Origin of the sequence: Photobacterium satsumensis (genome assembly GCF_050336935.1) — a bacterium.
Classification (GTDB): Bacteria; Pseudomonadota; Gammaproteobacteria; order Enterobacterales; family Vibrionaceae; genus Photobacterium; species Photobacterium satsumensis.
The window spans coordinates 461,372-692,057 of record NZ_JAKJSK010000006.1 but is presented as its reverse complement, the minus strand read 5'-3'; the positions used below and the strand labels follow the sequence as shown (position 1 = coordinate 692,057).

Genomic DNA, 230,686 nt, shown 5'->3' with positions numbered 1-230,686 from the left:
AGCGTGACGTAATCAAAGCTGCGCTTGAGAAAAAAGGCCACACAGTGAAACTGGCTGGCGGTTGATAGCGTAGCCATTCGCAACAAAAAGCCCTGAGTATTGCTTGGGGCTTTTTATTGGATAATTTTCACTATAGCAAACTGACACACGCATCTTGCGCAAGGCATTTTGCTAATATGCAAATTATCTACTTTATGGTAAATAAGCATTACTGTTAAATGGTGCGAAGTGACACTGTAATCGCATGGCAAAATAAAAGTAACTGCGTAAAGAGTGGGTTGGAGTAGAGATAAGCCAGGAAAGTGATATTGTTAGTTATATACCCCATTTAACATAATATACATAATACGTACTGAGGTGTCTTTTTTTAACATTCGATTAGGACGTTTGTGTCAGCTTGGAAACTTCACTTTAAGGAGTCTCAAAATGCTTTGGAAACAGTTAATTAAATCAACACCTGCTGCTTTTTATCTTCTTCATCTTTCGATAACGTCCTATGCCCACAAACGTTCGGTCTCGTCCGGTTTATCTTGTTGGCTAGGTTTTATCGGCGTGCTCTATCAACCAGCGTTTGATTAATCGGAAATAACTTTTATAAACGATAAATTTTGCGAGGCACATCATGCTACATGAATCCTTCGTCAAGCTGTTCTGGCGTCACTTTGAAAACATCGCTGAGGCTTCCGCGTGGTTCCACGTCCGGCCAATTACTGTCAAACGATGGCTTACGGGTAAAATCGACGTTAACCCGATGGCCGAAAAACTCCTGTTGATCCGTGCCCGTGGCTATCTTCCCGATGATACCCGCTGGCAAGGTTTCCGGGTTGATGAAGACCGCTGCATCATCATTACCCCCGAGGGTCGCCAATTCAGCCCAAAGGAATTGGACTCTTGGGCCATTCGTTATGATCGCTACCATGCGTTAAGCCGGATGTATGAATTGGACTATGTCCCCGTGCGAACCAATGTGGTGACACCATTGCCGTTCCGTGGCGGCCGTCGTCTAAAGCAGCCTCGGGAAGAAACGATCACCAAAGACAAAAAGAAAGCCTACCGCAGAGCGAAGGAAAAAGCGGATGCCAAGAAACAAGCATCAGCTCCCTAGCCTTTGTTCAGGCGTAAAAAAGCCCGCGTTTGCGGGCTCAAATTATTATGCGACCATTTCCTGCAGTCGGTTTTTAACATCACTAAAGTCAATTTTATCTGTGAAATTGTAAACACTATTTCTAATAGTCTTATGAGTAAAACCATCTTTCAACCGGTATAAACACTTATCAAATGCTTCAACTGCACAGTATTGGCAAGTTTCTACTCCGTGTTCATGACAGTTTCCACTTATATTTTTTAAAGCATTTTCTAGCTCAAAGCAATATAAGAATATGAGCCATTTTCCCCGTACGAACCTTTTCATAGAAGAAAGTTCATTTGATAAACCTAGCTGTTGTGCGAATAATAACAACTCTTCTTCTTTACTATTAACACCAGTGATGACATCATTATTTTTAATAAACCTCCCTATTGGGAATGAATACTTTACTAATGATTCATAATTACTATCCACAGCTCCTTTTAAAGCCTCTAAAGAGAGTAAATATAGCACCTTCAACCTTTCAGCTACACTATTGAAAACAACATCTTTAGTATCATCACTTATTAAATTTTCAGTGGTTCTAGTTGATAGCTTTAAAATTTCACCTACTATTTCATTAGTACAGAAGTAACTTTCAATAGAGTAATATTTAAGATGAAAAATGAAGTCATTATTTGGAACTTCATTTCTAAAATCGCAAACATCTTTATCAATAATTCCAACTATATAATTCCTATAATTAAAAGCTGAGGTGTTTACTAATGAATTAACATCATCCATTGCGTCCTTAACACCTTGACACCCTTCAACATAATCATCTATATTTTCGACAGCTATAACGTTAAAGCTAGAGTTTACATCATTCTTTATTACATCATACACCTCAATATCATCTACACCTTCAACAATAACTGCAGGCGTACTATTCATAATAGCTTCAGCTAAAATTTCATTGATAGTAAAACGCACTACAAGTTACCTGCAAAGTCTGTGTCTAAAGAGCAAAGATAATGAATATCATTGTTTACAATCGCAGGGCTATGCGAAGCTACAATGATTTGAGTTTTAGGTATTAATGACTGAATTAAAGAGATTAACTCTCGTTGCCACTTCATGTTTAATGAAATTTCAGGTTCGTCAATAATCACAACATCTCTATTACTACCTTCAAAAAGGATTAGTGATAAAAATGTTAGAATATGCCTCTCGCCACTTGATAATTCATTTAAACCATGGTTGTCAATGCCAACTTTAATGTAAACTTCATGCTCATTTACTATTAGCTCTTTATGATTTATTAGGTACTTATTAAATGTATCAACCAATTTATTGACTGAATTCAATATTAACTTTTCAATTTTCAACTCATCCATCATATTTAAGAAAAGTTTGCATAGTATCGAATTTGCTCTTATCTTTTCAATGTCTTCATCAGAATTTAGGTTGGATAAAATCTCTATAACAGTAATTTTAAATTGATTATCGTCACCATCATCCAGAGCTTCAATCATTCTTTCAGAGTTTTCGATCAAAAGTGCTTCAAAATCATCAGGTATATTAACATTATTAGACTGTGGCTCATTATCAATATCTATCACCATCGATAATGTATCAAATAGTGCGCTTTGTATTCTTTGCGTGGCCATATAACGAGCCAAACGGTATTTTTCAACCATTAGCTGTTCAATATTTTCAACGTGAATGTTTTGAATATCTAAATGCTGTTTTTCGAACTCTAGTTCATATTCAATACGGCTATGCTTAGATTGTATATTAATAAGAAACTTAGATAACTCACTAACAAAGTCACTAACTGGTATCTGATTGTTTAAATATGCTCTTCGCCTTGGATTACGAAAGAACTCAAATATATATCTAGGTTGAATTTTTGTCGTGGTACTATCAACACCACGATTTACGCCAAGAGATAAGGACTTCGTGCTTGCAAGTTTTGAGTCTAAAAACTCTGACCAATCATATTCATTGTCTTGATTTTCAAAATCACTTCTAGAAACTCTTACTATTTCTTGTGAATTATTATAACTATATTCAATGAAAACTGTTTCAATGTTATTTTGAATTAAAATATTTTCTTCTTGCGCGAGAATAGAATGTAAGATTTTTAAAAATGTTGTCTTTCCGCAACCATTTTCTCCAAATATTATGGATACATTAGAGCCCGATAACTTAGCATCGAGTATGGCTGTTGGAGATTTAAAACCTATAATCTTAACTCGTTCGATTAACAACAATTTAACTTTTCAACCTGTGTTTAAACTTTATCTGTATAGTACATATTAATGTATGATCGAGCAAACAGCAGTGACTTCTTTTGTATACATAAGCTAGATCACATCCTGAAGTTTTTTTCTAACTCAAGTTTCATGATTCGCTTTTCATGTTCAGATAAAACCTTCTTCAATTCATTTAACACTAATTCATGTGCTTTGACCGATCTAAAGAGTAAATAACATATGATCAAAGTAGGAGGTGTTACCCCCAATTCACTGAACAATTTGATCAACTCTCCCACACAAGCCCCCTAGCCTTTTTCCCGGCGAACCGTGTCGAACAAGCCAATAAACATCGCGGCAATCACAGGAATTGTGCCGCCCAATTGCGCCCCGGACTCACCGACTGTCACGGTAACTAATTCGCTATTGCCTGTTAGCAAACCAACGGCAGCACTGCCAAGTAACATCAAGCCAGTCTTGGTACTGGACTGTTTCAAATCAATCATAACCATCCTTTTTTACGAAGAAATTTGAGTGTGTACGCGCCGATAACCATGCCTGCAACGCTGAGAGTTACAGAGGTAACGCTTTTCTTTGTCATCATGCCAATGTGACTCCTTTCATTACGTCATTGATTGGATACTGGCGGCCGACTTCCATCCGGGCCATGGCCTGAATGAGTACGGCAGCTGTGTTATCGTTGGTCGCATCCAATGCCTGGTACTTGTCGTAACCCGTCCAAGTCGCCACCATATTGGCGTAATGATCACTGTCGTTTTCATGGCTTGGCGCAAACGTATGGATAATCTCGTTGATGGTAGTGATCCCGCGTTTTTGGTAGCTACGCAAGATACGAGCAGCAGCACGGAAGCCCCATTTATCCTCTTCGAAAATCACAAATCGGCCATCGCTGGACACTTGGCCGCGCCAGTTGTTGTGCTTGTTGTACTCGATATTCAGCGGATTGTTGTTGCGAATCCCGCGTGGTTTTCCGGTTGTCATGTCTTCGGTCATCCCTGTGTTATTGGTGGGTTGGCGTGGCTGGTTATCTGAAATAACCAGCCCTTTGCGGCTGTTAAGCCATAACAGCACCATGGCAAGTGCTATTAGCCATTTCATAAGCGGTGTCCACTATGCGTATGGTGATTGGTAATCAACCAAGGTATCGAATGCGCATGTACCGTCAGGGTTAAAGAACCCTACTTTTTGCGGGTACGATGTCAGCTTGGCGCAAAGTGCATACGTCAAACTTTCAGATGCATCAACCATGGTCATTGTGGTTTGGTTTCCGTCGATGATTTCACTCACTGCATTGGTTGCGCCTTTGTAGGTGTTGTCCCACGTATCAAGCCAACAAACTCGGAGCGTGGCATGATTGGAACGATTGTCTGTTAACCCCGTAAAACGATCAGTGTTCGTAGAATAACCCGCTTGTAATTCTGTTTGGCTTACCGTATCCAACACATGAAATTCATCGTTATGACTAGAGGGCCACACTGTCGGCAGTATCTCGGGATTTTGCTCATCATTGAAAAAAGCAGCAGCCCAGCCAATCACCAAACCGTCAGCACCATTACCGTAATCTTGCTGGACGTCATAAAACGCTAAGGCATAACTTTTGTTGCTATTAAGGAGCAACCCGTCTTTACGTAAGATGAAATGATTCGCTTCATATCCATTGAAGGATTCACAAAATACGACATCTTCAATGTCACCCGTAGATGGGTTCAACTCGACTAAGCCCCATTTACAATGACTGCCAAAGCGAACCGATGCAGCTACCGTGACGTATTCATTGCGCACACCGTATTTCATATCAATGGTGGTTTTTCGTTGAGGGGTAAAGTGAGCTAATGCAACGGCTTGGTATGCGAAACCATGAAAGACCATGGCAGCTTTCACGCCTTCAGGTTCACCGACCGTCACATAGTCACGATTGAATACATTAGCTCCGCGGTGATCAACACGTACCCCGAATGAGGAGCTGTAGCTGTTGTCATAACCAACCGCTTCACCGCCCCAGCCAGCCGGAAACATGGCAGCATTAGACGCCGCCTCGTTGAATGCCGAACTATCAAACGCATTCGCTTTAGGCGCAAACATAGCGGTAGTGTTGAATGCCGGGTAAACCGTTGGGGCAAGAAAATCACCGTTATGAATGAGGTTCACAATGGGTTCACCACCAAGCAGCTTTTCCAATGCAGCCAACCTATCAGCGCCTTGCTGTAATTCATCGGCTAAGAACTCCACCTTGTTTCGCGGATTACCTACAGGTAAACGCTCTCGCACTGTTTTGTCTGTCATCGTATGACCTCGATAATTTGGATTGTGTCACCGTCGATGCCTGAAAAGCTCAAGGCTGCGGTGGTTTCAAGTTTGAGTTGTTCGCCAGCTGCGAGGGTCCAGCCAGCACCGAGCATAATGGTATCGGTGTTGGTTAAACTGGCTTTTAGCAAAACGTGACAGCGTGACGTATTGGCCGTTAGCTCGGCTATGCCTTCGGTAATGCTCAATACACTTACCGCCATGTTCTCACCACCAACGGGTTTAGTGAGCATCGGCGTGGTGGCGTAAACGCGAACCGCTTGCCCGCTTTCGAATTTCACCCTTGGCAATTCTGTTACAGCGACTTGTTGCCCTTCAGACAACGACACAGCCGGGAGATGTGACACGGTCACTGACTGATTTGGCTCAAGTTGAATCTTGGGTAATTGCGATACCACGACTGCTTGCCCATCGACTAACGCCACCCGTGGTAACTGTCCGATATTGACTTGCTGATTGGGTGACAGGGTCACTGTTGGCATTTTGGTTACAGCGACTTCTTGCCCATCTGTCGGCGGAATGTATTGGCCGTAGCCACAAATGATGCTGACCTCGCCCGCTTCACCCATGTTCTCGACGGTAATACGTCCGGTTAATTCCGGGTCGAGAATTTGCGCTCCTGTTTCGAGCCGGTAATCACCCCGCTCAGTGGTGATATTCACGGTCTCGGGACACGATTCGACATAGAGAAACTCACCGACAGCATGGAATTGCGAACGCTGGCGCGGCTGCATGGTTTGATAGAAATTCATCGTTTACCCCCAAACATCATGATCGCCATGAATGCCATTACCAAACCGACAACAATGGTCATCTGTCGGCTAGTAGCCACTTGTCCGCCATCGGATTGCATCCCGGCCAAATCTTTGAGTGCTGCCAAGCTCTCACTATTCTGGGCGGCTTGGTTGCCGGCCAATCCCGCTAACATTTGCAGGTTTCCGTGGTGTGCCTGACTAACTTCATCAATCGCGTGATTGCTCACCTCGGCATTGAATGCCATGGCATCCCGACCAAAATCCATGGCTTCACTGACTGAATGCTCACCCATGGCCAATGCTGATTCCGTCACATCAGCCATGCTCCAAAGCGCTTCTTCTGTCACATCAGCATTGCTGAGTAATGCCAGCTCCGATAAATCGGATGCCCGTTGCATTGCGCCGTGGTCAGTCATTCTGACGTTGATGTTGGAATCATTGACGCCTGATAACATCAAACCATTGTTATCACCACTGGCCGCTGCCGAACCACTGACGTTATTGGTGTTCGTCGTGGTATGGGTGGTGGTCGTGGTGGTGTTACTACTCTTACTCTTCCCGCCCATAATCTGCCTTAATCATCAAAAATCCGTCTTCGTCTTTGCCGTCATCGAACACGGGCAAACCCATCATGCGAAAGAACCGCAACTGTGCAGGCCGCTGGGTATGGCACCGGATATAACGACACCCCAACTGTCGACCATATTCAAACGTTGCCAGCGTCCCGGCTTTTAGCTCCCCAGCAAGCCCAACAACGACAAGCTCCAAATCACCACTGGGATATTGCTCAACCCGAAGCAAAGCGAATGAATCGCCTATTCGGTACACGGCTTCACGCCCTGCCTGTACTTCGCGTATAGCTTCGCTGGCGTAATCCCCCAATGCCGGAGCTAGCTTGGGGAATGCTTCGCTCCATTCACACGCTTCAAGGTTCATTTCTTCACCATGATGTAAAACACGGCAACGCCTGCCAGTAGAAGTGCCCACGTTGGAATGCCGTTGTTACTCCCCATGTTGATTGAACCGCCTTTGAAGCCTGATTCAGTGCTGGTTGAATTGCTGTTGGTCGTGGTACTGGTAGCGGTGGATGGCCCTGCCGAACCACCTTGCAAACCACCGCCACCCGTTAACGAAGTCATTGCACCAAACATGTCTTACCTCCGTTTTGATACGCTGGTTGTTTTCAGCTCTGACACACCTTCACGCTTTGCTAAATTGCCTTGTGCATTTTTCGCTGAACTTGCACCACCGCTCATGCCTGACTTACCCGATGAACGCCCGCCTTTGCCTGTGGTTGGCCGTGTAGGTCGAGCAGTAACGCGGCTCGGTTGTTTCCTTGAACGACGTAAGCGATTCGGACGACTGACCGCGCCACTGGCTTCGGGTTTAGACGTTGTGGTATTTGGCTTACTGACTTTATTTGCAGGCTTTGGTGTTGGTAACTTCCTATTGGCACTGCTTGCCTTTGAATAGCCGCCCATTGCTGCCTCCCTCAATTATTAATTGGTGGACAGTTTCCGTTGTGCTGTTGAATGCCCTTAGCTGTTCAACTTGCTCAAATCCGAACTTGCCCAAAATCCGCCGCATCCCTTTGCGGTAGGTGTGATAGGTGATCACCTCATAGCCGCAGGAAGATACCCGGTCTATGATGTGGCTTGCTGCCTCGACTAACCCGGCTCCAGTCATCGCAATAATGTGATAGTTGCCGTCCTGAACCTGTCCAATGAACCATAACCTCACGCCTTTGCCTGTCAGCATGTAATAGCTGGCTTCCTTGGCACAAACCGATGCTTTGACGTCAGCAAATTCAGCCTCGGGATTATCCGAAGCGGCATACGCAGGTTTGATTTGGTCAAGTTGGTTGAGAAAGTCCGGGGCGGATGGCCGGATTAGTCGAAACTTCATTACGCCTTTTTCCCCATCACAATGTCATAGAGCCACAGCGCCATGACCACTGCCGCCAGAATGCGTACCGTTCGCCCGATTTTTTCGCTGGTAAACATGCCCGTGACATATCCAACCGTGCCCGCCAGTAGCGGCCAAAATAGAAAAGGCATTATTTCCCCCTAAGCAGAATGACCAAGGCCAACAACGCAATACTGCCACCCATCAACATCATGGAAGTATTGCTTGGCGCCATGGTATAAATCGGCTGGCCTGTTGGCTGTTGCGCTGGCTCTTGGCGTTGCGGCGTGCGGTTTTCTTCCGGTGCTGCCGAGACCACTTTATTAGCCTCATTATCGAACCAAGAATTTAACCAGGCTTCGCCACCATCGCTGGCGGTATCCCAGATCCCCCCCAGTGTTTCACCTACAGAATCAAGTAGACTCATTGCGCCTCCTTAGCCCTTGGTTGGCAATGCGTTCACCTGTTCAACGGCTTCAATGATCACCGGTACGCTACCCACTTTTGACTTATCCAGTTCAAACGCGAGTTGGCTGCGGGCGGCAGTATTCAACATGCCATCAGCACCAAAGCCGTAACGGATGAAATCGAGGCTGAACCACTCAGGGTTTTGCTCTTTCTTGGCCTGCGCCAAGTCATACGCGTTGTCATCTTTGGTGACGTTCATTTCTTCGAAGCTGTCACGCAGTACGCGAACGCGATCAATTGAGTTATCGAGGAAGTGAATGCGCTTGAGGTTCAGTGCCGGACTGCGTTCGGAAAAATCAAACGGCGTGCGGCCTGTTGCCGAAGCAAACCAAGTCAGCTCATAGATACGTGGCATGTAGTAACGTACCGATTGTGCTGGCAGTACATGTGCACGAGCGCGGATACTAGGCGCTGTGGTTCCGGCAGATTTTGACTTGAGGGTGATATACACAAACCAGATTTCCCCTGCCAAGGTGACAAGATCAGTTTGGCGTACACCAATTTTGGTGCGCAGCGTGGCATCACCAAAGGAAATGACATAGCGCCCGTCTTGGGCGTAGTTCTTGCGGTGGGCTTGCAGCTTAACCAGCGTTTCGCCTGTTACATTGATTTTGGCCGAACCATTCAGCGACACTTCAACACGTTCAATGTCGGTGGGATCAGTAATATCCGTTACCAGTTCAATGCTGTGATACGTTGGGCCCGAGACCAGACGCAGTGACGCACGGTTGCCCCAACCTACACCCTCAACCGGGTCTAGTTCTTTGGGACGTGGCGCGAATGGGGTTTGCACTAATTCCATAATGCTCCCCTTAACCGATCGCGTCTTCAACGGCATCAACGTTGTTCGATGCCCAGACAACCGCGCCAGCTACCATTAACGCGATCACGCCAGTGATCACATAGCCCTTAGTTTTTGCACTCATGATGTTTGCTCTCTGTTGGTTAACAAAAGTTCCCCAACAGGAAAGCAAGCGATTTGGTTTTAAGGCAAGCACAAAAAAGCCCGCTAAGGCTATAGGTTAGCGGGCTTTGAATAGTGTGACTTGTTTTGCAAAACTTATAATTAGGGCAAACTTAGTACATATATTTGAAAAGTTTATGTGTTTACCATTTACGTTCAAAATTGACTCTTACGACTCTAGAAATGTATGAATTTAGCCCATGACCTTGCTGAGCAAGAGATTTCATTTGTTCAACAACCCCCGCTCCCGGCTTTTGGTTGGAATATAAATAGTGTCTCCACCTGCCTGACATAAACTTAACTGTTATTGAGTCAGCAGTAATTTCGTAAGACTCAACGTTAGAGTTTCCATTCAAGTTTCTATATGGTGTCATATGATCAGCTCTCTTACTCTGAATGATTTTGTTTTCCAAAAAGCCCATTCATTATGCAACATTACTCATTTCGCAAATGAGAAGCAAACCTAAATTTCCGCAGAAATCTAACTGTTTTATATTGACAATTTACCACTGTATTTTCCCTTTTCTCCACGCCTTCCCGTCCTGCAAAACATACTCAAGCTTCTTAAGCTTGGTAATCTCAATCGCCAGTATCCCCGTCTTCTGCTGCAAATACCGCGCGCTATCATCTGCCTTTTGCATCATCACACACGCGAATTGGCAGTTATCAATGATGGTTTTCGATACCTCCTGCCCACGCTGGAACATGTTGATGGAGTGAAGACCAAACTTGCGCCCTAGCCTCAAGATTTTGCCATGGTATCCCGTCGCTTTGCCCGCGGTGCTGGTATGCTCGGCCACTTCTTCGCAAATCACCTTTAATGGTTTTTTTTGCTTGCCGTTGCCCATGCCCCAAACGACCATGCAAAACTTGTCGAAATCCTCCTCGGTGGTTTCGTGGTTTGGGTAATACGCGATCTTAAAGCCTTGGTTGGTTTTACGTCCGGCAATCAAGGCGGCGGCAAAGGCTTTCAAGCTGGCATAGCTGCGAACCTTACGCCCGGCCAATAGCCCTTCGTAATCCCCAAGCGGATCAAAGATGGCGACTTGATCGGTGGGCTTGATAAACAGCTTTTTGGCTGCGGAGGTTTTTCCGCAGCCAGACATACCAACCACATAGACATGATGATTACTCAGCGCGTTGTTTTGGTTGATAGGTTGTAGTTTCAAGCGGCCTCCTGCTGCTGATCATCATTAGCGGCCTGCTTCGCTTTCTTGGCAAGTTCAGCATCTTTAATCTTGAGGCTACGCACCTGCATATAGCTAGATAGCCCAAGCATCCCAATGGCAGCGACGGCCATTATTTCATCCATATACTTAGCTAGCCAAGGTGGCGGATTACCGCCGTATTTCACGATAAGCGGTGCTATTTTTTGTGCTACGTTTTCAGCTTGTTGTGGATCAAATTCAAAGTTATGGTGCACCATGGTTTTCATGGTCTGCTCAATCGTCATCAAGCCCACAAACACCATCGCTCCAGCGGCTTGGGTTTCTATCTCTTGTTGCTGCACTTTGGTATCGGCAACGGCTGGATCAAAGTCTTCATCTAAGCTATTGATGAAATCTTTCTCGTCTTGCTCGTTGTGGGCTTGAATTCCTTCATTGCTATTCAGCTCGTCATCATTGGCGGCTAGTTGTTCGGTTTCCATATCGACTCTCTCGGTTTGTTTTGGTTAAAAGCGGGCTATCATCCCGCCAGTTAAAGCACCAAGCACCACGCCCGCTATGACTGATTTCCAACCGGAAGGCTTCGAATCCGATTGGGCTTCTTGTTCGGGTTCGCTTTGGCTTGGTTGCGGTTCAGCTTTGGTTACTGGTTGTGTAATTTCGGTATCCAGTTCGGTTAATTCCGGTTCAACGTTTGGCTCGTCTTCGGTTTTCGATGCCACTACTAGCACGGTTTGTTCGGCTTGGTGTAACGCTTCAAGCGTTGGGTAATGCAACTCAAACCGTGACTGCCAGAATTTTCCGGTTTGCTGGTTAGTTCCGCAGTCGTCACAAATCGCATACAGGTACTTGGAACGTTTCCCCCTTGCCCGGTGAATGGTGCGGACGTTGCCGCACTCACATCGATTAACCCCTTCGACCTTGTTGGCCGACGCACGAGCGGGCATTGATTCAGCCATGTTTCCCCCTTTGCTCTAATTCCATAAGTTTGTTGTTTACGCCTTGCATCCAGACCAGCACCAAACGGAGTGGTGACATGATTTTGCCTGCGAACGGGTTTTTCTCCGCCTTGGATACTTCGCCCTTGAGTTGGTCTGTGATTTGGTTCAGTTCTTCCATTTGATAGCGTCCTTTACGCAGCTAATTGCTGATTTTGATACCATTCGAGATCAGCTTTGGCGGCTGACACATGGAGTTCGGTGGGTTCTTCCCTGTTTGGAGCAAGCGGGTCATTCAAGACAGATTTCCAATAAGCCTGTTTGAGTAAAAAGCCTTGGTACTGTTGGCCGTACTCTCGTTGGGCTATCGCTCGGGCTTCGGAAACGTTTTGGTGATAATCGAGATCATCATCTTTGGGCAGCATGGACCATCCTCGGGCACCTGCTGCCCAAAGCAGAAAATCATAGGCTTTGTCTTCGGCCTGTTCGCCTTCGAATGACAAGCAGAACCGGTTCTTAGTGCTGGCATGAATGCCACGGGCTTTGATTTGGTTATTGATGGCTTGTTGTTGGCCTTCAAGCCGAACAATTAAGGCGGTTAATTTTTGGATTGCAGCCTTGGGGCGTTGGGCTTTTTTCGCTATAGCTTTGGCCTTAATAGCGCGTTCTTTCTGCTTATCCAAACGGTAAAGGCTGCGCTGTAATGGCTTTTTCCAATGCTCTAACCGATAGCCACATTCTTTTATGATCGCGGCCATGTTATGAGCTTCAAAATTTGCCAAGCAATCCCAACCGGGGGCGCGACTGCAACGGGCAATGTTATAGCGGTTGCCTTTGATTAGCCCTTGGTCGGCGTTATCACCTTTAGCGGCATAGCCAACGGCTTTGATTATGTATGAACCTGCCGCTTTCGGTTGGCGGATTCGCTCTAAATGGGCGAACCCGTTACCCCAAATACCCTCTAAGCGTTCAGACCAGGCTTGGAAATATTGCTTGTCTACTTTCCAATTCATGATGAGGTGAACGTGCGGATTGGGTTCACCATCTTCATTGGCTGGACACTCGGCTACCCAGATGTAATGGAACGGGTTGGCAATGCCATCGAGTTCGAATGGTTCGGCATCAGCATCAATCCCATGCCAGCCACGCTGGAACATCTTTTTGATGCCATCCAGAAAGCGGGATACTTCACGGCCTAACGTGGTGTCACCACCAAAGATGGCATTCCGTTGCTCAGGGGTGAAAGTCAGAGTGAGAAAGGTGGTAAATCCGCTTTCACATGCAGCAACATAGGCACCCGATTCGAAAATCTTTGTTACTGCACGTTGGGTCAGTTTTTCGGTGTAGCGCTCCCCGCTTTGTGGATCTGGCGCATCACCCGGACGGGTTTGGGTATGGTGCAAAATACGGAAACTGCCCGACCATTCACGATGCATCAACCGGACAGAAGATAAACGCTTGTCCGCAGGCGCATCAGGTAGATCATACAGGCGGTCATGGTTGTAGTGGGACTCGGTGCTGTCCAGTTCGATATCACGGCGCTGTGCCTTGCGAAGCCTGCCCACACGGCTGGATATATTAACCACTTTCTGGTGTGTCGGACTTTTGCGCCCTTGGACAAGCCTATTGTCTCCGTCACTTCGTGCCGCCGCTTCGCGGGCATGTTCGGCGAATAATTCGTGGCCTTGCTTGGCAATTCCTTTAGTTTTCACATAGTGAAATTGGGCGAATTGATTGAGTTTTTGCTGCTCGTTTTTTAACCACTCGGCAGAATTGGAACCAAAAAAACCAGCTTCATGGCTGGCGATATTCTTTTGGGTTCTGTCATGTGGCTGAACGGCGCCAGCTACATACAAGAGATCGTTTATGGGGAGCATCAAAGCCCTCCCATTTCTATCACTGCCCGCCGAAACGAAACGTAGATACGGCGAAACTCAGCGGCATCATTGAGAAAGAACGCTGAACCTTCCTTATCACCCATTCTTTGATGGTGCCTCACCATTTTCATGGAGTGCTGCCATTCAACCAATGCGTGTTTCGCCATGAAATCGGCGGTTACGGGCTTATCCAATGGAATAGTAATTTCGTGTAATGGCATAGAAGAAACCGCCGCCCCCGAAGGGGCTTTGGTTGCTTGCTTAGGGATAAGGTTTAAATTAGTCATGGTTGCCTCCGAGCTGCTCATTAACCGCAAGTATTAATCTGCGTGTAATTTCACAATCGGCCATTGCACGATGGGCTTTCAAGTCCGAAATATCAATACCTTGCTGAATTGCGGCGTTTGTCAGGCTTTGCCATTTGAAGTTGCCGTGGTGTGCATTCCACTCCCCAAAAAACTCGGCATACCATTCCATCACGCATTGCGCTTTGAATGGCAGAAAATCAATGCCGTAACGTTTGAGGCTCTGGCGAATTAATCGAACATCAAAGGCAGCGTTATAAATCAGAACATCACGGCCTTTTAGCTCTTGGGCTAGTTGTTTGTAGATTACCGGGAATGTTGAAGAACCTACTAACATGCGATTAGTGATCCCATGGATTGCCATTGCTTCACCGGGCACTAGCTGTGCAGGCATCACTAAGGTATCCAACAATGGCTTACCCGTTTTCGCTTCCATTACCGATATCTCTACGATTTCGGCAAAGTCATTTAGGCCAGTCGTTTCAGTATCCAGAATGACTGCATTGTCTAGGCTAATAGGTTTCATGCTAATGCCTCCTTGCGCTTAGTAATGGCATCAAGCAATCTTTGCGACTGCTGAAACTCTGGCTTTTGACGACGAACCATCACAGTAGCTGCAGCGGCTTGAGCTTTAAACAAATCATCGATATCAATGCCGTCAAGTCCATAACGGTAGGCCATTCGTATCGCATCCAGCGAATAATCAAGAGGACAATCAAACCCTTGATATCTATCTAAAAGTTTTGCTCTGCTAATGCGCGTGGCTTGATAGAACAATTTATATAGTTCTTTATGAACATTCATCGTGCACCTCCTGCCATCAAATCACGGTTATATTGATAAATGGCTAATTCCTTGAGGTACTGGCTGTGCTCCTTGGCACGTTGCTTGGTGGTTTTGAAACCAAACTTCTCACGCAATTGACGAACGGTAGCGAGTGATCTTTTTGTTAGTTCGGGTTTTGGGTCTGAACACCCGGCCATATCTGGACAGGGTCGATGTATTGGATTGTTAGTTGTTAAGTTTGAAGTATCCATTTGCTAGTATCCCTATAAGCAAGTTTCTGCATAACGTGGGAATAGATTACTAGCAGTTTCTTGTTAATGACAACAGGCTGTTGCGGTAGGAAATGACATTTTGTTCGCCTATTATTTAACAATCAAAAGGTAAAAATAGCGCTACTTATGACTTACACAATTGAATTACTTAACATGGTGAAAGCTAGGTATAAACTGGGCTCAGACTACCAACTAGCTAAGAAATTGGGAGTAAGTACCGCCAGAGTAAGTAACTGGATGAAAAGAAAGTCTCACATGGATTGGGACATTGCATTCCAAGTGGCTGATTTACTTGAAATTGATGATCAAAAAGTTGTTTACCGACTATTAAAAGATATATATGAAAACCCCCGCCTTATCAACGTGTTAGATGAACAAAGCACTGCATAAATGCCTTTCAGGCATTTGACCACACTATACATAATACGCACTGAGGTTGTGGCCACAAAGCTAAAGTGTCTCTTTTCTACAAAGTGAAAATGTCCTGTTTTTCCTATAATGATAAAGAGATTTTACGCCTGAGCGCTATCCGTGATGTGTGCGAACATCGTATTCATCGTTCCGATGCTGCACGTATCCTTTCTCTCAGCGTTCGCCAGGTACAACGTTTAGTGACACGTTTTCGTGAATTCGGTGCCGCTGGCCTTGTCCATCAACGCCGAGGGAAACCGTCTTCGAATAAAATTAACGACAGCATTCGTTACCGTTGCCTAAGTTTGCTCAATCAAAAATACCCAGACTTTGGTCCAACGTTAGCCTATGAAAAACTCACCGAGCATCATGACATTTCAATTTCATTGGAGACGCTACGCCAATGGATGATCGCTGATGGTCTTTGGGTTCCCCATGCCAAACGCAAACCGCGAGTTTATCAACCTCGTCAACGGCGAGATTGTCAGGGAGAACTTTGACGGCTCCCACCATGACTGGTTCGAAGGCCGCAGCTCTAAATGCTGCTTGCTGGTTTATATTGATGATGCCACTGGCCGCCTAATGAACCTGCGCTTCAGTGAAACTGAATCAGCCTTCGATTATATGGTGGCGACCCGTGAATACCTTGAACAACACGGTAAACCCACAGCATTCTATAGTGATCGGCATGCGGTCTTCCATGTCAGCAAGCGCGATGCCCACACTGAACGCTTAACCTGTTTGGTATGAAATGAAAAGAAAGCCCGCATTTGTATCGCGGGCCTATTGATTGTTAAGCTTCGTTCAGGCAAACCAACGGTACAGAGAATTGCTTACTCTTTTCGGCAATCTTTGACGGCGGTAGCGACTTCTTATCTGAACTCGTTTTATAGTCAATATTGGATTCATTCAAGAAGATCGTAAACATCGAAGACTTAATAGACTCTTTCTTATCGTCATCTTTAACTAAACCAATAACCCCACCATTTTCAGCAATTACAGGTCCACCGACGTTACCTCCATCAACCGCATTGGTTGTTTTCATGAATCTAACATCGTTATTACTTCCTGACACGGAACTAATGATGCCGTCAGTGATTTTTCCTTGGTATGTTGGTGTCTTAGCGTTCACAACATCGGAAAGAACGTAGCCATAAGTGTATGTACGATCACCTTGTATAGTTTGCTTATTAAGGCTAATTGTGGCGTAAGATTCATTTGGTGTGAGTGCCTTAAGGACCGCAATTTTATTTACTTTGTCCACACTCACAACTGTTGCTTCAAGTAACTGACCCGATCGCTCGTAGTTGATTTTTGAACACCCATCAATGGTTTTACTTGTCGTCAAGATATTGACTTGATTAATAAAAAATCCAGAACCTTTCTTGTCTAGGTTAGCTTTATATACAGTACCTTGAGATATGATGTTGTAATTGTTAACAGTTGAGTTGGTAGATGATGGTGTAACCGCCGTTTGTGTTGTAATTGGATTTCCATTAACTTCCGTTACACTACAGTTATTTCCACCTGAATCAACACAGGTTTTCTTTGCTAACTTCATTGCTTCTGTTGTTGTTGGTGCCCCCCAAGCAGCGCCAGCAACACTGTTTGTACCAATCGCGAACGCTTTGTTATTTGGCTTAGCTCTGTATTGATTATAAAGGTTATCCGCGCTGTTTCCTGTTGTTTGGCAACCTGCCATCAGAGCAACCGACATTGCGACAATGCCATATTTGAATGATTTATTTTTCATTATTGTCCACATGTATATATGAGAGTCGCACTATAAAACCAAGTGCATTTCGACGCGATAATATCATGTTTAATAACGATTAAATGTGGCTATTATCAATTTACATCGGTTTTATCATCGAGCTACAAGTTTACGAATTCATTTCCCATGCTGTGCTAGCGTCTGCTGAGTTCTCCCACATAAGTCCCCTAGCCTTTCATAGCCTGAATCAGCACAGCAGCACAGCAGCACAGCAGCACTAATATAGTTGGACGCATCCAATGTCTGAAAGTGACAACCATGTTGTCGTAATAGCTGTTGTTGTTTTCATGCTTTTTCTAGCAGAAGAATCTTTGCTGTGATCACCAACCCACGTCTACAGTTGGTAGTTATAAGTCAGTAAGTTTAAGTGTTACTATTCATGACCTTACAGGCATCAGACCAAGTTATTGAAGTATCGTCCTTTAAGCACTTAGGGAGATTGCAAGCCCGTTTTACTATTAAGGTAAACAATGAAAAAGTTCATTATCGCGTCTGTTCTTGCTTCTACTCTTTCGGGGTGTGTGGGTACGAGTAAGGACATCTCGCAATTTACACCGATTACAAAAACGATTATCGGCGATGCTTATACTGCGTATGAAGCTTCTAAGGTATGTGCGAAAGAGCTCTTCTTTGTACCCTCTAAAGATCATCAGTTCATCTATTTATTCGATGAAACGCAATCTTGGGCATTATCGTTTCATTCCGACGTAGCGCTGAGTACAGGTGTTAAGAGGTTTACAGCACAGATGAGTACAAATGTAGAAGACGAGAAGATACATGTAACAATTGATAATCCATTGCTAGTTGGTGAAAACGAGAAAGACACGAGCGAAATACTGAACGACAAATATGAAGCAGAGCTACTCGAAGACAAGCTATATGATGCGTACGAGTCTTTTATGATGTGTTTAAGTGATTATTGATGGTCATAGCTGCTAGCAAAGCCTCTCCTACCCCTGCTCATTAAAAACCTTTATCGTCACATGCAGAAAGTCGATTAGTTGAAGACAGAGAACTCTGTTTTAATAACGCCATAGATAAGTCCAATCAAATTCTTAATAAACAAGGTGTTATAAATGTTTTCAGTAGAAGATCGTGTTGTAGCGACTAAAGGTGTTGATCTTGGTGAGATGGTTGTTGCTGGCCTAAGCAGTGGCGGCTTTTGGGTTCATGTTAAAGTCGATGGCATGGACCTTACTTACCCTGCTCGTGATCTAAAGAAAGCATAATTATTGCTCTCCATGATTTTATAAAGGTAGCTCCGGCTACCTTTTTCGTTTCAGGCTATACAATTCTATACTTCTTCTAGATCGCTATACTCTGTATCAGCGTGAAACACTCTATACTTATGCATTGTGTCCTTAACGAGGAGAAGCTTATGACCATTACCTATCATCCCGACTCCGACCTAGACGACGCAAAAATCAAATTACTTCACGATGAACTGCTAGTGAAACAAGCGCATCTTAGAGATGAAATCATCAAACTCAGCCAACTCATCGCGAAAAAAGAAGACTGCTCAGTTACCGATGTTGCCGAAGCGGCGAACATCCGGGAAGAAGCTGACAGAGCGATGGGCCTTGTGGACCAATATACGGAAACACTATTGCAAATAGAGAAAGCCCTATCCCATATGGAGCATGGTACTTATGGAGTGAGTGACAAAACCGGCAATCCTATTCCATTCGAGCGCTTAAAAATCATTCCCTGGACTTCTACTTGCACCGATGATTGACAAGTCATCTTCGCTGCTTCCCCTAACTCTGATGATTAGTCTGAATACGTAAATGTGACGATGGTGATTGAGAAATGAAGTACTGCCAAACATGTTCGTAAAATTTCCGTTGATTAGGAAATGGGACTAATTTCAATGCTTCTTCTAATGAACACCAACGGTAGTCAGTGTGTTCGTGATTCAACGTCACTTTTCTTCCAGGTTCACAAAAGACAACAAACCCAGTAGCGATGAAGATTTGGTCGGTTTGTGGATAATAGAACTGCTGCAAAAAATCTGCATTATATAACTGCTCTGCAGACAGTTGAGTTTCTTCCTTGAGTTCGCGAAGAAATGCTTGCCATGCGAGCTCTTCTTGCTCAATTTTGCCAGCGACATGACACCAGTATCCTTCATCAACTCTTTTTAGCAGTAACATTTTAAATTGATGATCTTTCTTTGTTAAAACTACGCCAGACACAAGATTGGTTTTTAGCTTCATTGCTTGATCCACTATTAATAATTGGAAATGATTGTATTATCTTTTTTTACGATATTTTTTATGAATACAGGGCTAGAAGTGACGATCATATGTGCACAACATACTGATTAAATAGACAATAACGAGCACATATTCTGATAGATAGATCCCATTCGAAAGTTTTATCCACTTATCATTTATTTGTCAATTCAAAGGACTTTGTCAACACCACTTTGCAACACATTCTTGCTTTTATATAAAAACCGACAATACCTCAATGGCATATGCATACCGTTCATGATAGTGTGGTTCTGTAACAAATTAAAACAAACATATAACATAGTTTTGGGTTGTCATTGTTAGGGGTAAGATATGGATATCAAATCACAAGATTCAAATAGTTTTGATGCTGATGTTATTCATCTGTATCTGCAAGAAATCGCGCACAAACCGTTGTTGTCAAAAGAGGAAGAAGTTCTCTATAGCAGAAAGTGCTTACGTGGAGATAAGTTTGCCAAGGCAACAATGATTGAAAGTAACCTGCGGTTAGTTGTTAGTATTGCCAAGAAGTACCGTAACAGTGGTATGTCCCTCAGTGACTTAATTGATGAAGGTAATATTGGTTTAATTACTGCTGTTGAAAAGTTTGACCCTGAGCGAGGATTTAGGTTCTCAACCTATGCGACATGGTGGATTAAGCAGACTATTGAGCGCTCAATTCATAATCAAGCTCGTACCATCAGGCTGCCGGTACATGTTTCCAAAGAGATTAACACTATCCTGCGGACGCATAAGCAATTGATGAAAACCACAAATCAAGAGCCAAGCCAAGAAGATATCGCAGAGAAACTAGAGCGTTCAGTCGAAGATATCTCAAGCGTCCTTGCTTACGATGCACCGGTTGTTTCAATTGATCAGCAGATCACTGATGATTCAGGCTCACAAACTATCTCTGCTTTTATTGCTGATAGTGAAGGCGAAAAGCCAGAAAAAGAACTTGACCGTCAAGATATCAGTAATCTTGCCATTAGCATGCTTGAGAGTTTAAATAAGCGGGACCGAGAGATCTTATGTCGCCGATTTGGACTATTAGGTTATGAGGCTCAAACGCTTCAGCAAGTTGCCGATGAAGTTGGCCTAACTCGTGAACGTATTCGTCAGTTACAAGTGAGCTCATTGAAGAAACTTAAAAATACATTAAGCCGTGAGAATTACGACCTTGAGCTACTTTTTGCTGAAACGGCATAAACGAATTGTGAATGAATCGATAAGCCCTCCACCCGGAGGGCTTATTTGTTTTATGTAACCTTTATATCCATCATTTCATTATTCTTCGATAGGTGTTCAAACCATACCAGCCAAACGTACCAACCGTATCTAATTGTAACTACATTAACTTCTGTGTCTTATCAGGAGTCTCAACATGCTAAATCACCCCCTACTAAAATCACTAGTTGCCATAATTTTCATTTTTCATATAGAGGTGGTACATGCGTCAACCAGTACCAAAAAAGATAAATGTGAAAAAATTAATGACAAAATAGTCAAAATACAAAAGAAAATGCGCAATGGTTATAGCGTAAAACAAGGGATAAAGTATCACAAACGATTGAATAAACTATATAAAAAGCAATTTGAGACTTGCTTTTGAGTAAACGAGTTTTATAACTAATGATCTCGTATGTGAGCCGTTGATACGCTCTAGCTCTGATAATCTTTAAAGATAATTATTATTGTCTGAGGCGTTCATTTTGAAAATTTTCTATGCCCTATGTGTATCATTTTTGCTATCTTCTTGCGCCAGTTACAGCGTCACCGAACAAGAGGTACAAGACTATCTTGATGATAGAAGCGGCTTTGAAAGAACAGTGGGAATCAAAGGGCTAGCACATGCAAATATAAAGTTTGAAAATGTAAAAGTAGGCATTGGAAGGGTTGCAAATGACCGAGTTAACCTAGATGCTGATTCACAAGCCTTGATCTCCATTCAAGGACAAAGCTCTCAACAACTACAAATAAAAGTGAGCTTTAGTGCCGTTCCCTATTATGACAAAGAAGAAGGTGCTATTTTCTTGAATGACTTAAATGTTGAAGACATCGACATACAGCCAAACGAACTTAATCTTCCAAGCAAACAGCTGTTGTCGCCCATTATTGAAATGGTTGGTCAGTATTTATTGACCAGACCGGTATATCGTTTGAGTGATGAAGACTTTAAACAATCAATGTTGAAAACGGCAAGACCTGAACTTTTAATCAAAAACCATGAGTTAGTTATTCAAATCTAGCTTAGCTCAGAGAGCATCTCTGGCAATTAAATTGATGCTCTCGACTAAACAACGGTTAAATTTTATTCCTTAGATTTTTCGAGGAAGTTTGTTCCAGCCGCCTCATCAATGATATGAATTACCCTTTCCGTTTCGAACGCCTTCTTCATCGCTTCTGCAGCATAATTCTTAATTGTTGCTTCATGTGAGCTAACAAATACAAAGATGAATAAGCCTAATGCAAACAATGCAGCTAGCATTGCTATGATGGTTCTTTGTACAATTCGCTTTTCAGCTTCTCGCAATTCCTGTTGAAGTATCTCAATAACATCATAGTTTGTAAGGTTTGGCCTTATTTTTCTTTGGTTTTTCATACGCTTAATTTTGACCAACAAGTGAAGGTTATTTGTGGCTACTTTAGCAATAGATTCTTAACTTTAGCTTAATCAGCATTAAACATTGCTTCAGCACATTTTTTGATTAAAAAGACTGATTGTTTTTTATATAAATTAATAGTTATAGTGCGTTAGACTTACAAAAACACAGCCCGAAGGCTGTGATCTTAAAACCTTTATGACTAAATTATCGACTGATACCCAGCAAGTAGAATGATTAACCCCCAAACCGGAATGTTTCGATACTTCAGTAAATAGAAACCGATTAGCACAGCGGCAACATCAAAGACAGAACCAATCGAGGTTGAGATAACAGGCTTGATAAATGCACTACCGAGCAAACCAACCACACAGGCATTAACCAATAGAATCGATTCCTGCAGACGTTGATGTTTGAACAACGCCCCCCATGCCGGCAAGAAAGCAAATAATAATAAACTGCCAGGTAAGAAAACCGCAATAGTGGCAAGTAGACTCCCCAACACAGGACTATCAACAATCGTTGAAGCACCCAAATAACTCGCCATTGTGAACATTGGTCCAGGTACTAATTGTGCAGATGCATAGGCACTCAAGAATGTGTCTGGCTCTACCATCCCCTCCATCATAGGTTCAAGCAGAGGAAGAACAACATGGCCACCACCGAATACAAAACTACCGGCTTGATAAAACACATTGAAAAGGTTTAACAGTTCAGACTGTGCGGCAACCAAAGGTAAACCAAGAAGCAAAATAGCAAACACTGAAATAATACCAAGGTTAGGTTTAATCACAGGTTGACTAACTTTTTCTAGATTTCGCTGCTTTTGCGATGAAAGGATAAAGCCTAAACAAGCTGCGAGCAAGATCGGAACTATTTGACCTAGTAGGCCAGAAGTCACAAACACACTCACCGCTGTCGCAACAGCAACTAAGGCTGTCAGCTTACTGGTAATATTCTTTTTGGCCATCCCCCACATAGCATCAGCAACAACAACAACTGCCAATAATTTTGCTGCTTGGATAACCGTGTCGATGAAAACGACATCATTGTATTGCTGGTTACCTATAGCCAAAAAAGTCAGCAACAAGAAAGACGGAAAAGTAAAACCGACGAATGCGGCAAATGCACCTAAATACCCTGCTTTCTTGAAACCAATATACATACCAAGCTGGCTGCTGGCAGGGCCCGGAAGGAACTGACATAACGCAACCGCATGAGTAAAATCTTGATCACTAAGCCACTTCTTGCTCTGTACGAACTCACGCTGGAAATAACCAATATGAGCGGCAGGGCCACCGAAACTATAAAGACCTAGCAGAAAAAACTGCCACATTACTTTGAACATAAAACCTCCTAATGAGGCTATGATAATATCGCCAGCAAGTAGATTAATAAAATCGTTCTACTTAATCCTTATCATTGATTATTTTAATTATACCCTTTCATATCCAATCGGTAGCACTACAATAACAGTGAACTCACAGTTCAATAATCGTTTACCATGCTCTACCATTGTCTCTCACGGTAAACAATGTTGATTACTCTTTGTTTTAATAGGCTTTATTTTTTATGATTTTACGCAGATTCTCGAAGTTTCGTCCTATTCCCTTCAAGGCAATCTTTTAACAAGCATTCTCCCGAATTCTGTTCAGTGATATAATTTCTGCGTTAACATGAAGTTGGTCTTACTTATGCTAGAAAATCTGCAACAGATGGTGATCCTTGCGACTGTCGGTCATGAACAAAATTTCACAAGGGCAGCAGAGCGTCTTGGGATTTCTAAATCTCAAGTCAGTAAACAAATTCGTTTTTTGGAAGAGCGCCTTGGTTGCCAGCTCGTACAGCGAAGTACTCGTACCGTCGCTTTGACAGAAATTGGCCTTCAATACGCAGAATATGGCCAACAGCTTCTTGATACTGTCAACGAAGCTGAAGCACTTGTTGCAGGTTATCGTAATGAAATTAAGGGTGTATTACGTATTGGCATTGCGCAGTCTTTCGGTAATCCCCATATCACTTCTGCACTTGCTGAGTTTCAGAAAGAGCACCCGGGGCTGGAATTAGAGGTGAGTCTTTTTGACCACCGCCCTAACCTACTTGAAGAAGGCTTCGATTGCTGGGTAGCAATCCATGAACACCCACCGGAGGGCATGGTTGCTCGTCGACTTGCAGATTGTCATTTTGCCGTTGTTGCTTCGCCAGACTACATTCAAGAGTATGGGATGCCCAAGGTTCCTGGTGATTTGCGTCAGCACAACTGCATTACCTATCAAAGCCGAGAAAGAAAATATACAAACTGGGAGTTCACCAAAGACGGTGTGAGACAAGCCATTCGAGCGCGCGGTAATTATCGTATAGATAATGCCCCTGCTGTTCTTGATGCAGCTCTATCCGGTTTGGGCATCGCTTACCTAGCGACATACCTTATTACTGACGAGCTTGAGACCGGTAAACTGATACAGCTTCTTCCTGAATGGAAAGCAGACGTAGAGTTACCAATTTATGCCGTCTATCCACGTCGAAAGTACCTCGCACCGAAAGTACGTTCGTTCATCGATTTCATGGCAGAACGTATGTCTGTTCCTCCATATCGAACACCGAATCCTGCAGCACGTTGATCTGCCTCGATATCTTATTTTCGCAGTTGTGATTCATTACAGATCAGCTAAACCTAACATATATGACTTCATAATTAGGTTTAGTTGGTTTGAAAACTCTAGCCCCCATTATCGCTTCAACCCTTTCACGTATCACACTGGTTGCGTTGTTTGTTGTGTTGGCATTAGGCTGTGGTAATGGAAGTGACAATGTCACGAGCACATCTACTACACCTTCATCAAGTAGTAATGAAAATGTGGTTCCCAATGCACAGATCTTGTTAACCGAACTGCCTGAATTGCGTACCACTGTTTATTTCGATTTCGAGAGCTATGACTTAACCTCTGAAGGCCAGCTACTGTTAGACCCTATTGCTGTCCGATTACGTCAACATCCGGATAGCTATGTCATTGTAGTTGGCCACAGCGATGATTTTGCGAGTGAAGATGATAACGTCGGCCTTTCTTATGAGCGTGCTTTTACCATAGCCATTTACATATCTTCGGTCTTTGGTGTTGAAGAAGAACGTATTCAAATTGTCTCAGCAGGAAGTACAGAGCCATTAAGTTCAGGGAGTCGTGCCGTGGACAAACAGCGTAACAGACGTGTTGAGGTGGTGTCTCCAAAGTCAATCGTGCGCACTCTGAGTCCCGCCAATGATACAAGATTTTAAATCGTTACATACTGGGCCAAAAAAAAGCAGCCAACAGGCTGCTTTCTTATTACTGATGTTTTTTCTGTGCGGGTATCGCGTACATCTGCTTGAGAATAGCGACGACACCGTCGGGTAAGCCCACGAATTTCTCGTTAAACCGAGCCACTTCGGCATCATTCACTGAGCTATCTGCTATATCTGCTGCGATATAGTTAGCAGGGAACAAGTGGTAATTAGTCGTGATCTGACGATTAATTTCTTCTGCTAACAATTCAGGTGTGTCAAAACCCGTTCCAATTGCATCGCCAAAGCTGACATGAATTCGACGTTTTTGGCCTACGATACCTTGGATGATGCTTTCGATATCTTCAAGCTCGCCTTTCTCATAGCTGCCTTCCGTTTGCTTCTGGTAAAGCTCTTTCGCTTTTGCAACATCACATGGATCGTTTTCGTATGAAATGGCAACAGGCACAATGTTCAATTTCGCCATGTAATCAGAAAATTCAACTTTCTGCTTACGACCATCCATATAGAACATTTTTAAGATTGCTGGATCAGTCTTATCATTTCCGTCTTTGGCACGCCCTTCTTTTTGAGCGATCCAAATGGAATTCCCTGTTTCTAGGGAGTGGAAGATATAGTTAGAAAGCAAACCAAGCGTTTTCATCATTTCACGCGGCCCTTTTGCGGAACGCTTAACAATAAAGCTTTTGTTCAGACGCATTAATTCAGTCGCGCAAGGTTTCTTTAGCAAATTGTCGCCAATGGCAATGCGAACAGTATCGAAGCCGTTATTAAACAGGCACCAGTTCACCATCGCCGGATCCATTGCAATATCCCTATGGTTTGAGACAAAGAGATAGGACTTCTTCGGATCCAGCTTATCAAGGCCAGTATAGGTGACACCGTCACAAGAGTGATCAATCGTCGCATGCATATACTTAGCTATTTGATGTTGAACATCGTCTACTGTCTTGATGTTTGACCACTTATTAATAAGAAAGCGTTTAATCAGCGGTGTAAGCAGCCAGCCAAATACACCTGATAGTTGCGGGAAACGGTAATTGAGAATGGCGTGTATGAATTCTTTATCGTTAACCAGACGCGTAATAGCCCCACTGACTTCTTCGTCATTGTACGGGCGAATTTCTTTATAGATATCGTTATTTGACTGCACTGTACTGCTTCATATGTTGAAAAAACTGCGACATTTTACGCAGTTTTCTTAGATTTACCCAATGACATCCCCCCAACAAGGTGGTGGTTGGAGGTCTTACCAGAATGAATTGCATTAATTTCAATCACTTTACCTTCTTGATTCAGCAATGTCTGCCTAACCGATAACATTTCTAGCCAAAAAAACACCATTTATCTGTTAAAATCTACCGATCAGTTGACGCTTGCAATAAAAGCGAACAACATGTGCCAGCGAAATTGCTAGAGATTAACTATGAAACAGGCTATTGAATATTCACTTCATCAACATACTTTTCTGGACGTCGGTTCTAGAAAAAAAAGTCATACTGCCTACATGCTTATCATGACATCTGGATGTGCATTTATCCGTTTAGGAAAAGCTGAATATACAGTGACTGCCGGAAATGGCTTTTTCATCCCATTCGATTGCCTCCATGCAGTCACAATGATGCCTGGGTCAACGTACAATAAAGTCGAGTTCTCCCCTCGCCTGACAATGGCCGTTTGTCGTGAAGCGGGGTTCTTTCGGATAACACCGCTAATCAGTGCGCTTTCCAAAGAGCTTAATAAATGGCTAAAAATGAACAAAGAGATCACTTTGGAAGGCGAAACTGGCAACTTACTAAAAGTATTGGCTGATCAGGTCGCTAAATTAAAGGTCAATAGTACATCGACTAGCCCTGCGTTAAGTGGCCACCACCAGGTTTGCTTAACATCGTTACTAAAAGGTGACAAGGTAACGGATAGTGAGGCGCTTGAAGAAATCACCACCTATACTGGATTTTCTGCGAAAGAAATTGAATCTTGTGTGCTCATGCGCGAGGCACTGAAACTGTCTCGCTCTGGTCGCAAGCTCCCACAAATTGCCGAGGCATTGAATACCTCGCCAGAAATAATTTCTTCCTTGGCCCTTCCCGTATTGGGTAAGGCTCTATAAAAAAAGCCACCATACGGTGGCTTTTTTATTTCCAGTGCAGGCATACTCAGCCGGCTTGAAGTCGTTGGTCTATTAATTCAGTCTTTGTGGTACACCAGACTGTTTTAGCAAGGCAAGGTCAAGGTTTTGATATCCTTCATCGCTTCCTGCAACCTCAGCCAATAGACTGTCAGGTGCCTTTACGCTCTTGAATTCACCCATTTGCTTTTCACTTCTAGACAACGGTTCGTGAACCTCCACGTATACGCTGCCATCAGGCTCTACAGTGTGCTTCAAAGGCTGATTGATGATCTGTACCCGAGTACCACGCGAAACTTGACTGAACAGCCACTCAACATCCCATGGGTTCATTCGTATACATCCGGAGCTAACTCGCATACCAATCCCGAAATCTTTATTGGTTCCATGGATCAAGTATTGTCCGCTGCCGTAAGAAAGCCTCATCGCATAATCACCAAGCGGATTTTCAGGGCCAGCAGGCACTACCGCCGGTAATTCAATGTCGTGCTTTTCACGGTACTCTTTACGAATATTCGCGGTTGGTGTCCAGGTTGGACCTTCCGTCATTTGGCTGATGCTGGTCGTCATTTTCGGGGTCTCACGCCCTACACGACCGATCCCTATTGGGAACACATACATTTTTTCACTGTTCTTAGGGAAATAATATAATCGCAGCTCTGCAAGGTTGATCACAATCCCCTGGCGTTTCGCATTGGGTAATACCAACTGCATAGGAATAGTCAGTAACGACCCAGGTGTTGGCAAGAACGGATCAACACCGGGGTTCGCCGCCATCAACTGCAAAAGACCCACATTGTACCTGTTGGCGATATCAAGCAGGCTGTCTCCTTTGATGACTTGGTAGTACTCCATGACGCCAACTAACTTACTGTCGGCATCAGGCTTTTGATATTCAACTGCTTGAACAGAGCACGACATTACACCAGCGAGTAGCATTAACAACAAGCGTCTCACACCAGTACCTCCATCTTTACATCCCCTAATTATGGCAAATCTCATTGAACGACATATTACGAATAGCAGCGTTTTCAATAATGAGACATTATTCGACGATTTTACTGGTGACTATGTCTTCTTACGTCAACAAAACGTCAATGATTTTTTGAGAGCTTAACTTGTGACCACTCATTAAGTCAAAAAAGGCGGGGAAATTCCCCGCCTTTAGCTATCTTTGCATATCTACTCATGCATATTGTGCAGTAAGCCGTTGCCATGCTCGCTGTTGTTCTTCGAGCCGTTGTTTCATCTCTTTATACTGTTGCAAGAATTCAAAGCTCTCATAATGCTTGAGCAGCTTCTTCTTCTTAAGTTCTAGCAAGCGCTTTTTTGCGTCATAGTAATCTGCGATCTTTTGTAATAGCAGTTCGTACTCTTCATCAAGCCTTGCTAATTTCAGTTGGGTACTTTGGTTAGCGAGATTATTCATCAATTTTTTCTGCACCCGGTTATGAAGCATTCTGGCCTTAGCCTTTTCAATGCGATCTTCAGGACTGGTACGTAAATTTTTCGTTGCTCCAGCCCAGGATAAAGATTTAATTAACCACTTTGTAGGGTCGAACTGCCACCAGCGAATGCCATTGCGGTAATCATTTTCAAAGATGTGGTGAAAATTATGGTAACCCTCGCCAAACGTCAGGAAAGCCAACAAGCCATTATCACGGGCGGTATTCTTTTCCGTGTAAGGTTGAGATCCCCAGATATGCGCCAGTGAGTTAATAAAGAAGGTTGTGTGGTGACTGAGTACAAGCCTAACAACACCAACTAGCAGAAGTGCTCCCCAAACGTCACCGTGAACTAAACCAAATAACAACGGAATACCGAAGTTAGTCAAAAGCGCTAACGGTGCATAGTATTTGTGCTGCCACATAACGATCTTATCTTTTTGCAAATCACGGCAGTTCGAATAGTCACTATAACGGCTAGCTTGATACTCCCTCAGCATCCAGCCGATATGACTGTAAAAGAAGCCCATCTTGGCGGAATAAGGATCTTTATCGTTGTTGTCGACATAACGATGGTGTATACGGTGGTCAGAAGACCAATGCAAAATACTATTCTGCAACGCAAATGCACCGCCGATAGCAAATATGAACCTAACAACTGCATTGGCTTCATAAGTTTTATGTGACCAAAGCCGATGGTAACCGGCGGTGATCGACATGCCACAGAACGAAAAGGCAACAAGCAGCATTAGCCATTGTGAAACATCAAAGCCGATAAAATAGGCATATACAGGCGTCGCAATCACTGCAACAAGAAAAGTGAGGGCAAATATCGTAACGTTTAGCCACAACACGGGAGGTTTGGTCGAGGTCATCCTTTTGATCCTATCCATTGAGCGTACAACTGTAAGCTAGAATAGCCCTCAGGAACTTTTTCGTCAATTGGTTAAACAATTAGCAACAAAAAAAGCCATCATTACTGATGGCTTTAGATAGAAGCTTAGTCTGCAAATTGTTAATTGCTGAAATTACGAGTAAAGACAGGATCAACACACGCATAGATCTTACCAATTGAAGTATCGTCCGATAGTGACGTTTGAATCAATCTTGCAACTTCACTTCGTGTAATCAAGCCATGCACTTCCCCTTGGCTAGACAAGACCCCTTGTTCAGTGACGTCGCCGTCTTGGAGGCCACCAGGGCGAAGAATGGTGTAATCCAGCTGACTGGTTGTTAACCATGATTCAGCAAGACTCTTTTCCCTAACCGCTTTACCAAAAACCGCTTTCGCTTTGTCGGATAAGTACGCCCATGAATCACCACATCCCAGGGATGTCACCATGACAAAACGACGTATATTCCGTAATTCAAGCTCATCGATTACCATTCGATGACCGATATAATCGACAGGATTATCCGCTTGATAGCTACCCATAGTAGAAACAGCGACAGAATCTTGTGGAACACCCTCTAGGAATGACTTGATGCTGGTCAGTTCAAGCGCATCGCCAAGTACCACTTTAACACCTAGCTCTTCCAGTGCAGCTGCGCTTTCTGGTTTACGAGCCATTGCATAGACATCAATATCCCTTTCACGAAAATATCGAGCAACAGCAAAGCCTAATCCACGACTAGCACCAAATAAAACAACAGGTTCCATTCTATTCTCACTCACAAATAATAATAGTAATGATTATAACTATCATTTCCTGAGTTTGTAAAATTCATCGCTTTTAGTTGATCTACGCCAAGAAAACCGTGGCGTACCGATCACTTTATATACTTCACGTGCGCTTCCATCTCTTCACCAATTTCTGTGCGCATATTCATTAGGCGAATCGCTGATTCTCTAAGGGCTTTGTCTTCCTCCGTTTCGGGTAACCATTCTGGAACCTCTGCAGACTGACCGTTTTCGTCCACCGCAACCATAATCACGATACAGTGCGTAGTCAGTTGGTTTTTCAATTCCTTTGGATCACTGGCTTGCACATCAATCGCAATATGCATTGATGATCGACCGGTATAAATGACCTTGGCTGTTACCTCGACCAAATTACCAACATGAATGGGTTTAACAAAGCGAATACCACCAGCATAGGCCGTTATACAATACATACCGCTCCAACCAGCCGAGCATGCATACGCCGCCAAGTCTATCCACTTCATCACGGCACCGCCATGCACCTTACCACCAAAGTTAACGTCACCCGGTTCAGCCAGGAACCTCAGTGTTACTTCTCGTTGCCTCTTACTCATTCTTACTCCTACTACTTGCAATGGCTGTCCTTTCCGTTAATTAGTATTAACAGAAATACAACAACAATCCCATAGGCAGTTCACGCATTGAGTATTTCCCTCAACAAAAAGCAAATAACAAAAAAGCGCCATTAGGCGCTTTCTAATAGTATTGATGATTTAGCAGCGCACTCTCGCGTTACGAATCTTGCTCTACAGCTTCTAATTGTGATTGTAGCTGAGCTATCTGTTGCTTAAGCTCGGCATTTTGTTCAATCAATGTTTGATTTTCCTGCAGTGTTTCAGCCTTTTCAGATTCAAGCTGAGTAACCTGCTCTTCAAGCTGCTTACTGGTTTCGCTGGCAGCCTCTAAATCTACTTTTGCCTTGCGTGCATTTCGCTGCGCCGTTTGTTTTGCTCTATTCGCTTTGGTGACTTCAGCCTGATGAGCAACGACAGCTTGATTCAATTCATTCAACTGACTTTCTTGTTCAGCGACGATACCCGAGAGCTCACTTTGCTTGGCTTTTGCTTCTTCAAGCGCTTCAGCAATTTTATCCGCCGAGCTTGTTGGCAAACCTGCTAGCGCACTCCATTGATCAGTCATATTCCTTGTCATTTGATCCATCAGATCAAACGGGAAACATAAAGATTGTTGTTGATCTTCACGGTAAGAAAATTGCTTGTCCATTTCTTCAATCAATTTAAGGCTCTGCTGATAACTTTGTTCTAGCATCAGCTTAGTGCTATCAACTGTCATTGTTTCGATTGCTTTACCCGCCAGCATCATGCTTTGAAAATGCTTGATGAATGACTCAGGTTGAGTCGCTTCGGTGAGTTTCATGAAAGGGTGTGTATTTAAGTCATATTCCATCATGTTGTTACCTGCCATGTTTCTACATTGAATAGTTAAAAAAGTATGAAAGACCAGCCATCTATTCTTATAACAAATTGAGCGCACATTGAACAAACATTAGGCAATGCATTTCATAAAATATGATCTGCACGCAACGATTTATCCATCCTACAAGGCTTGCATGACAGTTTTTATTTCACACAGTGATCATCATCAAACCTAATTCTTATTCGAAATGTCACATACATAAGCTATATGTTTTAATCATCATTAAGTAAGGATCAGCTCTGAATGAAACCACTGAAGCGATACCAATACGAACGCTACGCCATTCTTTGTAACCTTGCTTATCCCACAACCTTTAATCACACCTTGTACGGATTCAATAAAAATGGTCGCCATGAAGTCACCGATCGCTGGGGACGTACCATCGTTCGTATTCTTTGGGGGGAAAGAAATGAAGTCGTTGTGGTGTTCAAGGGGTCACAAAGTATCTGGGATTGGTTCATTAATCTTGCCTGTTATCCAAAAAAAATTCGCTCAGGTGATCAAGTCTGCCATGTCCACTGGGGGTATTATTCATTGCTCGAGCAAAACAGTAAAACCAATACCATTCGGCCTAACCCATCCTTAAGTGAAGCGATGAATGCCGAGTTCATGCAAGCGAGTGAGAAAAACGTCAAACACACTGCATTGACGCTATATCAACAGATTGAATCCGCTCTGCTTCCTCTGATAGCACAAGGTAAACGAGTCACTTTTACCGGACACTCCTCGGGAGGTGCAATGGCCATATTAGTTGCCCATCGCCTCTACCAACACCAACCCTCTGCCGTTAAGCGTATTGTCACGTTTGGTCAACCAGCGACAGGCTTCTGGAATTTCAAGCAACATTACCCTTTAGCTAAACGAACGTACCGGATTTGCTGTGACTTGGATATTGTGACCTTTCTACCCCCTATTCCGTTTATGTTCTGGCATGTTGGAAAAGTGCTTTGGTTGCACAACGGGAAGATTTACGAAGATACTCCGACACTGGTGAGGTTATATCGCTCCATTATCAGTTGGGTGCTCAGGCCGATTACCTATCACTACATGAATAAGTACATTAGAAACAAAGATTTCTTTGATAAGCACTGAAACATTCAGCTTGAACCATTTGGGTGGTCGACTAAAACAGGTATAGTGGCGCTAGGTTTCAACTTTAATGTCTAAGGCCAACAGCCCCTAACATGTCTGAATCAACTACTGTACTTACCGATCTTATCCATTCCCGTCGTTCCGTTCGAAAATATGACCAATCAGCCCCTTTTGATCATCAAGCCGTTTCACGCTCACTTGAGCTTGCGACACTATCACCGAATAGCTCGAACATGCAGTTATGGGAATTCCACCGCGTTATCAGCGAAGACAAGCGTGAACAACTCGCTCAATACTGTATGGGCCAAAATGCGGCTAAAACCGCCAACGAATTGGTTGCCTTTGTCGTTACACCACACAAATGGAAAGGCCGAGCGGAAATGAATGCAGCCACGATTCGAGGCGCTTTCGAAGGACGAGAAGATACTACAGCGAAACGTGCATTGAAGTATTACGAAAAGCTGATCCCGTTTGTCTATAACAATGATCGCTTTGGGATCTTCGGGCTAGGTAGAAAGATCATCAGTGCTTTACTTGGCGTGAAGAAACCAATGGTAAGAGAAGTCAGTAAAGCTGACTTGCGCGTTTGTTTACACAAAAGCAGTTCACTGGCAGCGATGACCTTCATGACAGCAATGCGTGCAGAAGGCTTTGATACCTGTCCTATGGAAGGATTTGACTCCAAGCGAGCTAAAGCACTGCTCGGGTTACATAAAGATGCTGAAATCACCATGATTATCAGCTGCGGAAAACGCTCGGATGATGGTATTTATAGCGAAAGACACCGCGTCGCTAACGATGAAGTTATAATCAGTCATTAATTGAGCAAATAAATCACAAGCCATACCCTCAAGGTTTCTTTTGCGGTATGGTGTTGGCAATCAAAGCAAAATAAACGGTCAGTAGTCTAGATGAAACAGCTCATCGAACGAAAAAGCCGGTGGATGGCAAGCCATATCACCGATGCGGAGTTTCCAACCCCTCTCAGTGAAAAAGGTCTTGCCTTATATCAGGATACTCAAGCAACTATAGAGTTTGGGCCCTACCAAGATTGTAACTCTTCCAGCTCTGACTCGTTGTCCATTTACCCAGTGGATTGCCATCCACTCACTATTCGATACGCACTGGTCCTTGCCAATCGCTGGCAAAATGAAGCAGACAAAGAAGCCGTTATTGAGTACCTCACTCAAATCATGTTTGAAGATAACTCACCGGCACAATTGTACGTCGGGTTCTTCAAAGGTAAACCCGCTGCTTGTGGCATGGTCTTTCATGATAATGAACACGGTTCGCTGATCTGCGATATTGCCGCGCTTCCGTTACCTAATCAGCAACAATTGATTGCTGAAATGCAACAAGCACTAGCAGCCAAAGCATCAAACCAGCCTCTTTATAGTGAGCAGCTGAGCTGATTTCTGTTTTCAGCCATTGAAGCACAGCCCAAACAATAAAGAGCCAGTCATTCAGTGACTGGCTCTTTGTTATCTATCAATATTTTTATTATGTTTATTTAGCGAGATGCTTAGCAAAAAACACCGATAGCTTCTCGGTAACTAAGTCACTCTGTTCTAGATTACTGATATGACCTGCATTTGGGATCAACACAAATTCACTGCCTGTGATGCCATCATGCATTAACTGAGATTCGAGCACAGGTCTCATTTTATCTTGAGCACCAACCATGATCAGTGTTGGCAAAGCAAACATCTCAGCCTCTTCAAACATATCACGTCGGCCAAACACCATCCTACCCGCTTTAGCCAATGCTGAGGCTTTCTCTTTATCCGCTGCAAGTAGTTGATCTCTGAAACGGGCACGTATCGGGTGATCTTTTTCTAACGTCGCAAACTGTCGCTCATCAAAGAAATCTACTGTTTCAAGTGTTAACGCAGATTGCTCTTCAATCTCTGCCAATTTCGCAAAATATTTAGTATGGACAACTTCAGGCTCCAAACCAACAAAGGTATCCATCAGAACCAGGCTGGTAACCCGCGCCGGAGCGTTGATCACTAGCTCTGTTGCCCACATGCCTCCGGATGATAAACCGATAAGAGAAACGTTATCGATTTCTAGGTGGTCGAGAAGGCAAAGTACATCATTGGCATAGTCTTTCAAACTACGTGTTGCTTCTGGTGCAGATGAAGAGCCACCATGGCCCCAGAAATCAGGGACAATACAACGGTATGATTGGCTTAATACTTCAACTTGTGGCGCCCACATAGCGCTGTCCCATAAATAGCTATGACCGAAGACGAGAACTGGCCCTTCGCCAATATCTTGATAATGCATCGTCTGGCCATTAAGAGTAAAAGTTTTCATTCAATCTAATCCATCTTCTTTTTTAGTTCTATTACGTTAATACGACGTACTGTTGGCAAATTTTACTTCAACCGCTCGCATACCTCGTTGATAACATTCCCAAGCGGCAACCCCCGCCAGCACATTGCCTAACATGGCACCAATAAAGAGCCCCTGAATACCACCGTACTCCGCCCCAAGCCAAAGCAGAGGCAAGAAACAGACAAACAAACGCAGAGCTGAAATAACCAGTGCTCGCATTGGCATGGTAAGCGCATTGCAAATAGACACCATCAACATACAGATACCGAGCGGGCCAAGGCTGAGTGGTACCCAAGTCAAATGAAGCGATAGAATATCACCCACCGCGGCTTCACTTGTCAGTAATGATGTTAATGGCGAAATAGCGATATACAAGATAACCGCGATCGCAAACTGCCACACCAATACAAACTTCACGGAAAGTGAAACCAAGGACTTGATCTTGTCGATTTCCCCCTTACCCAGCCAACGACCGACCATTGGTGGCATCGACATGGTGAGCGCCAATATAATCACAATTGAAAAGAACTCTAGCCTAGATCCCAATGCCCACGCCGCAACAGTAGCAGCGCCGAACCCCGCGACCAATTTTGTTGCAAGCATCGATGACAAAGGTGGCAGCAGCTGGCTTAGCATCGCAGGGGCCATAATGTTAACAAGCTCTTTGACTGAAGCCAGGACATCCAAGCCTTTCCAGTCGAAGCTCAACCAATGACGTTGTATCACTTTGGGGAATACGGCAATCATTCCGACACCGAAAGCAACGACCGTTGCCCAAGCTGCACCCACCAACCCCATGTCAAAAGTGAAAATGAACAAAGGGTCTAGCACCATGTTAAGCAAACTGGTCACAACCATCATGATACCGGGTAGCATTGTATTGCCATTGGCACGACATAAGCTATATGCAAAATAAACCATTGCCCCGCACCAAGAGCTTGCTAACCATGCAGGCCAGTAGCTGTCTATAACGGGATAGACGTCTGCGGGAGCACTGAGTATTTGCAAAATACCATGTCGAGAAAACCAGATAAGGAGACAAATTAACAGCACGCTGATCGCACCGGTGATCACCACCAGCCCACCAAGTTGCTTGGCTCGCTGGAAGTCGCCACTCCCCAAGACACGTGAGATCAGTGACGTTGTCGCAATGCCTAACCCAACTTGAAGACCAATGATCACCATTTGCATAGGCAGCGTGAAACCTTGCGCAGCCAAAGGTAATACGCCAAGCTGGCCGATGAAAGCACTATCAACCAGCTGGAAACTCATTAGGGAAAGCACGCCAAACAGCATCGGCCAGGTCATATCAAATAATTGGCGGCCAAGCGATGCGTCAGAAGAAGGCGGCTGCTGTGGTTTGGAAGGCTTTTTATTAGAGGGCATGGGTTTAGAAGGCATAGTGTTGAGTATCTTTATCTCAATTAATACAGGCTATATACAAAAAAACTCGGTAGAGAGAATGGTATATTCTCAACTTACCGAGCTTTCAACACAACAAACTTGAGTTACGCTGTCACCAACTTAACTAAATCAGCTGGACGGTAGTATACCGATTTCAGGACTTTACCTTGACGAACAAGCTTATCGCCTAAATCTACATCTTTGGCACACTTGGCAATAATATACTCGCCTTTCTGGCTACCCACGATGTCAACACTCTGCTCGGCATAGAACGCCTTGGTTTCTTCGAATTCTTTCTCGTTGCGGCAAACCTTGCTCATGTTGCTTGAATGTACTTCATCCCAGCAAGACACAAAATCAAAACCTAAACGCGTAGCAATCTGAAGTAGCAAATCAATAAGGTAGCTGATGCCAATATTAGACTCTACTTTATCATCACCTAGGTGAACCAGGCGTCCCATTAAGACATAAACCGAATCAACAATCGCATCAGCTTGCTCAACCAGTGAGTCTGCCTCCGCCAATTCTGTTAATTCTTCTACCGCCAATGATGTGTGCAATGCATCAGCCTGTTCGTTCAAACTGGAAGGCGACTCAATATCCAAGTCAAACGTATTACGAAATTCGCGGATATCACGGTAAAGGTGATCGAACAGTGCTTGATCCAAAACAGACAGCTTCATGCAACTTTCCTTTAAGTTAAATCAACACTGAGGAATGATTCATTCCCCAGTAAGTAACGAATCAGCCGTTGGGCACGACTGACTTTTCAATATACGCTTTTAATTAAAAAGCTTTTGGCGCGTAACCCGTAACAACGCTGATACCCATTTCACGGCCAAGAGCTGTCATAGGGTGAACAACTACCAAGCCCTTAACTGATTTCTTCAGTTTGCCCATATCGGCCTGCTCAGCTTTTGTCAGTGGACGATTGAAAGCCAGTGACTTCACATCCGAGCCTTTTTTGTTAAGTTCGTGCTTAGTACGCCCCTTAACTTTATTAATCTTTTTGGTAATGGTCTCGATTTCTTGTGTCGCCTGACCAGCAATCGCCTGATCACCACGCTCTTCTGCTCCAGCCAACTTACGGCGAAGTTTATCTAAACGGTTATTTAGACTCTGAAGCTCTTGATTTAAATTCATGTAGTTACCTTATTTTACTTCGCAATATCCCGTAACCTGATGCCGGGCTAAATTGCTTGACCGCCAATTATATAACAACCGTCACACTTTGGTCGAAGGTTCTCAAAAAAAATTATTGATGAATTCATTTTGATTGAAATTGATAACTCGCTCAATGTGTCGCAACTATGATACATCTTGCATTGCTAAAAAAGCTAATTTTCGCTTTTATATCACCTCAGGCGTCAAAAAATTGAACGCGAGGTCAAGAAACGGTCATCAGGAAAATCATAAGGATATGTGTATACACTGCGGGACAACTCAACATAGCCTAAGAGTCAGGCGAAGTTTTATCGAGCGTCACATCACTCACAAAAACAAATATAAGTTCTACTGTCCTATTTGTAAGTACAAGATGTTTGTCGCTATTGGCGAAACGCTGATAAAGGCTGTTTAATTGAAAAACAGGCCTTTCGGCCTGCTTATGTTCGATTATTTAAGTGCCAGTAACTGGTCGGTAAATTCTGCAAAACCAAATCCGCCCGGCTTAGACATGACAACCTGGGGTTTGAATTGCAACTGGTCCCAATAATGCTTGATGTTCGCAACCCCAACGCTCATTGGCAGTAACTCAAACATATATTGATCGTTCATTGAATCTCCCACGTAACACGCAGTTAGTTTGATCTGCTGTTCGGTCAGGCCCTTTTCTTTAAGAAATGCAGTCGCTGTCGCTTTTTTCGAGTGCTTGCCATACCACGCATTGATATGAATTGAACTTGCCGTTGCATTAGCACCTAGGGCATGAATACGGTCCACAATTTCACTGACAATATGGCTATCAACCTTAGGACGGTTTTGGCCAATATCAATCGCTACCTCACACACCCGGTAGGCCTGATCTAAAGTCAGGTTCAGCTCAGGGAAATCAACAAGAATAGCTTCGACTTGTGATTTAAGGCGCTGCTGCGCGCTTCTGATCTCGTCGATTGACGTTTCTGAGCGCAGAGTCAGGAAACCGTCTTTCTTTTCCATAATTACCGCACCGTTTTCAGCCAATACAGCATCTACCGGCCAAAGTTGTGCAATATGATCACCCCAACCTGCACAAGCACCCGTTACTGCAACCACCTTCTTACCAGCGTCGCGCAACTGCTGCAAAGCAATCAACGTATCTGGCGGCAATTGCCCTTGCCAAGTCAGAGTATCATCGACATCAGTCAAGACCCACTCTATGTTGCTCCACTCTGGTGATAAGCGCATCACATCCGAATTCATATAAACCTCAAATTTCTTTCTTGTTACAACATATTCGGCAAGAACATCACCAAACTTTCAGAAAATGTCAGCAGCATCAGCACCGCGAACAGCGCCAATAACAGTGGGAGTACTTCCCTGACAAAGTCCACCATCTTCACTTTTAGGATGGAGCACACGGTAAACATCATTGAACCAAAGGGTGGCGTTACGCCACCGATCATAATATTCACGATAACAATGATGCCAAAATGAACAGGGTTAACCCCCAAGTTCAACACCGCGGGAAGTAGCAAAGGCGTCAGGATGATCATTGCAGCTCCACCTTCAATGAACATACCAACAACAAGTAGCAATAGGTTGATGAGTAACAGCAGAACATATTTATTGTCCGTCAACTCAATCAAACCCGAAGCAACATTGTGGGGGATTTGCTCCAGTGTCATGTAATAGCCAAAGACCATCGCACCAATGATGATAAACATCACGCTACTGGTGCCTTGTACTGTTTCGCGCAAAATCATAGGGAAATGACGAAACTCTAGCTGGCGGTATACAAAGATGCCGATGATTGAGCATAGCAATACAGCAATAGCACCGGCTTCCGTTGGGGTGAACAGACCGAAACGCATGCCAAGGATGATACCAAACGGGATCAACAGTGCAGGGATCGCTTTAAAGAAGTACTGCCAACGCTCCTTGGCCGATGCAGCCTCGCTACGTGATGGCTTATAGTTTCGCTTTCTTGCGATAAAGGCAATGGTCACCATCAAAGATATAGCCATCAAGAATGCAGGAACGTAGCCAGCAATAAACATCTGGTGTACCGACACATTTGCCAACAAAGCAAAAATAATCAGGTTAATACCTGGTGGGATAACCGGGCTGATGCTGGATGAAGCGGCAGTGACTGCCGCAGTAAACGGCAGGCCATAGCCTCGTTTAGTCATTTCAGGTGCCAAGATCTTCGACTGCATCGCTGCGTCGGCATTAGCTGACCCTGAAATTCCTCCCATCATAGTACTTAACAGCACATTCACCTGAGCAAGACCACCGGTCCGGTGCCCTATCATTGCATCTGCGAACGCGAGCAGGCTTCGGCTGATCCCGGCATAGTTCATCACCGACCCCACCATGATGAAAAAAGGGATGGCCAACAACGGAAAAGATTCTGCAGAACTGATAAAGCGCTGCATCACCAAGGTGACAGGAATCGAATTATTCAGAAATAAAAAATAAACCATCGCTGATGCAATCAACGAGAAGGCAATGGGGATGTTCAATAGAAAGAGAACAAATAGAATACCGATAGGTAGATAGCTTTCCACAACAAGACCTATTTTTTTCCGCGTTTCAGCGTGTTGATATCATCGAAAATGAATTTCACAGTATGGAGAGCCATCAGCACGAAGCTAACAAACAACACACCATTAATAGTGAAGTAAGACATTCCCATTACAGGGGTGACTTTATTCGACAGCATCATGTACTGGTAGCTCAGCACTGCCATAAGGATGTTCAATACCAGTAAGAAAAGTGATACCAGCAAATGAAAAGGACGTTTGGCTTTTTTCGGCAGTAAAGCCACAACCACATCTACGCCCATATGAAGCTTGTGCTTGTAGCATGAGCTAATACCTAAGTAGACAGCCCATATAAAGCACACAACAGAAAGCTCTTCACTCCACGGTACAACAAAACCAAAACCATATCGCAAGACCACATTCACTATGACAACGAGGACCGTGATGCTGATCGCGATTGAGGCCAATATTTCTTCTAAGTTACGTATCAAAAACACTTCTTACTCCAAAGCAGATCGTGAACCGCCAGCAACCAGAATTTACTGGCGGCTCCCGTTAGACGCTATTGCTTCTCTTGATTCGCTCGGATAGTCGCCAGTTCATTCATGATGGTCGTGTGAACACCTTCGCTCCATGACGGGAACTGGTTGTATACATCAGCAGTCAGCTGGTTGAACTCTTCTGAATTCACTTCATTGAAGGTCACACCCAGCTCTTCAAGTTTTTCGGTATACTCTTTATCCAACTTGATAAGCTCGGCAGTATTAGACTCAGCGCCCGCCTCCAGTTCTTCCATAACAATTTGCTGCTGTTCCGGTGTGAACTTGTCCCAAACAGACGGTGAAATATAAATGCCCACGGTACCCAAGAAGTGCTTAGTCAATGACATATTCTTGGCAACTTCGTAAATCTTTGTTGAGTACATGGTTAGGATTGACCCTTCAAGGCCGTCAACAACACCTTGCTGGACACCCGCATAGGTCTCAGGGAAAGGCAATGCTGCAGGTGCTGCACCCATTGACTGAAGTGTGCTGATGAATAGTTGGCTTTGCGGTACTCGAATACGCATGCCTTTCATATCTTCAGAGTTCACGATCTCTTTATTACTGATCATGTGGCGGAAACCAAACATGTAATCAGCATTCAGTACTTTGATACCCTTACCTTCAGCTTGCGCTTTCAAACCGGCAACATAGTCGGTTTTCATCATCGCAAGGTATTCATCATATGTGTTGTACAGCATAGGGCCCGCCAATGCTGCAAAATCAGGGACGTAATCACCTAGGTAGCTAAGATCTTCAACCGCAATCCAGTTAGCGCCATTCACCACCTGCTCAAGGTTATCTTTGTAGACAGGAAGCTGGCCGCCTGGGAATACTTTGATGTTCACCGAACCGTCTGTACGCTCGCGGATCACATCTGTCGCCTTGATCAGCTCTTGCGTTAGCAACTCGTTTTGTGAGAACACCAAACTCATGTTTAGGTCAATCGGCGCCGATGTATCCGCTGCTTGTTTATCAGCTTCACCACAACCAACCAATAACGCAGTCACAGTCAACACAGTTCCTAGTAGCTTTTTCATATCCTTTAGCCTTCAATATGTATTATTCGGATGAAAAACGATTTACGGCAGGGAGTATGGAAGGGAAATATTACATTCATATGAACATTCAATGCCGCACTTTGACATTCACATGAAAAACCTTATTACTCACAATTTTCCAATAGGTTAAACACGTCATTATGATATCCACTCAATGATTACGACTAACGGTGAGTGTCATAATGCGGTAACATAAGCAACATACTGTTATGTCAATTTTCAAATGAACATTCACACCATCGTAGGAATATTATGATCACTGGTCACCGCGGCGCTGCCGCTCTTGCCCCAGAAAATACCCTTGCCAGTATTAAAAAAGCAGCTGAAGCTGGCGTTAGCTGGGTTGAAATCGACACCCAGTTGAGTGCTGATGGCATTCCGGTTGTCATCCATGATGAAACGGTCAACCGCTGCACCAACGGCAAGGGAAAAATTGCTAATTTGAGTCTTGCTGAACTCAAAGAGCTGGATGCCGGTAGTTGGTTTAGCCCCGAATTTTCTGGTGAACAAATCCCTACTCTTGCCGAAGCATGTGAAGCGTGCTTGGCCTTGGGTTTAACCCTAAACCTTGAGCTTAAGATCCATCATGATAAACAAATTGAGCCATTGGTTAATGCCGTCGTTGATCTGCTCAAGGAAAAAGAATTCCCGCTTGATAAACTGCTGTTTTCAAGCTTTCAAAAACGTGCTTTAGAACTTTGCCAACAACAAATGCCAGATGTACGCCGTGGATTTATCTGTGAAGTATGGAATGATTATAGCTTAACCTCTATCGAGGCTAGCCAGCCTTACAGCGTTCATATCGATCACCGTATTTTGACGCCGACCATTGCTAAGAGCATTAAAGGCGCAGGATATGTGCTAAAAATTTGGACACTGAACAAAGCAGACAAAGCACAGCACTTCTTTGATATGGGTGTCGACAGCATCATCACTGACACACCGGATAAGTTTTAGGTCACATAAAAGGTGAAGCCTGAACAGATCTAAAATGCAGGACATGCAATGGAACTGAATCAACGCCAACAACAAATCCTCGCTACCATTCGTGCTGAGAGTGAAGTGCAAATTGATCATCTTGCCGAAAAGTTTGCTGTCACCACACAAACCATTCGTCGGGATGTCAATCATCTGTGTGAGCAAGGATTAGCACGCCGAGTCCATGGCGGTGTTAGCTTGCCTGCAGCAATGACCAATACCAGCTACCGCCACCGCTCAGAGGTAGAAGCTAAAGCCAAAGGTGATCTCACAGCCAATATTGCAGCTTGCATACCGGACGGCTCGACAGTGATGATTGGCATCGGGACGACACTCGCCCACCTTGCCCAGCACCTACTCTCAAAGTCTTCACTACGGGTCATTACCAATAATTTGCAGGTTGTGCAGATCCTCGAAGCCAATGAGCACATCGAAATCTATCTTGCTGGCGGCCAATTCCGCCGTGAACACCAAGATATCATGGGCAGCAGTGCGGTCGATTTTTTCAATAGCTTTGAGGCAGATATAGGGATCTGCGGTTGCGCTGGTGTCACCGATAACCACTATGTGATGGAGCATGAAAATATCGAGGCGGATATTTCTAAAGCGATTATCAGAAACTGTCGCCAACAATGGTTAGTTGCAGACGCTAGCAAGTGGGGGCGATTTGCAGCAATGAAAGTGGCACCGATGAATCAGTTCGATAAAATATTTACCAATAATACCCAGTTACCGACTGAACTCCCGGTATACCTAGCAGCGCCAGTCACTCAGCAATCCACATAACGAAGTGAAAATTCAGCTATCAGGGCTAATAATTAAACCTCTCCCCTTAGCCCTGAAACGGCCTAACCAGCACCAAATGCCCAATTTAGCACCATTTATTCCAAATTAGTCCCCACAACTGACTATTATTGCTCTATAATCAGCGACCATATTTTTGTCAGGCTCAGCCGTCTGCTTTAGGAAAGAAGAATGTCATTTGCATCACAGAATTTTTCTCAGGATATTGTCCGTGCACTTACCGAGTGCGGCTATGAGAAATTAACCCCAATCCAGCAACAAGCGATCCCACACGCTCGTCGCGGAACCGATATTCTTGCCAATGCCCAAACAGGTACCGGTAAAACGGCCGCTTTTTCTCTACCTATTATTCAGCAGATCTTGGATAAGCCTAAATCTCGCAGCCGCTTCAACACGCGAGCGCTAATTTTGGCACCAACCCGTGAGCTAGTTGCTCAGATCGCTAAAAACATCGAAGACTACACCAAATACACCGATATCTCGGTTGCTGCGGTTTATGGCGGAACCAAGATGTCTTCTCAAGAGAAAAAGCTTGAACCCGGCGTAGATATTCTGGTTGCAACGCCTGGTCGTTTGCTGGAACACATGGACCTTAACAACGTTACTCTTGCTAATCTTGAGTTCTTGGTTTTCGACGAAGCCGACCGTATGTTGGACATGGGCTTTATCTCTGATATCCGTCGTATCATGGGTGACATCCGCAACCAACCGCAAACCATGCTGTTCTCTGCAACCTTCTCTGCCCAAATGAACAAATTGGCTGGCGAGATTACACGCAAGCCAAAACGTATTTCTGTTAGCCCAGAAAATGCAACGGCTGATACCGTTGCTCACGTGGTATACCCCGTTGACCAAGATCGTAAACGCGAACTTCTTTCTGAATTGATCGGTAAGAAAAACTGGCAGCAAGTGTTGGTCTTCGTGAACTATAAAGAAACGGCGAACGAGCTCGTTAAAGAACTTAAGCTCGATGGTATCAAAGCTGTACTATGTCATGGCGACAAGGCACAAAGTGCCCGTCGTCGTGCCCTTGATGAGTTCAAGGAAGGCAAAGCGCGAGTAATGGTTGCGACCGAAGTTGCTGCACGAGGTCTGGATATCCAAGGTCTACCACACGTAGTGAACTTCGATATGCCTTTCCTTTCTGAAGACTATGTTCACCGTATTGGCCGTACCGGCCGTGCTGGCCTTCAAGGTCACGCTGTTTCTTTCGTGAGCCGCGAGGAAGAGCTGACGCTTCAGCAGGTTGAAAACCTGATCAAGCAGCGTATTCGCCGTGTACAACTTGCGGGTTACGAGCCAAAAAGCCGCGATGCGCTATTGAACAAAATCCACAATAAAGCCGCATTTCGTGACCGCCAAGGCCGCACCAATAACCCTGCGGCTGATCAGTCCGATGCAGAGCGTCGAGCTCGCTTGCGCCGTGCGGTAATGAACAAGTCTAAAGTGACAAAGCTGAAAAAGTAATTCAGTATTTTCGGTATAAATAACGAAAAGGGTTAGCGATCAGCTAACCCTTTTTTCGTTCTGTACTCTGCGCATTTTCAAACTACTTGGTAAGGAATGCCTGAAACTCAGCTCCTGGCACTGAGCTTGGTGTCGCGACCGCTATTGCAGCCCACATAGACCCAACAGCCATTGACTCGGTAATTGATAGCTTTGTTAACAACCCATTGATCACCCCGGCGGCAAAGGCATCCCCAGCCCCTGTAGTATCAACGACATCAGCAGCGACAGCAGGCACATACGCTTCCCCCGACTCACTATAGGCCGTGGCCCCATTCTCCCCATCCGTAACAATAAAGTATTCTAATGACGTACCAGCAATGGACTTTGCATACTGGAAAGGCGCAATATCACTACTCGTTGTTACTCTGCCCGAAGATAGAATATGAGCATTTAAATCGGATTGGGACGTGATGAGCACTTGGCACGGTCGTAGGCTATGGCTTTTGGGCAATTGGGCAACAACTAAGGTCGCATTCTTTTGCTCAAGGGCAGCTTTTGACCATTGCTCGACCCCTGCGGCACTAGAGTTGACATAAATGCCATCCCAGTGAGTAAAATCAGGCGCAGGCCCAAGTGAAAATGCAGGCCGTTCTGGACGAATAATGGTACGTTCACCATCCGGTGTCATTAATAGCATCAACTCAGGAGTGACAATATCATTACGCTGTAACAAAGAGCAATTCAACCCCTTTAAGCTAGCTTCTGCCAATAGCCAATCCGCGGTTTCATCACGTCCGACTTGGCTTACCAGTGCAACGTGATGCCCTGCGTAAACCAATGCTAATCCAGTATTCGCACCGCCGCCGCCTAAGCGCCGACCAAGATCTTGATAATGATGCCTTCCACCCGCTTGCAACGATTCTTTTAACTGCAAAATCCGATCACAGTTTAAATTCGCAACCAACATAACGTTTGCCACGTTTCTGACTCCATACTTTTCAGAGATACAAATAACCACCTGTAAAATGCGCATTCACACAGATGCTTATATCCAGATTGGTATAAAGCTACCATAAAAAAGCCACAGTGTAATAACTGCGGCTTTTAACCGTTATCTGTGCCGATCTGAGTTAGCTAAAACTTAGCTGTAATCAGCGTAAGGGTTCTCGGTCGCTAAAGGGATAGACGAAGCAAACTCCGACAGCTTTACTGAGTCAGGAGTCATCTCAATTGAGGTTTCATCCATCACGCTTTCACCAAAGTGGTAACGGATAGCCTCCTCTCCCAAGCATGCCGCATTGTCGTTGGCAACGGCCTGCGCAGAGACAACCTGATTTTTAGTGCTGTAAGCAGACAAAACATCATTGCTGTATTTCTTCGATAGCATTGCCATCGTCTGTTGCGGTGAAAGAACCAGGCCTGATGCGTTGTTACCACCAAAGCCTTTGGCATTCAGGATCACCGCTTTATAATCCTCTCCGTTCTCTCCAGCGAAAAAATGATCCGTGAGAATGTTCAAATTCGATTGATGTACATCATCAGCGATATGGTCGATCGTTTTGATCCCAGGGATCCAACCGTATTGCCATACACCCAGCGACGCGATTAGCTGATCACCCGGCGCGGTACTCATTGAATGACCAATATATGACTTAATCGCGGTTACTGGCCAATTATCAATACTGAAGGTTTTCGCGACTTCGTTGAGGATATGACTCTCTGTTACTCGGTTTTGCGGCGTGCCAGTCCCGTGGGCCTGAACATAAGTCTGCTTTACACCCTCAGGTCCTAAGATAGCTTTTGCCAAAGCCGTCGCTTTAGCGACAGTGACATAGTTACCCACACCAGGAGCTGAAATCGATTTCTTGTTGCCATCGGCATTGATAAAAACATCAGCAACCGAGCCATACACAGTTGCCCCCAGTTCTAACGCTAATTCGTCATCCATCAGCACAACAAACTGTGCCGATTCTGCCATGGTGAATCCAGCATTAGACGAAAATGGACGGCAGGCGCGGCGATTATCAACCGTCTCGCTATCATCTAGTGCTTTAAGCTGAGCATCTTCAGCCAACGCACCCATGACTCGGAAGCCTTCCATAATTTCAGAGACAACCGGCGCTTCAGCATTACCGACAATAGCCACTCGAGATTTGCCCTGCTGGATATCCAACAAGCCTTGGCGCAGGTTATATAGGAACGTGGCGCAAGCCCCCATGCTAGTCCCTGTTGTACCAATACTATTAATGACATAGCCGTTAATAAAATCAGCCGGCATTTCAGCCAAAGAAAGTGCCATCATTTTCGTACTAACACGGCCGCCAGTCAGAGGAGCCGCTAACAGACCCGACAAAGAGTTGTCATCGACCTGAGCCAGCGCACTACCTGCGTATACTGACACTTCATCAGGCTTGATATGCTTAAGCACTTCATCCCAATCTATACCCAGCGAGTTAAGTGCATCAGATGCCCCATAAACAGTTAATGTCAGGCCGCGCGGGTGAAAACGGGAATTGTATAGCTTCGCCGGATCAAAACCGGTAGGGATGTTACCGCCGCTCGTAACAGGAAAGGAAACTCGGTCTTCCAGAAGTGCATTTAGCTCACCGGTAACCGTAATCGTCACTTTGCTACCCTGCTCTTCCACCTGCCAATTTTCAGGAATACGGGTTGGTAATTTTGACTTACGCAGGGTAAAACTGATGGTTTCCTGGCCGCCATTCAACGCCGCTTTGTATTGATAGCGCAGGTTATCAGGATCGAAAGATTCAATGCGTCGGACTAATGTTCCCGCTTTGATAGCCTCAATCACTTCAGGATCGATGGCTGAACTTTCGGAAAGGCCCATACGGTGTGCGAGATCTTGCCAAGTCGAAGCCATATCGTTGTTACTAAGCACATCTGCAACCATGCGCTTATAGCTATGAAAACCTGAACTACGACCTGCGGCATTAATACCACCGAAGCCTACAATTAGCGGTAACTTAGACATCCTAAACCTGCTCTTAAAATTTTAGTCAGCATAGATTACCAATTTACACTGTTCATTCATCTGGCATTTGTGCCAATATATGCGACATACAGGCCATATTGATTTCAAATCAGTCAATACAATAATATTTTATTAAGAATAAATACCAATAAATCATGAAAATAGGATTCCTTCTCTACGAAAGAGCATTAATTACGGGGATATCCCTTGCCGCTGAGATGCTGAGTTCGGCAGCAAGCCTCAGGTCACGAGCTCAACAACGAAACGAACCGTTTTCCATAAAACTGATCGCTCCAAAACTGGCACCGACCAAAGTCACTGCGGGGCTAAAGCTCCAGCCTGATATCACTTACGATGATCCGCAAACCTTCGATATTTTGATCCTTCCGCCTATGTGGGGAAATCCACAACAATCAATTCGCCACTCACCCGACATTATTTCTTGGCTAAAGAATCAGTATCAAAAAGGCGCCAAACTGGTTGCCACGGGGACCGGTGTTGCGTGGTTAGCCGAAACGGGGTTACTCAATGGTCAAGTTGCCACCACCCATTGGTATTTTTTTGATACCTTTTCTAGCCGTTATCCGAAAGTTATCTTAAACCGCCAAGCTTCTATCACCGCAGCAGATGGGATGTACTGTACAACCAGTATCAACTCACAATCAGAAATGATCTTGTACCTAATTACAGAGTATTTTGGTCAAAAAACTGCCCAGACCATAGAAACGCATTTTGGCCATGAAATAACGAAATCAACCCAACAGCCTTTCTACCAAATTGGCGGCCAGCTGCAATTTGATGAGTCTATTGCACTCGCTCAAGACTGGATGAAACGGAACATAGCGAAGCCAATAACCGCGCAAAGTGTCGCGGATCATTGCGATGTTCCACTGCGATCCTTTAATCGAAAGTTCAAAGACCAAGTCGGTGAAACACCCCATCAGCACCTTCAGCGCTTAAGGATGGATGCCGCACAACAATTGTTGCGAGATTTTGGTATGTCAGTCCAGGATGTGGCAGAACAGGTGGGATACAAAGACGCCCATCACTTTTCAACCCGGTTTCAACAGAACTTCAACATGAGCCCTAGTCAATATCGACGGATGGTGAAAACCAAGATCTATAATCCTTAATTGACTAACCTGGAGATTTTGGAGTTTGTAGCTAATTTAAGACAGGAGGTAGGCAGCAGAAATCACTATGCTATGAGAGGATGTTTTCAAGGGTAGTTGTATGAAGCACCTCACTTTCGTTTTTTTGCTTATTATAAACCTTACGTGTCCCGACGCTAGCGCCAAGCTCCAGCCCACCAGCGGGACACTCAACAACGAAGGCATGTGTAGGCTCGACATCTATCATCTCACCAAAAGCCAGCAGGATGTGTTTGTTACTGATCTTCAAATCGCGGTCATTACCAATAACACTATGCGCCATCGTTATGTCGATCTGAAAACAGACATTGATCATCCAACCGGGTTTGAAAACATCCACTATTACCGATCCGGCAGTCCTGTCGAGGTATTTACCACCAACTGGCGTAATAATGGGAACAAGCATACGGTTGGGCGCTTTGTCATGCTAGGCGGCACTAGCGACAGACAAGCATTCGACGTTTTTGCCACACTCGTTAAAGAAGACAAGGGTCACTTCGAGTTACGCGGTAACAAGCAGAAATATCGCTTCAATGCTGATGAGCAGGATGTGACTGACTTCCTCACCTGTGTCAAAAACCATTACCGACCATAACCATTCCCAAGCAAAACTATTGCCCACAAATGCAAAAACGCCAGCTTTAAGCTGGCGTTGTGTTATTCATCTTTCTTTCATGCTAACGACTGTTTTGAGCCGTGAGGGGCTGACTGAGTAATGTCTTCATATTCACCATCAATCGTTGAGCCATGCTGTTCTTGCTGATGTGTTTGGCTATAGCCTTGCTGTTTGAGTGCCTCTTCATAGGCTGCATTTATTTTTTTCTTGATAAATGGTCGTGCAATCAGCGCGCCTAAGCCGATGAATAAACCAATGACAGCGGCGAATGTCACGGTAATGAAACCCAGTACTAAAGCAAATATGCTGGTAAGTGTATTTTTCATCGCTAACCTTCTTATCTATCGTACTTTCATGCTTTGCAGTGTATAGCAGCATAAATGAACCAATGATGAACAGTGCGTTTATCTTCGCAAATCCCCTTTTCTTACCGCTTAGTAAATAAAAAAGCCCTCACAATTGAGGGCTTTAAGTCAGGAAATATTTTCAGTTATTTGTTAGATACTGGGATACCTTGCCCTCGAACACCATCCTTACGTGGGATTTCGAATACCGCTGGTGTCCAGGCTGGCACCTTAGCCACAACGCCATTCTTCGCATCTGCAACACTTGCCTGTGATGCTAAAGCTGTTGTGTGATAAGGGCTTAGCGCCAAATCCGTCGTCCAATTAATATCTTGTGCCTGGTTGGTCGCATTAATAACAATGACGAGGCCATCCAGGTTACTATCGCGATCGGTCCCGGAGGCTGTACCGTTATCAATAGACATCACGATCAAGCCCGGTGTTTGCGCACTGCCAGTGTTATGGAAATCAACACGCTTGTTAACTTCTTCACCGGTTCCCAGGGTAATCAGCGGGTAAGACTTACGAAGCAAGGCCAGTTCTTTGAAATACTCAACCATTGCGGCCATTTCGGCATGAGATGGTTTTGCATTGGCACCTGCTGAAGAAAGTACCTCTTCAATTAACGCATAGTTGTCGCCGTCTTTGTCTTTGCGTGGTAAACCTTTATCCCAGTTGTTGTCATTAAGGGTAAAATCAACCAAGTTATACCAGTCACCGGAGTCGTAAGAGTCACGCTGCATAGATTTCGAGCGAAGCAATTCAGAACCCATGTGGGTAAATGGCATACCTTGACCCAGCATCGCTGTCGCGATGGAAACCGCCTGCATTCGAACTCGATCACCTGATGTTACGTCGTAACCAATTTTGTATTGATTGTTATCCCACAACGTCTGATTATCGTGCTTCGATACGTAGTTTTGGATCTCGGTTGGGTCAACCGCATACCCTGCAGGCTGACCGTTGTAATCCAACTCATCACCACGGATTGCTTTGCCAGTTGAATCGACAAACTTAAAGTCTTTCAGGTTACCAGCCATACCTAAACGTGTTAGATCTGCAAGATGCAAAGCCGTCTCTTTGGTCACATCGCTAATTTCGTTAGGCTGAACAAACGCACCGTTACCAAATCCTTGTGTTTTACGGATCCCCTCTTTGCTATCAAATGGGCTACCACCACGTACGGCATCACGCAAACGATCAGAGAAACTTCCGATCCCCGTACCACCAAGGTTTGGCTGGGTAGCCTGGACAAACAGTGCATCATTTTCAACTTCACCGAAGTTCCAGCCTTCGCCATAGAAGTAGGTATTTGGATCAACTTTCTGTACTTCAAGCAACGAGCGTTGCATTTGATCCAGTGGATGATGACCCATCAAGTCAAAGCGGAATGAATCAATCTTGTAATCTCGCGACCATACCACCAGCGAGTCACTGATCATTTTTTCAAACATAGCGCGCTCTGGTGCCGTGTTCGAACAACAAGTTGTGTTCTCTACGTTACCTGTCACTGGATTCAAGCGTTGGTAGTACCAAGGTACAAGCTTATCAAGCACCGAGGTACGAGCTTCAGGACCGGCCGAGTTAGTGTGGTTATACACTACATCCATCACCACATTCATACCGATATCATGTTTGATAGCCATTACCGCTTCACGCAACTCTTTGATACGCTGCGGACCATCTGGATTGGTCGAGTAAGAGCCTTCTGGAACCGTGTAATGGAATGGGTCGTATCCCCAGTTAAAGCTGTCGGCATCTGAAACAAACCGGTTCAATTCCTGCACGACAGGGTTTTCTTTAGAATCGTCTTGTTTTACCTCTTCTAGTGCTTCCGCAATCGTCATACCCGATGAACAATACTTCGAAAACTTGGAAGATTTCACCGCAGTATTGACTTCACAAAGCTTGCTGAATGGTTCTTCAATATTCGCCACTTCATTCGGGTTTTCATTGATTGTGGCAATATCAAAGATTGGCAATAGATGTAGGTGCGTAACCCCACTTTCACTTAATGATTTTAAGTGATTGACGGGCACGGTATCGGGCTGGGTAAATGCAATAAACTTACCGCGGGCATCAGCCGATGTTGATTCGTCTTGCGCAGAAAAGTCACGAACGTGTGATTCATAAATCACAAACTGCGCTGGGTTAGATTGATCGATTGGTCTTTTAAGATCATCCCAACCTTGTGGCTTGAGATCTGGATCATCAAGATCAATCACCTGGCTGTACTCAGAGTTCATCGACAAACTCAACGAGTACGGATCGGTAACCTGGTAGCTTTCTACCTTGCCTGACACAGGATGGAATACATCAACTAAATAACGGAAGTAAGTACCATTCGGTGCTTTGTCTGTTTCCAGTGACCAAACCCCAGAGGCTTCATCATAATCCATCTGAAGGCGACCAAGCTCTTCTTTGTTATCGCCAAAGAGGACGGTAACAACATTCTGAGCTGACGGAGCCCAAACATTGAATTGGGTAGAGTTACCTTCAACCACTGCCCCTAATTCGATGTCCGATGCCGCACTGGCAAATAGCTGATCGAAGGCACCAGCAGGTTGTACCTTGGTACCATTAAGTACTAACCCTTCTTCATCAACAGCGATCGCAGCCAACTCAGCTTTAATCACCGGACGCATATCTATTGCACTATCAATTGAATATGCGCGTTTGTTTGCCAAATGTGGGAACTTGGCTCTCACATCAGCGCTGAGGACAGTCGGTTCCAAGACGATATATTCAGCGTCATATTTATTTTCGCTATTTGGACCAAAGCCGCCCTCAAGCTGAACATAAAGGCGTACTTCATCCGCCGATTCTGCCCCATCCCAAATAAATGTGTGACCCTCAACTAAATGTGCTTCTGCATTTGCAACACCAAAAAGAAGTACGTATGCATCACCACGAGAATCGTAAGCCTGATTACTGCCCGCAACATAGGAAGCGGTTCTATCTTTGATCTCATTGAAATCAACTTTGGCGTCACTGCCAGATAAGTTGCTTAGGTTCTCATCGCGAATGATGAAGTTAATACACTCAGTACTTCCGCTTTTTAGTGGAAGTTTCCAGTAAGGGCCAAATTCATCGACACCTACTGGTGCGATAGACTTATCATCCCAACCAGCGCTTTCTTGAGCGGCTCTATCACAAGTCTCGTTGTTCCAAACATGAAGGCTGTAATTATCGTAGGATGACAATGATTTAGCCTTATCATTTTTCGCCACCATATAAATAACAGCTTCATCAGAACCTGCTTGAATCGGCTCTTCTACCGATCCACTTTGAGGTAAGAAAGCTGTTGGTCCATCCGTTTCTGGTAATTCGATATCAATCGCTGGTGGGTTGGTCGTATCAAATTTACCATCAGCAGATGACGAGCTATTACAGCCAACAATAACAAACGCAGAACACAGTGGAATCACGGCTTTTGCAACCGTTGATAGTTTAAAGTTCACGAGATTTTTCCCTTTATACTCATAATTTTATGGGGGGAAGTATAAAATTTGAGTTTTAATTATGGCGGGAACAATACTGAATCTAAGGCTCTGCATACTGTGACCAAAAGCACTAAAATGTAGTTTATTAACAACAGTTCATATGCTTTTGGGCTAGGTATCACTCTTTGTACAGAGTGAATATTATGCAGGCGGTGATAATTCAACCAGAACAGTAACTAAATGTAACCAACAGAATTTGCAGATAATTTATCTCAATGATCCTTTTTAAACCGGCATTCAAAAAAACCCGGCATTTGCCGGGCGGATATTTTTTCAGCTCGTGTAAATATCACTGTGGCCGTTCAATCAAGCGCCATGCTCAATCCAACAGAGATGGTATAGGCCGATAGATCATCATGCCATACTAGCTGGCTTGCTTCAGCATACCCATACCAATCGTTGCTCAATGCGCCTGATATACCCAAATGCACTCGTCCATAAACATCATCATCAGACTCAATCACAATGGGTAAAATACTGCCTGAGTAGTTGGATTTAAGCTGCGAGATGATCCGTTCTCTACCACTGGCAATATCGTAATGAACATACCCTTTCGCATAAGGCTGGAACACACCAAAAGGAGTCCTAAAAGGGTGCGATATACTCATGCCCGTGATTAGCATGGTTGATTCTAGCGCATCAACATCCTCGATCTTCGAAAACAGATAACTCGAATTACTCAAAGACAATCTTTCTTCATAACGCTCGGTATCTGACAGGGTATATTGCAAACTACTTTCAAATGCCACATTCAGATAGTTGTAGTCAAAAATGTAACCTGCTCCCAGCGAAAAGACCCAAATATCAGAATCAGCTTCATTGGTGTTGCTCACTACAGGATCTGTGTATAAAGTCACTTGCCGCTCTATGTCTGTATCCATTACCGCATAGCTGGCATTAAAATCGATAAACCAAGCATCTTGGAAATAGGTAAAATAGCCCGACGCCATCAAGCCATCGATTTCAGTATCACTTCCTTCCGATAATGGCTGGTAAAATGGCAAGCCCAGTGTGAGCCCAAATAGATATTGGTTCTGGAATAAATAATCACCACCGAGGGTTAATGAATAACCACTATGATCCTGCTCTACCGACTTGTTGAGAGATGCATTGTCTACAAGGGCAGTATTATCAACCCGAATGTAACCAGCCACTTGTGAGTGGTAACCGTCACCAAATGCTCCAGTGTCAGACAGTGCTTTCTCTGGCAATCCTGGTGGACTGTATATTGATAAAGGGTCATTACTGTACAAAGGTACATAGCCATATGAAGAGCGGTTAGCGTTGGTAGCATGCCGTACGCCAATCGACGTCGAATGGTTATTTAACGACCGGTATTTTTTATCAACTTTATCACCCCGGACATGACTTGCCATGTCTTTGATTTCTGCCATTGCTGTATCAACTTCCGATGACAACTTTTTGGTAAATGAGCCATCAAATAAATCCGAGCCGAATACACTATTAGCCGTTACAGAAAATACGATACAGACTACAGGCAGGTAGGAAGATACCCTTAGAACTGACGCAATCATATTGCCCCCAAACTTTCACGCCACTTAAAATTATCTAGTAACTGCGATGTGGCTTATAGTTATGAGTGTAGATAGCAGTGGAAGGCAAAAAGCACGAACTACCCTGTCGTCGCAAAAACTATACAAGCCTCTTTTTTTTAATATTAAAACTTTTCCATTTCGTACAATTTTATCCATCATGAAAAGTGAAATATTGCTAATGGTATGGTTGTAATACTCGATGTATGGCAAAATCATCAAGTTATATAAGTACTTATATAGCAAAGTTAAACAATCACCAGCCTTCACACACGACAACATATGACACTGAGCGCACTTCATGTCTAAGAAAGTTAAAGCTTCGGCTCACATAGCACAAATTTCAGATAACTTTTTCTTCGACTGCCAAAAAAAAACACTATTCACGACAATCGGATTAATTTCTCTCAATAGAGCAGAGAAAGAAGTTCTTTTTCAGCTAGTCAGCCAAGCACCAAATATGGTTAGCAAAGAAGCGCTTTTAGCGGCCGGTTGGGCGAGAAAAGAAGTAGCAGAAACCTCCCTATTTCAAACCATCCGTACGCTAAGGATTAAACTCAAAGAAGAAGACGTGGGTCAGATTATTGAGCTTGTACCCCGTCTGGGCTATCAAATTAAGATTCAACGTCTGCTTACCTCTGATGAGTACATTGCCATCAGCACCCCCCAAAAAAGCAAAAGAATAACCCGTTCTAAAGTGAGATGGGCTTGTGTAGGTGCCTCCGTTTTAGCAGTCTGTGTCGCGTTGATAGGGTTCTTCGCCAGTGACACGCCTACTGAATACAAATATAAGCTCATAAATGATAAAAATAACAATACCATTGTTTTTCTGTCCATGAAGCAAGATGATTTCGACTATCTTTTGCAGGCCAGTGATATCTTTTTTACTCCAACTAACCTCAATAATAAGCTGATGTTTATTCATAAGTTAGACGATGAGTTTTCTATTGCTATTTGCGATAAAACCCCTAACGGCTGCGATATCGATACAGCACAGGCCATCAGCTTTAACCATTCGGAATTAAGTACATTATGGGATTTACTTGGAAACTACCTGCCCAAGGTACCACCTTTGGCTGCAATGAATGTGCTAAAAGACAATACCGCTATTCAGTCTGGGGTTAAGTCCTACAATATTTTCCTTGAAAAGGGTGATTTCACGACGAGTCTCTCACATCATTTCGCCAACTTGGTCGACGAGGCTACATGGCTATTTACAACAATCAATTATCGGCCAAATGCCGACCACAGTGAGTTTATCGCCGCTTCATTTCGTGGAGGCCGGGCAATCATGAGCGATCACAGTAAAATGCCATTTCTGATAACCATCAATAACTACCCAGAATATTTTTACTGGGTACTCAGCCCTTCGGATAAAAAGCAACTTGGCATCAAACCGCCGACCAAGCAAGAAATCAACACGAACGATTTCAATATTAAAGTTGACGAATACGCAAGCTACCTGCTGTACCGTCAAAATCAGTTACAACTGTGGCTATCTGAAGGCTATGGCTTTCACTGGTTTGTCAAAGATGAAAGCGATGACAATGTCTTCAACAAACTGATTGAAGGTGACCAATGTTCTGCACTGCCCATTGAATTTGAGAATCCAACAAACTGTGATTAATCTGGTTTATGTCTCCGTAGGTAGAGAAAGGATTGCGAACCAGCTGAAATGTAAATAAGATGTTAAGGTGCTTATCGATAAAATCCAAGGATAGGAGGCTAACTGATGATATTGAGACAAGTTATTTATCGCTTTTTCTATAGCTTGAGAGTTTTCTTTAACTTAACTTTCAAGCCATTACTTGGGCTCATTGCTGTAGGTGTCGTCATTTCAACCCTATTACTGCTGTCAGCCCAAACTCAACTCGCCGGCGCTTTAATCTTCATCGGCTGCATTGCAACCGCATTGTGGATCACCCTTGTGCGCTACTATTATTCAGCAATTTTAAATTGGTCTGATACTCGTAAAGAGGAAGCCTCAGTCATTAACTTTCCGAATAAAAACCTGAAATAATGCTTAATATCGGATGCCACAATGCCGCCTAGCGTTACCATGTAACAAGGTAAGTCAGGAGGAAGAACCTCCTGACGTGAAGCTTTTTAGCTAGACGGTGTATAACACCTTAATGATGTGCCAGCCGAACTTAGTCTTTACAGCTTCAGGGATAACACCACGCAATTCCGGATGTTTTAATTTAAGTGCCTCGCTGGTGCTGATCGCTTTATCCGAAAAGACCGCCTTATCAAACTGTGGCACCATCTGCCCTTTGCGAAACTCGCCTAAATCACCGCCCTTTTTACCTGATGGACACGTTGAATGTTTCTTTGCCAGCGTCTGGAATTTTGCGCCTTTCTTAAGTTGCTGAAGAATATCTTCTGCGAGTTCTTTGTGTTTCACCAGAATGTGAAGCGCATGTGCTGTGCGTGCCATGGGGGACCTCATTATTTCTATGCTGTTAAAACAGCACCAGTCAGTTCAATTTACTTTAATACCAGTCTACGAAATTTTAAAATCAGTCATGTTCAACGACTGATCAAGAATGGTATAACCAGAAGATAATTGGTCTGAACTATACACGTCAATGGCCCTTCAACCAACTCCAGGCTTTTCCAGTAACAAAAAAAGCCAGCATTATTGCTGGCTTTTTTATCTGAATGCGTTGCTATTGTTCTGACTTGAGGATCTCAGCCGTTTCCAATTGTGTCATCTGACGGATCTGACGCCACATATAGAAGAAAATGCCCATCATCATCAACATTGATGGAATCGCAATAGCGGGGTAGCTCACCAGAGTCAGACGCCCCAACTCTTCATTAAAGGCTTGTGTGCCTGAAGGGCTAGTAACAATCATTTTGGCCAATACGTAATTCATCGCCGATGAAAAGACGAAGGTACCGGCAAACAGGTAGTTTGACGTAAGCAGGCGGCGTTCAAAGTCACTCTTGCGGCCAAACTCGTTCAACTTCTGGTTGATCAGCGGAAGGTTCAATACTGTTTCGTTGAAAAGCATCTTGCTCACAACCGGGTACTTGGTGAACGTAGAAGCAAAAACCCCTACACCAATGAGACCTGGAATCAAGGCTTCTTTAACCGCTAACCACTTGGGATCAAGCTGAAGCAACCCGATACCACCGGTAAGCAACACACTGATAAAACCCAACAGCGAGATAAAGTTAAACTTTTTGTACTTAATCAGCTCATAACTACCCAGTACAACCGGAAAAGCCAAGGCCACAACAAGTGCACCAACAGAGCCAAGATACTCGTCACCACTTAGCTTCATCAATACGACTGAAGGCACGATAACGTTAAAAATCAAATCATTAAAAGGACTAGCTTTCTTTTCCGTCATAATATTTTACAAAGTTATTTAAACGTAAACATCTACATTGTTCCGTGAAATGGCCCCGCTGTAAAGTAGGCGACCGTTACAAAAGGTTAAATCGCCTTCGCGAAATAGGCAAAATTCATCAACAATCTGATGAGAAAACCCTACTTAGCTTCATTTTGAATGATGCAAACCCACCTATCCTCTCCCATACTTTCCACATTATGCTTTGGCTGTGTTCGGGAGTTTTACATGAATAAACCAGTGGTTGCCGATTTCAAACCCGTAAAAGTTCCATTAGAAAAAGGACAAACTTATTACTTCTGCACCTGTGGACGGTCAGCTACGCAGCCTTTCTGCGACGGTTCGCACCAAACCACCGACTTCAAGCCAAAGAGCTTTAAAGCAGAAAAAGATGGGGATGCCTTTCTCTGTGCCTGCAAGCACACCGCTAATGCCCCATTTTGTGACGGTACCCACAAACAGTTCAGTGCGGATAATGTTGGCAAAGAAGGCCCGGGAGTCACGGCCAGTGCAAATGCATTACCAACAGCAAAAGCCACCAAAGAAGAACCCAATGTCGAATTTATCCATCAACTCGCCCGCGAGGGCCTAAGCAATCTCGGCCATCACGGAGCAATGACGGCAATGGGTGTACCGAGATATCAACTGCCTGACTGGGATGATATCCAGATAATGGTGGCCCAGATGGCCACGAAGCCTCTGATGGAAGATGCAAAGGTCAATACTGAATTAGTGATTGGGCCAAAGGCAAAAAAGCCGTTGGTACTCAATATCCCACTGTTTGTGTCAGACATGAGCTTCGGTGCGCTCTCTGAAGAAGCAAAGACCGCCCTGGCGATGGGAGCCGAGTTGGTAGGTACCGGAATTTGTTCTGGGGAAGGCGGAATGCTCGCAGAAGAGCAGCAAGCTAACAGCCGCTATTTTTACGAACTGGCCAGTGCCATGTTTGGCTACCATGAAGGTCTATTAAAGAAGGTACAAGCCTTCCACTTTAAAGGCGGTCAAGGTGCGAAAACCGGCACCGGAGGGCATTTACCCGCGATTAAAAACACAGGTAAAATAGCTAAAACCCGGTGCCTTGAAGAAGGTACAGATGCGATATCTCCCCCGACATTCAAAGATCTCAAAACACCGCGTGATTTTGCGGCGTTCGCCGACAATGTCAGGGTGATCACTGGCGGGATCCCTATCGGCTTCAAACTCAGCGCCAATCATATTGAAAGAGATATGGGGTTTGCGCTAGAAGCTGGCGCCGATTACATCATTCTCGATGGGCGTGGAGGTGGCACAGGTGCCGCTCCGGAAATTTTTCGGGATCATATCAGTGTTCCCACCATTCCTGCCCTAGCCCGGGCTCGATACTTTCTAGACAAGCAAGGTATGACTGGAGACGTTACACTGATAATCACCGGTGGATTACGTACCCCTTCAGATTTCGTCAAAGCGATGGCCTTAGGAGCCGACGGAATTGCCCTTGCCAACAGCGCTATGCAGGCCATAGGCTGCGTGGGTGCGAGAATTTGCAACACCAATAACTGCCCTGCAGGCATTGCTACACAAGATCCCGAGCTGCGCAAAAAACTCGACCCTAATATTGCTGCCACCAAACTGGCGAACTACCTCAATGCATCGATCCAATTAATGCAAGTAATGGCACGTGCGTGCGGGCACCATCACCTAAACCAGTTTAACCAAGATGACTTAGCCACTTGGAGTCATGAAATGGCGCAACTAGCAGGGATTGAGTATTCAGGGTTCAAGCAGCGCGAATAGGAAAAATTGCGAACGCTGCATTTTCCATCAAGCGTAAATTCCTATATGGTTAGCACTCAACTAATGATCGGATATTCATATGCTTACAACAAACGATACGGCACTAGTAATTGTTGATGTCCAAGGCAAGCTTGCGCAAATCATGGACAGCAAGGATACGCTTTTTAAAAATTTAGAAACCGTTGTCAAAGGCGCTAAAATTCTGGATATCCCGATTATCTGGGTAGAGCAGATCCCACACAAATTAGGCCCGACCATTCCACAAATTTCCGACCATTTGCTCGATCATACCCCTATCGCTAAAAACAGTTTCAGCTGTTGTCGCGAACCGATGTTTGTCGATGCTTTGTCAGAGTCAGGCTGCAGGAATGTTGTGGTCGTTGGCATTGAAGCGCACATCTGTGTCTATCAAACAGTCCGGCATCTGCTTGAAGCTGACTACCATGTCGAAGTGGTCGCTGATGCGGTATCGTCACGCAACCCAACCAACAAACAGATTGCGCTGGAAAAAATGCAGCAATTTGGCGCGTCGCTAACCACAGCCGAGATGCTGATATTTGAACTTCAAGAAGTTGCTGAAGGTGAACGCTTTAGAGATATTCTCGGCGTCGTGAAATAGTCGTGACAATAAAAAACGCGGTGCCATACACCGCGTTTACATTCTTTCTGTGTGATTTCACGCTATGCTGATCGCTTAAAAACCCACACCAGCAAAATATGAGGAAACTATACTAAGCGTCAATGCAAACGTCATAACACCCAACACCGGCTTGCTTTTCGTCACCAGCGGCATTAGCCAAACACCGACAGCCGCCAACAGCAACCCCAAGCTGATCACCTGGGAGATAAACGGCATAATAGCCCCCGTCGTCTCAATCTGACTTGATAATTCTCCGAGCTGTGGAAGGCCCGTAAGTAGACAGATAACCGCGATAATCGCGCCTAAACGGGGCAATAGCGTGTTCACCTCTTCGACTTTGTGCTGCGCCCTCACCAAACAAGCATGCGCAAGTAAGGTACCACCGCAGAGTGTCGTCGCCAAAAAGTGCGAAGCAACCAACCAATGATCACTTCTTACTGCCAGACCATGAATGAGATAGCTCCCTCCAGCAAAAACGGCTAAAACCAAGCAGTACTTTCGGAAAAGATCCGAGCCCACCAGCACTTTTTCAACAAACCAATAAAATAGCGCAACGGCAAAAAACGTGATCGCAAGCAGTGCTTCAACACCAATACGGTAGCCATCGGCTGTATCAGCAAGCATCAAGTTCAACTCTCTCAGCAAGAGTGCACTGAATAGCATTAACCATAAAACAAGCATTGTCTTATGTAGACGATCAGCTTGACCGAAACACAACTTGCCACTCAATAACACCATACCAAGGACAATAAATGCGCCAATCGACATTTGGGTTAACACACTTGAAAGAATAAATGGCCACTCAAACCAAGCCATAAGTCACCTCGTCGTCATTCTCTCTGACGAATTTGAAAACGTAAGGCGCCGTATTTTGCCTGACAGCCATAATTTGTCCACAAAAAAGCCCAGATCACACACGAACTGGGCAGATTATTCAGTCACGGTTTGACAATCCGCTATTCGACTTTCTCTGATTTATATGAACGTTTAGGCTTAGCAACATCAGACGATAACGGCTGAGCTTTCAAGCAAGCAATCGTTACCAACAGAGACACCACAGCAACAACTACCAAACCGCCATAGGTCATGGTGAACCCTTCCGCTAAGGCTACTGGGTCAAACTGAGACAAACCATCAGCGCTCCCCTCACCAACATGCACCGGCACTTTGAGGTGAAACAGAGCTGCACAGAATGCAACGCCGAGTGCACCGCCAAATTCACGACCATAGCCAAACATCGACAGGCCAATCCCTCGATCATGGGGAGGTAACACATTCTGCACCACTACATTCAAACTTGGTAATGTCAAACCAAGCCCTAGACCAGCAAAAGCCAACGCAACGGTCATTGTTAAACCTTGGAATAGCAGAAAAACAGCCACGACTGACATACCAAAGCCGAGCACAGTCAACGATTTATAGAGTCCTGTTTTGGCAATTCGTTTACCGCCAAGGTACGCCCCGCATGTGATACTCATCATAAATACCATCATGACTAACCCACTGGCCGAAGCACTCATTCCATGTTGCCATTGCATTTGGAGCGGTAAATACACCAGTACGGCAAACATCAACAACTGCGAACACATAATCAACAACACACTGATCAAATAGCCCGGAAGACGAAATATTCGCATTGGTAAAATAGGGTCTGACACCCGTTTTTCCACAATGACAAACAACACCAAAGATATAGCAAGAGCGGCAATTAAGCTGACTTGGCCGATCATGATATCTGGAGACATTAACAACAATAATAAGGTGGTAATTGCCATCAGCAAACCCGCACCCGCCCAATCAAAACGGCTGTCACGCCCTTTACTCAGATGTTTAAGGTTTGTATTAATCATCCATATCGCCAACGCACCTAAAGGAAGATTGATCCAAAAGACCCATCGCCAACTTAAGTGCTCGGCAAAATACCCCCCCAGCAAAGGACCAGCGATGCTCGAAGCCGCATATACGGCAGAAATATAACCCTGGTACTTACCGACCTCTCTGGCGGGAATGCAGTCGGCAATTACAGTAAAGGCCAGTGCAATAAGGCCGCCTCCACCGATCCCCTGCAGCACCCGTGCTGCAACAAGTGTTGGCAGGTCTTGTGCAATGGCACATGCAACCGAGCCGAGTAAAAACAAAACAACACTGATATTCAGCATTTTTACCCGTCCGAAGATATCGCTCAGCTTGCCATATACCGGCAATACGGCAGTTGCCGCCAATAGATATGCGGTAACAACCCAGGTTAATGCCTGCCCGGCGCCAAGCTCTTCACCTATGATGGGCAAAGGCGTAGTGACGATGCTTTTCTCTAATGAACCCAGCGCAATAACCAATGCGACGCTGGCAAAAATCGTTTTTGGCGACATACGCCCTCCTATGAATGCGCAACAAGGATAATTCAAACTATTGATTTCGAAAACAGAAGATTAATAAGCATTGGCTCATATTAATGCTCATCAATAGCTCAGGCAGCATTGACAAACGGCAACTATTGCTCTAACTTATTTTTCAGGAAGAATTAAGTCGCCTTGTTTCACTCATATTTGCATATTTACAGGGTTACGCTTTCACTTATTTTATACAGATTCAATAGTTGGGATGCTTATGTACGCGATCACAAATATCAATGTTTTTAACGGTCAAGATATCCTTGAAAACCAAGCTATTATTGTTAATAGCGATACAATTGACGCGATAGTTCCCATGCAAGATGCTAGCCTCCCCGCCACGGTTTACGATGGCCAAGGCTTAACGGCAACTGCAGGGTTCATTGACCTTCAGCTCAACGGCTGTGGTGGGGTCATGCTTAATGTGAACATTTCTAAGCAAACACTTGACACCATGAACCATACCAACATCCAAAATGGCACAACCCAGTATCTACCGACACTGATCACAAGTCAGCATGAAACAATGTGCCAAGCAGTTGAACTTGTCGCTGAAATTGAAGCCCCGCTAAATGAAGGCATTATAGGGTTACACCTTGAGGGCCCATTTATTAGCAAAGAAAAAAAAGGGGCTCACAACGAAAGTCATATCCGCATTCTCGATGAACTAACCGCTCACTACCTTGCTGATAATGCCAAACTCATTTCTGTCATTACACTTGCTCCAGAAAATACATCACAAGCTGTTATTGATATTCTCAATAACGCAGGTATCACTGTTTCATTAGGCCATACCAATGCCAACTACCAACAGCTGACGAGCAAAAAGCATTTGAAGATGGCAACCCACTTGTACAACGCAATGACGCCACTTGGCTCACGTGAACCCGGAGCCGTTGGTTATATCTTCGATAAAAAGCCGCATGCAGGCATTATCGTAGACGGTATTCACTCATCATATGCATCAGTGCGTATCGCCCACCAGCAACTTGGCGAAAAGCTATTTATGGTCACCGACGCTGTCGCGCCAGCCGGTACAGATATGACTGAATATGACATGGCCGGTACAACAGCCTATGTCACCGACGGTAAATGCCATTACGCAGACGGCACGATTGCAGGTGCAGCCATTACAATGATTGAGGGAGTAAGAAACCTTATCCAGCATGTAGGCCTAAGCCGAGAGGAAGCGCTACGAATGGCTAGCCTTTACCCAGCGAAAGCCATCGGTATCGATGACCAGTATGGTCGCCTTTCTCCTGGCTATAAAGCCAATATTACGCTGCTGAACGATCACAACGAAGTGTGCTCTGTGTTTCAAATGGGGATGAAACGCTTATAATCGAATACCGATAAAAAATGCTTCTGGCTTCAAGCGGATAGCCTCTTCACAGGTATCCGCTTGACGCGATTCGCCCTCAAATGGTACTAATCACTTATGCTCACCTAAAACAGTACCTTACCTGCCATGCTAAACACCCAATGGCTCCACACCTTTATTACCTTGGTTGAAGTTGGCCACTTCACGCAAACAGCAGAAAAACTATTTATGACTCAACCGGGGGTCAGCCAACATATTAAAAAGCTGGAAGAGCAAGCCGGCACCTCATTAATCAAACGTATAGGCAAGCGGTTTGAACTCACACCAGCAGGTCAACAACTTTACCAATACGGCTTGAGGCGACAAGAAGATGAGAAACAGCTATTGGGCCAATTGTTGGCTGATGACCCATTCTGCGGTGAGTGCCATATAGCCTGCTCTGGTTCGCTAGCTATGTTTCTCTACCCTCATTTCCTAAACCACCAGCAAAACCACCAAGCTATCAGTACTCATTTGGAATCAGCACCCAACCACCGCATTCTGGAAGGGATCAAGAACGGTCAATTCGATATCGGCATCATTACCCATGCCGTCGCAGATCAATACTTCGACCAAACGAAAATTGGTCAAGAAGCCTTATGCGTCGTCGTGCCAGCTAACTACCCGGACGAGAAATTAGATAAAGAGTCATTGTACTCACTGGGTTTTATCAACCACCCAGACGGTAAGCATTACTTACAACAGGTACACCTAGCCAATTACAGTGACAGCCATTTCGATTTCAACAAAATAAAAAAAACGGGTTACATAAACCAGCTCAATCAAATTCTGCTCCCTGTCTCTAAAAGTCTTGGCTTTACCGTGTTACCAGAAAAGGCCGTCGATCACTTCAGCTACCAAGACAAAATAAAAACATTAGCGGTGCCGAATACCGTTAGCCAAGAGCTGTACTTAATCTGGAAGCAGCACAGACCTTTACCAAAGCGTTATACTCAGATCATGAATACGATAACTCAGCTTCTAGAATGAAATGAAAAAAATCCTGCTTAACCAGCAGGATAAATCTTATACCCTTACACCCAATGCTGAAGCCCCAATTAATAGCGGGACTTTATAGATCTCGCATCAGAATTTCATACTCTTCTTCTGCAAGTTCTATCAATTTGGCGAGCTCTCGAGCATCATCACTCGACAGAGATAGGTGCCATTGCACATCATCTCTTTCAAGCTGATTTTTACAAATGAGTTCCGTTTTTTTTCCTTCGGAATAGAAATACAGTTGGTCAAATTCACCACTCAAACGACTATTCTGCTCCAAAATATTAACTTCAAGCTCTCCTACAGGACTTATTGTCACATCCGCATGAAGTTTTGATTCTCCAGGTAAAATGAAATGCCTATGCTCAGCCAACATACGACAGCCTCCTATCTGACTTACGCCATGATTCTCCCGCGACAGCGAACTCACAAATGTAATTCGCTGAACAACGCTGCATGCAGCGCCCCCAGTTCAATAACAAGTCTAGTTAAAACAGCAAAAGGAAAATGAAAATTCACGAAAGGATAACAATTATTCATTCATTTTTTTGCTCGGCATCAAATTTTCGTGATTTGAGCAAAATCATGGCACGGTTTTCTATCCTCCTAGCCCGCTTTCTGGCACAGTCATATACCCCCACTAATAAAATGCTGGGCTAAACAGTAAATACCAAGGAAGTACCCATGATAGATTTTCGTTCTGATACCGTAACCCGCCCTACTCAAGCCATGCGAGACGCAATGGCCAATGCCGCTGTCGGCGATGATGTTTATGGCGATGATCCAACCGTCAACGATCTAGAGCAATGGGCTGCAGAGCGACATGGGTTTGAAAGTGCACTCTTTTGTAGTTCAGGTACCCAAGCCAATTTACTGTCGTTAATGGCACACTGTGAACGTGGTGATGAATACCTATGCGGACAGCAAGCGCACAATTACATGTTTGAGGGTGGTGGTGCTGCAGTTCTAGGCTCAATACAACCTCAACCGATTGAAAATGAAAAAGACGGCACGATCCCCTTCACTAAGTTGGCAGCCGCAATCAAACCTGACGATGCCCATTTCGCACAAACACGCCTGCTAAGCCTTGAAAACACCATCAATGGTAAGGTACTTCCACTGTCCTATATGGCAGAAGCACGTGAATTCGTTAACCAACACAACCTAAAGCTGCACTTAGACGGAGCCCGGGTTTACAATGCTGCTACCGCTTTAGATGTCGATATCAAAGCGATCAGCCAGTACTTTGATTCAATGACAATCTGCCTATCCAAAGGATTAGGTGCGCCCATTGGCTCACTGGTACTGGGAGACAAAGCCTTCATTACAAAAGTACGTCGCTGGCGGAAAGTACTCGGGGGTGGAATGCGTCAGGCAGGGATTCTAGCTGCGGCGGCAAAGATTGCCTTGACCGATCATGTGGCACGATTAGCTGATGATCATGCGAATGCCAAAAAGCTGGCTGAAGGATTAAACCGCCTACCTGGCTTTAAGGTTAATACCGAGGTAGTCCAAACCAATATTGTCTTCACTAAAGTCGACCCAAGCATTGACCAACAGTTGCTTGCCACGAAACTGAAAGAGAAAGACATCATTGTCACACCGGGCAATCCGATGCGACTGGTTACCCATATTGATATTAGTAGTGAAGATATCGACACATTTTTATCTGAGCTTGAAGCGGCATTGCGATAAGCCAAATAGCGGGTGACTACACAGTTAAAAAAGCGCCTACTTGTCACATCAAATAGGCGCTTTTTATAACAATCAAACTTAGAAACGATAACCCAAGCTCACTGATGATAGTCCGTGTTCAACCTTGATCTCGTCATCATCCAATCTGGTTGGTACCACTAACCTCAGTCCCAGCTCCCAGTTTTTATAATTAACAACGGTGCCTAAATGGGAGTTAAAGCCGAAGCCTGTAGAATCGAACTTTTCTTGGCTATTATCTGCATTCTTCAATTTGCCGTCAGCATTCAAATAATGCACCCCCGCCCCTAGCTCTACACGCCAACTTTTACACGACGAGCACAGTTTGCGATCGCCCCACTGATAAAACAGTACCGGCGTAAACCCGACGGAATAGCCTTTGTAATTACCACCGACAAAGTGATCATCATCGTCGTCATCGTAATCTAAATCAAAATAGCTGGCAGAGAGTTCGGTGTGATAACCCCAGCGGGTGGACTCCGAGAAAAAGTATGGCGACTGAACAAGAGAGACAACAGGCGTAACAGAGCTTGAAGAGTTAAATGGGATATCGCTGAATTGCCCCTTTTTTGTAATATCAACATTGCCGGCCAACTTTGCAATGCCCAATTTTACACTAGGAACCCTAAACAGTGTTTCTAAATCCATAGCATGGGCTGGAGAGCCCGAATAAAGCACAATCGTGCTCATAATTAAATATCCGTATTTTTTCATGCGCCATTCCTATGACTACTACCACTTATATATCCAACTAACTTCTAGTTAAGCACGACAATTGCCCAAAAAAAAGCCCAGCATTTGCTGGGCTTACATTTCATTATTCTTTAGTGAGGTTCTACACACTTTCTATTTATTAACACTGGCACAATAGAGTGTTTTTTAATCAATATCTAGAACAAATGATTATTCAATAATAAATGGCAAACAATACTCGCTACATACCCCAAGGCAATGACTGGCATCCACTTCAAGTGTCCGAAGAATGTGTATTTACCGTGAGCAGCGCCCATCAAGGCAACACCAGCCGCAGAACCAATAGATAGCAAGCTACCACCGACACCAGCGGTCAATGTCACTAATAACCAGTTACCCAATGATAGTTCGGGCTCCATCGTCAAAACAGCAAACATCACAGGTATATTATCCACTATTGCAGACAGTATACCGACCATAATGTTCGCCCATACCGGGTTCCACTGGGAGTACATCACCTCTGAGACCATGCCAAGATAACCCAGCAAGCTAAGCCCCCCTACACACATCACAACACCATAGAAGAACAACAGCGTATCCCACTCGGCGTGAGATACTCGTTTGAATACATCAAAGGGAACAACAGAACCTATCCGCTTTAACGCTTCATCATCGTTATTGGCAAGAGCGGCCGCTTTTTTCTTCTCCAGTGAGCGTGGTAATGTCTTACGAAGGTAGAAACCGAAGAACTGCAAATACGCCAAACCCATCATCATGCCAATAACCGGCGGGAAATGGACTAGTGCATGGAACCCTACCGCAGTGGCTATTGTCAAAACAAACAAAAAGACGATGCGCCTCGCGCCTCGCTTCAATTCGACATACTCAGTTGTGGTATTTGGCCTTGTCTTAGGAACGAAGAATGACATGATAGCCGCAGGGATAACATAGTTAACCAAGGATGGAATAAATAGGTCGAGGAACTGAGTAAAACTGACGAGTCCCGTTTGCCAGACCATTAACGTTGTAATATCGCCAAAGGGACTAAAGGCCCCGCCAGCATTGGCAGCCACCACGATATTAATACAGGCGATATTGATAAAACGCAGGTTGCTCCCCCCCACCTTCATAACAACAGCACACATCAACAATGCGGTAGTTAAGTTATCGGCGATAGGGGAAATCACGAACGATAAACAGCCCGTAAGCCAAAACAAACTCCTGAAATTAAACCCTTTACCCACCATCCAAGCTTGCAGCGAATCGAATAACCGCCGCTCTTCCATTGCACTGATATAAGTCATCGCAACTAACAAGAACAGCAGTAGTTCTGCGTACTCTAACAAATTATGCTCTAAAGCCGCTTTTGCCAGTTCGATTTGCCCCTGTTCCTGATACACAAACCCAATCATTAGCCATATCAAACCTGCGGCTAATAAAACGGGCTTAGACTTTCTCAGTTGCAGATATTCCTCTCCCATCACCAAGCAATAAGCCAAGCCAAAAATAATGAGTGATGCATAACCTACTGTTGACTGGGTTAAATCAGCACCTGGTGCAGCGGCAAAAGCACTACCTCCTGCCATTAGGGCTACAGCGATCCCCCCGAACAGCATACTTCCTCGTAACAGTTTCATTCGCTACTCAACTCCCTGAGTGATTAACTTGAGTTAGTGTACACATTCCTTGTGGATATTTATGTGAAGCAATCCAATATGTTAACAGCAATTACAACACACAATTAACACCATGTGAACATACACAGAAGAAAACCGCTACCTTCACAAGTACTCTGTGACACGCCGCATTTATTTGCTACCACAATTGATTTTGCAAACCTCATCAATCGTGAACCAAACTACTCTATGACTGCCGATAAAATCAGAGCTATTAGCTGAAGAGAGGATGCCATAACATGAAAACAATCGAGTACTGGTTGGAAGAACTCAAGAATGAAGCACTCAACGCAAACTGGGACGAAGCTGCCAATGCTCGATTACTGAATGAAACACCTACAGCGTTGTTTGGCCTAGTTGTTGGCCCAAAACACAGTGAAGCCATTGCATACTGGTTAGATGCTTGCTGTCAGTTAAGTACATTTCATCAACACGCTGGTAATGTTGACCTTGCATTCCAATACCAACAATTTAGTTACAGCAAGATTCAAGCTCTAGCGACAGTACCCAATCAAGAAACCGCCATTAAGCGTTGGTGTATCAAAAAGCTAGAGCTCATGGTTGTCAGTATGCTGGAGTTCTGCCAACAACAACCCCACCTATCCTGGCAGAATGAAAGCAAACACCTTATCGATTCTCATGTGTATTTTATGCAGCAATTGTCGCATCAAAATTTGTCATTAGGGCCAGTTATCAAAACTTCACATTAGCCCCTTATTCACTTTGCCCTCGGTATAGTGAACCCCAACGGCTGGTTCGATATTCTCTATTGCCTCATTATTGAGAAGCCGTTAAGAAACTTTACAAGCCCTACATCAAATTAATCCTGAATTAGGATTTTTTACTATGCTGAAAAGTGCAACGGTACAGCAGACACGGGGTTTATTCCGATGACACTTCCATCCTTTAGTAAATATTGCCGACGATTGGTTTTTAGCGTGTTTTCCCTTGCTGCTGTTTCGCCGGGTTATGCCGAAATCCACCCAACACCTCCTGAAGTCGCAGCCCAGTCATGGGTTTTAATGAGTTACGATACCGGTCAGATCATTGCTGGGGAAAATATTCACGCTCCCCATGCACCAGCCAGCTTGGTCAAAATTATGACTAGCTATGTCGTTGGCCAAGAAATCAAGTCAGGCCATATAACTTCAGACGACATGGTCGTGATCAGCGAAAATGCCTGGGGAAAAAAGTTTCCCGGCTCATCAAAGATGTTCCTCAATGTTGGTGACCAAGTCTCGGTCGACGATCTTAACCGAGGTGTCATTATCTCATCAGGAAATGATGCGACGGTAGCCCTGGCTGAGCATGTTGCCGGCCACCAAGCGGCCTTTATCGAAATGATGAATCGTCACGCTGAAAAAGTCGGAATGAAAGATACCTTCTTTACTAATCCTCATGGATTGGATTCAGCAGAGCAACAAACAACAGCTTATGATATGGCATTACTGTCTAAAGCACTGATCACTGATTTGCCCGATATATACCCACTTTTTAAAGAGAAGTCGTTCACTTTCGGGAAAATCAAGCAAGGTAACCGTAATTCATTGCTGTGGGATAGCACTATCAAAGTTGATGGTATTAAAACCGGCTATACCAAAAAAGCAGGATACAGTCTCGTTTCTTCAGCCGAGTTAAATGGACAGCGATTAATTGCAGTCGTATTGGGCACAAAAAGTACGACTGTCCGCCGCAATGAAAGTAAAAAGCTCTTAACATGGGGATTTAGGTTTTACCAAGATATCGAGCCAAATTTCACTAAAGACGAATTGCTACCGCTGCGGGTTTGGTATGGCAGCCCATCAACTATCGATGTCGTTGTGGGTTCAGGGGGAAAAGTTACGATTCCTCGCCGCCAAAGAAAGAATGTTAAATACAGTATTCTGTATGAGAACTTAGAAGCGCCAGTCGCAAAAGATCAAGAAGTGGGTAAAGTCATTTGGTCTATCAATGATGAGGTCATTGCAGAGCAACCCCTGCTAGCCACACAAAGTGTTGAAGAAGCGCCTTGGTACAAGTCTATGCTTGATGTGGTATGGCGGCCTATAAACCAATGGTTCAGCGATCAGAACGAAGCGCTGAAAGCCTCGGCGAATCAAACCTAAAAAACTATACCTATACCTATACCTATACTCTCAAATAGCATTTATAGACAAAGAACAGGCAAAACTGCCTGTTCTTTGCGGTTAAATGAGGTTACTCATAATAGCCATCATCATCTTCAGATTCGAACCAGTCATCAAATTCAATATCATCCTGGTTCTCGTCCCACACCGCCTCTTCAATTAGATCGATGTCATTAGGATCAAACTCAAACATTGTGACTCTCCATGCCAGTTATGAACATATCGTGCCTACTAACAATTTCCTATAGAGACAATTGATAGATAAGGCAGGACATGGTTCCTTTGTACTCAGCACAGATGTCAGATCTATGAATGTAACGTGTTAGAAATATGAACTTTCCTCAGACTCAAACTCCCCCCTAAAGAGCATTATCATCATGTTCAGGCTTCATCCATACCGACTTAAAATCAAACCAGCCCATAGAATTAGATTGCATACCTTGAACAGCCCCTGTGTCATCAACACCCAGCCAATTATGAAATAGTGGCATAATTTGGCCAAACTCTACGAGCTTGGCCCCGATGTGCTGACACGGTGATGCTTGCTCGGTATTTGCCCGCCAGCGCAATACCTCTAGTTCAAGTTGTTTAAATTCCTCTTCAGGCATGGCGCGTGCAACATGATCGAAATTGAAGAACCATGACAGCAACGCATCATCACGGTAGTTCATCAAACTCATTCCACCCAACCACAGATCGATCTTCTGGCTATGTTTGCCAAGCGCAATCTCAGTTGTGGTTAACTCAAGCATTTTAAGCTTTATGCCATCTTCGGCTAATATCTCTTTTATCGCATTGGCAACGTGCGGATAAACAGGGTGCTGGCAGGCGAAAGCAATGGTTACGGTGCGCTTCGATGGTGGCTCCTGTGCCGGTTCAGAATGTAACGGTACATGAGTCCAGCCCGGCAAAATGCCATAAGCGTTGGTTAGACGAAAATCCCCAATCTGATCTTTATTTAATCGCTGCAACAGCTGCAAGGCTGTCAAACGAGCTTGTAAATATCGCAACCATTGTGGATCGGCAGGCAGCCCACTCGTACGGTTAAAAAGCAGGAAGTTACACCCCTCGTCCAGTTTCAAACGAGTAGACACACTCACACCGCCAAGTTGGCTAGCATCCGTTGCCGGCTGCAAGTAACACGATGCGACTTCAGACAGCATCCAGATATCCACAACATCAATCAACGCCCTGAAGCCGAAGTACTGATCAGAAGCTTCCAGCTTGAAGCGCTTACTGTCATTCTGAATGACTTTATAAGGACCCGTGCCTATCGGAAACAACACATTGGGGTTGTCCATATCAGCATCAGCAGGCTGGATCATGGCGATAAGGTTCGTAAGCAAATCAGGGAAACGCTGGTCATCGCTGGTTAAATAGAAATCGATAGTATGGGTAAATGGCGCATCTATCTCACGTATATGGCTGAACAACCTATGCTGCTTAACCTGATTGAACGTGGCTATAATATCGTCACTGCTAAGCAAGCGGCCATCATGAAATCGAACTGAAGGCCTGATATAAAAACGCCAATGTCGGGGGTTTAGTGCTTCCCAGTGATGAGCCAAATCACCCTCCACTTCCTCTTTTTCCTCGTTTATTCGAGTCAGTCCATTGAATACTTGTCTGACCAAATGCTGCTCAGAACGGCGTAACGGTTGAAGCGGATTGAGGTTACTGAAGGCGCGATAATAAGGTAAACGAACAATTTGTTTACCGTGTGCAGTGGTGTGGCCAAGTTGTTCTTGGATAATCTGTGCAAGCTTGTCCGCATTGTGTTCAAGGGCTTCAAGAGCAGGTTCCAGCTTTCCTTCTGCCACTAATTTTCTGGCATGCATTAACTGCAATTCATTGTCTGTGCTGCAAAAGGTCAGCCTTGATTGTTTTCCCCTCCCGACCGCAGGTTCCCAATCGATCCAGCCTTTGTCCACCATTTTATTCATAACCATCCGAACATTTCGTCGGGTACAAAATAATACTTCAGCTATATCCTGAAGATTTGTATCGGCATCTTGGCCAGAGAAATGGGTATATAATCGCTGAAATTGGACTTTGAGGCGTTGACCACTCATAAAAGAGGAACCTATTTTTATTGTTTCTTCTGTTTTAGGTTTCCTATTTTAGCGTAAAAATAGCCACGTACCCAAGCGGTACTTGGCGGCATAGAACAAGTTATTTTTCTACTATGTAGACCCCCAAAGAATAGCGCCTGAGTGAGTCTATGCCGCCGCCCCCTCTTGAAGGTAATCCGCTTTAAGCACAGCCGATAAATTCCAGGCACAAAAAAACGGGCATAAAGCCCGTTTTCAGTATTAAGTAAAATGCTTAAGCTGTTTCTGTCGTTAGCGTAGCAGTCGTACGTGACATTTGGAATTCGCGCCACTTTGAATACAGATAAGTCACCACAATCGAGAAGAATAAATAGGATAGCGAGAATACAAACGGCGAATTGATCAGGTTTGATTCCAGTCCCCACATAACGCCAGCGATCGTAACGCCAATTTTAGCCATTGCGCCCATCATTAGCATTAATAATGCGAGTTGTGGATAACGGGTAGAACAACGAAATGCCAACCAATATCCAGCACCTACAGCGACTGAAGCAACTCCAAAGCCTACAAGGAATGAGTGAAAATGCTCACCAGAAAGTACACCAGCAACGGCAGACAACAAAAAAATCAGACCGAACTTCATAAACACCTCTTTGTAAGAAAGTTAAAAATGCGTCCTTTCGATGTGCTTTAAGCTAACAGGGATATTTTCCCACTTTCCGAGCAAAATGCATACACCCTAGTGCTTCGTAGCACATTAACCTTCACTTTAACTTTCAGTATTTTACATTTTGTAACACCGTAAATGACTCAGTTCATTGATGATAATACACCACTGTAAATAAAATGTTAAAGTTTAATTAAAATGTAAGAAATAGTGTCATATGGGTATTTTTGATGAATTAAACCTAGAAACTTGCCTACCAACATCGAAACCTTAGAATTCAATATTGAAGCAAAAGCTCTTGGCAAGATTAAATATGGAATTTAATCTTTCACTTATGGCGTTTTTCGTTTTGTGACATACATAAAAAAACACCCAGTAAAACTGGGTGTTTGTTAACTTATACAGAATTATTGCTACATGGCTAGAAAGACAAACTACTCTACCGTCTCTAGCATTTTTTCTACCCTAACAGCAGCAACCTTAAATTCAGGTATCTTTGCGTATGGATCTGTAGCAGTACCCGTTAGTTTGTTTGCCGCCGACTCAACAAAATGGAACGGTACGAATACCACACCTGGCTGCATACGCTTGGTCACAAACGCTGGCGTTTCGATAGTTCCCCGTCTTGTCGACAGTGTCAACATCTCACCATTACCAACCCCTAAGCGCTCAGCATCAGTCACCGAGATCATCGCCCTTGGGCCTGCAAGGTTATCAAGCCCCTTAGTTTTACGCGTCATGGTGCCGGTATGGAACTGCTCCAACAGACGCCCCGTCGTCAAGACCATTGGGAACTCATCGTCAGGCAACTCAGCAGCATAGCGGAACGGAATACCCACCATTTCAGCTTTTTCACCGCGGATAAAGTTCTCTTGGTGCATGATGCGGGTGCCCGGATGGTTTTCATCTCGACATGGCCACTGCAGGCCCTCTTTTCCGACACGGTCCCATTTGATCCCAGCATATTGCGGAGTCAGCTGGGTAATTTCTTCGGTGATATCTTTCACCGATTGGTAATCCCAGTCACTGCCCATCGCGTTGGCAATACTCTGGATGATCTGCCAATCTTCACGCGCTTGACCCGGAGCTTTAATCGCTGGATTCAAACGCTGAACACGTCGTTCGGTATTGGTGAAATGCCCCGTCTTTTCAGCAAATGAGTAAGACGGCAAGACAACGTCAGCCAACTGAGCGGTTTCGGTGAGGAAAATATCCTGTACCACCAAGAAGTCCAATGTATCAATCGCTTCCAGTACATGCTTTTGGTCAGGATCACTCAACACTGGGTTCTCACCCATGACATACAGACCACGAACCTGCTTGTGGCATGCCGCGTCAATGATTTCTGTCAGTGTTAAACCAGACTCTGCAGGCAAATCAGGTCGGTTCCAAGCTTTGGCAAACTTACTGTGGATCTCTGGGTTATAGACTTTCTGGTAGCCTGGGAAGTTGTTTGGCAACGCTCCCATGTCACAAGCGCCCTGTACGTTGGACTGGCCACGCAACGGATTGATACCACCACCTTCGATACCGATATTGCCACACAATAACTGCAAGTTAGCCACTGAGCGGACATTATCATGACCGGTCGTATGCTGGGTGATCCCCATAGAGTAATAGATAGCCGTTCGTTCGGCTGTACCAATCAACTCAGCCAGTTTCAACAGATCAGCTTGTTTAACACCCGTAACGAGCTCAACTTTGTCCGGAGAATAAGCATCACTCATCACCTCGGCTTTAAGTGATTCATAGCCCTCAACGCGCTCGTCGATATATCCCTGATCTTGCCAACCATTCTTGATGATCTGCTGCATGATACCGTTCATCAGCATCACATCAGATCCCGGTCGGTGGGCAACATACAATTCAGAGTGATCAGCAATATCCACCTTTTTCGGGTCAGCAACAACTAGGCGCGCAGTTCCTTTACGGATAGCCTGCTTTATGTGAGACGCAATAATTGGGTGCGCAGCCGTGGTATCTGAACCGATAATAAAGATCAGGTCAGAATGAGCAATGCTTGGGATATCGTTGGTCATCGCCCCACTACCCAACGACGCCTCTAGGCCAGTTACGGTTGTGGAGTGACACAGACGAGCACAGTGGTCGACGTTATTGGTGCCCAACTCACGGCGAACAAACTTCTGGAACGCGAAGTTATCTTCGTTGGTGGTTTTCGCAGATGAGAAACCAGCCAGTGCGTTACCGCCCGACTCTTGCTTAATGGCAGCGAACTTATCTGCAACCAAGGTAATCGCTTCATCCCAGCTTGCTGGCTGTAGCTTACCGTCTTTACGGATCAACGGCTGGCTTAGACGCTCTTCACTCTGGATAAAGTCAAAACCGAAGCGCCCTTTCACACACAGCATGCCTTGGTTGACCGGTGAGTCCTTCGCACCTTGAACATAACGAATTTTATCTGTCAATTCGTCTACATACATGGTGACCTTACAGCCCACACCACAATAAGTACAAATGGTATCAACCGGTTTAAGCATCTCGATACGGCCCTGCGACTTATCGCGAGAATCCGTTAGTGCACCGGTCGGACAAACCTGCACACAAGCGCCACACTGCACACAGTTTGAGTCGCCCATGCTGTAACCTTTATCAAAGCCTGGGCGGCACTCTGGACGCTTGGCGCTATTGCCATCAGCATCTTTCAAGAAACCAAGTGCACCGTGAACAGCTTTCTCGTTACAGATGTCGACACACTGACCACAGCTAATACAGCGGTTTGCGTCAAATACTATGAATTCTGAGCTATCGTCAATGGCAAACTTCTGACAGTCGGACATGTCCAACTCATCTTTTTCGACCTTGTACTCAGTCGCGAAGTCACGCAATTTACAGTCGGTATTTGCCTGGCAACCACATTCAAGACAACGGGCGGCTTCACGCATCGCTTCTTCGTTAATAAAACCCGTTTCCACCTCAGCAAAACTAAGTTCACGCTGTTCGCTGGTAAGCTCAGGCATGATAGAACGCATGGCCTTCTGGATCCCTTCAAATTGCTTAGGATCAACCTGCTTTACCTTGGCTGCTTTTTGCGAGTTATATGGCTTAACCGGAATATGTTCCATGTCGCCATTGAAGAAACGGTCTATCGCTTCTGCTGCAACACGGCCATCAGCAACCGCCTCGATAGCTGTTGCAGGGCCACGGCGGAAGTCGCCGATACTGAAGATATTCTCAACACCGGAGTGCATGGTATCGTCACTTGACTCAAGTGTTAGCCAGCGGGTAACAGGAAGCTCAATGTTGTCATTGTCCAAGAACGACAAATCTGGCTTTTGCGATACCGCTGAAATCACCGTGTCGAAATGCTCAACAAAGTATTCACCGGTCGCCTCAGGGCGACGGCGGCCTGACGCATCCGGCTCGCCAAGCGCCATTTTCTCAAGCTTCACATCCGTTACCCGGCCATTGCTGTCAGCAATATTTTCTACTGGGTTGGTCAAGAAGTGGAATTTCACCCCTTCATGTTCAGCTTCAACAATTTCGTAATCTTCCGCTGGCATTTCATCGCGGGTACGACGATAGATAAGCGTGGTATCTGCACCGGCTCGAACAGCGGTACGGGCACAGTCGATAGCAGTGTTACCGCCACCAATCACAGCTACTTTCTTGCCGGTGGTGTAATTTTGGGTGGTAACGTAATCTTTCAGGTAATCAACACCAAGGTAGCAACCCTCTTGATCACTACCCGGATAATTCATTTCAACCGCTTGGGATGCACCAACCGCTAAGCATACAGCGTCATACTGTTTGGTCAGCTCTGACAACAGGAAGTCTTTACCCAAGGTCGTATTGGTTTCAACCTTCATGCCGTTGCGGCAAATCAGCTCGATTTCTTTATCGAGAATGGCTTTTGGCAAGCGGTATTCAGGAATCCCGTAGCGTAACCAACCACCCGCTTCGGGCATAGACTCGAAAACGGTGACACTGTAACCCTCGTTACTCAGGTAATAACCACAGCTCAACCCGCCAGGGCCACTACCGATAACCGCCACGTTCTTGCCTTTATCTGCTTTGCGTGGTGGGACGTATTGCTCTTGGGCTTCAAGGTCAATATCTGCCGCATGACGCTTTAACTGACGGATCGCAATCGGCTCGTCAACAATACCGCGACGACATTCTGTCTCACAAAAAGCCGGACAAACACGACCAATCGACAACGGCATTGGCAAGGTGCGTTTAATTACCTCTACCGCTTTCTGATGGTCGTTTTGGGAAATGTGATACAGGTAAGACTGAATATCGACACCAGCAGGACATGCGGTTTGGCAAGGTGCCTCACAGTCTGCATAGTGATCTGACATAATGCGATTTAGCGACTCGCGGCGACGTTCTGAAAGCACATCGCTTTGTGTAGTAATGACCATTTCAGGTGCCGCTGTAACTTCACAGGCACGCTGAATACCTTGGCCTTCAATATCGACCACACATAAATCACATGGTACTTTCTCGCCATTTTTATTTAGCCCACACAAAGATGGGATCTCAATCTCGAACTGTTGAGCGAGTTCAAGAATTGACAATTGACCGTCAGTAGCCAGAACCTGACCGTCTATCGTGACATTACTCATAGTTGCCTCTTTGCTGTTGCTGGCACTGTGCCTTTATTGTGAGTTTCAAGGCTCTATATATAGCTAACTTCTTGTTCATAGGGAGAAGCAGCACAGCGCTCAGGATGATAACCAGTAGAATTTTTGATTTAGGTTTAGTCGATCATCTTTTTTAGTTATTAGGTCAGACTATCTGGCTACAGAATCAAATTCCTTGATTTGAAACATTTTGGATATTTATTTTGAAAAAAAATTAATAAAAAGCGATAAGCAGTAGCATTTTACTGCTAAGCCTTTGACTAACTTAGACAAGACAATGCCAGTGAGATAAGATATTGATAAATTAAACATTACAGATTTCTGCACGCTTAATGACTACCATACTCGACTCAGTAGATCAGCGGACAAACCTCGTAGGTGAAAACCGCCTAGAACTCCTCATCTTTCGGCTCCATACCGCACAGTTGTTTGCCATTAATGTGTTCAAAGTCAAAGAGGTCGTTAAACTGCCTCGGCTTACCCAACTTCCGGGCTCTCACCCGAATATCAGTGGGATTGCCAGCATTCGAGGTGTTTCCATCCCAGTTATCGACCTACGCAAAGCGATTGGCATGCGGGCAAGTGATTCACAGGATGAGTGCAATATTATCATTACCGAATACAACCGCTCCGTGCAGGCGTTTTTGGTTGGTCAAGTGATGAACATTATGAATATGACCTGGCAAGACATTCAGCCACCGCCGCGACAAGTCGGGAAAAATAACTACCTGACAGCCATCACTAAGATCAAGAAGGATAACGCAGAACGGTTGGTCAGTATTATTGACGTTGAAAAAGTACTGGCTGAAATTGTTGACTACGACACCCAGATTTCGCAGGAAGTATTAGACCATTCACTACTCAATCACCTCCATGGCCGTAAGGTTCTCATTGTCGATGATTCTTCAACGGCTCGCGGCCAAATTCGGGAAACTTTAACTCAGTTGGGGCTGGAAGTCATTGAAGCATATAACGGACTGCACGCGCTGAATATGCTGAAAGGCTGGTGTGACAATGGCATCGATCTTAACGACGAACTACTGATGCTTTTTACCGACGCTGAAATGCCTGAAATGGATGGCTATAAGCTGACCCACGAAATTCGTAATGATCCAAGAATGCGTGATCTCCACATTGCCTTGAACACATCCCTCAGTGGCAACTTCAATGAAGCCATGGTAAAAAAAGTCGGCTGTGACCGCTTCATCTCAAAATTCCAGCCAGATCTTCTCGTTGAGGTTGTACAAGATAGATTAAAAGCGATCCTCTAAAGCGATCCTCTTGAAACACCTTCAAGTTGCATAGATATATAAGCTCGCCCAAAACTGGGCGAGCATCCGTACAGCATGTCACTATCTACTCCATTACTCTCTAAACCAATACTGTTTCACCTCTACACATACTCAGCAATAAATCAGACTAAAATGGAGCAGTGAGACTTTCATTAACAGTTCATACCAAACGATATCACTCATGCTCATTGCCCCGTGCTTTGTGGCTAGTTTGTTGAGCCCTTAGCTGATCTGGCTTGGTATAAATATGCTGGTCAGTGTCTACCGAGTTCCAGCTATCATCCCAGGCATACAAAGTTTCACCGTCTAAAATATCTATTTTCTGTGCCGAGATATCATCAGCTCTAACAGTCAGCTGCATAGTCAACAGCAAGGTGATGAGGAAGGAAAGCACCCAGCTAGGTGCCTCCTCTTTAACCTTATTCTTTTGAAGTTCAGTCATTCCCCACCCTCTTAATGGCTTTGTGCCGTACTGACATTGTCACTTGCGCTGCGCAATGTCACTCGGCGGTCGAAGAAATCACCTTCAAAGTTTTGCTCATTTTTTAGAGGTTCCTGATCACCGTACGCTGAAGCATAGAGTTGAACGCTCTCCACACCCTGTGATTCCAAGTAATGACGTACCGCTTCCACACGCATCTCAGACAAGTTTAGGTTGCGTTCTGTGCTACCACGTCGATCAGAGTAACCCGCTAGCTCCCAACGAATATCCGGTGCTTGCTTCATAATCTCAGCAATTTCATCCAGCTGGGCTTTAAATAGAGGCTCTATATCGGCAGATCCCGTTCTGAAGTGCACATTCATTTCCAGAGCTAAATCAAGCTGGCGTTCTTTGTGATTCATCAGGTCATATTTATCTTGCTCAAGGCGCGCAATTTCAATCTGTGCTTGATTGTATTTCTGGCTGATGCGTTCAAGTTCTGTGTTACGGGCTACCAGCTCACCCAACTCTTCATCTTGTGCTTGAATTTGGTTATCTTGCCCAACGGCTGTGCCAACAATACCGCCAACCATGGCACCGACAACCGCACCGATTGGACCACCAACGACGGCACCAAATGCAGCACCAGAGCCCATACCGATAAGTGATTCTTGCTCACCGACGCGGTAGCTGTCGTTCATCGTCTTTTCGTTGATATTGTCATTTGCAGTGGCAACAGGAGAAACCAGAGAAGCCATTAGCGTTGTTGCGATTAATGTTGAGATAAGCTGCTTTTTCATTGTGATTTCCTCATCGATTCAATTAGGTTTTTGATTCGCTTTTTTGTTTAAGCTGTTTCGTTTTGATGAGGTTATTAAAGCAAGTCGATCTGGCGAATCTGAGCGCAAAAAAAGGCAATGTCATGATCAATTGTGGCAAAAAAATGGCAATTACCCCGATTACGGCTGCAAGCCTTTTCTATCAGCTAGATTGTTGTATAGTCAGCATCATTAACTCGCTGTATGAGTACTAGGTCATGAAAAATATAGGTATTAGGTCATGAAAAAAATTGTCATTGTCGAAGATGAAAGAGCCATCCGAGAAAACTACATCGATGTACTGAAAAAACACGGTTACGATGTACAAGGCTATGACAATCGTCCTGATGCACAGGCCGCTTTTCAATCAGAGCTGCCAGATTTGGCCATTATCGATATTGGTTTGCAGGATGAGATTGATGGCGGCTTTACGTTATGCCAATCACTTCGTGCGCTTTCACCAACCTTGCCGATCATTTTCCTAACTGCCAGAGACAGTGACTTTGACACAGTATGTGGTTTACGCATGGGAGCCGATGATTACCTGACCAAGGATGTCAGCCTGCCACATTTAATTGCCCGTATTGCCGCATTATTTCGCCGTAGCGATCTGATGCAGCAACCTACCGAGAAAGTAGAACTTATTCAGCACGGTGATCTTTCCATCGACAAAAATAAAATGCAGGTTTTCTGGCAGCAGAACCTCGTTGAACTAACTGTCACTGAGTTTTGGATGGTCTATGCGTTAGCTAAGCGACCGGGCCATGTTAAAAGTCGCCACGATCTCATGGACGAAGCGCAAGTGGTTGTTGATGACAGTACTATTACCTCCCATATCAAGCGGATCCGTAAAAAGTTCATGCAGTTCGATAACACTTTTGACTGTATCAACACGGTATATGGCATGGGCTACCGCTGGGGTGCTTAATGCAAAAAAGATTATTGCGAAAGATATCAACGATCGAATTAAAACAGCTAAAGCCAGCCTTTGGGCTGCGAACAAGAATCACGTTAATTGCCTGTTTATTACTGACATTACCTTGGATTGGCTATAACTACATCCTCGAAATGGAAAAGCTCTTGCGCCAGGGCCAAGAGCAAACCTTGGTTGGGACGACAAGGGCTGTCGCCACCGCGCTTAATGAGCGCCCTAACCTATTTACCGACCAGGCCAGCTTCTTACAATCAGTGCAAAAAGGCCGTGACCTTTATGCCTACGAGCTCGGCTCGGCAATCAAACTCGACGGGCAACTTAATGACTGGTCAGATTATTCTGAACAAGTTGTGCACTATGGCAGAGAGTACGTTCAGTTCAGTCGCTGGCCTTACCAAAATAGCAGCCTTCGCTTCAATCATATGGTCGGAAAGTATGATGGCTATCTATATGCCATGTTTGAAGTCAACGATAACAAACCGGTTATGCGCCGCAAAGGCTCACCAAGGGTCGATAGAAACGATCACCTGATCATCGCCATAACCACGCCCAGTGGTGAGTTTCATCGCTATGTAATTTCCGTTTATGAAGATGGATGGTTCAATGCTTGGCAGATCAATGGGGACATTACTAACCCAGCCGATTTAGAACTAGAAAGCCAGATTCAAGGGTATTGGCATACCACTGACAGCGGTTACAACATTGAATTACGTCTTCCTTTAGGCATGCTGGGCAGCAAACTGGGTTTTGCCTTTTATGATGTCAATAACACCAGCAACCGTGAAATCGACGCCATTATTGGCACATCAAACACCAATCAAATGAGCAAGCTCGGCACCGTGCTCATCCCCTCACCGGAGATTGAAAATATACTAAAGGGTATGGGGCATACCAGTTCACGCATTTGGGTCATTGATAGGCACCAGCGAGTCTTAGCCCAAACCGGTGATATTCAGGAATCCAACGGTGTTTGGTCATCATCGGTTAAATATGGCAATGAAACAGATTCTTGGTGGTCAAAGCTGGAGGAAAAATGGCTTCACCCGCTGTATTACCGCTACCTGATAACAGAACCAACCGCATTTCATGATGCGCTCAAGGATGCGGCCAACGTCGAAGGGGTGCACATATCTCAAGCCCTTCAAGGTCGCGGGTATTCGCTCTGGCGCCGTTCAAATGACGGCAAGGCGATGATTTTAGCGGCAGCCTACCCGATTTGGTTAGGTGACAACGTAATGGGTGCAGTTGTCGCCGAAGAGTCTACGATTGGTATTCAAACGTTACGAAACCGTGCCCTTGAGAAATTACTCAATGCACTCATCGCCATTATTGTGGTTGGTACACTGACACTGTTTTTATTTGCCTCCAACATCTCTAGAAGAGTGAGGAAATTGCGTAATGAAGCTGAGCATGCCATTGATAGCCAAGGAAAAATTCAGCACACCATTACCGCATCAACAGAAAGTGATGAAATTGGCGACCTGAGCCGCAGTTTGGCGGGCATGGTCAGCCGGTTGGGACAATATAATCATTATCTGGAGAACCTCTCCTCACGCTTATCCCACGAGTTACGTACACCGGTTGCCGTTGTACGTTCTTCTATCGAAAATCTGTCGATGCAAGAGCAAGACGAAGATTCCAAGCGTTACATCGAGCGTGCACAAGAAGGAATTCAACGACTTAATACGATTTTGTCGAGCATGACAGAAGCCACTCGCATTGAGCAAAGTTTACAGGGTGCAGAAAAGGAAGTATTCCCTCTCAATGAACTGGTTGAGGGCTGTATGCAGGGGTACCAAATGGCCTATAAAAATCAGAGTTTTAACGTCGACACAGGCAACACACCGGTATTGGTTGATGGTGCACCGGATTACTTAGCACAGATGCTCGACAAGCTGATTTCAAACGCTGTCGACTTTAGCCAGGATGAACACACTATTCAGGTGACATTGTCACAGGTAGATTATAAAGCTTGCTTGATAGTCAGCAATAAAGGTTCACTGCTTCCAGAAGATATGGGCGATCAGCTACTGAACTCTATGGTATCCGTGCGTACTCAAAGCCAACAAAGTAAACCTCACTTGGGGCTTGGGTTGTTCATAGCACGCTTGATTACTGACTATCATCAAGGAAAGATTTTACTTAGAAACCGTAATGATAAACAAGGTGTTGAAGTCTGCGTCACGCTTCCTGTTGCGACGCCAGAAGGTGCATAAAAAAACTAGGCCATAACAGCAGCGGTAAACAAACCAATTGCCGCTGCTATTGCTACGATCGCTAACACGATCTCGAATAACATTTCTCGCATATTTACTTGCTCACGAACAAACAATGGAAACTTAGTCAAATATTGCCGCATAACCATATAACTCATACATTTAATGAAAGCAGTTTAGATTCACCAACATGATGAAGAATAAACCAACTTTCATTAGTTGATTAATTTACCTTAGAGATAGTACGCCTATCGGCTAAATATAAGCTGAACAGTTGAATGACGGGCAATTGATTAAGCGGTTAACTGAAACAGAGGGCGAGAATCCCAACCATTTGTTTTTATTGGATTTATCTCCAATTCAATGCAACATAATTAAAACGTATATTATGAAAACACAAATGAATTACACACCCAGACAGCTTTCATTCAGCAAGGGGGAAAGAAAGAAAAAAATACACACTAAATCCGTTGCAATTAAATGGATAAAACTAACTCATTAACCCCATCAATAATACTTATTAACAGAGGCTATTAAGTTATTAATTTTTTTCATTCAATACATCAACGTTATTTTTCTCTTCCTGCCAATCTCTGTCATTTTCAACACTCGTCTTAGCAACGATTTCCTGCTCTTTCTGCTCAATGGCTTTATATTGGTTCTCACAGACTGTACGCGTGACCTTGTCAGTGCCATAAGAAGACATACAACGATCCATATACTCATCAAACCCCATCAAAAGAGATTCTGCAGAGAGACTAAAAGAGGTAACCATCATCAAAGCAACAAAAGAGGTAGGGATCTTGTGGAAGTGAGTTTCGTGGAAGTTACAATTCTTCATATCAACCTCAGCTTTATTGGCAGCGCCTTATCTATAGCAAAGTTGATTTCTGGGCATTTTTCCAACCAGACTTTGAGACAAAAAAAGGAGCCAGTATGGCTCCTTATGTAACGGGGGAAAAAACAGGCCTATTTCAAGGTGTTATTAACAGGCTGTTTAATTAACCACGGTAATAGTTCTGAGGAACAAATGGCATTTTTTCTACTGTCATCGGTAGTTTCTTGCCACGAACTTCAGCGAAAATTTCGGTGCCAATTACGGCAAGATCCGTTTTCACGTAGCCCATTGCCACTGGCGCACCTTTGGTTGGACCGAAGGTGCCAGAAGTCACGATACCAATTTCGTTATCATCTGCATCGAACAACTTGCTGCCTTCACGCACAGGGGCTTTAGACTGGCCCACCAAACCAATACGTTTACGCGCTACGTCTTTGGTTTTGATTTGCTCAAGAATAATATCAGCGCCAGGGAAACCACCAGCACGTTCACCGTCAGCACGACGTGGTTTGCTGATACCCCAAAGTAGGCTACCTTCTACCGGAGTTGTTGTTGGGTCTAGGTCATGACCGTATAAGCAAAGGCCACATTCAAGACGAAGTGAATCACGAGCGCCAAGGCCAATCCACTCTACTTCTTCCTGACCTAATAGCTCACGTGCCAACTCTTCAGCTTTATTAGCAGGTACAGAGATCTCATAACCATCTTCACCCGTGTAGCCAGAGCGACTAACCAGACACTCAACACCCAATAGTTCAACTTTGACTGCATCCATGAAAACCATATCACTAACTACAGGATTCAAACGTGCGAGCACTTGCGAAGCTTTTGGACCTTGCAATGCTAGCAGTGCGCGGTCTTCAATAATTTCCATGGTGACATCTTCAGGAAGATGGGCTTGGATGTGTGCGATATCTTGCTCTTTACAAGCAGCGTTCACAACAACGAATAGGTGATCACCAAAGTTGGTTACCATCAAGTCGTCAAGGATACCGCCCTGCTCATTGGTGAAGAAGGCATAACGCTGTTTGCCTGCAGGAAGGTCAATAATATCGACAGGGACTAACGACTCGATTACTTTTGCTGCATTTTCACCATGAAGACGTAATTGCCCCATATGGGAAACATCGAATAGACCAGCCGACTCACGGCAATGGATATGTTCTTTACGTACACCCAACGCGTACTGTACTGGCATATCATAACCAGCAAAAGGAACCATCTTGGCGCCCATTTCAATGTGTAGTGCGTGTAGTGGTGTTACCAGTAATTCTTGTGACATATGATTTTACTCCATACACCGCGAGCAAAGCGGCGATACTCCATATCAGCTGTTACAACCATGTTAGACATAGTTTCTTATAGTAAACAAAGTTTCCTATCATTCAACCGTGCTACATCACACATTTGAACCACAGGCAAAAGTTTCTCGAATTAACACTTTTTCAAAATAAGAGGAGCCTATTGCTAAGTCCCTCTTTTCGACTCACGACACGCCAATTGTTAAAATTATCAATAGGATTAACAATCAGTACGTCACTCTATAACCCTGACACTGGCCGCTATCCGGGCTAAGAACAATACGTGTTTAATGGGCTAAACAAATTTAGCCCACGCCCAGAGTGTGACAGCGTCACTTAAGAAGCCGTCACCCACAATATCAAGGCATCGTCCTCGCTAAGAGAAGTTAGCATGTGCCCCATGTTGGCATCGTAATAGACGGAGTCACCTTGGCTTAATGTAACTGGCTCATAAAACTCTGAATAAAATGTGATATCCCCTTCGAGTACCAACAGAAACTCTTCACCGTCATGACGGATCCAATCACTGTAGTCTTCAAAAGCCCGTGCCCTTACTTTTGATTTAAAGGGCATCATCTTTTTGTTGGTCAACTGGGTAGCCAGAAGCTCGTGTTCGTAGGTTGTCGTTGGATGCGGCTTACCCTGCTCCTTTCGAGTGATATCCCTACGGCCTGTTGCTTTCAGTTGTTTAGGTGGTGCAAAAAGTTGTGGAATATCAATCTCTAAACCTCCAGCCAGCTTTTGCATCGCCTGAAAGGTCGGTGAAATTTGCTCATTTTCAATTTTAGATAACGTCGAACGAGCCAATCCGGTGCGCTTACTGGCTTCTTCAAGAGTCAAACCATGCGCCATACGAATTTCCTTGAGCCTTTTACCTAATTGCATTGGCTCAATTTTGTCAGCCTTTTCAGATTCAAACTCTTTCACGACGGTCATTGATGGGTATACATCAACCTGCTGTTCGTCACTCATTACTTCCCTCCCTGGTAACGACGTTCATTTCATTCTGGCATAGAGGCCCGGAAACTTAAAAGCTCATCGGTAAAAAAAATATGACCAATGCATCATATTTGAAATTTAGTTTCCTAAAGGAAACAGGCTATTTTACAACCAACCTCACTACCCTATTTCGCAACGACAAACTCACAAAAAGCCGGATTACTCACCTATTTGTAAATGTTCTGTAGAACGTCACAACCCCATATACGACAAGGGACGAGATACAACTTTAACCTTTCAGCCACAGTTGATTTTGCGGCATTCTTTAGAAAAAAGTTAACACTATATTAGAAATTTAGTTTGCAAAAGGCAAACGTTTGCGTAAGATTATGACCATTAAAGTACATGATATTCCACTATTGGAAATTTTCGTTTAATCGGCTATCTATAGTAAGGCATGTTATGCAGTTGTTAGGGGGTAATACGGTGCTCAACGCGTATTACTGATAAATAGCAACGTGTAACAAGGACTATCCATAACAACGATATACGCTTTGGCTCGGAACAAAGGGATACCTTTAAGAGCGCGATTAGAGGATAACGTGAAATGAAAGCTTCATACCAAAACCACGATTTAGAAGTGTTCTTCTCAACCCACCTTGCAGAGGTTGATGGTGCTGTAAACGCTGGCATTGCTGCCGAACTAACTCGCCAGAACCAGCAGATTGAGTTGATTGCCTCTGAGAACATTGTGTCTAAAGCGGTCATGCAAGCCCAAGGTAGCTGTCTAACCAACAAGTATGCTGAAGGTTATGCTGGACGCCGTTACTACGGTGGTTGTGAGCATGTCGACGAAGTAGAACGCATCGCTATTGCCCGTGCTAAGCAGCTTTTCCAATGTGAGTACGTCAATGTTCAGCCTCACTCTGGCGCACAAGCCAATGGTGCAGTGATGCTGGCCCTACTTCAGCCAGGTGACACCATCTTGGGTATGTCCTTGGATGCTGGTGGACACCTAACACACGGTGCACGCCCTGCTCTATCTGGCAAATGGTTTGATGCAGTTCAATACGGTGTCGATAAAGAGACTTGCGAGATTGATTACGAGCAAGTGCGTCAGATCGCTATCGAAAGCCAACCAAAAATGATCATTGCTGGTGGCTCGGCAATTCCTCGCCAGATTGATTTTGCTAAATTCCGTGCCATTGCCGATGAAGTTGGCGCATTCCTAATGGTAGATATGGCACACATTGCCGGCCTTATCGCTGCAGGCGAACACCCTAGCCCAATTCCTCATGCCCACGTTATTACAACGACGACGCATAAAACACTACGCGGCCCTCGTGGCGGGATGATTTTGACCAACCACGAAGACATCAATAAGAAGATCAATTCAGCCGTATTCCCTGGCCTTCAAGGCGGCCCGCTAATGCACGTTATCGCGGGTAAGGCTGTTGCTTTGGGTGAAGCCCTAGAGCCAGAATTTAAGTTATATATCAAGAATGTGATCAACAACGCGAAAGTCTTGGCAGAAGTCCTGCAAGCTCGCGGTTGTGACATTGTGACTAACGGTACCGACACCCACCTGATGCTTGTAGACCTACGTCCTAAGGGCCTAAAAGGTAATCAAGCAGAAGAAGCACTTGAGCGTGCCGGCATCACCTGTAACAAAAACGGTATACCTTTTGATCCTGAGAAACCAATGGTGACATCAGGTATTCGCCTAGGTACACCTGCTGGCACTAGCCGAGGCTTTGGTGCTGACGAATTCAAACAAATTGGTCAATGGATTGGCGATGTACTTGACGGTTTGGCAGCAAACCCTGAAGACAACAGCGCTGTAGAGCAGAAAGTGAAGCAACAGGTTCAGAAGCTTTGCAGTCGCTTCCCTCTTTACCAATAAGTTAATAAGTAAATCTGTTTTTTGACCTCGTTTTTTAACATAGTGGTCGGCATCGACCGACCACTGAAACAACTAATAAAATCTGCGGAAAGATTGCGCAAGGAGTTTTAAATGGAAAATACACTGAAGTTCGCTGAAAGCCACGAGTGGGTTCGAGACAATGGTGACGGCACTATCACTATGGGGATCTCTAACCACGCTCAGGGCCTTCTGGGTGATGTTGTATTTGTTGACCTACCAGAAGTTGGCGATTCAACAGAAGCTGGCGAATCTTTCTCTCTTGTTGAGTCAGTCAAAGCCGCATCTGACATCTATGCTCCTGTTACAGGTGAAATCGTTGAAATCAACGAAGAACTTGAAGACAGCCCAGAGCTTGTAAACGAAGAACCGTACGAAGGTGGCTGGATTGCTAAAATCAAAGTTCAGGATGTAGAGGAACTCTCTAATCTGATCGACGGTGAAAAATACCTAGCGACCATCGACGAAGACTAATTGAGCCGGGCTTTCGGGTGAAATAACCTGAAAGCCCTCATAACATGTAATTGCTCAACTACTCGATGACCATAAACTATTGCAATATGCTCAATGCAATAGGTAGTAACTGTTCAGGAAAGAACCATGACCGACATGACTCTTCTAAATGCATTAAGTGACGATATGGAATTTGCAGGCCGCCACAATGGCCCAGATTCGGTACAACAAAAAATCATGCTGGAAACCATCGGCGTATCAAGCGTTGACCAGCTAATCGATGAAACGGTTCCGGCAGCAATTCGCCTACCAGAGCCTATGCAGCTCGACCTGCCTCAAAGCGAAGCGGATATGCTGGCCTCACTTAAAGCTATTGCCAGCAAGAACATCATCAACCGCAGCTATATCGGTCAGGGTTACTACAACACCTTTACTCCGAACGTTATTCTACGCAACGTACTGGAAAACCCAGGCTGGTATACCGCTTATACGCCTTACCAACCAGAAATCTCCCAAGGCCGCCTTGAATCACTGCTTAACTACCAGCAGATGATCATGGATCTGACCGGTATGGAGCTTGCCAACGCTTCCCTACTGGATGAAGCAACCGCAGCGGCAGAAGCCATGACCTTGTGTCAGCGCGCTAGCAAAAACAAGAGCAAGGCGTTCTTTGTTTCTAACGACTTGCACTCACAAACCGTTGACGTTGTCCTTACTCGTGCCGGTTACATCGGTATTGAGATCATCCGCGGCGATATTCAAGATCTTGAACAGCACGATGTCTTTGGTGCCTTGGTTCAGTACCCAGGTACGACGGGTAACGTTCAAGACCTTACAAGCATTATTGAAAAAGCACATGCCAAGAAAACCTTGGTTGCCGTTGCCTCTGACCTTCTCGCACTGACCCTGCTAAAAGCACCGGGTGAAATGGGCGCAGATGTCGTGATTGGTTCAGCGCAGCGCTTCGGCGTACCGATGGGCTTCGGTGGCCCACACGCTGGCTTCATGGCAACGAAAGACAAACATAAGCGTACTATGCCAGGTCGCGTTATTGGCGTATCGAAAGATTCCCGTGACAACCAAGCACTTCGTATGGCGATGCAAACCCGTGAGCAGCACATCCGCCGTGAAAAAGCGACGTCTAACATCTGTACCGCTCAGGCACTGCTTGCCAACATGGCTGCATTCTATGCGCTTTACCATGGTCCAGAAGGCCTTCGTAAAATCGGCCGTCGTGTACACCACCTAACCGCTATTCTTGCTGCTGGCCTGCGCAACTCTGGCATTGAGCTGGCGAACGACAGCTTCTTCGATACCCTGACACTGAACACTGGCAAGAAAACGACCGAGTTCTACAACAAGGCACTGGATGCAGGCATCAACCTACGTAAGTACCCTGCTTCTAATGAAAACAGCGGTCAACTAGGTATCAGCATCGACGAAACCACAAAAGTGGCAGATATCGAAGACCTATTGGCAATCTTCAGCGGTGACAACCTGAAAGCCTCAATGTTCACCGCAGATATCGCTAGTGACGAGTTCGCAGCAATTCCAGAAAGCTGCCGCCGTACCAGCCAGTACCTGACTCACCCAGTTTTCAACCAGTACCACAGTGAAACGCTAATGATGCGTTACATGAAGAAACTGGAAAACAAAGATTATTCACTAACCCACGGCATGATTCCGCTGGGCAGCTGTACCATGAAACTGAATGCTGCAGCAGAAATGATCCCAGTAACTTGGCCTGAATTTGGTCAGCTGCACCCATTTGCGCCAGCTAACCAAGCAAAAGGTTACGCAGAGCTAGCTGATAACCTATCGAAAATGCTATGCGAAATCACAGGCTACGATGCGTTCTCACTACAGCCTAACTCTGGTGCACAAGGTGAATACGCCGGTCTTATCGCTATCCAGCGCTACCATGAAGCCAACGGTGATGCACACCGTAATGTCTGCTTGATCCCAAGCTCTGCCCACGGTACTAACCCAGCATCAGCAGCGATGGTTTCAATGAAAGTTGTGGTTGTTGGCTGTGATGACCAAGGCAACATCGATGTTGAAGATCTGAAAGCGAAGATCGAAAAACACCGTGATAACCTGTCGTGCATCATGATCACCTACCCGTCTACCCACGGTGTTTATGAAGAAGCCGTACAGGAAGTATGTGAGCTTGTTCATGAAGCTGGCGGTCAGGTATACCTTGACGGTGCCAACATGAACGCACAGGTTGGTCTAACTAGCCCTGGTTTCATTGGTTCTGACGTTTCTCACCTTAACCTGCACAAGACCTTCTGTATTCCACACGGTGGTGGCGGTCCGGGTATGGGTCCTATCGGTGTTAAATCTCACCTTGCTCCGTTCCTACCGGGCCATGTTGAGAGCACTGAAGCTGAACAGCCACAGTACGCGGTATCTGCAGCAGATCTTGGCTCAGCGTCTATTCTGCCAATCTCTTACGCCTACATCGCGATGATGGGCGAAGCGGGACTGACTGAAGCAACTAAACTGGCTATCCTAAACGCTAACTACGTGATGGAGCGTCTACGTCCACATTACCCGGTTCTATATCGCGGTACTCATGGCCGTATTGCTCACGAGTGTATTATCGACATTCGTCCAATCAAAGAAGCATCAGGCATTTCTGAAGAAGATGTTGCCAAGCGTCTAATGGACTACGGTTTCCATGCGCCAACCATGTCGTTCCCTGTTGCGGGTACGCTGATGATTGAGCCTACGGAATCAGAAGACATTGCTGAGCTAGACCGCTTCTGTGATGCGATGATTGCTATCCGTCATGAAATCGCCCGCGTACAAGATGGTGAGTGGGATCTGCAAGACAACCCACTGGTTAACGCACCGCACACTCAAGCCGATATCATGGACACCGAGTGGAACCGCAGCTACGACCGCGAACTGGCTTGCTTCCCATCAGCACAAACTAAAGATGCGAAGTACTGGCCAACAGCAAACCGCGTCGATAACGTGTTTGGTGACCGTAACCTAGTTTGTTCTTGCCCAAGCATTGAGAACTACATTGAAGACTAGAGTGAAGACAAAAGGTTTGTAGTAACCAAATATAAATTTGGACTAACCTATTTCAAATGGACAAACTTCGGTTTGTCCATTTTTTATTGCCATTTTAACCAGTAAGATTGGTCGAATACTTAGGAATCCCCCCAACAAAGGAATGACAGAACATGACCTCACCAAAGGCAAAGCTATATTACGTTTACGACCCAATGTGCTCCTGGTGCTGGGGATACAAGCCGACATGGAACCAAATTACCCATGCCATATCCGATCAGGTAGAAATCATATATGTTGTTGGCGGCCTCGCACCCGATTCTGACGTACCTATGCCCGAGATCATGCAACAACAGATTATGGCTTACTGGAGGAAAATTGAAGATTACCTTGGAGCCAAGTTCAGTTATGACTTCTGGGTTAACAATACACCTCGCCGCTCAACTTATCCCTCCTGCAGAGCAATTCTCGCAGCTCGCTCTCAAGGATCTGAACTAAATATGATAAATGCAATTCAAGAGGCCTACTACCTGAATGCCCAAAACCCCAGTGATAACGAAGTTCTGCTTAACTTGGCACAAGGTATAGGCTTAGATATGGCTCAATTCAAAGCTGAGTTTCTTTCTGAAAAAAACCATCAACGTTTATTAGATGAAATAGCCTTTGCCCGTTCCATCGGTGGCAATAGTTTTCCATCTCTGTTTATTGAAAGAGCAGGAAGAATTACCCAATTGCCAATTGATTATCAAGATGCTGAAACAACCATCACTCAGATCAAGGGTGTTGTCTAGTCGGACTCAAACACGACTTCCACCAGCCAGCCATCGTTCGACTGGGTAGTTTGATACTGCCTGTCCTGCAAAAGATAATGCAGCTCTGACTCAATTTACTTTATCAACTCACCGACTTTCAAACTGTAGTTAGGTTAAGAGGGGGTTAAAGATGAAAAAGGCGAACTACAAAGTTCGCCTTTTTCTTCTGCTTAAGTTTTTACAGGCTTAACCCTCTACTCTCACCCTAAAGAACAGGGCATAAAATAGCGGAATAACCACCAGCGTTAAGACAGTGGCAAACAGTAGGCCGAACATTATAGTCACCGCCATACTTTTAAAGAACGGGTCGATAAGTAGAGGCGCAACACCTAATATTGTCGTTAATGCGCCAAGCAATACTGGCCTTGCTCTGCTTGTTGCGGCATCGATGATCGCAAAGTATGGCGCTTTACCTTGTGCTACCTCCATGTCGGCCTGATCAACCAAGACAATCGCATTCTTTACCATCATCCCAATCAAGCTTAGGAACCCGAGGATTGCCATAAACTCAAATGGGGTTTGAAACACTATTAAACCAACCGTTACCCCTATAACCGCAAGTGGCGCAGTCAGCCATATCACCAATGGTTGACGGATAGCATTGAACATGAAAATCACTGACAGAATCATTGCCGCGAAGCCATAAGGGGCTGAAATCACAAGCCCTTCATTAGCATCTTTTGATGCTTTATGCTCTCCGTACCAAATCAGCTCATACCCCGATGGTAAGTCAATCGCTTCAATTTTGCCTCTTACACCATTGAATGCATCAGCAGTCAATACACCCGGCGCAGGATCAGCCTGTACCAATATGGTTGGCATCCGGTCAATACGGCGTAAAATCGCATCCTGCCATTCAACATTAACCGAATCAACTAACTGGCTAACAGAGATAAAGCCCCCTGCTACCGAACTATAAACATCCGCATTTTCGACCGCACGTTGGTGGCTACGCTCATCTTCGGGTGAGCGTACAACGATTGGGATTAAATCATCCCCTTCACGGTATACGCCTACATTCCGGCCTGACAAAGTCTGCGCTATAGCCTGATTGATCTCTTGCGTGGTCAAGCCAAAGCGTTGGGCTTTGTCGGCGGAATACACAGGCCGTAACACCGGTATTTGCTGTCGCCAGTCATCTTGTATCGCTATAAGGTTACTATCGGCATTCATAATGACTTTCGCTTGCTCCGCAAGTTGGCGTAATACATGGCTATCCGGTCCCTTAAAGCCCGCTTCAATCTTTTTGCCACCGCCACGCCCTAGCATGAATTTCCACACTTTCACCGATGCATCCGGGTACTTAACCGCTAGTTCGCTCTGCAACTCTTCCAGCAATGGCGCTATCTTTTTGTAGTCATCAATATCAACAAGAATCTGACCATAGCTGGTGTTACGTGCTTCCGGCGCATAGGTCAGCATGAAGCGCAGGCCACCACCACCAATAAAGCTGGTCATGTTTGTCACCCCCTCCTTTGCTTTCACCTCTTGCTCGATACTCGCGATAACTTTTTCAGTACGACGAATATCGGAACCTTGTGGCAAATAAACATCAACCACAAACTGCGGACGTTGCGATTCAGGCATAAAGCCCGGCGGAACATACCTCAAGCTGTAAATTGCTGCGGCCATTACTCCCAATAGCATCAATATGGTTATTACACGGTGCTTTAAAACCCAAACCAATACTGTTTTATACATGGTCATCATGCGACTGGTCTTAAGCTCGCCTTTTACCACTTTGACTTTCAAGAAGTCATAGCAAAGCATTGGGGTTACCGTAACGGCAAAGACCCAGCTCAGGAACATTGAATAGAGAATGACCCAAAACAGCGAACCGGCGTACTCCCCCATATCCGAAGGTGAAAGACCAATCGCGCTAAAGGCGAAAATACCTACGGCAGTCCCCCCAAGCAATGGCCATTTAGTCGAATCGACTACTTCTGACACTATGGACTCTTTATCCTGCTCCGGAGTTTGCTGCAAGCGAACCAAGATGCCATCTGTTACCACAATGGCATTATCCACCAGCATACCTAGGGCGATGATCAAAGCCCCCAGCGAGATACGCTGCATGGCAATGTCTTCGATAAACATGATGCAGAGTGTACCTGCAACGGTCAGCAACAACACAAAGCCGATAATCAGGCCGGAGCGCAGCCCCATGAATACCAGTAGCACCACAAATACAATAACAACAGCGGCTATTAAGTTATCGATAAAGTTTGCTACCGAATCTCGCACTGAGTCTGACTGCATAGAAATAACATGCAAATCCATACCGATAGGACGCTGCCCTTCAAGCTCGGCTAAACGTGCTTTTACTGCATCTCCCATATCAACTACATTACCGCCGGTAACATTCGAGATGCCAAACCCAACCGCACGCTGGCCGTTGTAGCGCATAAGCATACTTGCAGGCTCTTGATAACCCCGCGTTACTTTGGCTATATCGCCAAGGCGCATGATGGTATTGCCCTGCCCAACGGCAATCTGCAAGTTCCGTAATTCATCAAAAGAACGGATGTTGGAAACAGGAATAACGGGAATACGCATATCTTGCGTTTCAACGACACCAGCGACTGTCACAAGGTTTTGCTTTTGCAGTACGTCGAACACCTGCTGTGCTGAAACACCAAATGTCGCTAAACGCTCACTCGAAATTTCAACAAAAATGGTTTCCTGCCGCTCTGCAAGCGTCGCAGTTTTTGCCACGCCCGGTACTAACACCAGTTCACGGCGTAATCTGTCAACATAGTCTTGTAGCTGTTTGTCGTTAAAGCCTTCACCGGTTACCGCAAAAAATAGCGCGTATACATCCGCGAAATCGTCATTGACAATCGAAGGTCCGGCTCCCGGTGGTAACTGGCGCTGGGCATCGGCCACCTTACGGCGCAATTTATCCCATACTTGCTGTAATTCAGCGCCTGTCTTGGCAAACTCCAGTTTGATTTCGACTGTTACTTCAGACATTCCCTGCTTGGAAACAGACTTCACTTCCTTGAGTTCTTGAAGCGACTGAACAGCTCCCTCGATCACATCTGTAACTTCATCCGAGACTTCTTGAGCCGTAGCACCAGAATACGCAGTATTAATCACCGCTTGGCGGATAATAAATTCAGGATCTTCGAATCGACCTAACTTTAGGTAGCTGATGTAACCGCCTAGCAGTATCAGGCCGATGAGAACCCAAACACTGGTACGCTTAGCAAGCGTATAACGAGCAATATTCATTATTGTTCCTCGTTGCTGCCAGTCGTCATAGGACGGATTTTCATGCCTTCCTGTAAGCTAGAAACACCAGCAATAACCACTTGCTCACCAATAGCTAAATTCGCATTGATCACTACGCGATCACGGCTTAAAGCGCCTACCTCAACATAACGCTTGGTCACTGTATTGCTACTATCCACAACCCAAACAAACTGTTTACCTTGATTATCTGGCACTACCGATATGAGCGGCACCGTGATTGTTGAATGCAGGTGTTGTTCACCCGTTTCGATTGGGAGCACTTTTACCGTCATCCCCGGCAATACCCTATACCCTTGAACATTGCTAAGCCCCAACACCACCGGATAGGTTTGACTGATTGGATCGGCTTGGGTTGCGAATGTTCTAAGGGCTAAGTCAAACAAATGGTTAGGGATACCGCTGATCTCAGCTTTCGCCTCAGTGCCACTCACCTTCGATAACATCACACTATCTGGAATGTGAATAAGCACTTCTAAGTCATCAATGTTGTGTAACGTGAAAACAGGATTATTGGCTTGCATTTGTACAAAATTATCAACAAATCGGCGTCCGATAATGCCATCAAATGGCGCTTCGATACGGGTATAATCCAGCTGTCGTTGCGCTTCATCACGGCGATTCTTCGCCAAGTTATAGCGTGTTGTGATTTCATCTAACTGGCTTTTTGAAATCGCTTTGCTCTTGTCATAAATAGCTTTTGCACGCCGATATTCAACTTCTGTGTTTGTTAACTCTAACTTTGCAGAAGCCAATACCGTTTCAGCATCGCGTGAATCTAGACGTGCTAAGAGTTGCCCTTTGACCACTCGCTCTCCTTCGTTTACAAGTAACTCAGTCAATCGGCCACCAACCCGAAAAGACAAATCAGCACGCTCAGCGGCCCGCACTACACCATTGAAAACTAAGCTATCACTGCGTGAGGCTGAAATGACCTCCGTCAGTGCTGGCCTAACGACTGGTTCAACGATTTGAGATTCAGTCTTTTGCTCACAGCCAACAAGTGACAAGCCTGTTACCGACAAGCCAATAGCTGCCGTAATAACCTTCAACGATTGCCCTGAAAATACTTTGCGCGTGTGTTTCACAGCGGTCTCCAAAAGAAAAGTAACGTTAAGCTCTCAACCAGAGAGATCAAATTCTGTACAGCGAATTTGGCGGATTCTAGTGCAGGGACACCCAAAAGTAAACTCATGAGTTTACCTTACGATAATCCATTGCTAAACTCAGTGAAAACAATCACGGAATGCAAACACGGAATACTAGATGACACGCTCAGAGCAAAAACGGTTAGCCATCATTAATGCCGCAAAGCAAGAGTTTATCGAGAATGGTTTTTTAGCTGCCAACATGAATAACATTTGTGTGGCAGGTGAGGTTTCAAAGCGCACCCTATACCGTCATTTTGAAAGTAAAGAGCTGCTATTTGAAGCGGTACTCACAGAAATTAAAGAAAAATCTGTAGCGGAAGAGAAATACATATTCAACCCAGAACAGTCATTGCATCAACAACTCTGTACAATTACTCATAATGAAGTAAAGGTGATTTATGAGACATATGGAATTGCACTGTCTCGTACAATTTTGATGGAGTTTTTTCGCCAGCCGGAGTTGGCTAAGTCAATAACACAGCGTTTGTACCATACCCATGCAGTGAGTCATTGGTTTGAGCAGGCTATTATTGCTGAAAAGCTATTTGCGAAGGACGTACAGACTATAACCAGTGTTTACGTTAGCCTTTTGCAGGGTCAACTATTTTGGCCGCAGGTTTTAGATATATTACCCCTGCCTGCCGGTGATGAATTAGAGCGGAAAATTGATACGATAGTGACCACTGTGCTGCGTGCATTTGCCAAACCGTAGAGGATTGTAGTAGCCCAATAAACGAGAATCATAGTTAACGATAAGGGCTACTAAATCTGAGTGTTATAGGAGAACCAATTATCACCCCGAGAGACTAGGTTAGATTTATCGGTGTTATTGCTTCACTATCATATTCATACAAAGGATCATGACTATGTTCAGGCTCATTGACCGTTTTACAGCTAATCAATGATAATAGCCCACCAAGCAATAGAAATGCTTTAAGTTTATTCATGACTCACCTCACAAGGGCACCGTTACAGAAAGTGTTAATTGTTATGATTAGAAGTACCATTTAACGCCAAACTCTAACGTTACGTCACCATCTCCTTCAATTCGTACACCATTAGGCAAAGTGATATCAGTTTCGTTATAAACTAGCTTGGTTACAAACCATTGCCCATAATTATTTCTAATTGGAGATTGAAACACAAAGTTTAGCGACTTAGATTCAAGCTCTACATTATCTCCACTTACATCAAAATATTCAGGCCAAGCAAGCATAAAAGAACCATTATCTCCAATCGGAGTAGAAAAGAATAAATTTACTAAGTAGCCATCAGCAGTTTCACCGAAAACTTCCCCCACAGAATAAGCGACATTTGGGAACATTTGGAAGCCAGGTGTAAACCTTTCATCAATTGCGGCTACAACACCTGCAGAGAAAAGAGAAGTATCATCAATACCGCGTGTTTTTTGATGGATTAAATCAGCAGAAAAGCCAATACGAGGAACATAAGAGTTGTCCGTAGCATGTACTTGAAAATATTGAGCTCGTCCTCCTAAATAATCTCCATCTAATCTATCCCTACCGTAACGGTCACCAAAAATACCTTCAGCAAAACCAGCGAAATCTATATTCTCATTCCACTTTCCAGAAAACATACCTGAAACACGAACATTAGCATCTGATGTAAAATATACCGCAGCTTGCGGGTTTACCTTGGTGACATCTTGCAGATCATCTGGATTGATTATCGACTCAACATCCTCGTGTGAAAATACCATCGGACTAGCGATAAGTAATGTTGATAGAACAAATTTATTCATGACATTAGCCACTGTGTACTCCTCAATCACAATTAACAATTGTTTGTATTTTTAATCAGATAACCAGCATGTTATAGATAAAATACAAGACAAAGAAATCACATTTGAGTGGCTTTACCATCCATTGAGTATACCTCACCGGCATACCCAATGAATTTAGCGGCTAAAAAAACCTTTGATAAAATCGAGCACAGACGAAAATGGTTCCTGTTGATCTTTCTCGTACAGGTGAAAAGCATTCAGTAAGAATGAATATTCTCGACCTACTTCTTTAACATCCAATTCAACGATTTGTTCGCAGGTGTCTAAATCCTCAACATATAACTTAGGCATAAAAGCCCATCCCGATTCTTTTAACAGTTCGTACATCAAATGATTATTACTAACAACAATTGAGTTCGGACTTGCTCTAAATCCATCAATACTAGCGCCAAGCTCAACTTGTGATTCGGTAAGTAAATGAATATCTGAATATAACTCTTCAAGCGTTGGGTTGATTTCTTTTGCTAAAGCTGAGCTTTTCCGAGTATATATTCCAAAATCAACTGTTCCTAATGCTTGCCACGTTAAATTTTCTACCGAAAAAATCTTTCCGTGTGAAGGCAAAATTGCGATATCAAAATGACCACTGATCAAGCCTTCTAACGATTGCTCTCTATTTCTGCTCAACCAATGAATATTAATTTGAGGCCAGTTTGATCGAATATAGCGGTTTGTCTCTGTTATCAATGCTGTTGGAGTAAAAGTATCAATACAAATAGTGATGTCAGAAATAGAGCAATCAAATAAATTTAAACCATGTTCATGTAGAGATTTATGTTGTCTTGCTAATAGTCTTGCTCGTTTTATCAGACGCTTTGCATTGTGCGTTGGAGCCGCTTTTTTACCTTCTATTGTAAAAAGCTCATAGCCCAGAATGTCTTCGTAAGTATGAATATGTTCTCTAACTGTGGCTCTAGACTTTCCAAGTGCCCTCGCAGCACTGCTGTATGAACCGTGATCGTACACCGAAACAAAAGTTAGAATCTGATCAATTGTATGCATATACACCTCCTTTATGTATGTGAAACCCTAACATATCCGATTTTATATGGTCAGTAGTTTCTGCAAAAGTATGAAGCAACTCGGATATGATCCCTAAATAAGGAAACTCACTGATGAAAGAACTTTGCTTGCTAATCTCTCTTTGCCTCACCCCGGCGGTTACTGCAGCTCCAGATCTAATTTTGTATAACGCCGACGTATTACCCATCACTGGTGAAAGCGACACAGCAGAGGCCATCGCAATCAAAGATGGATTGATCTACATGGTCGGAACAACGAGCGAAGTGTTGAAGATAAGATCGGGCGATACTGAAACAAGAGACATGAACGGTAAAGTGATAGTTCCAGGGTTTATCGACTCTCATGCTCATTTTGCCCAATATTTACCGTTTATCGAAAGCCCCTTCCTTTACCCGTCGCCAATGGGTAGCGTGAACAACTTTTCAGATCTGAAAAGAGAGGTAATCAACTATTTTAACTCTGAAGAGCGTGACAAAGACATTCTTCATGTCGCATGGGGTTACGATGATGCCGAGCTTGAAGAAAAAGCACACCCGACAAGGGAGGTATTGGACAGTTTCACATCAGGGTATAAATTTTGCGCTATCCATATTTCTGGCCACTTAAGTGCCTGTAACACTGAAGCATTCAAACTAATTGGCTACACAGATGAGAGCGAAGACCCTAGCGGAGGTGTTATTCGACGGGATAAAAACAACATACCTACAGGTGTGCTTGAAGAGTCCGCAGTATATCCAATTCTTAACTTCCTACCCGAAATGACCGCAGAGGAAGTGGTAAGAAAATTCAACAAAGTTCAAGATATGTTTGCTGGTTATGGCATTACCACCACACAGGAAGGAGCGGCTACCATTCCTGCAATTAAAATGCTAAAGCATATGGCAGAGCAAGAGCTTTTAAAAATAGACGTATTAGCCTATGCAAAATGGGTTAATTTACATGAAGCCAATGAAATAGTACCGATGCAAACTGAAGTTGGTAACTTCAAAATGGCTGGGGTTAAACTCATCGGCGATGGTTCACCCCAAGGTAAAACTGCCTACTTGTCAACGCCATATTATATTGCGCCACATAGCCACTCATACGACTATCACGGCTATCCTGTACTATCTCAAAAAGAAATGGATCACTTTGTTGGAGAAGCTTACAAGTTAAATGCACAGATTCTAAGCCACAGTAATGGAGATGCTTCAACAGATATCTTACTTAACTCTATTGAGAAAGCAGATGATTTATATGGAAAGGAAGATAGACGTACTGTGGTTATTCATGCTCAAACAGCGCGTTTAGACCAAATAAAAAGAATGAAAGAAAATAATATGATCCCTTCATTCTTTCCCGCCCATACCTTTTTCTGGGGAGACTGGCATCGAGAATCTGTTCTAGGTAATTGGCGTGCATCAAATATATCTCCAACAGGTTGGGCTTTGTCTAATGAGCTAGACTTTACTATACACATGGATGCTCCGGTCTTATTCCCAGATATGATGACCAATATGTGGGCAGCCATAAACAGAACAACAAGAAGTGGTCTTACATTAGGTGAACACCATAAGATCACACCATATCAAGCATTGGAAGCTATCACTATAAAAAGTGCTTTTCAAAATTTTGAAGAAGACTCAAAAGGGAGTATTGAAGTGGGTAAACGTGCAGATCTCGTTGTGCTAGCTGAAAACCCTCTTACGATTGACCCAATGAAAATAAATGAAATATCTGTTCTCGAGACTATTAAAAATGGTGACACTATATTTTTAAAGTAGAGTGATAATAATTAACATATAAATTATAGCCTCATGACTGCTTGAGGCTATATTAACCAGCCATATCAGCAATTGATAATAGGTCATAAAAATAATGAAACAGCTATTTTTGGGGTGTATTTTACTATGTATCCCTCACACAGCACTAGCATTCAATAAATCAAATTTTTCTGGTGAGTTATCAATAAACACAGGCGTATCCCTAAATAATTCCAACTTAAATACAAATGGAAGTAACCAACTAACAAGTTTAGGACGCCATTCATCCTATGATGACAACACATTTTTTGTTCCATTAGGTAGCTTAAGGTACACCCTAGACGATAGCCAAGAGCAAGCTATTTATATGGGTACATCACGAGACGACTTAGCCGTTGGCACACTTGCATTTGAAATTGGATATCACCGCCGACTCTATCAAGGCACAAAGCTAGATGTTGCCTATCTACCAAGTGTTGTTTCTGGTGAAGTATGGGAAGACCCATACTCACTGAGTAAAAGAAAAGAGACCGATGTAGAAGGCAATGCGTACAGATTTAAACTATCTCAAATACGAGGTTCCAACTTCTCTTTTGATTTCGGTATTGCTCACTCTGAAGTTAAAAATGAGGACATTCAACATACAGAGCTTCATAGAGATTATGATGCATATTCCTATAAAGGTCAGTATTTAACAATGCTTAGGCCTTTCACTGGTTTAATCTCTTCTTTTACATATACCGATAAAGATGCGAAAGGTGATGCGGCATCATTTCAGCAGTATAAGCTAGAAGCCAGTGTGTTTTCTCACCTAAATAATCATAACATTGCATTAACTAGTAGCTTTTCACATAGAAGTTACGGAGCCGAAAGCCCGATATTTAATAAAAAGCGTAAAGACCAATTTTATAGGCTAACACTCGCATATGAATACACGAATATACCAGGCTGGAAAGATTGGAGCATTACTTCTTACTCTTATTTTCAGCTTGGTCAATCAAACATAAATTTCTATGATGAAAATGAATACATATTCCTTCTAGGGTTAAATTATAAACTATAAGTTACAAGCCACAAAGACAACGAAGATTGTCTTTGTGGTGAGCCTAAAAGGCTTAAGAGTTCGCAATTTTTAGTCACGCATGGTCAAACTTATCTCAGTGAAACTGTGACAAGGAAAAACGTACTAGTTACCAAGTGGCGGCCATGGCCTATGCTGCTCGGAATCAATCCACTCGGTTACCCATTGGGGTAAAATAGGTGTTTGAACCGTTGCATCCATCGCTTCAAGCACTTGCTGTGGTGAAACCAGACCACTTTTGGCGGTTACGCCGGCTCGAATCAACACGGAAGAGCACGGTTTTCCATCAACCCACATAGACTGCTCGACATACAACCATTTGTCGTCCCAGCCAACACACTGTGTGTACATTTTTACTTTGTGAAACATATGAATACGCTTACGATAACGCACTGAACTCCCAGCCACGACCAGAGCCCAGCGTTTACTCGCCAACATTTTCATCAATCCACAACGAATACCCAACTCGGTTCGTCCCAAATCATACAGGGTGAGCACTCGACCATTGTTCATTTCGTTAAAGATATCCAAATCCCATGGACGGCATGAGAATGAAATTTCACTCTTATCGGTAATATGGACCGGAGAATTACGTTTGGCTTGCCACATCACTTTTGCTAGACGCATAAACGGGTACATAATCAGCTCTTCCTTAAACTGTTATCAATTATTATAAACCACTGACATTACTGATAGTTATGACAGTAGCAATTACCAATATAGAGCAAAAAATCTAAACTTAACGAATAAATATCCCCAAACTGTAAACCTTACCCATATTTCAGCGCTGCCTTCCTTTGATAAGCACAATTATGCAATGTATTTACAAGTATTTCTCAATTGGCAACAGCTGCAAGAAACGTGACTTGAAGCGCTCCCAACGGCCACTTTCTGGCTCGCTATCCCAACTCTTAGCACCTGAATACCAATGAACTTGGCCCTCATCAAAAGCGAGGCGCCAACTATTATCCTCCCCCATCGCTTGTTCTATATCGTCGGCAAGCTCTTCAGCAAATTTCTGGTTTTCAATGATTAAGATAGACTCTGTATTCAAGTATGTTGAACGTAAGTTGAAGTTAAACGAGCCAATGCCTGCCACCTCTCGGTCAAAAACAACAGACTTTGCATGAAGGCCGTAAGCTGCGGTCGGTGCACATTTTGATGAATTTCTCGTCGAAACTTCACAAAGTGGCGTATCTGGTTTTAACTCATATAACGCCATCCCATGTGCCAGCATATCTTTACGTCGCCCTGCATAGGCCGAATGATTTGTCACCAGATCGTTAGAGGCCATAGAATTCGTCAGTGCCTTTATCTCGACACCACTGCGCGTATACTCTTCGACTTTATCTAGTTGGCGATCATCTATAACTAAATAAGCGGACTCCACGACAATTTCGCGTTGTGATTCACGGGCTAAATCGGCCAGTGCTCTCGCTGTCGTTTTTGGCACATCGGTATTAGATTCATCCTCAGGTACGGGTTGGTCTGAAATATATCGCGCTTGTACCCAAGTCATATCATCCATCAAATCAATAAGGAAGCGTCTTGCCGCCGTGCTTCCTTCCGGTAGTGCTGGATAGTTCTTGTACCAAGGTGCTGATACCTCCCCCAAGGCTGACAAATCAAGAGAAGGACTTCCGCCCAACAAACTCACCGGATAAGACCAACTACTATCCCAGTATCGAACAAAGCTTGCTTGAATATCAGGGACTACATCCCCCATAACTAACACGTCTCGATCACGGAAATTAATCTCATCAGATAGATCAAAGTATTCATCGCCAATGTTACGACCGCCGACAATTGAAAACGCACCATCGACAGTAAATGACTTGTTATGCATACGTCGATTTAAGCGGTCAAAATCACCTAATACATTCAGCCATTTTGCCACACCACTTCGGGTTGGAATCGGATTGAATACACGGATTTCTATCTGCGGGTGGGCATCCAGCGCGGTTAGCATATCCTCCCGCTCGTTGAGGTTGATATCATCGAGCATGACACGAACTTTAACCCCTCGATCTGCCGCTGCAATCAAACGTCTTGCCAGATAGTACCCGGATAAATCCGAATTCCAAATATAATACTGGATATCAATACTTTGCTCTGCCGTCTCAATTAAGGCTAATCGCTGAGCCAGAGCGTCCCATCCTGTGTCTTGTAACACGACAGCACTTACTCCTTGCTCGTCTTGCTGGCTAAGGTTGGTACTACTCATGTGGGATAACGTGCTAGAAGGTTGAATCGCAACGGGTTCTGCCGGGTGATTAACCTCTGAGGGAAGGGACGCGCAACCATTAAGAATAGCGACGACAAACATGATGATACTAATGCGCTGGAGCACTGGCATTTATTGGACTTCCTTTCTACTTCGAGTAACCAATTCTGGTTCTATCTGTTAACTATTTTCAGGAAATGCCTGAAACCTTTGTACCCATAGCAAAATAGTATATCAAACTTGCCTGTTTACATCGTTATTGAGTCATTGCATTGGAAAACCAGCAAGCTTAATGGTTTTGACCAACTACCCAAGGTGCTGAATAATAAAATCAACACAGCGTTGTATTTTAGGGACTTTATACTTTGCTTGTTGATACAGGATAAAAACATCAAAGTTAGGGCTTTGATAAATGGAAACCGGTGAATCAACAGGTACTTCTAACAACTCCCCGGAGGCCAGATAATCTTTAACCCACCAAAAAGGGTAAAGAGATAAGCCTTCGTGAGCGAGTACTGCTGCTAATAAAGTCTCACCGTTGTTACACCTTAGTACCGGGTTAATCTCAATTTTATTCCAGACTTCACCCTTGAACTGCCACCATGAAGTGTGTCCATGTTTTCCGCTGTATTGAAGAGTTGGGCAAGTCTCAAGGTCTTTAGCGTTTAAAACCAGCTTATCATAGCGTTTTTGTAAATCGCATAATAATTTTGGTGTCGCCACAAGTGTTAACTTAGAGCTGGAAAGCTGTTTTGCGACGACCCGCTCCTCCGGCGCTTTTCCAGCCCGTATAGCAATATCGACGGTATTGTTACTGAATGAGATCTCTTCATCGGAGTAATCTAAGTCAAAAATGATAGAGGGATACTCCTCGCGGAATTTTTGCAAGATCGGGGAAAGCATTCTTTCCCCATAGTCCGCCATGGCGCTGATTCTTATCTTCCCTTCCATAGTGTTAAGGTGCTGTGATATCAGCTCATCAGCATCATTGAGCTTTTGAAGCACTTCCGTAATCATATCGTAGTAGACACTACCGAGCTCGGTGGTACTGACGTTTCGAGTTGTACGCTGTAGCAATTCGACACCTAGCTCACTCTCCAGATCTTTGATCCTGCGAGAAATGGACGAGGCAGGTACATCGAACTCCTTGGCGGCCAGACTGAAACTGTTAAGTTCAGATGCTCGCTTGAAATAGCGAAGTGCACGTATTTTATCCACAATGACACCAGTAACAATCAAATACCGTCTAAATTTTGCCTTATTTTTGTCAAAAAAACAAAATTGATTTGTTTCAAGCCGCCTATGTCTTGGGTGATCGGTTCGCTAATATACAAGTGACTTCAAGTTGCAGATTTAGCGAGAATTTATAAGCTTGTAGACAAAGCATTGTTTTTAAAACTAAATATAAGACAAGAGGAGTAAGACTATGTCAGCATTAATGGTTGCATTTGTTAGGGTTCATGAATTAGAAGCGTATAGCCGTGAATACCTCTCTTCAGCACACCCCCTTATTAGTAAATATGATGGCAAGGCACTGGCTGTATCTGAGAAGATAAAAAAAATCCAAGGATCTCTTCCAGAAGGTAAGTTTGTTATTTTAGAATTTCCAACTACAGTTCAAGCTGAGGCTTATTACTATTCTGATGAACATCAAGCACTTCTAGAAAAGGGCAACAAGTATTTCAGCTCAGATAGCATCATTGTAGAAAATGAACTTCATGCCGGTTAAATATATCAACACCCCTAATCCATAGGAAAATCGACCACGACAGTGCTTACTCACCTATAAAGAAAGGTTGTTTATTACAACCTTTCTGCAAACCACACAAATTATTATTGCTTCGAATATTGACAGGCAGAGGCGCAGAATAGCCGAGTCGAGCATTACGATTATCCACTTTACCTGGCATTATTTTTCATACTCCAGCTAACCTCCTCACACTTTAATCAATTGACGACTATTAGATATTGCCGTCAGGACAGGCAAAAGGCATGGTATTGGCAGTTTTTTCGATGTTTTTCAAGGCTCTCATGACAACCAATAACCACCTGCACTTTTATGTCGGTACCTATACCGATGCACCAAGTACCAGTAAAGGTATTGCTCATATCACCTTAGACCCTGCAACGGGTGAACTTACCCGCAGCGAAGATCGAGCTTCGCTTCGTAACCCTTCTTACCTAACCACCACGGTTAATGGTCTCTATAGTTTTAGTGAAATATCTCAAGAAGAAGGTGCGGCACTCCAATTCTCTTCGCAGGTTGGTAACATGTATCTTCCTATTGCGGGGGATTTCCCTTGTCATCTCGATATAAAGATCCCATACCTCGCCGTCGCTAATTATGGTTCAGGTAATGTATCGGTCTATCTCTTAGATGAAGATGGCAGACCGCTGCAGGCTATCGCTGACTTATTTGAAGAAGGTCATGGGCCGAACAAAGATCGACAGCTGTCCCCTCATGCGCATCAAGTCACTTTTCTCAAGCATTCAAATCAGTTAGCTGTCGTCGATCTTGGCTCTGATCGGGTTCGGCTGTATGGTTACGATACAAACGCTGGCAGTCACACGTTCACCCTTGAGCAAAGCATCGCTTTGCCTGCTAGCTCGGGGCCTAGGCATATGGTGTTCAATAACAACGAAACACGCGCCTATGTGGTGTGTGAGTTATCTGAATCACTCATTGTACTGACTAAGGCTGACAGCGTTTGGAACATCACGCATCAGTGCGAGCTATTGAGTAATACAAATAACGGCGAAGCCGCAGCGGCTATTCGCCTTTCTTCTGATGAGAAATACTTGTACGTGTCTTGCCGAGCTCAAAACAAGATCTGTGCGTTTGATGTTTCCAGCCAAGAGCCGGTTTACATTGATGCCTATGACTGCCTTGGCCATTTCCCAAGAGACTTTAACGTATCTGAAGATGGGCAATGGCTCATCGTCGCTAATCAGCATTCGAATAATATCACCAGCTTTCACCGGAATATTAAAACGGGAACGCTAACACCAACGGGATACCAATGCAGTGTTGATGCACCGGTATGTTTAGCTGAAGTATCTATTTGAAATGCTTATAAAGAGCTTGGTTAAAGTGCTCAATTAACAGGCGAAATATCACAGGTGAGGATATTCTGATAAGAAGATGCTTCTGGCTCACAGAAGCATCAACCATAATCTAGGCGGTTTTCAGCTTGGTAAGTACTTCGTGAAGTGAAGGGACAATCGCATGACCGAACTGGCGCACTTCATCACAAGGTTCAACAAGGTCTGGGATCTGAAAGGTCATCATTTTCGCCGCAACAGCAGCTCTTACGCCATTATTCGAATCTTCAAAGGCTAAGCAATTTTCCGGTTCGACGTTTAAGCGGCTAGCAGCCAATTGGTATATCTCAGGATGAGGCTTGCCATTTTCCACTTCACAACCTGTTGTCAGGTTATCAATGTACTTTGTCAAACCCGCCAATTCTAACTTAACCTTGGCAACTTCATGCGCTGTAGAGGTCGCGATAGCGATAGGTGTACCTTGCGCTTTCAACCACTCTAAGAGTTCTACCACGCCCTCTTTGACCGGGATCGCTTGATGTTTTACCACTGCGTTATAACGCGTACGCCATTCTTCATGCAGGCGGTCTAAATCATCGCCATAGGCTTTACGAAAGATAGCCTCGATGCCTGCAGCATTGCGGCCGATGATAGACAGGTAAACATCTTCATGAAATGGAAGGTTTTGTACTGCGCAAGCTTCTTTAAAGATACGCATACAAACGCGCTCAGTATCGAGAAGCAAACCATCCATATCGAAAATAGCAGCTTGATAGTTCATTACTTTACAGACTTATTGATGGAGACAGCGCATTTTGACATAAGACAAGATGATTTACCTATAAAAATGGATAAGGAAACGATTCTCTGCCCTATTCCACTAAAAGCACGTTGTTAGATTTTTCTCGCTATTTGCTGTTTTGCAGGCTATTCACTCGCATTATTTCAGTTACATATTTCATCAAAGGTGCGATAATCCTGCACCTTAGTATTCAGACATGTAGTCTGTATACACCAGAACATTGATTCAAAAGCAATTTAATCAGTAGGACACCCTTCAATGCGCGCCTTTGTATTACGAGCCAGATCCGCTCCTACCGACAGCCAGCAACTACTGGCTTCAGTTGGCCAAGAAGCTCATACCGAAATTTTGGCCCACACCCTAATGAATTCTATCTTTGTGGCGCAGTCACACCGCGAAGATGTCATCGTACACTTGGTACTAGAAAGTACGCAGGACTTTTCCCGCACCGTTACTTTTGTTGCCAATGAGATGACCAATATTGGTGGCTTTCATGAGCAAGCATTACTCGCCAAGGTAGCCAAGGCATTGGATGCTTCTCGTGGAATGACGAAAGAGCAAGAGCGTCAAGTTGAACCGGGGATCACCGTTCAAACCAAAAGCTTTGAAAAGTTGGTAAAAGAACTCGCTGAAGATTATCAACTTTATATGATGGACAAAAAAGGCGCATCGATTCGTGAGCAAGAGTTCAGCGGCAACTCTTGTTTCCTGTTGACCGATCATATCCCAATGCCAAAGAAAACCTATAAAAGCTTGGAACGTCTTGGGACCCAGAAGATTAGCCTTGGGCCTAAGATGATTTTTGCTTCACAGTGTGTGGTACTGATCCACAATGAACTGGATCTTTGCGAATAAGCATTTGCTTTTGCTTGATAAATCGCATTTAGACCACTAAAAAAGCCCGGGCAGGAACCTCTTAGTCATAATGGTTTCAGTCCGGGCTTTTCAATTCTACTGTAATCAGCGGGATTGTTTATATTTGTGCAACAGATCTAGCGGAATATGGCAGTAGTCATTGGGAAAACGCGTTAGTCGGTCTTGATGCTCTTCATCACTTTTAACGTAGTTAGTGAGCGGCATGACCTCAACGGCGATACGTTCTTTATCTTCACGCGCATCGATATATTCCCGGGCCTGAACAAGATGCGACGGATTCTTGCTATACACACCGGTACGGTACTTTAGCCCCACGTCATCACCTTGTTTATTGACACTATATGGGTCGATGATCTCAAAGAGAAATGTCATCAATTGTTTGACTGTCACGATTTCAGCATCAAATTGAATCAAGACACACTCGGCATAACCATCGTAATCACTTTGTGTGGTATCAGTCGTTCCATTTGCACGACCGGCCTCGGTAGATTCCACTCCTGGCAGGTGTTTCATGAACTCCTGAACGCCCCAAAGGCAGCCACCGGCAAAATAAATCTGTTCCATTTCACTCTCCAGAGTTCTCGTTCTGATTATCCAGTCACACAGAGCTCAGCAATCAATTAGCTACTTTTTTGCTTTGGTTTAAACTGCTTGATGCTTCGTTTGGTCTGACTGCGGCGGTTGGCTTTTTTATCGCGCGGCGGTCGTTTCCGCTCTGTGTTTGATGTCTGCTCGGCAGGTTTATCAGTCACTGGGAATCCTTCCAGCTCAACAGTCTCCATTGGGCGGCCTGTTAGTTGGCGAATGGATTTCAAGGCTACTGTTTCACCATGGCAAACTAATGAAATGGCTAAGCCATTTTGCCCAGCACGTGCCGTCCTGCCAACACGGTGTACGTATACTGGTGCATTCTCTGGAAGATCGGCATTAATCACCACCGGCAGCGCATCAACATGAATACCACGGGAAAGCAGATCGGTGGTGATCAATACTCGAGTTTCAAGCGATTTGAAATCCGCTAAGCTTTGCTCACGTGCCGACTGATCTTTATCACCATGCAATGCTGCTACGTTAATACCGGCTTTATTCAGGCGCTTAGCGAGGGTATCTGCTGCTTTTTTTTCACTGACAAAGACGAGTACTTGCTGCCAGTCATTTTGCTTTAACAACGCAATCAAGGCTTGGGGCTTACTGCCCTTGTTAACCAAATACAGCTGCTCTTTGATTTCTTCAACCACACTGTTTTTTGGGTTAGCCGCAATACGTTCAGGCTTATACATTAGCCCTAATGCGGCCTTTTCCAGTGTTTCAGGCAAGGTGGCTGAAAACAGCAGCGTCTGCCTTGAAGCCGGAGCAAAAGAGATGATCTTCTGTACATCTGGCCAAAAACCCATTTCTAACAGTCTATCGGCCTCATCGAGTGCCAAAAGCTTCAACGACTTTAGTGACACAAATTCTTTGTTGAGAAAATCCAGCAAACGTCCAGGGGTAGCAACGAGTACTTGTGCCCCCTGTTCTAACTCGGCCTTTTGAGTTTCAGGGGATACACCACCACATAGCATGGCGACTTTAATACCGAGTTTACCGGCCACTTCTTGCAAAGATGTCGTAACCTGTAAGGCTAATTCACGAGTGGGCACCAAAACTAAACTCTGGACCGCATCCTGCTCAGCATCAACCTTCTGCAACATAGGCAAACCAAAAGCAAATGTTTTTCCACTGCCTGTTTGCGCCAACGCCAACACATCTTTTCCTTTGATAACGGCAGGAATTGCGAGGCGCTGTATGTCGGTAGGAGTCGTAAGTTGGCTTGGCAATGTGCTCAATACCATCTTATTTAATTGCAATGAAGCAAAAGTCATGGGCTTTAACTGTCACGATAGAAAAACGGATGCGCAGTCTACCAGCCCATCAGGTCATTTTATAGAGATTAGGGTCACTTACTGCGTCTAATTCACTGACAACCGGTTAATGAAACAGAGCTGATGGTATAAAGCCTCTGTCTTTGGCATATCGATCCCTTGCTCAGCTGCCATATCCAGTACATTTTTATACATATACTGTAATTCCATCTCGCGGCCGTTGCGCCTATCCAACAACATGCTGGTCAAATACGGCTTCATCTTGGCAGTATTGTTCAGCATGGTATCGATTAGACTGGGATCAAGCGATGAACCCGTCGCCTTTGCGGCAATACACACCTCTTGCATGATTGCTTTTACCAGTGCGACTGTTTCTCTGCAAGCCATTATTTGTGCCGTGTCGGTATCTAGCACGGCTGAAAGCCCATTATAAGGCACATTCCACAAGAGCTTTTTCCACCGAGCATCCAAAATACTATTTTCGACATCGACCTCAACCTCACTCTGCTGAAAGTCATTGGCAACGCTTGTTAATGCGGGCATGCCTGAGTCGCCATAGACACCCAATGTCAATCGACCATAATCGATATGATGAATATGACCCGGACCGACTTTGTTCGAGCAGATAAAGCACAGCCCACCGGCGGTATATTGGAGGTCAAGCTGCTTGGTAAGCGCCTGCTCGGCACCGATGCCATTTTGTAACAAGAGAACAAGCGTATCAGGTTTAAGCAATGGACGAATTAACCCTTCAAGCTGATGATTCTGTGTGGTTTTTAATGCAACAATCACAACATCGGCTTTCGGCATTTCTTTGCTAGCCTTGTACGCCTTGATTGCATCGGCGGGTATTGAATAGTCACCGTAATGAGAGTCAACCTTCAACCCATGCTCACTAACGAATTGATAATCTCTATTGAACAGAAAGTGGACATCATATCCGCCATGATGCAATCTCGCACCGTAATAGCCGCCAATTGCCCCCGTTCCAATCACTGCATAGGTTTTCTGATCCATTCCTTTAGCTCTCCTGCTCCATTTCTTGTGATTTATTAATATACCCAAGCAACTTGGGTATACAACCCTAACAAATTTTCTTAAGTCGAATCTTTATTAAGCAACTGAATCAGCAAAAATTCAATTTCGTCGCTATCCGCTGTAAAATAATGAAAGGACAACAGTACGAATTAAGATGAAATTATGATCAATGAAAATGATGTTATCACTAACCTAGACGAACTAGAGGCATTTCTGCTTTCAGTAGAAAACGGTGGTATGGGCCTAACAAACGTTGCAGGCATTGCTTTAGCAACCAACAACGCCGATGGCCGCCACTTTGTTGCTGTCCTTGATGATAAGCATCAACTTCTTCTTGGCCGCTGGGTCACTGATGACGTATACGAAAACGGCAAAGATCTTGTGCGTAATGGCCCAAAAAAACCGATTCACTAAGGTTTGAGCCATACCCAAGCACCTTGACGTCACTGGAAATAGTGCCACCACACAATTTGATGGTGGCATTATTTAGATTCAATAATATCAACTGTGATCGCGGTTTTGACCGAGTTGGCAATGAAGCAGTTTTCATGTGCTATTTTGTGCATCTTTTCCAATACTTCCGTTGACGGCACCCTTGGCCCTGAGAATTGAATCGCAGGTCTCAACGTCACTTTCGTTATTGAGCTTTTCCCTGCACTGTCTTCCTCAAGCATTCCTACCGCTTCATCAGTGTACTTCTCAACAATATACTTACGCTTTGCTGCAATCGTTAAAAAAGCCAACATATGGCAACTTGATAGTGCCGCTATGAATGCTTCTTCTGGATCGACGTATTCAGGTGTTGAAAGAGGCAGTGGAACAATTTGATGGGAAGCGGTAGCAGGAACGCTTACGCCACCATCAAACTGCCATTGATGACTTCGGTGAAATAGATTATCTATAAACGGCTCATTTTGACTACGTTGCCAGATAATTTCGGCTTCAAACTCTATCATTAATACAGTACTCCTTTACAATTAACATTCCCAGGAGGAACATGTCGGTAACATACTGATTATTATTAATAATTAATATCCCTACTCGACATTTTAAATAATTTTTTTGTGAAGCCAATCACATCATATCTCGTACAAACTCACGCTCATATGCTATCTTTTTCATAAAAGCGTTATAGCATCACTTAAGACGTTGAATATACAAGTATCCGCGGACGCACTGATCTTACATGCAGTTATATGAGGTTGATTTATGGATCAAGCGGACAGCTTACGAAGCCTTTTTGCCAAGAAATCGGCCAAAGAGAGACTCATACAGTGTAGAGATAAGCTACGAGAAGCCATTAAAATGGGTAATAATGAAGATATTCAACTTTTGATGGCAGAACTTGAACAAGCACAATCTAATTTTGAAGCCAGCCTTGCAGACGACACCCGTGATCTTCTCTAGTTTTCTATCTATTTATCATTAATTCGATAGTTGGCGCTGGCTGTAATCAGTTCCCGCCTGTAAATTGCTATTTATTAATAGTAATTTACAGGCAATGAAATATCACGAGCCACATAACAAGGAGCAATCAATTCGCGATAAATAATAAGGTTAGGTTATTGAAATTTTATCTAACCCAACTTTAAGCTCTTCATTGAGTTGATCGAGCCACGCATACCTTTCTCTATACATTTTGCGTTTAGGCCTTTTTATTAACTCTATTGCCTTACGCTCGCTGACAATAGGTAAGCGATAAAACCACTGATTGTGCTCTGTACCATTTTGCTCTAACCATAGTTGGTCATAATTAAAATTGAGCTTTTTCTTATAACGGGTATCGGCGTAGACGTGCGCAGAGTTTTTAACAGCATAGAGGTTCGCAATGCCATAGTAACTGAGCAAAATTCTCAGCGCTTCCACAACAAATGCTTTAGGACGAAGGCCATACACCGTCTTGGTGAACCTCCTGCTAAAATTGTCATTATCCACGCTACCCTGTACGCCGCCGATATATACATCGCCTTCATGTACCGAAAAAGTGATGACATAGCGTTTGTTTCCTGTGCCATCGCACAGGGCTAATGTCAGTTCTCCTTCCCGACGGTAACTATCAAGAAATAGCAACTTTATTTCAAAGTGCTCTTCACCGATATCAAATGTATGTAAAGTCAGGCCATGTTGATAAATGGTTTGTCTTGCGACAGGTTTGATGTTGGCGTCCAGCCACTCATGGTGGTTGACAACCACTTCAACGGCCTTCATTCGCGTTAAACCCGTTCTTAGGTACGGTCGCATTGCTTTAAGAGCAAACTCTGGCTGATTGCGAAAAACCTGCCTTCTTTCGCCATGTTTAAAGTTATCATTCAATATTTTCAGTGGCTTACGGTGGATCATCCCTCTTAAAATATATTTTGCTATACACTTAGGTTTATTGCGATAAGTCACTTTATAAGTACTGAAAGCATCACGGATCAAGTTCATTACACATACCAATAAAACAGTATTCTTTATAATCAAGGATAGGTTTCAAGGTATAGCGACTCAACACTCTCGGTGTATCTCTTTGTATAGTGATGTATTTAAGTAGGTATTTGTAACCTTAGAGCAATAAAAGTATTTTATCTTCAATCAGTCAGCCTTGATCTAGATACTCTCTCCCCTGGGCCACTATAATACTTAACGACAGTCAGATTTATTCATGCTCAATGGAGATAGGTGAAAAATGCAACAAGGTCAGTTGGTACCGCTAATTAAAACCGTTAATGCCAGCACAATCATTGCTCTGATCACGCATTTTGAAAAAGACATTTACCCATTGCTTAGTGCGGCAGGTATCCCAGACGATATCTTACAGCAAAACCATGAGTACTTGCCTGAAGCGCCAATCAAAAACCTTTTAGGCATGATGGCTGAGCGGGCCGAACCTGAATTTTACGGTGAGTTGCTATGTACCGCTATCAGAGAATACTTCTTACCCAAAATGCTCTCGTACTTGGACAAACCAAGTACTATCGAAGAAGCCATTGAACAGATGAAAACAGCGGTATTACACGATTCTCCCACCACCCAATTACGTATCGAAATCTTCAATGATACGCCTTGGCTTTGCCGCTATAAGCCATTAGAGGACTCAGATGGCTATCTCTGGTCTGAAATTTTTGCCATCCTCTTCCTTATCGAATTCATTCGCTATGCCAGCAAAAAGAGCTGGTCGCCCGCTTATATAGCCATGCAATCCGATGGCGCCGACAAATTATCACGTATATTACAGTCTAAAGAGACCACGTTTTATACCAAGAGAAAGATCGCGGCCGTTGCCCTGAGTGCTGAAATACTCAGTTTGCCCTACCACTCTGCAGCGAGCTTTTCGGTTTCGACTCCCTCTAGCGGTTCTCCCAAAGAGATCTCCTATATCGAATCTATTTACCATGCACTTTCCCCATACCTTTGTAAGCAGTCCATGACTATTACTGAGGCGGCAAAGATATTAGGTACAACACCAAGAACGCTACAGCGAAGGCTTTCTCAGGAACACACAAGCTTCAAACATATAAGGGAAAACATCATGCTTGCCACCGCCTGCCGGCTGATGGAAGAGAAAGCCTATTCACTGACTGATATCGCCGTAGAACTGGGTTATGCCGATATTGCGCATTTCTCACGCGCCTTTAGAAAGCTTACCGGCTTCCCACCAAAAGACTACCGGAAGCAGTTTGTCAGTTAAGTGGCTTGCACCTATGCGGTTTTAGTCATAGGTGCACGATTATCTGAGGAGACTTCTATAGTCGAGGAGACGCGTTCAATCAAGGTCGCTACACCTATCATATAGCCCCCCATCAATATCAACTGCCAAATACGAGTGTAGAAATTAACATCCATCAACTTGCTATCGCTGGCTACGACAGCGCCGAATATCACCATTAGTGCAGAAAATATCCCCGCATAAATGGGGGCCTTCGCGGGCTCTCGATAAATTTTATTGGCAAAGCTCAAGGTTAAGAACAACATCATGGCAACTAAAAACGGGAACCACGGAACGGTAACCAGTAACTCATAGGCGATGATAGCCAGTAGACCGCCAATAATATTGGTTAACAGCAAAAATAGACTGAGTTTTACACTCTTGGGGGCTGTTAGCTGCAGCGACAATATTCCGATAAAAATCATGGTCAAAATCGCCCCGGTTATCTGGTAAAAATAACAAAATGCGATAACCGGAAAGCTGATTAGCAAGGCCTTATAGGACTCCTGCATTCTCTTTTGTTTTTCTATACGTACTTGCTCTCGTGTTTTAACATCCACCGCTTTCACACTAGCCCCTACACGTGGTATAGCAGGGAAAAACCAGTGCATGGCACCATAAACAACCACAGCCCCGCCACCCGCAACCATCAGCGCTTTACCAGCCTGTAAAGCGATAACAGGCTGCATTAACCCCAGGTAAGGTAACAGCAAAGCTGAAATCATCAACATCATAGCGAAAAAGTTCCAGTTAGGATCCTGGAACAGGTAGTAAGCCCATAGCATCATTACTCCAACCAACGCCAGCATGATGAGAGGGTACTGGGCCAAGCCATTAATCACCGTAAGGGCAATCAGTACGGTCACTACCATGGATAATCCCAGCTCAGTCATAACCTGTTTATCAGCGATAGGCTTATCAACCAGCAGTTTGGCCACAAAGACAGGCATGACGTATGCCAATGTCCAGTTCAAACTATAAGCGAGGATCAACGACAACATGAGGCCGACGACATAACGAAGAATGTTTTGATTGAGTTCTGAACGCATCACTCTGCCCTCTACCGATATTAGCGAATATATGAGAACCAAGTAATTACGCGGATCCATACTTTACCGAACACATTCATTACAGAGCTTTCTTCGGTATACATCATGATGTCGGCTTGCCCACCTACCCTCAAACTTCCCTTAGGCATTGCCTGATCGAAGCGGATCATCACAGGAAACCGTTGAGTTTGACGGAGCCATCCTGACTGATTCGTGACGGTAGCAAGCTGGCCCGTTTGCTGGGTTTGCCCCCAATCTACGCCATAATCAATGCTACTTACCTCACCGGTAAACACTTCTCCCGGTACATTATCGAGCGCGATTTCCACCTTATCGCCCGCTTTAATATTGCCTAGACTGTTTTCGCGGTAGTACGCCTCAACCCAGCTTTGGTCGCCAGAGACAAACGTCATTAATGGCTGGCCTTTGTTGGCAAAAATCCCTTCGTCGAGCTTGAAATTGGTGACTGCACCTTGTGATGGTGCACGGATAACCGTTCGCTCCAAGTCCAGTTGCGCTTTTTGCAACGCGAGAATCGCAACCTGGATTTCTGTATTTTCATCACCTATTGCGCCAAGTTGCTTTTTGGCCTGATCAACCGAAGCTCTCGCTTGGTTTACTCGAGCACTTGCCTGTGCCAAAGCAGCATGGGTTTTATCTGCATCCGCTTGAGTTACGATGCCCTTTTTAACCATGGCAAACACTCTATTCGCCTGGCTACGTACATTCTGCTGGTTGGCGATAGCATCACTCAGTTGGGCTTGTGCAGATTCAACCGATGCAGTTTGTACCCCAACTTCCTTGCCAGCTTTCTCTAGGTTCTCTTCCGCTTGCTTAAGCGCAATCACATAATCAGTACGATCTAATTCTATTAGCGGTTGTCCCGCCTCAACAATATCGTTGGGCTCGACATGTACTTTGGTAACCGGACCACTTACCAAAGGCGCCAAGGGAACAACGTTTGCCCGCACCCTCGCCATATCTGTCGTGGGTATCACCCGGTCAGAAATCAAATAAAACAGGAATAATCCTGCACAAACTATTAATACAAGGAAAGTGGCACGCCGTGGATCACTGGCTTTCTGTTTGTTGTTTTCAATTGTGCTTTCTTCTATAACCGCTTTTGGGCTATCTGATTCTAATGTTGTCTGTTCTGCTGGTACTTTAGTTTGCTGGCTCATTACAACCTCATTGTAAACATACAATTAGTTAATAATTTTCAATGCCAGCATTGTAAGTTTTAACGCATAGAGTTCTTATCAATTCACGCCACAAAGCATTTTTTCGCCCCCACCAACTCAGTGCAGTCTCAAAAGATGATAAAGCTCTGATTATCTGCTCTAACTTGCCTATAAAATGCTATTTTACTTGAACTTTTGGAATCCATGTCACATATTGTTTCTATTGATGTTTATATCAAAGTAATGACTGACCCATTAAGGTCATACCATGGATGTAATCGGTAGTAGTAACGTAGATGATTGAATTTCCAAAGATACAGCTTGATCCTGATAACACGTTTGCTTCTGACTTTGGCATACTGATCCACGACGAGTTCAAAATCCTCTATGTGGATGAAAACCTCTGTAACATTATTGGCATAGGTAAGGTTCCTGACAAAGTGTCGCTACCTAACTTGCTAAGTTTAATTGTGGATGTTAATCCAGAACAGGCGCTCGCTCACCATCACCGTTTAATGGAAGGATCGGAAAGACCAAGGGTACAAAGCTTCAAAGTCACCAAGCCCTCAGGGAAAGTCGCCCATGTACTCGCTGCCGAATCCATTGTGCAATGGCAAGGTAAAACCGCCATCCAACTAGCGATCATTGATATTACCGAAAAATACAATGATTTTTACCAACTGGAGCAACAAGCCTCTATTGATTCCTTATCAGGTTTGACTACCCGAAACCGCTTTGAAACCATACTCAGTAACGAGCTATCTAAAGCTCAGAAACTCAGCTATCCCATATCGTGTCTATACATCGATATTGATGATTTTAAGCTCATAAATGACACCTACGGCCACCAGACCGGTGATGACGTTATTCGTTTATTTGCGGATTGCTGTAAATCCAGTATCCGCCAATCTGACTTCATCGGTCGCTGGGGCGGTGAAGAATTCATCATTTTACTTCCACATACCACCCATCAGTTTGCCCTATTACTGGCAGAGCGCTTACGTTGGCGCGTGAGCAAACTCGAAGTCGATATGCCACATGGCGCGATTAGTTTCACTGTCAGCATCGGGGTCAATACCCTTTACGATGAAGTCATTTCTCCTGCATGCGTATTAAACCAAGCAGATCAGGCCCTGGCCTATGCCAAGCGCCATGGAAAGGATCAGGTTGCTTCATATAAAAAGCTTGATACACCAGACAAATAATAAAGATTAAAAACAATAACTTAAAGTCATTGAAATGTAATTCCATTTAAAGCATTCTGCTTAAAACACTACATTTCACTTATTGCTGGCGCGAATTGATAAATTCTCTTCGTGCGTTTTTTCTACACTTCAACTCGTCCAATAAACAACGAGGCGACAGTAAAGTGAAAAGTCTTTGGAATAAAATTAAGTATTTTCTAACTACACCCTATGGTAAAGCTTACTTAGTCTTTATTACCCTCACTAAGTTATATTTGGTGTACAAGTGGGCTTTGGATCATGTGAAAGACTTCGGTGGTGAAGTATTCGACTTTATTGGCGCATCAGTACATTACGGTGAATCTCTAAGTGCCATCGCCTTTACTGCTCTATGTGGTTATTACACTGTAAAAGCAATCATTAATATATTCAAATCTCCAACAAAAACAGCAGCCGCATAATGCTTGAAATATGAATGGGAGCCAAATTGGCTCCCATTTTTATATATTTCTACTTCTCTAGTGTTTATCTACTAACTCTAAGATATACCCCCAAACCTCCCCTTCACCTTGATTAGGTGCGGGGTTAGCCCACTCGCCAGAGGTATCTACCCAGAAAGACTTAATCACAAACTGAATACCATCAGACTCAATAACAGATAGAATCTCAGATGAACCCGCGTAACTAGGATGAGTCATCGTTAGATGGACTTGTCCATCGACTAACGCCCAATTGAATGGGAAGTCGCCATCTTCAGGGTCAAGGAACGCTCCCGTGTTATCAGGGTTGAACCGGATTGTCTCACCATCATCATTGGCAATAAGCCAAGTTGTTTGTTGATCAGCACCTTTACCTACCAGCATATCTTCAGTGAATTTCAACACTCGATTATCAGTCCATACCTGACATTGCTGGACGGCGTCTTGGTACTCTTGTTCAGTAGCATAACTAGCAGGTTGATCGGCTTCGTCATCCCATGGTGTATCACCGGTATCACATAACGCTAGTGGCTGGTTTTGCTCATATTCGCGGAAAACAAAGCTCCATATTTCACTCTGTAGCTGCCCATCTTCTGGGTATTGCTCGTACACAACAAAACTACTTTGATTGTCATAGTACTGTTGATGGGCTAATAACATGAACTCATTCGAATTGTTTACATCCGGTGTGAGTTTCAGGTAGCCCTCTTGTGTGATCATCCACTCAGTGTCCTGCTCCCCACACCAATCACCTGCACGGATCCAATTAAATGTACCATTCTCATTGAACTGGTATGCACGTGTATCACCGTCGCCTCGCACTCGTACAAAGGTCATTCCGGCTAATGTGTTATTGTAGTCATCCTCAATCGGGTTATATCCGCCGCATGTTGCAATAGCGTGGTCGAAATCATCGAGGCTCGCATTCTCCTGATCTACCGCGCAACTGGTTATCATTGGTGGATAAGTCGTTACACGCGCAGCCCAAATATTGAATCGGTCTGTACCCTGCTCATCCCACTGACTGTATATTTTCACACCCAAATACTGATCATCACGGCCAGTGAATGCAAAGTAATCGATAGGGCCCCAATCATAGGAAATCTCAATAACGCCTTCACTATTCACGCTCCATTCAAACATCGCCTCATTACCATCTGCGAAAACAGTCTTACCTGTGCCCTGCTCATAGAAATGCCATTGCTGTAATTCCTGACCGTTAAACAAATAATAAGATTGCCCAACAACTTCATCCTCTGTTGTTTGAACGTAATAACAGTCCTCTAGAATAGCGGCGTAATCATTGTATTGAGGTTCACCAATGGGGACTCCGGCATCCCACTCGGTATTGCCTTGATTACATATTCTGCCGTGTTGATTGAGAGCAAATTTCGCCTCTTCCTGACTGAAATAAAACGCCCCTAACTCGCTTTGCCATGCCCCTGTTGATGGTTCAATTTCATCAGCACTGACCATCAATCGCCAATAGGCATCAAACCAGTTCCAAGGGTTATCTGTATGTGGAACAGAAATCACCAGTGTGCCGCTTTGCGTATCGTTCACCCGCCACTTAGGTTTAATACCATCATGGATAAGCTGCAAAGGAACAAGCTGGTATTCACCATCTTGGGTCGGTGTGAGCAAGTCATGGTTAGTGACAACATACCACTGCCTTGCCACTCCCGACTCATCATATTGGAATGATTCACTCAAGAGCATACCGTTATAGTCACTCAAGCCAGATAAAACTGAATTATCAATCTCATCTAGGCCGTAGCCGCTGTTTCTTAACGCCTCAACGCTATTTGCTAGAGCAGCGACCTGTTGTGAACCCCATTCGGCAAAGCGGTGACCAATCCATAAGCCATTATCTTGCTTGATGAAGATTTTATAGTCTTGCCCAACATCTTGCTCTTTAACGGTAAAATTCTCCTCTGGTGCGCTAAAGTAGCTATCAGGAACTGGGATATGACTCCAGCTCACGGCTTCGGTATATTCCGAATCGCTTCTATCCGTTCTAATTGCACTAAAAGAATTGAACAGTACACCGTGAGGGTTCGCTTCGTCAGTTAGCTTTCCTTCAGCGTTTGACAATACGTAGCGATACCCGCTTATAGATTCTGTTTTCTGGAGAACATCATATTCGGTGGTAACTTCATACCAATAGTTACCTAGCGTATTGGTTTTATCTGCAACAAAGCTATATTGTGCGTACTCTTCGAAATACGGCTGTTCTGGTGAAGCCCAAACAGGTCGGAAGTGGCTAAATGTATACGTCTGATCATCGAGCACTGAAAAGCCAATTAAGGTATTAATAACACCATTCGCCTGCCAGTCTCGGGTGTCCTGATGATCAATCACAACCCCATCTAACGATGAAAAGATACCTTGTGAGCGGTAGTTGAGTTCACCATTTCTATCTCCGAACACCCAGCTATTCAAGCTGAACTGTTCTAGCGTTGAGGTCGTTGTCTCGACACTTTGTTGCTCTTGGCTTGAAACAGTCAAATATTGCACTGCATCAATATCCGTCATATTTTCATTAGCAACTTGCGACCTCAAATCAATGTCATCAAAGACTCGGTTATTGCCGTTACTTCCCCCTTCCGAGGCGGCATCCGATTCATCAATATAGCGCCAAAATTGCTCCTGACCTTCAGTAAAGGCCCCGACATCCAGCCATTGGCTTTCATATTGAACCTTGCCATCGAGGTTGTAATCATAATAGCCAAAACTTAACCGCTCAAAAGTACCATCCGTTTGATACAGTGCCTCGCTTTGCCATTCGCCAAATAGCATAGCTGAGTCGGGGTCAGTGTATACAATGTTTTCAGAACGTCTGATATTCGAGTTATTAAGCGTTTCTACAGTGATATCGTGAATAACCTCCAGTGTCTTAACATCCATCAAAATATCAATGAACACTGGTGAGGTGTAGCTATATTGCGTAACGATATCAGCAATAGATTTATCCGGGTCATCAGGGTATTGATCGCTATTGTCACCGACTTCGTCAGAATCTCGGTCAGCCCACTCAGTACTATCTAACGGGAATTTATCATCAACATCATCGACTTCATCACCATCATCATCGGTATCAGCGTTATTACCGATGGTATCCTTATCGGTGTCTAGCCATTCGCTATCGTCTAGCGGAAATGCATCATCCTCATCATTTACATCATCATTGTCATCGTCGGGATCGCGGTTATCACCAATTTTATCTAAGTCAAAATCGGCCCATTCGGTTTTATCATTAGGGAATTTATCAGCCAGATGATCACCATAACCATCACCGTCTTTATCTTCCCACTCATCTTTATCATTTGGGAACTTATCGGCTAGGTTATCACCGTAACTATCACCATCGCTGTCTTCCCATTCTTTGTTGTTACTAGGGAAATCATCCTCTGAATCAGTGACACCGTCACCATCCTTATCAGTATCGACAGCCTTGCTTTCCTCACTCACTACGCGGTCAAAATCATAATCCTCAGGGAGTGTGTCCCCTCGATCATCTATCAAGACTTGACCAACTTGATTCCCCTCTTCAATAGCTTGAGCCACTATACCGTTAAGGCTATTTTCATCTAGGGCTTCTTCGCTTTCAGGCAACACTCCAGCCGTTACTATAGACTTTGCAGACTGTTTGACCAATTTCACGGCAACCGTTGCACCGTTCAGCTCGGTGTCTTCATAATCACTATTGATTAATTCAGGTTCAATTCCAAACATCTGAGCAACATCAGATTTAGCAGCATCCTCCGTCATGCCGTCTTGGCGCATTTTGAAATCAACCATGGTCGTTAGGGGTGACACAACTGAACTGCCACTTGGTGCCGACATAACGAAATTCTTTGAAACCGTGGTATCCGGGTTATCTAAATCAATCGTTTCTTTTTGGATTGCTTTTACCACCACCGGATATGCTTCAGGGTTATCAATATCGCTAACATCTAAAGTCGCGAGGCCCTTTTCACTTCTTACACTCGGTTCAATGCCTTCATCAAACTGGTAATCACGATCGATATCTAACCAAACAAAAGCGTTATGCAAGTATCCATCAATCGCCTTAATACTCATCGACGTCGTAGGCTCTGGTGTTGGCTCTGTAATATCTGTGCTTGTGGTCGTGTCATCATTACAAGCCGCTATCATCAATAAGGTGCCCATCCCTACTGCGACAGCTATCGGGTGCCGTTTCATACCATCTTCCTTGTTTATCCTCTACACACAGCAAACCCATATATAAAGTGAACTCTGCTAATAAAGGGATTTGCTACAGTGGTTATATGAAAGAAGATATTTATTCGCATCACCCGCATGGGGGATAGAATTCACCCACAAGGTGTGAAACTCAATGGTAATTGATATACCTCAACAAAATAGTCTCACGAAAACAGAAAAAGGAAGCCGAAGCTTCCTTTTTTATTTTGTATATTTGACCATCTAATACCAATCTGGATAAGCAGTTAATCAAATATTTATGTAGGTTGGTATAATTAGTAACGGAAAAAAGACAGCTGCCTGCGTTGCTGCTCTGCTAATTGCGATAATTCTTCACTCGCGCTGGCACTTTGGCTGATACCAACCACATTTTGATTCACGAGCTCAGACATATTCACCACGTTTTTGTTGATGTCTTGCGTTACCATCGACTGCTGCTCTGCCGCTGTCGCCACTTCGGTGTTCATATCGCCGATAGAAGTGATCGCATCCGTGATACCTTCAAACACCTCATTGGCCAGACCCGTAAGCTCTTCTGACTCTTTCAACATCTGCAACGACTGCTGCATACCGTCATTGGCATTTGCAGACTGACGCTGAAGATCTTCAATGATTGCCTGAATTTCTTGAGTAGACTCTTGTGTGCGTGCAGCCAGCATACGCACTTCGTCAGCCACAACCGCAAAACCACGGCCAGATTCACCAGCACGCGCCGCTTCAATCGCTGCATTCAAAGCCAGTAGGTTGGTCTGCTCGGAAATAGCCTGGATCACTTCAATCACCTTGCTGACCTGATCTGACTGCTCACGAAGATGCATCACGACATCGGCTGCTTCAGACATTTTCTCAGACGTTACTTTGTTTGACTGCTCACTTTGGGTGAACACATTGCGGCCTTCATCGACCATTTTCTGGCTTTGCTTCGCACAGGTATCCGCATCTTGTGCATTGCCGCTGACATTATCGGCAGTACTTGAAAGCTCGTTGACCGCAGAGGCTACCTGTTCAATTTCTGCCATCTCTTGCTGGGCATTAGCTTGTGAACTATTCATCACCTCCGCCAATTCCGTGGATGCCGCAGCCACCTCTTCACTAATGCGGTTAAGTTGAGAAATAGTATCTTGCATCTTATCCAATGTTTGGTTCAAGTCGCTGCTTAGTTCAGCAATTTCATTCGTACCAGATACCTGCACACGCCCAGTTAAATCGCCTTGGGATAGTTTCTTCAATGTTTCTCGAACATCTATAATTGGCTTAACCATACGGCCAGAAACAATCCAAGCAATCACCAAACCGCTGATGACCATCACGAGCATGATGAACATAACGCTTTGCATCATTTGGCGATAATCCGCCTCGATAGCGGTTAGCTCTTCCGCGACATATTGATCAATGGCTATAGTCAATTCATCAATAGATTGGATCAATTCACTACCAACATTTCTGAAGTTAGCGGCTAGCACTTCTGACTCTTGCAACGTCTCGCCAACACTATTTTTACGTGCAACGAATGGCTTTAAATCATTGTTCAAAAATCGCTCATAATTCGCCATTTTTGTTTTTACTGCGTTTACATGACGATTCAAACTTGGCGTACGAGCTAATTGCTCTAGCAACTGGTTATTCTCATTAAACCCTTGCTTTACCGCTGTATCCAAATTCTGAAAAGCCGATGGGTCGTAAAGTGCATAAATGGCACTAACGCGAGCAGCAAAGCTGTTTTCAATTAACTGCTGAGCTTGTGTTTTTTGCTCCAATGCAGAAACAATGGTTTCGCTGGTTTTTTCACGTTGAGAACGGGACTCTTTCGTCACGACCGCAAAAGCGATTGCCATAATTACACATATCAGCAAGACGGGGACGAGAACCTGCTTCCGGACAGAAATATTATTGAGAGTAAAATGCATGAGTATAAATAAAAATAAATCGTAATAAGAATGCAACTTTACCATGAATTAGCACTGTTATTTTGATTTTTATCAATACGTTTACACCGTTAAATTATTGACGATAAACGTCAATAATTTGCATCCCCACCGCCCTCATAAAGGCGGTGTTTATACACCGCCACAATTGATTACCCCTGCTTAGAGTTTTGGTCCATTGCCTTTCTTGTTGAAGTAATGACTTCGTCAAAAAACTGCATGACTTCATCTCTATTAAGCCATTCAGGTTTAAAACGGAATTCACTCCAATTACTGACTTGCTTCCAGGTATTGTCTAAGGATGGGCCGTGGAGGTATAAAATTGCTATCAGCAGGCACTGAAATGCACTAATAAATGGATTTTTGGGTGAGAATACTTTCAACGCAGAGCCAAATGATAACTTCAATCGGCGATTCGCCAAATCAACACTGTAAATCTCATCGAGCGATAAATGTACAACGCCACCAAAAAAAATAAAGGTGCCCGATAACCAAGCTGTGATATCACTGTATCCTAACAAGAAAACTAGCCAGACAGTAAATAGTCCTGCAACAGCAATAAAAGCCAATGAATGGCAACAACCGCGATGGATCGTGATTTTTTCTAACGATGACTTAAAATTATAGCGGATGGTTAAATAGCAGAATCCGCTATACACGATCAACTCCAGCATCGATACCAGTTGATAAATATGGCCGACAAAACTGAAGGTGATCAAACCACCAAATAAACGGAAAAGTGTGCTCATTGACGTCGAGTTGTCGGAGTCAATATCCGGCAACAGACCGCCAATCGTGCCTAATAGCATCAACCATAATGCGGTGATCGGCACAATGTGCCCTGCTGAGAGCAGAGCTGTAGCCGCCAAACTACTCGTAAGTGCGGCTGTTCCAAGATGTGTGTTGAAATTAGCCACTGTAATCACATATACAAGACAGTTCCATCACCCAATTACCGGGTATTCTCACCCCTATTTTTCATTGTAATCTTGGTGTGTAACTGTCATTGTCTCATTAACTGGATAAATAACCAGTATACTGTATTACATAGTGATAACTGTACTAAAATACAGTATTTCAGTGTTGCAAACTGTTCACATGATCATTTTTTGGCCGCTTCTGACATCAGCCTGACACTTAATCATGTATCAATGACTTAGAGATCGAGTGCTAACTGATAAAATGCGAGATCCAACCAACGTTCAAATTTATACCCTGCACTTTTGATAATGCCCACTTCTTCAAAACCAAATTTTTGATGTAAGCGTAAGCTAGCAATATTTTCCAAATCTATCGCACCAATTAGTGAACGGTAACCTTGGCGGGACGCAAGTACAATGATGGTTTTCATCAACTCCATCGCAACCCCTTTGCCCCTGAATTCACTCGAGACATATATGCTGTGTTCAACAGTAAACTGAAAAGCGGGCTGCTCTCTGAATTTACCAAATGATGCAAAGCCCATAAGCCGACCGGAATCATCAAACGCCCCGACGACCGGATAGTCACCCTCAGTCTTTGACTCAAACCACAGCGCCATCACTTCCATCGTCCGAGGATCATATTCATAAAGCGCTGTGGTATTCAAAATGGCATCATTAAAAATTTCAAGCATCTCATGTGCATGTTGGTCAAACGCGCAGTATCTAATATGCATTTCACTTCCTTTCATCCAGAGTATTCTCGCTCAACCAAGCACCTTGGCGTTACTTGGGTACAAAATTACCTATCAAGATCACAAGACGCTAGCTTTTTTTTGTAATCATTAAATATGTCATTAAACCTTATACTAAGGATCACCGACAAAATAATGCTATGGATAAAGTCGATTGTTGGATAAGAAGCCTTGTCGAAGCAGGTCAGTCAGTTTCTGATATTAATCATGTAGTGGCAGATATCGGCCGTTCGGTCGGCGCAGATGTCAGTATCATATTCCTCGGCTCCACACCAAAAATCTCAACAGGCTGCATATTTCATGCTGGCATCGAGCAGCAGCAGCTTGAATTTTATGGCCGTCATTCACAAAGTGATGCTTATCTTCAGTATTATTCAAAGCACAAACTGCAAGGGGAAATGGTTCCGTTGCAAACCATGCTTCCACTGAACAACATAAAAGATGAATGGTTTAGAGAAGTCATGCTCCCCACTTTAGCAGTGAAACACTCAATTAGTGGCTATTGCCGTTTAAATAAATGGGAAGTCCAGGTACTGACTTTCCATCGCTATACCAGCCCTTTTTCACCTGAGAGCCAATCAGATTTACAACGATTAATGGAGAGTCTTCTCCCTTGGTCACAATATTATTTATCTCGCCAGAAACTCCTTGACCAGTTTGGGTCTCAACCCGTACAGCATGGTGATTTGATTCTGCCTAAAATCCTGACTCCGGCTGAAAAGCAGGTGATTGAGTTGCTGACTAAAGGTTACGATGGCAGCGAGATTACACAATTACGTGGAGTATCAAAAGAAACAACGAAAACCCAGATAAAGAGCATTTTGCACAAACTCGATTGCAAACATCAAAACCATCTATTGCACAAGCTCTACACTCAAACACCGTAACGTCGAGACGCTGACTCTAACCAGAGGCAAACATGGCTTCCTAATCCTTTTTTTTCAATCATATAGTGAGAAGTGCCACCTGCTGGTACAAGCATTCTTAGCTGAATTAGGTATACTATTAACCATTCTCCAAAAGCATTACGGATCAAACGATGGAAGCCGAACAGCTGGAAATTCTCAATTTTATCAGCCAATACCCTCCTTTTAAGGTACTCCCGGAAGAGTCATTAAAAGAAATCACCCATAGCGTTGAAGTCGCCTATTACCGCGCCGACACGATGATCCTGAACTTCGGTGACGAAATTCATGATCTCTATATCATCAGAAGCGGTGCTGTAGAGATATACCGGCGTAAGGGTGAACTATATAACCGGATTGATGAAGGTGATTTGTTCGGTCAAATGGGGTTGTTGATGAACAACAAAGTCAGGATGCCAGCCCGCGCCATCGAAGATACTCTGGTGTATTGTATTCCTGAGGACATCTTCAACAAACTGTGTGATGAGCACGATACCTTTGCTGATTTCGTTGAGTTAGAAGATAGCGCAAGATTACGCAATGTCGTTTCAACCCAAGCAAAAGAAAACGATCTAACCACGTCCAAGGTTCGCACACTGCTTTCACGTGACCCAGTCACAACCAGCCGAGACGAAAGCATTCAAACTGCCGCAATCACCATGGCGGAAGAGAACATCTCGGCAATGCTCATTGTTGAACCAAGCGATAATGATGATGATGACGATTATGACCCATTGGTCGGCATCATCACTGATCGTGATCTTTGCGCTCGAGTCATCGCCAAGGGCCTAGATACCTCAGCGCCGGTTTCCGAAGTCATGAGTACAGAGTTGATTTCGCTTGATTATAATGCGTATGTCTTTGAAGCCATGCTCACCATGCTTCGCTACAACGTGCATCACCTTCCGGTGTTAAGAAACAAACACCCAATAGGTATCATAGGCTTAACCGATATCGTCCGTTATGAATCTCAAAACAGCCTATTGCTGGTAAGTACTATCTTCCAGCAGCAAACCGTTGAAGAACTGCAGGTTGTCTCCGAAGAAGTTAAAAACTGTTTCGTACGTATGGTTAATGAAGACGCCAATGCCCATATGATAGGCAGCGCCCTGTCGGTCATTGGCCGCAGTTTCAAACAACGCCTTGCCGAATTAGCGCTTGAGGAACTAGGCCCTGCTCCAATTCCATTCTGCCTGATGGCTATGGGCTCGATGGCAAGGGATGAGCAGCTGATTGTGACCGATCAGGATAATGCCTTGATCCTTGATGACAGCTATGACGAAGCCCTGCATGGTGAATATTTTGAAAAATTCGCCAAGTTCGTTTGCGACGGCCTTGCTGCATGTGGTTACAGTTACTGTACTGGTGATATCATGGCGACTAATCCTGAGTGGAGGAAAACACGTTCACAATGGGAGGAATGTTTTGCCGAGTGGATTGATAACCCTAAACCGCAAGCCCTGCTTAACAGTTCAATCTTCTTTGACTTGTCCGGCGTCTGTGGTCGAGAGAAATGGGCTGAGCAACTTAACAGCTTCGTTGTTCGCCGGGCACGAAAAAATAACCGCTTTTTGGCCTGTTTGGCCCGTAATGCCATTAGCCGAACACCACCTCTTGGCTTCTTCAAAGACTTTGTGATGGAAAAAGACGGCAGACACAATAACTCGATTAACCTCAAGCGACGCGGTACCGCTCCGTTGGCAGACCTAATCCGTGTTCACGCCCTTGCAGTCGGCTCACGCTCGCAAAACTCATTCGAGCGACTAGACGATGTGATAGAAGCAGGCATTTTGCCTAAAGGTCGAGGACAAGATTTACGAGATGCGATGGAGCTGATCTACATGGTGCGTATCCGTCACCAAGCATTAGATATTGAAGCGGGTATTGAAGCTGATAACAGTATCGAGCCAGAAAACATGTCCGACTTTGAACGCCGTAACCTTAAAGCAGCATTCCAAATCCTGAGTAATGCTCAGAACTTCATTAAATTCCGTTACCAAGGTAACCGTCGGTGATAAGCAGTATGACAGTAAACAAACCCAAGCAACACCGACAGCTACTGAATACACGCAGTACACCGGATTGGCCAACGTTTTTTCAGACTCTTCTCGACAAAACTCGGGATGAAAGACTAAAAAACTTCTATTCCACACCGATGATTAGTGGTGATACACCGCTTAGTGAGGTGCCATTCGTTGCGCTAGATTTCGAAACAACGGGGCTTGATCCCAAGAAAGACGAAATCATCAGTATTGGCCTCGTGCCATTCACCCTACAGCGGATCCGGTGTAGAGAATCGGCCGAATGGATGGTAAACCCTCATCGACCTCTAAACGAGGAATCGGTGATCATCCACGGTATTACTGACTCCGACGTAGAGAATGCCCCTGACTTACTGAAAGTCTTAGAGCGGGTACTCAATGCCCTAGCTGGTAAAATTGTGGTGGTTCATTATCAAAAAATCGAACGTGAGTTTATGAATCAAGCTCTGATCAGCCGATTAGAAGAAGGGATACACTTCCCGGTCGTCGATACCATGGCAATAGAGATGGCGGTTCAACAGCGCTTTAATGGTGGACTCATCAATCGATTGAAAGGCAACCGACCTGGTTCAGTGCGACTTGCGCGTTCAAGACAGCGTTACAGTCTCCCAGATTACGCGCCTCACCACGCAGTGACTGATGCCCTCGCCACTGCAGAGCTACTTCAAGCACAGATTGCCTATCACTTCACACCGGATACGCCTATTTCAGAAATCTGGCTGTAACTCATTTCCCTTTATCAAGATATAAAAAAACGCCGTCATAATGACGGCGTTTTTGTCTCATCGAGAAATGTCTTTATTTCTGATACTTCTCTGTGGTGAAGCCCATGATAAGGCTGACACACATTAGCAACAGAATGAATACGAACGGTAGTGCGGTTGAAATTGCACCCGCTTGAAGCGCTTCGATAGCTTCAGTACCACCAACATAAAGTAGAACAGCAGCAACAGCACCCTCGATAAATGCCCAGAAGACGCGCTGTGGCATTGGTGAGTCAATCTTACCACCAGCCGTAATGTTATCGATAACCAGTGAGCCAGAATCCGAAGAGGTGATAAAGAACACCATAACCAAAATAATCGCAGTCACAGACAGCAAGTTACTCAGCGGCAACGATTCAAACATTTCAAACATCGCTAGCGGTACTGAGGTCAGTCCGTTCTCGCCAAGAATACCGATACCATTAATCACTTGATCAATGGCTTGGCCACCAAATACAGACATCCACAGTGTAGTCACCAGCGTAGGTACAATCAGTACAGCAATCATAAACTCACGGACAGTACGGCCCTTTGAGATTCGGGCAATAAACATGCCTACAAATGGAGACCAAGACACCCACCAAGCCCAGTAGAAAACAGTCCAGCCATGCAGCCATGCTTCATCTTCACGGCCATGAGGGTTACTTAATGCAAAGAAGTTTTTCGCATAGCCCGCTACTGTAGTCGGCACAGTACCCATTGAAATAGCGAAACCAGCAAGAGTAACAAATACCAACAATGCCAATGCGATAAGCATGTTGATATTACTTAGCAGCTTCACACCACCATCAATACCACGAGCAACAGAAATCACCGCAAGCAAGGTCACAATCGCGATAACTGCGATTTGCAGGCCAATACCACCAGAGATCCCAAACACGTGTTCAATACCACTTGCAGCTTGCTGTGCACCTAAGCCAAGGGATGTTGCCAGACCAAACAAGGTGGCGATTACCGCGAAGATATCAATAACGTGACCAGGCCAGCCCCAAACACGATCGCCAAGCATTGGGTAGAAAATTGAGCGAATCGATAAAGGTAGGCCTTTGTTGTAGGCAAAAAATGCTAGAGAAAGTGCTACGACACCATAAATGGCCCAAGGGTGTAGGCCCCAGTGGTACATGGTCGCGCCAAGCGCAAGCTCAATAGCAGCAGGCGTATTCGGGTCAACATTAAGAGGAGTCCCAAACCAACCGGTGTAGTAAGCCACTGGCTCAGCCACACTCCAGAACATTAGACCGATACCCATTCCGGCAGCAAATAGCATTGCTAGCCATGACATACGTGAGTAATCAGTTTCAGCTTCTTGACCACCGATACGGATTTTACCGAATGGCGAGAAGATAAGACCCAGACAGAAGATAACAAAAATATTACCCGCCCAAAGGAACAAAGCATCAAAGCTATTGATGATGCCGTTTTTAACCCCATCCAAAGCCGCCTTCGCTGACGTTGGGTCGCTCACTAGTACCGCAACAATAAAGAGAACGATTAAGCCAGCACTGGTTCCGAACACAGGGTTATGCACATCAAACCCCCACTTCTGGATGTTATCCTGCCCTACCGTATAATCCGTATTATCTATGCTGTATTTATCAACTTTTTTCATTGTATTTCCCTAAAACTGCACCGAAGCCTTTCGGAAGCATTATCTGCCCCATCAGTAAGATTAGCCTGATGGGCCAGATAATGTTTCAGTAAAGCCGCGCCACAAAATAGTTAGCCCTGTAAATAATAAGGTGATGTGTAGATCAAACCATTTCCACCCCTAGAGTGTCAAGTTTTGCTATAAATCAAAGGCTAAAGAACAAACTTTAACCAATTAATGTTAGTTTTATGGTCACCCATAGCATAAAACAATAAGCAATTTATTTTGTGAACTAACCATTATTGCTTCTATAGGTCACATTTTTACTTGTAACCCGGCAATCAAATTATAGGTGTGACGCTTTCTAACGCAAAAAGCGGCCTTAAGGCCGCTTTAGACAATGTGCTTTCTGTTCGTACTAGATGAACAATAGGTAAGCGAGGAACATAGCAGCCAGAGAATAAATCACTGGGTGAACCTCTTTCGCTTTACCTGCAACAACCATAGAGAATGCGTAGCTAACAAAGCCCATCGCCATACCATTCGCTGGAGAGAATGACAGCACAGTAAACATAATCGTAAAGAAGGACGCGATTCTGACTTCAATTACATCCCAGCGAATCTTCGCGATTCTACCGATCATGTAGATACCGACAACGACCATTGCTGGTGCAACCATCGCCGCAGAAAAGACCGAGAAGATTGGGTAGAAGAATAATGAAGCAAAGAACAGTCCAGCCACAACAACCGCACTCAGACCAGTCTTCGCTCCCTGAGAGGATGCAATACCTGACTCAGAGAACGCCGTTACCGATGTCGTACCTAATACCGCACCAACGACCGTACCACCAGCATCTGCCACTAGCGCTGATTTTGCATTAGGCACTTTGCCGTCTTTATCTATGATACCCGCATCGCGTCCAACGCCGACGATAGTGCTAAGACCATCAAAGAAATCGACGATCAAGAAGACCAGCACAACAAATACCAAATCAAATAGCTTTTCGGGTGTAAAGCCAGAAAAATCGAATATTTGACCAAACGTCGGTGCAATACTTGGCGGAAGGGAAACAATCGAGTCAGGGATCGGGGCATTGTTCGTCCCCATCACAACATCAGCAACCACTGTAAGTGCAATCGCTGAAATGAAGGCAAAGAAGGTGGCCAACTTGATGTTACGGATCATACAAGCCAGTGCGATGAAAATTGAGATGTATGCAATCGCAACTTGCGGGTCGCGAATATCACCAAGGCTGACAAGAATGATAGGGTTGGATACGATGATTCCCGCGTTTTTTAGGCCAAGGAAGGCAATGAACAGACCAAGAGAAACCGAAATAGCCAGTTTGAGATCTTCAGGAATAGCTTCAATCAAGCTCTTACGGATTGAAGTCATGCTAAGCAGTAGGTAAATAATACCGGAAATAAAGATACCCAGCAGTGCCTCGTGCCATACAAGAGCGATTGCACCACTTAGCAAGATCCCCTTAAAGAAGCCGTTCATACTCATGCCCGGCGCTAGCATAACGGGATAATTACCCCAAATGCCCATCACTAATGTTGCTAGACCAGATGCAATCGCGGTTGCAGTGAAAAGCGCGCCCTTATCCATCCCAGGGATATCCCCTAAAATAGCTGGGTTAACTGCGAGGATGTAGCTCATCGCCAAAAAGGTAATAAAACCAGCATACATTTCTGTCGAAACAGTTGTCTTTCGCTCAGAAAGCTTAAATATCTTTTCCAAATTCACAACAAATCCCTAAGGGTAAAAAGCACAGGAAAGATATTATTAAATAGATACTTAGAGCAAGACATCTGAACCAAGGTGTATAACCAACCGGCTACAGATAAATTGTAGTTTCAGGAATAGGTCCTGAAGTAGAAACTTTTGGTCCGTCTCACCAAAAATATACAATTTAATAATTCTTGGGCGCGGATTTTAATGATCTAAGTTTTGAATTCAACGTTGTAATTTGAAAAAAGCGACACCTGAAACATTTTGAAACAATTAAAGGCAAACGTTTGCGCTGAACTCTATCAATTGGCTCCGTAGCGTAAAGTTACTTTCACTAAAGTTATACATTTCTGTCACAATCAACCGCTAGCATACAGCCAACATAATGCATAACAGCCTTAAAATGCGATAATAAAAAGGAAGCAATATAATGAGCGCTAAGACGGACTTCTCTCAACGAGCAGAGCCAGAGTTTAACCAAATCATCGAAAAAGGCCTGAACCGCCGCCAGTTTCTTAAAGCCACGTCTGCAGCCAGTACTGTCGCTTTTTTCGGAGCCTCCCCGCTTTCTAGCGCAATTGCAGCATCGAAAAACAGCAACGCGCTTATCGGCTTCGAAGCGATTCCAGCTTCGACTGAAGATAAAGTAATCGTTGCAAAAGGCTATCAAGCTGACGTACTTATCTCATGGGGAGATCCTCTTTTCAAAGATGCACCCGCCTTTAGCCAAAATGCAGATAGCAAAGCGCAAGCCCGCCAGTTTGGTGACAATAACGATGGGATGACCTTCTTTCAGATCAGCGATGATCGTGGTGTCCTGTCCATCAATAATGAATATACCAACCACGAGTATCTGTTTGCCCACCAAGGTAAAGAAATGTCTGCAGACGACGTACTGAAGTCCCAGAATGCGCATGGCATCTCAGTCGTTGAATTGAAGAAAGTAAATGGCAAATGGGAAGTCAATCTTGATGGCCGATTAAACCGTCGTATCACTGCCAACACCGAAATGGAATTAACCGGCCCTGCTGCTGGTGATGACCAGTTGAAAACAGCCGCAGACCCTAAAGGAACCAAAGTGCTTGGTACCTTTAACAACTGTGCAAATGGCGAGACACCATGGGGCACTTACCTTACCTGTGAAGAAAACTTCAACGGTTTATTCGGCTCGAAAGAAACACCGGCTTTAGACAGCAACTACGCCCGTTACGGTATCAACACTAAGGGCTCAGGTTATGACTGGTTCAAGCACGACGAGCGTTTTGACCTTGCAAAAACCCCTAATGAACCTCATCGCCACGGTTGGGTTGTTGAAATCGATCCAATGAATCCAAATTCAACACCGAAGAAGCGCACAGCACTTGGCCGTTTCAAGCATGAAAATGCCGCGTTAACCATCAACAGCGACGGTTATGTGGTGGTTTACTTAGGTGATGATGAGCGTGGTGAGCACCTCTACCGCTTTGTCTCTAAGAACAAATACGATGCCAGCAACCCAAGCGCTAACCGCGATATACTTGATGAAGGCACATTGTACGTTGCTAAGTTCAACGCCAAAGACGGTGAGCTACAAGGTAAAGGTGAATGGATTGAGCTGACGTTTGGTAAAAACGGGCTTACCAAAGAGAATGGCTTTAACAGCCAAGCAGATGTGCTGATCTTTGCCCGCAAAGCAGCAACACAGGTCGGTGCAACCACTATGGACCGCCCTGAATGGGTTGCAGTAAACCCGAAAAACCAAAACGTTTTCTGCACCCTGACCAACAATAAATACCGTGGTGTTAAAGCTAACCAACCAGTTGACGCTGTCAATCCACGTGAAAAGAACCCATATGGCCACATTGTCCGCTGGATGCCTTCAGGCAAAGATCACACGTCAAACAACTTCGACTGGGATTTGTACCTTATTGCTGGCAATCCTACCGTGCATGAAGGCCTAATGGCAGGTAGCGACAATATTAATGCCGACAACATGTTCAACAGTCCTGATGGTATTGGCTTCGATAACGCCGGCCGCTTGTGGATCCAAACCGACGGTAAATATTCCAACGAAGGTGACTTTGCCGGCATGGGTAACAACCAAATGCTGTGCGGTGACCCTGAAAGTGGTGAAGTACGCCGCTTCTTGACCGGGCCGATCGCTTGTGAAATTACAGGCCTGACGTTCAGTCCAGACCAGAAAACCATGTTCATTGGCGTCCAGCATCCAGGTGAAGATTTAGCGCCGTCTCACTTCCCTGATGGCGGTAACACTATCCCACGCTCTTCTGTCATTCGAATCACCCGTACCGATGGCGGCATTATCGGCGCGGCTTAAGATAAAAATAACCATAACTCACTAGCTCTTATTGGCGGATCTTCGGATCCGCTTTTTTTCATTAGCGGCTATCAGAATGAGACCGGACTTAACTACCCTCCTCAATGACCTTTCTCTTGTCAGCACTGACATGATCACCAAATTTTGCCAGTAGTATTTTCAGTTTGGGCATAATCTGCCCTTCGCAGAATGGCCGCTCAGGATGGTTGAAATAGTAATTCTGTTTTTCATCATCACAGGGGATAAAATCTCCGGCCTCTTCAACTCGCGTCAGCATTTGGTCGCTAAAGTCTGCCTGGTAGATGTTTATGGCTTCCATAGCTACTGCTCTTTGTTGTTCTGTAAAAGCATAAACGGCGGAAGGATAACGGCGACGGAGCGCATGATCAGATGTGCAATGATGAGTATAAAGATGAACGCCGACCAAAACCTGTACAGAGATTGTAAGCGGATCGTATTCAACCAAAACAGCCTCATAGCGATCATCAGTATTGCGCGAACTCATCCAGCCCTGCTCTGCTGATATCACACCGTCAAGGGATTGGAACACCGCTTCCATGCACCAATAACAGCTACCTGAGAAACCAAGCTGCAGTGTTTTCATCATAATGAGTCACTACCTGTATTTCACATACCTAGATTAGCTAGAGTATAAGCTGCTTAGCCGCCGCTATACCTTGCTCATAGCCCTTTTGTAATTTTTGGCTATCGGTCGTAACTCGCCCGACCTCAAACTCACGTGGAGGTACTATGACACGAATACGGCAGTCTTCTGGAGGGTTCTCTATAAAATCAATGGCCTGATTATACGTATCTGCACGTTTCATCATTGCCTCTGCCAAGCAAGGATTACTCTTAAGTAGTTTCCTGACTAACCACTGGCTCTTCGGTGCTTTTTTTCGGTAACCATGCGGCCTTGAAAGCACAACGGTTATATCCCGAGCTCCCATACCATACGCTTTAATGACCGGAATAGAGTCAGCCACACCACCATCGGTCATGTTGAAACCATCCATTTCAGGGTAATGGCGATAAGCGATTGGAACAGCACAAGACGCTTTTAATAACTGGTTGAGGTTATGCTCTGTCGCTTGAATATAATGGGCATCCCCAGTTGTCACATTGGTGGTGACCACAAAAAGAGGAATCGGTTGCTGCTCGAGCTCCCAGCCATCAATAGGAATTTCATCAATCGTGATATCCCAAAGCCAGTCAATGTCTAGCCAGTGCCCCCCACGGATAAATCTCGGTAAGTCAATGAACGGCTTGCGGCAAGAGTAATCGGTAATGACGCGGTGTGAACGGCCAGGCTGATTTGCCAGCCATGCGGCTAAATTCGTTGAACCGGCAGATACGCCAATGCAGAAATCAAATGGGCGGTGCTTAATATTATGAAAATGGTCGAGCACTCCAGCAGCAAAAATACCGCGCATTGCCCCACCCTCAACAACTAATGCCGACTTAGCCCCAACGGTTCCCTCAATGATCATACTGTCTAAAACTCCTTGTGTTTCAGACAGTTTAGGACAAAGACTCTAAACAAAAACTGAAGATGAGCAACTATTGGCTTAAAATAAGCTCTCTTTGCTTAAAATTGGATCTCTGCCAAATTAAAACGACTCATTGGATTCTGATATTCCGTGCTACCTCGCTGATAAAAAGATGCCGGCATGCGGTTTTCATAGCCCAACAGGCAGATCTTCTTCAATTCACTGCGTGACAGGATCACGTAATCTAACTGCTCATCCAATAGCTTTCCGATAGTTTCCACAGATAGTTCATCATCACGAACTAAGGCTTTGAGTTTTCCGGTCAGAACGGAAACAGGAAGAACCAATTCCTTAATAGTCTCTTTACGCGTCGAGCATGCCTTAGCTTGCACTGAAGCCTTGGCAAAAGCGAACAGCTGCTGCCAATCTGGTTTTCCTTGCCGAGTCACAAGGTTATGTCGATAGCAATAGTATGCCTCGAAGTACTGCCCTAGGGAGTAATAACGTTCGCTGTGCGCTTCTAGGTAGATGTGTTGCAACTCAAGATTGGCATTAAATTCATTCATTTCAGACATATCACTTTGATTTCCCACTATTCTTTTTCTAGGTCAGAAAAATACTCAGTTTGTTTTAAAACACGAACCGTGATTACAACGTATCGACCTTAGACCAAGATCGCAGACATTACGCGGTTTAGTCATGAAAACCAACGAAATCCCACTTGAACGTGAAATTTTTCTATATGTGGCTAGGTCTACTTGTTTAACATCATCTTTGGTAAAGGATTATTCAATGCTAATTAAAAAAACCTCACCACTATCACTGAGTGAGAACGAGGCCACACCAGAGGCTGTCTACAAGCAAAGGCGTACGATTTTAAAAGCATTGGGTATTACTGCGGCAAGCTTACCCCTAGCACAAACCGCCCAAGCAGGACTTTTTGATAGCTTTGGCAAGAAAGAGGCTCCAGTTGATAAACGTCGTGTACTGACTTCACGCCCGTCGCCTTATTCTAACAAGGCACTATCACTGACCCCTGAAGACAAAGTACTGCAATATAACAATTTCTATGAATTTGGGACGGACAAGTCAGATCCAGCTGAGAGAGCCCAGAACTTCAACACCAATCCATGGAATATCGAAATCGGGGGACTGGTCAGTAATCCAATCACCTTGGGCTATGAAGATATCTTTAACTCTTTTCCTATCGAAGAACGTATTTATCGCCTGCGCTGTGTTGAAGCCTGGTCGATGAATATTCCTTGGTTAGGTTTTCCCCTCGCCTCGTTGTTAAGAAAAGCTGGGCCACTCAGTAACGCGAAATATGTGGCCTTTGAAACCTTATACGACCCCAAACAAATGCCAGGCCAAGCCTCCCGCCGCCTAGGCGGTGGTATTGATTACCCATATGTAGAAGGATTACGACTGGATGAAGCCATGAACCCACTCACCCTCTTATCCGTAGGTCTTTATGGCAAAACACTGGCCCCGCAGAATGGTGCTCCCATAAGACTGGTTGTGCCATGGAAGTATGGCTTCAAAAGCATAAAGTCTGTGGTCAAAATTACCCTAACTGACAAGCAGCCACCGACTACGTGGAATATTCTGGCACCTAACGAATATGGTTTTTACGCCAATGTGAACCCAAGGGTTGACCACCCTCGCTGGAGCCAAGCAAGTGAGCGATTTATTGGTGAAGGCAGTATCTTTAGTAGTCGCCGTGAACCTACCAAAATGTTTAACGGCTACGAGGCGCAAGTTGCCTCACTGTATAAGGGTCTGGATCTTAAACGTAATTTCTAAGTGACCCTAAATTTCTCTTTGATATTGGACAGGAGAACACAATGCCATTACCAATGACGATGAAATGGCGATTGAAGATAACGCCACGCCAAGTGTTTTGGCTTAAAGCTCTGATACACGGTGTTTCGCTTATCTTTATCGCCCAATTGGTATATCTAACGCTTACCGGCGGTTTGGGCGCTGATCCTATACAGGGGATCAGCCACTTCACCGGTAAGGCTGCACTGAATACCCTACTACTGACTTTATGTATTTCACCTATAGCCAAACTATTGAAAGCGGGAATGCTCGTCCGGGTGCGCCGCTTATTGGGCTTGTACTGCTTTTTCTGGGCTGTTCTTCATTTAACAGGTTATGTTGCGCTTGATTTAAATTTTAATTGGTCATTGGTCATCGACGAGATAGTGAGCAGGCCGTACCTCACTGTCGGCGCAGTCAGCTGGGTGATTTTATTCGCCCTTGCAGTAACCTCAACCCAAGCTATTCAGCGTCGTATGGGGAAACAATGGCAAAAGCTGCATAACTGGGTGTACTTAGCCACTTTGCTCGCACCGATTCACTACATCTGGTCGGTAAAATCAGGGCTGATCGAACCCATTATTTATATTGGTATCTCTATCGGGCTATTAGCCTTTCGCTATAAGACGTTTACTAAAGGGTTCGCAGCTAGATTTAATCCAGTTCGTGTTAAATAAGTCACTGTTTTACACTCAGTAAACTGCTGATAGTAGGTGCTGTTCGCTAATTTTCTGATACGATATATAAATCTACGTCCGAACCGGACTTTTAGACTGGAGAAAAAGGTTTCCCACTCCAGTCTTGCAGTGAGCTAGTGGGGCAACCTTGTTATCTGAACAACTAATTTCTGATTACCTTTCAACAAGCATTGAGCAGTTTCAGCAGGACTGCTCAAAGTTGTGCGCGCAGCACTATCCGACGGTCCACAACCGCGGCATGCGTGAAAACCACCTTGGCAAAGCGCTGTGCCGTAGGATAATGGCAACCCTCCAGCAGGCAGAACTCGACGCTCACTTTTCGCAGCACAAAAACGACGAACAAATATCTCAGCCTGTTTTTGTTATCGACACGACAGATTTCACCATTGCTGTTGTTGCGCACCGTTTGCTAAGCGCCAACAAGGCTTGCAGACAGGGCCTTATTAAAACCATAGCGGATGTCAGAACCTCTCTAGCACCGGTAAAGCCAACCTACATTGTGGTCGTTGCCGATCATTGGTTTGATCGCAGCAAAGCCAGTAAAGAGATCCCTGCTTGGTGGTTGGGTCAGTTGCCAGAAAATGTGGAAGAATATGCCACTGAAGGTATCAAGCTACTGGGCTCCACTGACTGCGTCGCGGAGCAACTACATAACGAACATCATATATCTCTCGGTGAATACCATCTCCACCATCCGCTAAAGCGTGAAACGAACAATAAGACAGTACATAAATACCTCTTATTGAGTGCCTTTATCCCCTTGCATAAGTAGTAAACCATGTCATCAGCGTCACACCTATCGTTAAAGGAAGAGTCGATCGGTCGCCTTTTCTTGCGCTATACCGTCCCCACTATTGCCGCCATGCTAGTTACCGGCATCTACGTGGCCATTGACGGCATGTTTGTCGGCCATTTCATCGGCGAAAATGGCCTTGCTGGCATTATGCTTGGTTACCCTATTGGTTCGGTCCTCTATGCACTTGGAGCCATGGTCGGCATGGGGGCCTCTGCGCTGGTGTCGATAAAATTAGGTGAAGGCAATGAACAGCAAGCAAAGAATATTGTAGGTAATGCCCTATCACTATGTCTTGTGATATCGATCATCACCTGTACCCTAGGCGTGCTTTATGGCGAATCATTACTGCGCTGGTTAGGGGCAGAAGGTGAAATTTTACAGATGGCGTCTGACTATCTGTTTTGGTACTTCACCCTCGGAGCATTCCCAATCATCTCGATGGCGTTTTCAGCCCTGTTACGAAATGACGGACAACCCAACCGTGTCACCATAATCATGATCCTTGGTGGTGTGTTGAATGTCGTACTGGATTGGTTATTTATTGTTGTTATTCCATGGGGACTTACCGGTGCGGCCATTGCCACCATGCTGTCACAGCTCGCAACAGCCCTGCTTTGCCTTCAGCACTTTTTCTCAAACAAAAGTCAGCTGCGGATTACTTGGCAAACACTCCATTTAAGGTGGCACGATGTTGGTCAGATTTGCCAACTAGGTTTCTCAAGCCTGCTGATGTACCTGTATTTGTCTGTGGTACTTACCCTGCACAATAAAGCCTTTCTATGGGTCGGAAAACCAATCCATGTCGCGGCATACGGGATTGTGAGTTACACCGAGGCCTTCTTCTATCTTATTTTCGAAGGGATCGCATTGGGGATCCAACCGATCACCAGCTACAACACGGGGGCAGGAAGACACGACCGGGTTATAGCCGTCAGAAACCTCGCCTTTGCGACAACGCTTGGGTTTGCACTACTTGGGGTCACCTTTATTTACAGTCAGCCAGATTGGCTTGTATACGCTTTTGCTGGCGATAACCCTGCCTTACACCCTGTTGCGGTTAATGGCATCCAGCACTATTTCTGGGGCTTACCCATGGAAGGCATGTTGCTGGTCGGCGCAACCTATTTCCAATCGATCAACCGCGCTCGCGAAGCCTCTATGTTGTCAGGCGGCAAGCTGATCCTGATCAGCCTGTTCATTTTTGGCCTAGCAAAACTGCTCGGTGTTGACGGTGTCTGGATCGCTCTACCGTTATGTAGCAGTGTGCTGACTATTTGGATGGTATATGCATTACGTAAGCAACATCTGAAACAGCAATAAATAATCAGTACGGGGCGACGCAAACGTTTCGCCCTGTCTTTTCGCTGCTTTATTATTCACTTTGTAAGTAACCACCCGCCAATACAGTGACCATGCTCACAGATTGTAATCAGAGCATGCAATACTGATTTTCAATACATTGCTATTAGGTATCATCTGCGCAATTTCATTGATGTCTGGTGATACTCATGTTCAAAAAAACTCTTGTAGCGGTTTCTCTTGCTGCAGCTTCTCTTGCTAGTGCAACCAGCGTAGCCGCTGAAAATGTCGACTTGCTAATCAAAAACGCCACTGTCCTCACCATGGATGAAGGCAAGAACGTTTATGAAAACGGTCTTGTTGCTGTTAAAGAAAATAAAATTGTCGCAGTAACCGATGGCAGCGACCTTAAAGAGTTTGAGGCGAAGAAAGTTATCGACGCTGATGGCGACATTGTCATGCCGGGTCTTATCAACACGCACACCCACGTATCCATGACAGTATTCCGCTCTCTTGCTGATGATGTGCCAGATCGTCTACACCGCTATATCTTCCCACTAGAGAAAAAACTGGTTTCTCGCGACATGGTGCGAATCGGTGCTCAGCTAGGTAACGTCGAAATGCTTAAAGGTGGCGTAACCACCTATGCAGACATGTACTACTTCGAAGATGAAGTGGCGAAAACGGTTGATGAAATCGGTATGCGTGCCATTTTGGGTGAAACGGTTATCAAATTCCCAGTTGCTGATGCTGCTAACGCTGAGGAAGGCATCAAGTATGCCGTAAACTTCATCGAGGAATATAAAGACCACCCTCGCATCACGCCAGCATTTGCCCCGCACGCACCTTACACTAACACCACAGAAACACTGCAGAAGATCACTGAGCTATCGAAGAAGTACGATGTGCCTGTATTGATCCACCTTGCAGAGTCTGATCGTGAAGATCAGGTGATTGCTGAGCGTAGTGGCGGTCTATCTCCGGTTGAGTACATGGCCGACATCGGTGCCCTAACACCAAACCTTGTTGGTGCACACGTAATCAACGTTAGCGACAGCGACATTGAATTACTGAAAAAGCATGATGTTGGTATTGCACACAACATGAGTGCGAACATCAAATCGGCAAAAGGTGTTTCTCCAGCAATGAAAATGCAGGAAGAAGGCCTACGTATCGGTCTAGGTACTGATGGTCCTATGTCAGGTAACACCATCTCTACCATGGATGAATTTAACCAGGTTGCTAAAGTCCATAAGCTTGTAAACCAAGACCGCGCTGCTATGCCGCCAATGAAAGTCATTGAGATGGCGACCATTGGTGCTGCACGCGCACTTCATATGGAAGATACAATCGGCTCGCTAGAAGTAGGTAAATTGGCAGATATCATCGTTGTTGATACTAAAGCGCCTAACATGGTACCAGTCTACAACCCTTACTCTGCGCTGGTTTACTCGGCCTATGCGGCAAACGTAAAGCACACAATTGTAGATGGTAAAGTCTTGATGAAAGATCGCACCATGACCACCGTTGATGAAGATAAGATCCGTGAAGAAGCACTTGAGTTTGCGGATAAAGTACGTAAAACCGTTATCGAAAGCGGCGAAGTGGTTCAGTAACCCCTATCGTCAAGACTCTTGATACATCTAAAACACCGCCTTCTATCGGCGGTGTTTTTTATTATTGATACCCAAGCTACTTCAAACTGTTCGGTTATCATTTCAATCATCAAAATTCATCGTTTGCATAAAACTTATTATCTAGAAATATTCGCTCTATCTCTTTAGGATTCAGCTTCTTATTAACCTCACTTATTACAAGTAAAATAAGTCATCCCTAAAGTGTGAGAGACAATGTTCAAGGCTAGAGAAAGGTTCCAGAAAGTCACCGTATTTACCCAATATGATCTTGATTGTGCTTTGCAAGAGCTGATGGATATTGAAATTCATCTACAAGGCGAGCTATTTCAAATCTCAGCAGAAAACCTATGTAGTGTGACTCTTATTGGCAATGAAGCGCACCAGACAACCCTACTCCTCAAAGGTGAACCTGAACTCTCAGCCCATACTGGTGATGACAATCTCGTTCAACAATTTTATATCTCTGATTTTGCCAATACCATTTTCGTCAATGTCACACTGTCAGCACTCGAGCCGATAGAGCTTCTATTTGAATCAGAAGCGAATATTTCCGCGAACACAAATACCACGTATGACTTGTCCAAATTGGAAGTGTTATCACTCAGTGGCAGCAGCACTCAACTTAGCCTACCCGGCAATGCCGGTAGGCTATTAAGTGATAGAGGTTTTGGGTCTCAAGCCCCCATTTGCTTAATTACGCCTGCAGCGGATCGCCTGGTATGTTGATTGGCTATTGATAAGCTTCGCAATTTGCGAATATCAGCAACTAACAGCCTGATGTGTTTACGCTTCTGCTTTCGATGCAGACGGCCAGCTGGAAAAGTAAACTCGCTACGTTCTTTTAATGAGCGGCATAGTTTACGCTCGAAGATAGCTAACAACTCTGTTGGTGTATGGTGGAAGAGGTCTGTGCCTAGCACGATATTAAAAGACACAGTTTCTAGATACGTACCTTTCATATTTGCCTCCAGATAAACAATTAAGCAGAGAGTATGCGTACACCCTACCTATATCTGATAATCTGATTTCATATAAAACTAGCAATTAACAGGCCAAGCTAAGAAGTCATTAAGTCTGCACGGGAATTAGGAAGTCCGGTGTAACAAAGATAAGAATAAAATGGGTAATTAGATATCTGAAACATATAGAGCCCAAATAGCTCGAGGCTCTATATGTGAATTAATAAGTAACAGGGATGCTACTTATACATAGTAAACTTCAACCGTACCTTTTAGAGTAATAAGGATTGGCTGGCCACGACGATCCAAAGCTTTTGGTGAAGGAATTTTAACCCAACCTTCACTGATGCAGTATTCTTCTACATCGGTACGCTCTTTGCCGTTTAGACGAATACCGATTTGGTGCTCAAAACACTCTGCCACATGGTGTGGGCTACGAGGGTTGCATGCTAGATGATCTGGCAAAGCTGGTTTAGAGTTAGAATCGCTCATTTTTATGACCTGATATAAATAAAAAGTGCGTCATTGTAGACAATGCGAGCTTGGTGCTCAAGAACTGTAATTGTAGTTTAAGCTGCAAATTTGACCGAATAGTCATAGTAAACCCAACAGGCTGTAACTCACTGTAAAACTGTCGTTGTTCACACTGTATTCTCTATCCAATTAGACAGCTGCATTGCTTGTCGACGTGCATCAAAATGCTCCACGACTCTTGCTCTTGCTTGCTCACCCATTTGCTTTCTCTGTTCTAATGAAAGCTTGGCAAAACGCGTAATGCTTTCCGTTAGCTCACTAACACTTTTTTCGTTAACTAAGTAACCAGTATCTGATGACACTATCTCTTTGCAGCCCATTATGTTGGTTGTTATCACTGGTGTACCAACAGCCATGGCTTCTTTCAGCACCAAAGGACCAGTATCGACACAGCCACTATCGGAATAACAAAATGGCGCAACCAAACAGTCGTATTGAGAAAGGTTCTTTTTCACCCAACTGTGTGGCTTCGACCCTAAGAAGCGTACTCGCGACATCAAACGAGCCTGTACAACTTGTCGTTTCAGCATTTGCTCAAGCTCCCCCTTGCCGATAATATCCAAGGATATATTTAGCTCATCAGCAATAGGAATGAGTGCATTGATAAGGTCCTGAACACCTTTTTGATAAACTAAACGTCCTAGGAAAACCAACTTCAATGTGTCTGAACCAAGTTTCGCCTCTGGAACAAAAAGATCCGTTTTCACCCCACAATGTAGTAATTTGATATCACCCGAGGCTATATTATTGAAGTCGTCTTGCATGGTTTTACAAACTGCCACGACAAAATCACTTGCCTGAATTTTCTTTTCAATATCAAAGGGCGATTCATAAACATCATGGCCATGAGCAACAAATGAGCAAGAAATATTAAGCAACTTTGCTGCTACAATGGCGTGTGCCGCAGTATGTTGGCCGAAATGGGCGTGCACATGATTAACTTTCAATTCAGACAGTTGCATAGCAAGCTTCAAACCATAAACAAAGAGTGATTTCTTAGGCATCGACTGCTGGGACGTTACAAAGTCGAGTGCTTTATAAACACCGGTTGGAGAAATGCTTAAGAGTTGCGTTAAGCTAACATCACTCCCTATCTCGACAATATCGTAATTAAAATTTTTACTGCTAGGTTCTTTACCAAAAGTGAGAACACAGACTTCATGGCCACACGATTGGATAGAGTCCACTTCCGTTTGAATGAAAGTTTCACTTAATACAGGATAAGTTGGAGCTATAAAGGCAACTTTTTTCATAATCACTTTTCTTGTTAAGCGGTAAACGTGATAAAGGTACTCCAGTTAACTAAGCAAAATATAAACCAAGTTTTTTATCCATTTATTCAGCCTATTATGAACTTTGACCACAATGACTAATGCACAATTCACACACGCTTTCATTTTGAGAATCAAAATGAAGCTGTGAACCGTACTCGGCGGCATATAATTCCTTCTTCGAGCACAACTATATTTAAACTCTCAGTAAATCATACATTTAACCATTGGCATGAATAGTGCTAAATAAGCCTAGTTAAAATTAACAATAACGAGTAACCTGAGAACTTGCCTATGACAACAGTATCGGTAATTATTCCAACCTATAATTGCGTCGAATACCTTCCCCGTGCACTTGGCAGCGTACTCTCACAGACACATGTCGACTTCGAAGTCATCATAGTGGATGATAATAGTTCCGATGAAACTCAAGCATATTTAAGTCACTTATTCGATAAACGGATAAAGGTGTTAAAAACGACAGGTGTTGGGGCTTCAGAAGCTCGTAATGTAGGCATTAGGGAATCATCCAACGATTTTATCGCATTCTTAGATGCAGACGATTTTTGGGTAGAAGAAAAGCTAAAGACTCAGCTGGTTTTCCACAGCCACTACCCAAATATAGCGATGAGTTTTACCAATTATGATCATCTAAATGAGCAATATCAGCCTATTATTGATTGTTTTAGTTATTGGCATCAATTCCAAGATGAAAAAGACGAGTATGTTTTTTTAGATAACCCTCTAGAGTTCATTTTGGGGAATAACATCATCGGTACCTCAACAGTGATGGTGAAGCGAAATGTTCTTGTTCAGCTAAAAATGTTTAACCCCCACACCTCTTATGCAGAAGATTGGGAGCTTTGGCTCCGTATAAGTGAAAAATATGATATCGGCATTATTAATGCTATACAGACAGGTTACTTGATGCGAAAAGGGTCTACGACTCAAACAGATACACACCGCTTAGATAACCTTCAAAGTATTGAATCAATTATTTCAAGATATCAACGGGCAAAAAGTAAATGGAACATATCCTCCACCTCATTCGATAAAGCGCACGCCCGGGTGCTAGAAGGCTATGCGGAGCATCACAGAGGGATGAACCACTACGCGACGGCAATATGGTTTGGATTGCGAGCTTTAAGATTGGCCCCCGATAAGCGCAAACTACGTAGCTTACTCGGCGACTTTAGGAAACTAACCCACTCTTTTTCCCTAAGGAGAGTCTGAATGGTCGCTCTTAAGCAGTCAGCCTACTATGCCATAGGGATCGTTATGATGAAGGGGATCTCCCTTTTCATGATCCCTTATATTACTCATACCCTATCGATTGCTGAGTACGGTTCATTGGAAGCCTTGATCCTGCTCGCCGACATAGGCACCATCTTATTTAGCCTGGGACTGTTGGATGCAATGTACCGCTACGTCGGGGTTGCTAAAGGGAAGGAACGCCAAAACCTGATCTCAAACTGCTTTACCTTAAGTGTGATAACCTGTGTTATTGGTGCTGCGGCACTCTTATTCTGTTTGCCAGTTATTTTGACAGTTCTACCTGTTAAATTTGAAACCTATCAAGTTGTCATGCTGTTGATTCCGACCATGCTAGATGGCGCGATCTCAATCCCTTTAACTTTGATGAGAATGGAATCTTTAGCCAAACGATTTTGTCAATTGACCGTGCTAAAAGCCGTATTGCAGGGGGTATTAACCATTGTATTACTCGAAATGGGTTTTGGGATTGATGGAGTACTATTTTCTGCTGCGATTTCAAGCGTGGTGTTGCTTATATACCTACTGCCATATCAATATCAATCGATGGGTGGGTTCGGTTATCTAAGTCACAGTAAAAAATTACTTCGCTATAGTCTTCCTACATTAGTTGGCCTTGCTTCTGTGTATATGTTAAGCGGATTGGATAAATGGTTTATGGCAAGCTTAGTGGGTGTGGAAGATCTTGCTATATACGCGGTGGCGGCAAAATTCGCCTTAATTCTTGGCCTTGCGATACAGCCATACTCCCTATGGTGGTTTCCAAATCGTATGACAATATTAAAACAAGTCGACGGTAAATCGGTTTGTGCTGACCGTGCAATACTTGGGGTAAATATCGGTGTTTGTATTGCTACAGTCATGATCCTGACAATACCGGGCTTTATCTCTTTCGCTTTACCTCAGGAGTATGAAAGCGCTGGTGTAATTGCTATTTCTCTCATCGTTATACATATAATAAAGAATGCAGGTGATATGATGAACATAGGCTGCTACAGCGGTGATTCCACACATTCTCAGATGTGGATCCAATGCTGCAGTGCAGCCTTAGCTGCCGTGGGATACTTTGTGCTCGGCCCTATTTTTGGGCTATGGGGGATAATTTTTATTCTTGGAAGTGCTTATTCTCTGCGGTTAATACTATTTTTCATTGTAAGTCAGTCTCATGAGAAGTTACCCTATCGCCACACGCAATGGGTATTAAGTGTATCAATTGCGGTCACTGCCATCATTGGCCATCAATACTTGCTTGTATTGTTACCGCAGTTTTCCGCCTTTATGTTAGGTCTCGTTGTCAGTGTTGTGGCAAGCCTGATATTTGTGAAATATTCCGTTATACCAATTCCACCCAGTGTATTAACTAAATTTAACCTTACTTGGTTGACAAGGAGTAAACACTACCCATAGCAATGACTCCATTGAAATAAAAATGTTTTTACGTGTCTATAACAGACGCTTTGCCTGACCATGACGACCAGTATATACAATGAGTTTATTCACAATTACTCCAAAACTGGCTTTCACTCAAATCATTGCCTACCCCGTCATGAAACAACGGCAATTCTTCCCTGCATTTGAATATCCTGCTTTCCCTTCCTATGTTTTAGTTTACAACTGAATTTTGCCCCAATTATTGCGCTTGTACGTAGAAGTTACATAGGCTACTCAAACTCGATACTTAGACAATCTGCTAAAAGGATACAACGTTCTGAATCACAAAAGAAAAATAGATACAGACGAATAAAGATTGATTGAGTAGACGCCATATCACAACAGATCACATGAGGAATTGTGTAATGGGTAAATACGTTTCAACTGTGCCCCTGCTTTGTCTTCTTAGTTTTTTAACCCCGACTCTTGCTACGGCTGATGAGCGCTTTAAAATTGGCGAGCAGAAAGCCAAGGTCTGCATGACCTGCCACGGGGCCAATGGTATATCTAGCATTGAATCCTATCCTAACCTCCGGGGCCAAAAAATGGCCTACCTCATTACCTCACTTAAAAGCTACCAAACCCGCGAACGCTCTGGTGGCCTTGCCGTACTGATGCAACAACAAGCGGACCTGCTCAGTGAACAAGACATATCAGATATTGCCTACTACTACTCAAAACTCGGCTCTGAAGATGCCAAATAATAAGGAGAACTCCAATGGATACGACTTCTCCTAATTACAGCGTCAAAGTCGTTCAATATTTTGTAATTGCGTCACTGATATGGGCCGTTGCCGGTATGCTTATCGGTGTTATTTTGGCAGCACAACTGTACTGGCCGGTACTCAACTTCGACTCTGAACACTTCCAATTCGGTAGATTAAGACCCTTACATACCTCTGGTGTCATTTACGGCTTTGTTGTCAATATCTTAATGGGAACCTCACTCTATATTGCCCAGCGAACCGGGAAATGTGAAATATACAACAAAAGCTTAGCCTGGATGGTGTTTTGGGGGTGGCAACTCGTTTTGCTATTGGCACTCATCACCCTGCCGTTTGGCTACACCACCTCAAAAGAGTATGCCGAGCTAGAATGGCCGATAGATATACTGATTGTCTTGGTTTGGGTGCTTTATGCTGTGTTGTTTTTTGGCACTTTGGCTAAACGAAAAGTATCACACATTTTCGTTGCCAACTGGTTTTTTGGCGCATTTATCATCGTCATTGCGATGATTTTCATCGTTAACAATCTGGCAATGCCAGCATCCTTAATGAAATCTTACTCAGTATTTGCCGGTGCTCAAGATGCTATCGTCCAGTGGTGGTGGGGTCATAACGCGGTGGGTTTTTTGCTAACTGCAGGGATAATAGGTATGAATTATTATTTTATACCAAAGGTCTCTGAACGCCCTATCTACTCATACCGATTATCCATCATCCACTTCTGGGGGTTGGTCGGCTTTTACACCTGGGCTGGTACCCACCACCTCATCTACTCTTCGGTGCCTGTATGGGTGCAAAATATTGGGGTGGTTATGTCGCTCATCTTATGGCTCCCCTCATGGGGCGGCGCATTTAATAGCGCAATGACCTTGCTGCAGAATAAAGAGAAGCTAAAAACAGACTACATTATGTTGTTCTTCTTTTCAGCCATCCTTTACTACTGCCTGGCAACGTTTGAAGGGCCATTGCTCGCCATACGCTGGTTCAATATGGTGGCACACAACACTGAATGGGTGATCGGTCATGTTCATTCAGGTGCTCTGGGCTGGGTTGGAATGTCTGGTATTGCGGTCTTTTATTACTTTATTCCAAGACTTTGGGGCAAAACTACGCTGTGGTCATCACGCTTGATCAAGTGGCACTTTTGGCTTGCTCATGCAGGGGTCGCCATTTACGCCATCGCCTTGTGGATTGCAGGTATCGGTGAGGGCTACATGTGGCTGTCTCAGAGTGACAACGGTGAGCTTATCTACAGTTTCGTTGAAGCAATGAACTTTAAAGCCCCTTGGCTATTCCTCCGCTTCTTTGGCGGCGCCTTGTTTGTACTGGGATTGCTGCTCATGGCCATCAACATATACAAAACAGTCAGAATGCCATCGGTGTTAGTGGCCAAGGAGGCATGATATGAGTACCGATTTCACCAAGTCAGTCATTATTCTCATCGCTTCTACCTTTGTGGTGGCATCGTTTTCTATTTTGGTCTGGGTACTGCCAAACCTGCTTAGAACACCCGAGTTAGTTGCCAATAGCGATGCTATACCGCTCACCGCGATTCAAGTGGCCGGAAGGGATGTGTATATCAGCGAAGGGTGTCATGTTTGTCACACTCAGATGGTGAGGCCACTTGAGCCAGAAATCAAACGAAATGGCCCCGCTAATAAAGAACCTGACGATATCTACGAGTTCCCTAATTTATGGGGCTCCAAGCGTACCGGGCCAGACCTAACCAACCTAGGAAGAAAATACTCCGATCAATGGCACACGATACATCTCATCGATCCGCGTCGCGTTGTTCCTACTTCAATTATGCCAGCTTACCCGTGGCTATTTGAACAAATCCTCTCTGGTGATGCGATTACCGATAAGATGGAAACGCTTCGATTTCTAGGCGTCCCTTACAGTGATGAGGATATCGCCAATGCACGACTTCAAGTTAGAGGTAAAACCAAAGGCGAAGCGCTTGTTCGTTACCTACAAAGCTTAGGTGTCGATACATCAGAGGAGAGAAAACGATGAGCAATTTCTGGAGCCTCTGGGCGGCGATCGGTACAGTTGTTTTCTTCATTTTGATGGTTGCGGTCGTCATCAAATATTGGCGTAACAACCACTTGGCAGATAAAGAACGCGTGCTCGATACCTTTGATGGCATTGATGAGAATGACGCCCCCCCTCCCCGTATCTTATTTACGTCCTATTTCATTGCATTTGCTATTTCACTGGGATACTTAATTTTGTATCCCGGTATCGGGACTTGGAAAGGTTTAATGGAATATGACCAGGCTAATGACAAACTCAGCAGTCCTAACACCAGCCTTGATCAACAATTTGCCGCCATAAGCGACAACTCGTTAGCGTCCCTCTCTAATAACACCGACATAGTATCTTCAGGGAGAATGCTGTTTCAGACCCACTGTGCCGCTTGCCATCGAAATAACGCACAAGGCGCAAAACATTTTCCTAACTTAATTGACAACGAATGGCTCTACGGCGGCTCAGACGATGCGATTATTCATTCGATCGAACTAGGTCGAAATGGTGCAATGCCAGGCTGGATTGATGTTTTAAGACCAGATGAAATAGCGAAGGTTTCCTACTATCTTGCCTCGCTAAATCAGCATCATACAGATGTGCCTGAGGTCAAAGTATCTCTCGGTAAAGAGCTCTTTATCAAAACCTGTTCATCGTGCCATGGAGATGGAACAATCGCGAATATTGAATTAGGTGTACCTGATTTATCCGATAATATCTGGCTTCATGGTGGTAGCATCGAAGAGATTCAGCACACTATTCGTGCCGGCCTTAATAATGTCATGCCAGCATTTGGTAATCAGCTTACTCAAAATGAAATACTTGCCATAGGCGCCTATATCACCAAAGCGAGACTTGATAGTGACACTCAGCTTGCCAGCCTAGATCCCGCTTCCGTACAACGCGGAGAGTACCTTGCCTATGGGGGTGATTGTGTCGCCTGCCACAGTGCTGAAGGTGGTGAACCCTTTGCAGGTGGCCTTCCGTTCATCACGCCATTTGGCACCATTTACTCGACTAATATTACCCCCCACGTTAGCGAAGGTATTGGTAGTTATGATTATGACGATTTTCGTGCCGCATTAGTCGATGGTAAAGGTCAACACGGATACCTGTATCCAGCAATGCCCTTCACCTCTTATCAATATGTCACTGAACAAGATATGCGCGACCTGTGGGAGTACATGCAGTCAATTGCCGCTGTCCCTCGCAAAAATGACCAAAATGAAATGATGTTCCCTTCCAATATTCGTCTTGGACTTCTTGCTTGGGACATCGTTTTTGCCGACAGAACACCTGTGGACTATGAAGTACCCACAGAGATAAAGGATGTGGTTGATGATGTTGCAAAATGGCAACTTGGAAAGTACTGGGTGGCTGGTTTAGGTCATTGCTCAGAATGCCATACCCCACGCAATATTGCTCAAGCGTTGGTCAACGAGAAAATATTCCAAGGTAATTTAATTGATGGTTGGAACGCACCGAATATTACCGCTAACGAGCTATACATCGATGGCTGGGATCTGACAAGTTTGACTGACTTCCTACATACTGGGCACTCTGATAAAGGTACCGCGTTTGCGGGCATGGCTGATGTTATCAAAAACAGTTTAAGCTTAATGACTCGCGAAGATGTTGAATCAATGTCTTACTACTTGCTCGCAGGAGATACTAATAACTTCATTGATGAAAACGCAGTTCCCCTTGAGCCAACAGGTTTCGATGACGATTCATATGCGCAAGAAATCTATGCCATCTATAACCAAACATGTGGAGCATGTCATGGTGCAGACGGTAAAGGACGCGACCCAATTGCACCGACCCTGCTTAATAATGGCATTATCATGCACAGCGACCCATTCAACACAATTGCCGTGACAATCCGAGGCCTACAACCGACATACATAGATAAAGACCGAAACTTTATGCCAATGGCAAGTTTTGAAGACATCTTATCCGACACCAGGCTAGCAGAGTTAATCACCTTCGTTAGACTGCACTTGGGTGCGCGAGAAAAACCGGTAACCGCCAACGATGTAAAAGAGGTACGTGAAATGCTCGAAAAAGCGGGTTATTCCGGGGGGCTCCACATGACTCCGGATATGTATGAGAACCGAGATAGAAATATCAACGTAAACTAGTTGGCTAAACGAACGATGCCACTACAAAACACAGGTTCTGTCAGCAATATAGTAATACATCAGAAGATCATGTTAGACAAGTAATACACCAGACATGATCTTCTGAAGACAGGAGCATTCCTTAACTTCCCTTGCTCTCTAAACCTTGAGATTTAAATACCCACGCAAAGAAAAGCATGAATATAAAGTCGTTCAAGCCATAGATGCTATAAAACGCCCCGGCAAACATATCTGCGTTATACACATCTTGTAGGCTATTCTGAAAAATCCAAGCCAGCCACGCCACTACATAGACAAGTTTCTCCACAGCAAAGGCACCAGCAAGCCATCGCACATTAGACTTAATGAATGCCGCACCAAGATATGCAAGTCCCCATACAACGATCATCAATAAACCAAAGTTCGACATGACAACCGGATCAGCATCATTTATCGCGGTATTGGTAAAGGCACGGGAAAAAATTAAAACACCACCGATGTTCATTGCCGCTGCTGCTACAAATCCAAGTTTTACTACCGTTTTATTCATTTTTCTCACTTCTCAAATCGACTAACGACTACTAGCAACCACACGTGAGGCAATATTAGGGTTTTAGTTCCATGAGTTGCTCAGCGCCTGTTGCGCCAACGACCTTGAAGCCTAGACGCGTATACAAATGTTGCGCAGGGTTGGTATTGATAACACTCAAACCAACTGTCGCTCCAGTTTCATTTGCCTTTTCAATTAACTGGCCAATAAGCCTAGTTCCAACCTTCATTCCCTGATACATAGGCTCAATTTGAATTTGGACTATATACCAATAGTTACGCGCATTGCTGTATGTCACCTTAAACAAACCAATTGGACTTCCACCCAGCTCGACGATTTGTGCACTGTCAAACTCGAAGCGTATACGCTTTTCATACTCTTCATGGCTAGTGGGCATCCCCACTTCTTCGAGATAATACTTCATGGTTTTATCTCTAAGGGCAAACAAAAAACGCATATCTGACTCATTGGCATTTCTTAGGGAAAGATCCATTATTCCTCCGGTGCTTTTCCATGAAGCAATAGGCCCATGTTGTACAAAATGAGTAAAGTAGTGATCATTACACAACAAAATTGTTCATAAAATCAAAAAAAGACACACCTAAGTTTATGTATCTCGCAAAAAATAAAATCTTATTTATCCAATATCACCCTTTAAATGCACAACGTTTTAAATATGATGAAATGGTCAGCCAATTGGAGATATAAGATGAAAAAAATCAAACTGCTTGGTATTGCACTGCTCGCCCTACTACCAGCTGTATCACAGGCTCAAAATGTAAAGACGTACTTTGGAGCTAACTACGAACACGGTGATGTTAAGCTTGGAAACCAACACGCAAACGTTGATGGTCTAAAATTCCAAGCTGGCAGTGAGTTGGGGTGGGGAAATATCAAAGGGACGGCAGCAACGTTAACTGGTAATGGTGTTGATTACCATAATTACACCTTCGCTGTCGAAAAGCCATTTAGTATTCAGCAATCCAATGTCTTTGTCTCACCAGAAGTGGGCGTGACTTATGCCCGTTATAAAGATGATCAGCTGAAAGAATCAGACATAGGTCCAATGGTTGGAGCATCAATTGGTTACAATATCAATAAGAATTTCCAAATCGTCAGTAACTATAATCACTCATTCGGGATGAAATCGAACCAAGAGAACATCGATGAAGACAGCCTAAGCGCAGGCCTTAATTACCGCTTCAACTAAATGCAAAAAGCCTGCAATTCAAATGCAGGCTTTCAAGCGATAATCATGTGTACTACGAGAACAACTAGTCAGCAGCCCTTGTTAGCCATGGGCCAATCAGCTCAGAAGCAATCAAAATAATCGAAAAATGATTTTCCATATCGACTATTTTGATTTCATTTTTCCCCTCTATATTGCTATTGCCCTCTGCGAACTTAACGACTTTTATTGGGTCAAATGCTTCGTCATGCTCTCCAATCCATAGGCCAAATTGCTGAATATCCAATAGTTGTGTGTCTGGCGAAGAAGGAGTGACGGCATTAGACATGTTGACGGTGTTAAATGGCACTATTTCAGGGTTTTTCTTTAGCACTGCGTCTGGAAAATTGAATTTAACCGCCTTTGAATGGCCGAAAAACAAACCACCACTCATTGAGTTTAAAATAAAATCTGCCGTATCTACTGTCGAAAACTGAAAGTCTTTCTTTTCACTCTCATCATAATTGGTTTCCGAACGAAAACCGAAATATGGAGAAAGAAACACATATCCATCAGTTTCGGCTCTTTGACCCCAACTAGAATAGTTAAGAACCAAACCTGCGCCACTCGAATGCCCTCCAACAAAAATAGGAACATCCGGATATTGATTGCGGGCGATCTCAACAACGGAATTAATGTCTGACCACACCTGTTCAACATTTGGAGAGTCTCCTCGCTCCCCGCCAGAACCACCATGACCTCGAATATCTGGCATGTACACCGCTATATCGAAGTTATCACGTAATCCGGTACCAATGTGATTGTAAGTCAGGCCACTATGAGCTCCAGCCCCATGATAAAAGACCAAAATGGCTCTCGTCTGCTGTGGGAGATAAGAGCGGTACGCCAAAGAGACACCATCAGTGGCTTGTATATACTCAAGTGGTGACAGTGGCTTTGTTTCCGCACCTTTAATTTCTGTAAGTGAGAAAAAAGTCCCGGTAGATTGATCAGGTGAACTTGCATGTAAATAATGAGTAGGAGAAGCCAATGGCAATATCAAGGCCACACTCATAAGCATGGATTTCAACTTCATAAACATTTCCTTTGCTTAGTTACCACCCGAAACTGGGTTTATTTCATGTATACCTTGAACCAAATAGCATATATAGATAAAGACTTCACATGTGAGTAAAAAAGCCGGTACTCACATGCAATTTACGTAACTATTTAATACTATGCTTTGTTCACGGTAACTAGAGATTGTGACTCAAGCCATTTCAAAGCAACAACTGTTGCTAGTGAACAACTAGATTCGTCTCTTCCATCAACATACTTGAATTCTGCAATCTCAGCATCAGGCTGTAATTCACCTGAGTATTCAGAAAAGTAACACGTTAACTTGACAGAAACACCCTGCTTTTTACCATCAGCTTGAGCCGTGAAAGTCTCGACATACTTGATGGTGTTTGCCACCAAATCAACCGACAGTTCTTCTTTGATTTCTCGGATAAGCGCTTGCTCGTCGCTCTCCCCTGTTTCACGTTTACCACCGGGGAGGTAGAATAATTCTTTCCCTTTCGACCTTACCGTTAAAAGCTTACCATCGTGAATCAATACCCACGCTAATTTATCGATTACTTTGTTCACTTTCATCCTCAATAACTAATTTATTTTGTATTGCCTAAAACTTTAACCCAGTGACAACAAACTTGACTAGAAAGATAGTCCCAAACAATAATATTTGTGTTTTGTTTATATAATAGAATAATCGGTCAGCACTCTCAGACGAAAAACTAAACTGCTCTTGAGATTTGACCTTAGCTTTTCGGTCAGACAGATCACCTTTGCCAAGCGCCACACCTGATGATGCCTTGTTAAGTCATTTCACGTCGTAAAAGTCTGACTCCACCAACTTCTGCACTAAAGCCCAAAGAGTTGTAATAGCTCTCCATTTCTGGAAGACAATACAACTCAAAATGTTTTATCTTTTTGAGACCATCGTGAGTTTCTACTTGTTGCATTAACTTTTTACCCAAGCCGGTACCACGGTATGTAGAACAAACAATGACATCGAAGATTAAGGCTTTAAATACAAAGTCGCTTAATACACGAACAAAGCCAACCAATTGGTCAGCCTCATCTAAAATACCGATACAAACTTGCGAACCACGAACACAAGCATGTGTATCTTCAAGCGTTCTATCTTTGGCCCACCATACTTGCTTATACAAGTCATGAACCTGCTTTACTCGCTCATGAGAAAAATCGTTAATTATCTTCATATCTTCCTTGATATCACCGTGTAACAAATATATGCCATTCTTTAAAGCCGTACTATATATGATTACTTTAATAAACGCTGCCCCATATAGAAAAACTTTTCACCTCCATTCACAACGGTGAATCCGCACAGCAAAGATATTCGCGCTTATCGACGGAAAAACGCTCTTATAAAGAGTCATTGTGTTTCTTTGCAATGACATCCGGGGCATTTGTTGGTGGAGATAATAACTCTCCATTAGCAACGCCTTTCGCTGTTCCTATAGCGGCGATGAGCCATGCTATAAGTAAGAAAAGGAATAACAAATAGGCCGCTATTTCAAAAAAAGGAAGTTTCGAGTGATTTGCTATTTGTGCTGTCCCAGTAACACAGGTTCCAACAGGAAATGTAAATGCCCACCACGTTAAGCCAAACTTCATGTTCAGTTTATGAGCTCGAATAGTTAGCAAGCTAGCAATAACCCCCCAGAACATCGCGAACCCCCAGACAGGTAGGCCAAATATAAGTGACAAGTCATTAAAGGTTGCCCCTTTAGGTTCCGGCAAGATAGTAATAGCAATGGTCCCCAATGCGCCTGCGGCAGTGATAGATTGCCCTAATGGGCCAAGGATAATCCATAAGGTTGGAACACGCCCTCCCCCTGAACTTCCTGAGTGTGCGAGTCTACTCCATATCATAGTGATGATTATTAACGAAGCCATAAAGCTAATACCAAAAAAGCAGTAGCAGCCATAGAGCATTAACACCTTAGCTTCTGCCGAACCCGCATAAGGAATAAGCAGAGCGCCTACCGCAGCTGAGACCATTGGTGGAACGACTGGCATTAGCCATCCACCAAATGCGGCATCATCTCGTATGGTATAGCGAGTAAATAGTAGATAAGGGATAGTAATGGCGGTCATCAAACCAAGTACTGTACCTATGATCCATAACCACCAGGCGATAGTGATAGCATGCTCATGAGGCACGATGTTGCCACCAAGTAATACAAACCCACCCGCCACTGTTAAAAATGCCATCGGTGGTGCGCCAAAGAATTGCCCCATAACTGGGTCATCAAATTGTTTCTTGATAATATGAGGCCGTGTTATGGCTTGAAAAATCTTGAGCACAGTCAAGATAAAGAGTAAAACTGTTGCAGTGAGCCAAAAAACCAACCCTAAAATATCCAATGTATTTTCAATTCCAGGTAGGGTTACTGCTGCATTCGCTATAATGCCTGTTCCCATTACAGAGGCAAATAAATTAGGACCTATTTCTTTCGATTTCGCACTTAAGTTCATTAGTTTGCCTCACGAAAGTCTTACTGAAGTATAGCAACTATTAAAAGAGCGCAATATGTTATTGATTAATTTGATAGTTATTAAGGGTAACGACTATTGATCCGATATGATTTCTATAATAATTATTATCACTCCACAACAACGGAAAGCTCTCGATTTCACTACATAGGTGAAATATTACTTAATAGTGGTATGACCATGACGTATAGTAAGTTTCGAATCGGAAAATAAATAACTCATAACCTCAGTTGTGTGGCGGGACGTTCTAAGCTGGCACGGCTTTTGTTTTGCCTGTCAGATTGACTGCGCTTGTTGGATGTATTAGTTCCATGTAACTTTCTGCAGTTAGTTCGTTGGTAGTAATGGATATCCTAGGAACCAGCCAATCGAATCCATCGACAACACTACGCCTAAAACGACTAGACAACTTACCATAGCAGGCTTTCCAAAGCGCTTAATCAATTGTGATATAGAGCCAAATATAGATTCACTTTTATTTGGTGCGACTAGACGAATTAGCAGGAGGGCAAAGAAAGGCGCTACAAATACGACATTGTAAAAAAGTAATGCACCGATAGAACCCATAGAGTTTAAGTCAGCCCTAAGAATTTGCTCGATGGCACCGAAATATGGGACTGCTCCTGGTACACCGATAACAGTTAAGCTTAGACCGAGTGTAAAGGCGCGTGTTGGAGAAATGGATTCTTCAGAGCCAGTGGATGTTGATATTTGAGGGAGTCGATACTGCTTCCATGCATAAATTAACAAAGCAACGCCAACAATAAGCTGAAGCACAAGTTCTGCAGTATTGGGTTGATTCCACCATCGAGAAACAATTGGGTTAATAACCTCAAATACCAAGTCGAAACCAACCAGAAGCAGTAAGCCTGATAAAGAATAAACTAGAAATATTCCGAAAATGAAGCATAGAGCGCCAGTTATGGGCCGCTTTCCTCCAAGAATTGCAGCTAAAGGAAGAAGGCCGATCGGTATCATTGACGTACTATCAACTAAGGCAATAGCTATGAGAATAATTAACAAACTGATCATTTAGTGGAAAATCCTATTGATAATCTGTAAGCGCCTAACTCCGCAATAAGGTGTGCTAGGCTGCAGTTAACCACCACGAAACACAAGCAACACACCCCCTTAAACATAAGTCAATTTAGACCAAAGATGTCTAGAAAGCAGGTGTAGAATGTAATTAGTTATGTTTTTTCCTCAGAAATAGATGGGGTAACAACTTTTATTGGTAAAGAAGATAGACTGTTTCCGAAGTTACAATATTGATTAAACTGCTCATCTGTCAGTTTACCTACAGCTTCTTTGATCACTTCGCAGCTTTGGATTATCAGTTCACTGGGATCACCCTTTCCACGTGAAATTTTATACCCTAAGGTAGGGTCAAGCCCAACATATTCATTTACTTTGATATAACTAGCATATGACGAACCCTCAAAATCTGTTTTTATTCCTAGTGTAATATTAGTGGCTGGATGAGTTTTTTCGTCCACTAACGATCTCATTATCGGATCTATGCCATAAAACTTTGCGGCAATCGGGTTTAAGAAAGCGAGCATTGGTCCCATTGTATCTTCTATATATCCTTCTATATCCCTGCCTTTAAGATTTATTGGTTCTACCCTCATTCTGTAATTAAATATATAGAGATTATATTTTGTATAAAATTCTGCACTTTCAAAACACGTAAGGCCAGAGTAGTTTTCACAGCCAAATTTCTCGTACAGTATATTCTGCTTAACCGGAACAACATCAGCGTACGACTCTGTGCTCAATAAACCAACGAAGAAAAAAAGAGCAAAAAATTTAGTAATTTTGAATTCCATCTATATAACCTTTCTTAGCATATAGTCCCTGCCATAAGGGTGGTACAGTAAACTTACCAAGCGCGCTGAGCTCCATATACCCAAACCGTCAAGAGTAAAGCGCCATCTTGATCAATTTTCAAGGTAACATACCAACCGCATTCAAAAACTGTTTTTGGTCCAAAATACTTTATGTTGTATTCACGACGAAGATCACCAAGGCAAGGTATTGATCCACAAAACAATATCTAGCTCAAAATTCCTCTCAACCATTGCCCTTTCTTATAGCTCGTTCCCAAACAGGCCTTCAAGCTATTCAGGCACTTGCCATTGGTTGCATCCTTGAGTGCTGGTTGCTAAAGCCAAATGCCCAGATCGAGGTTCTCGCTGCTATGACCAGTTCAAAACCGATTAAATTTACAAATGCAGTCATGTAGAGTGTCTTGCTTATTAGCAGTAATCGAGACAGCCTGAACAATGACAACCATTCATCACCATCCTGTACAAATTTATTACGAAGATACCGATCATTCAGGTGTTGTTTATCACCCAAACTTCTTGAAGTATTTTGAACGCGCTCGTGAGCACGTTATCGACAGCGATAAACTCGCAACATTATGGAATGAGCATGGCCTTGGTTTCGCTGTGTACAAAGCCAATATGATCTTTCAAGATGGTGTTGAATTTGCTGAAATTTGCGATATTCGCACCAGCGTTACTCTAGACGGTAAATACAAAACCCTGTGGCGCCAAGAAGTATGGCGCCCTAACGCTACACGCGCCGCCGTGATTGGCGATATTGAAATGGTCTGTTTAGACAAGCAAAAGCGTTTACAGCCGATCCCACAAGATTTGCTTGATAACATGGTATCCATGGTTTAGAGCCAAGATGTAAATACAAGGTGCTTTACGATTGGCAATGAAGGCACTGCAACCTAATCATTGAGCACACTCACTAAAGAAACTCTACGGGCGTAAATAGAAGACACATCCAATTTTCGTCCTTTCACTATCAAACCAAAACGATAGCTTGCTGACAAGCGCCCTAAATATATAGACCATGCTTGCCCTCCCGCTTGCTCGCTGCAATCAAAGCTCTTTTCCTTATCTGCACAGTCTTCACCTGCACGGTCTTCACCCGCACTAGCTTCCAATGTATTTACAACAATACCCGTCACTATTTCGAGTGATTGTTCACACGCCGGTTTTTCATCGACAAGTGAAAGACGCTGTTTACTGCTTAAAGAAAAATCAAAACCAAATGATTTTAACGATTGAGCAAGCCCAAGCCCTGTCGCTTTAATATACGACTCTTTAAGCACCCACAAATCAAAAAAACGTCGGCGCTGATCGCTCAGGTCCAACTGCATTAATGATTTTATTTCTTGTGGTTGAAAGTAATTTTCCATGATAGTGCTAAAAGACAGCTCTTCTCTTTCACACTCAATATCAACGCCTAGCTCTATCTCTTGATCTGCCGTTTGCGTAACAGCCAGCAATACTTGATCACCGCTATGGCTTAAATTAAAGACCAAGCCTGTTTGCTGACGCTGTGTTTTGCACAAATTCGGTTTGCCTTGCTCGCCATATTCAAAACACCATTCATGAGGATGTATACGAGCATAACGAGACAGGGTCACACGAAGAAATGCACGTATGTAAATGGCGTGCATACGTGCCAAAGGCTGTCGGTAGCGCATCGCTTTGGCTAACTCTTCTTCGTTAAGTAAAGGGCGAGCTTGATGAATCAAACAGGAATGATCAATTGCCACAGTAGAGAAACAAGCTTCTACATTTTTATGCATTGTTGGCAATGCGAGAAACCATAAGTCCACCGTGTTTTTCAGCGTCAATTCCAGTCAATCCAAGCAAAAATTGTAGTGAGTATTATACGTCACTGTGTCGTCAAAACAACTCAGAAACAGGCCGACAACCCAACGCCTAACAGGTCAGACGACTGACCAATTAAATTTATAATTGATCACATCAAACCCTCACCACACAAGGAGCAATATAACTTTTTTTCACAAAATGCCACACAGATCACTAAAGCATGAAAAGCTGAGCATTTACACCAAAAAACCAGACCACCACCTTAAGTATCAATAGGTTAATCCAAATATCATTACAAAATATAGGAATTAGCAAATGTGAACTGGTCTGAAGAGATCCAACCTCTTACTCAGGCGATTGTAACCACAATCCGCCTCGGGTAGGCTGCTCAACCATTGACTGATTCAGCGAAAAACATTGCAGTGGAATCTAAATTCCACAAGGTGCATAACGCTGCTGCTCTACAGGATAGTAATGGAAACGAGCACTATGGATTACCTGACAACATTGCCTTGTCAAACTGATAAAACACCTGCGTTTTAACATGCAGTTGTCTACTCACTCTTCATCTTGGCACTATCCTGCCTCTACTTATTTTTTTATAAGCGCATTTTCGCACCTACCTCTATTGCTTCACCTTATATATTTTCATCAGTTGCCTAGCCGCAACACTTACACCGAATGTATAGCACCCGTAACTCAAGTGCTGAGCGGAGACTCATAATGAGCCAAACCCCAAAAACCACATCTGAATCGCAAGAAGATAAGCGACTCAATAAACGCTTAAAAGACATGCCTGTTGCTATTGTTGGCATGGCGAGCATTTTTGCTAACTCTCGTTACTTAAATAAGTTCTGGGATTTAATTAGTGAAAAAATTGATGCGATTACAGAAGTTCCAGATACGCACTGGCGTCCTGAAGACTATTACGATGCAAACAAAAGCACGCCAGATAAGTCTTACTGTAAACGTGGTGGCTTCATGCCTGAAGTCGATTTCAACCCTATGGAGTTTGGCCTTCCGCCAAATATTCTCGAACTAACAGATACGTCACAGCTGCTATCTCTGATTGTGGCAAAAGAAGTATTAGCCGATGCAAAACTACCTGAAGGTTACGACCGCGATAAAATTGGTATTACTTTAGGTGTAGGAGGCGGACAAAAAATCAGCCAAAGCCTAAATGCACGATTGCAGTACCCTGTTCTGAAGAAAGTCTTCGCTAGCAGCGGCATCAACGAGCAAGACAGCGAAATGCTGATCAAAAAATTCCAAGATCAGTACATCCATTGGGAAGAAAACTCGTTCCCAGGCTCACTCGGTAACGTTATTGCAGGTCGTATTGCTAACCGCTTCGATTTAGGCGGTATTAACTGCGTGGTTGATGCGGCATGTGCAGGCTCGCTTGCAGCACTTCGCATGGCGTTAGGTGAGCTTGTTGACGGTCGCAGTGAAATGATGATCACAGGTGGTGTGTGTACAGATAACTCACCAACCATGTACATGAGCTTTTCAAAAACCCCCGCTTTCACCACTAACGAAACTATCCAACCTTTTGATATCGATTCAAAAGGTATGATGATTGGTGAAGGCATCGGTATGGTCGCGCTGAAACGACTTGAAGATGCAGAGCGTGATGGCGACCGTATATACTCGGTAATTAAAGGTGTTGGCGCGTCATCTGACGGTAAATTCAAAAGTATTTATGCGCCGCGCCCTGAAGGCCAAGCTAAAGCGCTTAAACGCGCTTACGATGATGCAGGTTTTGCACCTCAAACGCTGGGCTTATTAGAAGCTCACGGAACAGGTACAGCTGCAGGTGATGTCGCAGAATTCAACGGTTTGAATTCTGTCTTTAGTGAAGGTAATGACCAAAAGCAGCATATTGCATTAGGCTCTGTGAAGTCTCAAATTGGTCATACTAAATCAACAGCAGGTACAGCGGGTTTAATCAAAGCTGCCCTAGCCCTTCACCACAAAGTACTACCGCCAACAATTAATGTTTCTAAGCCAAACCCGAAACTAAATATCGAAGACTCGCCTTTCTACCTCAACACAGAAATGCGTCCTTGGATGCAACGTGTTGACGGTACACCACGTCGTGCGGGTATCAGCTCTTTCGGCTTTGGTGGCACAAACTTCCACGTCGTGCTTGAAGAGTACACTTCTGAACACCAACGTGACGATCAATACCGCCAACGTGAAGTTGCCCAAACACTCCTGTTTAATGCACCAACCCGTGACGCCCTGATTGCAGACCTCAAAGAGCACGTCAAACTTGTTCAAGCGGATGACACAGCACTGACTGCGTTAGCTAAAACACATGGCCTGCGTGAAATTGCAGCGGGTGATGCTCGTTTAGGCTTAGTGGCGAAATCCGTCGATGAGCTACAAACATTGCTGACTCAAGCGTTATCACAGCTAGAAAAACAAGATATAACGCAATGGCAACTGCCAAACGGTACTAGCTACCGGGCTTCAGCACTGGTTGGTGGCAAGCAAACTGGCAAGGTAGCAGCGTTATTTGCCGGTCAAGGTTCACAATACCTGAATATGGGCCGTGAACTGGCATGCTACTACCCTGAAATGCGTAACCAGTTAGCGAATGCCGATCAGGTGTTTGGTCAGAACAAGAAAACTGTTCTTTCTCAAGTGCTATTCCCTGTTCCAGCCTTCAACAAAGAAGATGTGGCAACTCAAGAAGCGACACTTACCAATACTGCCAACGCACAAAGCGCAATCGGTGTGATGTCTATGGGTCAATTCGACCTGATGACACAAGCAGGTTTTAAAGCCGACATGGTTGCTGGCCACAGCTTTGGTGAACTCAGTGCTTTATGCGCATCTGGTGTTATTTCACAAGACGATTACTACAAGCTCGCTTTTGAGCGCGGTAATGCGATGGCTGCTAAGCCTGCTGAAGGCGATAGCGGAACTATGTACGCCGTTATCCTTGATGCCGATAAGCTTGCCGATGTTGAAAAGTGTATCAGTGCCTTCGAAGGCGTCAGCATTGCGAACTACAATGCACCAAGTCAGCTTGTGATTGCAGGCCCAACAGTTGGCGCACAGCAAGCAGCAAAAGCATTGACAGAGCAAGGATTCAAAGCGATTTCATTGCCTGTTTCGGGCGCATTCCACACGCCTTTGGTTGCTCACGCCCAAAAGCCATTTGCCGCTGCAATCGATAAAGCATCCTTCACTGCACCCGCTTTACCTTTGTATTCAAATGCAACAGGTGAACTGTATAAGAAAGATGGCAAAGCGATTAAGAAAGCCTTCAAACAGCACATGCTGCAATCTGTTCGTTTCAGTACTCAGTTAGAAGCCATGTATCAAGCGGGTGCACGTGTATTCGTTGAGTTCGGGCCGAAGAATATTCTGCAAAAACTGGTTGAGAAAACCCTGCAAGCTAAGTCTGATGAGTTATGCACCATCAGCTTAAACCCAAACCCTAAAGGTGACAGCGATCAGCAGTTACGTTTGGCCGCAGTACAACTGGCCGTTGCTGGTGTCTCGTTAAATACGATTGACCCATACCAAGCTGAAATTGCAGCACCAGCAGCTGCATCGCCAATGAACATTAAGCTTCATGCAACCAACTACATCAGTGATGCGACTCGCAAGAAAATGGCGAAATCGTTAGAAACTGGCGCAATTGCCCCACTCACTGAAATTGTTGAAGTTGAAAAAGTGGTAGAGAAGATTGTGGAAAAAGAAGTCATTAAAACCGAAATCCGCGAAGTGCAGGTGCCTGTTTCAGTAGCAGATACAGCTGTAAACTCAGCGCCTGTCACTGCACCGCCAACACACATGCCAGCACAAATACAAGCTCAGCAGCAAACAACAACGCCTGTCACTGCATCAGCAATGACTTCAGCAAGTGATGATTCATTAACGGCCTTCTTCACCGCTCAACAACAAGCGGCGGAGCTTCATCAGCAATTCCTTGCTATCCCTCAGCAGTACGGCGATACCTTCGCGGCACTCATGACAGAGCAAGCGAAGATGGCGGCTGCCGGCGTTGCCATTCCAGAAAGCCTACAGCGCTCAATGGAACTCTTCCACCAGCATCAAGCGGATACCTTAAAAGCACACGCTAACTACCTTACACTGCAAGCAACCAGCAACAATGCAGCATTAGGTATGGTATCAGCACAGCCAGTTGCACGCGTTCCAGCTCAAGCGCCTGTACAAGCCGTCGCTACAGCTCAGCCTGTGGTTCCGGCTCAGACAATCACAGCACCAGCAGTCTCTGTGTCAGCAGCGTCTACGCCAGTTGTTAAGGCTGAACCGAAAGTAAACACAGTTGCAGCTTCAGCTGCAATAACACCTAAAGCAGCTGTGCCAAAACCTAAAGCATCAGGACCAAAACCTGCGGCTCAACAAACGGTAGCACCTACTCAAGCACCATCGCTAACTGCCACCATGGGATCAGCGGCTGCACCGCAAATCACGGTATCAGCACCCGCGGCAAACCTTGAAAAAGTAATGCTCGATGTTGTTGCTGAGAAAACGGGCTACCCAACTGAAATGCTTGATCTAGAAATGGATATGGAAGCCGATCTAGGCATCGATTCTATCAAGCGCGTTGAGATTTTAGGTACAGTTCAAGACGAACTACCTAACCTGCCAGAACTGAACCCAGAAGACCTGGCAGAGTGTCGCACACTTGCTGAAATTGTTAGCTATATGAATAGCAAAATGCCAGCAAGCGCCGCATCTGCGACAACGACAGCACCTGTTCAAGCTGCACCAGCTCAAAGTGCTAACAGCTTAGGCGCAGAGCAAGTACAAAACACCATGCTAGAGGTTGTAGCGGATAAAACCGGTTACCCAACTGAAATGCTTGATCTAGAAATGGATATGGAAGCAGACCTTGGTATCGACTCGATCAAGCGCGTTGAAATTCTAGGAACAGTGCAAGACCAACTGCCAACACTGCCAGAACTGAACCCTGAAGATTTAGCTGAGTGTCGTACGCTTGGTGAAATCGTTGATTACATGAACAGTAAGCTAGCTGCTGTTCCTGCTCCAGTGTCTGCAGCAGGTATAGCGGCTGCGCCAGTCGCTGCTTCAACAGTTGCATCAACAGTCGCATCTAACGGTTTAGATGCCGCGCAAGTGCAAACCACCATGCTAGAGGTTGTAGCCGATAAAACCGGTTACCCAACTGAAATGCTAGACCTTGCAATGGACATGGAAGCAGACCTTGGTATCGACTCTATCAAGCGCGTTGAAATTCTAGGGACAGTGCAAGACCAGTTGCCTTCACTGCCAGAGCTGAATCCTGAAGATTTAGCTGAGTGCCGTACGCTTGGCGAAATCGTTGATTACATGAATAGCAAGTTACCTGCAGCTTCTGCTCCTTCATCAGTAACAACGGCATCTAGTGATTTAGACGCGGCGCAAGTGCAAACAACCATGCTTGAAGTTGTAGCTGATAAAACAGGCTACCCAACTGAAATGCTAGACCTTGCAATGGACATGGAAGCCGACCTTGGTATCGACTCTATCAAACGCGTTGAAATCCTAGGGACAGTGCAAGACCAATTGCCTTCACTGCCAGAACTGAACCCTGAAGATCTAGCTGAGTGCCGTACTCTTGGCGAAATCGTTGATTACATGAATAGCAAATTACCTGCTGTTTCATCACTAACAATGGCTCCTTCACCAGTAACAGCAGCTGCTGATACGTCAGTAGCGACTCCAACAACCGCATCTAGCGGTTTAGATGCCGCACACGTGCAAAGCACCATGCTAGAAGTTGTGGCTGATAAAACGGGTTACCCTGCAGAAATGCTAGACCTTGCAATGGATATGGAAGCAGACCTTGGTATCGACTCTATCAAGCGCGTTGAAATTCTAGGGACAGTGCAAGACCAATTGCCTTCACTGCCAGAGCTTAACCCAGAAGATCTCGCAGAGTGTCGTACGCTCGGTGAAATCGTAACCTACATGCAAAGTAAGCTTGCTGCTGACTCTGCTACTGCGCCAGCGGCTAACGAACCAGCACCTGTCGCGACAGCGTCGATTTCGACAGCAAACGCCGATCTTCCTCCGCATAACGAGGTAGCGCTAAAAAAGTTACCAGCGGTAGATAAACTATCAGACTGTTTCGCTCAAAATGCATGTGTTGTGATCACCGATGATGGTCACAACGCTGGTGTTCTAGCAGAGAAATTAACAGCAAATGGCTTACAAGTCGCTGTTGTTCGCAGTCCACTATCTGCCGCATCTCCGCTAAGCACTGAAATCAAAAGCTACGACTTAGCAAGTATTGATGACGCAAGCATCACTGCGGTTATTGCTGATATCGAAAAAGAACAGCAAGAGATAGCTGGTTTTATTCACCTTCAATCGCACTCAGAAGCAAAAGACACAACAAGTATTGCCCTAAATGATGATGCAAAGGCCAATATCGACGTTGCATTCTTATTTGCCAAATTACTTAACAGCCAATTAAACAATGCAAACTCAACAAGCCGTCGCGTGTTCTTCACGGTAAGTCGTATTGATGGTGGCTTTGGTTATGCAGATGCAGCACAACTAGCAACAGCAGAACTCAACCAAGCGGCACTTGCTGGTTTAACCAAAACCCTAAGCCATGAGTGGCAAAATGTATTCTGCCGTGCACTTGATGCAGCGCCAGTATTGGATGCCCGCCACCTTGCAGAGGCTATCTACGCTGAGTTATTCGATATTAATACTCAAGCAGTAGAAGTTGGCTTTAACTTGGTAGATGAAAACACAGTTCGTTCGACCTTGATTGCTGTTGAAGCAGGTCAAGCCGCGACCAAAAACGCAGCGGCTAAGCTAACCAAAAACGACAAAGTTCTCGTTACTGGTGGCGCTAAGGGCGTGACGTTTGAATGTGCACTTTCACTTGCCAAACAATGCCAATCACATTTCATTCTGGCTGGTCGTAGTAAACACATTACTGCATCAGAATTGCCAGAATGGGTTCAAGGTAAGGAAGACAGTGAATTGAAGCCAGCGGCAATTCGTCACCTTCAATCATTAGGTGATAAGCCAACACCAAAGAAAGTCGATGCCCTACTTCGCCCAGTATTAAGTAGCCTCGAAATTAACACTGCACTTTCTGCATTTACCGCCGTCGGTGCAAGTGCTGAATACATCAGCCTTGATGTATCTAACAGTGAGTCTGTGAGCAATACACTGTCGAAAATCGACGGTATTACTGGCCTTATCCACGGCGCGGGGGTGCTTGCTGATAAACATATCCAAGATAAAACCTTAGATGAGTTAAACCTTGTTTACGGCACCAAAGTGGGTGGTTTAAAAGCAGTACTTAACGCGATTGATAACAGCGAACTAAAACTAGTCGCTATGTTCTCATCGGCAGCAGGTTTCTACGGCAATATCGGCCAAAGTGACTACGCAATGTCTAACGACATTTTGAACAAAGCAGCGCTGCAATTCTCTGCCCGTCACCCTGAAGCGAAAGTCATGAGCTTCAACTGGGGACCTTGGGATGGTGGCATGGTAAATCCAGCACTGAAGAAGATGTTCACCGATCGTGGTGTGTACGTTATTCCACTACAAGCAGGTGCCGATCTATTCAGCAGCCAATTACTAAATGAAACAGGTATTCAATTGCTTATCGGCACAAGTATGCAAGGTGCTGATAACAAGGAGAATGCTGTAAAAAAGCCTAATGCGGAGTCTATGCAGTTAGCACAGAGTCCGCTGAATACAAGCATCACTGTAACACGCGACCTTGACCCGAAAGCGATGCCTTTCATCAAGGACCACTGTATCGCTGGCAACCCTGTGTTGCCAACGGTATGTGCCATTCAATGGATGCGTGAAGCAGCACAGCAATTGCTAGGGGCGAACGTAAGCGTTCGCAACTACAAACTGCTTAAAGGTGTGATTTTTGAAAATGATGATGTGCAAACACTCACATTGAATATTTCACCTGATGCGAAAGTGACAGAAGAGTGGAAAGCGTTAATTAGCTGTGACGGCCGCCCCCAGTATCAGGCACAACTTGTTCTTGATAGTGAGTATGCGGAACGAGACAGCAATAAAACGTTTACCGCCGATTCAGCAAAACCTGTAACTACTGCGAATGACTTATACAGCAATGGCACTCTATTTCATGGGCCTCGCTTGCAAGGTATTCAATCTGTGACACGTTTTGACGATCACGGTTTAGTGGCTAAATGTCAGTTACCCGATATCTCTGATAACGATTGTGGTGCGTTTATTCCAGCGCAACATCCAGGTGGTAGTCAACCGTTCGCAGAAGACTGCTTACTACAAGCTATGTTGGTGTGGGCAAGATTGAAATACGGTTCTGCAAGCCTGCCATCAGCTATTGGCGAGTTTGTATCGTATGCACCAATGCAGTCTGGTGACGGCGGTTGGATTGAACTGGAAGTGATTAAAAGCACTGCCCGTTCGCTACAAGCCAATATTGCGTTATACCACCAAGATGGACGCCTAAGTGCCGTAATGAAAGGGGCTAAAGTGACCATCAGCAAAACCCTCAATGAGGCATTTTTGGTGAAAACCCAATCAGAAAAGGAGCTTCTGTCGTAGTGGCTGACTCTTCTACTCATAAAGCGATGCCATTGCGCATCGCTCTTTTAGCCCAGCCTCGTGCTGGGCTTTCTGCCAACCTTTTACCTTCGTCATTAATGATTGAGAACATCAAACTTTCTGACGATTTTACTGCCACACTGAATACTGCTATTCAGGTAGTTAACCAAGGTAAAGCGGTGACATTAACCTCTCAATCGGGTCGTTCGATTGTGTTAATGGCGGGCTTAACCGCAGCTCAAAATCGTATTCACCCACATGCTTACTTATCAGGCTTAGCGGCAAGTTTACCGCTTGCCATTGAGCAATCACGTCGTCAACCTGAAGACGTTAGCATCAAGCAAGCCTCTACCGCATCAACAGCGACGGAGCAATTTTCAGCGCTGTACCAACTTATAGATGACATTGCTGCACGACGTCAGCAACCTCGACATAAGCAAGTCGATAGTGATGATTGCCAGTATTGGTTTACTGAACCAAACAAAGCACGGGTTGCTAGCTTGAGCTTTACTGCTGAAAGCCTAGCCTTTAATGCCAAAAGCCAAGCAAGCAGCACTAGCCTCGTATTAACCCAAGCGACAGGCTTAAAAGAAGCGAAACCGCTGCTCGATACATCTCGTTTATTTTTCATTATTACGGGAAATACAGAGACTGAGCTATCAACCAAGCTCGCGGAACTATCAATAAAGATCACAGAGCTAAGCCAGAACTTAGGCTCTGATTCAGTATTAAGTTCAGCCGCTTTAATTGAGTTAATGCATCAAAACTTAGTAGGCTTTCAAGCGCTATCTACCCAACTAAAAGCAACACAGCCATCAGCAGCGCAATTAACCATAGTGTTGCAAGGTGCGTCTGCCGATGCGGTGTTACTAGAAATCAGCGCGCTAACAAAGGTGTTGTCAAAAGTAATTACCGAACAAACCGACTATAAAACCCCTGCGGGTAGCTACTTTTCGCCAGCACCTGATAGCCGAGGTAAAGTCGCCTTTGTTTACCCAGGAGTAGGCACAGTCTACCCGGGCATGCTGCGTGATTTTTACCAGTATTTCCCAGAGCTTTACGCCCGTTTAGAGCGTGAAGGTAATCTGAAGGAAATGCTACAAGCGGATAAAACCTACTCGACTAGCAATGAAAAGGCTGGGAGTTCCTCCCAAGAGATGACACTCAGTGAGCTTGCCATTGCAGGCGTTGGCAGCAGTTACATACTCACTCAACTACTGTGTGACTCTTTTTCGGTGAAACCTGACTTTGCCCTGGGTTATTCCAAAGGTGAAGCCTCTATGTGGGCCAGCTTAGGCGTGTGGCGTAATCCTCATGCTTTGATTGAGATGACCCAAACGAGCCCGATTTTCACCACCGCAATATCGGGGGAATTAACGGCAGTACGTGAGGTATGGCAACTCAATCAAGACGAAGAAATCACATGGAATAGCTTCCTTGTCCGCAGTGAACCCGCGGCAATTGAAGCTTTGTTACCTGATTTCCCTCGTGCTTACCTTGCCATTATCCAAGGTGATACTTGCATCCTTGCGGGCTGCGAACAAAGCTGCCGTACCCTACTCAAGCAACTGGGTAAACGTGGTATTGCCTCTAACCGTGTGACGGCTATGCATACTACACCGGCTTTAAGCCAGCATGCTCAAGTCACTGATTTTTATAGTCAGCCGTTATGCGATGTGCTCCCGCACCATATTCGTTTTATTAGCGCTGCAGAGTTACTGCCACAAAACGCTAATCAGCCAGTGAGTATAGATAGACAAAGTATTGCGACATCTATTGCCGGTACCTTTTGTTCAACGCTTGATTTTACTTCGCTCATTCGTGCAGCGCGTGAACACGGCGCGCGTTTGTTCATCGAATTAGGCGCTGACCGCCAAACCAGTACCTTAATCGATAAGATCAATCGTGCAGATAAAGTGACAGATAGCCTTGCTGTGGCAACGAATGCTAAAGGCGGTGATGACATTCAAACCTTATTGAAATGCATCGCTCAGTTGATCACCAAGCAGGTGCCTTTATCTATTTCGCCATTAGTTGACGGTCTTGCCCGCCAACTCGCCACTTCAGATACTCAATCTTCAGCTCAGACACAAGGAGAGCCAGTATGAGTTCTCAACACCATTCGGCTAACAAGGCGGCAAAAATCGCAATTGTTGGCCTCGCCAATCAATATCCCGATGCCGATACGCCAAAGGATTTTTGGAACAATCTGCTGGAAAAAAAAGATTCGCGCACAACATTACGTCCTGAAAAGCTAGGTGCAAACCCAGACGCTTATCAAGGCCAACAAGGTGAATCAGACCGCTTTTACTGTGATAAAGGCGGCTACATCGAAAACTTCACCTTTGATCCTAATGGCTACCGTTTACCCACTGATTACTTCAATGGCTTGGACGATAGCTTCTTATGGGCGCTAGATACCAGCCGTAAGGCTCTATTAGACGCAGGCATTGCACTTGATGCCGATGTACTTGAACGTACTGGCGTTATCATGGGGGCGTTATCATTCCCGACAACGCATTCAAATGATTTGTTCCTGCCGCTCTATCACTCAGCCGTAGAGAAAGCGCTACAAGACAAACTGGCTAACCCACAGTTTTCATTGCTGCCATCAAACAAACAGCCGCACGTTTTAAATACTGCCAATGGTGCTGCTGCACACAACGCATCAAAAATTGTGGCTGATGCGCTTGGCCTTGGTCGTGCCCAGCTAAGTCTAGATGCGGCTTGTGCTAGTTCAGTTTATTCTTTAAAACTGGCTTGTGATTACCTCAGCACAGGCAAAGCCGACATGATGCTGGCGGGTGCAGTTTCTGGCGCTGACCCATTTTTCATCAATATGGGCTTCTCAATTTTCCACGCCTACCCAGATCACGGTGTTTCTGTTCCTTTTGATAGCAACAGTAAAGGCTTATTCGCAGGTGAAGGTGCTGGTGTCTTAGTGCTGAAACGCCTTGAGGATGCCGAGCGCGATGGCGACCATATTTATGCTGTTGTCAGTGGCATTGGGCTATCGAATGATGGTCGTGGTCAGTTTGTGCTAAGCCCAAATAGCAAAGGTCAGGTACAAGCCTTTGAGCGCGCTTATGAAGCCACAGACTTGTCACCAGAAAGTATTGAAGTGATTGAGTGTCACGCCACAGGCACCCCTTTGGGTGACAAAGTTGAGTTAACCTCAATGGAGCGTTTCTTTGCTGATAAACTCAAAGGTAGCCAAGTGCCTTTGATTGGTTCAGCGAAATCAAATTTAGGTCACTTACTCACCGCCGCTGGCATGCCGGGGATCATGAAAATGATCTTTGCAATGAAAGAAGGCGTGCTACCACCAAGTATTAACCTGTCAGAGCCTCTGTCATCGCCTGAAGGTTTATTTGGCGCTCAAACACTACCAACGCAAGTGCAACCTTGGCCAGATAAAGCAGGCAATCCTGAACGTCGTGCTGGCGTTTCAGTCTTTGGTTTTGGTGGCTGTAATGCTCACCTGTTACTTGAAGCCTATTCAGACGAACAGTCGACAACACGCTCAACAACAGGCTCAGCGGCGAGAACGACAATTTCAGAAGCCAATTCATTACCGCGTCACTCAACAGCACTAAAAGTGACAGGTCTTGCTTCGCACTTCGGATCATTAAAAACCATTAATGCCCTTAGCCATGCGATTCAACATAATGAAAATGCATTTGTTGCCTTACCGAAGAAACGCTGGAAAGGTTTAGATCAACACCCTGAACTATTAAGCCAGTTTGGTCTACCAACTATCCCACATGGCGCTTATATCGATCAGTTTGAATTGGATTTCTTACGCTTTAAAGTACCGCCAAACGAAGACGATCGCTTGATTTCACAACAACTCTTGTTGATGAAAGTCGCCGATGAAGCCATTCGTGATGCCAAACTTGAGTCAGGCCAAAAAGTCGCCGTACTTGTTGCAATGGAAACTGAGCTTGAAATGCATCAGTTCCGCGGACGCGTAAACCTGCATACTCAGCTTGCTGACAGCCTTGCGAGCATGGGCGTTACGCTGACAGAATCAGAATATGAATCACTTGAAGCCATTGCAATGGACAGTGTGTTGGATGCTGCCAAGCTGAACCAGTACACCAGTTTCATCGGCAACATCATGGCGTCACGCATTGCGTCGCTATGGGACTTTAATGGCCCTGCATTCACCATTTCGGCTGCCGAGCAATCTGTCGCTCGTTGTATTGATGTGGCTGAAAACCTCATGAGCCAAGAATCGCTTGATGCTGTTGTCATTGCTGCGGTTGATTTAAGTGGCAGTGCTGAGCAAGTGATCTTGAAAAACAGCATTCGCCCTATTGCCAACACAGTACAAGATTCAGGTTGGCACGTCGGTGAAGGTGCTGGCGCTGTCGTACTGACAGATGCAAGTTCTGATTCTAACTCTGACTCGCACTCATACGGTGAAATAACAGCATCAGGCTTTAGTGCTACCAGCCAAAGTCACACTGTCACTGATCGCTTGTTAACATCAACGGGTGTACCAGTCTCCGCCATCAAGGTATTGGAAATTAACCAAGCCCCAGACAGCACTGAGGCATTACAGTTACCACTAAACACCGTTAAGCCAACATACGCAAATCAACGTTTAGGTCATAGCTTTGCCGCGTCAGGCATGGCTAGCTTACTGCATGGTTTAATTACATTAAATCACACAGCAACGCACGCGCCGACCAAGGCCGCCATTGTTGCTAGTGTGAGTGAAAACCAGTGCTCGCAGCTGCTCGTTTCGCAGTCGCAAGCCGAAACACAAGCGTTAAACACTCGCCTAAGCAATGAACTCGCAAGCGACAATAAACGACAGCTCATCAAGCAAGTAACACTTGGTGGCCGTGACATTTACCAACACATAGTCACTGCCGAACTCGCAGAGATAGCGTCTATTCAACAAAAAGTGGCCAATACTGCACCGCGAATTAAACCGCATAAGCCAGTGTTCAACCCTATTGCGCCTTCGTTATCAGAGCCGCTACAGCAGCATTCGCACCCATCCGTATCCCCGATTTTGGCCACAACAGGCCAAGCGCCGATTACAGGAATTCAAAGCAATATGACTAACGTCCTATCCGCTAACAACACCCAGAACACTCAGACAAACAGCCCTGCATCATCGCAGCAAGCGGCATTTATCGAGAACCAACAACTGGCTCAACAAGTTCACCAAGCCTTCTTACAAAGTCGTGAACAAGGTTTGAAGATGGCTGACGCTTTATTAAAAGCGCAATTGAACGAAGTGACAGCACAGATGGAAGCAGGTTATAACCCACAACCCGCACCTGTATCTGACCTAGCACAAACAACAACACAAGCTGTCGCGCAACCGGTAAACGTGTATGCAGCACCAGTCAAACCCATCCGTAAACCATGCATTTGGGATTACGATGATTTGGTTGAATATGCTGAAGGTGATATCGCCAATGTCTTTGGCCCAGACTATGCCATCATCGACAACTACTCACGTCGCGTAAGACTACCCACCACAGATTACCTCTTGGTTTCCCGTGTCACGAAACTTGACGCGACAATGCTGGAATACAAACCAAGTACCATGACAACGGAATACGATATTCCCGTCGATGCGCCTTACTTGGTTGATGGACAAATTCCGTGGGCCGTTGCCGTTGAGTCAGGCCAGTGTGATTTAATGCTGATCAGCTACTTAGGCATCGACTTTGAAAACAAAGGCGAGCGTGTATACCGTCTGCTCGATTGTACCCTGACCTTCCTCGGTGATTTACCTCGCGGTGGTGACACGCTTCGCTACGACATCTCGATTAATCACTTCGCCCGTAACGGCGATACCTTGCTGTTCTTCTTCTCGTACGAGTGTTTCGTTGGCGATAAGATGATCCTGAAAATGGATAACGGTTGTGCAGGTTTCTTTACCGATGAAGAACTTGCTGACGGTAAGGGCGTTATCCGCACTGAAGATGAGATCAAAGCGCGCAACCTTGCAACCAAACAACGTTTCAACCCGCTGCTTCATTGCCAGAAAACACAGTTCGACTACCACACGCTACACAACTTGCTAAGTGCCAACATTGCGGGCTGTTTTGGTGAAAGTCACATTTCTGATCGCCACCAGCCTTCATTGTGCTTTAGTTCTGAAAAATTCATGATGATTGAGCAAGTAAGCCGTGTTGAGCCGCAAGGTGGCGCATGGGGACTTGGCTTAATCGAAGGTCATAAACAGCTAGAACCTGAACACTGGTACTTCCCTTGCCACTTCAAAGACGACTCCGTGATGGCGGGTTCATTAATGGCAGAAGGTTGTGGTCAATTACTCCAGTTCTACATGATGTACCTAGGTATGCACACCCAAGTACAAAATGGTCGATTCCAACCACTTGAAAACGCACCGCAAAAAGTACGCTGCCGTGGTCAAGTATTGCCACAATCGGCGGTATTAACTTACCGTATGGAAGTGACAGAGATTGGTTTGAGCCCTCGCCCATACGCCAAAGCCAATATCGATATTTTGCTTGATGGCAAAGTCGTGGTGGATTTCCAAAATCTTGGTGTGATGATCCGTGAAGAAGAGGAATGTACGCGTTACCTTGGCTCATCAGATTACGTTGTCGACGAAGCGCCAGCACAAGTTGAAGCTGTTCTTAACGTTGAAGTAGCACTTGACGTTGAAGTTACCAACACACCAGAAACGAATGTGAACAAAGCAGCATCGGCAAATGCCCCACTAATGGCGCAAATCCCCGATTTAGCCACCGCGACCAATAAAGGTGTGATCCCGCTACAACACGTAGAAGCGCCGATTACGCCTGACTACCCGAATCGCACCCCAGACACAGTACCGTTTACGCCGTACCACATGTTTGAATTTGCAACGGGTGACATCGAGAAATGTTTCGGCCCTGACTTCTCGATTTACCGCGGTATGATCCCACCTCGTACTCCATGTGGTGATTTACAGCTAACCACTCGCGTTATTGAAGTTAATGGTACCCGTGGTGACTTCAAAACACCGTCATCATGTATCGCAGAATACGAAGTGCCTGAAAACGCATGGTACTTTGACGAGAACAGCCATCAAACATTGATGCCTTATTCGGTATTGATGGAGATTTCTCTTCAGCCAAATGGCTTTATCTCTGGTTATATGGGTACAACCCTTGGCTTCCCAGGTGAAGAGCTTTTCTTCCGTAACCTTGATGGTAGCGGCAAGATGCTACGTAATGTTGACCTACGTGGCAAAACCATCGTTAACGATTCACGCCTGCTTTCAACCGTTATGATGGGCACCAACATCGTTCAGAGCTTCAGTTTTGAGCTAAGTACAGATGGTGTTCCTTTCTATCAAGGAACTGCGGTATTTGGGTACTTCAAAGGCGCGGCACTGAAAGATCAACTTGGCCTGGATAACGGTAAAGTCACCCACCCTTGGCATGTTGAGAACAATCGTACCCCAGATGTCACGATTGACTTGCTTGATAAAACCAGCCGTTACTTCAACTCACCAGTCTCTGCAACCGGTGTGAAACAGCCGCACTACCAGCTTGCTGGCGGTCGCTTGAACTTCATTGATACCGTGCAAATCACCAGTGATGGCGGTAAAGAAGGCTTAGGTTACTTATACGCTGAGCGCACTATCGACCCAAGTGATTGGTTCTTCCAGTTCCACTTCCATCAAGATCCAGTTATGCCAGGTTCATTAGGTGTTGAAGCGATTATTGAGTTAATGCAGACCTACGCCCTAAACAAAGATCTTGGTGCGGGTTTCCGCTCACCTAAATTTGGTCAAATCCAATCGGAAGTGAAATGGAAATACCGTGGTCAAATCAACCCACTGAACAAGCAAATGTCGCTCGATGTACACATCACAGCAATTAAAGATGAAGACGGTAAGCGCATTATTATTGGTGACGCAAACTTGAGTAAAGACGGCCTACGAATTTACGAAGTAAAAGACATCGCTATTTGTATCGAAGAAGCTTGAGTTAAGGATTAGAACATGACAATGCAAACAACCCTAAATAACGAAAAGCTTTCTCCTTGGCCATGGCAAGTTGAAGAAAGTGCTACTCAATTCAATACCGAAGCAATGGCTAAAGTATTAAAAGACCTGAGCCGTGGCTGCTACGTCATCAATCACCCAGAAAAAGGGCTTGGTGTAAGCCAAGAGGCAGAACTGACCTCTGGTGATAGCGCAAGCGCTAGCAGTACACACCCAGTCAGTGCATTTGCGCCAGCACTTGGCACACAAAGCCTTGGTGACAGTGATTTTTGTCGAGTGCATGGTGTTAAATACGCCTACTACGCTGGTGCGATGGCGAATGGCATTTCTTCTGAAGAATTAGTGATTGCACTGGGTCAAGCAGGTATTCTTTGTTCATTTGGCGCTGCGGGGCTCATTCCTTCACGTGTAGAGCAAGCGATCAACCGTATTCAAGCAGCACTGCCTAACGGCCCTTACGCGTTTAACTTGATCCACAGCCCAAGCGAACCAGCGCTTGAGCGCGGTAGTGTCGAGCTATTCCTAAAACATAAGGTACGTACTGTAGAAGCATCAGCTTTCTTAGGTTTAACACCACAAATTGTGCAATACCGCGCTGCAGGTTTAAGCCGCGATCAAAAAGGCGATATTGTTATTGCTAACAAAGTTATCGCCAAAGTCAGCCGTACCGAAGTAGCCAGCAAGTTCATGGAGCCTGCGCCTGCTAAAATGCTGCAAGGTTTGGTGGACGAAGGTCGAATTACACCAGAACAAATGGAACTAGCTCAACTCGTTCCAATGGCTGACGATATTACCGCTGAAGCGGATTCGGGTGGTCATACCGATAACCGCCCTCTGGTCACTTTGCTACCTACGATTTTAGCGTTGAAAGAAGAAATTCAAGCTAAACATCAATACAAAACGCCACTTCGTGTCGGTACTGGCGGTGGTGTTGGTACACCCGATGCAGCACTGGCAGCATTCAATATGGGCGCCGCTTATATTGTCACAGGTTCTGTCAACCAAGCATGTATTGAAGCAGGCGCGAGTGAGCATACGCGTAAACTGCTTTCGACCACAGAAATGGCCGACGTCACCATGGCACCCGCTGCCGACATGTTTGAAATGGGCGTTAAACTACAAGTCGTTAAACGCGGTACGCTCTTCCCTATGCGTGCCAATAAGCTTTATGACATTTATACACGCTACGATTCTATTGAAGCGATCCCTGCCGATGAGCGTCATAAGCTGGAAACCCAAGTTTTCCGCTCAACACTCGATGACATCTGGGCTGGCACCGTTGCGCACTTTAACGAGCGCGATCCGAAGCAAATTACGCGTGCCGAAGGCAACCCTAAACGTAAGATGGCATTGATTTTCCGTTGGTATCTTGGTCTTTCTAGCCGCTGGTCAAACACCGGTGAAGCGGGACGTGAAATGGACTATCAAATCTGGGCGGGTCCTGCTCTAGGTGCATTCAACGCATGGGCGAAAGGCAGCTACTTAGATGATTATAAAAAACGCCAAGCTGCTGATGTTGCAAAACATCTGATGCACGGCGCCGCTTATTTAGCTCGGATTAATCTGCTAGCTTCACAAGGCATTAAGCTACCAGCCGATGTTGCTCGTTGGAAGCCGATTGAAAAAATGATTTAACCGCTTCTTAAGTGCAAGCTTAATTAAATCAGCCTGAAATATTAAAGCCCAGAAACAATGATGTTTCTGGGCTTTTTGTTTGACCTTAGGGGGGCAGAAAAAGATCACGTTACAACCTAGGCTCTTCAGCGAAAAACTCGTAGAGGGATCGCTGTGCAAATGCGACTTCTAGCCCCTTATTTTGATCAGCCGCCCATTGTTGCACTTTAATATGAACAGTAAAGTTGCTTACACCTAGACTGAGCCTGAAATTAACTGGCTAAAAGATACCATTTCTTTTAATAGTGCTTATCCAGGTTAACGGAGCACTGTCTAGTGGCCCTGCGTAAAACTAGCAGACCGCGGTAAGAGCCCCTCAATATGTGTTAGGCTATAAACTGTCAACAACAAAAGATTGCCCTTTGCTTAAAATCTTTAGGCCTCTATCAGCTGAACTTATGTTGTAAAGACTCTCAATAAACTCTCGATTTAGTACTATTTTCAGCCCTTCTGTTGACTCTAGTTCAAAAGTTAATGTCTCTGAGTCTAAACTCGAAGTGGTTTCTGAAGCTTCATACGGCCCGACTTCCAGAGCAACCTTGGAAATGGCAGACAGTTCTTCAGTACACTGATTCCAGTGAAGTTCGCAATTTGTCCAAGTACTCGCAATGATTTTTTCAAGTGCTGGTTCAAGATCTTGTTCAGTCGCATAGGCGTAATATACAGGGTTCATTGCTTTTTTTGATATGTAAATTATTCCAGATATATCTTCGCTTTCATTACTCTTTAATAAAAATATACGCTCACCTGTTTCTTCAGAAAGTCTTAATCCTGAAACATACTGATTTGTTTTTTCTAATACGGATGAGAGTTTTTTAGCTATATCATGAGAAAAGTATACTGGTTGATTACTTGACTGAACTAGAGTAATGATCAACCTCTTATTTATTCTATTCTCCTCTGCATTTGAATATGTTTTGTATCCTGTAGCTATCGATGTTAAAACTGCTAAAGCAATTATCGTGAGTTTAGTTCCACTACTAGGATTCGAGAATGTTCCCAGCACAGCCATGGAAAGGGTAATAGTGATTAATATGAATTCTACAGTAAAGTCCATTTTGCCTCCTTTAGCCTAATGCTAAGCGCTTACGAATCCCCACAAAATACCTTTGTAGTTCAATAAGTAGACACGCACCTTACCTTCTGAACTAATGAATTTACCACAAACTTAAAAATTGAAAGCAAGATGCGTGATATTCAAATACTAGACGAGTCGCTTGAAATCAATGCCCTAACATGCACAAAAAGAGACTCAAATCACTCATGGATTCGGTGCAAGTATTGCTTAACAATGATGCACTTACACTAACCTTACTTGGCCGTTCGCTGTCATCAGTTTTGTTTGGTTAATCCACAGCCCATTGACTTAGTCGATTGGGCTGATATTCGTGAATATGAACGGCTCATGGAACTCAGAGCGTCCGTTGCCGTAGACGGTCGACCCGTGAAACTATTTGAGCAAACTTTCACCTTTAAAAACTGTAACTCTCCGCGCAGTCACCAGCAATTTCTCGAGAAATTCAAAGCCGTTTTACCGTCGTATATCATCCCTATTATCGTCACCGATGCAGGCTTTCGTAACACCTTGTTTCGACAAGTTGAAGACTTAGGGTGGTGTTACTTAGGCAGAGTTCGTGGTGATGTAAATGTTTTTTACAAGAAGCAATGGATGCACATTAAGGCGTTATTTGATAAAGCAAATAGCAAAGCTAAATAACTAGGATTCTCACAACTCGCTAAACGAAAACCATTACTTTGCCATCTTCATCTCTATAAAAAACAAACACCAACAAAACGTAAAGATCGCCCAAAAAGTCGAGTGTACTTCTCTGCCCAAGCTGTCCATCGAAAATCAGCAATTGAGCCTTGGTTACTGGCTACCAATATCCCAACAAATATCTTTTCAGCCCGGTGTATCGTCAGGCTATACACCAAGCGAATGCAAATCTAAGAAACGTTCCGAGACTTAAAAAGCCCACAATATGGTTTTGGCTTACGTCAAAGCCGGACTCATGACCCTAAGCGATTCGACATCCTACTTCTCATCGGTTTACTCGCCTTTATAGTCTATTGGTGGTTTAGGATAATTGCTGTGCACAACGGCTGGCACCGTCATTTTCAGGCTAATTCAATAAAAAATCGCCGATTTCTATCATTCGTTAGATTAGGAAAAGAAGTCTTTGGACGGCTTGAATATCACGTCAACGAATCAGCAATATGTTGGGCACAGCAGCCCCTTACTCTCATGGCGAGAAGCAGCTATTGTGCATAAATTATGTGGGGATCCGCCAGCGCCTGCAATAAGGTGTACCCCACTGAACCAACCAAGCGCACCGACTCCACACCAAAAATGCGCAGTAAAAGCGTCAACTTGATGTTCTTGTTATGAAATTTGACGCCATACTGAAGTTGACGTTGGATATCCGTTATCATCCTTAGTTCGTACGTCACTCTGTACTTCAACGATTCTAAGAGATAATTCGTTACGCTTAAGCAGCTTTCCAAACTGAGCATTAAAAGAGTAATATGCAGGTGTATCTTTATTCGAATAAAAACCACCTGAATAATCCCTTATGACTTCAGCTGTCATAAACTCTTTTTCGTTATACGACTCAATTATTTTTTGAATTCTCTCCAAACTCACTTCGATGTTTTCTTTCATTATTTATCCTTAATTTCATAACGTATGACATGGACTCCCCCTCATCAGGCTCGCCACACTTGATTAGTCTAACTACTGCCCTTGGAGACCACCATGTCACAATCAATTTATGGTATTGATTTAGCCAAACATTCGTTCAGTATCCACGGTGAAGATCACCAAGGCAAGGTGCTGATCCATAAAACAATAACCCGATCGAAAGTCCTTTCTAGTTTTGCCAATATCCCACCGGCTATCGTCGTGATGGAAGCCTGCGGTGCTGTCACCAGAGAACAAGCAATCCTTTTCCTGCACCGAGCACGTGAGAATTGGATACACGAACGTACAGCCCTACTTAATCAAATTCGCGCTATCCTCGCGACCAACCTTCTAACTTCAGAATACGAAACACTTTAGGACTACCATAACGTCCTGACTTCGTTCGAATATACGCCGAATATCATGAAGAAAATGAGCGTCAGATCGTACTCTTGCACTCAGCTTTCTTCGTAACCATTGGTAGAAACCGCTACGAGAAACATTCAGATATTTGCAGAGCTTTTTCACAGAATGAAGCTTGCTATAACACTTTATGAATCCGAACCTTTCCGCCTTTGTTCCGCTTGATAACGTTGCCACTTTTTTAAAATATCATTTTCTTCTTCAAGCTCAGCTATTCGTTGCTTCAGGCTTTCAAGTTCGTCATTCTGCTTTAGCTTTTTTGGCTTAGCCAGATCCTTACTCTTTACCATATGTCTCACCTCATCCTTGTATGCTTTTCTCCAGTTCGAAAGCATGAATGGATGAATATCTAATGACTCAGCTACTGACTTAACCGTCCGGCGAATATCAAAGCTCCATTGCACCGCTTTTAACTTAAATTCTACTGAATATTGCGGTGTTTTCTTTCCCGTTTTATATGCAGGCATAACAATCTCCTGATTGGTTATACGTGTCCACTAAAACGGGTGAAGTCTACAGTCAGGTTGAAGCGATTGTTATGTGTGTTTTTTCATGATTGCCTTTGTTGCCACCTTTAAAGGATTCAACAGCTCTTTTAGATTCTTTGTACTAGTTTGATATGTTGCATAGGAGCTCTTAGGATGGGTGTAATTCCCCTGAACTTTTTCGACATCTTGATGTGCTTTCAGTATTATTTTTTGACCGTCACCTGACTCGAAGGTGATTTCGGGAAAATACAATACGCATAGCATTTCCAGTTTATCCGCGATTTCCGCACTTTCTGCCATTTTGTCTAATGTAGTTTGGTCAGCTATAGACGAGTTAAAAAGCCTAGACAAAATATCCAATGAAATCCGTTCATAAGCATATATTGTCGTAAGAAGCTCTTCCACTTTCGTGATGAACAACTCTTTTCTTGCTCTTCTGGAAATAAACCACTGATTCAAAAGCAAGATCAAGACAGCAAGAACTACAGAAACCACTATCGAAAACAGTTTTGCTTGCTCTGATGAAGTCGAAAATGTCTCTACAAACCAATTATACATTTACCTACCACTACTAATACTCTCTCGCTTTAAGAAGACTGATGCACCATACACATAACGCTTGGCATAAGGTGCGCCAACGCTGAACTTACAAAACCAAATACACTCCACACCAAAACCGCCGAAGTCCAAAGTCATCTTGATGCCTTTGTTATGTGTTATTTTCCGCTTGAGCTATGCTTTCTACGAACTTGAAATTTGATTTAACTAGCCCTTCAAGGGGACTGTAATCAGAAATATAGATGATTTCGCCATTCTCTCTTTTTGATCTAAAAAATGCTTCCCAATGATCATATTGCTTTGACAATTTCTGATACTGACTACCGTAAAGGTCTTCATGACGTTGATAGAAGCTAACTATCGTCCCCATGTTTGCAAGAACTTTTCCGTAACTTTGTAGGCCATAGAGATCTACTGAATTAGCAACTATTATTGCATCGGCTACGACATAACGAGTTTTCTCTTGTTCAATTTGAGCATGAAATTTTTGTTTTTCAGCCAACAGTTCAAAATCGTAAGCTTTTTGCTTTCGTTTGTCCCAAACAACGACAGCTGCACCAGCAAAGAATAGTGAACCAACTAAAATCCAAACTTTATGTTTGATGTTCTCTTTGAAGAACGCAATTAAAGTTACGATTGCTGATGCTAAACCAAGAACTGGCCCAATAAACTCTAAAATTAGTTCCACTTAAACTCCAATATCGCCTAAAACACATAACAGCTTTATATCTTGAAAATTTCAACATATCATTTCTACATTATCTCACACACGCTAACCTAACGCACTGTTATCCATAGGGTATTTATGTGAAGCAATAGTGATATGTTGGAAAAATCCACATATCACTTTCTCCATTATCAACCGTAGTGACACCGCCACTCTATATCTAAAGCAGTTTCAGTAACTGTTGATTAAACAGATCAGGTAAGTGCCATTTACTGGTGTTTTCATTAATTACTTTCATTAAGCCAGAAACAGTTTTACAGCAAGGGATTTGCGAGGCGTCAAACAGTGCGACGACCGATAGCAGGTAGGCATAATAGTCCTGCTCTTTTGTCGCCACTGTAAATTGGCTAGGGTGAATATAAGATGGACTAAATTGCTGGAAGCCACGTTCTTGCCACGGTTCCCCTACCCTTCGCATATTAGAAAAGTCTATTAGGCTGGCGATATTGCCTGTACCAAAAATCATATTGCCCGGCTTGATGTCACCATGAACCAAATCATGACGGTGGATAGCTTGAATATGATCCAAAGCCGATTCCAGATATATAGCTAAGCGGTAACTAGATTCTGGTTTAAGCTGATTTGGGATTTGAGGAGTGTTTTTTTGACAATCCGGGGAGGCTTTATCTTGGCCTAAGGATTGCTCTAGCTGTGATCGTAACCATTGGCTGGCCGAGAGCCCAGCTAGGTAATTCGTGAAAAGGAAACTTTGCTGGCCATTTTTAGAGAAGTTAATACATTTACTATTAGCCAATTCCAAAGTATTAAGGCGATTCAACCATAGTGCCTCTCGTTGAAGCAAATAAGCTTCTGCTGGGGTTTCACCGTATTTCACTTTTAGTGTTTGCTCGCCTTCTCGTATCAGCAGGCAACGATTACCAAGTACCTCCCACTGAGCCGCTTCAATACCTAACTCTATATCAGCGACTGACAGCAGTGATTTCAACCTAGCTAAATGCTTATCATCGCCAGGCTTATACACACAAGGCTGTGTTGAAGCCTTGTGTGTATAAGCCTTTCGTTTAAGGTAGGCACAAGCACGCTCTATCATAGCTTTTCCGGCAGTTTGAGCTGGGCAAAGAATCGTGGTGAGAATGGCTGTTCACGGCCATTAGACATGACCACCAAATTCACATAACTGCTGTCTGCCAAATACTGCCACGCCACATCATAGCTGCCGGCCATATTGCTGCTTTGCATTTTGTCGGCTAGCCTAAACCAACTCCAGACCCCTGTCAGCTTTTCTCTGGTATCTGCACCAACGTTATCAGTAGTCACGATTGAGATGTCGCTGCTGATGTTATTCGTAATAGGCCATGACTGCTTGCGCCACAGTATTGGCCCATTTCTATATTCAAACAACTTAACACCCGATTCGATGGAAAAACTTGTCAATGCAGGCGACATTTTCTGAGCTTTAAGCATAAATTCAAAGCCTAATTGCCCGTCAGAGAAAATGCCGTTCTGAAGTCGTAAAACTGACTGTTCAAAAGCCCGGTAATCCTTTGAGATAATCATATCTTGATGAGCGATAAAGCCTTTAATGACGGTTTCACCAAAACTGCCTTTATCAAAATAACTGCCGTACTTAACCGAGAAACTATCGAATAACCCACCTTGTTTGAAAAAATCCTCGAAATCGTCGGTAGAAGCATCAAACATGGATTGCTTATCAAACGGGTAATGCCCTTCAAGCTGGCGATGATAAACCGCATACAACTGTTGCCAATCCGTATTGATATAATCCCTTGTTTCCTCGAGTGCAAGTTGGTTAATGGTCAATGCCTGCCCCCTTAACATCGCGGGTAAGAGAGGGTCTTTGTAGGCATTCGCCAATTGGTACTGCTGAGCTACCGGCGTACTGGTATCAACATTTTTCAATTGCTCGATAAAGTACTCACCACGGGTTCTGGCCTGCGTAGACTGCCCTACCCACTCCAACGTTCCACGTAACTGCTTCATGGCGACATCCAGCTGGCTTTGACCTGAATCTCCTACCACTACCAATTGATTAAGAGATGAAAATGGTGCTGCAATCAATGTGGCAACCCGCTCGATAGTATCGCTGCGAAGCGCTGTGGGAGGAGCTTGGTTCTCTTTTTCTTGCTTGGCTAATTCTTTAGAAATACTGACTAAATTAGTATTTTTCTCAATCACCCGATATAGCTGCACTAATGGTGAATATAGCGGATCGGTGGCAAGTTCTAGTTGAATGGTACTTTCACCCCATGTGCCCACCGCAACCCATGAAATGTTTGCAGTCAGTGCCTGCCAATATTGGATGTAATCATTGGTGTACCGCTCTCGTAGTTGTCGGTTTATGCGGTTCATCTCAGCCTCACCGCTGATACGCCCCATTACGCCCTCATAGGCGCGGGTCGCCTCTGATGCTAGCTGCAAACCAGTTTCATTGGTTAGCTCTTCAAACCCCTCACGGGTGAACAAATACGGAATGAGATAACCGCTAAAATCGGTGGAAAAACGGAACACTGAGGTATAGGATGGCGCAAGCTGGGTTCTCAGGTCGACCCGGCGGGAAAAATTAGGGTGCTGCAAAATGTGTTGGTATAACAACTCGCTCATGTCGTTCCGTGACAGCGAGGCGCGAACCAAAGTCAGCAGTTCTTCGTTTGATTCTGGCGGTATAGCCCCACTTTGCAATACGTCTTTAGCCAAAAGCTCAAAGCGCTCAAGTAACTCGACGTCACCTTCACCCTCTTCTTTCAACGCCGCAATGTAGTAATTCACCAGTGAATCGACATCTTGGCGGTTCGGGTTATACAGCAGTTGGTGGTAGTTAAGCAGCTCCAGTGTTTTGACCTTGTCATCTAGCGAGTTGTAAACAAACATATCTTTAAGGATGTAATCTCGCATGACCACCAGCAGCACGCGATTGAGCTCTTGATAATAAGCTGATGTGACATAGGGTTGGATACTCGAATCCGGCAGCCAATGAGACGGACTATACCAAGCCAACTCCTTGTGCTGATACAGCTGGTTTATCTGGCGAAGTTCATACAGGCTAAAAATGGGTGACGAAAGGTCGTCCGGTATAATGACATCATTCTTTAAGTTTGATTTATATCGTTCCAATAAGGCCAACGCTTGGTTATCAACTGCTTGCTGATTGTCATAATGGGATTTGAGCATCCAGACAAAGCTAGAAAACAACAATACCAAGCAACCCAGTGTAGCAACCCGAGAAAAACGATAACGCCACTCTTTGGTGCTCTGCACCCCCACCAAACCGGCCTCTTTGACTATGTACTTATGAAAAAGCGTCTTACTGAACAAGCTCAGACTAGGCTTATTGGCTTGCGCGGTATTTAGTACATCAAAGCCTAGCTCTGAAGCATTCAAATAAGTAAGAACATCCGTCGCACTGTTATCCCCCCCTGCATTAAAAATAAAGTAGCCCCTGAAATTCAGCGCCACATCATCGTATTGATGCTGATTGAAGGTAGATGCCAAAAAGTCTTCGATATCAAAGCGGACTGCTGACAATTGGTAGATCCCTGAAACCGTTGATTCACGATAGTCATCATTTAGCTGCTGTTTCAACGCTTCTGACACTGTCACTGACAGCCGCTTGATTAATTCATCAAAGGTCGAGTCGAACCAGGTTTTTTCATAGCGGCAAAATTTATCAGATTTACCCGGTTGTGATATTGGGGTTAGCGCTCCCAAAGGTTGCTCCCGTTCTAGCTCAGGAAGCGTGGCAAACAACTCACAACAATCTTTGATGCCTGACAAATGGGAAAACAGGCAGTATGTGGGAACGGATAACCCCGTCCGATTATTAATATCCGCGAGATAGCTTCGGTATGTCTGGCTGGTTGCGTTGCTTGCCATTTCATCGCTTTGAACCAGCGTCTTCAGGTTCAGTGTACATAACACGCCATTTACCGCTTGGCGGTCACGCTTTTTGAGCAGTAGGCCAAACAAAACATCAAGCTGCTCTTTGATTAATTCTTGAGGATGGCTGATATCAATTGAAATCAATACGGCATCGTCTGCGCCCCAGAAAGACAATGGGCTATTGCCGTCAACAGGCATATCAGAAAGCTTGTTTGATGGCATATTCGAATAGAAATTTGAAGATTCAACCGGTTCGAATCCAGTCTGGCGCAAAAAGACAGTATCTTCGCTAATATCCTGTGTTAAATGCAGATACCAAGGCAATCGGTATGGATTGGTGTTATTGGCTGTGTGACTATTCCAGATAACCGTAAAACGGCTCTTTATCGACTGCACCACGTTTGCCTGCCGTTGCCTTTCATCCTCATCTATGACAGGTTTGGGGCGGCGAAATATAGCGTAACTCCCCCAACTGATTAAACCCATCACGACGATAAGCGCCAAGACTTCGAGCGCCAATGCCCACAAAGGGACCAAGGTGTACCAACCCAACAGGTACAACCCAAGGCATGTAATGCCAGCAACCATCAAGGCCAGCAACACGGATAACACTATCGCTTTGCTTTTTCCCATGACTTACCCTTTCTAACGCTTTTCGCTATAAATAAACGCATCGGCTATTCCTTGCTGATTGGCAGTCGCTAGCGTCTGTACCGCATTCTCTTTGTTGTTTGCAATACTGAGTAGGCGGTATTTACCCTGCCACTCATCAATGACCGTATTGGGGATCGCTTGGTCATATTGGCCTTGGAAACGTTCAATGTTTGACCTTGAATTAAAAGTAGCAAGCTGGACAACCCAAATGCGTAAAGTATCATCAACTGAGCCCATTGTCGGCGAACTTGCAGCCTTTTGAATAGAAACAGCATTTGGTTGACGGTTAATGTCGGCGGGTGTACTAACGTAGGTATACTCGTTATCTTGCGTACTCTCTACCTTATACAAATCATCGGTAAACGCTGTCAGTTGGCTAAAAGCTTGTGCTTTATTTGGCTTTTGTGAGTCATACCAATATTGCAATCCGCCCCAAAGCACAGCAGCAAGCGCTGTTAAACAGAGCGAGAATCGCATCACGTTAATCGGTTTTTGTGGACGTTTTGCCAATTTCACCCGATCTTCTTCAATTGCAAGACTGGGGATCCGATCCGAAAACGAGTAGCTTCGTTTTTTAGCAAAGACGGCTTCATCTAAGCGTTGCAATAAAATAGCCACTTGTTCCTGCCCTTCTCCCCGGTATCGCCCCTTGAAGCCGACTTTGAGTAAAATAAAGATGAGCTCTAACAAATCCGCCAGCAATACCGGCTGTAACAGTGCGCGCTCGGCAACGACATAGAACTGTTCACCGCCGTTTTTGATGCCGAACAACTCACTAACCAACATCTGGTTTTCCCAACCGACCGTTTCACCCCAGGAAGAATGGACGATCTGTTCGTCTATCATTGCCGCCAGTAAAAAGCAGGTTTTATCGGCTACCGAAGGGGGATATTCCAGCTTGGCTACCTTGTATTTCAACTCAGTAATGGATTGTTTGAGCCCGGCTCTAAAAACAAAAAGGTCATCGGGACACTGCATTCTTTTCACTGTCACCGCATAAGAAAGAAGATCGGAGCAGACGTTTAGCAAGTGATTATCGAAAGGCTGGCCATTTTGAAGGGCCAATAAGTACCGCGTTTTATTTTTCAATTCATTGGCATGTGACAATGGTGCCCCTTGAGGCATTTGATCACTTTCCACATTCTGTGAATTCAATCCTGCTGTGCTACTCGCCGACGCGCTGCCCTTCGGTTTGCCTGTTTCTGCAGAAGTAATGGTTACAGTCACTTCATCTAACAAATCATCCATAAACTACCCCAGCGCATAAAGCTTGATAGTCAGTTCCGGAATCCTGCTATCTACATGCAGCGCAACCGGTTCTCTTTTTGATTTAAGCATCTGCCAGTAGTCGTGAGAAACATCAATCTCAAAGTATGCAACATCCGATTGCGCCTTTAGCTCAGTTGGCGCGACAGGGAGCACACTGACATTGACCCCTGACTGACCGTTGCGAACCAGTTCAACAATTTGGCTCAGTCCGCTGAGTGTGCAACAGCTCGGGAACGTCTGGTTAAGCTCGGCAGTGCCAAAGGGAGACTGCACTGATAAGACGAAACGCTTACCTTCAAGTTGGTTAAGGTTAGGAATGGAGAGCCTGAGAAGGCGGCGTTTTTCAAACAGGCCAGTATCCCAATCAAACTCAGTGACATTGTCACTTTGCACCATTGAGAGCTTTTCCCGTAGCTCTGCAAAAAGGCCGGCAAAGCTATTCACCAAGTTTTCCCGGGACAATGGCTTGGGTGGCTCCGCCATTGCAGGAGTAAAACTGTCTAACTCGGCAGAAAATGAGACTAAGCCTTCATATAGTTCTTCAATGCGTGTTTCAGGTTGCTCCAGTTTCAAATGTAACCATGGCATCCAACGGTTCAGGGTTTGTAACCACAAAAACTCACGCATTAAGCTCAGGTCGCTTTTGGTTTTCTGGCCTACCCCAATCCGCTGCACGACATCCATGGATCTTACCTGGCTTAGAATGTAGAGCTCTTTAACCCGCTCTTTAAGCAAGGAAGATGCTCCGAAATGTAAACAGGCCGGAATAAAGCCTTTATCCAGCACTACTTCACCGTTTTCCTGACGTTCGAGTACTTTAGCGACAGGAAGCAATGCGAGTCCGGTAACATCTTCACCTTCGATAACAAGGCGTATATTGGGCTCAGCTAACTGGGCATCAATCGCGCTTTGCCCCGAATCACTGACATCAAACAGGTTACAGTGTGAGACCGCATAACGACGCTGTTCAGAGGCTTCGCCATATTCATTCTCACCTTCCACCGATAGCGGCAACGCCAGATATATACGTTGATTCAAGGTGCCTTCAGGTACTTCAAGCAGTAGCTCTTTAGCACAGTCGAACAAAGTGCCATCAGGAAAAATACCGCTACTCTTCACCACGCCGAATTTGCCGAGTTTGAGATAATTGGGCTCAATATCCAGCACAGTTACCCCAAAACACTGCCCGCCGGTAGTGACTGACATGTATTTTTGAATATATTGTGTGGTATGGCGATCTTGCTGCTGAAAATGTTGTGGGGCAATAAACATCCCCTCTTTCCATACAACTTTATTTTGACGTTTCAACAGTAATACTCCTTAAAACACATTCCACCAGGAATCTTCAACTGGCTGAGAAACTTCCACTTTGTTACTTGAAATTCGAATAACAAGCGGTGTCTTTTCCGGATCTTCCACAATAGCGGTATAAGCTTTGGGGGTTGCCGATTCATAGTTTGAAAACTCAGCTAAAACACCGATGAACTTGGCTTGTTGTTGCAAATCGAGCTGAAAGGTTCTCTGTTCACCGGGGATCACCGCCGGCATCACCGTGATGTCGACTAATGAATCAGACAGCACGGATTTATCCGACTCATACAAGGCGATAAAGTCTGATTTCTGAAAACTCCCCACATCGGCTAACTGGTATATCCGGACAATAACCGGGCGGGACTGACCATCATCAAACACGTTAAGCTCTTTGGATGCAGCAAGATCAACAGACAGGGTCATGGTCGGAACAAAAGCGGCATTGTTACTACTGTTGCTACAGCCTGCCACCATTGCGAGTAACCCCAAACCATACAGCCCCGAACCAAACAGCAGTGCTTTTGAATTACTGGTATTAACTGATTTCATCATCTCTTCTCACTTAACTCTTCAAATAAGATGGATGAAAACAAGCGGTAATACTCTCGTCGCTCTTGCTTGCGGTTAAATTGCTTCTTATATAGCGCCCAATATTTCTTCTCTTTACTGCCCCAACCGGTTATGTAGTCATCAAACTCATCTTCAAGCTGTGTGGGTTGGAAACTCTCTAAAAAGCGTTCAAGCGTAGCCTCAATGGACTCGACAAGCCTTTCTCGATCTATAGACGCGGATAAGCTGCGCTCTTGCTGGGCAATAATGGTATTCAACCGTTCAATGCTATTCTGCAGTCCTTCGGCGTGATGATTTTCCGCTATCGTCACCGCCTTACTGCCTGAAAGAATAGGCTCGGCGTCATCATCAAACATGACAACATCATCAACACGTTCAGGCTTAAGTTGCTCATGCCAGTTATCGGTATCATCAAATGGGTCATGGCCAAACACATCATCCAAGACATTCTCTGGAGAAAACTCACTGGCCGCGGATTTCGAGGCCTGTTTTACACTCGCCGTTTTTTCTGCGATGACACCTGAAGCCGATCCTACGGGTTGGTTCAATACGAACTCTTGGAAATCGTCGCTCGTTATACTGCTGTGACTAAATGGATTAGAGCTAGATTCAAGATCAGCTTGAGGAGACTTTTGTGTGTTGCCGTCATCAAATAGCGCATCAATATCACTGACTAATAAAGTGTAATCACCAAGCTTTAATTTATCCCCATCCGATATTTTCTGGTGTGCGCCTTCTCCTAGTCGTACTCCATTAACAAAGACGCCATTGGTACTACGGTCTACAACTTCGAACCCTCCAGCCGTATGAGGACGTAGTTCGGCATGAACCCGTGACAATGTTCGGTTAAAATCAGGGAGCTGAACCGTACACTCGTAAGAGCGCCCAACCGTTCCCCCGGTAGCTGGTAGAGATATCTGGCGGCTCGGTATCTGCTCGTTCTCTGGTGTTTCTATTAATTGAAAACTAATAGTCATGGCCTTCTTCCCTGTTAATATTCACTGGCACCGCGCCATGGCAAGATTGAAACGCTTTAAAAATGATGGTTGCTGGGCAAGAAAACCTTTGGAAAAGTGCACCATCAAATCTTGTTTTTTTGTTCTGATTTTCTTGAAGTAATCCTGTGGTATACCCGCCTTTTGCATCGCCTCTTCAAACACCAACTCATACTCATAGGCCACATCCAATTCGCCCTGCCACAACATTTGCAACAACGCGTCGGCATCACGGGGTTTTTTGATGACGTTATAGCCTTCCCGCTTGAGCGAAAGCCATTTGTTGGTGTTGTACTTAACGCCGTATCTCAAACTGTATTTGGCTGTTTCATCATCAAGGCTTTCTCTGACTGCTGGACTGACAAACCAAGCAAGGTTTTCAGAAACAATGGGGTCCGAAGGCTGTGCGTAAGAAGCGCGGTTAGCGTTGGCCGACCCTGAAAAGAATCCATGTACTTTGCCCGTTTCAACCAATAGCTGCGCTTTATCCCAGCGCATCATCCTGATTTCATAGGGCTGGCCCATGTTGCGAAAAGTACACTTAACCCGGTCTACCGCAACACCTCCGATAACACCTTCGCTATCCACTGTTTGATAAGGTGACCAGTTCTGGGTAGCCAAAACGACCCGATCTACCGCCAATGCGGTAGAGCAGACCAGACATAAGCCGATGCCGACGATTCCCTTCAACGCCTGAATCCCTTTCAACATTTAGGCTCCTATTCAACAAACATAACCACACACTTACCAACACACGCTTCAGATAGATTTTCAGCCCCTAGTTTATTGTTAGCACCAACTGCCCAGTTTTACTCTCTGCACTGACGGTGATCTGCTCAATGGGCAAACAATCACTTAACCGTTGAATACATTCAACAGCTAAACGAGGCATCAACGAGCGGTTAATAATCTGTTCAATGGCCCTCCCACCCGTTGTCGGATCAGAATTACGTGACACCACAAAATCAATGAAGGCTTGATCCCATTCAAAGCTCGCTTGATATTTTTCCTTCACCTTATTAGCAATTCGGTTGAGGCTAATTTCGGCGATCTTGCCAAGTTCTTCATGATTAAGTGGGTAATAAGGCACAATTGAGGTTCGGCCGAGGAAAGCGGGTTTGAAGTATTGCTGAAGTGCTGGACGGATTTGTTCGACAAGTTCATCAGTCTTTGGACGCACTTCACTGTGCTCGCAGATATCACAAATCGCTTGATCCGCTGCATTGGAAGTCATGATGATAATCGTATGCTTGAAATCAATCATGCGCCCTTCGCTGTCCTTGATATAACCCTTATCAAAAACTTGATAAAACAGGTCATGAACACCGGGATGAGCCTTTTCCATTTCATCGAGCAGTAGAACAGTATATGGGTTACGCCTGATGGCCTCGGTAAGCACACCACCTTCGCCGTAGCCAACGTAGCCTGCTGGCGAACCAAGCAACATCGAAACCTTATGCTCTTCTTTGAACTCGGTCATGTTGATTACCGTGAGGTTGTTATCACCACCGAACACCTTATCAGCAAGCGCCATGGCAGTTTCTGTTTTGCCTACGCCGCTTGGCCCGCACATCAAGAAAACCCCGACGGGTTTGCGGTTGTCTGTCAGTCCAGCCCGTGAAATGCGGATGCTTTTAGCTAACTCAGTAATAGCGACATCTTGCCCAATAACACGCTGATGGAGAGCATCTTCTAAGGAAAGTAGCTCAGCCACTTCTTCTTTTACCATGCTCCCAGCAGGGATCCCTGTCCAAGCTGAAATCACTTCAGCAATCACTTGCTGATCAACCATGGCAAAAACCATTGGCTCATCACCTTGCAAGCAGTCAAGCTCTGCCAACTTGTTCTGTAGGGTAACCTGACGCTCTTGCAATGCGACTTCGTTTAACTCGCCACTAGCATGGCTGGTTTCTAACAGTTCAGTGAGTTCACTTATCTCAGCTACTAAGGCCTTTTCATGTTCCCACCTTGCAGTCAGGCCCTTTAGCTCCTCGCGCTTGGCTGCCAACGTTTCGCGTAACGGATCCCTGTCTTCAGCCAAGGCGATTAATACCGTATCTTCGACATCACAGGCCTCCAGCTCATTATTCAAATAGCGCAGTTGCTGCTCGAGGTGTTCTATTTTCTCCGGCTTAGCCCCCTGTGTCAGGGCAATCCGAGCGCAGGCGGTATCCAGTAAGCTGATTGCCTTATCCGGCAACTGACGAGCCGGTAAATACCTCACCGAAAGGGAAACCGCCGCATCGAGCGCATCTTCGCGAATAAAGACACCGTGGTGTTTGCGCAATGAGGCAGCAACGCCACGCAACATTTGCAGCGCATCGTTTTCAGAGGGCTCTTCAACTTTGACGACCTGAAAGCGGCGGGTCAAAGCTGGATCTTTCTCGAAATACTTCTTGTATTCCGCCCATGTCGTCGCCGCTATAGAGCGGAACTCCCCCCTTGCCAAAGCTGGCTTAAGCAGATTGGCCGCATCATTTTGCCCTGCGGCACCACCAGCGCCAATCAAGGTATGCGCTTCATCAATAAAGACGATAATCGGAATATCGGCGCTTTTAACCTCATTAATCACATCTTTTAGCCGATTTTCGAACTCACCTTTAATACTGGCTCCGGCTTGCAACAGTCCTAAGTCAAGTGAGCATATCTCTACCCCTTGCAGCACTGGCGGCACATCGCCATTAACGATCCGTAAGGCAAGCCCTTCAACAACTGCCGTTTTACCTACGCCAGGCTCACCGACTAAAATGGGGTTGTTCTGACGTTTACGGCAAAGAATATCGATGGTGTAACGCACTTCGCTGTTGCGCCCTGAAATGGGGTCGATATTCCCATCTCTGGCTTGCTGCGTAAGGTTAACGGTATATTTATCCAGAGCACCGCCAACGGCAGGACTTACGCCAATGTTATCTGCTTGAGTATTAGCAACCGATGCACCTGCCGGTATAGACGCAGCATTGGCACTTGAAGCCAAGCTTAACTGGGCAATTTGACCAGATAATGCCTCCAATGAAATATCTTTCAGGCTTTCGAGCGCCAACCTTTTTACACCAAAGTTGTCCGATTGCTGTAATACCAGTAGCAAATGAAGGCTGGTGATATAGCTGTGACCGAAATTAACAGAGGCCTGCAACCATGCCTCTTCCATCAATTCACTCAGGGCACGGCTTATGGTTGGTTGTCCGTTAGACCCTTTAACCAAGCGCTCTACACGAATAGATAGTTCATTATTGAGCGCACTTGGGTCTACCTTCTGACGTTGAAGGTAGGACAATAGCTGCTCATCTTTTTCCACCAAAATCTGTACTAGCCAGTGCTCAACTTCAATCGCTGGCACTGTCTGCTCCATTGCGGCGGCTGCAGACTGTTCCAGTGCTGCCTTTAGCTCAGGAGTAAGCTTCCCTACTAGGTTACCCAGTTTTACCTGTGTCATACGTTGTTCTCCGGCAGTAGTAAGATTTTGCGAAAATGACGGCTATTCCTTTCTGGTGCGAGGCAATTGGCTTCTCCAAGCCGAACGCTTTTATTGCCGAGAGAAAGGGTTGGCGAATCAATAAATTCCCGCTTCACATACAAATAGATTTTGGGTTCGGTATTGTCTTTAAGATAAGCGCGTACCAGCTGCTTCATGGCTAATGCCAGATGGGTGTTTCTAAGCAGGCTCAGGTACTCAACTTTCGTTTGGGGTGTAATATAGATTTCTATGGTTTTAAAAGCCTGTTCGCCCTTTGAACCCAGTACGACACCCTGCCCCAACTTATGGTTTTGCCCTAGCTGGCAACCAATTTTTGTTTGATGAGCAGGTCGAATACGATACAGCGCCGAGGGTAAGACGTAAGGCGTAATAGACAATGAAAAGTAGTTACAAAGTAGACGTTTAAGTCCAGATAAACTGCGGCTTTTGTTCGACAACGCCAAACCGTACCGCAACGTACCTTGGTTATTGCTTGGGTTATTGCCTTGGTTACTGCTTTGTTCATTGCTTTTATCGTTGCCATGGCGACTAAGTGGCTCGCCGTCATTTCTGGGCATTTGCGGCAAAGCAAACATATTCGCCATAGCGGCTTGCTGGCTTAACCGAGCCGATGGCTGAGTGTGTATCGATTCTTTCTCATCGCGCAACAACAGGTTTCCTGCGCTTTCGAGGCTGGCTCTCAGTTCAAAGTAGCGCTGGTTAAACACATCAAGAAAGGCATGTAGTGCCGTGTCATCCTGATGAAGACTATTGAGCATTTCGGCATACAAATAATCGGGAATAACCCCCTTGCAGCCTGATAAGGCCTCTAAGCCCAGACTCAGTTTTACCTCATCACTGTTCTTTTCAATACCGGTTACGGCCGGTGGCAGCCCCTTTGGCATGGGATCGGCGGTTAGTCGCAACCTCTGTCCTGTCTCTGCACTTATCGTGTTGAGGATACGGATAGCCTGAATGAAGTCGAATTGTTGTGGCTGAGACAGCAAACGGGACACTACAGACATAATTGGCTCCCGTGACACTTGTCGAAGTCGAGCCCAGGCTCATCACTGCCAAAGCGTTGTATCGAGACCTGAATAAAGCGGTCGAAGCTACAGAACTGCTTAAAGAAGGCATTGAGCACTTCGCCAACGACGGCAAATTCCGAATCCAACAGCTCATTGTCCAGTAGCAAGGTAACAGCGGTACCCGACGAAAATATGCTCTGCCCTCCAATGGTGACAGGTGCAACAAGGTGGCTATACGATACTTTTTTAATGGCATCGGCAACGCTGCAAAGCACACTGTTACAGCACAACCTCACCGCATCCTGCAAGGCTCTGGTCGGTTCATCAACTTGCACCAAACTTGAAAAATTGGCATTGAGCAAGGCAATAAACCGCCAGCTTAACGTGTTGTCTAGTGAGGGATACTGGGGCGCTGTTGGTGTTTTTAAAACCCGTACCGTACCGGGAAGGTCCACCGCGGCAAGTGATTCGGCTTCACTAAAGCTTGGGATCAAGCAAGGTAGGCGGCCATTGCAGACATTCAGCAATAATGACAATACGATGTCTTCTTTATCTTGGTGTAGTTCGGTATCGCTTATTGATATTTTGGTCTGGCGTCGGCCCTTTTCATCCCATTGCTGGCGAGCCTGCCACTTGGGACGATCCTGCTCCAGCCAATATCCGCCTTCGTATACCGGCTTAAGCAGTATGTCTCCTGTTGGTAATACTTCATTCACCGTTTCAACAGAGACAACCGTCAGTTCGCTATCATTATCCACTTCAGCAATCACCGGCATGGCAAGCTTGCTAAAGTCATAGCGAATAGGCTCACCATGCTGCTGGAACAGATTGATTGCTGGCACCGTATTTAATGCAAACACTTGGCGACTAAACAGACGCAAATACTCGGTGGGTAATTGCTGTACAAAGAAATTCAATGTGACTTTATTGGTGGAAAACTGCATCAGCTCTTGGCCGAGCTCTTCTATTCTCAAATACGCTGCTTTATCAGGGAAAGAGAAATAATCACGGAGCTGATCAATACCGGCGAGATGATTCCCATACTGTGGCAACCAGTTAAAGTCGGGATCCGCTACCCTTGAGCGAAGCCGGGATATATCGATTTCTACCTGCTGGCCAGAGTCATCAATCAATGACAGTGCTTCGGTATTCAGGAGCAATAAATCAACCAAGCCCCTAGAGCTATTTTCAAACCCGCGGACATAAAAATCGAAATGTCCCTGCTTTTTATCCGAAAATAATAGCGAGGGGTCAGCACTTTTCATCGTTAGCTGAATTACGGCATCAGCACGGCGTATTGATGCTGGTGTAGGGAAGTTAAATGGCGCAGAGCTGGCTTCTATATCGTCGATATCATAAGGCGTAACCACCAACTCATCGACCAAGGTAAATATACATTCGCTCTGGTTCACCTTAACGGCTAATTCAGCCCCTTTAGGCAAAGATAACGGCTCTCCTCCTGCATCCCCTTCAAGCTCAAGCGTAAACGGTGCGTAGCTCGGTACGATTTGTAAATAACCGGGGTACAACACATTGAACAGGTCCTGTAGCACCTCCGGAAATTGCTCATCTATCCGTTTTTCTGTCTTTGCTGTTAGTAAAGCTACCGCATCAATCAAGCGGCTGATATTAGGATCTTCTTGGCCGCTTTGATTCAACCGCATAGCGCCGGCATGATCAGGGTAATGTTGGCCAAAGCCTTCAAGCGCTTGGCGTATATAAGCCAACTCCCTTTCGTAATAACTTAATAGTTGATCAGACAACTTCCTGCCCCTCCATTTTTGCCGACTGACTTGACAGGCTGATGCTCGAGTCAAAGAGGAAAACGTGCTCGCCATTTTTCACATCGACTTTCGCCATCAGTGAAAACTTCATGATGTTTTTGCTTGGATCGCTTTCCTTCACAAAAACACTGACTTCCGACAGGCGAGGTTCGAACGCGCTGACCCATTTTTCGAGCGATCGAGAAAACTGCTCTTTGTTCACTTGGCTACTTACGCTATAGGCAGCATCGAGGCCGAAACTGAAATTGGACAACTGCACTTCTTTAAACTGTTTTGGCAATACCCGCATTGGCGCTTCAGAGTTAAGCAACACAGTGAGTTGGTAGCGAATAGACTCCAATAACTGTTCTTCATTGCCCTTTTGCTTAGCAATAAATGTGCCCCAAAAACTCATGCCTCACCCCCTACCATATTGTGCTGATCGACAGACCCTTTTTGGCCAGATGCACTAGACTGGCGAGACTCACCACCAAGGTCGGTTGATATCAGCACTTCTCCGCAAGCGTTATCGAATTGGTATTGCGGCTGCACCAGCACATCACAGGTATATCGACCGTGTTGGCCCTCAACCTCCCTAACCTCGACCCGACCTTTGCTCAGTGGGTATTTGGCTAACGTTATTTCATCTGCATCGGTTAAATTACTGGCATACTTATCAAGCCAACCATTGAGGAAGCTTTCGCACTCTTGGGCAGTTTGAAAATTACCCATCATCCCTCGAATTTGGACTTTGAGATAATGGGCAATACGGCAGATCATCAGTGTGGTTTGAATTTGTCCCATGACGGCCTCAGCGTCATCATCACCATGCTCCCAAATAGATGCATTGCCCCTGAAATAAAACTTATCCGTTGTCAAACTGTGACAAAGTGGGATGAAACCATTCTCTGCGTAGAAGCTCCCCATCTCGGTAATAAATCGCACATCAGGCATTGGTTCCATCGTTGCCACTTTCCCTGAACTGCTTGGTGGAAGGTTCACCAATGCACCGCAGTATTTGTCCTGCCAGCGTGATTTCATAAACCCAAACCAGTTGATCCGGTTAAACTCCCGCATCGCCACGGAGGCAAATAGAAATGCAGAGTTCCCCCATAACCCTTGTGACGAACAAGCATCCTCATCAGAGAGCAGCTTTTCTGAGTCAGGTCTGTCTGAAAAGATGACTCGCTTTGAGGATTGGCTGGTATAAGGTCGGCGAAGGCGCACGCTCGGTAAGGTCAGGCCAATAAAGCGGGACGCCGACAGTCCGCGTAACCGTTGCCAAGAAATAAACTCAGGCCCCTGAATGATCTTCTGAATACGCGCCGTATCCGATAGCCAGTCGGCTCCGGTCTCACCAAAAAAGTTATCTGCGGGTGAAGTGATAAAAGGGCAAAGACACAGATCACCCATACGGGAGAGCAACTCGAGGGTATAGATATCGTCGTAGTCGCTGTCAAAATCCATTGAAATCTGATGGTCAACCACAACCAACCCGTATGGCTGACCACCTGAAGTATTGAGCTCCTGATTACCAATAAGATTATACAGCGCAGTGCGCTTAAGGGAGATTGCAGTATTAAGCTCATAAGAAAGATCATCCCAAGATACGTCTAAGAGCTTAACTTTGATTTTTTGATAGTTAACGGGAAGCGATACCAGTGTTTCGACTCCCCTCCACGTGGATTCTAGTTGGACAAAATCAGAATGATGAATAAGCGCAGACAACTGTTCCGACACTGATCGGTCTATATCAGCAATAAGTCGGGTAACCCCCGAGCGGAAAGCCTGCGGGCTACTGACCATTGCCTTGTCAGTTTGAGCAAACAACGTCAGGGCTTCTTTCAAGAACCCGCTATCCTTGCTATCTAACCGATTGAGCTGTTGTTGAAGGTCTGCGCTTATCATCCTGATACCAACCTTTTAACCTAATAATACACCGGGCTGTTAACCCGGTATTTTTGCTACCATGCGAACCGATGTAGTCAGCTCTTCCATCTGTAGCCATGGCCTCAAATGGGCAATTGCAGAGTACGAGCCCGGACGCCCTGGTTGCTCTACCACTTGGATCTGCGACTCACATAGCGGGGTTTTGGAACGTTCAGCATTGCCGACTGCACCTGAGTTGGTGTATTGATCAATCCAGGTTTGTAGCTGTTTTTGAATGTCGGTGGCTTCAAGGTTAGAACCCAACATGTCACGACCCATCACTTTCAGGTAATGCGCAATTCGGCTACTGGCCATGATGTAGGACAAGCGTGCTGAAATAGCGGCATTGCTGGTTGCGTCCGGATCCGCGTAAGTCTTGGGTTTCTGCGCAGTTTGGCTACCGATAAAGACCCCGTAGTTGGCATTTTTATAGTGAACCAAAGGCAACATACCCAAATCACTCAACTCTTTTTCCCGCTCATCGGTCAGGTTGACTTCAATCGGACACTGTTGCTGCAGATCCCCAGCAATTGACTTGAAGGTGAGGTTTGGCAGGTTTTCCACCTTACCGCCATTGTCCAAGCCCCGAATAGCAGTACACCAGCCAAATGCGGTATGGGCCTGCGTCATTTTCAAACCCAGTTCATACGCAGCGTTCGACCAAACCAATTGCGAATTATCGCTAGGTTTCGGGTTGCCATCGGTATCGGTAGCCAGCTCCTCATAGGCAAATGTATTGGTTGATAGTCCCTTGTCACCATAAGGTAGGCGGGCCAGTGTTTGCGGTAAAGTCAGCACCACATAACGGGCATCGTCACTTTCACGAAAGGCGTTCCACGAAGCGTAAGCCGGAGAATCAAAACCGGGGGCGACCGGCTTGCCTTCGTTAAAGGTTTCAAAACTATCAAGTTCGAACATTTGTGGGTTGGCTGCCGAGACAAATGGCGCATGGCTTGCGGCTGCCGTTTCGCCCATATAACGGAGCAAAGCGACATCTTCGTCTTTATGACTGAAGTTGTAATCACCGATCAGTGCACCATATGGCTCACCCCCTGCGGTACCAAACTCTTTCTGGTACAGGGCATCAAACAGTGGACTTCGGTCTACCGCCGGCGCATCTTCAAACTGCTCGAGCAACTCATCTTTGGAGAAGTCCACCAGCTTAATTTTCAGCGACTGACCTGTCTCGCTTTCACGAACCAGTTTATTGAGCCCACGCCAAGAGCCTTCCAAGCGGCGGAACTCATCTTGCTGCATGATGGCAGATAGCTGTCCGGACATCTGCTTATCAATTTCGGCAATCGCATTTTCGATGGTTTTCGTTACATTCTTGTCCCATGTAACGGTTCCATCTAGCGCCTGCTCGGCCAATACAGAAAACAACTCTTTCGTTGTATCTGCCGGCGTTTGGGTAGTAGCAGTAATCGCCCTATCCAATAAGCTCACCGAGCCCGCTTCTGCTGCAGCTTCGGCCTGTGCTTCTAACTCTGCACTCATGACTCATCCCCTTTTTTCTCGATACCCAGCTCGCTGGACAGTGCATTAATCTGATCAGCGCTTTGCAGCACCTCCTTTAGCAATTTCTCCAGATCACGGGAGCGATCTGCCTTCGATAGCAAGGTTTTCAATTGCTGCCGTGTTTCTGCCAGTTTCCTGAGCGGCTCAACTTGTTCGATCAGCGCATCCGGCTCGAAGTCTTTCATCGAATTAAACGACAGTGCCGCTTCAAACTGGCTATCATCATTGGCCAGTGTATTGTCGACTTTGAGCTTGAGCTCAGGGCCGACACGCTTCAGCACAGTATCGAAGTTATCTTTGTCGATTTGATAGAAAGAGCGATCTTCAAGATCCTCACGATCTTCCTTATGGGCAGAGAAGTCGCCAATGACACCGACAACGAAAGGTAGCTCCTTGGTTTCAACGGCACCGTTTGTTTCGACATCGTAGGTAATACTTACCCGGTTTTTACTGACACGCTTATGCTGTGAATTTAAGGCCACGTTGTATCTCCTTCCTAACTAGACTTAGCTTGCTTTCGACTCTAACTTGCCGGTTGTGCAGTCAAATTTGACGGTATCGCCTTTTTCGATCTTGCCGCCGTCACCTTCCTGGTAATACACCTTAGTGAGCGTGGTGTAGGTCAAGCTGAAGTCTTCTGCAGGTAAGTTGCCGTCCGAGCCGTTAATGTTGTAATCCGCAATACGGGCCTTTTCTAAGGTCATCACCAAGTAAGGATCAGCACCGGCACCATCACGGGATGGTTTGGTCAGTAGGATCTCAACCGTTTTCCCTTCCGAACCAGGCGCAAAAAGGAAAGTGGTAAGATGCGGAGATGCACCGTCAGAAACGCGTGAAATATTGACGGCATCAAGAGAAACCATGCCTTTATCGGCATTATTGGCGTTACCCACATCAACATTCACACCGCGGTTTGCCCCCCAGCTCATAGTATCGAGCGCAAAGAACCCTTTTTTACCACCAATATCCCCAACGGTTGCGGCACCTTTAATGTCATTCAGTCCGTCGATTCGCATAAAAATAGAAGCCATTATTTATCCCTCTTTATTTACAATGGTTGTGCATTAAAAATGAAAGATGTGATTACCATTCAATCTGTGACAAACCACCATTATCCGTACCTCGGTTTGTCGTCACTGAACGTTGAGTTGGTTCATCAAGGGGCATCGATACTGCGGATGACGCTTGAGCTTCACTAGCCTGCTCCCCCGTAGAGACAGGTGTCGATATTGGGTCCACGGGGCTATTGGCTGATGAATTTGCAGGTGTAAGTGGCGCTTGATATTCGGCACTTTCCAGTCCTGCAAGTTGTTGGATCCTTAAATTCACTGATTCTTGATCGCCTACCAGCTCTTGAAGCAGCTCTGGCAGCGACATTCCTCCCCATCGGATTGCCCTTTTCAGCAACAGGTAAATGGGGCTGTGTGGCTCTGCTTGCTGGAAATAATCTGAAATTTTCTGTAGTTCAACCAATGCCTGATCTCTAGAAGCTAAGCTCTGCACTCCAGAAGCCAAGGCTTGTGGAACTTGATGATGCTGGTTCATCGCTATAGCGGTTCTTGTCTCCTCTTTTGTATTGATTACACCCGTATGTTCTGATGATTGCGCTGCTGAACCATCCTGTGCTGATGGCATCAAAACACTTTCATCTTGTTGTGCTGAACATGGCTCTGTTTGATGTTCCTCCGTTACACGGGTATCCAGCGGCCAAGTAGCAAATTGCTCGCCGACCAGAAACTTCATTGCACTGATCAGCCGTTCAATTGATTCTTTGACGAAGCGGAAACTTACGCCATTCGCCCCCACAGCCTGACACTTCTCGCCTATCTCCCTTTCAAGTTCAACCATGGCATCGAGTACCTTTGCCAAGGAGAGGATCCTTACCTCTATGTCAGCTTGCTCTGCATTAAAATGCGATACGGCTTGCTGCTTCAGTTCTGCGAGGTTTCCAGCTTTTTCTGCGGCATAAAACCTGCCGTAATCGATATCTCCAACCAATGGCAGCATCTGCAAAGGCATATACAACAAACCACTTTCGGCTGTATCTCCTACCAGCTGCAAAAGCGGCTTCACCCTGTGTTCAACCACTTCTTTCGCCTGCTCTGCATCGGTTGCACCCTTGCGCTTTTTTTCCGGCAATATTGGCTGCAACGAATCCCAGTATTGATGGATGATTTGTTCAAACAGCGACAGTGCATTCGCTAAATTTTGCAGGGGCTCTGAGGTAAACACCTGTGAAACGGTGTACCAAGATAAGATCTCGACATCCTTTGAGTGCGCCTGCAAACAGCTACTGCACTCCGTCGCAAGGGCGATCCAATTATCATTATTGGCATTGACGGTCTCGACATCTTCAGCGGCGTCTGGTGTCTCTACCAATTGACGAAAAGACGACTGGGCAACATTAAAGGCATTGCGATAACCGCGGTATAACGCCCGGTTATCTTTGAGATATTCACCGCTTGGCTGCTCATCAGAGATAGGCTTTAGCAATTCATCAAACATATCTTTTTCGTCCTTGGTAATAGCTTTGACGCTCTTGGTAGTAGCTTTGTCGTCCTTAGCGATAACGTTTTAAGTCGCCGCGTTATTCGCCCCTGGTTAATGCTCTGCAAACCAGTTTGCAGCCGTACCTGTTATGCCGGGTTTGCGTTGGAAAGCCGTAAAGTGGCCCCAAATAAAACTGGACAGGTAAGAGATAGCCCATGCCTGAGCGGGTCCCGTATCTTGATTTGCAGCCAGTTGCGGATCGTAGGGGCCGCAGCGGATAATCAAAGGCTTCTTGCCGTTTGCATAAACGTTGTGCTCAACCTTCTTCTCTGTTACACGCTTATCCAGTAACCGCAGTTTATTGGTTAGCATTTTCGACAAGATATTGGTGGCTAAAAGCACCTGCTCGTCTCCTTGCGCCATACTGCGACACATCACGATAGCGGTGCGTAGCTTGTTGCCGACATTACCTTTTTTCGCGCCGGGAACAGTGATAACACAGCTCTGGTTATCCCAAACAAACACTGACTTTCCATCTAACTTTCCGAGCCTTGAAAGGTTATAAAAGGCATGCCCATACTTTTTCCCCCTCGCCATCTGGGAGACATTAAGCTGAAGCTCGACAATGTGAGGAATCGTGCGCTTTTCTTTGGGCCGATTGGTCACGTTACTGGTGAAATCAATATTCACCTGCAGGAAGAACTTCACATCCTTATATTCATCCTCAACCCCCTTGGTCCAAAGATCCTTGACCGCTGGCGATTGTTTGTCTTTGATTGCCTGAAAATTTTGGGTTTTATAGATGTAATTACGAAACGCCATCATTTGAGCAATCGTGCTAAAGACGATGGTTGCCCTTGCAATATCTTTCACCTCCAGCGGTGTTTTCACTCCAGATTTTCTATCGGTACTCGGGTCATCCCAGTCGGTAATGCCGCACTTCTCAGCAATACGCTCACGGGTTTTCAGTGGCCCACGCATAAATTTGATAGGCTTACCGCTTTCGCATTTCACATTTTTCGTCAGCTCCAACATAAACTTTTGCAGCTCTTTGTTGGCGAGTTTGGCCTGATCGACCAGCTCTTCAATTTGCTCCCGTTTATGGTAGGTATCCCAAAAAGTTGTTTGCGAAATAATGTCACCACGCGTGTAAGTCGGCATCGCTCCCTCCAATAAAGTTGTCGTTCCTCGTTAACCACCAATCTGCACCGTTGGCGCACCTACGACGATGGATCCCCCATGGCTTGTGGTATCTCCCATCCTTGCTGCGGGAGTGCTATTGATAAGCACTGTTGCGCTCCCTTTTGCAATGCTATCTGGCGGGCCAACACAGACTAATGTGTCACCCATCTTGGCTGCGGGCATGAAGCAAATGAGTACCGTCGCAGCACCCGGACCAACAACCGGCCCCCCAACGTGCGGTATAGGTGGTGTACCCGGTGTTTGCATCGGACAGGTGTGCATGTCCGTTAGTCGAGCAGCGCATGGCATTGATCACCTCCTTGTGTTGCATCTATTCCTTGTGCGGTTTTCCCTGAGCCACCGTTGGCAATATCAAGTGCTATCTCGAAAGCGCGTTGATAATATTTTTGGTGCCCATTCCTCACTGTTTTATTGCCAGATTTCCATTCGGGAATAACGGCTGCGGTATTGACTGCACCTGCTACCGCTTTTGCGTAGAGGTAGTCCACTGGCATCACAATCGGGTTATCTACCGGTGCAATACTGCCGGTACCACTCCAGAACACAGCTTGTCCCAACCACTTAGGGGCTCTGTCATTTTTCAATGTCACAATTTGCTTCTCGATGTTTCGCCGTATCGCCTCGTTAGGCTCTCTGACCCAGCGCTCACAATCATCAACAAGCATTGCCTCTGCCGCATTCCACTCCGTTTGTCGTAACCGGATTGACTGCACGCACCACCAAATTGCCTCTCTCATTGGTAACGCATGAGCGAAAAAATGAGCCAAGTCGATATAACACCCAGCTTTTGTAAGCTGTTCTATTACCTCTGTTGGTGAGCCTTCTCGCTGCACGGCGCCTTCGGCATCTTCTGACAACTCGATACCCGCTAAAATGGGACCTGAACTGATATAGGGTATTTTCTTCATCTAGTTCACCATCACTATTCCGCCCTTAACGGCAGTCTGACCACTGGAGCTGACCTCAGCCGTTGCATTGCCTTTCACCGTCGCGCCGACATCGCCCTGTAAGGTCGCATTCAACCCTTGAACGGTAGCACCGCTGGTGCCCTTGGCCGTGAAGCTACTGTTGGCCTGCAATGACATGGAGCTCCCCGCTTTTCCACTGAACGAGCCATCGGATGAGATACTGACTGAAGTACCTGATTGGCTTAGGCTTCCGCCATCAATCGAGACCTTTGAATCACCAGCAATTGCAATCTGGCTGCTGGAAAGCTCTATTTTGCTGCTGCTCATGACGATTTTGCTGTCGCCAACTTTTAGAGTCAGGGTGTCCGAACCGGTGATCGTAATTGACTTGGCCTGCGCAGAAATCGATTCATCAGCTTTTAGGCTATGCGACGCATTGGTGGTGACGGTTATGTCTTCTTTGGCTGTTAGCGAGTAACCTTGCTCAACGCTTTGCGTAATGTTCTTGGTGACCGACAGCGTCATCTCTCCACCAATGGTCTCTTGATGGTCATTAACCACTTCACTGGTAAAATCTTTGGCGGCATGAAGGTAAAATGCCTCACTGTCTTTCTTATCGTCGAATCTCAGCTCATTCGATTCACCCGCCAGCTTTGTCTTTAGGCCACTTTGGGTAGTATTCGCCGTCGGGTATGGGGGTTTATTGCTACTGTTGTAAACGCTCGAAACGACAACGGGCTGATCAGGGTCACCATTAATAAAGCTGACTAATACCTCTTGTCCGGCCCTTGGCAGAAACTGCATACCGTAGCTTCCGCCCGCCATTCCTTGAGCAACTCGAACCCAGCAACTGGTTTTATCGCCAGTTTCTGGGTCCCAGTGAAACTTAATCCTCACTCTTCCCAACGCATCATTGGCAGGCTCACCGTCCTTACTTCCAGCAACAACAGCGGACTGCAGGCCAAAGAGTGTCGGCTTTTCTTTTTTAGGCGGGTAATAAGATTGGTCTTCTGGAATACAGGTGAAATTCGCTTTACACGAAGAACGAGTTGAACCATCCTCACCAAATTCATAGTGAAGCTCGGAAACAAGGTAATTACCTTCCTCACTGCTTTGGGAGTGAGAAGCCAATGTCATGTAATGACCTACACAAAGATCCACTGACGATGAAGAGGCATAAACGCAATGGTAACCGGAGTCCTGCTGTCCTCGCTGAATGTCGCCGATGGATGAGGCTAAATCACTGTAGGTGCCGGTCGAACTGGCTGAAGGGTAACGGTAGTCAGTGAGCTTGGTATTGCCAGATACTGTGTATTTACTTTTTTTGGCTTTACTGGAGACCAGTTTCGATTGGTTATAGTCATAGCCTGCAATTTCCAACGATGCACTCAAAAATGCATGTTCGCGTTGCCATGTATCAAGTATATCGTTAACGCCTGAAGGTACCGCTGCGTAATCAAGCTTAACGGCTCCCTCTTTTGAGAAGGTTTTATCCGCCTGCTGTAAATAAAGCGTTCCTGCGTTGCTGTCTTTACCAAAGTAAAAATGAACACCTTCCTCTGCCAGCAAACGGGTAACAAATTGAAAGTCAGATTCGTTGAACTGGACACAATATTCTCGTTTGGTCGATGGCATGCTTTTGACGCTATAACAACCTTTGAACCCTAACTCATCGAAAATGGATGTGATAATGGTCTGTGTAGTTGCATCTTGGAATACACGGCAATTTCGAGAATATTTTAATAAAAACAACCAAGGTTGAACGGTAAGCTTGATGCTGAAGTAGGTTGAATCAATACGCTGAGACTGTGCTTGAGCTTTAACAACAACCCCTTGGAATTCACGAGTGGCACTGCGGCTATCCCCCAGCACGTTAAAAACATTGCATGTTAGCTGCTCCCCAATCCATGACGCGGGCTCGGATGAGGAGACCAAAACATCAACGGTCAACTGATAGTCCCCGCTCAAGGCTTCCTCAACCAATAAGCTAGAAGCAACAAATTCTTTATTACTGGCATTTTGAACCACCAGGTAACTGCCTTGGGTATCTAGGAGCTCATTCATTGCTTGTCCTCCCCTTCCTTGTTTGCGGCGACGACAGGCGTGGCATTCACTAAATTGGCAAACCGGATCAGTTGAATGGGTGGAAATAACGCCATTTCTCTGGCAACGGCCATGTTGATGGACATAGAAAAATGCCGCAGCTCTGCGATCGGTAATTCACCCGGCACTGCCTTTTCAAACAAGATTTTCACTGCCTGATTGGCGGCAAGCTGACCGACACGGTAGTATTTATTCGACACTGAAATAAGTGCAGATGATTTAGTCACCATGGAGTCATAGGCACTGGCAACGGGCAAGCTGTGCTTGATAGCCGATTGGGTAAACTCATCAGCATTCGCCAAGTTATAAGAACTTGAACCAACATAAACCACATCAACACCTTCTGCGGCGAGCTGCGCCATTCTGGCATCAAACTGATCAGGCAGGGGCTTATCCTGAGCATCAAGTTGATAAAGAGACTCCACCACCTCAAAATTCATTTCCGCTGCAAGGGCTTTAAGCTTCTGGGTATTAAGGGTCGAATTCAGCTCGGCGTCAGAGTAAATCACCCCCACTTTGTCGACGGGAAAGTACTCGCGCATTGCACGTATCTGAACATCTTCGCTGATGCGGTTTCGAATACCTGCCACCATTGGCCGACCGGTTGTATCATGCTGTTTAGCAATGTCGGCACCTACGGGATCTGCCACAATCATGAATAAGGCTGGAATATCGCCAAGCTTGGTTGATTCACCATATTCTTCACGCGTGCCCAACATCGCCTTGCTGACACTGGTCCCCCAAGTCACGACCAAATCAGGTGAGAGTGTTTTAGCTTCCTTAAGCATGCTACCCAACTGCGACCGGTCGCGATTCGCATTGCTTACAACGACTTCAACCGGGTATTCATTATTAGATAGGTAATCCTTAAACCCTTGGCAGGCTTCTTCACAACCGCGCCATACCGCCATATAAACCGTTTTTGTATGTTGAGCCTCATTCGCTTTATAGGCTCCTTTGCGCTGTGGTTGATGTTGCTCAGCAAAGATGCCACTAGAAAGTAAACTGAGTGACACAGATAACGCTAACAAAGGTAACTTCATACTTGTGCCTCCTGACTGACTTGCGAAGAAGGCGTTTGTGAAGAAGGTGCCTTTAAAAAGAACAGCATCAGAAGCCCACTAACCACTATACCCGCCCCAACAACGGCCATCGCAAAGCCGTAGTTACCAAAGGCCAATAGAGATGCAACTATGATTGGACCCAAGACACTGCCGATGCGCTCTGCGGTACGAAGAATACCCAGTACTTCCGTTCGACCAACTTCTGGTGTGGCTTCAGATGCTTCAAGAGCACAAGCAATGAGTGGTGCTTTGAGGATTGAGTGGGCAACTCCCATCAAGGTGACAGCCAGTAGGATCTTAAACAGTGAAGCTTCACCGTAGAGCGACAGTAAAATCACACCTGACAACACTGTTCCTAAAACAATAAGCTCACGTGTTTTCTGCGTTTTATCCGCAATCCCTGATGCGATAGGGCTTAGTGGGATAATGACCAGAGAGTAGATCATCATGATCCGGCCTATTTCTGATTGAGAGGCATCCAGTGAAACCAAATACAGAGGAACCAAGAAGTACAGAAAGCCAGTCAGAACAATTTTGGCAGGAATCGCACAGCAAACAACGACGGCGACAAAGCGAATATTCTTGGCCAGCAGGAACAAACCGCCTTTTTTCTGGGTAACGTTTCCATTAGCCGTTTCAATTTCTGCTGAAAACATCCGCCAAGCCAATACGCCAGCAAATGCCGCCAAGATAGCTGAAATCAAGAACACCGGTTGATAACCGATACGGTCTGCGATGATCCCTCCCAACGCGGTACCGCACATGGTGGCCGTCATCAGCACCCCAACAAAAATCGCCATACCCTTTGCGCGGTTTTCCGACGTCACAACAGCGGCAATATAGCTCTGGCAGCTAATAGTGATCACCGCATAACCAAGTGCCGTTACGCCTCGGGAAACAACAATATCCATGCTGTTTGTAGCATAAGCACAGCCTAGATAGCCTGCGATAGCGGGAATTAGCCCCAGTAAAAACAACCTCTTCTGACCAAAACGATCAACCAATTTGGCGGCAAACGGGGTGAAGGCTGCAATCACGAACATAAAAATAGATATTGGCAATCCAAGCATCATCCCCTGGCTGATCCATGAATTCGGTTCGTAAAACTCTGCCACATACAAAGGCATAAATGACTTTTGCAGCTCTTCACCAAAAGAGAAAACGAACAATGGAATGCGGGCATCAACAATATCCCCTTTTCTCACTTGTAGTTTCTGTTGTAAGTTGAATCTCTCTGCAATACTTTTCAGGTTTTTCCTAAGGCTGGCTGATTCCTGTTTGCTATCCGTGCTTGGCTTATGGCTCGAGAGATAGTTGAACAGCGTAGTGAATTTAATTTGCAGCTGTTTTGAATCTCGATTTAATTTGTTTGAGAAAGTCCCTATCGTGCCACGCTTTGAAGTCTGTTCATTGACAGAAAAATCCCCGTTGATCTGGCGCTTCAAAATTGTTTCAGACTCTTCTAGTGGGCCCGAGATGTACACCATAACCACCACCATCACCACTTCAAAGCAAACAAGCAGTACGGCGATCAACACAATGGCAATATCAAAAAAGATATCGAGTAATTGGGATTGAATGTAAGTCGCGTTCAATCCCACGAGGACAATTGCGTTGAGCTCATTCGTACGAGCAAGCTCAAGATGAAACACATCACTTTTCGGTGCAGCACCAGAAAACGGTATTGAAAGGACTGAAGGGAGAGCTTTGATGGCAATAGACATACGCTCAGCAAAAGAAGCGTTGAGGTACTCGGTAGATGTCACTGCGAACTGCTGTGTATTTTGTGCATCACCGCTCGTTAGTGTCCCACCCTTATATAAGATACGGTGATGTTCGACGCCTAGTACCCCTTTAACGGTTTGACGAACGGCAATAAAATTTAGCTCGGGATAGTTAGATATCGCCTCATCTAGATAACTATCCATCCCTTTGATTTGCTCTAAAGGCACACCCGCACTAATCGCTAATTCAACATCATCATGGACGAGTTGTGCAACAAGATTAGCTTTTTTCAAAAGCTCAGGTTTAATTGAAAAATTAAACTCAGCCAAGGTGTATAACGCGCTTAAAATCGACGCAAATAGTGCACTAAGAACTGTTATTAAAATTAGGCGACGGTTGATAAAACTCGCCAAGCTTTTTACTTGGCTCATTGGCTCACCTCAAAGGTATTGTTATTTTTTTCGCAATCTTTCCGGTTAAGGTTTTTATGCGACGAATCTTGAATTTTTTCAATTTCCTCAGAGACATGAGTCTTCATTTTCTCGCTTTGTATGATCTTATTTGCAAATGTCTTCGTCATTTTCCCTGACGGCAGTTTTTTAATGTGCTGTGAGCCGTGTGTCGAGTAACCATGGATCAACTTAATCACATTGGTTACGTCACTAAGCCCAAATCGTACGGCGAGTAACACAAGAAAAGCAGATAGTAGAAAGAGTACCACCGTCACTTCCAATAGGTGTAACTGCACTGCCGTGTAAACCCCAAACATTGCCGTTTTATCGTACTCAATAACAATGCTACCCATTAACTGTCCAAAGCTATCTTTTACCTGTAACCCGCTATAAAGGACATCATCAACACTTAACAACCAATAGGGCTCGCTTGAATTCAATGCTCGTCGAACGACATCATCTGGGATAGTCGTTCCCTTGGTAGTCTGCGTTTGTATGGCAGTACTTCCTTTAACGTCAATGAAACTAACCGCATTAACATTTTCTTCCCTGAGACGTGCATTCTCAAAGTTTGCTTTCAGGTTAGTGGCCGAGTGAAGCGGGATCCCAAGCCGCTCGACACGCTTTATCGAAGACTCTAGAGAAGATGAAATAACCTGAAGCTTGGACGAAACAACCTGAGACATCAGGTTATCAAACTTCATATAATTCATCAGATACAATAGGCCAAGCACTGAGAGTAAAATCACCCAAACAGTGATAACTAACCTTAAATGCACTTCCAAGAAAGCCTTCATTGGCCACTACTCCTACAACGTGACTCTACCGCTAATCAAATAATTAGCAGGCAAAGGAAAAAAATGTGCATGAAAAACGTCTTTGTTTTAAAAACCGGATCTTTATTCGGAAATAAATATTTAAAATTTGTGTTTTTGGAAAGTTTTACTAGCGAGTCAATTAAATACCACAATAACTTTGTTGGTATTCATTCACCAGGTAAGAATTAATAACCACAGCAATATTACTGTTAAATATAATTCCGCCAATATAATATAAACAACCCACCTATTTAAGGTGGGTATTTCATTACCATTAAATCAATCAAACGCTAGTGATAAATGACGTTATTTATTGAGCTTGGTCTCCCCCTATCTCCTAATGTGTAATCACACACACCCTCAGGAAAAGTTTGTTCTAATGCAGCTAACCGAGCCGTAACGTTAACCTCACCATATATTCCCTTCTCTATCGCTGCCGCAACAGGGATTGTGTGGCACTTAAATATGCTTCCTTGCCATGGAGCACCCGCTTGAATACGGCTATTACTGTAAATAGGAAATGCATCAGCACATGGACCATTTTCTTGGCCATTCCACAGCCCATCAAATACCCCTTTCCCAGCAGCATGTATATTGCCATCAGCATCAAAACAGGTATCTGTTGCTAACTGCGGTTTAGTTGTCTTCACCTTCTGCTGATAACTCATCGCTTCAGGTTGATCCTTCATCGCCATCAACCATTCATCCATAAGCTCATAGGCTTGCTCAACCGGATTAAACTGCTTATCTGAAATCCAAATTACATGATTATCAGCCTGTTGCATTTCATCTAATATCCTCAGCCGAGTAGCAAATGAAGCAGATGTATGGTGCATATTCAAATCATCTTCCAAGTGATGGCGAATATCGATAATGGGTAAACTGACTCGACCAATAAACACTTGGCCATATTGATAAGCACGCTTAATGGTCGAAATTGGTGCAGAACGCCGTTTTGCCGGAATAGTTTTGTCTTCAGTAACGTTATGCTCCCCCCATAGTGATAACCATAACGGTGGAATACTTGCACTGAGGCTTAATTTTTTCTCCGACTCCATTGCATCAAATGGCTTCCATGCACCAATTTTCTGATTTATTTCAATAAATTCATCTATGGTGATTACCTTGTCACGCAGTGCCTGTAAGCCGTATTGGACACCAACATTGTCCCAGGTCGATTGAGCAAAGCCTTGCTCGTCCTGACCATAGATATGGACAAGATCCTGCCAATAATTCCAATTAACCTTTTCGACAACCGATTCATGATAATACGGCTTCAAAAAACCCTGGCGCGGGTTATTAAGATAGCTACTTAAGCCAAAGAAACCGTTGATACATTCACTATTTCCCTGCGGAAATTCCGGTAGCTTAAAACGAACTAATTGATTTAATGGTTGCAACCAACCAAATCGTTGCTCAGCTTTATTAATGGCTCTCAGTCCTTCAATATGCTGACGAGACTGCCAATCTTGCCATTTATCACGATCACTTGCTCTAAAGCTGAAATAGGTATTAAGTAAATCGCAATCTAAGGCATATATCGACACACTAACCATGTCTGGATATGAGTACAAGGGCAACAGACCATCGAGTATCCCTTCGCTGTTTTGGGCAATAAGATACTGGGCTAGCCCTCCCCCTGATCCACCAATTCCAACGGTATATAGGGGCTCACCGAACAAGCTAACAAACTGTGCTTTCACCCTTCTTGCCGTATCCTCAGCCAGTAACATATTGTAGCCGTAGCTGGTTTTGTTACCACTAGAGGCAACCACAGCATACCCCTTCCTGATTTGCGCCAGCTCTTTTTTGATCAATCGATGAAGCTTCATCTTGCCCTGCCGGAAACCTAAGCCTGAACCACCTTCAAAGCGATAAATTAAGCGTTGATTCCACACCTTGGAGCTTTCTTGAGAACCGACCTCACCGATCTCTATCGGCATAGCGATCGAATAGATGTAGCGGTTGATCGTCCCTTTTTCGACTCGGATCAGTATTTCATTATCACTTGGTGGATTATTTTTAAGCTCCAACTCGGTGCGATTGGAAATGACATTATTTTCATCTACGACAACGTATGACAACTGTGTCCTGAGCGCACAATCTTTAGAATAGCCTATACGCTTAGTGCCATTGAATGGATCATAAATAGGTACTCCATACCCCTCTTGATTATCAACGACGGGTTGACCTAAGCCAGAGTCGACGGTCATACAGAAAAAAGGGTGTTGGTTCGGGCCGGAATAGAGTGAGTTAACAGGGCCGATTTCGCCCACTTTAATCGGAAAAGAAAAGGTTTCTTCAGGTCGAGGGCTTTGACTGATATGCCCATCGATCTCCAGCAAGTAATTTTGCTCAATCGGTGCAAGTGCCTTGACTTGCCGAGCAACAATACCGTCTTGGTTATCAAACTGTAAGATTATGATAAATAATACAAAGAGCCCAAATACGCCTAATATCAGTTTTTTCATAGCATCAACAAAGCATTATTCTCCTCTGTAGAGTTTAGCTTCGTTACGATGCAGCAAAATCTTGAGATTTAGATATCGCCAAGCAGATGTAAACTACTTAGATACAAGCACCTTAAAAACAAAACCTTGGTACTATTAAATGCAAAAAGGGAGCACTCAATCGTGCTCCCTTTTTGAAAAATTATGGCTCTTCTTGCTCTTGCTGAATGTCAGAGCAGAACTTCAGCTCACCACTTTCAATGTGATGGCACAACGGTGCCCGTCCATTGTGAACATTTTCGACTTCTTCCCACTTCCCCGCAGATTGAACGCTTCCCGCGAAAAGAAACCCGGTTACTACCGCTCCACACCCCACACCGAGGATTTTTTTTGTTCGGCGCGTGTTACGTGCCTTGATTGAAATTTGCTTTTTCATCTATCTATTCTGTTTTCTTGATTCAAGACTATTCGGTCCGTGACAAAAAAGTACCAACCCAATAGTGTGTTTGCATTCAAACAGCTGATAACTCAATGACCTAGCCAGCATCAAACTGTCACTTTTTTAACATAGCCACACCTAAGCCATTAAAAACAAAGGACTTCACAGGCTACACACTCCCGTTACAGGGTGAATCATGATGCAGCCTGAACAGAAAATAAACAACCCTGATTTTGGTCATTTTTAAGAAAATGGGTATCAATGTGTGAATAGAAAAAAGCAAAGCATGACATTATTGACGACTAGTTATACATGATGTGACCTATGCCTCACTTTTGACTGGGAGAGCCTGAAAATCACAATATCTACAGAAAATGAATAAAATGATGTTGCCGCCATTATTGATAATAATTATCATTAGCGAGAAGGGTAAGTATTCATTTACTAATTAGACAGACGATAGGAGGGGTTATGGACGCTGACCGCTGGGAAAAGCACACGTTATTAGCAGATGATGCAGATCGAGATGCGAAGCCAATGATGGCCGTACTGCATTATCATCTTGCCCTAGCTGAATCTCAGCAACTCTCTCCTGTAACAGGGAGCCTAGAAGAGCTTGATGAATTACTAACGATTAAAGTGATGTCTTGCCACAACCTTGCAAACTTCTGGCGGATGCATGGTGATAGTGAATATGAGCTGAAATACTTACAGCTCGCTACTGAAGAAGTGATGGCCCTACTGCCACAATGCCCAAATACCAGCTGTAAGAGTTTCATCTCTTCGCTTGGCTGCTGCAAATCAGCCTTGATCGAGTATTTAAAACGCCACCCGAATCCGATTATAGCTAAGCATGTCGAACGATTACATTCTCACAATGAATGCGAATTGATTGTTAAATTCCAACTGCACTAAATTAGAAAGAAAGTCCTATTCAATAAAACGGCAATTACGCAGCCATTGAATAGGACTCTCGTCCTGAATGTTTATCCTTACGTTGAAAACTCCCCTTTCCTTTTTTCGCTTTTACTACGCGAGTTTTAAATAACTGGCTGGTAACAACCGCTTTTAGCGCGTTGTCTTTGATTGTGCCCCTACCGAAATCTGTATCCACAGAATTCGCTTCATTTATATCGATGACATCCACTTTTGCGAATGACGACTTTCTCTTCTTCGCCATAAAATCCTCTTTGAAAGTTCTAGGTTTTACTCTCTTGCTGCTTGAACCGCTGACGATACAGCTTAAGGAAGTGAAGTACAATCTCCCTTGCAACATCTGTCTCGCAGTTGGTCAAAAAAACCATCCCAGTTTGTGTATGACGGTTAAACAGCATTTCAGTTCGGATCCCTTTCACCCAGCCCCCATGATGAACAAACCCAGAAATCCCCTTATAGTCAAAAGTCCGCCATCCTAAGCCGTAGTAGACGTTGCTGAGTTTCGCCCGATAACGATACTGATTCGCACGAATGTGCGGCTTGTGCATTATTTCCAACAATGGCGGCTGCAATACAGACGGATTATGACCAAATTGCGCTAACATCCATTTCGCTAAGTCTTGTGCACTCGCATTGACACCAGCGGCAGCCGGTACCCGGTAGTAATATGGCGCAGGCTTAACTGGCGCAAAACCCGCTTTCACTTTGACATGTGGGGTAACACGGTTACCTGACTGCTTAAACCCCTCCATACCATAGGATGCATGATCCATTTCAAGCGGTAGGAAAATGTTCTCTTGCACAAAGCTCGAGTAATCCATTCCGACGGCCAGTTTCAGCATGTCAGCCGAAAGGTTGTAGACCACATTTTGGTAGCCGTAACACTTGCCCGGATCACAGACAAACTTGACTCTATCAAGCATCTGAAGAATGCGCGTGTACTTAACATTATCTTCTATCAAATCCGAATAGGCTTGTGGCACCAAGCCTGTGGTATGAGATAACAAATGCCGCAATGTCACGTCTTTACCAAGCTGTGGATCACTGAACTCTATGTTGTCCAAATAAGGAACGACATGGGTATCCCATTCTATAACGCCCTGATCAACAAGGATCGATACAGCAGCTGAAGCAAACGTCTTAGATATTGAGGCCAGTGGAAATACAGTCGCCGAATCAATCTTCTCTTTACTACCTTTTTTCGTTACACCGTATCCGCGTAACAGTCTGATATCACCATTAATAACAACGGCTAATGAAGCACCTGGTATTCCCTTCTTAACCGCTTTTTTGACATATTGATCAAGTTCAACTGCCATATCGTCATGTTCCGCGCCAACGACAGGGACTGAAACTAGCAACCACACGGCTAGCCCCAGTGTCCGATAACTTTTCATCAATTTTACTACCTAGCCAAAATTATATTTACCAAAACACGCCAACGTGTTTGGTTACTATTAATTCAAACAGCTTATTCATTTCAAACAGCATGGCTATAAGCGTAGACGTATCAAGGAAGGGGCTTTTTTCTCTCAATTGAGAATGAATGTCAACTTGGTGACATTATTGACAAGTTAGCAATTTCAATACATGACGTTTTTTCGAAAAGAATAAAATATTGCTATTTTTTAGAGCAATCTGAATTAATTTACTCTAATATGAACTTGCTATCTATTGGTTTTATACAGTGTATTTTTATGCTTTTACCAAGAAGATAATTATACAAGTGTACGCTGAAATATAGTACACGTGTACGCCGAAATAACTTACATGTGTAAGCTTAAACTGTAGTGAAACGGTTATTTTATTAGCAATTGAATATCAAGAGTAAGCTTGGCTAGTATTTTTACACTAAACCTAATAAAAACCCTAGGCGTTAAAAAACAACAAGTTAAAAGAAGAGCATCAAGAAAACCGAGATCTAGAACACATTTTTTCTTTTAATATTTTGAATTCCTATTACAATACATCGCCTTGATTCGGCTTCAGGCAGTTTTTTAATAATAAGGTATCAAGTCATGAAAGTTGTCGATTATTTTAAGCAAAAACGTGGTGACCTATCACTGCATGCATTTGAACTAAAAGACTTACTCTCTCCGTCATTGCGCGAGCACTGGCTTGATTTCGTTAACCGAGCAAACAAAACTCAGTTAGGTTCTCTTGTTATGAACAAGCAGTCTGCATCTAACGATGATGTTGTCGAACAGCCTAGCAAAACAAAGATAGAAAAAACTGTTGTGGAAAATATCGCCTCTGAAGCTGCTGTACAAACTCCGGCTCCTATTGAAATGAAGCCTGAAGCGGAAGCTCTATACAAAGAACTGACGGCTACCCTTGGTGAAGTTATCCATACTGGTGAGTGGATGACCGTCGATCAGGGCCGCATTAACCAATTTGCTGATGTTACCGAAGATCATCAGTGGATCCACACTAACCCAGAGCGTGCAGCAGAAGAGTCTCCTTTCAAGACTACGATTGCTCACGGCTTTCTGACCCTGTCACTGCTATCGGTTCTGACCGACAGCGTTGATCCTGAGAATCAGAAGTTCCCTACGGCTAAAATGACCGTTAACTTGGGTTTCAACCAGATCCGATTCCCGTATCCGGTTAAGTCTGAAAACCGTATTCGTGCTACGACAAAAATTCAGTCTGTTAAGCCAGTTAAGCGTGGACTAGAGATAGTTCAAGAGCTAACGGTACAGATTGAAGGTGTTCGTCGCCCTGGCTGTGTCGCAGAATCGGTTATCCAGCTTCACTTCTAACTCAAGAAGTAGCAAGCCAACAAGTATCACATGCCAAAAGCTCTCAGCTTTTGGCATTTTTGTTTCTACCCACCAAACCTCCCCCATCGATAAAACTGCGTGATATCTCGACACTCAACCATACCTTGCTTGCATAAGCATTATTTTACTCATACAATCGCACCAAATTAAAAAACATTATTCAAAATAATTAACCATACTATCAATTAAGCTCAGCCTTCCATTATGATTAGACTTGTTACCGTCATTGTTTTAGTTGCTTTTTTAGCCATTACTGCAGCAGTGAAAATGTTAGACATCCAGTCCGATGCACGAAAATCGACACTTAACTCTATTGGGTCAACGATGCATACTACATCGGAGATTGTTCATACAAAGGCTATCGTGAATGGCCTAACCTCTGCTTGCTATGTCTATCAAGACGAAACAACATTACGTGCTTTCATTGAAGGTATTTACATCTGTAACGGGTACCCAACTGCACATATTGATAACGTGAAGAAAGCCTTCAATATAAGCAAAGACCTTGAGGTAAATAACCGAATGCAAGGTGGAGGTCGAATAGCATATGTTTCTTTTAAAGAAGTAACCTACCTTACCGATGAAGAAACAAAGGTGGTTTCAGTCTCTCCAAAGTGCTATGTCAGCTATAGGGACGCAAAAAGAACAAGTGGCCCTAAAATCTATGATGTACAAGTAGAACTAGAAGACTGCTAAAAAAACCGTGCCAAGGCACGGTTCTTCATATCAAAAACACGCGACTAACCGAACTGCTCCAAGCCATCAAGAAAGGCTTCGGCGCCTTGCTGAAATAAGTGAAGATTGCTGCGGATCTTGTCATCCTCCCAGTCCCACCATGCTAATGCTTCAAGTTTTGACCCCATGTGGGGATCCTCAAAACGAGACCTAAGCACACGGGCTGGGTTACCGACGACAATCGACCAAGGTGGTACGTCTTTAGTCACCACACTACCCGCCCCGACAATAGAGCCGTTGCCAATAGTAATTCCTGGCAGAATAATGACGCCGTGGCCAATCCAGACATCGTGGCCAATAACGACCTTGTCTTCTTCCCGCCAAGCAAACACTTCATCATCTAGCGTTGCCGGATCATCTCCTAGTTGGTACTTGCCTGGACGATAAGTAAAGTGATGCAACGTTGGTCGCCACCAAGGGTGGTTACTCGGATTAACCCTGACACTTGCTGCGATAGAGGTAAACTTCCCAACTTCGGTAAACATCAAATTACTGTCGTTTTGAAAATATACCCAAGTTACCTCAAGATGCAGGATTCAGAGGGTTGTCAGCTCATTCAATGCAAGGCGAAGATTTGCAGAAATGGCATTTCCTTTTAAAAAGCTTCAACGAAGGAGTGGATGGGCTGACACCCTCCCGAAGGGCGAGTTTTCTAAGCTTTTATACTACGTTATTGTTTTTCAATTTAGAGCCACTAGATCTTCAAAACAAAGCCTTGTCTAAAAGCTTATTAATTCTCGCTGAACCTGCATCTTGAAGTAGCTTGGGTATAGTAATAATCCCCGACTGACACATTGTTCAAAATACATCGGTCAGCGATTTCTACCCAACGACCAAGTTCAACATTATGCAGTTTACTGGTGTCAGCAATACTTGGCTTCGAGCTGAGGGTTGGAGAAAGTGGTTGGTTCATCGCTTTCCGATCATGTTCTTGGCTCATATTATGACTCATAATTCATGACTCAAAAGTTAAATTCCTGTCCATCGGACACGAGGAAGAAATCGTCATCAAAGGCTTGTGGATTCGCCATCGCCCAGCTTTCAAACGTGTGTCCAATATGAATCAAGCCCATTTGTTTCGGCCGGCACTTCTCTTTGAGTGACTTGGCGAGCACCACATCGTTGTGGTTGATTGGCTGCTCCCCTGCAGTTCGATCAACGGGTGGAAAACTGCAATCAATCAGCATCAGTTCAACAGGGTTATCAGCAAACCACTGCTTAACCTCTACTGGCAAATCGACAGTATCAGTCAGGTATGCGATACGTTTACCCTGACACTCAAACACATAACCAAAGCAAGGCTTGGAGTGAATCAATGGCACAGGGGTAATGCGGATGTCCCGCCAATAGAAATGCTCGAACGCTTGTCTAGGTCGCTTAAAATCTAAGATGCCGGGATGTTTAAAAAGATCATCGCAACCCTTAGGATCATCAGGGCCAAACACCGGAATAGACATATTCAGCCCCCAACGAAGATCAAACAGGGACTGAACATGATCCATGTGGTAATGAGTCAGTACAATACTGTCGATACTACCGGCAGGAAAACGAGATAATAAATCTTCAGCATTGGCATCCAACAGCAATTTTCTGCCTTGATAGCTAATAAATGCCGACGTTTTACCTCGCCGGTACGCTGGGTTCTCCTTCGCACGTTCGCAAGCAATACAATTGCAACCGTACACAGGTAATAACCGAGCATTACCCGTCCCTAGTACCGTTAGCTTCATTGCAATATCCCCTCACCAGATTGTGTTGTATAGTGTTCGAGCTTAGGTTGAGAGCTCTGATATTGACTGTACTCTTCAATAAATTGCTCGATGGTTTGCTGCAATGAACCGCTATTATCTAAGACAAAGCCGCTGTCCGGACACTGTCCACGGTAATACTCAGCTCTCGCAAGCCGATCGACAATTTGATCTACTGTCTCTCGCCCTCGCGCATAAAGCCGTGCCTCTAGCACCTCAGCACTGACATCGACAATGATAGGAACGACTCGATAGCCAAAATCCATCATAGCTTGCTCAAGATAGGCACGGGAACCATTGACCACCACATTTAATCCCTGAGACAGCCAAAGCTCAATTTCTTTACCCAAGGCATAGTAAAAGCCGTTTGCCTGCCAGCTCATAGCAAACAAACCTTGCTCCTTACGCTGGGTAAACTCTTCCATTGATAGTTCGACATGATTCTCACCACCCGCTTGTGCAGAGCGGGTGATATAACGATGTGCGACCAAAAGCTGTGTCGGATAAAGTGTACGTATCGCCTGAAGCAGGCTATCTTTGCCTGCTCCGGACGCGCCCATTACATAAAATAAGGTGCCTTGTTTGCTCAACGCAGTTCTCCTTGCGTTTTTCTTTAGCTTGGGTTCACTGTATTAATTAAAATACCTGCTTACCCTGACGCCAAACTCGAGTGACATAAGTGTGATCATGCAAATGGTGTGCAAGGAGTAAATCAGCGCGTTTACCTTCAGCAATAGCGCCTCGGTCATCAAGCTGGAGCGCCTCTGCAGGATGAATCGTTGCTAGCTTGGTCGCCTGTGGCAAATCCAAGTCATTGCGCTCGTCATCTGCCAGTTGGAAAAGTGCATCCAACAGGCTTCCCGGGTAGTAGTCTGATGACAGAATATCCAGCACGCCCAGACTTGCCAATTCATGGGCAGCCACGTTACCTGAGTGCGATCCGCCACGGACAACATTCGGCGCGCCCATCATGACCTTCAAACTCAGGTCATGAGAAGCCTTGGCGGCTTCAACTGTGGTTGGGAACTCTGCAATCACCATGCCCAAGTCTTTTGATTCCTGAACATGCACAAGCGTGGCATCATCATGGCTTGCCATCGGAATATTTCGCTCACGGCATTGACGGGTGATTTCAGCACGATTAGGCGTAGACCACTGCTGAGAACGGGCTACCTGCTCTTTCTCAAAGGCGAACATCTGCTCGTCACTGAACTTATATTTACCCTGATAATACTCACGATACTTTTGTACATTCACAAATTGACGCTGGCCCGGTGCGTGATCCATCAAAGAAACCAAATGTACCTCAGGCAGATTGGCATAGCGCTCAAACATGCCAACGGTTGTTTCATGCGGCACCTCGCAGCGCAAGTGCAGGAAATGCTCGGCACGGTTAACACCGCGCTTCTGGCTTTCAACGACAGTATCAATTAAGTGATCCAAGTTTTCCTGACGACGCCCCCCTTCACGGTAATCACCAAGGGCAACAGCATCGAGCACTGTGGTAATTCCTGAGCCTATTAATTGGGCATCATGGGCACTCATTGCAGAAAATGGTGGCCAATCGACTTTCGGGCGCGGGGTGAAATACTTTTCCAAGTTATCGGTATGAAGCTCAATCAAACCCGGCATCAACCAACCATTTTCGCCATCATACGCCTGAGGCAGCTGGCTAAGCGTGTCTGACATCGACTTGATAACACCCTTTTCCAGTTCGACCGACCCTTTTACGATTTCGTCTTCAAGGACCATATGTACGTTGGTAATAATCACATTTTTTTTCCTCATCCCTGAACTAGGCAACTTGTTCTGCTACTGTATGAATGCCAGCTGTTTGGTTTATACCAACAATCTGATCAGGCTCTTGCCCAGCACTCTCTGTCGGTTTCATTTCATATAGGCGATCGGCGACTTGTGCCCTCACCTCTTCATCATGGAAAATACCAACGACAGCAGCCCCGCGGGACTTGGCTTCTTCAATCAGGCTCACGACAACCGCACTATTGGTGGCATCTAGCGACGCCGTTGGCTCATCGAGCAGCAACACCGGATAGTCAACGATAAAACCTCTGGCAATATTGACCCGCTGCTGTTCACCGCCGGAGAACGTCGCCGGTGCCAGGTGCCATAAGTGCGCTGGCACATTCAAGCGACGGAGCAACTCACTGGCTTTACGTTCCGCTTCTTCGCGGCAGCCGCCAGTCTCCAGCATTGGCTGCATTACCACTTCGAGTGCGCTAATTCTTGGAATAACACGCAGGAACTGACTTACCCATCCCACGGTATCGCGGCGTACATTCAAAATCTCACGCGGTGATGCACTAACAAGGTCAATCCACTGATCACGGTGACAGACTTCGATGGAGCCAGAATCAACCAGGTAGTTAGCATACAAAGCACGAAGTAAAGTTGACTTTCCCGATCCAGAGTGACCGTGCAGCACCACACATTCTCCCTGTTCAACACTCATTGAAGCACTTTGCAACACTGGCAGCTCAATACCATTTTGATTATGCAAAACGAAGGTTTTGCTAACATTACAGACTTTCAACATTGGCTTGTTCATGTTCTTTCCTTAGTTTTGCAATACCGATGAGACCAATAGCTGGGTATATGGATGCTGAGGGTCGTCCAGCACCTGATCGGTCAAGCCTGTTTCAACCACATGGCTCTGTTTCATCACCATCAAACGATGAGCCAGCAAACGAGCAACGGCCAAATCATGAGTCACAATAACCACAGCCAGTTCCAGTTCTGTTACCAAACGGCGCAGAAGATCAAGCAGCTTCGCCTGCACCGAAACATCCAAGCCACCGGTTGGCTCGTCCATAAAGATCAACTTAGGGTGAGTGACCAAGTTACGGGCGATCTGCAAGCGCTGCTGCATACCGCCGGAAAATGTTGTTGGCATATCATCAATACGCTCAGACGGGATTTCTACATCTCCTAGCCACTTATCCGCTTGTTCACGGATTTCACCATAGTGACTGTTGCCTACAGCCATCAACCGCTCACCGATATTACCGCCAGCCGACACGCGTCCGCGTAGGCCATCCATAGGGT

Annotated in this window: 209 protein-coding genes, 2 pseudogenes and 1 riboswitch (2 of these 212 cut by a window edge); of the genes and pseudogenes, 75 read left to right on the top strand and 136 right to left on the bottom strand. The window is 44.7% G+C overall.

What is annotated here, in order from left to right:
- A protein-coding gene (gene yciH / locus L4D79_RS03260) for a stress response translation initiation inhibitor YciH (RefSeq protein WP_428647304.1) crosses the window boundary here: on the top strand, nt 1–65 show its 3' portion. 259 nt of this gene lie to the left of the window's left edge; only the last 65 of its 324 coding nucleotides appear in the window; its start codon lies beyond the left edge, outside the window; the stop codon is at nt 63–65.
- Between the two features lie 557 nt (nt 66–622).
- Nucleotides 623–1,105: a phage protein gene (locus L4D79_RS03255; RefSeq protein ID WP_428647301.1), complete on the top strand. Its 483-nt coding sequence runs from the start codon at nt 623–625 to the stop codon at nt 1,103–1,105.
- Nucleotides 1,106–1,150: 45 nt separating this feature from the next.
- Here the strand turns inward: L4D79_RS03255 and L4D79_RS03250 are convergent, their stop codons facing one another.
- The 9 genes from L4D79_RS03250 to L4D79_RS03210 all read right to left on the bottom strand — a co-directional run bounded on the left by L4D79_RS03250 (nt 1,151) and on the right by L4D79_RS03210 (nt 7,555).
- Nucleotides 1,151–2,059 (bottom strand): hypothetical protein, encoded by a 909-nt coding sequence (locus L4D79_RS03250; protein WP_428647299.1) that lies wholly within the window; start codon nt 2,057–2,059, stop codon nt 1,151–1,153.
- On the bottom strand, nt 2,059–3,339 hold the full coding sequence (locus tag L4D79_RS03245) for an AAA family ATPase (RefSeq protein WP_428647296.1): 1,281 nt from the start codon (nt 3,337–3,339) through the stop codon (nt 2,059–2,061). The genes L4D79_RS03250 and L4D79_RS03245 overlap by 1 nt, the downstream gene beginning before the upstream one ends.
- A 293-nt stretch (nt 3,340–3,632) precedes the next feature.
- A complete protein-coding gene (locus tag L4D79_RS03240; RefSeq protein WP_428647293.1) occupies nt 3,633–3,830 on the bottom strand; it encodes a hypothetical protein in 198 nt (65 codons plus the stop codon).
- A 94-nt stretch (nt 3,831–3,924) separates the two neighbouring features.
- Nucleotides 3,925–4,443 (bottom strand): virion protein, encoded by a 519-nt coding sequence (locus tag L4D79_RS03235; protein ID WP_428647290.1) that lies wholly within the window; start codon nt 4,441–4,443, stop codon nt 3,925–3,927.
- 12 nt (nt 4,444–4,455) lie between these two features.
- Entirely contained in the window at nt 4,456–5,628 is a 1,173-nt protein-coding gene (locus L4D79_RS03230; RefSeq protein ID WP_428647287.1) for a hypothetical protein, read from the bottom strand.
- On the bottom strand, nt 5,625–6,401 hold the full coding sequence (locus L4D79_RS03225) for a hypothetical protein (RefSeq protein WP_428647284.1): 777 nt from the start codon (nt 6,399–6,401) through the stop codon (nt 5,625–5,627). The genes L4D79_RS03230 and L4D79_RS03225 overlap by 4 nt, the downstream gene beginning before the upstream one ends.
- Nucleotides 6,398–6,970 (bottom strand): chemotaxis protein, encoded by a 573-nt coding sequence (locus tag L4D79_RS03220; RefSeq protein WP_428647281.1) that lies wholly within the window; start codon nt 6,968–6,970, stop codon nt 6,398–6,400. Before L4D79_RS03220 ends, L4D79_RS03225 begins: the two co-directional genes overlap by 4 nt.
- The gene (locus L4D79_RS03215; protein WP_428647278.1) at nt 6,954–7,340 is read right to left on the bottom strand and encodes a hypothetical protein; all 387 of its coding nucleotides are present in this window, start codon (nt 7,338–7,340) and stop codon (nt 6,954–6,956) included. Before L4D79_RS03215 ends, L4D79_RS03220 begins: the two co-directional genes overlap by 17 nt.
- On the bottom strand, nt 7,337–7,555 hold the full coding sequence (locus L4D79_RS03210) for a hypothetical protein (protein WP_428647276.1): 219 nt from the start codon (nt 7,553–7,555) through the stop codon (nt 7,337–7,339). Before L4D79_RS03210 ends, L4D79_RS03215 begins: the two co-directional genes overlap by 4 nt.
- Here L4D79_RS03210 and L4D79_RS03205 point away from each other — a divergent pair.
- Entirely contained in the window at nt 7,554–7,877 is a 324-nt protein-coding gene (locus tag L4D79_RS03205) for a hypothetical protein (protein ID WP_428647273.1), read from the top strand. The two genes, L4D79_RS03210 and L4D79_RS03205, sit on opposite strands and share 2 nt — an antisense overlap.
- Here L4D79_RS03205 and L4D79_RS03200 read toward each other — a convergent pair.
- The 13 genes from L4D79_RS03200 to L4D79_RS03140 form a co-directional block, all read right to left on the bottom strand.
- Complete coding sequence (locus tag L4D79_RS03200) at nt 7,851–8,309, bottom strand: hypothetical protein (protein ID WP_428647270.1); 459 nt, start codon at nt 8,307–8,309, stop codon at nt 7,851–7,853. The genes L4D79_RS03205 and L4D79_RS03200 overlap by 27 nt on opposite strands.
- A complete protein-coding gene (locus L4D79_RS03195; RefSeq protein WP_428647267.1) occupies nt 8,309–8,461 on the bottom strand; it encodes a hypothetical protein in 153 nt (50 codons plus the stop codon). Before L4D79_RS03195 ends, L4D79_RS03200 begins: the two co-directional genes overlap by 1 nt.
- Complete coding sequence (locus L4D79_RS03190; RefSeq protein WP_428647264.1) at nt 8,461–8,736, bottom strand: hypothetical protein; 276 nt, start codon at nt 8,734–8,736, stop codon at nt 8,461–8,463. The genes L4D79_RS03195 and L4D79_RS03190 overlap by 1 nt, the downstream gene beginning before the upstream one ends.
- Before the next feature lie 9 nt (nt 8,737–8,745).
- Nucleotides 8,746–9,579 carry a major capsid protein P2 gene (locus L4D79_RS03185; RefSeq protein ID WP_428647262.1) on the bottom strand — a complete coding sequence of 278 codons (834 nt, stop codon included), beginning with the start codon at nt 9,577–9,579 and terminating at the stop codon, nt 8,746–8,748.
- A 665-nt stretch (nt 9,580–10,244) separates the two neighbouring features.
- Nucleotides 10,245–10,847, bottom strand: coding sequence for an ATP-binding protein (locus tag L4D79_RS03180; RefSeq protein ID WP_428651686.1), 603 nt, complete (start codon nt 10,845–10,847; stop codon nt 10,245–10,247).
- A gap of 59 nt (nt 10,848–10,906) precedes the next feature.
- Entirely contained in the window at nt 10,907–11,389 is a 483-nt protein-coding gene (locus tag L4D79_RS03175; RefSeq protein WP_428647259.1) for a hypothetical protein, read from the bottom strand.
- A 24-nt stretch (nt 11,390–11,413) separates the two neighbouring features.
- On the bottom strand, nt 11,414–11,866 hold the full coding sequence (locus L4D79_RS03170; RefSeq protein ID WP_428647256.1) for a hypothetical protein: 453 nt from the start codon (nt 11,864–11,866) through the stop codon (nt 11,414–11,416).
- Complete coding sequence (locus tag L4D79_RS03165; RefSeq protein ID WP_428647254.1) at nt 11,859–12,026, bottom strand: hypothetical protein; 168 nt, start codon at nt 12,024–12,026, stop codon at nt 11,859–11,861. The genes L4D79_RS03170 and L4D79_RS03165 overlap by 8 nt, the downstream gene beginning before the upstream one ends.
- Nucleotides 12,027–12,039: 13 nt before the next feature.
- Nucleotides 12,040–13,722 (bottom strand): rolling circle replication-associated protein, encoded by a 1,683-nt coding sequence (locus tag L4D79_RS03160; protein ID WP_428647252.1) that lies wholly within the window; start codon nt 13,720–13,722, stop codon nt 12,040–12,042.
- Nucleotides 13,722–14,009 carry a hypothetical protein gene (locus L4D79_RS03155; RefSeq protein WP_428647249.1) on the bottom strand — a complete coding sequence of 96 codons (288 nt, stop codon included), beginning with the start codon at nt 14,007–14,009 and terminating at the stop codon, nt 13,722–13,724. The genes L4D79_RS03160 and L4D79_RS03155 overlap by 1 nt, the downstream gene beginning before the upstream one ends.
- Nucleotides 14,002–14,553 (bottom strand): 3'-5' exonuclease, encoded by a 552-nt coding sequence (locus tag L4D79_RS03150; protein WP_428647246.1) that lies wholly within the window; start codon nt 14,551–14,553, stop codon nt 14,002–14,004. Before L4D79_RS03150 ends, L4D79_RS03155 begins: the two co-directional genes overlap by 8 nt.
- A complete protein-coding gene (locus L4D79_RS03145) occupies nt 14,550–14,831 on the bottom strand; it encodes a hypothetical protein (protein WP_428647243.1) in 282 nt (93 codons plus the stop codon). The genes L4D79_RS03150 and L4D79_RS03145 overlap by 4 nt, the downstream gene beginning before the upstream one ends.
- Nucleotides 14,828–15,064 carry a hypothetical protein gene (locus L4D79_RS03140; RefSeq protein ID WP_428647241.1) on the bottom strand — a complete coding sequence of 79 codons (237 nt, stop codon included), beginning with the start codon at nt 15,062–15,064 and terminating at the stop codon, nt 14,828–14,830. Before L4D79_RS03140 ends, L4D79_RS03145 begins: the two co-directional genes overlap by 4 nt.
- A gap of 147 nt (nt 15,065–15,211) precedes the next feature.
- Here L4D79_RS03140 and L4D79_RS03135 point away from each other — a divergent pair, with 147 nt between their 5' ends.
- Nucleotides 15,212–15,475 carry a helix-turn-helix domain-containing protein gene (locus tag L4D79_RS03135; protein ID WP_428647238.1) on the top strand — a complete coding sequence of 88 codons (264 nt, stop codon included), beginning with the start codon at nt 15,212–15,214 and terminating at the stop codon, nt 15,473–15,475.
- 89 nt (nt 15,476–15,564) lie between these two features.
- A pseudogene (locus L4D79_RS03130) lies at nt 15,565–16,234 on the top strand (ISNCY family transposase); the annotation flags it as partial.
- Nucleotides 16,235–16,289: 55 nt separating this feature from the next.
- Here L4D79_RS03130 and L4D79_RS03125 read toward each other — a convergent pair.
- Entirely contained in the window at nt 16,290–17,249 is a 960-nt protein-coding gene (locus tag L4D79_RS03125; protein WP_428647236.1) for a trypsin-like peptidase domain-containing protein, read from the bottom strand.
- A gap of 491 nt (nt 17,250–17,740) precedes the next feature.
- Here L4D79_RS03125 and L4D79_RS03120 point away from each other — a divergent pair, with 491 nt between their 5' ends.
- The 3 genes from L4D79_RS03120 to L4D79_RS03110 all read left to right on the top strand — a co-directional run bounded on the left by L4D79_RS03120 (nt 17,741) and on the right by L4D79_RS03110 (nt 19,005).
- Nucleotides 17,741–18,193, top strand: a complete 453-nt coding sequence (locus L4D79_RS03120) for a hypothetical protein (protein WP_428647233.1) — start codon at nt 17,741–17,743, stop codon at nt 18,191–18,193.
- 153 nt (nt 18,194–18,346) lie between these two features.
- Nucleotides 18,347–18,499 (top strand): hypothetical protein, encoded by a 153-nt coding sequence (locus L4D79_RS03115; protein ID WP_428647231.1) that lies wholly within the window; start codon nt 18,347–18,349, stop codon nt 18,497–18,499.
- Between the two features lie 149 nt (nt 18,500–18,648).
- Nucleotides 18,649–19,005: a TraR/DksA family transcriptional regulator gene (locus tag L4D79_RS03110; RefSeq protein WP_428647228.1), complete on the top strand. Its 357-nt coding sequence runs from the start codon at nt 18,649–18,651 to the stop codon at nt 19,003–19,005.
- Nucleotides 19,006–19,027: 22 nt separating this feature from the next.
- Here L4D79_RS03110 and L4D79_RS03105 read toward each other — a convergent pair whose 3' ends face one another.
- A complete protein-coding gene (locus L4D79_RS03105; protein WP_428647226.1) occupies nt 19,028–19,486 on the bottom strand; it encodes an NUDIX hydrolase in 459 nt (152 codons plus the stop codon).
- A gap of 351 nt (nt 19,487–19,837) precedes the next feature.
- Between L4D79_RS03105 and rpoS the strand changes: the two genes are divergently transcribed.
- Nucleotides 19,838–20,713, top strand: a complete 876-nt coding sequence (gene rpoS / locus L4D79_RS03100; protein ID WP_428647224.1) for an RNA polymerase sigma factor RpoS — start codon at nt 19,838–19,840, stop codon at nt 20,711–20,713.
- 503 nt (nt 20,714–21,216) lie between these two features.
- Complete coding sequence (locus L4D79_RS03095; protein WP_428647221.1) at nt 21,217–21,753, top strand: YceB family lipoprotein; 537 nt, start codon at nt 21,217–21,219, stop codon at nt 21,751–21,753.
- A 62-nt stretch (nt 21,754–21,815) separates the two neighbouring features.
- On the opposite strand, the gene L4D79_RS03090 is transcribed toward L4D79_RS03095, so the two are convergent.
- Nucleotides 21,816–22,106, bottom strand: coding sequence for a hypothetical protein (locus L4D79_RS03090; RefSeq protein ID WP_428647218.1), 291 nt, complete (start codon nt 22,104–22,106; stop codon nt 21,816–21,818).
- 203 nt (nt 22,107–22,309) lie between these two features.
- The gene (gene chrA, locus L4D79_RS03085; RefSeq protein WP_428647216.1) at nt 22,310–23,455 is read right to left on the bottom strand and encodes a chromate efflux transporter; all 1,146 of its coding nucleotides are present in this window, start codon (nt 23,453–23,455) and stop codon (nt 22,310–22,312) included.
- Nucleotides 23,456–23,801: 346 nt separating this feature from the next.
- Here chrA and L4D79_RS03080 point away from each other — a divergent pair, with 346 nt between their 5' ends.
- Entirely contained in the window at nt 23,802–24,728 is a 927-nt protein-coding gene (locus tag L4D79_RS03080; protein WP_428647213.1) for a LysR family transcriptional regulator, read from the top strand.
- 89 nt (nt 24,729–24,817) lie between these two features.
- Nucleotides 24,818–25,381, top strand: coding sequence for an OmpA family protein (locus L4D79_RS03075; protein ID WP_428647211.1), 564 nt, complete (start codon nt 24,818–24,820; stop codon nt 25,379–25,381).
- A gap of 49 nt (nt 25,382–25,430) precedes the next feature.
- Here L4D79_RS03075 and L4D79_RS03070 read toward each other — a convergent pair whose 3' ends face one another.
- The gene (locus tag L4D79_RS03070; RefSeq protein ID WP_428647208.1) at nt 25,431–26,540 is read right to left on the bottom strand and encodes a 1-acyl-sn-glycerol-3-phosphate acyltransferase; all 1,110 of its coding nucleotides are present in this window, start codon (nt 26,538–26,540) and stop codon (nt 25,431–25,433) included.
- Nucleotides 26,541–26,813: 273 nt separating this feature from the next.
- On the opposite strand from L4D79_RS03070, the gene L4D79_RS03065 reads away from it, so the two are divergent.
- Nucleotides 26,814–27,497, top strand: coding sequence for a hypothetical protein (locus tag L4D79_RS03065; RefSeq protein WP_428647205.1), 684 nt, complete (start codon nt 26,814–26,816; stop codon nt 27,495–27,497).
- Between the two features lie 72 nt (nt 27,498–27,569).
- Here the strand turns inward: L4D79_RS03065 and L4D79_RS03060 are convergent, their stop codons facing one another.
- The 5 genes from L4D79_RS03060 to L4D79_RS03040 form a co-directional block, all read right to left on the bottom strand.
- Complete coding sequence (locus L4D79_RS03060) at nt 27,570–28,472, bottom strand: L,D-transpeptidase family protein (RefSeq protein WP_428647202.1); 903 nt, start codon at nt 28,470–28,472, stop codon at nt 27,570–27,572.
- Nucleotides 28,473–28,701: 229 nt separating this feature from the next.
- Entirely contained in the window at nt 28,702–29,835 is a 1,134-nt protein-coding gene (locus tag L4D79_RS03055; RefSeq protein WP_428647199.1) for an acyl-CoA desaturase, read from the bottom strand.
- Between the two features lie 140 nt (nt 29,836–29,975).
- Nucleotides 29,976–30,620, bottom strand: a complete 645-nt coding sequence (locus L4D79_RS03050) for an SDR family oxidoreductase (protein ID WP_428647196.1) — start codon at nt 30,618–30,620, stop codon at nt 29,976–29,978.
- A gap of 110 nt (nt 30,621–30,730) precedes the next feature.
- Complete coding sequence (locus L4D79_RS03045; protein WP_428647194.1) at nt 30,731–31,216, bottom strand: acyl-CoA thioesterase; 486 nt, start codon at nt 31,214–31,216, stop codon at nt 30,731–30,733.
- Nucleotides 31,217–31,394: 178 nt separating this feature from the next.
- Nucleotides 31,395–32,165: a hypothetical protein gene (locus tag L4D79_RS03040; protein WP_428647191.1), complete on the bottom strand. Its 771-nt coding sequence runs from the start codon at nt 32,163–32,165 to the stop codon at nt 31,395–31,397.
- A gap of 177 nt (nt 32,166–32,342) precedes the next feature.
- Between L4D79_RS03040 and L4D79_RS03035 the strand changes: the two genes are divergently transcribed.
- The 3 genes from L4D79_RS03035 to L4D79_RS03025 all read left to right on the top strand — a co-directional run bounded on the left by L4D79_RS03035 (nt 32,343) and on the right by L4D79_RS03025 (nt 34,603).
- Nucleotides 32,343–33,191 carry a lipase family protein gene (locus tag L4D79_RS03035; protein WP_428647188.1) on the top strand — a complete coding sequence of 283 codons (849 nt, stop codon included), beginning with the start codon at nt 32,343–32,345 and terminating at the stop codon, nt 33,189–33,191.
- Between the two features lie 92 nt (nt 33,192–33,283).
- Nucleotides 33,284–34,012 carry a nitroreductase family protein gene (locus L4D79_RS03030; protein ID WP_428647185.1) on the top strand — a complete coding sequence of 243 codons (729 nt, stop codon included), beginning with the start codon at nt 33,284–33,286 and terminating at the stop codon, nt 34,010–34,012.
- Between the two features lie 90 nt (nt 34,013–34,102).
- Entirely contained in the window at nt 34,103–34,603 is a 501-nt protein-coding gene (locus L4D79_RS03025) for a hypothetical protein (RefSeq protein WP_428647183.1), read from the top strand.
- 94 nt (nt 34,604–34,697) lie between these two features.
- On the opposite strand, the gene L4D79_RS03020 is transcribed toward L4D79_RS03025, so the two are convergent.
- The 8 genes from L4D79_RS03020 to L4D79_RS02985 form a co-directional block, all read right to left on the bottom strand.
- Nucleotides 34,698–35,510, bottom strand: a complete 813-nt coding sequence (locus tag L4D79_RS03020; protein ID WP_428647181.1) for an alpha/beta fold hydrolase — start codon at nt 35,508–35,510, stop codon at nt 34,698–34,700.
- A 36-nt stretch (nt 35,511–35,546) separates the two neighbouring features.
- Nucleotides 35,547–36,917: an MATE family efflux transporter gene (locus L4D79_RS03015; protein WP_428651684.1), complete on the bottom strand. Its 1,371-nt coding sequence runs from the start codon at nt 36,915–36,917 to the stop codon at nt 35,547–35,549.
- A gap of 122 nt (nt 36,918–37,039) precedes the next feature.
- Nucleotides 37,040–37,618, bottom strand: coding sequence for a nucleoside triphosphate pyrophosphohydrolase family protein (locus L4D79_RS03010; protein WP_428647178.1), 579 nt, complete (start codon nt 37,616–37,618; stop codon nt 37,040–37,042).
- Nucleotides 37,619–37,721: 103 nt separating this feature from the next.
- On the bottom strand, nt 37,722–38,078 hold the full coding sequence (locus L4D79_RS03005) for a YibL family ribosome-associated protein (protein ID WP_428647176.1): 357 nt from the start codon (nt 38,076–38,078) through the stop codon (nt 37,722–37,724).
- A 471-nt stretch (nt 38,079–38,549) separates the two neighbouring features.
- Nucleotides 38,550–39,335: an HAD-IIB family hydrolase gene (locus L4D79_RS03000; RefSeq protein WP_428647173.1), complete on the bottom strand. Its 786-nt coding sequence runs from the start codon at nt 39,333–39,335 to the stop codon at nt 38,550–38,552.
- Between the two features lie 23 nt (nt 39,336–39,358).
- Nucleotides 39,359–40,642, bottom strand: coding sequence for a TRAP transporter large permease (locus tag L4D79_RS02995; RefSeq protein ID WP_428647170.1), 1,284 nt, complete (start codon nt 40,640–40,642; stop codon nt 39,359–39,361).
- 8 nt (nt 40,643–40,650) lie between these two features.
- Complete coding sequence (locus L4D79_RS02990; RefSeq protein WP_428647167.1) at nt 40,651–41,115, bottom strand: TRAP transporter small permease; 465 nt, start codon at nt 41,113–41,115, stop codon at nt 40,651–40,653.
- A gap of 65 nt (nt 41,116–41,180) precedes the next feature.
- Complete coding sequence (locus tag L4D79_RS02985; protein ID WP_428647164.1) at nt 41,181–42,200, bottom strand: C4-dicarboxylate TRAP transporter substrate-binding protein; 1,020 nt, start codon at nt 42,198–42,200, stop codon at nt 41,181–41,183.
- A 273-nt stretch (nt 42,201–42,473) separates the two neighbouring features.
- On the opposite strand from L4D79_RS02985, the gene L4D79_RS02980 reads away from it, so the two are divergent.
- The 3 genes from L4D79_RS02980 (at nt 42,474) to L4D79_RS02970 (ending at nt 45,470) form a co-directional block, all read left to right on the top strand.
- Nucleotides 42,474–43,178, top strand: coding sequence for a glycerophosphoryl diester phosphodiesterase (locus L4D79_RS02980; RefSeq protein WP_428647161.1), 705 nt, complete (start codon nt 42,474–42,476; stop codon nt 43,176–43,178).
- A gap of 48 nt (nt 43,179–43,226) precedes the next feature.
- On the top strand, nt 43,227–43,985 hold the full coding sequence (locus L4D79_RS02975; protein WP_428647159.1) for a DeoR/GlpR family DNA-binding transcription regulator: 759 nt from the start codon (nt 43,227–43,229) through the stop codon (nt 43,983–43,985).
- Between the two features lie 189 nt (nt 43,986–44,174).
- A complete protein-coding gene (locus L4D79_RS02970; RefSeq protein ID WP_428647156.1) occupies nt 44,175–45,470 on the top strand; it encodes a DEAD/DEAH box helicase in 1,296 nt (431 codons plus the stop codon).
- An 82-nt stretch (nt 45,471–45,552) separates the two neighbouring features.
- Here L4D79_RS02970 and L4D79_RS02965 read toward each other — a convergent pair whose 3' ends face one another.
- Both L4D79_RS02965 and L4D79_RS02960 read right to left on the bottom strand, forming a co-directional pair.
- Entirely contained in the window at nt 45,553–46,431 is an 879-nt protein-coding gene (locus L4D79_RS02965; RefSeq protein ID WP_428647154.1) for a PfkB family carbohydrate kinase, read from the bottom strand.
- A 162-nt stretch (nt 46,432–46,593) separates the two neighbouring features.
- Entirely contained in the window at nt 46,594–48,444 is a 1,851-nt protein-coding gene (locus L4D79_RS02960) for a beta-ketoacyl synthase (protein ID WP_428647151.1), read from the bottom strand.
- Between the two features lie 155 nt (nt 48,445–48,599).
- Between L4D79_RS02960 and L4D79_RS02955 the strand changes: the two genes are divergently transcribed.
- Both L4D79_RS02955 and L4D79_RS02950 read left to right on the top strand, forming a co-directional pair.
- Complete coding sequence (locus L4D79_RS02955) at nt 48,600–49,577, top strand: GlxA family transcriptional regulator (RefSeq protein ID WP_428647148.1); 978 nt, start codon at nt 48,600–48,602, stop codon at nt 49,575–49,577.
- A 100-nt stretch (nt 49,578–49,677) separates the two neighbouring features.
- On the top strand, nt 49,678–50,190 hold the full coding sequence (locus L4D79_RS02950) for a hypothetical protein (protein WP_428647145.1): 513 nt from the start codon (nt 49,678–49,680) through the stop codon (nt 50,188–50,190).
- Nucleotides 50,191–50,267: 77 nt separating this feature from the next.
- Here L4D79_RS02950 and L4D79_RS02945 read toward each other — a convergent pair whose 3' ends face one another.
- The 3 genes from L4D79_RS02945 to L4D79_RS02935 form a co-directional block, all read right to left on the bottom strand.
- Complete coding sequence (locus tag L4D79_RS02945; protein WP_428647142.1) at nt 50,268–50,537, bottom strand: hypothetical protein; 270 nt, start codon at nt 50,535–50,537, stop codon at nt 50,268–50,270.
- 164 nt (nt 50,538–50,701) lie between these two features.
- On the bottom strand, nt 50,702–54,016 hold the full coding sequence (pulA, locus tag L4D79_RS02940; RefSeq protein ID WP_428647139.1) for a pullulanase-type alpha-1,6-glucosidase: 3,315 nt from the start codon (nt 54,014–54,016) through the stop codon (nt 50,702–50,704).
- Nucleotides 54,017–54,360: 344 nt separating this feature from the next.
- The gene (locus tag L4D79_RS02935; protein ID WP_428647137.1) at nt 54,361–55,593 is read right to left on the bottom strand and encodes an autotransporter domain-containing protein; all 1,233 of its coding nucleotides are present in this window, start codon (nt 55,591–55,593) and stop codon (nt 54,361–54,363) included.
- A 319-nt stretch (nt 55,594–55,912) separates the two neighbouring features.
- Between L4D79_RS02935 and L4D79_RS02930 the strand changes: the two genes are divergently transcribed.
- Both L4D79_RS02930 and L4D79_RS02925 read left to right on the top strand, forming a co-directional pair.
- On the top strand, nt 55,913–57,238 hold the full coding sequence (locus L4D79_RS02930) for a winged helix-turn-helix domain-containing protein (RefSeq protein WP_428647134.1): 1,326 nt from the start codon (nt 55,913–55,915) through the stop codon (nt 57,236–57,238).
- Nucleotides 57,239–57,343: 105 nt separating this feature from the next.
- Nucleotides 57,344–57,631: a hypothetical protein gene (locus L4D79_RS02925; RefSeq protein WP_428647131.1), complete on the top strand. Its 288-nt coding sequence runs from the start codon at nt 57,344–57,346 to the stop codon at nt 57,629–57,631.
- Nucleotides 57,632–57,721: 90 nt separating this feature from the next.
- Here L4D79_RS02925 and L4D79_RS02920 read toward each other — a convergent pair whose 3' ends face one another.
- Together L4D79_RS02920 and L4D79_RS02915 are read right to left on the bottom strand one after the other, a co-directional pair.
- The gene (locus tag L4D79_RS02920) at nt 57,722–58,048 is read right to left on the bottom strand and encodes a peptidylprolyl isomerase (RefSeq protein ID WP_428647128.1); all 327 of its coding nucleotides are present in this window, start codon (nt 58,046–58,048) and stop codon (nt 57,722–57,724) included.
- 232 nt (nt 58,049–58,280) lie between these two features.
- Complete coding sequence (locus tag L4D79_RS02915) at nt 58,281–58,970, bottom strand: VC0807 family protein (protein WP_428647126.1); 690 nt, start codon at nt 58,968–58,970, stop codon at nt 58,281–58,283.
- A 228-nt stretch (nt 58,971–59,198) separates the two neighbouring features.
- On the opposite strand from L4D79_RS02915, the gene L4D79_RS02910 reads away from it, so the two are divergent.
- Together L4D79_RS02910 and L4D79_RS02905 are read left to right on the top strand one after the other, a co-directional pair.
- Nucleotides 59,199–60,743 (top strand): glutamate synthase-related protein, encoded by a 1,545-nt coding sequence (locus L4D79_RS02910; protein WP_428647123.1) that lies wholly within the window; start codon nt 59,199–59,201, stop codon nt 60,741–60,743.
- A gap of 79 nt (nt 60,744–60,822) precedes the next feature.
- Nucleotides 60,823–61,362, top strand: coding sequence for a hydrolase (locus L4D79_RS02905; RefSeq protein ID WP_428647120.1), 540 nt, complete (start codon nt 60,823–60,825; stop codon nt 61,360–61,362).
- 75 nt (nt 61,363–61,437) lie between these two features.
- On the opposite strand, the gene L4D79_RS02900 is transcribed toward L4D79_RS02905, so the two are convergent.
- Nucleotides 61,438–62,199, bottom strand: coding sequence for a DmsC/YnfH family molybdoenzyme membrane anchor subunit (locus L4D79_RS02900; protein ID WP_428647118.1), 762 nt, complete (start codon nt 62,197–62,199; stop codon nt 61,438–61,440).
- Nucleotides 62,200–62,339: 140 nt separating this feature from the next.
- Complete coding sequence (locus L4D79_RS02895) at nt 62,340–63,752, bottom strand: MDR family MFS transporter (RefSeq protein WP_428647115.1); 1,413 nt, start codon at nt 63,750–63,752, stop codon at nt 62,340–62,342.
- Between the two features lie 238 nt (nt 63,753–63,990).
- Here L4D79_RS02895 and nagA point away from each other — a divergent pair, with 238 nt between their 5' ends.
- Nucleotides 63,991–65,115 (top strand): N-acetylglucosamine-6-phosphate deacetylase, encoded by a 1,125-nt coding sequence (gene nagA, locus L4D79_RS02890; protein WP_428647112.1) that lies wholly within the window; start codon nt 63,991–63,993, stop codon nt 65,113–65,115.
- Between the two features lie 126 nt (nt 65,116–65,241).
- A complete protein-coding gene (locus tag L4D79_RS02885; RefSeq protein WP_428647109.1) occupies nt 65,242–66,123 on the top strand; it encodes a LysR family transcriptional regulator in 882 nt (293 codons plus the stop codon).
- 82 nt (nt 66,124–66,205) lie between these two features.
- Here L4D79_RS02885 and L4D79_RS02880 read toward each other — a convergent pair whose 3' ends face one another.
- Nucleotides 66,206–66,508, bottom strand: coding sequence for a hypothetical protein (locus L4D79_RS02880; RefSeq protein ID WP_428647106.1), 303 nt, complete (start codon nt 66,506–66,508; stop codon nt 66,206–66,208).
- Between the two features lie 308 nt (nt 66,509–66,816).
- Here L4D79_RS02880 and ltaE point away from each other — a divergent pair, with 308 nt between their 5' ends.
- Nucleotides 66,817–67,827: a low-specificity L-threonine aldolase gene (gene ltaE / locus L4D79_RS02875; protein ID WP_428647104.1), complete on the top strand. Its 1,011-nt coding sequence runs from the start codon at nt 66,817–66,819 to the stop codon at nt 67,825–67,827.
- A 78-nt stretch (nt 67,828–67,905) separates the two neighbouring features.
- Here ltaE and L4D79_RS02870 read toward each other — a convergent pair whose 3' ends face one another.
- Both L4D79_RS02870 and nhaD read right to left on the bottom strand, forming a co-directional pair.
- Entirely contained in the window at nt 67,906–68,559 is a 654-nt protein-coding gene (locus L4D79_RS02870) for a hypothetical protein (RefSeq protein WP_428647102.1), read from the bottom strand.
- Nucleotides 68,560–68,735: 176 nt separating this feature from the next.
- Complete coding sequence (gene nhaD / locus L4D79_RS02865; protein WP_428651683.1) at nt 68,736–70,124, bottom strand: sodium:proton antiporter NhaD; 1,389 nt, start codon at nt 70,122–70,124, stop codon at nt 68,736–68,738.
- A gap of 329 nt (nt 70,125–70,453) precedes the next feature.
- Between nhaD and L4D79_RS02860 the strand changes: the two genes are divergently transcribed.
- Both L4D79_RS02860 and L4D79_RS02855 read left to right on the top strand, forming a co-directional pair.
- Nucleotides 70,454–70,924 carry a hypothetical protein gene (locus L4D79_RS02860; RefSeq protein ID WP_428647099.1) on the top strand — a complete coding sequence of 157 codons (471 nt, stop codon included), beginning with the start codon at nt 70,454–70,456 and terminating at the stop codon, nt 70,922–70,924.
- Nucleotides 70,925–71,104: 180 nt separating this feature from the next.
- On the top strand, nt 71,105–72,319 hold the full coding sequence (locus L4D79_RS02855) for a D-alanyl-D-alanine carboxypeptidase family protein (protein WP_428647097.1): 1,215 nt from the start codon (nt 71,105–71,107) through the stop codon (nt 72,317–72,319).
- Between the two features lie 91 nt (nt 72,320–72,410).
- Here L4D79_RS02855 and L4D79_RS02850 read toward each other — a convergent pair whose 3' ends face one another.
- From L4D79_RS02850 to fdhF, 4 genes are all read right to left on the bottom strand, one after another.
- Nucleotides 72,411–72,533, bottom strand: a complete 123-nt coding sequence (locus tag L4D79_RS02850) for a hypothetical protein (protein ID WP_428647095.1) — start codon at nt 72,531–72,533, stop codon at nt 72,411–72,413.
- 166 nt (nt 72,534–72,699) lie between these two features.
- Complete coding sequence (gene sgrR / locus L4D79_RS02845; RefSeq protein ID WP_428647093.1) at nt 72,700–74,412, bottom strand: HTH-type transcriptional regulator SgrR; 1,713 nt, start codon at nt 74,410–74,412, stop codon at nt 72,700–72,702.
- Between the two features lie 253 nt (nt 74,413–74,665).
- Nucleotides 74,666–75,034, bottom strand: coding sequence for an NADH:ubiquinone oxidoreductase (locus tag L4D79_RS02840; RefSeq protein ID WP_428647090.1), 369 nt, complete (start codon nt 75,032–75,034; stop codon nt 74,666–74,668).
- 458 nt (nt 75,035–75,492) lie between these two features.
- Complete coding sequence (fdhF, locus tag L4D79_RS02835) at nt 75,493–79,647, bottom strand: formate dehydrogenase subunit alpha (RefSeq protein ID WP_428647088.1); 4,155 nt, start codon at nt 79,645–79,647, stop codon at nt 75,493–75,495.
- 350 nt (nt 79,648–79,997) lie between these two features.
- Between fdhF and L4D79_RS02830 the strand changes: the two genes are divergently transcribed.
- Complete coding sequence (locus tag L4D79_RS02830; protein ID WP_428647085.1) at nt 79,998–80,936, top strand: chemotaxis protein CheV; 939 nt, start codon at nt 79,998–80,000, stop codon at nt 80,934–80,936.
- A gap of 196 nt (nt 80,937–81,132) precedes the next feature.
- On the opposite strand, the gene L4D79_RS02825 is transcribed toward L4D79_RS02830, so the two are convergent.
- Both L4D79_RS02825 and pdsO read right to left on the bottom strand, forming a co-directional pair.
- A complete protein-coding gene (locus tag L4D79_RS02825; RefSeq protein ID WP_428647082.1) occupies nt 81,133–81,399 on the bottom strand; it encodes a hypothetical protein in 267 nt (88 codons plus the stop codon).
- Nucleotides 81,400–81,410: 11 nt separating this feature from the next.
- The gene (pdsO, locus tag L4D79_RS02820) at nt 81,411–82,178 is read right to left on the bottom strand and encodes a sortase-associated OmpA-like protein PdsO (protein WP_428647079.1); all 768 of its coding nucleotides are present in this window, start codon (nt 82,176–82,178) and stop codon (nt 81,411–81,413) included.
- Nucleotides 82,179–82,437: 259 nt separating this feature from the next.
- Here pdsO and pdsR point away from each other — a divergent pair, with 259 nt between their 5' ends.
- Nucleotides 82,438–83,124 (top strand): proteobacterial dedicated sortase system response regulator, encoded by a 687-nt coding sequence (gene pdsR, locus L4D79_RS02815; protein ID WP_428647077.1) that lies wholly within the window; start codon nt 82,438–82,440, stop codon nt 83,122–83,124.
- A complete protein-coding gene (gene pdsS, locus L4D79_RS02810) occupies nt 83,124–85,346 on the top strand; it encodes a proteobacterial dedicated sortase system histidine kinase (protein WP_428647075.1) in 2,223 nt (740 codons plus the stop codon). Before pdsR ends, pdsS begins: the two co-directional genes overlap by 1 nt.
- Nucleotides 85,347–85,887: 541 nt before the next feature.
- Here the strand turns inward: pdsS and L4D79_RS02805 are convergent.
- The 3 genes from L4D79_RS02805 to L4D79_RS02795 form a co-directional block, all read right to left on the bottom strand.
- The gene (locus tag L4D79_RS02805) at nt 85,888–86,187 is read right to left on the bottom strand and encodes a hypothetical protein (protein WP_428647072.1); all 300 of its coding nucleotides are present in this window, start codon (nt 86,185–86,187) and stop codon (nt 85,888–85,890) included.
- A gap of 160 nt (nt 86,188–86,347) precedes the next feature.
- Entirely contained in the window at nt 86,348–87,466 is a 1,119-nt protein-coding gene (gene gcvT / locus L4D79_RS02800) for a glycine cleavage system aminomethyltransferase GcvT (protein WP_428647070.1), read from the bottom strand.
- A 355-nt stretch (nt 87,467–87,821) separates the two neighbouring features.
- The gene (locus L4D79_RS02795) at nt 87,822–88,457 is read right to left on the bottom strand and encodes a helix-turn-helix domain-containing protein (RefSeq protein WP_428647067.1); all 636 of its coding nucleotides are present in this window, start codon (nt 88,455–88,457) and stop codon (nt 87,822–87,824) included.
- Nucleotides 88,458–89,031: 574 nt separating this feature from the next.
- On the opposite strand from L4D79_RS02795, the gene L4D79_RS02790 reads away from it, so the two are divergent.
- The 4 genes from L4D79_RS02790 to L4D79_RS02775 all read left to right on the top strand — a co-directional run bounded on the left by L4D79_RS02790 (nt 89,032) and on the right by L4D79_RS02775 (nt 94,613).
- Nucleotides 89,032–90,327: a serine hydroxymethyltransferase gene (locus L4D79_RS02790; protein ID WP_428647064.1), complete on the top strand. Its 1,296-nt coding sequence runs from the start codon at nt 89,032–89,034 to the stop codon at nt 90,325–90,327.
- A 111-nt stretch (nt 90,328–90,438) separates the two neighbouring features.
- The gene (gene gcvH, locus L4D79_RS02785) at nt 90,439–90,819 is read left to right on the top strand and encodes a glycine cleavage system protein GcvH (RefSeq protein ID WP_107347605.1); all 381 of its coding nucleotides are present in this window, start codon (nt 90,439–90,441) and stop codon (nt 90,817–90,819) included.
- Between the two features lie 126 nt (nt 90,820–90,945).
- The gene (gene gcvP, locus L4D79_RS02780; protein ID WP_428647060.1) at nt 90,946–93,843 is read left to right on the top strand and encodes an aminomethyl-transferring glycine dehydrogenase; all 2,898 of its coding nucleotides are present in this window, start codon (nt 90,946–90,948) and stop codon (nt 93,841–93,843) included.
- A 152-nt stretch (nt 93,844–93,995) separates the two neighbouring features.
- Nucleotides 93,996–94,613, top strand: coding sequence for a DsbA family protein (locus tag L4D79_RS02775; protein ID WP_428647058.1), 618 nt, complete (start codon nt 93,996–93,998; stop codon nt 94,611–94,613).
- A 207-nt stretch (nt 94,614–94,820) separates the two neighbouring features.
- Here the strand turns inward: L4D79_RS02775 and L4D79_RS02770 are convergent, their stop codons facing one another.
- Both L4D79_RS02770 and L4D79_RS02765 read right to left on the bottom strand, forming a co-directional pair.
- Nucleotides 94,821–97,868, bottom strand: coding sequence for an efflux RND transporter permease subunit (locus tag L4D79_RS02770; RefSeq protein WP_428647055.1), 3,048 nt, complete (start codon nt 97,866–97,868; stop codon nt 94,821–94,823).
- The gene (locus L4D79_RS02765; protein ID WP_428647052.1) at nt 97,868–98,974 is read right to left on the bottom strand and encodes an efflux RND transporter periplasmic adaptor subunit; all 1,107 of its coding nucleotides are present in this window, start codon (nt 98,972–98,974) and stop codon (nt 97,868–97,870) included. Before L4D79_RS02765 ends, L4D79_RS02770 begins: the two co-directional genes overlap by 1 nt.
- 178 nt (nt 98,975–99,152) lie before the next feature.
- On the opposite strand from L4D79_RS02765, the gene L4D79_RS02760 reads away from it, so the two are divergent.
- Nucleotides 99,153–99,749, top strand: coding sequence for a TetR/AcrR family transcriptional regulator (locus L4D79_RS02760; protein WP_428647049.1), 597 nt, complete (start codon nt 99,153–99,155; stop codon nt 99,747–99,749).
- Nucleotides 99,750–100,031: 282 nt separating this feature from the next.
- Here L4D79_RS02760 and L4D79_RS02755 read toward each other — a convergent pair whose 3' ends face one another.
- Together L4D79_RS02755 and L4D79_RS02750 are read right to left on the bottom strand one after the other, a co-directional pair.
- Nucleotides 100,032–100,811, bottom strand: coding sequence for a hypothetical protein (locus tag L4D79_RS02755; protein WP_428647047.1), 780 nt, complete (start codon nt 100,809–100,811; stop codon nt 100,032–100,034).
- A gap of 144 nt (nt 100,812–100,955) precedes the next feature.
- Nucleotides 100,956–101,843, bottom strand: coding sequence for a LysR family transcriptional regulator (locus tag L4D79_RS02750; RefSeq protein WP_428647045.1), 888 nt, complete (start codon nt 101,841–101,843; stop codon nt 100,956–100,958).
- 113 nt (nt 101,844–101,956) lie between these two features.
- On the opposite strand from L4D79_RS02750, the gene L4D79_RS02745 reads away from it, so the two are divergent.
- Together L4D79_RS02745 and L4D79_RS02740 are read left to right on the top strand one after the other, a co-directional pair.
- The gene (locus L4D79_RS02745) at nt 101,957–103,627 is read left to right on the top strand and encodes an amidohydrolase (protein WP_428647043.1); all 1,671 of its coding nucleotides are present in this window, start codon (nt 101,957–101,959) and stop codon (nt 103,625–103,627) included.
- Between the two features lie 94 nt (nt 103,628–103,721).
- Entirely contained in the window at nt 103,722–104,669 is a 948-nt protein-coding gene (locus tag L4D79_RS02740) for a DUF2860 family protein (protein WP_428647040.1), read from the top strand.
- A 123-nt stretch (nt 104,670–104,792) separates the two neighbouring features.
- On the opposite strand, the gene L4D79_RS02735 is transcribed toward L4D79_RS02740, so the two are convergent.
- The 3 genes from L4D79_RS02735 to L4D79_RS02725 all read right to left on the bottom strand — a co-directional run bounded on the left by L4D79_RS02735 (nt 104,793) and on the right by L4D79_RS02725 (nt 108,129).
- A complete protein-coding gene (locus L4D79_RS02735) occupies nt 104,793–105,326 on the bottom strand; it encodes an acyl-CoA thioesterase (protein ID WP_428647037.1) in 534 nt (177 codons plus the stop codon).
- A 184-nt stretch (nt 105,327–105,510) separates the two neighbouring features.
- Nucleotides 105,511–107,043 carry a phospholipase D family protein gene (locus L4D79_RS02730; protein ID WP_428647035.1) on the bottom strand — a complete coding sequence of 511 codons (1,533 nt, stop codon included), beginning with the start codon at nt 107,041–107,043 and terminating at the stop codon, nt 105,511–105,513.
- A gap of 174 nt (nt 107,044–107,217) precedes the next feature.
- Nucleotides 107,218–108,129 (bottom strand): LysR family transcriptional regulator, encoded by a 912-nt coding sequence (locus L4D79_RS02725; RefSeq protein ID WP_428647032.1) that lies wholly within the window; start codon nt 108,127–108,129, stop codon nt 107,218–107,220.
- A 208-nt stretch (nt 108,130–108,337) separates the two neighbouring features.
- Between L4D79_RS02725 and L4D79_RS02720 the strand changes: the two genes are divergently transcribed.
- A complete protein-coding gene (locus tag L4D79_RS02720; RefSeq protein WP_428647029.1) occupies nt 108,338–108,640 on the top strand; it encodes a DUF1330 domain-containing protein in 303 nt (100 codons plus the stop codon).
- Nucleotides 108,641–108,942: 302 nt separating this feature from the next.
- The gene (locus L4D79_RS02715) at nt 108,943–109,977 is read left to right on the top strand and encodes a lactonase family protein (RefSeq protein WP_428647027.1); all 1,035 of its coding nucleotides are present in this window, start codon (nt 108,943–108,945) and stop codon (nt 109,975–109,977) included.
- A gap of 109 nt (nt 109,978–110,086) precedes the next feature.
- On the opposite strand, the gene L4D79_RS02710 is transcribed toward L4D79_RS02715, so the two are convergent.
- Nucleotides 110,087–110,734 carry an HAD family hydrolase gene (locus L4D79_RS02710; RefSeq protein ID WP_428647024.1) on the bottom strand — a complete coding sequence of 216 codons (648 nt, stop codon included), beginning with the start codon at nt 110,732–110,734 and terminating at the stop codon, nt 110,087–110,089.
- A 279-nt stretch (nt 110,735–111,013) separates the two neighbouring features.
- Between L4D79_RS02710 and trmY the strand changes: the two genes are divergently transcribed.
- Nucleotides 111,014–111,610, top strand: a complete 597-nt coding sequence (gene trmY / locus L4D79_RS02705) for a tRNA (pseudouridine(54)-N(1))-methyltransferase TrmY (protein WP_428647022.1) — start codon at nt 111,014–111,016, stop codon at nt 111,608–111,610.
- Between the two features lie 105 nt (nt 111,611–111,715).
- Here the strand turns inward: trmY and L4D79_RS02700 are convergent, their stop codons facing one another.
- The 3 genes from L4D79_RS02700 to L4D79_RS02690 form a co-directional block, all read right to left on the bottom strand.
- Nucleotides 111,716–112,195, bottom strand: coding sequence for a peptide-methionine (S)-S-oxide reductase (locus L4D79_RS02700; RefSeq protein ID WP_428647020.1), 480 nt, complete (start codon nt 112,193–112,195; stop codon nt 111,716–111,718).
- 56 nt (nt 112,196–112,251) lie between these two features.
- Nucleotides 112,252–113,493, bottom strand: a complete 1,242-nt coding sequence (locus tag L4D79_RS02695) for a DEAD/DEAH box helicase (RefSeq protein WP_428647017.1) — start codon at nt 113,491–113,493, stop codon at nt 112,252–112,254.
- An 87-nt stretch (nt 113,494–113,580) separates the two neighbouring features.
- A complete protein-coding gene (locus L4D79_RS02690; protein ID WP_428647015.1) occupies nt 113,581–114,510 on the bottom strand; it encodes a putative 2-dehydropantoate 2-reductase in 930 nt (309 codons plus the stop codon).
- A gap of 183 nt (nt 114,511–114,693) precedes the next feature.
- Between L4D79_RS02690 and L4D79_RS02685 the strand changes: the two genes are divergently transcribed.
- A complete protein-coding gene (locus L4D79_RS02685; RefSeq protein WP_428647014.1) occupies nt 114,694–114,945 on the top strand; it encodes a hypothetical protein in 252 nt (83 codons plus the stop codon).
- 68 nt (nt 114,946–115,013) lie between these two features.
- Here L4D79_RS02685 and L4D79_RS02680 read toward each other — a convergent pair whose 3' ends face one another.
- Nucleotides 115,014–115,487, bottom strand: a complete 474-nt coding sequence (locus L4D79_RS02680; RefSeq protein WP_428647011.1) for an OsmC family protein — start codon at nt 115,485–115,487, stop codon at nt 115,014–115,016.
- 253 nt (nt 115,488–115,740) lie between these two features.
- Here L4D79_RS02680 and L4D79_RS02675 point away from each other — a divergent pair, with 253 nt between their 5' ends.
- Complete coding sequence (locus L4D79_RS02675; RefSeq protein ID WP_428647008.1) at nt 115,741–115,938, top strand: hypothetical protein; 198 nt, start codon at nt 115,741–115,743, stop codon at nt 115,936–115,938.
- Between the two features lie 150 nt (nt 115,939–116,088).
- Here L4D79_RS02675 and L4D79_RS02670 read toward each other — a convergent pair whose 3' ends face one another.
- Nucleotides 116,089–116,958, bottom strand: coding sequence for a VirK/YbjX family protein (locus L4D79_RS02670; RefSeq protein ID WP_428647006.1), 870 nt, complete (start codon nt 116,956–116,958; stop codon nt 116,089–116,091).
- A gap of 241 nt (nt 116,959–117,199) precedes the next feature.
- Here L4D79_RS02670 and L4D79_RS02665 point away from each other — a divergent pair, with 241 nt between their 5' ends.
- Nucleotides 117,200–118,201 (top strand): helix-turn-helix domain-containing protein, encoded by a 1,002-nt coding sequence (locus L4D79_RS02665; RefSeq protein ID WP_428647003.1) that lies wholly within the window; start codon nt 117,200–117,202, stop codon nt 118,199–118,201.
- 11 nt (nt 118,202–118,212) lie between these two features.
- On the opposite strand, the gene L4D79_RS02660 is transcribed toward L4D79_RS02665, so the two are convergent.
- Nucleotides 118,213–119,268, bottom strand: a complete 1,056-nt coding sequence (locus L4D79_RS02660) for a DUF2955 domain-containing protein (protein ID WP_428647001.1) — start codon at nt 119,266–119,268, stop codon at nt 118,213–118,215.
- A gap of 20 nt (nt 119,269–119,288) precedes the next feature.
- Nucleotides 119,289–120,449 (bottom strand): HlyD family secretion protein, encoded by a 1,161-nt coding sequence (locus L4D79_RS02655; protein WP_428646998.1) that lies wholly within the window; start codon nt 120,447–120,449, stop codon nt 119,289–119,291.
- A gap of 296 nt (nt 120,450–120,745) precedes the next feature.
- On the opposite strand from L4D79_RS02655, the gene L4D79_RS02650 reads away from it, so the two are divergent.
- Both L4D79_RS02650 and L4D79_RS02645 read left to right on the top strand, forming a co-directional pair.
- Entirely contained in the window at nt 120,746–121,654 is a 909-nt protein-coding gene (locus tag L4D79_RS02650) for a GGDEF domain-containing protein (RefSeq protein ID WP_428646995.1), read from the top strand.
- A gap of 164 nt (nt 121,655–121,818) precedes the next feature.
- The gene (locus L4D79_RS02645) at nt 121,819–122,094 is read left to right on the top strand and encodes a hypothetical protein (RefSeq protein ID WP_428646992.1); all 276 of its coding nucleotides are present in this window, start codon (nt 121,819–121,821) and stop codon (nt 122,092–122,094) included.
- 57 nt (nt 122,095–122,151) lie between these two features.
- Here L4D79_RS02645 and L4D79_RS02640 read toward each other — a convergent pair whose 3' ends face one another.
- From L4D79_RS02640 to L4D79_RS02625, 4 genes are all read right to left on the bottom strand, one after another.
- Nucleotides 122,152–126,318 (bottom strand): hypothetical protein, encoded by a 4,167-nt coding sequence (locus tag L4D79_RS02640; RefSeq protein ID WP_428646989.1) that lies wholly within the window; start codon nt 126,316–126,318, stop codon nt 122,152–122,154.
- A 296-nt stretch (nt 126,319–126,614) separates the two neighbouring features.
- Entirely contained in the window at nt 126,615–128,174 is a 1,560-nt protein-coding gene (locus L4D79_RS02635; RefSeq protein WP_428646987.1) for a methyl-accepting chemotaxis protein, read from the bottom strand.
- A 242-nt stretch (nt 128,175–128,416) separates the two neighbouring features.
- Nucleotides 128,417–129,181 (bottom strand): metal-dependent hydrolase, encoded by a 765-nt coding sequence (locus L4D79_RS02630; protein WP_428646984.1) that lies wholly within the window; start codon nt 129,179–129,181, stop codon nt 128,417–128,419.
- A gap of 239 nt (nt 129,182–129,420) precedes the next feature.
- A complete protein-coding gene (locus L4D79_RS02625; protein WP_428646981.1) occupies nt 129,421–129,936 on the bottom strand; it encodes a GNAT family N-acetyltransferase in 516 nt (171 codons plus the stop codon).
- A gap of 143 nt (nt 129,937–130,079) precedes the next feature.
- On the opposite strand from L4D79_RS02625, the gene L4D79_RS02620 reads away from it, so the two are divergent.
- The 3 genes from L4D79_RS02620 (at nt 130,080) to L4D79_RS02610 (ending at nt 133,611) form a co-directional block, all read left to right on the top strand.
- Complete coding sequence (locus L4D79_RS02620) at nt 130,080–130,826, top strand: LuxR C-terminal-related transcriptional regulator (protein WP_428646978.1); 747 nt, start codon at nt 130,080–130,082, stop codon at nt 130,824–130,826.
- Nucleotides 130,827–130,978: 152 nt separating this feature from the next.
- A complete protein-coding gene (locus tag L4D79_RS02615) occupies nt 130,979–132,859 on the top strand; it encodes a DUF294 nucleotidyltransferase-like domain-containing protein (RefSeq protein WP_428646975.1) in 1,881 nt (626 codons plus the stop codon).
- Nucleotides 132,860–132,867: 8 nt separating this feature from the next.
- Nucleotides 132,868–133,611 carry a 3'-5' exonuclease gene (locus L4D79_RS02610; protein ID WP_428646973.1) on the top strand — a complete coding sequence of 248 codons (744 nt, stop codon included), beginning with the start codon at nt 132,868–132,870 and terminating at the stop codon, nt 133,609–133,611.
- A gap of 73 nt (nt 133,612–133,684) precedes the next feature.
- Here L4D79_RS02610 and L4D79_RS02605 read toward each other — a convergent pair whose 3' ends face one another.
- Together L4D79_RS02605 and L4D79_RS02600 are read right to left on the bottom strand one after the other, a co-directional pair.
- Nucleotides 133,685–135,259: a BCCT family transporter gene (locus L4D79_RS02605; RefSeq protein WP_428646970.1), complete on the bottom strand. Its 1,575-nt coding sequence runs from the start codon at nt 135,257–135,259 to the stop codon at nt 133,685–133,687.
- 397 nt (nt 135,260–135,656) lie between these two features.
- Nucleotides 135,657–136,988: an NCS2 family permease gene (locus L4D79_RS02600; RefSeq protein ID WP_428646968.1), complete on the bottom strand. Its 1,332-nt coding sequence runs from the start codon at nt 136,986–136,988 to the stop codon at nt 135,657–135,659.
- Nucleotides 136,989–137,073: 85 nt separating this feature from the next.
- A riboswitch (purine riboswitch) is annotated at nt 137,074–137,173 on the bottom strand.
- 230 nt (nt 137,174–137,403) lie between these two features.
- Between L4D79_RS02600 and L4D79_RS02595 the strand changes: the two genes are divergently transcribed.
- Complete coding sequence (locus tag L4D79_RS02595) at nt 137,404–139,290, top strand: PhoX family protein (protein WP_428646965.1); 1,887 nt, start codon at nt 137,404–137,406, stop codon at nt 139,288–139,290.
- Nucleotides 139,291–139,378: 88 nt separating this feature from the next.
- Here L4D79_RS02595 and L4D79_RS02590 read toward each other — a convergent pair whose 3' ends face one another.
- The 3 genes from L4D79_RS02590 to L4D79_RS02580 all read right to left on the bottom strand — a co-directional run bounded on the left by L4D79_RS02590 (nt 139,379) and on the right by L4D79_RS02580 (nt 141,355).
- Nucleotides 139,379–139,897 (bottom strand): peptide-methionine (S)-S-oxide reductase, encoded by a 519-nt coding sequence (locus tag L4D79_RS02590; protein ID WP_428646963.1) that lies wholly within the window; start codon nt 139,895–139,897, stop codon nt 139,379–139,381.
- Between the two features lie 37 nt (nt 139,898–139,934).
- A complete protein-coding gene (locus L4D79_RS02585) occupies nt 139,935–140,780 on the bottom strand; it encodes a patatin-like phospholipase family protein (protein WP_428646960.1) in 846 nt (281 codons plus the stop codon).
- Nucleotides 140,781–140,878: 98 nt separating this feature from the next.
- Nucleotides 140,879–141,355 carry a hypothetical protein gene (locus tag L4D79_RS02580; protein ID WP_428646958.1) on the bottom strand — a complete coding sequence of 159 codons (477 nt, stop codon included), beginning with the start codon at nt 141,353–141,355 and terminating at the stop codon, nt 140,879–140,881.
- A 217-nt stretch (nt 141,356–141,572) separates the two neighbouring features.
- Here L4D79_RS02580 and msrP point away from each other — a divergent pair, with 217 nt between their 5' ends.
- From msrP to L4D79_RS02550, 6 genes are all read left to right on the top strand, one after another.
- Entirely contained in the window at nt 141,573–142,583 is a 1,011-nt protein-coding gene (gene msrP, locus L4D79_RS02575; RefSeq protein WP_428646956.1) for a protein-methionine-sulfoxide reductase catalytic subunit MsrP, read from the top strand.
- Nucleotides 142,584–142,624: 41 nt separating this feature from the next.
- Nucleotides 142,625–143,278: a protein-methionine-sulfoxide reductase heme-binding subunit MsrQ gene (gene msrQ / locus L4D79_RS02570; RefSeq protein WP_428646953.1), complete on the top strand. Its 654-nt coding sequence runs from the start codon at nt 142,625–142,627 to the stop codon at nt 143,276–143,278.
- A gap of 148 nt (nt 143,279–143,426) precedes the next feature.
- Nucleotides 143,427–144,071: a hypothetical protein gene (locus tag L4D79_RS02565; protein ID WP_428646950.1), complete on the top strand. Its 645-nt coding sequence runs from the start codon at nt 143,427–143,429 to the stop codon at nt 144,069–144,071.
- A gap of 6 nt (nt 144,072–144,077) precedes the next feature.
- Nucleotides 144,078–145,415, top strand: coding sequence for an MATE family efflux transporter (locus tag L4D79_RS02560; protein WP_428646947.1), 1,338 nt, complete (start codon nt 144,078–144,080; stop codon nt 145,413–145,415).
- Between the two features lie 188 nt (nt 145,416–145,603).
- The gene (locus tag L4D79_RS02555) at nt 145,604–147,010 is read left to right on the top strand and encodes an amidohydrolase (RefSeq protein WP_428646944.1); all 1,407 of its coding nucleotides are present in this window, start codon (nt 145,604–145,606) and stop codon (nt 147,008–147,010) included.
- A 234-nt stretch (nt 147,011–147,244) separates the two neighbouring features.
- Entirely contained in the window at nt 147,245–147,757 is a 513-nt protein-coding gene (locus L4D79_RS02550) for a hypothetical protein (RefSeq protein WP_428646941.1), read from the top strand.
- A 476-nt stretch (nt 147,758–148,233) separates the two neighbouring features.
- Here L4D79_RS02550 and L4D79_RS02545 read toward each other — a convergent pair whose 3' ends face one another.
- Both L4D79_RS02545 and L4D79_RS02540 read right to left on the bottom strand, forming a co-directional pair.
- Nucleotides 148,234–148,482, bottom strand: coding sequence for a DUF3297 family protein (locus L4D79_RS02545; protein WP_107347666.1), 249 nt, complete (start codon nt 148,480–148,482; stop codon nt 148,234–148,236).
- Between the two features lie 149 nt (nt 148,483–148,631).
- On the bottom strand, nt 148,632–149,777 hold the full coding sequence (locus L4D79_RS02540; protein WP_428646938.1) for a glycosyltransferase family 4 protein: 1,146 nt from the start codon (nt 149,775–149,777) through the stop codon (nt 148,632–148,634).
- A gap of 312 nt (nt 149,778–150,089) precedes the next feature.
- Between L4D79_RS02540 and L4D79_RS02535 the strand changes: the two genes are divergently transcribed.
- From L4D79_RS02535 to L4D79_RS02510, 6 genes are all read left to right on the top strand, one after another.
- Complete coding sequence (locus L4D79_RS02535) at nt 150,090–151,028, top strand: glycosyltransferase family 2 protein (protein WP_428646936.1); 939 nt, start codon at nt 150,090–150,092, stop codon at nt 151,026–151,028.
- On the top strand, nt 151,029–152,474 hold the full coding sequence (locus L4D79_RS02530; protein ID WP_428646933.1) for a lipopolysaccharide biosynthesis protein: 1,446 nt from the start codon (nt 151,029–151,031) through the stop codon (nt 152,472–152,474). It abuts the gene before it with no gap.
- Between the two features lie 389 nt (nt 152,475–152,863).
- A complete protein-coding gene (locus tag L4D79_RS02525; protein ID WP_428646931.1) occupies nt 152,864–153,202 on the top strand; it encodes a c-type cytochrome in 339 nt (112 codons plus the stop codon).
- A gap of 14 nt (nt 153,203–153,216) precedes the next feature.
- Nucleotides 153,217–154,626 (top strand): cytochrome-c oxidase, cbb3-type subunit I, encoded by a 1,410-nt coding sequence (gene ccoN, locus L4D79_RS02520; RefSeq protein WP_428646928.1) that lies wholly within the window; start codon nt 153,217–153,219, stop codon nt 154,624–154,626.
- Between the two features lies 1 nt (nt 154,627).
- Nucleotides 154,628–155,239, top strand: coding sequence for a cbb3-type cytochrome c oxidase subunit II (locus tag L4D79_RS02515; RefSeq protein ID WP_428646925.1), 612 nt, complete (start codon nt 154,628–154,630; stop codon nt 155,237–155,239).
- On the top strand, nt 155,236–157,392 hold the full coding sequence (locus L4D79_RS02510; protein WP_428646922.1) for a c-type cytochrome: 2,157 nt from the start codon (nt 155,236–155,238) through the stop codon (nt 157,390–157,392). Before L4D79_RS02515 ends, L4D79_RS02510 begins: the two co-directional genes overlap by 4 nt.
- A gap of 121 nt (nt 157,393–157,513) precedes the next feature.
- Here the strand turns inward: L4D79_RS02510 and L4D79_RS02505 are convergent, their stop codons facing one another.
- Together L4D79_RS02505 and L4D79_RS02500 are read right to left on the bottom strand one after the other, a co-directional pair.
- The gene (locus tag L4D79_RS02505; RefSeq protein ID WP_428646919.1) at nt 157,514–157,921 is read right to left on the bottom strand and encodes a hypothetical protein; all 408 of its coding nucleotides are present in this window, start codon (nt 157,919–157,921) and stop codon (nt 157,514–157,516) included.
- Between the two features lie 55 nt (nt 157,922–157,976).
- Nucleotides 157,977–158,414 carry a GNAT family N-acetyltransferase gene (locus L4D79_RS02500; protein WP_428646916.1) on the bottom strand — a complete coding sequence of 146 codons (438 nt, stop codon included), beginning with the start codon at nt 158,412–158,414 and terminating at the stop codon, nt 157,977–157,979.
- A 216-nt stretch (nt 158,415–158,630) separates the two neighbouring features.
- On the opposite strand from L4D79_RS02500, the gene L4D79_RS02495 reads away from it, so the two are divergent.
- Complete coding sequence (locus tag L4D79_RS02495; RefSeq protein WP_428646914.1) at nt 158,631–159,131, top strand: outer membrane protein; 501 nt, start codon at nt 158,631–158,633, stop codon at nt 159,129–159,131.
- Between the two features lie 64 nt (nt 159,132–159,195).
- Here L4D79_RS02495 and L4D79_RS02490 read toward each other — a convergent pair whose 3' ends face one another.
- The 6 genes from L4D79_RS02490 to L4D79_RS02465 all read right to left on the bottom strand — a co-directional run bounded on the left by L4D79_RS02490 (nt 159,196) and on the right by L4D79_RS02465 (nt 164,503).
- Nucleotides 159,196–160,185 carry an alpha/beta hydrolase gene (locus tag L4D79_RS02490; protein ID WP_428646911.1) on the bottom strand — a complete coding sequence of 330 codons (990 nt, stop codon included), beginning with the start codon at nt 160,183–160,185 and terminating at the stop codon, nt 159,196–159,198.
- A 140-nt stretch (nt 160,186–160,325) separates the two neighbouring features.
- Nucleotides 160,326–160,739 (bottom strand): NUDIX hydrolase, encoded by a 414-nt coding sequence (locus tag L4D79_RS02485; protein ID WP_428646909.1) that lies wholly within the window; start codon nt 160,737–160,739, stop codon nt 160,326–160,328.
- Nucleotides 160,740–160,966: 227 nt separating this feature from the next.
- Nucleotides 160,967–161,374, bottom strand: a complete 408-nt coding sequence (locus L4D79_RS02480) for a GNAT family N-acetyltransferase (protein ID WP_428646907.1) — start codon at nt 161,372–161,374, stop codon at nt 160,967–160,969.
- A 166-nt stretch (nt 161,375–161,540) separates the two neighbouring features.
- On the bottom strand, nt 161,541–162,656 hold the full coding sequence (locus L4D79_RS02475; RefSeq protein ID WP_428646904.1) for a TDT family transporter: 1,116 nt from the start codon (nt 162,654–162,656) through the stop codon (nt 161,541–161,543).
- Between the two features lie 345 nt (nt 162,657–163,001).
- On the bottom strand, nt 163,002–163,706 hold the full coding sequence (locus L4D79_RS02470) for a GAP family protein (RefSeq protein WP_428646901.1): 705 nt from the start codon (nt 163,704–163,706) through the stop codon (nt 163,002–163,004).
- 158 nt (nt 163,707–163,864) lie between these two features.
- Nucleotides 163,865–164,503: a hypothetical protein gene (locus L4D79_RS02465; protein ID WP_428646898.1), complete on the bottom strand. Its 639-nt coding sequence runs from the start codon at nt 164,501–164,503 to the stop codon at nt 163,865–163,867.
- A 456-nt stretch (nt 164,504–164,959) separates the two neighbouring features.
- Between L4D79_RS02465 and L4D79_RS02460 the strand changes: the two genes are divergently transcribed.
- The gene (locus L4D79_RS02460) at nt 164,960–165,364 is read left to right on the top strand and encodes a thioesterase family protein (protein ID WP_428646895.1); all 405 of its coding nucleotides are present in this window, start codon (nt 164,960–164,962) and stop codon (nt 165,362–165,364) included.
- 53 nt (nt 165,365–165,417) lie between these two features.
- Here the strand turns inward: L4D79_RS02460 and L4D79_RS02455 are convergent, their stop codons facing one another.
- Nucleotides 165,418–166,335, bottom strand: a complete 918-nt coding sequence (locus L4D79_RS02455) for a 4'-phosphopantetheinyl transferase family protein (RefSeq protein WP_428646892.1) — start codon at nt 166,333–166,335, stop codon at nt 165,418–165,420.
- 703 nt (nt 166,336–167,038) lie between these two features.
- Between L4D79_RS02455 and L4D79_RS02450 the strand changes: the two genes are divergently transcribed.
- From L4D79_RS02450 to pfaD, 4 genes are read left to right on the top strand one after another with little or no spacing between them, the layout of a single operon-like run.
- Nucleotides 167,039–174,880 (top strand): phosphopantetheine-binding protein, encoded by a 7,842-nt coding sequence (locus tag L4D79_RS02450; protein ID WP_428646889.1) that lies wholly within the window; start codon nt 167,039–167,041, stop codon nt 174,878–174,880.
- 26 nt (nt 174,881–174,906) lie between these two features.
- Nucleotides 174,907–176,988 carry a PfaB family protein gene (locus tag L4D79_RS02445; protein ID WP_428651681.1) on the top strand — a complete coding sequence of 694 codons (2,082 nt, stop codon included), beginning with the start codon at nt 174,907–174,909 and terminating at the stop codon, nt 176,986–176,988.
- On the top strand, nt 176,985–182,852 hold the full coding sequence (locus L4D79_RS02440) for a hotdog fold thioesterase (RefSeq protein WP_428646887.1): 5,868 nt from the start codon (nt 176,985–176,987) through the stop codon (nt 182,850–182,852). The genes L4D79_RS02445 and L4D79_RS02440 overlap by 4 nt, the downstream gene beginning before the upstream one ends.
- A 15-nt stretch (nt 182,853–182,867) precedes the next feature.
- Nucleotides 182,868–184,505, top strand: a complete 1,638-nt coding sequence (pfaD, locus tag L4D79_RS02435) for an eicosapentaenoate synthase subunit PfaD (protein WP_428646884.1) — start codon at nt 182,868–182,870, stop codon at nt 184,503–184,505.
- Nucleotides 184,506–184,875: 370 nt separating this feature from the next.
- On the opposite strand, the gene L4D79_RS02430 is transcribed toward pfaD, so the two are convergent.
- Entirely contained in the window at nt 184,876–185,601 is a 726-nt protein-coding gene (locus L4D79_RS02430) for a hypothetical protein (protein WP_428646881.1), read from the bottom strand.
- Nucleotides 185,602–185,730: 129 nt separating this feature from the next.
- On the opposite strand from L4D79_RS02430, the pseudogene L4D79_RS02425 reads away from it, so the two are divergent.
- Nucleotides 185,731–186,816 (top strand): annotated as a pseudogene (locus L4D79_RS02425) (IS4 family transposase).
- A gap of 111 nt (nt 186,817–186,927) precedes the next feature.
- Here the strand turns inward: L4D79_RS02425 and L4D79_RS02420 are convergent.
- Nucleotides 186,928–187,206, bottom strand: a complete 279-nt coding sequence (locus L4D79_RS02420; protein WP_428646878.1) for a hypothetical protein — start codon at nt 187,204–187,206, stop codon at nt 186,928–186,930.
- Between the two features lie 93 nt (nt 187,207–187,299).
- On the opposite strand from L4D79_RS02420, the gene L4D79_RS02415 reads away from it, so the two are divergent.
- Nucleotides 187,300–187,602 carry a hypothetical protein gene (locus L4D79_RS02415; protein ID WP_428646876.1) on the top strand — a complete coding sequence of 101 codons (303 nt, stop codon included), beginning with the start codon at nt 187,300–187,302 and terminating at the stop codon, nt 187,600–187,602.
- On the opposite strand, the gene L4D79_RS29905 is transcribed toward L4D79_RS02415, so the two are convergent.
- From L4D79_RS29905 to L4D79_RS02275, 29 genes are all read right to left on the bottom strand, one after another.
- Entirely contained in the window at nt 187,582–187,752 is a 171-nt protein-coding gene (locus L4D79_RS29905; RefSeq protein ID WP_489685937.1) for a hypothetical protein, read from the bottom strand. The genes L4D79_RS02415 and L4D79_RS29905 overlap by 21 nt on opposite strands.
- A 23-nt stretch (nt 187,753–187,775) precedes the next feature.
- Complete coding sequence (locus tag L4D79_RS02410; protein ID WP_428646873.1) at nt 187,776–188,114, bottom strand: transposase; 339 nt, start codon at nt 188,112–188,114, stop codon at nt 187,776–187,778.
- Between the two features lie 69 nt (nt 188,115–188,183).
- Nucleotides 188,184–188,693, bottom strand: a complete 510-nt coding sequence (locus tag L4D79_RS02405) for a hypothetical protein (RefSeq protein WP_428646871.1) — start codon at nt 188,691–188,693, stop codon at nt 188,184–188,186.
- A gap of 151 nt (nt 188,694–188,844) precedes the next feature.
- A complete protein-coding gene (locus L4D79_RS02400) occupies nt 188,845–189,381 on the bottom strand; it encodes a hypothetical protein (RefSeq protein ID WP_428646868.1) in 537 nt (178 codons plus the stop codon).
- A gap of 199 nt (nt 189,382–189,580) precedes the next feature.
- On the bottom strand, nt 189,581–190,471 hold the full coding sequence (locus L4D79_RS02395) for a serine/threonine-protein kinase (RefSeq protein WP_428646865.1): 891 nt from the start codon (nt 190,469–190,471) through the stop codon (nt 189,581–189,583).
- Nucleotides 190,468–193,911, bottom strand: a complete 3,444-nt coding sequence (tssM, locus tag L4D79_RS02390; RefSeq protein WP_428646863.1) for a type VI secretion system membrane subunit TssM — start codon at nt 193,909–193,911, stop codon at nt 190,468–190,470. The genes L4D79_RS02395 and tssM overlap by 4 nt, the downstream gene beginning before the upstream one ends.
- Nucleotides 193,912–193,923: 12 nt before the next feature.
- The gene (icmH, locus tag L4D79_RS02385; RefSeq protein ID WP_428646860.1) at nt 193,924–195,180 is read right to left on the bottom strand and encodes a type IVB secretion system protein IcmH/DotU; all 1,257 of its coding nucleotides are present in this window, start codon (nt 195,178–195,180) and stop codon (nt 193,924–193,926) included.
- Between the two features lie 3 nt (nt 195,181–195,183).
- Nucleotides 195,184–196,509, bottom strand: coding sequence for a type VI secretion system baseplate subunit TssK (tssK, locus tag L4D79_RS02380; RefSeq protein WP_428646857.1), 1,326 nt, complete (start codon nt 196,507–196,509; stop codon nt 195,184–195,186).
- A 12-nt stretch (nt 196,510–196,521) separates the two neighbouring features.
- Nucleotides 196,522–197,061, bottom strand: coding sequence for a type VI secretion system lipoprotein TssJ (gene tssJ / locus L4D79_RS02375; RefSeq protein ID WP_428646854.1), 540 nt, complete (start codon nt 197,059–197,061; stop codon nt 196,522–196,524).
- The gene (locus tag L4D79_RS02370) at nt 197,061–198,059 is read right to left on the bottom strand and encodes an FHA domain-containing protein (protein ID WP_428646851.1); all 999 of its coding nucleotides are present in this window, start codon (nt 198,057–198,059) and stop codon (nt 197,061–197,063) included. The genes tssJ and L4D79_RS02370 overlap by 1 nt, the downstream gene beginning before the upstream one ends.
- Nucleotides 198,060–198,080: 21 nt before the next feature.
- The gene (locus L4D79_RS02365) at nt 198,081–198,788 is read right to left on the bottom strand and encodes a substrate-binding periplasmic protein (RefSeq protein WP_428646849.1); all 708 of its coding nucleotides are present in this window, start codon (nt 198,786–198,788) and stop codon (nt 198,081–198,083) included.
- Nucleotides 198,789–198,855: 67 nt separating this feature from the next.
- Nucleotides 198,856–201,510, bottom strand: coding sequence for a type VI secretion system ATPase TssH (gene tssH / locus L4D79_RS02360; RefSeq protein ID WP_428646846.1), 2,655 nt, complete (start codon nt 201,508–201,510; stop codon nt 198,856–198,858).
- Nucleotides 201,507–202,556, bottom strand: a complete 1,050-nt coding sequence (locus tag L4D79_RS02355; protein WP_428646843.1) for a type VI secretion system baseplate subunit TssG — start codon at nt 202,554–202,556, stop codon at nt 201,507–201,509. The genes tssH and L4D79_RS02355 overlap by 4 nt, the downstream gene beginning before the upstream one ends.
- Nucleotides 202,547–204,322 carry a type VI secretion system baseplate subunit TssF gene (gene tssF, locus L4D79_RS02350; RefSeq protein ID WP_428646840.1) on the bottom strand — a complete coding sequence of 592 codons (1,776 nt, stop codon included), beginning with the start codon at nt 204,320–204,322 and terminating at the stop codon, nt 202,547–202,549. Before tssF ends, L4D79_RS02355 begins: the two co-directional genes overlap by 10 nt.
- Nucleotides 204,315–204,737, bottom strand: a complete 423-nt coding sequence (gene tssE / locus L4D79_RS02345) for a type VI secretion system baseplate subunit TssE (RefSeq protein WP_428646837.1) — start codon at nt 204,735–204,737, stop codon at nt 204,315–204,317. The genes tssF and tssE overlap by 8 nt, the downstream gene beginning before the upstream one ends.
- The gene (locus L4D79_RS02340; RefSeq protein WP_428646834.1) at nt 204,734–206,230 is read right to left on the bottom strand and encodes a type VI secretion system contractile sheath domain-containing protein; all 1,497 of its coding nucleotides are present in this window, start codon (nt 206,228–206,230) and stop codon (nt 204,734–204,736) included. The genes tssE and L4D79_RS02340 overlap by 4 nt, the downstream gene beginning before the upstream one ends.
- A gap of 39 nt (nt 206,231–206,269) precedes the next feature.
- Complete coding sequence (tssC, locus tag L4D79_RS02335; protein WP_428646831.1) at nt 206,270–207,748, bottom strand: type VI secretion system contractile sheath large subunit; 1,479 nt, start codon at nt 207,746–207,748, stop codon at nt 206,270–206,272.
- Nucleotides 207,745–208,251, bottom strand: coding sequence for a type VI secretion system contractile sheath small subunit (tssB, locus tag L4D79_RS02330; protein WP_428646828.1), 507 nt, complete (start codon nt 208,249–208,251; stop codon nt 207,745–207,747). Before tssB ends, tssC begins: the two co-directional genes overlap by 4 nt.
- Nucleotides 208,252–208,275: 24 nt before the next feature.
- The gene (locus L4D79_RS02325) at nt 208,276–208,800 is read right to left on the bottom strand and encodes a type VI secretion system tube protein Hcp (protein WP_428646825.1); all 525 of its coding nucleotides are present in this window, start codon (nt 208,798–208,800) and stop codon (nt 208,276–208,278) included.
- Nucleotides 208,801–208,852: 52 nt separating this feature from the next.
- The gene (locus L4D79_RS02320) at nt 208,853–210,274 is read right to left on the bottom strand and encodes a type VI secretion system protein TssA (RefSeq protein ID WP_428646823.1); all 1,422 of its coding nucleotides are present in this window, start codon (nt 210,272–210,274) and stop codon (nt 208,853–208,855) included.
- A 96-nt stretch (nt 210,275–210,370) separates the two neighbouring features.
- A complete protein-coding gene (locus L4D79_RS02315) occupies nt 210,371–211,420 on the bottom strand; it encodes a hypothetical protein (RefSeq protein WP_428646820.1) in 1,050 nt (349 codons plus the stop codon).
- 30 nt (nt 211,421–211,450) lie between these two features.
- Nucleotides 211,451–211,750 (bottom strand): PAAR domain-containing protein, encoded by a 300-nt coding sequence (locus L4D79_RS02310; protein ID WP_428646817.1) that lies wholly within the window; start codon nt 211,748–211,750, stop codon nt 211,451–211,453.
- Entirely contained in the window at nt 211,729–212,370 is a 642-nt protein-coding gene (locus tag L4D79_RS02305; RefSeq protein ID WP_428646814.1) for a DUF6931 family protein, read from the bottom strand. Before L4D79_RS02305 ends, L4D79_RS02310 begins: the two co-directional genes overlap by 22 nt.
- Nucleotides 212,371–214,434: a type VI secretion system Vgr family protein gene (locus L4D79_RS02300; protein ID WP_428646811.1), complete on the bottom strand. Its 2,064-nt coding sequence runs from the start codon at nt 214,432–214,434 to the stop codon at nt 212,371–212,373.
- Entirely contained in the window at nt 214,431–215,516 is a 1,086-nt protein-coding gene (locus L4D79_RS02295) for an ABC transporter substrate-binding protein (protein WP_428646808.1), read from the bottom strand. Before L4D79_RS02295 ends, L4D79_RS02300 begins: the two co-directional genes overlap by 4 nt.
- On the bottom strand, nt 215,513–217,693 hold the full coding sequence (locus L4D79_RS02290; protein WP_428646805.1) for an MFS transporter: 2,181 nt from the start codon (nt 217,691–217,693) through the stop codon (nt 215,513–215,515). Before L4D79_RS02290 ends, L4D79_RS02295 begins: the two co-directional genes overlap by 4 nt.
- On the bottom strand, nt 217,690–218,511 hold the full coding sequence (locus tag L4D79_RS02285) for a hypothetical protein (protein WP_428646802.1): 822 nt from the start codon (nt 218,509–218,511) through the stop codon (nt 217,690–217,692). The genes L4D79_RS02290 and L4D79_RS02285 overlap by 4 nt, the downstream gene beginning before the upstream one ends.
- A gap of 311 nt (nt 218,512–218,822) precedes the next feature.
- Nucleotides 218,823–221,003, bottom strand: a complete 2,181-nt coding sequence (locus L4D79_RS02280; protein WP_428646799.1) for a DUF6351 family protein — start codon at nt 221,001–221,003, stop codon at nt 218,823–218,825.
- Nucleotides 221,004–221,184: 181 nt separating this feature from the next.
- Nucleotides 221,185–221,418, bottom strand: a complete 234-nt coding sequence (locus L4D79_RS02275) for a hypothetical protein (protein WP_428646796.1) — start codon at nt 221,416–221,418, stop codon at nt 221,185–221,187.
- Nucleotides 221,419–221,892: 474 nt separating this feature from the next.
- On the opposite strand from L4D79_RS02275, the gene L4D79_RS02270 reads away from it, so the two are divergent.
- Complete coding sequence (locus tag L4D79_RS02270; RefSeq protein WP_428646793.1) at nt 221,893–222,336, top strand: DUF2753 family protein; 444 nt, start codon at nt 221,893–221,895, stop codon at nt 222,334–222,336.
- Between the two features lie 34 nt (nt 222,337–222,370).
- Here the strand turns inward: L4D79_RS02270 and L4D79_RS02265 are convergent, their stop codons facing one another.
- Nucleotides 222,371–222,601: an alternative ribosome-rescue factor A gene (locus tag L4D79_RS02265; RefSeq protein ID WP_428646791.1), complete on the bottom strand. Its 231-nt coding sequence runs from the start codon at nt 222,599–222,601 to the stop codon at nt 222,371–222,373.
- Nucleotides 222,602–222,620: 19 nt separating this feature from the next.
- Entirely contained in the window at nt 222,621–223,754 is a 1,134-nt protein-coding gene (locus L4D79_RS02260) for a serine hydrolase domain-containing protein (protein WP_428646788.1), read from the bottom strand.
- A gap of 621 nt (nt 223,755–224,375) precedes the next feature.
- Here L4D79_RS02260 and L4D79_RS02255 point away from each other — a divergent pair.
- Entirely contained in the window at nt 224,376–225,119 is a 744-nt protein-coding gene (locus L4D79_RS02255) for a MaoC family dehydratase (RefSeq protein WP_428646786.1), read from the top strand.
- Nucleotides 225,120–225,344: 225 nt separating this feature from the next.
- Nucleotides 225,345–225,836, top strand: a complete 492-nt coding sequence (locus tag L4D79_RS02250) for a hypothetical protein (protein ID WP_428646783.1) — start codon at nt 225,345–225,347, stop codon at nt 225,834–225,836.
- Nucleotides 225,837–225,880: 44 nt separating this feature from the next.
- Here L4D79_RS02250 and L4D79_RS02245 read toward each other — a convergent pair whose 3' ends face one another.
- The 7 genes from L4D79_RS02245 to phnK all read right to left on the bottom strand — a co-directional run.
- Nucleotides 225,881–226,408, bottom strand: a complete 528-nt coding sequence (locus tag L4D79_RS02245; RefSeq protein WP_428651679.1) for a DapH/DapD/GlmU-related protein — start codon at nt 226,406–226,408, stop codon at nt 225,881–225,883.
- Between the two features lie 197 nt (nt 226,409–226,605).
- Nucleotides 226,606–226,815, bottom strand: a complete 210-nt coding sequence (locus L4D79_RS02240; protein WP_428646781.1) for an LbetaH domain-containing protein — start codon at nt 226,813–226,815, stop codon at nt 226,606–226,608.
- 22 nt (nt 226,816–226,837) lie between these two features.
- Nucleotides 226,838–227,605 (bottom strand): phosphonate metabolism protein PhnP, encoded by a 768-nt coding sequence (phnP, locus tag L4D79_RS02235; RefSeq protein ID WP_428646778.1) that lies wholly within the window; start codon nt 227,603–227,605, stop codon nt 226,838–226,840.
- On the bottom strand, nt 227,602–228,213 hold the full coding sequence (gene phnN, locus L4D79_RS02230) for a ribose 1,5-bisphosphokinase (RefSeq protein WP_428646776.1): 612 nt from the start codon (nt 228,211–228,213) through the stop codon (nt 227,602–227,604). The genes phnP and phnN overlap by 4 nt, the downstream gene beginning before the upstream one ends.
- A 46-nt stretch (nt 228,214–228,259) precedes the next feature.
- Nucleotides 228,260–229,396, bottom strand: a complete 1,137-nt coding sequence (phnM, locus tag L4D79_RS02225) for an alpha-D-ribose 1-methylphosphonate 5-triphosphate diphosphatase (RefSeq protein WP_428646773.1) — start codon at nt 229,394–229,396, stop codon at nt 228,260–228,262.
- Between the two features lie 22 nt (nt 229,397–229,418).
- Nucleotides 229,419–230,189, bottom strand: a complete 771-nt coding sequence (phnL, locus tag L4D79_RS02220; RefSeq protein ID WP_428646770.1) for a phosphonate C-P lyase system protein PhnL — start codon at nt 230,187–230,189, stop codon at nt 229,419–229,421.
- A 9-nt stretch (nt 230,190–230,198) separates the two neighbouring features.
- On the bottom strand, nt 230,199–230,686 hold the 3' portion of the coding sequence (gene phnK / locus L4D79_RS02215; RefSeq protein WP_428646768.1) for a phosphonate C-P lyase system protein PhnK. Its footprint extends 331 nt past the window's final position; only the last 488 of its 819 coding nucleotides appear in the window; the start codon falls outside the window, past its right edge — the gene reads right to left on this strand; it ends in the stop codon at nt 230,199–230,201.

What these genes read in the sequence shown, in the direction of transcription:
- fdhF (WP_428647088.1), bottom strand. Translation starts at nt 79,647, where the DNA reads ATGAGTAATGTCACGATAGACGGTCAGGTTCTGGCTACTGACGGTCAA.
- L4D79_RS02830 (WP_428647085.1), top strand. Translation starts at nt 79,998, where the DNA reads ATGACTACCATACTCGACTCAGTAGATCAGCGGACAAACCTCGTAGGT.
- L4D79_RS02550 (WP_428646941.1), top strand. Translation starts at nt 147,245, where the DNA reads ATGTTCAAGGCTAGAGAAAGGTTCCAGAAAGTCACCGTATTTACCCAA.
- pdsS (WP_428647075.1), top strand. Translation starts at nt 83,124, where the DNA reads ATGCAAAAAAGATTATTGCGAAAGATATCAACGATCGAATTAAAACAG.
- L4D79_RS02490 (WP_428646911.1), bottom strand. Translation starts at nt 160,185, where the DNA reads ATGAAGTTGAAATCCATGCTTATGAGTGTGGCCTTGATATTGCCATTG.
- L4D79_RS03025 (WP_428647183.1), top strand. Translation starts at nt 34,103, where the DNA reads ATGAAACAGCTCATCGAACGAAAAAGCCGGTGGATGGCAAGCCATATC.
- L4D79_RS02450 (WP_428646889.1), top strand. Translation starts at nt 167,039, where the DNA reads ATGAGCCAAACCCCAAAAACCACATCTGAATCGCAAGAAGATAAGCGA.
- L4D79_RS02465 (WP_428646898.1), bottom strand. Translation starts at nt 164,503, where the DNA reads ATGGAATTCAAAATTACTAAATTTTTTGCTCTTTTTTTCTTCGTTGGT.
- L4D79_RS02275 (WP_428646796.1), bottom strand. Translation starts at nt 221,418, where the DNA reads ATGAAAAAGCAAATTTCAATCAAGGCACGTAACACGCGCCGAACAAAA.
- L4D79_RS02340 (WP_428646834.1), bottom strand. Translation starts at nt 206,230, where the DNA reads ATGATAAGCGCAGACCTTCAACAACAGCTCAATCGGTTAGATAGCAAG.
- L4D79_RS02510 (WP_428646922.1), top strand. Translation starts at nt 155,236, where the DNA reads ATGAGCAATTTCTGGAGCCTCTGGGCGGCGATCGGTACAGTTGTTTTC.
- L4D79_RS02415 (WP_428646876.1), top strand. Translation starts at nt 187,300, where the DNA reads ATGTCACAATCAATTTATGGTATTGATTTAGCCAAACATTCGTTCAGT.
- L4D79_RS02805 (WP_428647072.1), bottom strand. Translation starts at nt 86,187, where the DNA reads ATGAAGAATTGTAACTTCCACGAAACTCACTTCCACAAGATCCCTACC.
- L4D79_RS03020 (WP_428647181.1), bottom strand. Translation starts at nt 35,510, where the DNA reads ATGAAAACTTTTACTCTTAATGGCCAGACGATGCATTATCAAGATATT.
- L4D79_RS02260 (WP_428646788.1), bottom strand. Translation starts at nt 223,754, where the DNA reads ATGAAAAGTTATCGGACACTGGGGCTAGCCGTGTGGTTGCTAGTTTCA.
- gcvP (WP_428647060.1), top strand. Translation starts at nt 90,946, where the DNA reads ATGACCGACATGACTCTTCTAAATGCATTAAGTGACGATATGGAATTT.
- L4D79_RS02650 (WP_428646995.1), top strand. Translation starts at nt 120,746, where the DNA reads ATGATTGAATTTCCAAAGATACAGCTTGATCCTGATAACACGTTTGCT.
- ccoN (WP_428646928.1), top strand. Translation starts at nt 153,217, where the DNA reads ATGGATACGACTTCTCCTAATTACAGCGTCAAAGTCGTTCAATATTTT.
- L4D79_RS02580 (WP_428646958.1), bottom strand. Translation starts at nt 141,355, where the DNA reads ATGTCTGAAATGAATGAATTTAATGCCAATCTTGAGTTGCAACACATC.
- pdsR (WP_428647077.1), top strand. Translation starts at nt 82,438, where the DNA reads ATGAAAAAAATTGTCATTGTCGAAGATGAAAGAGCCATCCGAGAAAAC.
- L4D79_RS03055 (WP_428647199.1), bottom strand. Translation starts at nt 29,835, where the DNA reads ATGACCTCGACCAAACCTCCCGTGTTGTGGCTAAACGTTACGATATTT.
- L4D79_RS02615 (WP_428646975.1), top strand. Translation starts at nt 130,979, where the DNA reads ATGGAAGCCGAACAGCTGGAAATTCTCAATTTTATCAGCCAATACCCT.
- L4D79_RS02530 (WP_428646933.1), top strand. Translation starts at nt 151,029, where the DNA reads ATGGTCGCTCTTAAGCAGTCAGCCTACTATGCCATAGGGATCGTTATG.
- L4D79_RS02740 (WP_428647040.1), top strand. Translation starts at nt 103,722, where the DNA reads ATGAAACAGCTATTTTTGGGGTGTATTTTACTATGTATCCCTCACACA.
- L4D79_RS03225 (WP_428647284.1), bottom strand. Translation starts at nt 6,401, where the DNA reads ATGAATTTCTATCAAACCATGCAGCCGCGCCAGCGTTCGCAATTCCAT.
- L4D79_RS02950 (WP_428647145.1), top strand. Translation starts at nt 49,678, where the DNA reads ATGAAGCACCTCACTTTCGTTTTTTTGCTTATTATAAACCTTACGTGT.
- L4D79_RS02370 (WP_428646851.1), bottom strand. Translation starts at nt 198,059, where the DNA reads ATGACTATTAGTTTTCAATTAATAGAAACACCAGAGAACGAGCAGATA.
- L4D79_RS02675 (WP_428647008.1), top strand. Translation starts at nt 115,741, where the DNA reads ATGGATCAAGCGGACAGCTTACGAAGCCTTTTTGCCAAGAAATCGGCC.
- L4D79_RS03235 (WP_428647290.1), bottom strand. Translation starts at nt 4,443, where the DNA reads ATGAAATGGCTAATAGCACTTGCCATGGTGCTGTTATGGCTTAACAGC.
- L4D79_RS03015 (WP_428651684.1), bottom strand. Translation starts at nt 36,917, where the DNA reads ATGCCCTCTAATAAAAAGCCTTCCAAACCACAGCAGCCGCCTTCTTCT.
- nhaD (WP_428651683.1), bottom strand. Translation starts at nt 70,124, where the DNA reads ATGGCAGGAGGTAGTGCTTTTGCCGCTGCACCAGGTGCTGATTTAACC.
- tssH (WP_428646846.1), bottom strand. Translation starts at nt 201,510, where the DNA reads ATGACACAGGTAAAACTGGGTAACCTAGTAGGGAAGCTTACTCCTGAG.
- L4D79_RS02315 (WP_428646820.1), bottom strand. Translation starts at nt 211,420, where the DNA reads ATGCCGACTTACACGCGTGGTGACATTATTTCGCAAACAACTTTTTGG.
- L4D79_RS03200 (WP_428647270.1), bottom strand. Translation starts at nt 8,309, where the DNA reads ATGAAGTTTCGACTAATCCGGCCATCCGCCCCGGACTTTCTCAACCAA.
- L4D79_RS02985 (WP_428647164.1), bottom strand. Translation starts at nt 42,200, where the DNA reads ATGAAAAAGCTACTAGGAACTGTGTTGACTGTGACTGCGTTATTGGTT.
- L4D79_RS03005 (WP_428647176.1), bottom strand. Translation starts at nt 38,078, where the DNA reads ATGAATTTAAATCAAGAGCTTCAGAGTCTAAATAACCGTTTAGATAAA.
- L4D79_RS02505 (WP_428646919.1), bottom strand. Translation starts at nt 157,921, where the DNA reads ATGAATAAAACGGTAGTAAAACTTGGATTTGTAGCAGCAGCGGCAATG.
- L4D79_RS02525 (WP_428646931.1), top strand. Translation starts at nt 152,864, where the DNA reads ATGGGTAAATACGTTTCAACTGTGCCCCTGCTTTGTCTTCTTAGTTTT.
- L4D79_RS02555 (WP_428646944.1), top strand. Translation starts at nt 145,604, where the DNA reads ATGTTCAAAAAAACTCTTGTAGCGGTTTCTCTTGCTGCAGCTTCTCTT.
- L4D79_RS03170 (WP_428647256.1), bottom strand. Translation starts at nt 11,866, where the DNA reads ATGGCTGAATCAATGCCCGCTCGTGCGTCGGCCAACAAGGTCGAAGGG.
- L4D79_RS02850 (WP_428647095.1), bottom strand. Translation starts at nt 72,533, where the DNA reads ATGTTTGAGTTTGATCCTAATGACATCGATCTAATTGAAGAGGCGGTG.
- chrA (WP_428647216.1), bottom strand. Translation starts at nt 23,455, where the DNA reads ATGTTCAAAGTAATGTGGCAGTTTTTTCTGCTAGGTCTTTATAGTTTC.
- pfaD (WP_428646884.1), top strand. Translation starts at nt 182,868, where the DNA reads ATGACAATGCAAACAACCCTAAATAACGAAAAGCTTTCTCCTTGGCCA.
- L4D79_RS03205 (WP_428647273.1), top strand. Translation starts at nt 7,554, where the DNA reads ATGTCTTACCTCCGTTTTGATACGCTGGTTGTTTTCAGCTCTGACACA.
- L4D79_RS03110 (WP_428647228.1), top strand. Translation starts at nt 18,649, where the DNA reads ATGACCATTACCTATCATCCCGACTCCGACCTAGACGACGCAAAAATC.
- L4D79_RS03035 (WP_428647188.1), top strand. Translation starts at nt 32,343, where the DNA reads ATGAAACCACTGAAGCGATACCAATACGAACGCTACGCCATTCTTTGT.
- L4D79_RS02665 (WP_428647003.1), top strand. Translation starts at nt 117,200, where the DNA reads ATGCAACAAGGTCAGTTGGTACCGCTAATTAAAACCGTTAATGCCAGC.
- L4D79_RS02515 (WP_428646925.1), top strand. Translation starts at nt 154,628, where the DNA reads ATGAGTACCGATTTCACCAAGTCAGTCATTATTCTCATCGCTTCTACC.
- L4D79_RS02750 (WP_428647045.1), bottom strand. Translation starts at nt 101,843, where the DNA reads ATGCATACAATTGATCAGATTCTAACTTTTGTTTCGGTGTACGATCAC.
- gcvH (WP_107347605.1), top strand. Translation starts at nt 90,439, where the DNA reads ATGGAAAATACACTGAAGTTCGCTGAAAGCCACGAGTGGGTTCGAGAC.
- L4D79_RS03125 (WP_428647236.1), bottom strand. Translation starts at nt 17,249, where the DNA reads ATGAAAAATAAATCATTCAAATATGGCATTGTCGCAATGTCGGTTGCT.
- L4D79_RS02685 (WP_428647014.1), top strand. Translation starts at nt 114,694, where the DNA reads ATGATCAATGAAAATGATGTTATCACTAACCTAGACGAACTAGAGGCA.
- L4D79_RS02250 (WP_428646783.1), top strand. Translation starts at nt 225,345, where the DNA reads ATGATTAGACTTGTTACCGTCATTGTTTTAGTTGCTTTTTTAGCCATT.
- L4D79_RS02240 (WP_428646781.1), bottom strand. Translation starts at nt 226,815, where the DNA reads ATGAGCCAAGAACATGATCGGAAAGCGATGAACCAACCACTTTCTCCA.
- L4D79_RS02295 (WP_428646808.1), bottom strand. Translation starts at nt 215,516, where the DNA reads ATGAAGTTACCTTTGTTAGCGTTATCTGTGTCACTCAGTTTACTTTCT.
- L4D79_RS02635 (WP_428646987.1), bottom strand. Translation starts at nt 128,174, where the DNA reads ATGGCAATCGCTTTTGCGGTCGTGACGAAAGAGTCCCGTTCTCAACGT.
- L4D79_RS02500 (WP_428646916.1), bottom strand. Translation starts at nt 158,414, where the DNA reads ATGGATCTTTCCCTAAGAAATGCCAATGAGTCAGATATGCGTTTTTTG.
- L4D79_RS02760 (WP_428647049.1), top strand. Translation starts at nt 99,153, where the DNA reads ATGACACGCTCAGAGCAAAAACGGTTAGCCATCATTAATGCCGCAAAG.
- L4D79_RS02395 (WP_428646865.1), bottom strand. Translation starts at nt 190,471, where the DNA reads ATGATAGAGCGTGCTTGTGCCTACCTTAAACGAAAGGCTTATACACAC.
- L4D79_RS02920 (WP_428647128.1), bottom strand. Translation starts at nt 58,048, where the DNA reads ATGGCACGCACAGCACATGCGCTTCACATTCTGGTGAAACACAAAGAA.
- L4D79_RS03120 (WP_428647233.1), top strand. Translation starts at nt 17,741, where the DNA reads ATGAAAAAGTTCATTATCGCGTCTGTTCTTGCTTCTACTCTTTCGGGG.
- L4D79_RS02460 (WP_428646895.1), top strand. Translation starts at nt 164,960, where the DNA reads ATGACAACCATTCATCACCATCCTGTACAAATTTATTACGAAGATACC.
- L4D79_RS02905 (WP_428647120.1), top strand. Translation starts at nt 60,823, where the DNA reads ATGCTTACAACAAACGATACGGCACTAGTAATTGTTGATGTCCAAGGC.
- L4D79_RS03240 (WP_428647293.1), bottom strand. Translation starts at nt 3,830, where the DNA reads ATGATTGATTTGAAACAGTCCAGTACCAAGACTGGCTTGATGTTACTT.
- ltaE (WP_428647104.1), top strand. Translation starts at nt 66,817, where the DNA reads ATGATAGATTTTCGTTCTGATACCGTAACCCGCCCTACTCAAGCCATG.
- L4D79_RS02605 (WP_428646970.1), bottom strand. Translation starts at nt 135,259, where the DNA reads ATGAAAAAAGTTGATAAATACAGCATAGATAATACGGATTATACGGTA.
- L4D79_RS02280 (WP_428646799.1), bottom strand. Translation starts at nt 221,003, where the DNA reads ATGAAAAAACTGATATTAGGCGTATTTGGGCTCTTTGTATTATTTATC.
- L4D79_RS02955 (WP_428647148.1), top strand. Translation starts at nt 48,600, where the DNA reads ATGAAAATAGGATTCCTTCTCTACGAAAGAGCATTAATTACGGGGATA.
- L4D79_RS02535 (WP_428646936.1), top strand. Translation starts at nt 150,090, where the DNA reads ATGACAACAGTATCGGTAATTATTCCAACCTATAATTGCGTCGAATAC.
- L4D79_RS02285 (WP_428646802.1), bottom strand. Translation starts at nt 218,511, where the DNA reads ATGAAGGCTTTCTTGGAAGTGCATTTAAGGTTAGTTATCACTGTTTGG.
- tssJ (WP_428646854.1), bottom strand. Translation starts at nt 197,061, where the DNA reads ATGAAATCAGTTAATACCAGTAATTCAAAAGCACTGCTGTTTGGTTCG.
- L4D79_RS02900 (WP_428647118.1), bottom strand. Translation starts at nt 62,199, where the DNA reads ATGGCTTGGTTTGAGTGGCCATTTATTCTTTCAAGTGTGTTAACCCAA.
- L4D79_RS02430 (WP_428646881.1), bottom strand. Translation starts at nt 185,601, where the DNA reads ATGGACTTTACTGTAGAATTCATATTAATCACTATTACCCTTTCCATG.
- L4D79_RS02405 (WP_428646871.1), bottom strand. Translation starts at nt 188,693, where the DNA reads ATGTATAATTGGTTTGTAGAGACATTTTCGACTTCATCAGAGCAAGCA.
- msrP (WP_428646956.1), top strand. Translation starts at nt 141,573, where the DNA reads ATGCTAATTAAAAAAACCTCACCACTATCACTGAGTGAGAACGAGGCC.
- L4D79_RS02700 (WP_428647020.1), bottom strand. Translation starts at nt 112,195, where the DNA reads ATGGAACAGATTTATTTTGCCGGTGGCTGCCTTTGGGGCGTTCAGGAG.
- phnL (WP_428646770.1), bottom strand. Translation starts at nt 230,189, where the DNA reads ATGAACAAGCCAATGTTGAAAGTCTGTAATGTTAGCAAAACCTTCGTT.
- L4D79_RS03165 (WP_428647254.1), bottom strand. Translation starts at nt 12,026, where the DNA reads ATGGAAGAACTGAACCAAATCACAGACCAACTCAAGGGCGAAGTATCC.
- L4D79_RS03080 (WP_428647213.1), top strand. Translation starts at nt 23,802, where the DNA reads ATGCTAGAAAATCTGCAACAGATGGTGATCCTTGCGACTGTCGGTCAT.
- L4D79_RS02970 (WP_428647156.1), top strand. Translation starts at nt 44,175, where the DNA reads ATGTCATTTGCATCACAGAATTTTTCTCAGGATATTGTCCGTGCACTT.
- L4D79_RS02855 (WP_428647097.1), top strand. Translation starts at nt 71,105, where the DNA reads ATGACACTTCCATCCTTTAGTAAATATTGCCGACGATTGGTTTTTAGC.
- L4D79_RS03150 (WP_428647246.1), bottom strand. Translation starts at nt 14,553, where the DNA reads ATGAAACCTATTAGCCTAGACAATGCAGTCATTCTGGATACTGAAACG.
- L4D79_RS02585 (WP_428646960.1), bottom strand. Translation starts at nt 140,780, where the DNA reads ATGATCATTGAGGGAACCGTTGGGGCTAAGTCGGCATTAGTTGTTGAG.
- L4D79_RS02255 (WP_428646786.1), top strand. Translation starts at nt 224,376, where the DNA reads ATGAAAGTTGTCGATTATTTTAAGCAAAAACGTGGTGACCTATCACTG.
- L4D79_RS03140 (WP_428647241.1), bottom strand. Translation starts at nt 15,064, where the DNA reads ATGGATACTTCAAACTTAACAACTAACAATCCAATACATCGACCCTGT.
- L4D79_RS02300 (WP_428646811.1), bottom strand. Translation starts at nt 214,434, where the DNA reads ATGAATGAGCTCCTAGATACCCAAGGCAGTTACCTGGTGGTTCAAAAT.
- L4D79_RS03180 (WP_428651686.1), bottom strand. Translation starts at nt 10,847, where the DNA reads ATGTCTGGCTGCGGAAAAACCTCCGCAGCCAAAAAGCTGTTTATCAAG.
- phnP (WP_428646778.1), bottom strand. Translation starts at nt 227,605, where the DNA reads ATGAAGCTAACGGTACTAGGGACGGGTAATGCTCGGTTATTACCTGTG.
- L4D79_RS02440 (WP_428646887.1), top strand. Translation starts at nt 176,985, where the DNA reads ATGAGTTCTCAACACCATTCGGCTAACAAGGCGGCAAAAATCGCAATT.
- L4D79_RS02935 (WP_428647137.1), bottom strand. Translation starts at nt 55,593, where the DNA reads ATGATTGCGTCAGTTCTAAGGGTATCTTCCTACCTGCCTGTAGTCTGT.
- L4D79_RS03030 (WP_428647185.1), top strand. Translation starts at nt 33,284, where the DNA reads ATGTCTGAATCAACTACTGTACTTACCGATCTTATCCATTCCCGTCGT.
- rpoS (WP_428647224.1), top strand. Translation starts at nt 19,838, where the DNA reads ATGGATATCAAATCACAAGATTCAAATAGTTTTGATGCTGATGTTATT.
- tssE (WP_428646837.1), bottom strand. Translation starts at nt 204,737, where the DNA reads ATGAGTTTTTGGGGCACATTTATTGCTAAGCAAAAGGGCAATGAAGAA.
- L4D79_RS02445 (WP_428651681.1), top strand. Translation starts at nt 174,907, where the DNA reads ATGCCATTGCGCATCGCTCTTTTAGCCCAGCCTCGTGCTGGGCTTTCT.
- L4D79_RS02265 (WP_428646791.1), bottom strand. Translation starts at nt 222,601, where the DNA reads ATGGCGAAGAAGAGAAAGTCGTCATTCGCAAAAGTGGATGTCATCGAT.
- L4D79_RS03065 (WP_428647205.1), top strand. Translation starts at nt 26,814, where the DNA reads ATGAAACAGGCTATTGAATATTCACTTCATCAACATACTTTTCTGGAC.
- L4D79_RS03000 (WP_428647173.1), bottom strand. Translation starts at nt 39,335, where the DNA reads ATGAATTCGGATGTGATGCGCTTATCACCAGAGTGGAGCAACATAGAG.
- L4D79_RS02640 (WP_428646989.1), bottom strand. Translation starts at nt 126,318, where the DNA reads ATGAAACGGCACCCGATAGCTGTCGCAGTAGGGATGGGCACCTTATTG.
- L4D79_RS02495 (WP_428646914.1), top strand. Translation starts at nt 158,631, where the DNA reads ATGAAAAAAATCAAACTGCTTGGTATTGCACTGCTCGCCCTACTACCA.
- L4D79_RS02925 (WP_428647131.1), top strand. Translation starts at nt 57,344, where the DNA reads ATGATATTGAGACAAGTTATTTATCGCTTTTTCTATAGCTTGAGAGTT.
- trmY (WP_428647022.1), top strand. Translation starts at nt 111,014, where the DNA reads ATGCGCGCCTTTGTATTACGAGCCAGATCCGCTCCTACCGACAGCCAG.
- L4D79_RS03215 (WP_428647278.1), bottom strand. Translation starts at nt 7,340, where the DNA reads ATGAACCTTGAAGCGTGTGAATGGAGCGAAGCATTCCCCAAGCTAGCT.
- L4D79_RS02960 (WP_428647151.1), bottom strand. Translation starts at nt 48,444, where the DNA reads ATGTCTAAGTTACCGCTAATTGTAGGCTTCGGTGGTATTAATGCCGCA.
- L4D79_RS02420 (WP_428646878.1), bottom strand. Translation starts at nt 187,206, where the DNA reads ATGAAAGAAAACATCGAAGTGAGTTTGGAGAGAATTCAAAAAATAATT.
- L4D79_RS02540 (WP_428646938.1), bottom strand. Translation starts at nt 149,777, where the DNA reads ATGAAAAAAGTTGCCTTTATAGCTCCAACTTATCCTGTATTAAGTGAA.
- L4D79_RS03090 (WP_428647218.1), bottom strand. Translation starts at nt 22,106, where the DNA reads ATGAAAAACCAAAGAAAAATAAGGCCAAACCTTACAAACTATGATGTT.
- L4D79_RS02620 (WP_428646978.1), top strand. Translation starts at nt 130,080, where the DNA reads ATGGATAAAGTCGATTGTTGGATAAGAAGCCTTGTCGAAGCAGGTCAG.
- L4D79_RS03050 (WP_428647196.1), bottom strand. Translation starts at nt 30,620, where the DNA reads ATGGAACCTGTTGTTTTATTTGGTGCTAGTCGTGGATTAGGCTTTGCT.
- L4D79_RS03155 (WP_428647249.1), bottom strand. Translation starts at nt 14,009, where the DNA reads ATGACTAATTTAAACCTTATCCCTAAGCAAGCAACCAAAGCCCCTTCG.
- sgrR (WP_428647093.1), bottom strand. Translation starts at nt 74,412, where the DNA reads ATGAGTGGTCAACGCCTCAAAGTCCAATTTCAGCGATTATATACCCAT.
- L4D79_RS03105 (WP_428647226.1), bottom strand. Translation starts at nt 19,486, where the DNA reads ATGAAGCTAAAAACCAATCTTGTGTCTGGCGTAGTTTTAACAAAGAAA.
- L4D79_RS03185 (WP_428647262.1), bottom strand. Translation starts at nt 9,579, where the DNA reads ATGGAATTAGTGCAAACCCCATTCGCGCCACGTCCCAAAGAACTAGAC.
- icmH (WP_428646860.1), bottom strand. Translation starts at nt 195,180, where the DNA reads ATGGATGATTTGTTAGATGAAGTGACTGTAACCATTACTTCTGCAGAA.
- L4D79_RS02945 (WP_428647142.1), bottom strand. Translation starts at nt 50,537, where the DNA reads ATGAAAAATACACTTACCAGCATATTTGCTTTAGTACTGGGTTTCATT.
- L4D79_RS02775 (WP_428647058.1), top strand. Translation starts at nt 93,996, where the DNA reads ATGACCTCACCAAAGGCAAAGCTATATTACGTTTACGACCCAATGTGC.
- L4D79_RS02690 (WP_428647015.1), bottom strand. Translation starts at nt 114,510, where the DNA reads ATGGATCAGAAAACCTATGCAGTGATTGGAACGGGGGCAATTGGCGGC.
- L4D79_RS02825 (WP_428647082.1), bottom strand. Translation starts at nt 81,399, where the DNA reads ATGACTGAACTTCAAAAGAATAAGGTTAAAGAGGAGGCACCTAGCTGG.
- L4D79_RS02730 (WP_428647035.1), bottom strand. Translation starts at nt 107,043, where the DNA reads ATGCCAGTGCTCCAGCGCATTAGTATCATCATGTTTGTCGTCGCTATT.
- L4D79_RS02870 (WP_428647102.1), bottom strand. Translation starts at nt 68,559, where the DNA reads ATGAAAAAATACGGATATTTAATTATGAGCACGATTGTGCTTTATTCG.
- L4D79_RS02655 (WP_428646998.1), bottom strand. Translation starts at nt 120,449, where the DNA reads ATGAGCCAGCAAACTAAAGTACCAGCAGAACAGACAACATTAGAATCA.
- L4D79_RS02980 (WP_428647161.1), top strand. Translation starts at nt 42,474, where the DNA reads ATGATCACTGGTCACCGCGGCGCTGCCGCTCTTGCCCCAGAAAATACC.
- L4D79_RS02680 (WP_428647011.1), bottom strand. Translation starts at nt 115,487, where the DNA reads ATGATAGAGTTTGAAGCCGAAATTATCTGGCAACGTAGTCAAAATGAG.
- L4D79_RS02720 (WP_428647029.1), top strand. Translation starts at nt 108,338, where the DNA reads ATGTCAGCATTAATGGTTGCATTTGTTAGGGTTCATGAATTAGAAGCG.
- L4D79_RS02770 (WP_428647055.1), bottom strand. Translation starts at nt 97,868, where the DNA reads ATGAATATTGCTCGTTATACGCTTGCTAAGCGTACCAGTGTTTGGGTT.
- pdsO (WP_428647079.1), bottom strand. Translation starts at nt 82,178, where the DNA reads ATGAAAAAGCAGCTTATCTCAACATTAATCGCAACAACGCTAATGGCT.
- L4D79_RS02305 (WP_428646814.1), bottom strand. Translation starts at nt 212,370, where the DNA reads ATGAAGAAAATACCCTATATCAGTTCAGGTCCCATTTTAGCGGGTATC.
- L4D79_RS02270 (WP_428646793.1), top strand. Translation starts at nt 221,893, where the DNA reads ATGGACGCTGACCGCTGGGAAAAGCACACGTTATTAGCAGATGATGCA.
- L4D79_RS02410 (WP_428646873.1), bottom strand. Translation starts at nt 188,114, where the DNA reads ATGCCTGCATATAAAACGGGAAAGAAAACACCGCAATATTCAGTAGAA.
- L4D79_RS02695 (WP_428647017.1), bottom strand. Translation starts at nt 113,493, where the DNA reads ATGACTTTTGCTTCATTGCAATTAAATAAGATGGTATTGAGCACATTG.
- L4D79_RS02840 (WP_428647090.1), bottom strand. Translation starts at nt 75,034, where the DNA reads ATGAAGTTCGGTCTGATTTTTTTGTTGTCTGCCGTTGCTGGTGTACTT.
- L4D79_RS03010 (WP_428647178.1), bottom strand. Translation starts at nt 37,618, where the DNA reads ATGAAGCTGTCTGTTTTGGATCAAGCACTGTTCGATCACCTTTACCGT.
- L4D79_RS03220 (WP_428647281.1), bottom strand. Translation starts at nt 6,970, where the DNA reads ATGGGCGGGAAGAGTAAGAGTAGTAACACCACCACGACCACCACCCAT.
- L4D79_RS02860 (WP_428647099.1), top strand. Translation starts at nt 70,454, where the DNA reads ATGAAAACAATCGAGTACTGGTTGGAAGAACTCAAGAATGAAGCACTC.
- L4D79_RS03230 (WP_428647287.1), bottom strand. Translation starts at nt 5,628, where the DNA reads ATGACAGACAAAACAGTGCGAGAGCGTTTACCTGTAGGTAATCCGCGA.
- L4D79_RS02480 (WP_428646907.1), bottom strand. Translation starts at nt 161,374, where the DNA reads ATGAAGATAATTAACGATTTTTCTCATGAGCGAGTAAAGCAGGTTCAT.
- L4D79_RS02355 (WP_428646843.1), bottom strand. Translation starts at nt 202,556, where the DNA reads ATGTCTGTAGTGTCCCGTTTGCTGTCTCAGCCACAACAATTCGACTTC.
- L4D79_RS02545 (WP_107347666.1), bottom strand. Translation starts at nt 148,482, where the DNA reads ATGAGCGATTCTAACTCTAAACCAGCTTTGCCAGATCATCTAGCATGC.
- L4D79_RS02660 (WP_428647001.1), bottom strand. Translation starts at nt 119,268, where the DNA reads ATGCGTTCAGAACTCAATCAAAACATTCTTCGTTATGTCGTCGGCCTC.
- tssM (WP_428646863.1), bottom strand. Translation starts at nt 193,911, where the DNA reads ATGGGAAAAAGCAAAGCGATAGTGTTATCCGTGTTGCTGGCCTTGATG.
- L4D79_RS02475 (WP_428646904.1), bottom strand. Translation starts at nt 162,656, where the DNA reads ATGAACTTAAGTGCGAAATCGAAAGAAATAGGTCCTAATTTATTTGCC.
- tssC (WP_428646831.1), bottom strand. Translation starts at nt 207,748, where the DNA reads ATGAGTGCAGAGTTAGAAGCACAGGCCGAAGCTGCAGCAGAAGCGGGC.
- L4D79_RS02470 (WP_428646901.1), bottom strand. Translation starts at nt 163,706, where the DNA reads ATGATCAGTTTGTTAATTATTCTCATAGCTATTGCCTTAGTTGATAGT.
- L4D79_RS02745 (WP_428647043.1), top strand. Translation starts at nt 101,957, where the DNA reads ATGAAAGAACTTTGCTTGCTAATCTCTCTTTGCCTCACCCCGGCGGTT.
- msrQ (WP_428646953.1), top strand. Translation starts at nt 142,625, where the DNA reads ATGCCATTACCAATGACGATGAAATGGCGATTGAAGATAACGCCACGC.
- L4D79_RS02895 (WP_428647115.1), bottom strand. Translation starts at nt 63,752, where the DNA reads ATGTCGCCAAAAACGATTTTTGCCAGCGTCGCATTGGTTATTGCGCTG.
- L4D79_RS02320 (WP_428646823.1), bottom strand. Translation starts at nt 210,274, where the DNA reads ATGTTTGATGAATTGCTAAAGCCTATCTCTGATGAGCAGCCAAGCGGT.
- L4D79_RS02930 (WP_428647134.1), top strand. Translation starts at nt 55,913, where the DNA reads ATGTCTAAGAAAGTTAAAGCTTCGGCTCACATAGCACAAATTTCAGAT.
- gcvT (WP_428647070.1), bottom strand. Translation starts at nt 87,466, where the DNA reads ATGTCACAAGAATTACTGGTAACACCACTACACGCACTACACATTGAA.
- L4D79_RS03045 (WP_428647194.1), bottom strand. Translation starts at nt 31,216, where the DNA reads ATGAGTAAGAGGCAACGAGAAGTAACACTGAGGTTCCTGGCTGAACCG.
- L4D79_RS02790 (WP_428647064.1), top strand. Translation starts at nt 89,032, where the DNA reads ATGAAAGCTTCATACCAAAACCACGATTTAGAAGTGTTCTTCTCAACC.
- L4D79_RS02735 (WP_428647037.1), bottom strand. Translation starts at nt 105,326, where the DNA reads ATGTACCCGTTTATGCGTCTAGCAAAAGTGATGTGGCAAGCCAAACGT.
- L4D79_RS03175 (WP_428647259.1), bottom strand. Translation starts at nt 11,389, where the DNA reads ATGGAAACCGAACAACTAGCCGCCAATGATGACGAGCTGAATAGCAAT.
- L4D79_RS02590 (WP_428646963.1), bottom strand. Translation starts at nt 139,897, where the DNA reads ATGATGAAAACACTGCAGCTTGGTTTCTCAGGTAGCTGTTATTGGTGC.
- L4D79_RS02595 (WP_428646965.1), top strand. Translation starts at nt 137,404, where the DNA reads ATGAGCGCTAAGACGGACTTCTCTCAACGAGCAGAGCCAGAGTTTAAC.
- L4D79_RS02325 (WP_428646825.1), bottom strand. Translation starts at nt 208,800, where the DNA reads ATGGCTTCTATTTTTATGCGAATCGACGGACTGAATGACATTAAAGGT.
- L4D79_RS02885 (WP_428647109.1), top strand. Translation starts at nt 65,242, where the DNA reads ATGCTAAACACCCAATGGCTCCACACCTTTATTACCTTGGTTGAAGTT.
- L4D79_RS03190 (WP_428647264.1), bottom strand. Translation starts at nt 8,736, where the DNA reads ATGAGTCTACTTGATTCTGTAGGTGAAACACTGGGGGGGATCTGGGAT.
- L4D79_RS02975 (WP_428647159.1), top strand. Translation starts at nt 43,227, where the DNA reads ATGGAACTGAATCAACGCCAACAACAAATCCTCGCTACCATTCGTGCT.
- L4D79_RS02715 (WP_428647027.1), top strand. Translation starts at nt 108,943, where the DNA reads ATGACAACCAATAACCACCTGCACTTTTATGTCGGTACCTATACCGAT.
- nagA (WP_428647112.1), top strand. Translation starts at nt 63,991, where the DNA reads ATGTACGCGATCACAAATATCAATGTTTTTAACGGTCAAGATATCCTT.
- L4D79_RS02560 (WP_428646947.1), top strand. Translation starts at nt 144,078, where the DNA reads ATGTCATCAGCGTCACACCTATCGTTAAAGGAAGAGTCGATCGGTCGC.
- L4D79_RS02310 (WP_428646817.1), bottom strand. Translation starts at nt 211,750, where the DNA reads ATGCCATGCGCTGCTCGACTAACGGACATGCACACCTGTCCGATGCAA.
- L4D79_RS03145 (WP_428647243.1), bottom strand. Translation starts at nt 14,831, where the DNA reads ATGAATGTTCATAAAGAACTATATAAATTGTTCTATCAAGCCACGCGC.
- L4D79_RS03255 (WP_428647301.1), top strand. Translation starts at nt 623, where the DNA reads ATGCTACATGAATCCTTCGTCAAGCTGTTCTGGCGTCACTTTGAAAAC.
- L4D79_RS03115 (WP_428647231.1), top strand. Translation starts at nt 18,347, where the DNA reads ATGTTTTCAGTAGAAGATCGTGTTGTAGCGACTAAAGGTGTTGATCTT.
- L4D79_RS03195 (WP_428647267.1), bottom strand. Translation starts at nt 8,461, where the DNA reads ATGCCTTTTCTATTTTGGCCGCTACTGGCGGGCACGGTTGGATATGTC.
- L4D79_RS02625 (WP_428646981.1), bottom strand. Translation starts at nt 129,936, where the DNA reads ATGAAAGGAAGTGAAATGCATATTAGATACTGCGCGTTTGACCAACAT.
- L4D79_RS02910 (WP_428647123.1), top strand. Translation starts at nt 59,199, where the DNA reads ATGAATAAACCAGTGGTTGCCGATTTCAAACCCGTAAAAGTTCCATTA.
- L4D79_RS02610 (WP_428646973.1), top strand. Translation starts at nt 132,868, where the DNA reads ATGACAGTAAACAAACCCAAGCAACACCGACAGCTACTGAATACACGC.
- L4D79_RS02880 (WP_428647106.1), bottom strand. Translation starts at nt 66,508, where the DNA reads ATGTTGGCTGAGCATAGGCATTTCATTTTACCTGGAGAATCAAAACTT.
- L4D79_RS03160 (WP_428647252.1), bottom strand. Translation starts at nt 13,722, where the DNA reads ATGCTCCCCATAAACGATCTCTTGTATGTAGCTGGCGCCGTTCAGCCA.
- L4D79_RS02915 (WP_428647126.1), bottom strand. Translation starts at nt 58,970, where the DNA reads ATGACGGAAAAGAAAGCTAGTCCTTTTAATGATTTGATTTTTAACGTT.
- L4D79_RS03210 (WP_428647276.1), bottom strand. Translation starts at nt 7,555, where the DNA reads ATGTTTGGTGCAATGACTTCGTTAACGGGTGGCGGTGGTTTGCAAGGT.
- L4D79_RS02710 (WP_428647024.1), bottom strand. Translation starts at nt 110,734, where the DNA reads ATGAACTATCAAGCTGCTATTTTCGATATGGATGGTTTGCTTCTCGAT.
- L4D79_RS02670 (WP_428647006.1), bottom strand. Translation starts at nt 116,958, where the DNA reads ATGAACTTGATCCGTGATGCTTTCAGTACTTATAAAGTGACTTATCGC.
- L4D79_RS02290 (WP_428646805.1), bottom strand. Translation starts at nt 217,693, where the DNA reads ATGAGCCAAGTAAAAAGCTTGGCGAGTTTTATCAACCGTCGCCTAATT.
- L4D79_RS02365 (WP_428646849.1), bottom strand. Translation starts at nt 198,788, where the DNA reads ATGTTGAAAGGGATTCAGGCGTTGAAGGGAATCGTCGGCATCGGCTTA.
- L4D79_RS03135 (WP_428647238.1), top strand. Translation starts at nt 15,212, where the DNA reads ATGACTTACACAATTGAATTACTTAACATGGTGAAAGCTAGGTATAAA.
- L4D79_RS02795 (WP_428647067.1), bottom strand. Translation starts at nt 88,457, where the DNA reads ATGAGTGACGAACAGCAGGTTGATGTATACCCATCAATGACCGTCGTG.